Below are 230,686 nucleotides of genomic sequence, written 5' to 3'. Positions count from 1 at the left end.
AGTGCCGACGCGTGCTTCGCCCCGGTGGGCAGTTAATGATTTCGACCCTGCTGGACGGCACCCTGGACGAGCTCAGGGAGGCCTGGCGACGGGCCGATCCGGACCACCAGCACGTGAACCGTTTTGATACCGCAGAGGATTATCAGCAGTGGGCTACTGCCGAGTTGCCCGGTGCAACGCTGACCCGTGAGACCGTGCGACTTGATTATCCGTCGCCCATGGCGCTGCTGGCGGAACTGAAAGCCATTGGCGCCGGTTTCAAGGGGGCTTCCCGCCGGTCCAGTGCGACCGCGCCTGGCCGGCTGCGGGCCATGTGCCGGTATTATCCGGTTTCCGGAGATGGCCAGATTCATGCGACCTATGAGGCGGCCTGGTTAAGCTGTCGTCTCCCTGATTCCATTACTTCCTGACTCCCAGGCTGATCAATAAAGGCAAATAAATGGCGAAGAAGAGTTTTTTTGTCACCGGCACCGATACCGGCGTCGGCAAGACTCTAGTGTCTGCAGCGATTCTGGAGGCCGCATCGGCAAGGGGGCTGAAAACCCTGGGCATGAAGCCCATCGCTTCCGGCTGCGATTCGACGCCTGACGGCCTACGGAATGAAGATGCCCTTGCGCTGATGAAGGCCATGACCGAGGCACTCGCCTACGACCAGGTCAATCCCATCGCCCTGGAACCGGCTATCGCCCCCCATGTTGCTGCAGCCCAGGCTGGACGACAGGTAACAGCGCAAAGGCTGGTGGGCTTCTGCCGCGGATTGCAGATGCGCCCGGCGGACCTGTTGCTGGTGGAGGGTGCCGGCGGCTGGCGGGTGCCCCTGAATGACCGCGAGACCTACTCCGCGGTGCCGGTTTCGCTGCAGATGCCGGTGATTCTGGTGGTTCCCCTCAGGCTGGGGTGTATCAACCATGCGCTGCTGACGGCCGAGGCGATCCGCCGGGATGGATTGACCCTGGCAGGCTGGGTTGCAAATCGGCCTGATGCCAGGCCGATGGAATGCGAGGAAGAAACCCTGAGTTACCTTCAGAATCATCTCGGGGCGCACTGCCTCGGGGTATTGCCCTGGCAATCTCAACCTGACCCGGCGGCGCTTTCAGAACGGCTTCGCATTGACATTCTGTTTGAAAATTGAACAATTTTGTGGCTTACTTGATCCTGACGTTAGTCTTGGAATGAGTCGTTATGATCAGTAACACGCTCGGAATTGGTATCCAGGGAGTGCAGGAAGGTCTTCAGGGCATGGAGATGTCTGCCCGCAAGATCGCCCGTGGTGGTGTTGATGGCCCGCAGGGCAGTGCAGCCAGCACTGGCGGACTTATCGAGCCAATCATTGATCTCAAACTATATGAGCGCAGTGTTCAGGCCTCTGCCCAGATTATTAAAACCGCGGACGAAACACTTGGAACCCTGCTGGACATTACCGCCTGATTCGCTGACTGGCTCGACCGGTTTGCCTGTCAAAGACAAACCCCTCCTTCTGGCATGAACATCACCAGCGCTTTCCCGCCTATGGCCCCTTCGGTGACACCCACCAGGGCAACGGCATCTGAAAATCCCCGCGCCGGTCAGGCTGCCAACGCCAGCAATCAGAATGTCCAGGGCCTTGATGCCGCGCAACTCGAGCAACTGGCCGACCTGAAAGCCCGTGATCGTGAAGTACGCGCCCATGAAGCGGCGCACCAGGCCGTTGGCGGCCAGTACGCCGGGGCCATTTCCTATGTTTACGAACGCGGACCGGACGGCGCCCAGTACGCCGTTGGTGGTGAGGTATCCATTGATACCGCGCCCGTTGACGGCGACCCCCAGGCCACGATTGAAAAAATGCGTACGGTACGCGCCGCTGCCCTTGCACCTGCCGAACCTTCACCCCAGGATCGCGCTGTTGCCGCCCAGGCAATGCAGCTGATGCTGCAGGCACAGGCGGAACTGGCCTCTGAGTTGTCTGAGAGAGATGAATCAGCGGGCGTCAGCGCGGATTCGGCTGAACCCCGCCGGGTCAGCCAGGATGCCTCGTCTGCCTATCAATCTGTTTCCGGGCTTGGTTTGGATACCGAGGCTCGGCCCACGTCAGAACCCTTCCGGGCAACTGCCTGATCGTAAAATTTCTGCACAAAACCTCACACAAATTTCAAAGCTTTCTATTGACAATTCTGTGCCACTAAACGTATGTTTCAAACAAGTGTTTAATTTGCGGCGCAAGCACTGTTGTTGAGCCGCAAATCCGACCCCGAGGCAAAACGTCACGTTCCGACTGTGGCAGTGAATGAACAATTGAGGTGAAGCCCAATGCCTGATTACAAAGCGCCCCTGCGCGACATCAAGTTTGTTATGTCTGAGTTGCTCGACAGCGAGCAGCATTACGCCAATCTGAACGGTGGCGAGGATGCTACCCCGGATATGGTAGACGCCATTATTGCGGAGGGAGCCAAGTTTTGTGAGCAGGTACTGTCACCCCTGAATCAGGTTGGTGATCGCGAGGGTTGCACCCTGACTGAAGACGGCGTCAAAACGCCCACCGGCTTCAAGGAAGCCTATCAGCAGTACGTCGAAGGCGGCTGGCCTTCCATGACGGCGGATCCCAATTACGGTGGCCAGGGCCTGCCTCACTCGCTTGGACTGGTGATGAGCGAGATGGTGGGCACCTGTAACTGGTCCTTTGGCATGTACCCGGGCCTGAGCCACGGCTGTACCAACACCATCGAGACCCACGGCACTGAAGAGCACAAGCAGACCTATCTGACCAAGCTGATCAGCGGCGAGTGGACCGGCACCATGTGTCTGACCGAGCCCCACTGTGGTTCTGACCTGGGCACCCTGCGTACCAAGGCGGAGCCGAACGCTGATGGCTCCTACAGCATTACCGGCACCAAGATTTTCATTTCTGCCGGCGAGCACGACATGGCGGAGAACATTGTTCACGTGGTTCTGGCTCGTCTGCCGGGCGCACCTGAAGGCACCAAGGGTATCTCCCTGTTCATTGTACCCAAGCGCCTGCCCAACGACGACGGCTCTGCCGGTGATCGCAATACCGTCTCCTGTGGTTCCCTGGAACACAAGATGGGTATCCACGGCAACGCTACCTGCGTGATGAACTTCGACGGTGCCAAGGGCTGGCTGATCGGGCCTGAGAACAAGGGCCTGAACTGCATGTTCACCTTCATGAACACCGCCCGTATCGGTACCGCGATTCAGGGTCTGGGTGCTGCGGAACTCGGCTTCCAGGGTTCCCTGGCCTACGCCAAGGACCGTCTGGCCATGCGTTCACTGAGCGGACCGAAAAACCCGGACGGCCCGGCTGATCCGATCATCGTTCACCCGGACGTTCGTCGTATGTTGCTGACCCAGAAGGTCGTGGCAGAAGGCGCTCGCGCACTGATTTACCTGACCGCACAGCAGGCGGACCTGGTTCACAGCGGCAAGACGGAAGAAGAACGTAAAGCAGCGGATGAAGCCCTCGGCTTCCTGACGCCCATTGCCAAGGCTTTCCTGACCGAAATCGGTTACGAAGCCGCCAACCTGGGCATGCAGGTCTTCGGTGGTCACGGTTTTATCACCGAGTGGGGCATGGAGCAGAACGTGCGAGATGCCCGTATCGGCATGATCTATGAAGGTACCACCGGCATCCAGGCGCTTGACCTGCTGGGCCGCAAGGTACTGATGACCCAGGGCGAGTCTCTGAAAGGCTTTACCAAGCAGGTTCACCTGTTCTGCAAGGAAAACGCCGATAACGAGCAACTGAAGGAATTCATCGAGCCGCTGGCCGCGATTAACAAGGAGTGGGGTGACCTCACCATGAAGGTTGGCATGACGGCGATGAAGAATCGCGAAGAAGTCGGTGCCGCTTCAGTGGATTACCTGATGTACTCCGGTTACGCCGTGTTTGCCTACCTTTGGGCCCGCATGGCCAAGGTTGCTCTGGACAAGATGGTCGAGGGCACCACCGAAGAGATGTTCTACAACGCCAAGGTGCAGTCGGCGCGCTTCTACTTCAAGCGTATGCTGCCACGGTCCAAGACACACGCAGAAACCATGCTGGCGGGCGCTGACAGCCTTATGGACATGCCAGAAGAAGCCTTCGCCTTTTAAGGCGGGTTTCTGAAAAAGGTCAAAGCCCGCTCTCCCCTTCGGAAGCGGGTTTTTTCGTGATAAAGGACCGGGGTTTTTTGTGAGACGCAGGGCTGATTGAGTTAGAATAACCGACCTTGCCCGATCGAATATTTGATTGAAAACTGGAGAACTGAGATGGCTGATTACCAGGCACCCCTGAGGGACATGCGCTTCATTCTGAATGAAGTATTCGACGCACCGGCACTCTGGGCATCTCTGCCAAAAGTGGCGGAAAACGTAGACCCGGAGACTGCCGACGCCATTCTCGAGGAAGCCGGTAAAATCACCAGTGGCGTATTGGCGCCCCTGAACCGCGAAGGCGACGAGCAGGGCTGCAAATGGAACGACGGTGAAGTGACCACCCCGGAAGGCTTCCGCGAAGCCTACCAGACCATTGTGGAAGGCGGCTGGAACGGCCTGGGTGGCAACCCGGAGTTTGGCGGCATGGGCATGCCCAAGACGCTTGTCGCCCAGTTTGAAGAGATGATGCAGGCCGCCAACATGGCCTTTGGCCTGGCGCCCATGCTGACCGCCGGCGCCTGCCTGGCACTGGACGCTCACGGCAGTCAGGAACTGAAAGAAAAGTATCTGCCGAATATGTATTCTGGCGTCTGGTCCGGCGCCATGGACCTGACCGAGCCCCACGCCGGTACTGACCTGGGTATCATCCGCACCAAGGCCGTGCCCAATGATGACGGCTCTTTCAATGTCACAGGTACCAAGATCTTTATCACCTGGGGCGAGCACGACATGGCCGAGAATATTGTCCACCTGGTGCTGGCCAAGCTCCCGGACGCGCCCAAGGGCCCCAAGGGGATTTCCATGTTCCTGGTACCCAAGTTCCTGGTGAATGACGACGGTTCCCTGGGCGAGCGCAACCAGTTCAGCTGTGGCTCCCTGGAAAAGAAAATGGGCATCAAGGGCTCGGCCACCTGCGTAATGAACTTTGACGGCGCCAGGGGCTGGCTCGTAGGCGAAGAGAATAAGGGCCTGGCCGCCATGTTCACCATGATGAACTATGAGCGTCTGGGCGTGGGCATCCAGGGCATTGGTGCTGCAGAGGCTTCTTTGCAGAGTGCCCGTGAATACGCCATGGAGCGCATCCAGAGCCGCGCCCCGACTGGTGCCCAGCAGCCCGAGAAGGCCGCAGACCCGATTCTGGTACACCCGGACGTCCGCCGTATGCTGTTGACCATGAAAGGTTACGTAGAGGGCGGCCGCGCCTTTTCAACCTACGTGGCACAGTGGCTGGATATCTCCAAATATTCTGACGACGATGATCGCCGCAAGCACGCCGAAGGCATGGTGGCGCTGCTGACACCTGTCGCAAAGGCGTTCCTGACGGATCGCGGGCTGGATACCTGCATCATCGGTCAGCAGGTGTTCGGTGGCCACGGTTTCATCCGCGAGTGGGGTCAGGAGCAACTGGTTCGTGACTGCCGCATCACCCAGATCTATGAAGGCACCAATGGCATCCAGGCGCTGGACCTGATGGGGCGTAAGGTTGTCGGCAGTCAGGGCAAGCTTTACGAGCTGTTTGCCGAGGATGTTGCAGCATTCATCGAGGAGAACAGCGATAATCCGTTCCTGCGATCATACCTGGAGCCCCTGGCGGCATCCCTTGAACGTCTGTCAGATGTGACCGAGCATGTCATCAGGCAGGCATCGGATAACCCGGATTCCATCGGCGCCGCGTCAGTGGATTATCTGGACCTGTTCGGGCTGACAGCGCTGGGCTTCATGTGGGCGAAGATTGTGAAGGCGGCGGCCGAGAAAACAGAAGGCGACACCTCCGGGTTTTACACCGGCAAGGTGAAAACCGCGCGCTTCTACTTCGATCGCATGCTGCCAAAGACCGTTGCGCTGGCGGAGGGTATCCGCAGCGGCAGCGATTCCATGATGGCGCTGACCGCCGAAGAGTTCTGACAGGATCAGAGCTGTTCCACCAATGATGGATCCAGCACGAAGGGGTTCTCATTACCCTGAATGTCGGACACCAGCTGATGTCGCGTCAGTTCCCGGTCGTCCGGCGGATCCATCTGGTTCCAGCCCAGGAACACTCGATGCGCGCCGGCCCAGGGCAGGTTGTAGGTACTGACCATATAGGCAACCGTGCGCGCAATGTCTCCCTTTACGCCTGCTGGTGGTTCAAAGAACTGTGCGCTTTCGCGGATACCACATTCATCAGGGGCGCCGCCGGTTGATCCCAGTTCTTCATAACGGGAATGGCGGCGTGACATTTCAATGCGGCTGCTGACCGGCACGATATTGTGAAGGTCTGAGGCAATCTGCCGGTAACGGTCGTCCTTGATGCACTGGCTACTGGTGCCACAATCCAGCGCGCTACGCACCTGAGACAGCGGATAGATATAGCCATCGGTCAGAAGGAAGCCTTTGTTGCTAAAGGGTTCGTTGCAGAAAAAGGTTGAGCCTCCGTCAGCGTACAGGTTGCCCCAGAACTGGTTCTTGACGACGCTTTCCGGGTCGCTGAAGCGGGTGTTTTCGCCGGTTACCAGTGATGAAAAGGCAAGGACGGGAAGAGCAATGAGGAAATAGAGAAGCGCTTTCATAACGGTCATACCTCTTAGTGTTTCAAGCGTCATCCCTGACCTGGTGAAGTCAGAAAAATGACGCTTTATTCACCATTAATGCGAAGTATGACACAAGAATTGACGCATTCCGCGCTTTTTGGCGCGGGCTTTGTATGAAAGTGTTAACGCCGTCACGATTATTTCAGGCGATTTCGCAAGTTCTCATAGGCTGATTTCAGGCTTTCACCCAGCTCATGTGTTTTTTCCCGCACGTCTTTGGAGGCGTCTTCAGCATCGTGCCAGAGTTCGTCTACGCGCCCGCGAAATTTTTCCCAGTCTTTTTCAAGATCATCCCATTCGTCCTTGACCTCTTCTCCGGCAAGGTGAAGTTGAACCCGGGCTTCGTCGCGATAGGTTTTCACTTTCTCGGAAAGCTGTTTCAGTTCGTCTCGAACACTCATGATAAAACCTCCTTCTCAGATGTCTTCAGTACGGACAGTGTGGCCAGTGAAGGTGTTTTTCAAGGTGTATCGGAAATGCGTCTATCCGGTTGGGCCAGAAGGGTGATCAGGTCCTGAATGTGGTGCCAGGGAGGCAGGGAATCGAAGCCCTTGGCGGCACGGTCGGCGGCACTGCAAAGTTCAAAAGCGGAATTCAATTGTGCCCGGCTCAGGCGTCTGGCGGCCTGCTCAATGGCTCGCGCTCTCTGGGGCTGGAAGACGCCGCGTTTTTTGAGAAACCCGGAGGCGTTCTCGCCGCCTGACTGTCTGGCCGTTGCAATGCGAAGTTCCAGTGCCAGATTCAGGTCACGGGTCAGCACGGTCAGAAATCCCAGTGGATTCTCACCTTCCTGCTGAAGGGCGCCAGCGATTTTGCGGGCATGAGTTGCGCGGCCGGCCAGGGTTTCGCTGATCAGCTCGAAACCGTTAAAGCGGGAGCTGTCCTGAACCGCTGCTTCGATGGACGCCTCATCAACGGTGCTGTCCCCGGCGAATAAAGCCAGCCGGTCCAGCTCCTGGCTGGCCGCAAGCAGATTACCTTCAAGGCGCTCAGCAAGCAGGTTGAGTGCGCCTCGGGTCAGGCTGATGCCCTGCTGCCGGGCACGCTGCTGAAGCCAGCCGGGAAATTTGTCGGCGTCGATGGGCCAGAGGGGAAGATGGGTCCCGGTCTGTTGCAGTGCCTTGTACCATTTGCGTTTGGTCTCTGCAGCATCCAGGCGGGCGCTGATCAGAATCAGAATGATGTCTTCCGGCGGGTCCTGCAGAAAATGCTCGATAACCGCCCGGCCATCCCCCAGCTTGCCGCTGGGTAAGTGAATCTCGATGCGTCTTTTCTCGGCAAACAGCGACAGCGCGCTGAATTCCTCACCAACCCGATTCCAGTCAAACTGCGGATCGGCGTGAAAGGTCAGCCGGTCCTGGTAGCCCGCATTCCGGGCGGCTTTTCGGATGCGATCACAGGATTCCTGCACCAGCAGGGCTTCGTCGCCAGACACCAGATAGACAGGAGAGAGGCCTTTCTCCAGTTGTTGCTCGAGCTGGTTGGCCTGTATTTTCACTCTGCGGCCTCAAGGGAATCCAGACGTGTCTGGTTCAACGGCGCCAGGCGGAACAGTATCTGCTGTGCGAGGCGCTCCGCCAACTGGTCCTGGAGGGTGTCCTCTTCCCGCTGCTTGGCCAGCACGTTGGTTTCGTCGTAACGGTAGGTTTCTGCACTGGTTACCCTTTCAGTGGCCAGCAGGGGCGTCTGATCCGCAGAAATCACCTCTACCCCGACGCTTTGCCTGAGAGTGTATTCCGCCGCTGCGGCTCTCGCGGTAACCGCATTGGCCCGCCTTTCCTGGCGGAACTCGCTCAGCCGGAGCACTGCTTTGGCGCTGTCGGCATCGGCGATACGGACACTGCCCAGCTCCAGCTGGTTTTTTATGGCCCGGCAGAGCCGATCCGGGATCGGCGTTTCGCATTGCAGGGCCAGCGGCTGGACAGCCTCAGGTACGTTGGAGGCGCCTCTCAGCTGAAAGCCGCAACCCGCCAGGGCCAGGCTCACAATCAGGCACAGAAAAACCGGCGCCCGTGGCATATCAGTTGGCGACCACGTTGACCAGTTTGCCGGGCACCACAATCACCTTGCGTACGGTCTTACCTTCGGTGAAACGCACCACATTCTCGTTTTCCAGGGCCAGGGTTTCCAGGCTGCTTTTGTCGATATCTGCCGGCACGTCTGCTTTAGCGCGCACCTTGCCGTTGACCTGCAGCACCACCTGGATTTCGCTGCGAACCATCGCGGTCTTGTCGGCAACCGGCCAGGGTGCATCAACCACAGGCTCGGCGTGCCCCAGGGCCTGCCAGAGCTGGTGACAGATGTGCGGCACAATCGGAGCCAGCAGCACCACGGCTGTTTCCAGAGCTTCCTGGCGTACCGCTTTGCTTTGAGCTGCGTCGTCCGTCAGCTTTGCCGACTCGTTCAACAGTTCCATCACCGCGGCAATGGAGGTGTTGAAAGTCAGTCTGCGGCTGATGTCGTCGCTGACTTTCGAGATGGTCTCATGGGTCTTGCGTCGAAGGTTCTTCTGGCCGTCGGTCAGTCCATCGGCGTTCAGTGCCGGTGCGGGGCCACTGGCTACGTGCTCGTTGACCATTCGCCACAAGCGCTTGAGGAACCGATGGGCGCCTTCCACGCCGCTGTCGGACCACTCCAGAGACTGTTCTGGCGGGGCCGCAAACATCATGAACAGGCGAACCGTATCGGCGCCGTGTTCGTCGATAATGGCCTGGGGGTCGATGCCGTTGTTCTTGGATTTGGACATCTTGGTGACGCCGCCGGCAACCACCGGTTGGCCATCGTCTTTGTGGACGGTTTCGACCACCTGTCCCTTGTCGTCGCGTTTGTTGATGACGTCTGCGGGGGAAATCCAGGTTTTCTTGCCGGCTTCGTCTTCCCGGTAATAGGTTTCTGCCAGCACCATGCCCTGGCACAACAGGCGGTTGAAAGGCTCGGAGCTGTTCACCAGCCCCACGTCCCGCAGCAGCTTGTGGAAAAAGCGGGCGTACAGCAGGTGCAGAATGGCGTGTTCGATACCGCCGATGTACTGGTCTACAGGCAGCCAGTAGTTGGCCGCCGCCGGGTCCAGCATGCCCTTGTCATAGTTGGGGCTGCAGAAACGGGCGTAATACCAGGAGGACTCCATGAAGGTGTCGAAGGTGTCGGTTTCCAGCGTGGCCGGCTGGCCTTCAAAGCTGGTTTTTGCCCACTCCGGGTCGGCCTTGATGGGCGACTGCACGCCGTCCATCTCCACATCTTCCGGCAGAGTGATTGGCAACTGGTCGTCCGGAACCGGTCGTTCGGTGCCGTCTTCCATGGTCATCATCGGAATCGGCGCACCCCAGTAACGCTGGCGCGATACGCCCCAGTCGCGAAGGCGGTAATTGACCGTGCGCTTGCCGATGCCTTTCTCTTCCAGGTAGTCGGCAATGGCATTGAACGCATCTTCGCTGGTCAGCCCGTTGTACTTGCCGGAAGACACCAGAAAGCCTTTCTCGGTGAAAGCCTGTTCCTGAACGTCAATCTCGCGGTCATCGCCGGGTGCAATCACCTGCTTGATCGGCAGCCGATACTTCACGGCAAATTCGTGGTCGCGCTCGTCATGGGCAGGAACCGCCATCAGGGCGCCGGTGCCGTAATCTGTCAGTACGAAATTGGCGACGTAAACCGGGATTTCTTCGTGGGTCAGGGGATGAATCGCCTTGAAGCCGGTATCAATTCCTTTCTTTTCCATCACCGCCATATCCGCTTCCGCGGTCTTGCTGTTGCGGCATTGCTCCGCAAAGTCGGCCACTTCCGGATAACGCTTAGCGGATTTCCGGGCAATGGGATGCTCGGTGGACACCGCCATGTAGGTCACGCCCATCAGGGTGTCCGGGCGGGTGGTGTAAACCTCCAGCGGGTCGTGGCCGTCTTTCATCTGGAACGTCAGTTCGGTACCGATGGATTTGCCGATCCAGTTCCGCTGCATGGTCTTGACCTGTTCTGGCCAGTCTTCCAGCTGATCCAGATCGTTCAGCAGTTCCTCGGCGTAATCGGTGATGCGGATGAACCACTGGGGAATCTTTTTCTGTTCAACCAATGCTCCGGAACGCCAGCCGCGGCCGTCGACCACCTGTTCGTTGGCCAGAACCGTTTGATCCACCGGATCCCAGTTGACCGTGGACATTTTCTTGTAGACCAGACCTTTCTCGAAGAGCCGCGCGAAGAACCACTGCTCCCAGCGGTAGTAGTCCGGCTTGCAGGTGGCCAGTTCGCGATTCCAGTCATAGCCAAAGCCCAGCTGTTTGAGCTGGTTTTTCATGTAGGCAATATTCGCGTGGGTCCACTTGGCAGGAGCCGTCTTGTTGGCAATGGCGGCGTTTTCGGCGGGCAGGCCGAAGGCGTCCCAGCCCATGGGCTGCATCACGTTCTTGCCCTGCATGCGCTGGTAGCGGGAAATCACGTCGCCGATGGTGTAGTTGCGCACGTGGCCCATGTGCAGTTTGCCACTGGGATAGGGGAACATGGACAGGCAGTAGTACTTCGGTTTGCCGGGGTCTTCCTTCACCATAAACGTGTTGTTATCGTCCCAGAATTTCTGGGCTGTGCGCTCAACATCGCCGGGATTGTATTGCTGGTCCATTCCTGCCATTACCAAAGTTACCCTGTCTTAAAATAGATGTCCGAAGAGGCCGAACATTCTAACGCACAGAAGGCCTTACAGGTAGCCTGCCAAATTCTTCATCCTGTGCCATGCTTATAGTGCCGGTGTAGGTCAGAGCGGGTATGGCTGTTCAGGGCACGCTGTGAATACGTCCCTGTACGCTTGACAAAAACATCCCTGTTTTTGACATCCCTGAACAGCCATACCCGCTCTGCCCCGGGCATTGGGAGTCAGCCTCCTACGGTAACCTCCGATGTCTGGTGTCGGGGTGGGGATAGCCTTTGCGGGACTGTCTTCAGCATGGATGCTGAAGTCAAGCTTACATGGACGTATTCACAGCGTGTCCCGCAAAGGCTATCCCCACCCCGGCGCTGCAACCGTAGTCTGACCAAAAAAGGAGCGGCCATGAAAGAACAGGAACGAACACATTTCTCAGGCAAGGCCCTTGAAGCCTATGACCGCATGCTGGAACGGGTTCAGGCCCGGCTCAGCGACATGGAGGAAACTACCCGGGATACGCTGAAAGAGGAAATCGAGCGGGCGGCGGAGTTTGAGTACGAACTGGCAGAAATGACCCGCGAAGAGGTCGCTTTGCTCGGTGAGTATCTTCAGCGGGATCTGGAGCATCTGCTTCACTTCGTCGAGGAAACCGGCGAGGGCCTCAGCGAGTGGTTGCAACTGGACATTTCGATGCTGGAGCATCAGCTGGCGAACATGCTGTTCTCAGTAGCGGATAAAACGAAGCTGGATACCCTGGAACTGAGCCAGAAACTCGAAACCCACGCGCCCAGTCAGTACATCAGCGGCGAGGTGGCCACTGCCGGCATGTTCAAATGCCTGAACTGCGGCCATATGCGCTGCCTGACCGCAACCAGCCACCTGGAGCCCTGTGATGCCTGTGATTCGCACTACTATGAGCGGGTAACCAGCCGCTGGCCCCGTAAAACCGAATAAAAGTAGGTCGGATTAGCGTGGCTTGGGAATCACCCGCTCACGCACAAAGACAATCAGGATCGCCGCCAGCGTCAGCACCGGCCATGAACCCGATAGCATGAAGGGCGTACTGCCCTCGGCGACGTGGACTTCGCCGGTCATCACCGCCCGCTCGAATTGGGGAATCGACTCGGTGATCCGGCCCTTGTCATCGATAATGGCCGTCACGCCGTTGTTGGTGCCTCGCAGCATGTACCGGCCGGTTTCCAGGGCCCGCATGCGGGCAATCTGCAGGTGTTGCAGAGGGCCGATGGAATCGCCGAACCAGCCGTCGTTGCTGATGGTCAACAGCAGGCCGCTGTTGTAGGCGTTGAACGCGACGAAATCCGGGTAGGCCACTTCGTAGCATATAAACGGCATGATATTGATGCCGTTGGCGTCCAGAGGCTGCTGGTCAGACGGGCCCCGGCTGAAGCTGGACATGGGCAGGTCGAAAAAGCCGATCAGGCCTCGCAGCCACTGTTGCAATGGTACATACTCGCCAAAGGGCACCAGTTTCTGTTTGTGGTAAATTCCGCCGCCGTTGCCAATGGCCATCACGCTGTTATGGAAGGTGAAATCCTCGACGCGGTCGCTGAAACCGTACCAGGGAATGCCGGTGATCAGGGTGCTGTTTTCGCCCAGATCATCGCTGATGCGCTCGATAATGGCGCCGGCCTGGTCCTGGGGAATCGGGATTGCGGTCTCCGGCCATAGAATCAGGTCGGTGTCCCAGTGGCCGTTGGTCATTTCCAGATAGGCAACAATCTGGTCCCGCAGAAAATCCGGGTCCCATTTGATCTGCTGGGGGATGTTGCCCTGCATCGAGGCGAAGCTTGTGGGTTCTTCAGCCAGTTCCGTCCAGTTGGCGCTGGAGAGCGCAGGGCCGGTGACCCAGGGCAGAAGCACCGTCACAGCGACAATGGCCGCACTGGCGTATCGGGTATTTCGCACCAGCCACCAGCAGGCGATGGCGCCGCAGCCGGTGACCGTCACCCAGAAGGTCAGGCCGTGAACGCCCAGCAGCGGTGCAAATCCGCCGAGAGGTCCGTCCACATGGGCGGTTCCCAGATAGAGCCAGGGAAACCCCGTCAGCAGCCAGCCCCGGACCCAGTCGCCGAGAATCCAGACTGCGGGAAACAGAATCAGCCGCCGGATATTGCTGTCTTTGGCCAGCTTGCCCCAGGCCCAGAACGCCAGGCCGTGAAATAGTGCCAGCCCGGCTACAAAGATTGCCGTCAGCAGGATCGCCAGGGGAACGGAGGTATTGCCGTGCTCGCTGATGCTGACGTAGACCCAGCTTGCACCGGAGCCGAACAGCCCAAGACCGGTAAGCCAGCCGGCACGAAACAGCCTGTTTGAGGCCAGTGGTAGGCAGCACAGTAGAATCAGGAAAACCGAAACCGGCCCCAGCCACCACCAGTTGAATGGTGAAAAGGTCAGTGTCTGGACTGCGCCCGCTGCGACAAGCAGCAGAGCGCGAGGCCAGTTTTGTTGCAGTAGAACGGATGGCATTGCCGTCGCCCGGGGGCTATTGCTCATTGTTGCGAGAGACCTGAAGCAGACGGATTACCCGGTTATCGGCGTTGGCAATGGTAAATTCCAGCCCCTGGCATTCCACGGTTTCACCGCGACGGGGCAGGTGGCCGAATTCCTTCAGTACCACACCACCGATGGTATCGAATTCCTCTTCATCCAGCTGGGTTTCAAAGAACTCGTTGAAGTCGTCGACCGGGGTGACAGCCTTGACGGCAAAGGTGCCATCGCTGCGGGCCTTGATGTGGGTTTCTTCGTCGAAATCGTGCTCGTCTTCGATCTCGCCAACGATCTGCTCAAGCACGTCTTCAATGGTAATCAGCCCGGCAGTCCCGCCGTATTCGTCCACCACAATCGCCATGTGGTTGCGGGTTTCCTTGAATTCCTTGAGTAGCTGATTCAACCGTTTACTCTCGGGAACAAAGGTGGGCGGGCGCAGGATTTCACGGATGCGGTTCCAGTTCAGGTCGTCATTCAGGGCGAGTGGCAGCAGATCCTTCGCCAGCAGAATCCCGATAACATCGTCCTGGCTGTCGCCAATGACCGGATAGCGGCTGTGGGCGGCACTGATGACCTCGGGCAGGAACTCTTTCGGATCCTGGGAGGCTTTCACAGTCACCATCTGGGAGCGGGGGATCATGATTTCATCCACCCGCATATCGATAACCTGCATGGCGCCTTCGATGATGCTCATGGCATCGGCGTCTATGATGCTTTCTGACTCGGCATCACGAAGGATTTCCAGCACGTCCTCGACGGACTCAGGCCCGCTGGAAAAGGCCTGTGATATACGTTCCAGCCAGGACTTGCTGTTGCCCTGACTGCGACTCGACTGATCGTCGCTCATGAGTCTTTTTCCGTATCCTCTGTTTCGTAAGGGTTGCAGAATCCGAGTTGCGCGAGCAACCGGATTTCGAGGGCTTCCATGGCCTCGGCCTCATCGTCTTCAATATGGTCGTAGCCCTGAAGGTGCAACATGCCATGCACCACCATATGAGCCCAGTGCTCCGAGGGGGTCTTCCGCTGTTCGCGGGCCTCCTTTTCGACCACTGGTGCGCAGATGATCAAATCACCGGCTAACGGCACCGTTATACCGGCTGGCGCCTCAAATGGGAAGGACAGCACGTTGGTTGGCCCGGTTTTATTGCGATACTGCGCGTTGAGTTCCGCGCTTTCCGCCGAATCAACAATGCGAATGGTCACCTCGGACTCCTCGTCGCCCAGCCATGCCGTTTCCGCCCATGTCTGAAAAGAGTCGTCCGCGGGTATGCCGCCATCGTCAGTGGCAAGCTGAATATCGACCGTCAGACTGGCCACAGTGCTCAGGCGCCCCCATCGTCAAATACATCATAGGCTTCAACAATACGCTGAACCAGAGGATGCCGGACCACGTCCCGGGATTCGAACCGGGTAAAGCCGATTCCGGATACATCGCTCAGCACAGAAGCCGCGTGTATCAAGCCGCTATTCTGGCCCCGTGGCAGATCCACCTGGGTGGTATCGCCGGTGATGACCGCCGTTGAGCCAAAACCGATCCGGGTCAGGAACATCTTCATCTGTTCGCGGGTGGTGTTCTGGCTTTCGTCCAGGATGATAAACGAATTGTTAAGCGTGCGGCCCCGCATGAACGCCAGCGGCGCAATCTCGATCACACTTTTTTCGATCAGCCGGGTGACGTGGTCAAATCCGAGCATCTCATAGAGGGCGTCATAGAGTGGGCGCAGGTAGGGATCGACTTTCTGGGCCAGATCGCCAGGAAGAAACCCTAGCTTTTCCCCAGCTTCCACCGCCGGTCGGACCAGGAGGATGCGTTTTACCTGCTCGTCTTTCAGCGCCTCCACTGCACAGGCCACTGCCAGCCAGGTTTTACCGGTACCAGCCGGCCCAATGCCAAAATTCACATCGTGGGTGCGGATGTTGTGCAGGTACTTCTGCTGGTTCTCGCCACGCGGTTTCGCCTGCAGCTTCGGCGTTTTGATGACGGTAACGGCGCCTTTGTAAGGCACATCCTCGGCAAGACGTTCGAAACCGGTTTCCCGGATAAACAGGTGAACCATGTCCGGGGAGATGTCGTTCGTGGCCTCGGTTTCCCGATAAAGATGCCGAATCACCTCAGTGGCCGCGGCCACGTGTTCGGTTTCCCCTTCCACCCGGAAATGATGCCCCCGACGCCCGACTTTCACGTTCATGCGCCGTTCTATGTGTTTCAGGTGCTCATCAAACTGCCCACAAAGCGCAGCCAGTCGGCCCTGGTCCACCGGGTGTAAATCGAATTGTCTGGAATCGTTGGCGTTCAAAAGTGCTCCGTTTTGATGACTCCCGTGGATTCGGGGAGAAGGCATTTCATGTTTGGTGCTGTCGGTCGCTGGCCGGGCATAGCTTCCAAAAAACGCCCGTGAATACTTCCATGTAGGGCTCGATCGCGCCATCCATGGCGCTCAACGTTTTTGGAAGCTATGCCCGGCTAGCGCCCTTTTCTAACTATGTGCAGGCCCGCATACAGAAAAACAAGCGACAGGTGTCCTGTTATTTGCACCAAGCCGCCGTTGTTGGATTGCGCTTCGCTTTATCCAACCCAAGTCTACTCCGTTGGACCGCAGACACGTGGAGGTTTCTCTGAGAGTGGCGGGTATCCCTTTCCAAAAATGTGCGGAGCCATGGATGGCGGAGCCCAAGCGCTCATGGATGAGCTTGTAGCGTTTTTTGGAAAGGGATCCCCACCACTCGTCACGCACCAGAATCAGGACCCATGGGGCCGAAACCTCAATACATCTCCGAGTTAGCAGGAACACCACGCAAAGAATTGGGAAGTGCTTCCCGAATCTCGACGTCAATAAAGTTGCCAACAACCTCCGGATTCTCATGCCGGAAGTTTACGATGCGGTTGTTCTCGGTGCGTCCCGCGTATTCGCCAGGGTCCTTCTTGGACAGGCCAGTCACCAGAATGCGCTGGGTCGTTCCGACCATCTTGCGGCTGATGTCCATGGCCTGCTGGTTGATGCGCTCCTGGAGGATGCTCAGCCGCTTTTTCTTGACGTCCATGGGCGTGTCATCCGGCAGATCTGCCGCCGGAGTCCCAGGGCGGGCGCTGTAGATGAAGCTGAAGGACACATCGAAGCCGATGTCATTGATCAGCTTCATCGTGGCCTCGAAGTCTTTCTCGGTTTCTCCCGGGAAGCCAATAATAAAGTCCGAAGAGAAACTGATATCCGGGCGGATCTTGCGCAGGCGGCGGAGTTTGGACTTGTACTCCAGCGCCGTATGGCCCCGCTTCATGGCTGCCAGGATCCGGTCGGAACCGCTCTGGACCGGCAGGTGCAGATGGCTGACCAGTTCCGGCACCTGCTCGTAGGCTTCAATCAGCGAATCCGAGAATTCCACCGGATGGGAAGTCGTGTAGCGGATGCGGTCGATGCCGTCGATGGTTGCAATCAGGGTGACCAGTTCCGCCATGTCCATGACGTCGCCATCGTGGGTTTCGCCACGGTAAGCGTTTACGTTCTGGCCCAGCAGGTTGACTTCCCGAACGCCCTGGCCGGCAAGATGGGCGACTTCGGCAATCACGTCATCCACCGGACGGCTGACTTCTTCGCCGCGGGTGTAGGGCACTACGCAGAAAGTGCAGTATTTGCTGCAGCCTTCCATGATGGAGACAAACGCGGAAGGGCCATCGGCGCCAGGGTCCGGCAGATTGTCGAACTTCTCGATTTCCGGGAAGCTGACGTCCACCACGCCAACGCCGTTACCTTTGGCGCGGACTTCGGTGATCATGTCGGGCAGGCGGTGCAGGGTCTGGGGGCCAAAGACCATGTCGACATAGGGTGCCCGGTCGATGATGGCCTGGCCTTCCTGGCTGGCGACGCAGCCGCCCACGCCGATGATCAGATCCGGTTTTTTGGCCTTGAGGCCTTTCCAGCGGCCGAGCTGGTGGAACACTTTCTCCTGGGCTTTTTCCCGGATGGAGCAGGTGTTCAGAAGCAGGATGTCTGCGTCGTCCGGTGTGTCGGTCATTTCAACCGTTTCGCCGGTACGCAGCAGGTCTGCCATTCTGGATGAATCATATTCGTTCATCTGGCAGCCGTGGGTCTTGATGTAAAACTTCTTGGCCATGTTTCTCAACGTGTCTGGGATCAAATGGGAACTGCGCATTATAACGGGGTGATCAATTGGCAACCACCTTTGTCTCGGTATTCCTTATTTTGTCTGTGGTATTCTTTTGGCCTGCAACTTCGGTGCAGGAAGGCTTTCGCGAATAGCTTGCCAAAACACGCTCCTTGCGGCACATCCATGTGACGCTTGGGCTCCGCCATCCGTGGCTTCGCACAGTTTTGGCAAGCTATTCCCGAAAGCCTCCCGTTACTGCGCAGTTGCCTGTCAATCTGAAACCCTAATTTTCTGTCCCGATTATTTATGACTCCCGAACGCCTCGCCCGAATCAAACAAACCCTCAACACCCGACAACCAGACCTAAGCGTCCTGACAGACCAGGTCCACAAACCCAGAAACCTCTCGGCCATCATCCGTTCCTGTGATGCGTTCGGCGTCGCCAACATGCACGTGGTCTGGCCCCGGGAGGGCTTCCGGGCCTTCCGGAAAACCGCCGGCGGCAGCTATCACTGGGTGACAACCCATACACACCCCACCATGGATGACGCAGTGGGCGCGTTAAAAGGGCAGGGCCACAAGCTGTACGCGGCCCAGCTCTCAGATCGCGCCATTGATTTCCGGGAAGCGGATTTCACCGTGCCTTGTACGGTCATCCTGGGTAACGAGGTAGATGGCGTCAGCGACAATGCGGCCGACCAGGCCGATGAGCACATCGTGATCCCGATGATGGGTATGGTGGAGTCCCTGAACGTATCGGCAGCCTGCGCCATTATCCTGTCCGAGGCCCAACGCCAGCGGAAGCTGGCCGGAATGTTTGATCACCAGCGTCTGCCCGATGCGGAGTACAACCGCCTGTTGTTCCGCTGGTGCCAGCCGGTCGTAAAACGCTACTGCGATGACCGGAATCTGCCTTATCCGGCGATAGATCCGGAAACCGGCGAACTGATCGACGGCGTAGCCTGGATGAGAGAAACAAGAGAACTACGAGCCGAGCAAAAACGAGCAAGGGCTGAAGCCCGCGAAAGGGCTTCCAATCAGTAGAACCAGAGTTATCTCAAAAGCCCGATCGCCCGTGACGCGGTTAGGTCTTTTCTGCAGGAATAAAGGTGTCTGAGCGAAGCGAGTTCTTTTTCCGAAAGCAAAGACCTAACGGCGGCGCGGACAGCCCCCTCAGATAGCAGGCCCAGAGGATCAGGACTCCTCCCGCCCCTCCAGATATCGCTGCAACTGTTCCCGCAAAGCCTTGGGTAGCTTAGTGATCGTCAAAGCATCATTGTCGCGGTCATAATAGATAGCCTGGTTTACCAGGTCAGAAGAGAAAGACACGCTCATGCCGCCGCCAGAACCGGCAATGCGCACCAGCTTTTTCACTTTGCGATGGTCCGGGTGCAGCACGCCGCTTTCCGGGATTTCGGCGGTTTCGCTGGCGAACTGTTTGAAGCGCTGGGGCTGGTCTTCGTCCAGATAGCCGGACAGGGCTTCGATTTCCACAGGCTCACCAAGGGCGTGCTGTTCCTTGCAGAATTCGTAGGCGCGGTTGCGCACTTCGCCGGCCTTTTCCGGTTCCGAGGATTTGGCGAAGGCTTCCACCGCGTCCAGAAAGGTCAGGGTTTCTTTCTCTACGTCCACCAGATTGGTGAATCCGCAGAGTCGGATGAAGTGGTCGCCGATCTCGCCGGTGCCCCGGGCATGTACCAGCGTCAGGTAGTTTTCGCTGCCCTGTTCGCTCAGCCAGTCGTCCAGCTCGATTCGTACCGCCAGGTTCAGCCGCGAAAGGCTCAGTACGTCGGTGGTATCCAGCGCCTGCTGTCCGTCGAAGCGCAGGGCGCTGTCCGTTTCCAGGACCAGAAGATAGACCACATCGGAATCCGCCAGTGCTTCGTGGACCACCATCAGGTGCCCCTGGTGTTCTTCCTGGCTGCCGGTGAGCAGGTCCTGCCATTGTTTGAACAGGCGGTCGGTCAGTGAGGCAAAGCTCTGGCGGTCCTCCAGATAATCCTTGAGCCAGGCGCTGAACGGGGATTCGCCGGTGTCCTCGGAGAAACGGCCATATTTCTTGCCCGGTTTGCTGTTGAACAGCCGCTTCATCTGTTTCTGCAGGCCTTCATAATCCCCGCCGGGCTCGCCAAGTGGTTCGCCCAGCCGCAGTCGGGCCGGGTTTCCGGGCTGGAGTTGGGCGGCGTAGGCGGCACGCAGGTGTTTTATGGCCATAACGATGATTCCTGAACATAGAACGAACAAAGCCCCGGAGCCATTCGGCTCTCGGGGCCAGGTGTCATTGCCGGTGTGAGATCAGATTCGCTTGTTGCGAACCAGATCCTGAACCAGCTTGTTGACGGCTTCGGGGATTTCTTCAGTGCTGTCAGCGGTGATCGAGGCTGAGGCAACGTCGGCACCCAGGTTCACCACAATCGCGATCAGGCTGTGGGCGCTGACCACCTGAGCGGCGCGGCGGCGATCGTCGGTGTTCCCGGCGTTGTCTTCGCTGAGCACAACGGTGGTTTTGCCCTGATCAAACAGTGCGCGTTCCAGAGCCAGAGCCAGGGCCTGCGCCTGCTTGCCGTTACAGGCAATGATGGCAGGCTTTTGGGCCAGGCGACGCTGGCGTTCTTCGGTGGTCACCGGGTCCAGCGACTCCACCGACTCCGCGCTGCCGGCGATCATGCCTGCACCGATGGTGACGTTGCTCAACCGGTCGATGACAATAAAGCTGCCAGTGACGTGGTTGCTTGGGTAGGGGTCAAAGGCAATGGGCTGGCTCAGGGTCAGCTCGCACAGGCCGATTTCGTTGAGCTGAAGCGCTCCGGGGTTTTCCCGCTTTTCCAGCGTGTTGACGTCGGTCTGGTGTTTGATCGCTTTCACTGTGGCTGATGAAAAGGTCGGGCCCAGCTTGATGTCGTAAAGGCGACCGGTTTCCAGCGGCGCGTCGGTCATCCAGACGATGTTGGCGAGGAATCGGTTGCCCACTTCCGGCTCGTCTTCGGCTTTCACCAGCATGTCGCCACGGCTGACGTCGATTTCGTCGTTCAGGGTCAAGGTGACCGCCTGATCGATGTAGGCTTCTTCCAGGTTGCCGTCAAAGGTCACGATGTCCTTGATGGTGCTGGTGCGGCGTGAAGGCAGTGCCATGACTTTTTCGCCGGGACGGATGACGCCGGATGCCACGGTCCCGCAGAAACCACGGAAGTTCAGGTTGGGACGGTTGACGTACTGGACCGGGAAGCGGAAGTGCTCCAGGTTCTTGTCGTGGGACACCTGAACCGTTTCCAGAATTTCCATCAGCGGCTGGCCGTCAAACCAGGGCGTGTTCTCGCTCCGGTTGACCACGTTATCGCCTTCCAGCGCGGACATGGGCACAAAGCGGATGTCTTTCAGGCCGAGCTGACCGGCGAAGGCCAGGTAGTCGTCCTTGATTTCGTTGAAGCGCTCTTCGCTGTAATCCACCAGGTCCATCTTGTTCACTGCAACAACTACATGGCGAATGCCCAGCAGGGATGCGATGTAGGAATGGCGGCGGGTCTGGGTCAGTACACCGAGGCGGGCGTCGATCATCAGGATCGCGACCTGCGCCGTGGAGGCACCGGTGGCCATATTGCGGGTGTACTGCTCATGGCCAGGGGTGTCGGCGATGATGAACTTTCGCTTGTCGGTGGAGAAGAAGCGATAGGCCACATCAATGGTGATGCCCTGTTCGCGCTCCGCCTGCAGGCCGTCCACCAGCAGGGCCAGGTCCAGCTTCTCACCGGTGGTGCCCATTTTGGCGCTGTCGGTTTTCAGGCTGGCCATGTGATCTTCGTAGATCATCTTGGTGTCGTGCAGCAGGCGGCCAATCAGGGTGCTCTTGCCATCATCCACGCTGCCACAGGTCAGCAGCCGCAGCAGTTCCTTGTTCTCGTGTTGCTTCAGGTAGGCCTGAATGTCTTCTGCAATAAGGTCGGACTGGTGTGCCATCTTAGAAGTACCCTTCCCGCTTTTTCTGTTCCATGGATCCGGCAGAGTCGTGGTCAATCACACGGCCCTGACGTTCGGAGCTGGTTGCCAGCAGCATTTCCTGGATGATCTCCGGCAGGGTGTCTGCCTCGGATTCAATGGCGCCGGTCAGCGGGTAGCAGCCCAGGGTGCGGAAGCGGATGGATTTCATTTCCGGCTTCTCGCCTTCCTTCAATGGCATGCGTTCGTCGTCCACCATGATCAGGGTGCCGTCGCGCTCGACGACGGGGCGCTTGGCGGAGTAGTACAGCGGAACGATTTCGATGTTTTCCAGATAGATGTACTGCCAGATATCCAGCTCGGTCCAGTTGGACAGAGGGAAGACGCGGATGCTCTCACCCTTGTTGATCTTGCCGTTGTAGATATTCCACAGCTCGGGGCGCTGGTTTTTCGGGTCCCAGCGATGATATTCATCACGGAAAGAATAAACCCGTTCCTTGGCGCGGGACTTTTCTTCGTCCCGACGGGCGCCACCGAAAGCGGCATCAAACTTGTATTTGTCCAGAGCCTGTTTCAGGGCCTGGGTTTTCATGATGTCGGTATGCTTGGCACTGCCGTGAGTAAAGGGACCAATACCCTGCCGGATGCCGTCTTCGTTCTTGTGAACGATCAGATCCAGGCCGTACTCCTTCGCCTTGCGGTCCCGGAATTCAATCATCTCCCTGAATTTCCAGGTTGTGTCCACGTGCAGCAGTGGGAAAGGCAGTTTTCCGGGATGGAAAGCCTTGCGGGCCAGGTGCAGCATTACCGCAGAATCCTTCCCGATGGAATAAAGCATGACCGGATTGTCGAATTCGGCAGCGACTTCCCGGATGATGTGGATGCTCTCAGCTTCCAGCTGTTTAAGGTGCGTCAGGTTGTAAGTGGTCATCGTGTCCTGTTACCGCGTTGCTTGCGCCGCGCTAAAGTCAGCCCGGGGCATGGCGTGTGAAAGCGCAGATGATAACAGAAGCGGCCATGGCATAAGAAGGCGGGCTGCTAGAGTTTGATGCTATAACAATATAGCGGTCAGGGCTTTTCGGCTTCCGAATGCAGCGCAGCCTCAGAGGGCCGAAGCGGCGAGCAATTTGCTGACGTAATTGTCCACGTACTCGAAGCCGTTGCCGTCGAACTCCGCGAACTGCACGCCAATCTGGAATTCGTTGCGGGAAATGCGCCGCATGTAAACGATATGGCCGTTTGCCACCACCGATACTGGCTGGCCGGCCACAACCGGAACCGGGAAGGTCGCTTTCACATCAATCCAGGTGCCGGGAGCAGGGGTTTGCTGGCCTGGAATCAGTTCCCGTACCTGTTCCTGACCACAACTAATCATCAGCCCGGTGCGGGAAATATTGGACACCGAGCAGACCAGAGAACTACCATCCGGCTTCTCAATCCTGGCTTCGGTGGCAACGTCTACGCGCTGCTGGTTGCGAAGGTTTGATTTTACAACAAGGTTCTTGGTCATCGCTTATTTTGACTGATTGGCTTAACTTCCTGAAAGTCTAGTTGTTTAGTTAGTGACCAGCAAGGTGTGACCGGTATTGGTATGCTCATCGTCAGTATGATTCTGGGCGATGCGTCATAGAAATGAAACAAAGGCAGGGTATATGGCAGACAAAATAGCATCCGTTGAAACCGGAAATGGCAAGGTAGGCTTTATAAGTCTTGGCTGCCCGAAAGCTCTGGTTGACTCGGAGAGGATCCTCACGCAACTCCGTCTTGACGGCTACGATGTGGTGCCAACCTACAATGACGCTGACATCGTTGTGGTCAATACCTGCGGTTTCATTGATGCTGCCAAACAGGAATCCCTGGACGCCATCGGCGAGGCGATCAGCGAGAACGGCAAGGTAATCGTCACCGGCTGCATGGGAGTGGAAGCCGACAGAATCCGCGAGACCCATCCCGGTGTTCTGGCGGTATCTGGTCCCCACGCCTATGAAGAAGTGGTTGGTGCTGTTCACCAGTTCGTGCCCCAGAAAAAGCAGCACGATCCCTTCACCGACCTGGTTCCGCCCCAGGGCATCAAACTGACGCCGCGGCACTATGCCTATCTGAAAATTTCTGAAGGCTGCAACCACCGCTGCACCTTCTGCATCATCCCATCCATGCGCGGCGACCTGGTCAGCCGGCCCATTGGCGATGTGATGGATGAGGCCCAGCGCCTGGTTGATGCCGGGGTTAAAGAGCTTCTGGTCATATCCCAGGACACCTCGGCTTACGGCGTGGACCTGAAATACCGCACCGGCTTCTGGCAGGGCCGCCCGTTGAAAACCAGGATGCAGGCTTTGTGCGAAGCCCTGGGCGAACTGGGTGTATGGGTTCGCCTGCACTATGTGTATCCGTACCCCCATGTGGACGACGTCATCCCGTTGATGGCGGAAGGCAAGATCCTGCCGTACCTGGACATTCCCTTTCAGCACGCCAGCCCGAAAGTTCTGAAAGCCATGAAGCGCCCGGCCCACGACAGCAAGACGCTGGAGCGCATCCGCAGGTGGCGGGAAATCTGCCCGGAGCTGACGATTCGGTCGACCTTTATCGTTGGTTTTCCCGGTGAAACTGAGGAAGATTTCCAGTACCTGCTGGACTGGCTGGACGAAGCGCAACTGGATCGGGTTGGCGCTTTCAAATACAGCCCGGTAGAGGGTGCGAAAGCCAATGAGATTGAAGGCGCGGTTTCCGAGGACGTTAAAGAAGAGCGGCTTGCCCGTTTCATGGCAAAACAGGCCGAGATCTCGGCCGCCCGCCTGCAGGCCAAAATCGGTCAGACCATTGATGTTCTGATTGACGAGGTCGACGAGGAAGGCGCCATCGGCCGCTCCAAGGCGGATGCTCCGGAAATAGACGGCATGGTGTACCTCAACGAGGAGACTGGCCTGGTTCCCGGGCAGATCGTTCAGGCGGTGGTTGAGCATGCGGACGAGCATGATTTATGGGCTAGGCTGGTTTGAATGGGTTCTTAGTCCAGCCCTAGCCTGGTTGTTTCGGGGGAGGGCGTCGGCGGATGCCCCCTCCCAAAAAACGCTACAAGCCCATCCATGGGCGCTTGGGCTCCGCCATCCATGGCGGAGCCCAAGCGTCACATGGATGTGCCGCAAGGAGCGTGTTTTGGAACCCCCTTTCTGCCACGTGCCGTTAACTCCAGAACCCCGCAGGCTAGGACCATAGCAAGCAGCCACCACCCGTAGCCGAAGAATTATTCCCCAAGCTTCCGAACAAGAATCTCATTGAACAGCTTCGGATTGCCCTGACCTTTGGAAGCCTTCATCAATGGCCCCATAAACCCGCCAAGCATCTTCTTCTGCTTTTTGGGGTCGGACTCCTGCTGATACTGGGCCACCTGATCCGGCATGCTCGCCAGAACCTCATCGACCATGGCTTCCAGGGCGCCGGTGTCGGACACCTGCTTCAGGCCTTTGGCGTCGATGATGGCGTCCACGCTCTCGCCTTCGCCGGTCCACAGGGCTTCGAAGACCTTCTTCGCGCCGGCAGACGAAATCGTGTTGTCTGCGATTCGCACCACCAGGTCGCCCAACTGTTCGCCGGTAATCGGCGAGTCGGCCACGGACTTTTCTTCCGCATTCAGACGCGCAGAGAACTCGCCCTGAACCCAGTTGGACGCCAGCTTGGCGTCTTTCCCGCGCTCAGCGGCGGCCTCGAAGAAGGCGGCCAGTTTTGAGTCACCGGCCAGCAGGCCTGCGTCGTAGTCGTTCAGGCCGTACTGCTCCATAAAGCGGGCTTTCTTTGCATCAGGCAGCTCGGGCAGGCTGTTGCGGGCCTCGTCGATGAAAGAATCATCGATTTCTACCGGCAGCAGGTCCGGGCAGGGGAAGTAGCGGTAGTCGTTGGCTTCTTCCTTGGTGCGCATGGAGCGGGATTCATCTTTATCGCCGTTGTACAGGCGGGTTTCCTGCACGATGGTGCCGCCGTCTTCCAGGATATCCATCTGCCGTTCGACTTCGTGCGCAATGGCCTGCTCCATGAAACGGAAAGAGTTCAGGTTCTTGGTTTCGGTGCGGGTGCCCAGCGTCTCCGAGCCTTTGGGCTTGAGGGAGATGTTGACGTCAAACCGCATCGAGCCCTGGGACATGTCGCCATCGCAGATGCCGAGCGATGTCACAATGCCGTGAAGCTTTTTGGCAAAGGCCACCGCTTCCTCGGCGTTGTTCATATCCGGTTCGGTGACCACCTCGATCAGCGGCGTACCGGCGCGGTTCAGGTCTACGCCGGTCATTCCGTGAAAGTCTTCATGGAGTGACTTACCGGCATCCTCTTCCAGATGTGCGTGGTGAATGCGCACCCGCTTGGTTTCGCCGTTTGCCAGATCAATGTCTACAAAGCCGGGACCGACAATCGGGCGTTCCAGCTGGGTGGTCTGATAGCCTTTGGGCAGGTCCGGGTAGAAATAGTTCTTGCGCTCGAACATGGAGCGCCGTTCGATCTCGGCGTTCACCGCCAGGCCGAACATCACCGCATAGCGGAAGGCCTGTTCGTTGGGCACCGGCAGGGTGCCCGGCATGGCCAGGTCAACGGCGTTGGCCTGAGTGTTGGGCTCGGCGCCATAGGCGGTGCTGGAGCCTGAAAAAATCTTGGTTCTGGTGGCGAGCTGAACGTGAATTTCCAGCCCGATCACAATGTCCCACTGCATATCTGTTCTCCTGTTTCGGGCTTATTGCGGCTCGCGCTGGTGCCAGTCGGTCACCTGCTGGAATTTATGGGCGGCGTTCAGCAGACGGGCCTCGGAGAAATAATCTCCGATGATCTGCACGCCCACCGGCAGCCCATCCACAAAACCCGCCGGTATTGACATGGCCGGAATGCCCGCCAGGTTGATGGCGATGGTGAACACGTCTTCCAGGTACATGGTGACCGGGTCGTTGGTCTTTTCACCCTGATTGAACGCCGGTGAGGGCGTGGTCGGGCTCATCAGAACATCCACGTCTTTAAATGCGTTGATGAAGTCCTGCTGAATCAGACGGCGCACCTTCTGGGCCTTGAGATAGTAAGCGTCGAAATACCCGGCCGACAGGGCGTAGGTACCCACCAGGATCCGGCGCTTGACCTCGTTACCAAATCCTTCCGCTCGGGTGCGGGTGTAAAGGTCCATGAGATCTTTCGGGTCTTCACAGCGATAGCCATAGCGCACCCCGTCAAAACGGGACAGGTTGGCGGAAGCTTCCGCCGGCGCAATCACGTAATAGGCCGCGATAGCCAGCTTTGCATTAGGCAGCGAGACTTCTTTCACCGTCGCGCCCAGCTTTTCGTATTCCTTCACTGCATCCCGAACCTGCTGCTCCATCGCCGGGCTGAGCTGGTCGCTGAAGTACTCCTTCGGTAGCCCAATCTTCAGGCCCTTTAACGGCTCGTTCAGTGCGGCGGTGTAATCCGGCACCTCGCGGTCTATGGACGTGGAATCCTTGGGGTCAAAGCCCGCCATCACGTTCAGCATCAGCGCATTATCTTCCGCCGTGCGGGCCATGGTGCCGCCCTGATCCAGGCTGGAGGCAAAGGCAATCATCCCGTACCGGGAAACGCGGCCATAGGTGGGCTTGAGCCCGGTAATGCCGCAAAGTGCTGCAGGCTGTCGAATGGAGCCGCCGGTATCGGTCGCTGTTGCCGCCGGCACCAGTCGCGCAGCTACCGCTGCGGCCGATCCGCCGGATGAACCGCCGGGCACGCGTTTGCTACCCTGGCCAAGTCCCCATGGATTGGTAGTGGCGCCAAAAAAGCTGGACTCAGTGGACGACCCCATGGCGAACTCGTCCATATTGGTCTTGCCCAGACACACCGCTCCCGCCTTGCGGAAATTGGCCGTAACTGTGGCATCGTAGGGCGGAACGAAATTCTCCAGCATCCTCGAACCACAGGTGGTAAGAACGCCGTTGGTGCAGAAGATGTCCTTGTGGGCAAATGGCACTCCCGTCCAGGGCGTTGCATGGCCCGCCGCACGCTGCTCATCGGCGGCTTTGGCATCTGCCAGCGCCTGATTCTCAGTCACGGTAATAAAGCTGTTGTACTTGCTGTCTTCCTGTCGGATGCGTTCCAGGAACTGCTGGGTCAGCTCCACGCTGGAAACCTGGCCGCTTTCCAGATCCCGGGAAAGCTCTGCTACGGATTTGTTATGCATGATACGTCCTTCACTCTATAACGCGGGGCACGAGGTAAAGCCCGTTTTCAGTGGCCGGCGCGATTGCCTGGAAGCGCTCCCGCTGATCGCTTTCGGTCACTTCATCGGCACGCAGGCGCTGAACTGCATCCAGCGGGTGGGCCATGGGCTCAACCGAATCGGTATCCGCAGCGCCCAGCTGATCCACCAGATCCAGGATGTTGCCCAGATCCTTCTCCAGAGCCGACACCTGCTCGTCGTCCACGCGAATGCGGGCGAGCACAGCGACTTTCTCAATGTCCTTGCGGGAAATGGTCACGAATTGTCTCCCAGAAATGTATATGAAATGTCTTTAACAATACGATTTGTTAACTGAATGCTTGCCAAATGTTTTTAGGCAACCCAAAAGTACCGGGGGCGTTCGAAGGAGTCTTTCCAAAACTGTGCGGAGCCATGGATGGCGGAGCCCAAGCGTACACGGATGTACTCGAAGCGTGTTTTGGAAAGGCTCCTTCGAACGGCCCTCCACTGAAGCCATAAAAATAAAGACGCATGGTAACAGATTCGAACAATCGCGGGAGGGGCCAAAACACTGAAGAAAAGCAATAAAGGCCGCCCCGGAGCCCCGATGGTGCCTTGCCTGAGGGGGTGCTCACTGCTAAAGTTGCGGCATCTTTTCCGGACCGCAACTCTCAGGTTGAAACTACACGAATGTTGATCAAAAGACTCAGAGGCTTATTCTCAAGCGACCTGTCCATCGACCTGGGCACCGCCAACACCCTTATTTACGTGCGTGAGCGCGGAATCGTGCTGAACGAGCCGTCCGTTGTGGCCATTCGCACCAACGGCTCCCAGAAAATGGTCGCTGCCGTCGGCGCCGAGGCCAAGCGCATGCTGGGCCGCACCCCTGGCAATATAACCGCCATTCGCCCCATGAAAGACGGCGTGATCGCGGATTTTGTGGTTACTGAGAAGATGCTCCAGCACTTTATTCATAAGGTGCACGAGAATAGCTTCATTACCCCGAGCCCCCGGGTACTGGTTTGCGTCCCCAGCAAATCCACCCAGGTAGAGCGTAAGGCCATCCGCGAATCTGCGATGGGTGCCGGCGCCCGGGAAGTTTTCCTGATTGAAGAGCCCATGGCCGCCGCCATCGGTGCGGGCCTGCCGGTAGAAGAAGCCAGCGGCTCCATGATTGTGGACATCGGTGGTGGTACCACCGAGATTGCCATTATCTCCCTGAACGGCATTGTTTACGCAGAATCCGTGCGCACCGGCGGCGACAAATTCGACGAAGCCATTGTGACCTACGTGCGCCGCAACTACGGAAGCCTGATTGGTGATTCCACCGCCGAGCGTATCAAGCACGAAATCGGCTGTGCCTATGAAGGCCTGGAAATCCGCGAGATTGACGTACGTGGCCGCAACCTGGCTGAAGGCGTACCGCGGGCCTTTACCCTGAACAGCGAAGAGATCCTGGATGCGCTGCAGGAATCCCTGGCGCAGATTGTTCAGACGGTAAAAAGCGCGCTTGAGCAGTCACCGCCCGAACTCGCTTCTGATATCGCCGAACGCGGTATTGTGCTGACCGGTGGCGGCGCCCTGTTGCGCGGCCTGGATAAACTGATCAGCGAAGAAACCGGCCTGCCGGTGATCATTGCGGAAGATCCGTTGACCTGCGTGGCCCGTGGCGGCGGCAAGGCCCTGGAAGTTATTGACCGCGGCGGAATCGGAATGTTCTCCCAGGAGGGTTAAGCCTGTGGGGAGCGCTCGCTATTAAGACTATCTTTGTCCAGGGCCCCGTCCCTGGTTTCCGTCTGACCATAGTATTCGTGCTGTCGATCGCCATGATCGTGGCCGACGCACGATTCAATCAGCTTACCCCCGTAAGAAGCGCCATCGGCACTGGGCTTGCCCCTGTCCACTGGCTGGGCAACGCGCCTGGCCAGTTCAGCGACTGGGTATCCAGCCTGTTCACCACCCGCGATGACCTGCTTGAACAGAACGAAGCGCTGCAGGCCCGCCTGTTGATACTCGAGCGCCGTGCCCTGAAATACGCGGCACTTGCCTCTGAAAATAATGAACTGCGCCAGTTGATGAATTCCTCCGAAGTACTCGATGACCGCGTCATTGTGGGCGAGGTAGTTGCGGTATCGCCGGATCCGTTTACCCATGAAATTGTTATCAACAAGGGTAGCCGCGATGGTGTCCGGGTCGGGCAGGCCATCCTGGATGCCCACGGGCTGATGGGGCAGGTCCAGCAGACCAGTAGTTTCACCTCCCGCGTCCTGCTGGTGTCTGACAGCAGCCACGCGGTGCCCGTGGAAGTCGTCCGTAACGGCTTGCGGGCAGTGCTTCTGGGTAACGGCGATACCGATGCACTGGAGCTGGTTCACGTGCCGGACACCGCCGATATCCGGGAAGGCGACTTGCTGGTGAGCTCTGGCCTGGGCGGGCGTTTCCCGAAAGGCTATCCGGTGGCGGAAGTCGACAGCATCACCAAAGAGCCGGGTGAGCCTTTCGTGGAAATTCAGGCCAACCCCAGGGCAGAGCTGAACCGCAGCCGGCTGGTGCTGGTTGTATTCACGCCTGAAGCCGAAACCGGAAACGGGCAGAATGCCGATGAAGGACTGGAGCCCGGTGCAAATGTGCCGGCGCCACAGGGGGAGGCGCCCTGATGTTATCGGTTATCAGCTATCCAGTTTTCATTATCAGCGTAATCGTTGCGTTGGTGCTCAGCAGCTCCCTGTTCCCCCTGGGCTGGTTCGAGTACCGTCCCGAGTGGCTTGGCCTGATGGTGTTTTACTGGACCTTCCGGGCGCCCGCCCAGTTCGGCATTCTGCTGGCCTGGTGTCTGGGGTTGCTGTTGGATGTGCTCGAGGCAACGCCGTTGGGCGTGAACGCCCTGGCCATGGGGTTGATCGCCTTTCTGGTACTGACCGTGCACCAGCGCCTTCGCATGTATCCTTTACCTCAGCAGTGTCTGATGGTGTTCCTGCTTCTTGGTATCAACCAGATGCTGGTGCACTTTATCAAGCAGACTCTCGGCGCCGAGGATTCCGGTTTCAGTTACCTCTGGCCGGCTCTGACCAGCGCGCTGGTATGGCCGGTGCTATGCATACTGCTGGACAACCTGAACCGCAAACTGGGCTAGTGCATCCATGCGTTCCATTATCCTGGCTTCAGCATCACCAAGACGCGCGGAGCTGCTCCGGCAGATGGGAGTGGAGTTCGAGGTCCGGCCTGCTGATATTGATGAAACTCCCGGCCCTGATGAGCAGCCCGGTGATTACGTACTGCGGCTGGCCAGCGAAAAAGCGCTGGCGGTCAGCCGGTTAGCGCCTGAGGCAATCGTTCTGGGTTCTGACACGTCGGTGGTGATTGACCAGCGTATCCTGGGTAAGCCCGCCACGGCTGATGAGGCAGCAACAATGCTTGAGTTGCTCTCGGCGCGTAGCCACCAGGTGATGACCGCCGTTGCCACCGCGGTGGAAGGCTTTGCCGAGGCCTGCCTGGTGACCACCCACGTCCACTTCCGCGCACTGCGACCCGATGAAATTGCGGCCTACGTGCGTTCCGGCGACCCCATGGATAAGGCCGGAAGTTATGGTATTCAGGGTCGCGGTGGTATTTTTGTAGAGAGTTTGCAGGGCAGCTACAGCGCTGTCGTGGGTTTGCCGCTTCGCGAGACAGCGGATCTGCTTGCGCGGGCGGGCTACCCGGTGTGGACAACCTGGCAACCAGGGCAGGAGAGCCTTAATGAGTGAAGAGATTCTGATCAACGTAACCCCCGTTGAAACCCGGGTCGCGCTGGTTGAAAACGGTATGCTTCAGGAAGCCTATATCGAGCGTACCAGCCGCAAAGGTAACGTTGGTAACATCTATAAAGGCAAGGTTGTGCGGGTACTTCCTGGCATGGAAGCAGCGTTTGTGGACATCGGGCTTGAGCGTGCCGCCTTCATTCACGCCTCGGATGTGGTTACCGACCAGCCAGCGGTGACCGATACAGCGGACAGCGCCCGAACCGTGCCGGATATCCGCACCCTGTTGCGGGAAGGCCAGTCGCTGGTGGTTCAGGTGACCAAAGACCCGATTGGTACCAAGGGTGCGCGCCTGACCACGCAGCTGTCCATTCCTTCCCGTTACCTGGTATTCATGCCCGGGGTTTCCCATATTGGCATTTCCCAGCGCATTGAGGACGAAACAGAGCGAGCGCGGCTCAAGGCGCTTATCGAAGAGGGCTCAGCCAAGGAAACCGAGGTCAATGGTGGCTATATCATCCGTACTGCTGCGGAAGCGGCATCGGCGGATGACCTGCTCGGCGATATGGTGTATCTGCACCGGCTCAGCCAGGCCATTGAGGACCGGATTAGCCGGTCTCAGGCGCCTGCGGTGGTTTACCAGGATCTCCCGCTGTTTATTCGCACCATCCGCGACCTGATTCGCCCGCAGACCGAGAAAGTCAGAATCGACAGCAAGGAAAGCCATCAGCGGGTCATGGAATTTGTCGAAGAGTTTGTCACCGAGTTTTCCGAGAAGGTCGAGTATTACCCGGGCGAGCGGCCGCTGTTCGATCTTTATTCCGTCGAGGATGAAATCCAGAAGGCCCTGAGCCGCAAGGTCCAACTGAAGTCCGGTGGTTACGTCATCATCGACCAGACCGAAGCCATGACCACCATTGATATCAATACCGGTGCTTTTGTGGGGCATCGCAATCTTGAAGAAACCATTTTCAAGACCAACCTTGAGGCTGCCCGTGCAATCAGCCGGCAGCTGCGCCTGCGAAATCTCGGTGGAATCATCATCATCGATTTTATCGACATGGAGGACCCGGAGCATCAGCGGCAGGTTCACCGCATGCTGGAAAAGATGTTGGAGCGGGATCACGCCAAAACCAAGATTACCGGGGTATCGGAACTCGGGCTGGTGGAAATGACCCGCAAGCGCACCACGGAAAGCCTTGGCCAGGTTTTGTGCGAGCCCTGCCCAATCTGTGATGGTCGTGGATTCCTGAAAACCAGCGAAACCGTCTGCTACGAAATTTTCCGCGAGATCCTGCGGGTCAATCGTGCCTATGATGCCGAAAGCTACCTCGTGATGGCCTCGCAGAGCGTGGTTGATCGCCTGCTGGATGAAGAGTCGGATAACGTGGCCGACCTTGAAACCTTCATTAAAAAGGCCATCCGGTTCCAGGTTGAACCCTTCTACAGTCAGGAGCAGTACGATGTTGTTCTGCTCTAGCCACCTGACTGGCTTCATCCCCTAACCGCCACGGCGACCCTGATGAATGCTGCTGCCGCTGAGGAAAAGCCAAAAGGGTTCGCAATCAGAACCCTGGCAAAGCTCGCCACCCTGTTCTGGTGGCTGCTTCTGGCTGTTCTTGTGCTGGCTGCGCTCTATGCCGGGTTAGGGCGGCAGATTACCCAGAACATCGATGACTATCGCCCGCAGATTGAGCAGCAGCTGTCCGATCTGGTCGGGCAGGAAATCGTGATTGGCTCCCTGTCGTCCCGCTGGAACTGGCTCAACCCGACCATCATTGCCCGTGATCTTTCGATGAAACCGACAGCCGGCGAGGCGGATGTGGGCTCTCTCCAGAGCCTGCGGGTCGGCCTGGATTTTCTGGCGTCACTGCGACGGTTCCGGATTGTGTTCTCGGATTTCGAGGCCAACGGTCTGGAACTGGTGATCAATCAGTCTGCCCAGGGCGAAATTGAGGTCGAAGGCGCGGATCTGCCAGAGCCGGTGGCCGATGACCTGAGCGAGTGGATCGACCTGGCGGGCCAGTGGCTGTCCGACCCCTCTGTCAAAGTGACACGGGTTATCCTGGGGCTGAGGGATGGCGCTGGAAAACTCAGGCAAGTTGAAATTCCCCAACTGGACCTGGTTTATCGTCAGGGGCTGTTTCATGCATCCGGCCGGGCCATGCGCCCCGGCACCACCCAGCAGCTTGCGAGTTTCAGGTTGGTGGGTCAGCACTTTTTCCGCGGCGATTTTACTGGCCAGTTCTACGGGGATATCAACTCCGGGCGCCTGTTTGACGGCCTGATCCAGGAATATGGCTGGCGGGGCATTCGCGCAGAGGGTTTTGATGTGGGCGGTCAGCTCTGGCTGACTTTCCGGGATGGTCTGATGGAACAGGTCAGTGGCATTCTGAAGACCCCCTATCTGCAATTGGGCGTGGGCAGTGAGTCCCTCGCACCGCTGGAAGATATCAGCGCCCGATTCGGTTGGCGCCGCAGCGAGACCGACCGGCAGATCAGTGATCAGGGCGAGGAATCAGAAACTCCTCCATGGCACCGTACTGGCCAGTTTCACCTGAATGACCTGAGCTGGCGCTGGAACGGCGAAACCGTCCCCGGTTTTGATCTCAGATTTCAGACCGGTTCAGCGCTGAATGTGCTGGTGGCGGACCGCTTACCCATAGCTCCGGTTCGGGGCCTGCTCAGCCGCCTTCAGATTCTTCCTGACGCGGTTTCAGGCGCTCTTGGCAGATATCGCCCGGCGGGCAATCTGGATCAACTGCTTCTGCAAGTGCCCACCGATGAATCCGGTCAGTTCCGGCTGACGGCTGAGCTCAGGGACATTCAGGTGCGGGCGGTGGATGGTGCGCCCGCAGCTCAGGGGCTGTATGGCTCGCTGGTGGTGACCCCCAGCGGTGGCCTTGTCAGCGCTGACTCAGATGACCTGACGTTCGGGTTTCCCTCGCTGTTCCGGGGGTTGTGGCAGGTTCGCAATTTCTCGGCAGACGTTGCCTGGCGATTCGATGACGGCGCAACCAGAGTGTATTCCCAGGATATTGCCATGGACTATGGGCCGGAAGCCCGGTTGAGTGGCGCTTTCGACCTGAAGCTTGTTCCCGGGGGCGAAGATGTTCTGGGTCTTCAGGTGGGCGTCCAGAACGGCAAGGCCGATATGCTGGCCGACTTTGTCCCGGCAAAGATTGTCGACCAGGGCTTGTATGACTGGCTGACCACCGCGATTCGTGAGGTGGATATTCGTCAAGGCAGCTATTTTGGCCATGGCCAGATTGGTAGCGGATCTCCCCCGGGATCCTTTGTGTCTTCCATGGTCTACGATTTCGAAAATGGCACCGTAGCCTACGATGAGCGCTGGCCGGAAGTGACCGGGGCGTCAGGGCGGGTGTTCGTGCATCAGGGTCAGACCCGCATCGATCTGGCGACTGGCCGGACCGGCGGAATTGATCTGCAACCCGGACAGGTCAGGGTGGAGCCAGGCATCGGCGATGACAGCACCATGGTTTATATCGATGCCGCGGCGCCTGTGACAGGCGATGCCCTGGCCTGGTGGATGGAGGGCAGTCCACTGGGTGAACTGGCGGGAGCAGCCTCGGACAGTCTCGTTGTTGAAGGTGATTTTTTCCTGGACTTGGGCCTGGCCCTGGCGCTGGATTCGGAGCAGGCCCCGGAAGTTAACGCTCGGGTGCGCACCGAAGCCGGTTCCGTGCGATTTCCCGGGGCCGATCTGGAGTGGACGAATGTCTCAGGGGAGGTCAGTTACAGCACCGAAAACGGATTTTCCAGCGCACCGGTCAGCGCACGCTTCCTCGGCAACCCGGTGTCAGTCTGGTTCCGCAAAAGTCAGTTTGGCAACGGTCTCACCCTGCGCCAGCAGGGTCAGGTAGATGTCGCCGCCCTGCAGAACCGGCTTGACCTGCCCGAAGGCAGCTCCCCCGGGGTAAGTGGCAGGCTGGCCTATGAGGCGGTACTTGAACTGCCTCCGGATAGCGACCCCGTTATCCGTTTGATGTCTGACCTGGTGGGTGTCACGATCGACTGGCCAGCCCCCCTGGGCAAGCCCGCCGCAACCCAGGCCCCTCTGGACATTACCCTGGAACCTGGGCTGAGCGAGGGGCTGGGGGTCAATGTGGACTGGCAGGAGCGAATGAACCTCGATCTGGTGCTTCAGGCCGGAAGGGTTGACCTGGCAGTGAATGATCTGCGCCTCGGTGAACGGCGGTTCCAGGACATGCGTCTGGACGCGGTATCCGGCGCTGAAAACTGGCTGATCAACATTTCCTCGGACTGGCTCCGCGGTATGATCACCTGGCCAGTGGCAGCGTCCGGTTCCGGGAGCCTCGATCGCGATCGTGTGGTGAACGTTGACCTGGAAAAGCTGGCCCTTGCCCGCAATGAGGAACAGTTGGCCGAAGACGAGGCGCCATTGCAGGCCGAGGATCCGGTAAAGGCGTTCCAGGACATGGATTTTGCAAGCTGGCCTGAGGTCAATGTGCGAATTGCGGACCTCCAGATCAATAACGAAAACGCGGGCAGATGGTCGTTTCGGTTACGGCCGGAAGCCAGCGAGGTTACCGTTGAAAACATCGAAGGCCAGCTCAAGTCACTGATGCTGGCCGGTGTGCTGCGCTGGCGGATTGAAAACAATCAGGAGCGCACGGGCTTTCAGGGCACGCTCAATGGTGAATCTCTTGCTGATATAGGCGCATTGTTTTCCAGCGAAATCCCTTTCCGCAGCGACAGAACCGCCATTAATCTGGATCTGGACTGGCCGGGCCGGCCGGATCAGTTTTCGGTAGACAGGCTCAGCGGGAGCGCGAGCATGCGCTTTGATGATGGCGTGATTCTGGAAGGCAACAGTACCGCTCAGCTTTTCCGGGTGTTCAATCTGCTCAATTCAGACACCCTTTGGAGAAGACTGAAACTGGACTTCTCGGATCTTTATGAAGCCGGCGTTGCGTTCGATGCGATTTCGGGGAAGGCCACGCTGGATAATGGCTTACTGACCCTCGACCCTGAGCTGCAGATTGTCGGCCCGTCTGGCGCCTTCAAGTTCAGTGGCACCACCAGCATGGCCCAGGAAACCCTGGATATGAACATGGTGGTGGTGTTGCCCCTGACCCAGAACCTGCCATTGGCCGCAGTGCTGCTGGGTGCAGGTGCGCCCATCGGGGGTGCCCTCTTCGTGCTGGATAAAGTACTTGGCGACCCATTGAGTAAACTGACCAGTGCAACCTATAGTGTGGAAGGGTCATGGGATGAGCCAGACGTTCGTCTCAGGCGGGTATTTGATAATGGCGACTAGAGCGCAGGCAACAGCAATCAAAGGGAGCAGGCCGTGTCAGCAGTGACAGTGAAAGGCGTTTCAGCGCAGGAAAACCGGGTGGCTGCCATTCAGATGGTCAGCGGCGCGGATATTGACAGGAATCTGGAAGAAGCCCGGCAGTTGCTGGTTCAGGCCGCTGGCATGGGTGCCAGGGTCGCGGTACTGCCAGAAAACTTTGCCGTGCTTTCAACCCGCAGGATGCTTGAGTGTGGCCGCCTGGAAATCGGCACGGAAGGGCCGGTTCTGTCATTCCTTGCAGAACAGGCGGCGGCCCTCGGTATCTGGATTGTGGGTGGTTCCGTTCCTGTCGCAACCCGCCCGGACGGGTCCAGGATTGAAGACCGTGTCCGTGCAAGCTGTGTCGTATTCGATGACACCGGGCGGCAGGTTGCGCGTTACGACAAGATTCACCTGTTCGATGCGGTCGTCGAAGATGCCCAGGGGCAGTACCGGGAATCCGATACCTTTGAGCCGGGTGAAGAGGTTGTCGTTGTCGATACACCGGCCGGCCGGCTGGGGCTGGCAATCTGCTACGACCTGCGCTTTCCGGAGCTTTTCCGCAAGCTCCGGGAGCAGGGTGCGCAGTGGGTCACTCTGCCCAGTGCCTTTACCTGGACCACCGGCGATGCCCACTGGCATGCCCTGATCAGGGCCCGGGCCATTGAAAATCAGGTCTGGCTTGTGGCACCGGGGCAGGGTGGCTACAACAGTGAGCGGCGCAGAACCTATGGCCATAGCCTGGTAGCAGACCCCTGGGGCAGAATACTGTCGGAGCTGGATGAAGGCCCTGGCATTGTTACCGCAGAGCTGGATATGGACCGGTTAGAGGAGGTCAGAACCCGCATGCCGGTGTGGGATCACCGAAAACTCTGACGTCATCGTCAGGCGGATTCAGCGTCGTCGATGCATTCCCGCAGATAGCGGAACAGTTTGCGCGGCTGGCCCGTGTTCTTCTCTTTCTCGGCATCCCGCCTGGCGTTGCGCGCCAGGTTCCGCAGGTGCTGAATGTCTGCGGTGGTGCAGTAGTCCAGAAATTCCCCCACGGCACTGTCGCCTTCTTCAATCATCCGGTCGCGCCAACGCTCGGCCAGGTGGTGCCGGCGGGTGTGTTCTTCGCTGCCTGAATAGAAGGCGTCAATCTGGCGGGAAAGCCCTTCCGGGTCGTCCTCCTGACGGATAACCTTACCGATGTATTGCAGGTGTCTGCGTTTGGCTTCGTTCTGGCGAATACGGCGTGATTCTTCGATTGCGGCCCGCAGTGTGCCGCTGATGGGCAGGGTGTCGAGCTGGTCGTTGCTCAGATCCAGCATGCGTTTGCCCAGATCCTGCAGGGCCTGCATCTCCCGTTTGAGCTGGGATTTGCTGGGGCCATCGTATTGTGGTGCTTCGTCGTCGTATTGATTCATTAGTCCAGCTCGGTTGTCGGATTACGCATAAACCAGCGTCGCAAGTCCCAGAAACGCCATGAACCCGACACAGTCCGTCACGGTCGTCAGGATGACGCTGCCCGCCAGGGCCGGGTCAATATTCCGCGATTTCAGGAACAGCGGCAGTACCGTGCCCACCAGCGCCGCGGCAATCAGATTGATCACCAGCGCGGCGGCAATAATGACGCCAATCATGATGTCGGCGAACCAGAAAGAGGCGGCCGATGCCACAACCGTCGCCCAGAGCACGCCGTTCAGCGCACCCGCGACGAATTCCCGGTTAAGCAGCCAGCCTACATTGGCGCCACTGATCTGCCCCACGGCCATGCCGCGAATCACCAGCGTCAGGGTCTGGCTGCCGGCGATGCCGCCCATGCTGGCGACGATGGGCATCAGCACTGCCAGTGCGACTACCTTCTCGATGGTGGCTTCAAAGATGCCGATAACCGCCGAAGCGGTAAACGCAGTCAGCAGGTTAATGCCCAGCCAGACCGCGCGGCGGCGGGTGGTCTTGAGGATGGGCGCGAACGTGTCTTCGTCTTCGTCCAGACCCGCCATGCTCATCAGTGAGTGGTCGGATTCCTCCCGGATAACGTCAACCACGTCATCGATGGTGATCCGCCCCAGCAGGCGGCCCTCTTCGCTGACCACCGGCGCCGAGATGAGGTCGTAGCGTTCGAACAGGGTAGCCACCTTGTTGTCTGACAGGGTCACAGGAATCGGATCTATGTCGGTGTCCATCACCTCACGCACCGTGGCGGCGGGGTTGGATACCAGCATCTTGGTGATTGGCAGCATGCCGATAAATTCATCCCGTCGGCTGACCACAATCAGGCTGTCGGTCATCGGCGGCAGGTTGCGATGCCGGCGCAGGTAGCGCAGCACCACGTCGATGCTGATGTCGGGCCGCACTGTAATGGTGTCGGTGTTCATCAGGCCGCCGGCGGTGTCCTCCGGGTAGGAGAGCACTTCCTCGACCCGCTGCCGGTCCTGTTCGTCCATGGTGTCCAGGACTTCCTGAATCACCGTATCCGGCAGTTGTTGCAGAAGGTCGGCCAGGTCGTCCGACTCAAAATCTTCAATGATGTCCGCCAGCTCCTGAGCGTTCAGCTGGCTCAGGAAGTAACTGCGGATATCATCGTTCAGATACTGAAGAACTTCGCCTTCAAGCTGTTTGTCGACCAGATTCCACAGCAGGGCGCGCTGGCGCGGTGGCGAGGATTCCAGCAGATGGGCAATATCGCTGGGACTGAGGCCACCGTTGAGAATGCGGGAGACCTGCTTGAGCGCGCCACTGTCCAGCGCTTCGCTCAGTGAGCGAAGACGTTGGCGAGCCTGGCTTTTTTCAAGGATATCGGTCATAGAGCACCCGCAGTCTGAAAACGCCCGTATTATAGCGGAGTTAGGCTTGCCTGGTGAGAAAGAGTTTCGGTTGAATGCCGTGGCCGGTTGGCCAGGGTTTTACTCGCCTTCGCCAAAATAATCGTCGATCAGCCCGGCCAGAGCTTCGATGGCTTCGACCTCGTCGTCTCCCTCGGCAATCAGCTCCACTTCCATGCCCTGACTGGCGGCCAACATCATCACCGGCATGATACTTTTTGCGTCCACCTTCCGGCCCTTGCGGCTGATGTGAACGGCACTGTCATACTGGGAGGCAGTCGCCACGAGTTTGGCGGCTGCCCGGGCGTGAAGCCCCAGTTTGTTGATAATCGTGATGTTGCGTCGGACCATAAAGTCAGGATTCCCGGCTTTGCAGGTGCGGTAGTTCAGTGTGGCGAACCTGTACGTTGCTGTAGCGGCTCTGGAAATGACGGCTCAGTTGCTCACAGGTATAAACCGACCGGTGCTGGCCACCGGTGCACCCGATGGAGATGGTCATGTAACTGCGGTTGCTGTCGGCAAACGACGGCAACCAGTTTTCCAGAAAGCCGATCAGGTCGTTCACCATCCTGCCGCTGAGTGGGTCGTTTTCCAGAAACTCGATAACCGGCTGGTCGATGCCCGTAAAACGTCTTAGCGACGTATCCCAGTAAGGGTTCGGCAGGCAACGCACGTCGAACACGAAGTCTGAATCCAGGGGTACACCGTGCTTGAAGCCGAAAGACTGGAACAGCAGCGCCAGCTCCTGTTCCCGGCGCCCGGCCACTCGCTGTTTCACCATGTCCCGCAGTTCATACATCGACATGCCGGTGGTTTCGATGTAAAGGTCGGCAAGCCTGGACAGCGGTTCCAGCAGGAGTTTTTCATTACCGATGGCCTCCCGGAGTGAGGTTTTATCGTCACTCAGGGGATGCTTGCGGCGGGTGGCGTGGAACCGTTGCAGTAGCGACTGCTCATCGGCGTCAAGATAGATGATTTCAACGGTAACACCGGTCTGCTGCAGGCTGTGGTACAGGTTTTCAAAATTGCTGAGTTCGCCGGAGAGGTTGCGGGCGTCAATACTGACCGCCATTTTCGCCAGCCTGCTGGGGGACGACTGGCCAGTAGCCTCCTGGGTCAGGGGCACCAGCAGGCCGATGGGCAGGTTGTCGATGCAGTAGAAGCCCAGGTCTTCAAGTACATGCAGAACCGTACTCTTGCCAGAACCTGAACGGCCACTGACGATGATCAGTTTCATGCCCGGTTACCTCAAACAGGTGTTTTCAGTGGCTTTCCGCCAGCATTTGCCGGTAGAGCGTTTCGCCATCCGTGCACTGGCGCAGATGGTCACAGAAGGCGCGATCGTTGAACTTTTCGGCGATCTGGCTGAGCAGTTCCAGGTGTTCGCTGGTGGCTTCCTTGGGAACGACCAGCGCAAACACCAGGTCGACCGGCTGGTTGTCGATGGCATCGAAGCCAACGCCGTCTTCCAGGGTCATCAGCACACCCACAACGTGATCCAGCCCTTCGAGGCGGCAATGGGGAATGGCAATGCCCTGGCCGATGCCCGTGCTTCCCAGACGTTCCCGGGATACGAGGTTATTGAAAATCTGGGCATCACTGAGCGTTTCATCCCGATGCTGAATCTGTTCTGCGATCGTTTCCATCACCCGCTTTTTGCTGGAAGCTGGCACCCGGCAGAGCGTCAGTTCAGGCGCGAGAATGTTCTCAATAGTCAGGGTTGTATCGGTCATGAATCGACATTGGTTCCGTAAAAAAAGGCTGCGGCGCTGAAATGGCTGTACGCCAGCGCCGCAGCTCGATTAGTGACATGCAGGGTGGGCCGACCTAACGGGCACCATTGCCGTGCATACGGTCTACGTTCTTTTCCTTGTGCTTGAGAACCTGCCTGTCCAGCTTGTCGACCAGGGCATCAATGGCTGCGTACATGTCCTCGCTTTCCGCCTTTGCGTGTATTTCGCCGCCAATCACATGAAGAGTGGCCTCGGCCATCTGTCTGACTTTTTCAACCTCAAGGGTGACCTGACAGTTGCTGATGTGGTCAAAGTGACGCTCAAGCTTGTCAAACTTACCAGTAACGTAATCTTTCAGCGCGGGAGTCAGTTCTACGTGATGGCCGGAAATATTGAGTTGCATAGGCGTCTCCTTTATCAGCGGGCTGATGTGTCCTACACCAGTCGCTTGCGTTCGTTGGATGGAGGTATGTGCATTGCTTCACGGTACTTGGCCACGGTCCGTCGGGCCACTTTAATACCCTGATCCCCTAGCATGGCTGCAATTTTGCTGTCGCTCAATGGCTTTTTCGGCGTTTCGGTTGAAATCAGTTTCTTGATCATCGCCCGGATTGCCGTCGACGAGCATTCGCCGCCTTCGTCAGTGCTTACATGACTGGAAAAGAAATATTTCAGCTCAAATATGCCACGGGGGGTGTGCATGTATTTCTGCGTGGTCACCCTGGAAATTGTCGATTCGTGCATTTCCACCGCCTGGGCAATGTCAGACAGAATCAGCGGCTTCATGGCCTCTTCACCATGGTCCAGAAAACCCTGCTGGTGTTCGACAATACGTGTCGCCACTTTAAGCAGGGTTTCGTTGCGACTCTGCAGGCTCTTGATAAACCATTTTGCTTCCTGCAGCTGGTCTCGCAGGTAGGTATTGTCGGCGCTGCTGTCTGCACGCTTGATAAGTGAAGCATAGCTGGCATTCACTCGAATGCGCGGTGCGATGTCCGGATTCAGCTCAACCCGCCACCGGTCCTTGTGCTTGCGAACGATTACGTCGGGGATAACGTAGTCCGGTTCGGCCTGATCGATGGTGTCACCCGGGCGCGGGTTCAGGGCGGTAATCAGTGCCAGGACTTCCCGCAGCTGATCTTCTTTCAGACGGCTGCGGCGCAGCAACTGGGCGTAGTCGCGGTTGCCAAGCAGGTTGATGTAGTGGGTAATGACCAGCCTTGCCTGCGCCAGCCAGGGTGTTTCAGGGGGCAGCTGGTTCAGCTGGATCAGCAGGCACTCCTGCAGATCACGGGCGAAAACGCCCGGCGGGTCAAAATGCTGCAGCCGGTGCAGCACCGCCTCGACTTCGTCGAACTCCAACTGGTCTTCATCGGTTTCCTCGACCATACCGGAGTGGATTTCCTCCAGCGGTGAGGTCAGGTAGCCGTTGTTGTTGACCGCATCCAGCAGGGCATGGGCGATGGCCTGGTCACGCTCACTCATTGGCGTCAGGTTAAGCTGCCACTCCAGGTGATCCCGCAGGGTTTCGGTGGGGGAGTTGCGGGTTTCAAAGTCGTGGTCGTTTTCATCATCGTTGCGGGCGGCCGTGCTGGGGGCTGACTGGTAGATATCTTCCCAGGCGGTATCCACCGGAAGGTCGTCGGGAATGTTGTCCGGGCTGTCGGTTTCGGAAGACCAGTCTGGGCCGTTTTCGTTTTCATCCCAGTCGGCCGGGGTGTCGGTTTCGGCGCTGCTGGCTGTGTTGGCGTCACTGTCGTCAGCGCTGGCTTTGTCCAGGGTGTTATCAGGGGACTCTGAAGCATCAGCGGCCTGGTCTTCGTCCTCGGAGGTTTCCAGCATGGGGTTGGATTCCAGCGCCTGCTGGATTTCCTGCTGAAGGTCGAGGGTTGAAAGCTGCAGAAGCCTGATTGCCTGTTGCAGCTGGGGTGTCATGGTCAGGCTCTGACCCAGCTTTAACTGTAAAGAGGCTTTCATAACCATGATTCAGGGTCCGTCACTGAGTCCCTCATGTACAGGGCGTTGACAAAAACTCTATGTATGTTGGCAACTTGCCAAACCAAGCAAGTTCTTTGCCGAGTGTACTTGCTTGCGCCTGGCAAAACAATCAGGCGGTGTGACGTAGCGGTTCGCAGAGCTGGTTCAGAGTCTGAATTCATTGCCAAGATAGACTTCTTTGACCTGCTGGTTAGCGAGGATCTGATCGGAGTTGCCAGACGCAATGATGTGACCACCACTGACGATGTACGCATTCTCGCAGATATCCAGGGTTTCCCGCACGTTATGATCGGTGATCAGCACGCCAATGCCCTTGTCCCGCAGGTGCCGGACAATCTGCTTGATGTCACTTACGGAAATGGGGTCAACGCCGGCAAACGGTTCGTCCAACAGGATGAATGCAGGCTCCATCGCCAGGGCCCGGGCGATCTCGACCCGTCGGCGTTCACCGCCTGACAGCGCCATGCCCACGCTGTCGCGGATGTGGGTGATGTGGAACTCTTCCAGCAATTCTTCCGCTTTCGCTTCGCGTTCGTCGCGCTTGAGATCGCGGCGGGTTTCTAGAATGGCCAGAATATTGTCTTTCACGGTGAGTTTGCGGAATACCGAGGCTTCCTGGGGCAGGTAGCCAATGCCCTGGCGGGCCCGGCCGTGCATCGGCAGTGGCGTGATGTCCTTGCTGTCGATGGTGATCCGGCCATTGTCGGCGGGCACCAGCCCCACAATCATGTAGAAGCAGGTGGTCTTCCCGGCGCCATTAGGGCCCAGCAGGCCAACAATTTCGCCGCTGCGGATTTCCAGTGACACATCGATGACGACTTTTTTCTGTTTGTAACTCTTTGCCAGCTTACTGGCTCTCAGAACTGCCATCCGCTTCCTGCCCGTTTTCGCTACTGCGTGAATTGCGTGGCTGGATAACCATTTCTACCCGTCCGCCGCCGTCACCCTGGTCGGCGGAGCCCTCAGCGGTGACCACACGTTCGACGCTATCATAATGAATCAGGTCGCCGCGAAACAGGTTGCCGTCCTGCTCGATGACGGCTTCACGTTCAAAGGTGACCCGATTATCGTCCGCGGACCAGGTGATATTGAGGGCCTGGGCAGTGGTTTCACCCTGGCCTTCTACGGCGGGCTGGTTGTAGCGGGCGGGCTGGCCATTGGCTTCAATTCTGCTAACGCCGTTTTCGCTGCGATGAAGCACTACCCGGTCGGCGGTAAGCAGAATATTGCCCTGGCTCATTTCCACGTCACCGGTATAGGTGGCGATGCCCTGGCTGTCGTCCAGGCGCGCGTTGTCAGCACTGACCCGGATGGGCGTGTCTGAATCCAGCTCAAAGGCGCCGGTAACGGGGGCGAACAGAACCAGTAGCAGTGGCAGAATTGCAGAAGCCTTTCTGCTTTTGCCGATGATCTGGCGAGAACAGTTAATTACCGGTTTCATAGCGTCCTTCTACCTGCGCGTTGAGTTCGAGTATGCGTTGGTCTATCCACACTTTCATGCCGGTGGCCCGGGTGATGCCCAGGGCGTCGTTGATTTCGACAGGTTCATCGGTATAAATGGTGTGTTCCCCATTATTCAGAGTCAGTGCCTGGGTGGTCAGGGTCATCGGGCCACGCTGGTCGGCCAGGCGCACGATCCGCACATCACCGGTCAACTGCATCAGGTCCCGGGCTTCCAGAAACTCGCCGTCAGCAGCCTCGACTTCCCAGGAGGCATTGCCGGCTTCGCCGAAGAGCATGGCCCTCGGTTGCTCCATCCGGGTCAACTGGTCGGATTCGAACTGCTCGATACGCTGGCTTCTGATTCGGCTGGCCAGCTGCCCGGTGTCACTGAACGACAGATACTGGCCGCCGATGACAAACGAGTCTGGCTCTGCCTCGCCGCGAAGTGCGGCGGCATCGACCGGCGTTGAGGGTTCATCGCTTTGCCAGAGCACCGCCATCAGGGCGGCGATGGTTACCAGTAGTGCCACTGTTCGCAGCCGGGGGTTGCGTATCAGCTCGCCTGCAGTCATTGGCCGGGTTCCCGGTATGGCAAGAGCGCATGGTCAAGTTTTCCCTGGGCGGCCAGTAACAGATCACAGATTTCCCGCACTGCCCCAGAGCCACCGGCCGCGGCCGTGCACAGGTCCGCTGACTCGCGCACGGCCCAGTGCCCGTTCGGAACCGTGATGCCCAGCCCCGCGTAGAGAATGGCGGGTAGATCAGGCAGGTCGTCGCCCATGTACGCAATGGCCTCTGGGGCCATATTCAGTGAGCCTGAAATTTCCAGCAGGGCCACTTTCTTGTCTTCGCGGCCCTGCATCAGGTGGCGGATGCCCAGGCTTGTCATGCGTTTTTCGGTCAGCGGCGAGCGCCGGCCGGTAATCACTGCCACTTCAATACCCGCCGCCATGACCTGCTTGATGCCCAGGCCATCGAGAATATTGAAACCTTTCATTTCGTCGCCGCTGGCGGTGAAGTACAGCTTGCCATCGGTCATGATGCCGTCGACATCCAGTGCCAGCAGTTTTATGCTCCCGGCCTTTTCAAGGTCAGCCTCTGGCCAGTTCGGGCTGAGGTTGCCAGGCATCAGATCACTCCTGCCCGCAGCAGATCATGCATGTTGATGGCGCCTGTCAGCAGGCCCTCGCGGTTGATGACCGGCAAAGCGCTGATTTTCATCTCTTCCATAATGTTCAGTGCTTCGGCAGCCAGTTGGTCTTCATGAATGGTGCGACCGTTCCGGGTCATGACATCGGATATGACCGTGGCATGAATGTCTATGGAGCGGTCCAGGGTCCGGCGCAGGTCGCCGTCGGTGAAAACGCCGCAGAGCTCGTCGGCGGCGTTGATCACGGTGGTCATGCCCAGCCCTTTGCGGGAGATTTCCAGCAGGGCGCCGCTTAATGGCGTGTCTTCCCGAACCCGCGGGATCTGGTCACCGGAATGCATGATGTCTGACACCCGAAGCAGCAGGCGTCGGCCCAGGCTGCCACCGGGGTGAGACATGGCAAAATCCTCGGCGCTGAAACCGCGGGCTTCCAGCAACGCCACCGCCAGTGCGTCACCCATTACCAGGGTAGCGGTGGTGCTGGACGTGGGTGCCAGGCCCAGCGGGCAGGCTTCCACGGCGACGCTGACGTCCAGGTTGGCAACCGCTTCCCGGGCCAGGGTTGAGTTGGCGTTACCGGTCATGCTGATCAGCGGCGCGCCCATGCGCTTGAACAGTGGCAGAATGGTGAGGACTTCACTGGTGTTGCCGCTGTTGGAAATGGCAAGTACTACGTCCTGGCCGGTAATCATGCCCAGGTCACCATGGCTGGCTTCGCCGGGGTGGACGAAAAATGCCGGGGTGCCGGTGCTTGCCAGCGTTGCTGCAATCTTGTTTCCAATGTGTCCTGACTTACCCATCCCGGTCACGACGACACGGCCCTTACAGGCCATGATGGCTTCACAGGCTTTGACGAAGCTGTCGTCGATTCGCGACAGCAGCGCATTGATGGCGTCACGCTCGATTTCGATCGCCCTGAGGGCTGATTCCCGGAAAGTCAGGCTTGTGTCGCTGTTCATTCGTTGTCCAGATTCTGCTGATGAGTGGGTTGTGATCTGAGTCATCAGATGTACCGTGTTTTCGCGTGTGGCCAGAGTATATCACTTCCGGCTGAGGCTGAAGGCTGCATTGACATCCGTTCATTTTGACGCTGTTCGATTGAGGTTCCCGCCAGCTTGGCATAATGTAGCGCACTTGGACGAACGCCGGGCGTGGTATGAGCGACACAACTGATTCTTTTAGTGAACCCTACATCGAGCTGACGGACGTGGTTTTCTCCCGGGATGACCGTCGTATCTTCGATGGTGTCAGCCTGAAGATCCCCCGGGGCAGGATTACTGCCATTATGGGGCCCAGCGGCACCGGGAAAACCACTCTGCTTCGGTTAATCGGCGGCCAGCTGAAACCGGATTCCGGCAGCATAATCCTTGCCGGCGAATCTGTGCCTGACCTGAAGCGCAAATCGCTTTATCAGCTGCGTGAAAAAATGGGCATGCTGTTCCAGAGCGGCGCCCTGTTCACCGACCTGAGTGTGTTCGAGAACGTCGCCTTCCCAATTCGCGTGCATACCCGCCTGCCCGAGGACATGATTCGCGACATCGTGCTGATGAAGCTGGAGGCTGTTGGTCTCCGCGGTGCGCGGGACCTGATGCCAGCGCAGCTTTCCGGTGGCATGACCCGTCGGGTGGCGCTGGCCCGCAGTATCGCGCTGGACCCCGAACTGATCATGTACGACGAGCCGTTCGCCGGGCAGGACCCCATTGCCATGGGCGTGTTGGTGAAGCTGATTCGCGACCTCAATCATTCCATGGGCATGACCAGTGTGCTGGTGTCTCACGATGTTCCAGAATCCCTCAGCATCTGCCATCACGCCTGTATTGTGTCCGATGGCCGGATTATCGGTGAAGGCACTCCGGACGAGCTTCGCAACCACCCGTCAGCCAAGGTTCAGCAGTTTCTCAAAGGTCATCCTGACGGCCCTGTGCCTTTTCACTATCCGGCCGCAAACGCTGGTAACGACTGGGGTATTGATGGGGGTGGAGGGTGATGCAGTGGCTGGCGGATCTGGGCAGGCAAGGGCGTGAGTTGATCGAATCCCTGGGGCGCTCCGGGCAGTTTCTTGCGGGGTTTCTTCTGGGTGTTCCGAATGCCCGGGTCGGTTTTCCGTTGCTGGTCAAGCAGCTGTATTTCGTGGGTGTTCTGTCACTGGCCATTATTGTTGTGTCCGGCCTGTTTATTGGCATGGTTCTGGGACTTCAGGGCTACACCATTCTGAGCGATTATGGCTCTGAGTCCGCCATCGGGCAGATGATTGCCCTGACGCTGGTCCGTGAACTGGGGCCGGTGGTGACCGCGCTGCTGTTTGCCGGCCGCGCGGGCTCTGCATTGACGGCGGAAATTGGCTTGATGAAAGCCACCGAACAGCTGTCCAGCCTGGAAATGATGGGTGTGGACCCATTGCGGCGAGTAGTTGCCCCGCGTTTCTGGGCGGGTTTCCTCGCCATGCCCGTGCTGGCGGCCATTTTTTCAGTGGTGGGCATCTGGGGCGGCATGCTGGTCGGTGTGGAATGGCTGGGCGTATTCGAGGGTTCCTTCTGGGGCAACATGCAGTCATCGGTCAGCTTTACCAGTGACGTGCTGAACGGTGTGATCAAGAGTGTGGTGTTCGGCTTCGTCTGTGCCTGGATTGCGGTTTATCAGGGGTACGATTGCGTGCCCACCTCAGCGGGCATCAGTTCAGCCACCACCAAAACCGTGGTGTTCTCGTCGCTGGCGGTTCTGGGGCTGGATTTCGTGCTGACAGCGGTGATGTTCGGTGATTTCTGAGCGGGTTATAATAACGCAAAAGGTTGAGGGTTAACTCATGGCACAACGGAAGTCGGACCTGGTAGTGGGGCTTTTCATGCTGGCTGGCATAGCCGCGCTGCTTTTTCTGGCGCTGCAGGTCAGCGGGCTGACGCCCAAATCGTCCGAGGATTCTTACACGCTCTACGCCAATTTTAATGACGCCGGTGGCCTTGCCCCGCGCGCGCGGGTTTCCATGGCAGGGGTAACCATCGGCAGTATCCGCGAAATTTCGCTGAACCGGGAAACCTTTCAGGCCCGGGTCGTCATCGATGTGAGCACCAGCGTTGATAACATTCCGGCAGACAGTGCAGCAGTTATACGTACATCTGGATTGTTGGGTGAACAGTATATTGACGTATCGGTTGGTGGCGACATGGAATCGCTGTCCGACGGCGACACTTTTTATTCGACTCAGTCAGCCATGAATCTTGAGCGGCTGATTTCCAATTTTGCATCTGGTCAGTAGACGGCTCTGGTGATTTCCGGGGCAATCAGAGTTTTATAGGAGATATTGATGATCGCATTCAGAACTGGCCTTGTGGCCCTGACAATTCTGCTGTTTGGAGCTTCAGTGCAGGCCAGTGCAGAGACAGAGGAAGAGCTGCGGCAGTACGTTGATCGCAACACTCAGGAACTGGTGGACAAGCTGAATGCAGAGAAAGGGCTTTACGATGAAGACCCAGAGGCCTTTTACGCCAGCATGGACGAAGAGCTCAGCGACTTTGTTGATTTCCGCCGCATCGCCGCCCGGGTAATGGGACGGTATGCCCGCCAGAGCACACCGGAGCAGCGGGATGAGTTCGTTGTGAAGTTCAAGCGCAGCCTGTTCGATAGTTATGCCCAGGCGTTGGTGAGCGCAGAGGATTTTGAGATTGAAGTGAAAGAAGCGTTTATCAATCCCGAGAACCAGGGCCGGGCGTCGGTCCAGATGGAAGTTATCAGTGCGTCGGGCAACCGTTACCCGGTCACCTATTCCATGTACAGAACGAATGAAGGCCAGTGGATGATGGAAAACGTGATTGTCGAGGGCGTAAACATTGGCCTGGCATTCCGTGACCGCTTCACTCAGGAGATGGAACAGAACCGCGGTGAAGTCCAGAAGGTGATTGATGGCTGGGGTGACGCCATTGAATCCCTCAATCTTGAGCAGGAAGTTAACAAGTCGTGAGTCAGCCGCCCCGGCTGGAGCTTGAAGGTGACTGCCTCAAGCTCAGTGGCGATATTGGCCCGGCGAATGTCGGTGGCATCCGCAGCGAGGGCGAGCGGCTGATCGCCGGGCTCGACCAGGACATCACTGTCGATCTGTCCCGCCTGGGTGCCGCGCACAGCGTGGTGCTCTCACTGTTGCTTTGCTGGGCGCGCCTGGCGCGCTCGCGCAATCAGGTGCTCAGGGTGGAGGGCGCCGGAGAGCGCCTGCGGTCCCTGGCGGCACTGAGCGGTCTTGACGAGCACCTGCCCGGTCTATCCCATAGCTGACCCAGCGTCCTTAATTGGTTACAATCCCGCTCTTGGTTCACAAACGCCCGAGGAATATTTATGGAATCCGCCGAAGTCGTCGAGCTGGTTAAAGAAGCATTGCCGGACTGCGAAGTACAGGTTCAGGTTGATGGTAACCACTATCTCGTCGTTGTGGTGGGCGAGGTGTTTGAAGGCCTGCCAACCATCAAACGGCAGCAGATGATCAATAAGGCGCTGTTCAAACACGTCATGGATGGCACCATTCATGCCCTGCACCCGAAAGCATTCACCCCAGCTGAATGGGCTGCCCGTCAGGGCTGAACGTCCTGACAACCGTCCCAACAACAACAGGATTCTACCGTGGATAAACTTCTGATCAGAGGCCGAAAGCCATTGTCTGGCGAAATCCGGATTTCCGGAGCCAAGAACGCTGCGCTTCCGATTCTGGCCGCAACGTTGCTGGCGGATGAGCCTGTGACCGTTGGCAACCTGCCGCACCTGAATGACGTCACCACCATGATCGAGCTGCTGGGCCGCATGGGCGTTGAACTGATGATAGATGAGAAAATGAGCGTTGAAGTTCACGCCAATACCATCAAGCACTTCCACGCGCCCTATGAACTGGTCAAAACCATGCGCGCGTCGATTCTTGTGCTGGGCCCGCTGGTGGCGCATTTTGGCGAGGCCGAAGTGTCTTTGCCCGGCGGCTGTGCCATTGGTAGCCGCCCGGTGAACCTGCACATTCACGGCCTGGAAGCCATGGGCGCCGAGATTACCGTTGAGAATGGCTACATCAAGGCTAAAACCAACGGCCGCCTGAAGGGCGCTCACATATTCCTGGATACGGTCACCGTGACCGGTACTGAAAACCTGATGATGGCGGCGGCCCTGGCGGATGGTAAAACCATCCTCGAAAACGCCGCTCGCGAACCGGAAGTGGTGGACCTGGCGGAATGCCTGATCGCCATGGGGGCAGATATCAAGGGCCATGGCACCGCGACCATCGAGATCAACGGCGTGCCACGCCTGCACGGTTGCCACTACAACGTGCTGCCGGACCGGGTCGAAACCGGCACCTATCTGGTTGCCGCTGCGGCCACCCGCGGCAAAGTAAAGCTGAAAGACACCCGTGAGGATCTGCTGGAAGCGGTTTTGCTCAAACTCCAGGAAGCAGGTGCCGAGATCGAAACCGGCAAGGACTGGATTTCCCTGGACATGAAGGGCAAGCAGCCGAAAGCCGTCAGCATCCGCACGGCGCCTTACCCCGCATTCCCCACGGATATGCAGGCGCAGTTCGCGGCGATGAACGCCGTCGCAGAGGGCTCCGGCACCATTGTTGAAACGGTCTTCGAAAACCGCTTCATGCACCTACAGGAACTGATTCGCATGGGCGCTGACATCACCCTCGAAGGCAATGCCGCGATCATCAAAGGTGTGGACCATCTCACTGGCGCGCCGGTCATGGCTACCGACCTGCGGGCTTCAGCCAGCCTGGTTATCGCGGGCCTTGTGGCCGACGGCGATACCGTTGTGGATCGTATTTACCACATCGACCGTGGCTACGAATGTATTGAAGAGAAGCTGCAATTGCTGGGCGCGAGTATCCGCCGGCTGCCAGCTTAAAGACACTGACCGGAACAGAGCATGACCGATTCCATCACCATTGCCTTGTCGAAGGGCCGAATTCTTGATGAAACCCTGCCGCTGCTGAAAGAGGCGGGGATTGAGCTGGTCGACGATGTAAAGAAATCCCGTAAGCTGGTGTTTCCAACCACGGACCCGAGCGTCCGTATTCTGGTTTTACGGGCGACGGACGTGCCGACCTATGTTCAGTATGGCGGCGCAGACCTGGGTGTGACCGGCAAAGACGTACTGATGGAGCATGGTGGTGAAGGGCTCTACGAGCCGCTGGATCTGAATATTTCCCGGTGTCGGTTAATGACGGCAGGATTGAAAGGCCAGCCAACACCGCCGGGTCGAATCCGGGTTGCTACTAAATTCGTAAACCTTGCGCGCCGTTATTATGCGGCCCAAGGTCGTCAGGCGGACATTATCAAGCTCTATGGTGCAATGGAATTAGCTCCGATTCTGAATCTGGCCGATGAAATCGTTGATATTGTAGATACCGGCAACACGCTCAAAGCCAATGGGCTGGAGGCCAGAGAGCTGATTGAGCATATAAGTAGCCGATTGGTGGTAAACCGAACCTCCATGAAGATGAAACACCAAGGCCTTAACCCCATAATTGAAAAAATGGCAGCCGCTGTAGAAAAGCGTAAACAGAGCTAGGCAGGCGGTTGGAGAACTACTGGTTGAAAATGTGCGGAGCCATGGATGGCGGAGCCCAAGCGTCACAGGGATGTGCCGTAAGGAGCGTTTTTCAACCAGTAGTTCTCCAACCGCCATTACTCATCATCGCCGGGCTTACCCAAGTGAGACTCAGGACCAAGAAATGACCGATATCAGCATTACCAGACTCAATGCTTCCCAGAACGACTTCGATTCTGAGCTAGCGCGCTTGCTGGCATGGGACGATAGTGTGGATCAGTCAGTGAACGAGTCGGTTCGTCATATCCTGCATCAGGTGAAAACCCGGGGTGATGCGGCGGTTCTGGAATTTACCGAGAAGTTTGATCGGCTGAAAGTTGGTTCTGTAGCCGAGTTGGAGATCAGCCAGGAACGTTTGCAACAGGCGCTGAACGCGATTCCTGAGGATCAGCGCATCGCCCTTGAAAAGGCCGCTGACCGTGTGCGTGACTATCATGAACGCCAGAATCAGAAGTCCTGGCAGTATGAGGATCAGGACGGAACTGTACTGGGCCAGAAGGTGACGCCGCTGGATAGGGCAGGGCTTTATGTGCCCGGTGGTAAAGCAGCCTACCCGTCTTCTGTTCTGATGAATGCGATTCCGGCCAAGGTCGCCGGAGTTAGCGAAGTGATTATGGTTGTACCTACTCCGGATGGTGTCGTGAACGACATGGTTCTGGCTGCGGCCGCCATCGCTGGTGTCGATCGGGTGTTCTGTCTGGGCGGAGCCCAGGCGGTTGGTGCGCTCGCTTATGGCACTGAAACGGTTCCTGCTGTCGATAAAATTGTCGGGCCAGGCAATATTTTTGTGGCAACCGCCAAACGGGAAGTGTTTGGCACCGTCGGTATCGATATGATCGCCGGCCCGTCGGAGATTCTGGTGATCTGCGATGGCCAGACAGATCCGGACTGGATTGCCATGGATCTGTTTTCCCAGGCGGAGCACGATGAGCAGGCCCAGTCGATTCTGATCAGCCCGGACGGAGATTTCCTGAATGCGGTGGAGAAGAGCATTAACGCGTTGCTACCTACCATGGAGCGTGCAGACATTATCCGCACGTCCATGACGGACCGGGCGGCGTTGATTCAGGTGGCGGATCTGAAAGAGGCGGCTGCGGTTTCCAACCGGATAGCGCCGGAGCACCTGGAGCTGTCTGTGGAGAATCCGAACGAGATGCTTGAAGACATCCGCCACGCCGGTGCGATTTTCATGGGGCGTTATACCGCCGAGGCACTGGGTGATTACTGCGCGGGGCCGAATCACGTCTTGCCTACCAGTGGAACGGCGCGTTTTTCCTCGCCGCTAGGGGTTTACGATTTTCAGAAGCGTTCTTCCATTATCGGCTTCACCGCGCCGGGTGCCGACAGAATGGGCCGTGTTGCGTCTGTTCTGGCCCGGGGCGAGGGGCTGACCGCACACGCACGTTCTGCGGAATACCGCGTTAAAGACTGAAAGGGCTGCAACTATGAGTAAGTTCTGGAGCCCATTGGTGAATGACCTGGTGCCCTATGTTCCGGGTGAGCAGCCAAAGATGGCGAATCTGGTCAAGCTGAATACCAACGAAAACCCCTTTGGGCCGTCCCCGAAAGTGGTCGATGCCATTCGTGCCGAGCTGAACGATAACCTCCGTTTGTATCCAGACCCGGAAGGGGAGGCGCTGAAAGACGCGATCGCCCGCTACCACGGGCTGAATCAGGATCAGGTTTTCCTGGGCAACGGCTCCGATGAGGTGCTGGCCCATATTTTCTACGGTCTGTTCCAGCACGGTCAGCCGGTGCTGTTCCCGGACATTACCTACAGTTTCTATCCGGTTTACTGCGGGCTCTATGGTATTGAGGGCAAGACAATCCCTTTAACCGAGTCCTTCGAGATCAATCCGGATGACTACGCCCAACCCAATGGCGGTGTGATTTTCCCCAATCCGAATGCGCCGACCGGTCGCTTTCTTGAGCTTTCGAAGGTTGAAGCGATTGTAGCCGCCAACCCGGACCGTGTGGTGGTGATTGACGAAGCTTATGTGGATTTCGGTGGTGAATCGGCGATTACCCTGGTGGATAAATACCCGAACCTGCTGGTCAGCCAGACCCTGTCCAAAGCCCGGTCACTGGCAGGGCTTCGAGTCGGCTTTGCGGTGGGTCATCCGGACCTGATCGAGGCCCTGAACCGGGTCAAGAACAGCTTCAATTCTTATCCGCTGGACCGCCTGGCGCTGGCCGGTGCGGTCGCGGCGTTTGAAGACGACAGCTGGTTCAAGGCGACCTGCGAAGGCGTGATCGGTGAGCGGGACTGGGTGACCAGCAAACTGGAAGCCCTGGGATTTGAAGTGCTTCCATCCAAAGCCAATTTTGTCTTTACACGTCATCCCGACCATTCCGGCGAGTCCCTCGCCAGAGGTCTGCGGGATCAGGGCGTAATCGTGCGTCACTTCAACAAGGCGCGGATCGACGATTTCCTTCGCATTACCACCGGCACAGCAGACCAGAACAAGCGCCTGATTGAAGTGCTGACCGGTCTGGTCTGAACGCAAATCGACATTCAGTCCGAATGGGAGATTACCCGTGGCCTCCAGAACCGAGATTCTCAACACGCTGACCCAATGGCTGTCGCCTGATGACTTCAAGGACTACTGCCCGAACGGACTGCAGGTGGAAGGTTCGGATGAGGTTAGCCGTATCATCAGTGGAGTTACCGCTTCCCGGTCGCTGATTGACGCTGCGATTGAGGCGGACGCGGATATGATTCTGGTCCACCACGGCTATTTCTGGAAAGGCGAAGACCAGGCAATTCGTGGCATGAAGCGCGAGCGCATCCGGCTGCTGCTGGAGCACGACATCAATCTGGTGGCTTATCACCTGCCGCTGGATGATCACCCGGAATATGGCAATAACCGCCAGCTTGCTGACGTGTTGGGTATCCAGAACCCGCGCCCGCTCGATGGCCTGGTGTGGCAGGGTGAGCTAGAATCACCACTGACGCCGGCGGAACTGGAACAGCGGATTGCCAAGGCTCTGAGCCGACCGCCGCTGCATGTCGGCACTGGTTCAGACACTATTTCCAGGGTCGGCTGGTGTACCGGCGCCGCCCAGGGATTTATTGATAAAGCGCTGGAGGCCGGTCTGGACGCCTATATCAGCGGCGAGATCTCAGAGCCCACCACGCACACGGCGCGGGAATGCGGCATTCATTATTTTGCGGCGGGACATCACGCTACCGAGCGTTACGGGGTACAGGCGCTCGGTAGTGCGCTTGAAAGGGTATTCGGGGTAGAGCACCGGTTTATCGACTGCGATAACCCGGTGTAGTGGTCGAGGACGTTTTAATCAGGACTGCTTCTGTTTTTCCGGCATACCGAAATCTTCCGCCAGGGTGCCTTTCTCTTCTGGGTCACTTTTGGGGGCGTAGTCTCTCGGGGGTTCGGCGTTGTCGCCGTCGGATGAGCTGCCTTCAAGGCGGTCGCGGGCGTTTTCCTGCTCCAGTTCGTGCAGCCATTCCTCATCGTTGCACAGCCTGTTCGCGCCCCGGGCCATGTGCTGGTTCACGTCCCGGTAGGTGTCGTTGAAACGGCGCAGCAGATGGGCCGATTCCATAAAGTGTTCATTGACCTGCGCCTGATAGCGGGTGTATTCGTTCCTGATTTCTTCAATCTGCTGTTCTGCCCGACGCTGCCTGAGCGTAGACCCCTGGCCGGAGCGGCCAATCAGTACGCCAATGATCAGGCCGACAATCAGTGCGGCTATGGCTGCCAGAATCAGGTTATTCATAGTTCACTTCATCCTTTTATCGAATCCGCCGCAACGTGGCGACAATTTGCAAAATCGGCCACAATACGCCGCCGATATTAACGACCCCAAACCGGGATCTGCATCCATGAACGTTCAGAAAAGCACTAGCATGACACCGATTGAACGCTACCAGAAAGATCTGGAACGCCCGGAATTTCATCGCGACTCCGCTCAGGAAGATGCCGTGCGTCGTTTGCAGTCACTGTACGACAAACTGGTCGTGGCGGAAAGTGAGCGGGATAAGCCATTGGTCAAACTTCGTCTGAAGATGAAGAAGGGCCGGGAGACTCCGGTCAAGGGCCTGTACTTCTGGGGCGGTGTGGGCCGCGGCAAGACCTACCTGATGGACACTTTTTACGAAGCCCTGCCGTTTGACCGCAAAATGCGGGTTCACTTCCACCGCTTTATGCAACGGGTCCACAAGGAACTCAAGGCTCTGAAAGGTGAAAAGAATCCGCTGGATATTGTTGCGAAAAAGTTTGGTGATGAGGCGCGGGTTATCTGCTTCGACGAGTTTTTTGTCTCCGACATCGGCGATGCGATGATACTGGCCACGCTGATGGACGGCCTTTTCAGTCGCGGTGTCACCCTGGTCTGTACATCCAACATTGTGCCAGACGGCCTTTACAAGGATGGTCTGCAGCGCGCCCGCTTCCTGCCGGCCATTGAGCTGGTAAAGAAACACACCGATGTGGTGAATGTGGACGGCGGCGTCGATTACCGGCTGCGAACGCTGGAGCAGGCGGAGCTTTTTCACTATCCGCTGGATGACGATTCGGACGTCAGTCTTCAGAAAAGCTTTGATAGCCTCGCTCTGGAAGGGGGAAGTCATAGCCTCGAGTTGGAGATTAACGGCCGCAAGCTGACGGCTCTCAGCCACGCTGACGACGTGGTCTGGTTTGATTTCAGGACGCTCTGTGACGGCCCTCGGAGCCAGAACGATTACATCGAGCTGGCGCGGGAATTTCATGCGGTCATCATCAGCAATGTCCCGGTGATGGGAAAGAACAACGAGGATCAGGCGCGACGCTTCATCAATCTGATCGACGAATTCTACGACCGCAACGTCAAGGTCATCCTGTCGGCGGAGGCGGCGATCACCGACCTCTACACCGGCGGCCGCCTGGCCTTCGAGTTTGAACGCACTGAATCGCGACTGCTGGAAATGCAGTCCCGGGAATACCTGGAAGCGCCGCACAAGGCCTGATTTAAACGAGAAAAGAGGTTTCAGAATGAGCAGTGATAACGTTGTAATTGTCAGTGGTGTACGTACCCCCATGGGCGGCTTCCAGGGTAGCCTGGCGGCGGTTTCCGCCCCTGAGCTGGGCGCCATCAGCATTGCTGAAGCGATTCGCCGTGCCGGCCTGCAGCCTGCAGACGTTCAGGAAGTGATCATGGGTAACGTGCTGCCCGCTGGTCTCAAGCAGGGCCCCGCCCGTCAGGCCATGCGCCAGGCAGGGCTGCCTGACAGCACCGGTGCTACCACCATCAACAAGCTTTGTGGCTCCGGCATGAAAGCCGCCATGTTTGCCCACGACCTGATCAAGGCGGGTACCAATGATGTGATGGTCGCTGGCGGTATGGAGAGCATGTCCAACGCCCCCTATCTGCTGCTGAACGCCCGGAAAGGGTATCGAATGGGCCCGGGTGATGCGGCACAGGACCATATGTTTCTGGACGGCCTGGAAGACGCTGAAACCGGCCGACTGATGGGCTCCTTCGCCCAGGATATGGCTGACCAGAAAGGCTACAGCCGTGAAGATATGGATGCTTACGCCATCCAGTCCCTCAAGCGCGCAAAGTCCGCCATTGAGCAGGGGCTGCTGAAAGATGAGATCATCCCGGTCACCGTCAAATCCCGAAAGGGCGATGTGGTGGTGGAACACGACGAGCAGCCGTTCAATGCCAATATCGAGAAAATCCCGAGCCTGCGGCCGGCCTTCAAGAAGGATGGTACGGTAACCGCCGCCAACGCTTCCTCTATTTCAGATGGAGCCTCGGCCCTGGTTCTGATGCGGGAATCGGAAGCGGAAAAGCGTGGGCTCAAGCCTCTGGCGCGCATTGTTGCACACAGCACCCAATCCCAGCATCCATCAGAATTTACCTGTGCGCCTGTGGGTGCCATTGAAACCCTGTTTGCTAAAACTGGCTGGACTAAAGACGACGTAGACCTGTTCGAGATTAATGAAGCTTTCGCAATGGTTGCGATGATGCCAATCCGCGAACTGGGTCTGGATCCTGAAAAAGTGAACGTTCATGGCGGGGCCTGTGCACAGGGTCATCCGGTGGGCTCAACCGGCTCGCGCCTGCTGGTAACACTGATGCATTCCCTTAAACATTACGGCAAGAAGAAGGGCGTTGCGGCACTGTGCATCGGCGGCGGCGAAGCCACTGCCATGGCCATTGAAATGCTGTAAGCCCAGCAGGTTGATTTGCATAACCCCTCTCCAACGGCTGGTTGCAACGGGATTTGTTGACTATATTGAACCGGTGCGACCGGGAACCTGCCGTTGAGAGGGGTGTAATCGTAAAATCATACTTTTGACTGATCAAAGCGCCCGATGGCGTTAGCTATAGTGCCATCATCACGAGCACTGTGCATGAAGCCTCCAAACATCGTGAATACCAATAAACAAGAGCAGCGACTCAGAACAACAATGGAGTAGCCTTCCAATGACAAGAAAAACAAACCAATGGCAGCAGTGGGTCAAATTGCCGCTGGCCGTCGCAGTAGCCGCCGGTATGTCCGGCCAGGCGTCTGCCTATTCATTCTATATCGGGGATGTGGAAGCGTCTCTGGATACGACCCTTTCTGCAGGCGCCACCTGGCGGACCAAGGAACGTCAGGATCGTCTGATTGCTCAGGGCAACCTCGGGCCGCAGTTCGTGGGAACAAACCAGGGCGCATCATCCAATAACTTTGACGACGGCAACCTCAACTTTGATCAGGGCGACACCGTCTCCAAAGTGGTTCAGGGCCGATCAGATCTGTTTCTGAACTACAACGTCGATAGCGATGTACTGACTCGAGTCGGTGCCTTTGTCCGTGGTCGTTATTACTACGACTTCGAGCTGAAAGACGAGTCACGTGAACGCCGGGAGTTAAACGACGACGCAAAAGACAATGCTTCTGGTGCCGATCTGCTTGACGCCTACGTTTTTTCGGACTGGTATTTCGGCAATGTCCCCGTCAGCATTCGTTACGGCAAACAGGTTGTTAGCTGGGGTGAGAGTACGTTTATCCAGGGCGGTATCAATACCATCAACCCGATTGATGTTCCCGCGTTCCGTGCACCTGGCGCCGAACTGAAGGACGCCCTTTTACCTGTTGAAATGTTCTACATTTCCGCAGGTGTTACCCAGAACATTACCCTTGAAGCCTTCGTCCAGACTGACTGGGAACCGGTAAAGCCAGACGACTGCGGCACATTCTTCTCCACTAACGACTTCGCGGCAGACGGGTGTGGTCCTGTCATCCTGGCTAGCGCCCAGCCGCAGGAGTTTTACCTCGATAATGGTGCCGGCCTTGCAATGAGGGCGCCAGATAAAGACGCTGACAGCAAGGATCAGTTTGGTGTCGCCATGCGCTGGTATGTCCCGGCACTGAATGACTCCGAGCTTGGCTTTTACTACATAAAGTACAATAGCCGTCTGCCTCTGGTCAGTGGCACGCTGGGCTCTGGCACCGGCGACATTGCCAATTATTACATTGAGTATCCGGAAAACATCGATCTCTACGGCATCAGTATCAACACCACCACCCCAGGCGGATGGTCTCTGGGTGCTGAGTACAGCTTCCGCGAAAATGTACCGGTCCAGTGGAGCTCGTTTGAGCTGATTCTGGGTGGTTTGCAGATTATCGATTCTGAAGGCCCTCTCAGCTTGCTGCAGATCAAGCGTGAGCAGGAAGCCGGTGTTCCGCTCGGCGCGGGTGCCTTGAGTAATCAGGAAGTGGATGGCTACGACAGGTACAACGTATCTCAGGCGCAGATGACACTGATCAAGTTCTTTGACCAGGTCATGGGTGCCAGCCGTATGTCATTCGTGTCGGAAATTGGCGGTACCTATGTTCACGACCTGCCGGGTTACGATGAAGCTCGCTATGGTCGGTCGGGCACCTTCGGGGTCGGTACTATTCCCCGCGCATCGGGAGCTGACGCCTGTTTCACGGGCTCGGATATCCTTGGCGGTGCTGGCGCCAACGCGAACACAAGTTACTGTAACAACGAAGGTTACACGACTTCTTTCTCGTGGGGTTATCGAGCTCGACTCGTCTGGGATTACCCGAACGCCATTGCTGGTATAAACCTGCAGCCGCAGCTGGCCTTCAGTCACGACGTCGAGGGTTACGCGCCGCAGCCGGCAGGAAACTTTATCGAAGACAGGAAGTCTGTTGGTATCTCCCTTCAGGGTGTTTACCAGAACAAGATTACAGGTAACATCGGCTACACCAACTTCATGGACGGCGAACCGTTCAACGAGTTGACCGACAGAGACTTCGTCAGTGCGAGCGTGTCCTACTCGTTCTAAACCCGAATGTGCCTGAAATAGTTTAACGAGGTAACTTAAATGAAACTGAACAAGACACTATTGGCTACCGGCATTCTGTCGGCAGTCATGTTCGCCGGCAACGCCTACAGCGCGGTGTCGGAGAGCGAAGCTGCGAAACTGGGCGATACGCTCACCCCGATGGGTGCGGAGAAAGCCGGCAATGGCGGCGAGATTCCGGCATGGGACGGCGGCCTGACAACTCCTCCGGCCGGTTACAAGAACGACGGTATCTATGTGAATCCTTTCCCGGACGAGCAGCCGAAGTTCACCATCGACCAGAGCAACGTTGATGAATACGCCGACAATTTGTCACCCGGCCAGATCGCAATGATCAAGCGCTACCCGGATTACAAAATGCCTGTGTACCCGACACACCGTACCGCGGCCTATCCGGAAGATGTCATGCAGGACACCATGGCAAACGCGACAACGGTCGACCTGATCAAGGATGGTAACGGTCTTGGTGATTACCAGACCGCGACTCCTTTCCCGATTCCGCAGAACGGCCTTGAGGTAATCTGGAACCACATCACCCGTTATCGCGGCGGTTCCGTTATGCGGAACGTCGGTCAGGTTACACCGACCGAAAGCGGCGATTTCAGTGTTGTGAAGTTTCAGGACGAGCTGACCTGGCGCACCTACCTGGCGGATTACGAGCCAGGCGAGGACCCCAACGTACTGTTCTACTTCAAGCAGGCCATTACTGCGCCAGCCCGCCTTGCGGGTAACGTGCTGCTGGTTCACGAAACCATTGACCAGGTTGCAGAGCCACGCCGTGCGTGGGTATACAACGCCGGTCAGCGCCGTGTTCGTCGCGCTCCTCAGGTAGCCTATGACGGACCGGGTACCGCAGCAGATGGTATGCGTACCTCAGACAACTTCGACATGTTCAACGGTGCGCCGGATCGCTACAACTGGGAACTGTTGGGTAAGAAGGAGATGTATATTCCTTACAACTCCTACAAGTTGCTGGACCGGGATCTGAGCTATGACCAGATCATCAAGGCCGGCCACATCGAGCAGAATTACACGCGCTACGAGCTGCACCGCGTATGGCATGTGCGCGCAACCCTGAAAGATGGCGAGCGTCATATTTACGCGCAGCGTGATTTCTATCTTGACGAAGACACCTGGCAGGCATCAGTGATTGATCACTATGACGGCCGTGGTGAACTCTGGCGTGTTGCTGAAGCCCATGCCCTGCAGTTCTACGACCAGATTGTGCCCTGGTATGCGATCGAGACCCTGTACGATCTGTTGTCTGGCCGTTACCTGGTGCTTGGTCTGACCAACGAAGAGCCCGAGCCGTACACCTTCGGTGTAGAGCGTCGGTCACGCGAGTACACGCCTTCGGCACTGCGCCGTGCGGGTACCCGCTAGTCAGACGTACATCGCGCGGTCCTGAGCTGCGCGATGGTTTGAAATTAAAGGCGAGCCTACGGCTCGCCTTTTTTCGTTGTGGTTCCGAGTCTTTTTTGCAGCCCGACCCATTCTTGGTTTAACCTTCCTCTACTCATACTAAAGGCGTACCCGTAGTCGGTCGCCAACAATGACTGTTCAGTCAGAGCTACTTTTTACCGGATGGAAGGGAAAATGCCCGGGTGTCCGGAATTCAACGGGGCAAAGCGTGAAACCATTTGATGATGGCAGTGCCGCCAACGATGAGTTCCAGTCTGTTCTTGGGGGTTCTTATCGGGGTGAGCTCGTTAAAGATTTATTACGCCAGCGCGTTCGAATGCCAGACCCGGTTGCGGATTATCTGGCCCGGCCCGGATTAACCGGGAAAATACGACAGGCTTGTGAGCCTGGCAAAATACTTTTTCTGGAGTCACCGCCCGGTTTTGGCAAATCCCACGGGCTTTGTGCCGCATTCCATGAATCGGAGACCGGCGCCGATCGGATCAGATGGATATCACTGACAGGCCAGGAAAACGATGCGGGCCGCTTGCTTGCGCTGATCGAAATAGCCTTAACCTCAAGGGCGACTACTCGTCTCCGGGGGCAGCAGAATGCCTCGAGTTATACCGATGCGCTGTCAGTGCTGCTGTCAGGTGTTGCGGCTTCCGGTGCGGAAGATTCCCGCTTTCTGGTTATCGATAATGTCGGCAGTATTGCCCATCCGGCCTCTACCGCGCTATTGCATCAATTGGTTGTGGAAACGCCAGCCAACCTGTCGCTGATACTGGTGTCGCGCAAGCCACTGCCGTTTGAGACCCATTCCCTGGAGCTGGCGGGCCGGTTCAGGCGCCTGGGCGCCGAAGATCTGGAACTCACACGGTCTGAAACCTTTGAATTTTTCGGCGACAGCCTCACCAGCCAGAAGCTGACCACCGTTACCATCGAGCATCTGCACGCTTTGACCGAGGGCTGGCTGACACCTCTTGGCCTCTATCAGAGGGAATTGCAGGAATCGACGGAATCCAGACTTCCGATTCAGGATTCGGCCAGTGTTGAACGTTTTCTCAGGGATGCCGTTCTGATTCCACTGACTCCGGGCCAGCAGCGTTCACTCAGGATTATGGCAGAGCTGGACGTGGTGTCTGACGAACTGTTTCTGGCGCTGGCGGATTCTGCCTGTGATCATGCTTTCAGGCCCTCCGCTGCATCAGAGGCAGGTATTCCATTGCGCGCGATCCCGGGCAGAGGGCGGTGGTACCGGTTCAATCCACTGGTTCATGAATGGCTTCAGACGCCGGTAATGGCAGGACTGGAGGAGAGGGCGCTGAGGGCCAGCCGCTGGTTCAATCACCGGGGCCGGTTCCCTGAAGCGCTTAGATACGCACTGATGGCCAATGCCCATGATGAGGCCATGCAGATCGCGTCAGATGCCTCAGAAGCGCTGTTGATCGGCCAGGATACCGCATCATTGCTGGCGCTGAGGCAGAGCCTGCCCATGGACCTGTTTGAGCAGAGCCCTCGCCTGAAGATTGTGTATGGCTGGGTCCACGCCATTGGTGGGCAGTTTGCCCGGGCCCGTGCTCTGATTGACGACCTTGCGACGACGGCGGATCAGGCCCTCCAGGGCCGAGTCGATGCCCTGCGGGCGTTCATACTGCGAGGTGAGGGGGCGGTTCTGGAGGCGCTGGAAGTGGCGGATCGGGCTCTGGCTTCGGCGGATCTATCCGCTCAGGGACGATTGGTGACAGAGCTCGTCCGTTCCAGTGCCATGTGTGCCCAGGGCAATTTCACTCAGGCCCGGGAAGCGAACCGCAACGCTGCCCGTCTGGCCAGAGAAGCCGGGGATAACGGTTCTGAAACCCTGGCGGTTTATGCCCATGCCCGAATAGAACTGGGTAAGGGTGCGTTGCGCCATGCCGAACAGCTGCTCAGAACAGGCCTGGATACAGCCATCAACGAGGCCGCACGCTCTGCCCGGGTTGGCGAGGTGCGCCTGCAGTTGCACCTGGTGATTGTGCTCTGGCACCAGGGCCGGGAACGGGAAGCCGACCGACTGCTGGTAAACTGTGTCCGCCATGCAGAGCAGACTCGTGATCTGGCCCTGCTGTTAGCCATGTCTCTTAGGGTGCTGATCTGTCGGACACATGAGAGACTCGACGAAGCCTTTACCTGGATCGGCCGGGCGGAACGAACCATGCAGGCCTGGAAGGTAGATGCGTCGGTCTATGTCCCGGTGCTGGAGGCATTGAAAGGCAGCACCTGGCTGGTTTCTGGCCAGATTGAGGCCGCTACCCAGGCGCTTGAGCGGCTGGGCCCCTGGCGGTCTGCCAACTGCGTTCCTGACATGTTTCCGATGATGCCGGGGCTGCTGGATTGCCTGCAGGCCCGGCTGGAGATGGCAAACCAGAAGGACGAATGCGCAGCGCGGACTCTGAAAGCCATCCGTGACAGGCATCATGAAATGGTGCCGTTCGGCCTGGAGCTTCATGTTCGCCTTCTGGAGAGCGTCATCGCGTCGCGCCAAAAGGGCATGCCGGCTGGGCAGAAAGCTCTGGCAGCTGCCATTGATTTGGCAGCCGGCGAGCATTACCTGAGCCCCTTCACCGAGTTGAGGCGGGAGCTGCAACCTTTGATGGAAAAGGCGTGGCCCCACCTGCCGCGGCTGCCGTTCGTCGATGAAATCGGGCGTGTTTACGGAATCAGGACCGCCCCGGTGGTCGAAACCGCGCAACTGGCGGAGCCCATCAGTGATCGAGAGCAGGGCGTGCTGGAACTAATCGCACAGGGCCTGTCGAACCAGGACATCGCAGACAAGCTGCATATATCGCTGCACACGGTGAAAACCCACGCTCGAAGAATCAACGCCAAACTGGAAGTAAAATCCAGAACCCAGGCGATTGTCAGGGCCAGAGAGCTTGGGTTGCTATAAACCCCGGGTTTCCCGAAGCAGCTCGTCTATTCGCGCGTCTTTTTCTAGCCAGATCTGTCCGACCCAGCGCTGGAAATCCGCTCTCACTTTCGGGCTGCTCTGATAGTCCATTCCCAGGAATCGTCCCGGAATTTCGCGGGTCCTGATATCGATCACGATGTGATGAATGCGCCCGCACAGGTAATCCCAGATGCCTTTACGGCTGTCGGGATACACAATGGTCACGTCCAGCATGGTGGTCAGGGAATCACCCATGGCTTCCAGAACAAAAGCGGTTCCGCCAGCCCTGGGTTTCAGCAGGTGGCGATAAGGGGATTTCTGGGCGGATTGCTTGGCCGGGGTGAAGCGTGTCCCTTCCATAAAATTGAAGATGGTCACCGGGGTAAAGCGGAATTTTTCGCACGCGGCCCGGGTGGCTTCAATATCACGGCCTTTCAGGCTCGGGTTTCTGGCAATCTGATCCTTGGTGTGGCGTTGCATGAACGGAAAATCCAGCGCCCACCAGGCAATGCCCAGAAACGGCACCCAGATCAGCTGCTGTTTCAGGAAAAACTTTAACAGGGGTATCCGGCTGTTCAGCACGTGCTGGATTGCCGGGATGTCGGTCCAGCTCTGGTGGTTGCAGGTCACAAAATACCACTGGTCCTTCCGGAGATCGGCGACCCCTCGCACATCCCAGGTGACCTGGTGAAGCGTGTCGGCGAGAAGATTATTGAAGCCGATCCACAGCCAGGCGATCCGGTTCAGAACAACGGTACAAGCTTTACGAACGCCTGGAACCGGAATGACCAGCTTCAGAACCGCAAAAACAATCAGTATCGGAAACAGCCACAGCGTATTCAGCAGAATCAACGTTATGGCCAGGGCTCCCTTTACCGGCCCTGGTAGAAGCGTCTTGATCAAATCATCCCTCGTTCGTAGCGGGCTCCAGTTCACCCTGGCCGGGTAGCAGGGCTTTTTCCTGGCTGCTGGAGGCCAGCTGCACCAGATCACTGGCGCTGATCTTCAGCGCGGTGTTGCGGAAGTCGCGGTCGTATTCCAGAAGTTTGTTAAAGGTAATCATGCTGCGAATTTCGCTGATGTATTCCTCGCCCCTTTCGGAGTAACTGCTGAGGCCGGCGGCCAGTGCTGTGCCACTGCTAAACTGCCCTTTCTCCCGGGCTGCCCGGCGCAGATCGCGAACCTCCTGGTAAGCCGGGTGGCGGTTGAGATTCTGGATATAGCTGGTGATTGAGCGGTAAGGTGAGGAAAAGGCAGCTACCTCATGGTTCTTACCTTCCTCCCGGCCCTGGGGAACAACGCCACAACCCTTGGAGAAGCACCACTGGCCGAACAGATTATTGCCCTTCAGGGCAAATCTCGATGTGCCCCAGGCAGATTCATTGGCAGCCTGGGCCATGATCAGTGAGGGCGGAATAACATCAAGCCGGGCACGCAGGCGCCGGAACATTTCGTCGCTGCCTGGATCTTCGTCCACCCGCAGACGTTCGGCCTGGCGTTCCAGCCAGCTGGTTTCCGATTTCGACAGTGTTTCTTTACGGCTCAAGGTTTCCAGGTACTGGCGTTCAATCAGAATTCGGGAATTGGCCAGAACAATGCGAGGGTAGAGATAGGAGAAGAAAGCATTTTTCTTTTCGCTGACGTCCTGGAAGCGGGAAAAGTCCGGAAGACCTGCTTCGGCCCAGCGCGGCAGGGAGGGTAACGCATCCAGCGTAATGTCCTCACCGGCTCCGCCAATACCCCTGTCGGGACTCGGTACGTGAATGGCGCCCCAGATTGCAAATGCAACCAGCGGAAAAACAAGCAATAGCGCCCTGATGCCAGCGGACATAAACCCTCTCATTGTTCTGAATTCAGTCGGAATTATAGCAGGGTCTACGTCGCTTTTGCGCCTGTGGCCCATTCCCGGACTGGCAGATTCAGTCGGGAACCCGTGTCGCCAGTACCAGTCCGAGCAATTCATCGTTCGCTGTACTCTGGCGAACCTGCAGATAGAACTGGTCCCGATCCCTGGTGTAGAAACCGGTCAGTGTCAGGCCGGTTGTAGTGAAGCTGGCTGCTCCAGAGCTGTCGCCGGAATAGGATAGCGACACCGGCCCTGAAGTTTCGCCTGAGGGCTCTGACACGGTTTCTGCGCTTACATCATGCACCACGTTGAGCTGGTTCGGGGACAGGCTGGCGGTACTCAGAGAGTTGATCGTGAGCAGGGCGTTGTCGAAATGGGATAGGCGGTTTGAGTCGGCCGCCATGGCCATGCCAACACCCTGCAGGCGGAAGCGACCTGAGTCTGGTCTGGCGGAATCCGCCTGTTCACTGGCAATCAGAATGCCCTTGCCAAGACTGGCCGTGTCGATATTGAAGGCCATGAAGGTGCCTTCAGGCGTGGTGGCGCCCATGCCGATCTGAGGCTCTGCATCCGGGCCGCTGACGCTGTCCCGGTCCAGGTTCAACCGGCCAAGGCTTTTCAGCGCCTGGCCTTCGCCAGCGCTGAACACCCGGGAACGGCGTTCGCTGATAAGCCAGCTGGCATCTCGTAATCCCGGATTGTCCGCCGGTGCGCGCGTGGTTACGGCGCCGGTGTTGTTGCGGCTGACGGCGCTGGAGGCCATTGTCTGGGTGACCGTGCCGGCAGACACCGCCCAGTCGCCCACGCCGGACTCTACAACCATGACTTCCGATGGACAGCCCTGGGCCGAGCAGCCGTTCATCTGTGCGGTCAGGTACACCACGTTGTAATCGCGGCTGTCCAGAATGCCGGCGTCAAAGTTGTCCGACCGCAGAAGATTCAGTTCCAGCACAGAAAGGTAATGATTCTCCAGTGTCGCTTCCCGCTTCAGTTGCCGGTTCTCTGAGACCAGTTCAATGGCCTTGCCGGCGGTGAAATAGCCACTGACTACGCGGTCTGGCAGTGTGTCATTCTCTTGCGTTGTTGGGAGGAAGGCGTCCAGATAATAGGGGTTACGGGTCCAGCCGATGATTTCGGACGAACCCTCTCCGGTGATGCTCTGAAAAAGCGCCCGGCCTGCCAGCAGACGATTATCGTTTTCGATAGTGGCGGCGCCTGGCGCGGATGAATGGGTGTTGAGTTCCCAGAAGTTGCGCTCGAAGAACTCGTTGCTGGCGCTGTGGATCAGGGTTTCCCGGTTGTAGGGGATGTCACTGGCCAGCGAGGTCACCAGAATATTGAACACGTCGAAGCTGGTCAGGGTCAGGCCCGGGTAGAAATAACCGGTTCCGTTGGTGTCGCTGACGGTTTCTTCAGCCGCTGACCGGACGCCCCATTGCCCGGCATTCACCAGAGAAGACTCGCGGAAAGTCTGGCCAAGCTCGGCAATCCACAGCACCGTGTTGTAATCAGCGGAACTGGCGCTGATGCGCCCGGAAGACTCCTGCCCGAGCAGGGCGTAATCCGCCATGGAAGCGACATAGCTTGCAAAGTCTGCGCGCTCATCCAGAAAAGCAACGGCCTGCTGAACGTCCAGGGTGGCGGGGATGTCGATCTCGAAATCGTGGACCTGGTCGGCCAAAGTGCCCCAGACATACTTGTTCAGGCACAGGGAGCCGCCGGCGTCATCGACGCAATCCAGAATCTGCTGGAACTGCTGCGGCGAATAAGCTCCCAGGGTTTCTGCGGCAAGGTATTCCGAGAAGGGGTTGATCTTCACGTCCCGATCCGAATCAGCCGCCAGGGATCGCAGTCTCTCGCCCCCGTAGCTGGCCTCGACAATGACGTCCGGCCCCAGTGGCAGTCCGTCGTTGAAGGTGATGATCGAGCGCTTATTGCCTTCAGACTGTATGCGAACCGATGGAAAATCCAGCGGCCGCAGACTTTCATCGGTCTGGTAAACGGCCAGGCTTTCGGGTTCGACAATGCGAAGGTTTCGACGGGTTTTCTCACCATCCGGACCAACCGCTTCCGGCACTTCGAGGGTTACGCGGATCTGGTTGGCTTCCAGTTGTGCAGACTGGCTGCTATCGCCGGTGCTGCTTTCGGAGAAATCGTTCAGTGAGTTTTCACCGGGTGGAAAGCTGTTGCCTCGGCTGGCGGCATCGTCCAGTGCGTCGTTGTCGAGACTGCATCCGGTTAGCAGGATGGAGAGGGTGAAAAGCGAAGCCGATGAAAATCGGAAAAATGCTGGTTGAGACTTGTCCCTGGTCATACCAAACCCTTGGTTTCTGAAATCCGGGACAAGTCTATCAGTGGGATGTTTTTCAAAGAGTGAGACACGTCAAAGACTGGGACGCGGTCACTCCTTGACTAGAGGCCGTTTTCCGATCAGCGGATCAGAAGAACAGCTTCATACCGGCGAGCAGACCTTCGTCCAGATCCAGATCACCGCGACCGTCAAAATCCGTATTGAGGTAACGATAGCCCACGAAAACCTCGGCATTTCGGATAACCCGATAGTTGGCGCGTAGCTCAAGGCTGGTCATGTCGTCAGAATCACCAAACGAAAGGATGCTTGGCGCGTAGTGCAAGCCGCCGGTGAAAGAAAGCCCGGGCGCATCCGGAATGTTGACGGTGGCGAAGCCGCCAAGACCCACGGCGCCGCCGTCCAGGTTGTCATCTTCCCATCCCAGTGCCCGGACACCCAGGCCCGCTGTTGTGGGCAGATTCCCCAGCGCGGTTCGGCCCTGGGCGTGGAAATCGATGTTGCCGATATGGCGGCTGCCTTCGTGATAGGTGTAGCCGGCGCCCAGCTGCATATCCGACGTGGTTTCGAAAAAGTTGACCTGGCCCTTGGCAGAGTTGTTGGTCAGGCTGATGTCCGCATCGGCTGCAAAAACGGCGGGGCTGGCAAGCGACAGCAGAACCAGAGGAATACGGGATGCTTTCATGCGACTACCTTTCAATTTGAGTTTGGCAAATGGTAACGACACCCCGCAGGCCGCTCAACTTAAAACGGGTTAAGGGAGCCGAAAGGGTTTGAGCATTAGTGGCTTGTGGTCTCGCCACCCTGATCCAGGTCATCCGGTGAGGCGTTTTCCGCCGGAACACGATATTCCTCGTTGGCCCAGGCGCCCAGATCGATCATTTTGCACCTTTCCGAACAGAACGGTCGGTACGGGTTATTTTCATTCCATTCCACGGACTTTCGGCAGGTGGGGCAATCTACGTTCATAAAACCCTTGTCAGATACAGCGTTGATCGGCTCAGGATGAGGTGGCTTGACAGTATTGTTCCAGAACTGCTCTGAGCATTTCAATGTTTACCGGTTTGGCAACGAACGAGTCCATTCCTGCCTCACGACAGAGTTCTTCATCTTTTTCCATGGCGCTGGCAGTCAGTGCGACCACGGGCACCCGGGGCCGGCCCTGGCTGATCTCCCACTGACGCAGTCGCCTGGTGGCCTCAAAGCCATCCACACGGGGCATCACGCAGTCCATGAAAATCAGGTCGAACGGGTGCCACTGCCACAGGCTGGAAGCCGCTTCACCATCGTTGGCGGTCATCACATCACAGCCCAGTTTTTCCAGCAGCCGCTGAGTCAGGGTGCGGTTAACCGGGTTATCTTCGACCAACAGCACTTTCATGCGCCCGCAGGGCAATTCCTGGCGCCGGGTATTATCGCTGACTTTCTGCAGCGAAAAGCGGGTAAGAAAGACCCGTTTATTCTTGACGGCGTCGGCAAACAGCTGGTGAAGGATTGGAGTCAGGCAGGATTCCCGCAGTGATTTGCTCAGAAAGGCATCGGCGCCGGCCTGGCGAAAGTGTTCGGCGTCCCCACGCTGGGGATTTGAAGACAGGATCAGCAGGCGGGTGTGCTCCCACTGTCGGTTGCCTCTAATCTGGCGGCAAAGCAGGTCGCTGTCCATATCCGGCACAAAGCCGTCCAGAACAATGGCGTCATAGGCGGCGTTGGCGTCTGCGGCCTGTCTCATGGAGGTCAGGGCATCGCCAGCGGACTTCACGGCTTCAATGCTGAGATCATGCCGTGACAGCATTTCCAGGGTTATTTTCCGTGACAGCTCATAGGAATCCACCACCAGAATGCGTTTGCCGCGGATCATGCTGGTATCAGGACGGCTCTGAGCGGTGCTCTCGGGCGCAACGGCAAGGGACAGTTCCACCCAGAAAGTGGAGCCTTCCCCTGGGCGGCTCTCCAGATCGAGGGTGCCGTCCATCAGGCGGACAAGCTGACGTGAAATCGTCAGGCCCAGTCCGGCCCCTGGCAGTTGGCGCTGAAACCGCTGGCCAAGCTGAACGTAGGGTTCATACACCAGCTCAACGTCTTCCGGATTAATACCGACGCCGGTGTCCTCGACGGACATTCGCAGCCTGACCGTGTTCTCCCGTCGTCCCAGCACCTCAATGCTGATCAGCACGTGGCCAGAGTCAGTGAACTTGATGGCGTTGGACGTCAGGTTCAGCAGAACCTGGCGTAGCCGGACCGGGTCCCCTTCCATGGCCCAGGGCAGGTTTTCATCGATCCTCAGTTCCAGGGCCAGGCCCTTTTCCCGGGCCCGGGCACCGAGCATGTGAACCAGATCGTTGAGGGTATCCCGCAGATCGAAGGGAATATTTTCCAGCACAAGCTTGCCGGCTTCCATGCTGGAGATGTCCAGCAGGTCATTGATGATCGAGGACAGTCCCTCCGAAGCGTTCAGCAGGGTGTGAACGTATTCTTTCTGGTCGGCATCCAGCGGGGTGTCTGACAGCAGGTTTGCGTACCCCAGTACGGATTGCAGTGGAATACGTAGTTCGTGGCTGACATTGGCCAGAAACTGGCTTTTGGCATGGTTGGCACGAACGGCTTCGTCTCTTTCATCCTGGGACTGGGCCGAGTTCTGGCGGAGCGACAGGGTGTCTTCCAGCAGCTGCAGGCGCATGGTGTTAAGGGCCTGCTCCAGTTCACTGAGCTCATCGCTTTTGGCCGGCGGCCGGCGCTTCAGTCGCAGCGGTTCGATCAGTGCATCAAGATTCAGGCGGGCGGCGTAATCGGCGATGGCTTCAAGGTGCCGCGACAGGGTAAACCGAACAATCAGCAATAGCCCCAGAGTGCCAAGCATCACGAACAGGGACTGGAATAGCAGGGTGATCAGCGCGCGGTCCAGAATCTCGGCGTAGACCGTTTCGATTGACGAGGTAACGGTCAGGTTACCCATGGGCTCCTGGTTTGTGGCGGAATCACGGTTGAACACCAGTGGAAAGGTCTGGGTGATTACCCGGCCGTCAGGATAAGTGCCGGTGCTGAACTCGTCGCCGCTGGCGGTAATGACGCGGGCGTGCTGGATGGCCGGAATCGCGCGCATGTCATCCAGGCTGTTGGCCACTTCTGAGTAGTTCATCAGCCAGAGGTTGTTGCTCATGCTGCCAGCCACCAGTTCTGCGGCCTTTTCCTGGGTGTCCCGCAGCTCGCTGGTGCGCCGGTCGACCTCGCCAATCATCTGCACGCCGGTGGCCGCGAGCGACAGTAAAACGCTGAACAGCAGAACGTACACCAGCAGCCGGGCCGCCAGTGGCCGAATACCTATGCGTCTGTCAAACCGGATCGGGGGCAAGGCACGATTCCCTGTGTCATCAGAAGCGTCGCAAAAGTCGGGAAAGCAACCGTCAAAGCAACTATTCCGCAGTCTAACAGACCGTCAGCACTTGGACACGTTCGACAGAATTTTCCCGCACAAACCGGAAACGAACGTTCAGATCGTACAGGTGGGCGCCGTAAACCCGGTCCTCCTCACGGCCGCGGCGAAAGGATGGGCGGGGGTCGTAACTGACGACGTCTTCAATCAGGCCTCTGAAGCACGGATATTGATTGGCAGGTAGTGCTGCAAGCTGCTGCTCGGCCTCTGGCAAGAACTGCACCGGCAACCTGTCTGTGGGCGCCGATTCCGCCCAGCCCAGGCCCGCTTCAGGGACTGAGTCGGCGAAGGGCAGGTAGGGTTTGATATCCAGTATGGGCGTACCCTCGATCAGGTCATGATCGCTGATTTTGAGGACCAGGTTGTCCTGATCATCGCGGCCCAGTCCCTGGTTGCGCACCACGGACAGCCCCAGGCTGTTCGGGCGAAACGGCGACCGGCTTGCAAACACACCCATCTTGCGATTTCCGCCCAGCCGCGGCGGCCGAACTACCGGGCGCCACTCCGCCCGCACGGCTTCATGAAACTGGAAAATCAGCCATAGATGGCTGGCGGTTTCCAGGCCCCTGAACGCATCTTCGCGGTTGTAGGGTGGCTCAATCACCAGTTGCGCGTGGGCGTGTCGGGTCAGGCCCGGCTGACGGGGCACAGCAAACTTGTCCCGGAAACAGGACCGGGTAATGGCAATGGGGGTTAATGTGAGAGCCTCGCCAGCGGGCCGGGCAGGGTGTCTGCTCATAATCTGGGTACGGTTTGGTGGTTGGGGCAGTCGCCGGGAAAATGTTCAAAGCAGCCTACCAGACGCGATCAATACTGCCAGAAAAATAGAGTTCGATCCTGAGTATCAGTGAGCCACGGTCTTTGAAACTCTCAGATCTGGGGAACTCCACCGCCGGAATAATCTCACCGAACAGCCAGTCATTGTGAATTCGATAACGCCAGGTCAGGTCGGCAAACAGGCTGGTGTGGCGCCAGTTTGGCTGGCTTTCTCCGATCAGGCCCAGCCGGGGGTTGATGGTGGCGCGGTTGTTCAGCCGTTTATAGCTGCTGAGCACCTGGGAAAACACGAATTTCCGATCGTCGTGAAGCCATTCCAGTTCAGACGCCAGCAGACCCTGCCACCCGTTGCCCAGGTCCCGTCCGGCGCCGAAGGAGCTTCGGGCGCCCCAGCCATCCTGATGGAAGTAATAAAGGCGCTGCTTGACCGCAAAGTTCCACGGGGACCCGGTTTCATCCCAGCGCTTCTCGGCCGTCGCCCGCCAGAAGGCGTCAGCGGGAATCCGCAGCCGTACGCCGACATCGTTACTCAGGTTGATGGCGTCACCAACACTGGACAGCACCCGCAAGGCGCCGGTGGCCTGGGTTTCGCTTCGTTCTTCGTTGGTAATCTGGCGGATTCGCCGGCGCTCTTCCAGAGGAATCAGTTCGTCACTTTCGCTCTCCACGACCAGCCGGAGTTTATGTTCGACTGTGGGAAGTTCCAGGCGGAATTTCACCTCGGGGTCGAACTGTGCCGGGTCGCCGTATTCTGATTCGGTGGCGAAGCCAAGGCGAACATAACTCTCATTGCCGGGTAGCGCCTGCTGGCTTCCGGATAGCGTGCGGTCGGCCCATTCGCCGAGGGACTGGATGCGCTGGCCCTGGGTCCTCTCCTGCTGGATGACCCAGTTTGAGAAACTGAGCCAATAGGAATCCCTGGGTTCACGCCAGTACTCATCCGGTGCAAAGTTGTAAAAAGAAGCGGGCAGGTCTTCGGGCAGAAGCTCGGGGTTTTCCCTGTCGATAGTGACCGGCGGGGTCTGGGCGCCGTGGGTGACGGTCGCGATTGCCATCGCAAGTGCGGCGATGAGCTTCGGCCAGTCACAGACACATCGCAGAAGGTCAGATAGGGTCAATCAGGCTGTCCGTTGAAATTCCGTTGTTAATTGAGCGTGAATGGCAGCGACCTGCGCCTTTGCCTGCTCAATGCCCGAGGCGTTGTCGATCAGATGGTCTGCCTTGCTTCGCCGGTCAGCCCGTGACAGCTGAGCATCAATAATACGCTGAATTTGCTCCCGGGAATTGCCGTCTCTGGCCCGGGTTCGTTCGATCTGTACCTCAACGGGAACATCGATAACCAGCACCCGCTCAACCAGTTCGTGCTGATCAGTCTCCAGAAGCAGTGGCGATACCAGAAGGGTATAGGGCAATGGGTAGTTTTTCGGGTGAAGCTGCCGGATCATTGATTCGCGAATCAGCGGGTGCAGCAATTGCTCCAGCCACTTTCGTTGGTTCTCATCCTGAAAAATCAGGGCGCGTAACGCGCCCCGGTCCAGGGCTCCGTCTGGCTGAAGAATATGGTCGCCAAAATGTGCGGCAATGGCGTCCAGCGCTGGTGTGCCTGGCTCCACAACTTCACGGGCTACGTCATCGGCATCCACCCAGTGTACGCCGTGTTCCGCAAACAAGCGCGCAATTGTGGATTTACCAGAACCTATGCCGCCGGTTAGACCAACAACGTGAATAGGGCCTTCCATCAGAGCCCCAGGTAGGCATACCAGGCGGCCTGAATCTCCGCGCCAAACCAGAGGCTCAGCAGGCCCGCAGCCGCCAGGTAGGGGCCAAAGGGAATCGGTACTTCACGGCCCTGACCCCGGAAGACAATCAGGCTGATGCCGACAATGGCACCCACCACGGAGGAGAGCAGAATCACCGCAGGCAGAAGCTGCCAGCCCAGCCAGGCACCAAGAGCAGCCAGCAGTTTGAAATCCCCATGGCCCATGCCCTCCTTGCCCGTGACCAGTTTGAACAGCCAGTAAACGGACCAGAGCGACAGGTAGCCGGCAACCGCCCCCCAGAAAGCACTACTGAAATCGGTGAACGTATTGAAGTAATTGAGCACCAGACCCAGCCACATCAGTGGCAGGGTCATGCTGTCTGGCAGCAACTGGGTGTCGAAATCAATCACCGTCAGCGCCACCAGTGCCCATACCAGCAGCAGTGCCCAGAGGGCGGCGTAGCTCGGTCCGATGATCATCACTGTGATCAGCGAGAACAGGGCTGTGACTGCCTCAATAATAGGATAACGGGGCGAAATGCCGGTTTTGCAGGACGAGCACTTACCCTTCAGCAGCAGATAGCTGATGACCGGAATGTTTTCCCAGGGCTTTATTCGATGGCCGCAGGAAGGGCAGGTTGACGCAGGGGAGGACAGGGTGACTGGCTCCTCCGGCTTCTTCTGGCCCTCCGGCAGTTCCAGGAATTCCTCACACTGGCAGCGCCAGTCCTGCTCCATCATCCTGGGCAGGCGCAGGATGACGACATTCAGGAAGCTGCCTATGCAGAGAGAGACAAAAGCAACCACCGTGAACAGTAGCCACGGCGTTGCGAACAGCGTGTCGAACATTGGCATCCCGTCAGACGACCTGACCCATCTGGAAGATTGGCAGGTACATGCCGATGATGAGGCCACCTACGAGTACACCCAGAACGGCCATAATCATGGGTTCCATCAGGGCGGTGAGGTTGTCGACCATGTCGTCCACCACGGATTCGTAGTGATCAGCGACCTTCTCCAGCATTTCGTCCAGGTTACCGGATTCTTCGCCGATGGACGTGAGCTGGACTGCCATTACCGGAAACACGCCTGTTGTTTTCATGGACGCCTGGAGCTGGGTACCGCTGGATACATCGTCACGGATTTTAAGAACCGCATCCCGGTAAACAGCGTTACCCGTGGCACCAGCCACCGATTCCAGGGCATCAACCAGGGGAACACCGGAAGCAAAGGTTGTGGACAGTACCCGGCCGAACTTGGCGACAGCCGACTTGTCCAGTATCTCGCCGACAATCGGAAGTTTTAGAACATACCGGTCGACCACATCAGAAAATTTCTGGGACCGGCGTTTGGCTTCCTTGAACAGGAAAATGGACCCGACGATCCCGAGCAATACCACGAACCACCACTTCTGCATCCATTCCGATATCCCGATAATGAACTGGGTAAAAACCGGAAGGTCAGCGCCGAACCCCTGGAAAAGGCTTTCGAACTGGGGCACAACTTTAACCAGCAGAATAGCGGTTACCACAATGGCCACCACGATAACTGCGATAGGGTAGGTCATTGCCTTTTTTACTTTTTTCTTGAGAATCTCGGTTTTCTCGAGATAAGTCGCAATCCTGGCCAGCATGGTTTCCAGCGCACCGGCTTTCTCGCCTGAATCGACCAGGTTGCAGTAGAGGTCGTCAAAATGCTTCGGATGGCGCCTTAGCGAATTGGCAAAGCTGGTACCTGATGCAACATCGTTCCTGACGGCAGAAATGAGCTCACGAAGGCCCTGGTTCTCAAGGCCGTCCGTCACAATGTCGAAACTCTGAACCAGCGGCACACCGGCCCTCATCATCGTCGCCATTTGCCGGGTGAACATGGCAATGTCAAAAGGGGTGACCTTCTTGCTGCCGCCAAACAGCGGCTTAGGCTTTTTCTTGACCTTGTCCGGGATAATGCCCTGCTTACGAAGCTGAGCCTTGACCAGTGCCAGGTTAGTGCCAGACACCTCACCCTTGGACTTGTTGCCTTTGCGGTCTTTACCTTCCCAGACAAACGCCTGAAGTTTTTCTACTTTCTGCACCATGCTGCTTAATCCTTCGTCACGCGGTTGGCTTCCTCAAGACTGGTCACACCCTCGATGACTTTGCGAAGGGCGGATTTTCTCAGGTTTCGGAAGCCTTCGGCCTCAGCCTGCTTTGCAATTTTGATGGAACTGGCCTCTTCCATAATCATGCTGGCCAGATTCTCCGTAATCTTGACCACCTCATAAATACCGACGCGGCCTTTATATCCTCCATTGCATTTATCACAGCCTTTTGGACGGTACAACGTGAAGCCTGTATCAATTTGTTCCTGTGTGAACCCTTCCTTCAAAAGTACGTCCTGGGGGACATCTGCCGCCTCTTTACAGGCACTGCAGAGCCGGCGGCCAAGACGTTGGGCAATGATCAGACTGACAGACGTTGCGATGTTAAAGGCGGGAACGCCCATGTTCATCATCCGCGTCAGGGTTTCTGCCGCGCTGTTGGTGTGCAGGGTAGACAAAACCAGGTGACCGGTCTGTGCCGCCTTGATCGCAATATTGGCGGTCTCCAGATCCCGGATCTCACCGACCATGATGACGTCCGGGTCCTGCCGCAGAAACGCACGGAGTGCTTCCGCAAAGCCCAGGCCCACCTTGTTATTTACGTTGACCTGGTTTACGCCCTCAAGGTTGATTTCCGCTGGGTCTTCTGCCGTGGAAATGTTTACCTCAGGGGTGTTCAGAATGTTCAGGCCGGTGTAAAGAGATACGGTTTTACCCGAACCCGTTGGGCCGGTCACCAGAATCATGCCCTGAGGCTGAACCAGTGCATCCATATACAGCTGTTTTTGATCGTCTTCATAACCCAGGGCATCAATGCCCATCTTCGCCTGGCTCGGGTCCAGAATCCGCAGAACGATCTTCTCGCCCCAGAGCGTTGGAAGCGTGTTCACCCGAAAATCGATAGCCTTGGTTTTGGACAGCTTCATCTTGATCCGGCCATCCTGGGGCACCCGCCGCTCGGAAATATCGAGCTGGGACATGATCTTTATCCGGGCGGAAATCTTCGGCGCCAGTTTGATCGAAGGCCGGGACATTTCTTTCAGAATGCCATCCGTGCGATAGCGCACCCGATAAGTTTTCTCATAGGGCTCGAAGTGAACGTCCGAGGCGCCGCCGCGAATGGCATCCAGCAGCATTTTATTCACAAACTTTACGATTGGCGCATCGTCGACATCGCTGGCAGCGACAACCGCACCGTCGTCTTCCTGGTCGCCGCCTTCGGTTTCAATGCCTTCGAGGTCCGAATCGTCCAGGTCACCCATCGTCGTATCCTGAGACTCAAGATACTTGTCGATGGCTTCACGCAATTTGGCATCGTCGACCAGCACGGCATCGGTGCTAAGACCGGTGTTGAACTTGATCTCGTCCAGGGCCTGAATATTGGTCGGGTCAGAAACCGCAATGAACAGCCGGTTGCCCCGCTTATACAGGGGTAGGGCGTTGTGCTTGCGAATCAGTTTCTCGTCAACGACCTTCTCCGGCATCATCTCCGGCATGAAGGCGCCGAGGTCCAGAACCGAAACGCCGAATTCCATCGCTGCCGAAAACGCCAGTCCGCTGCTGCTGGCAAGCTTGTTCTGTACCAGATAGGTGATCAGCGGAATCCTGTTCTGGGAGGCCTGTATAAAGGCATCCTTTGCGGTGGACTCGTCCAGCAGCCCGTCATCCACAAATCGACGGGCAAGTCCGGTCAGCGTTACGTTGCTTTTGTCAGTAGCCATAGGTGATTAACAATGCCGCCTAAGTTGCTGAAATCGTGATTTGAAAACTTACCAGAGTTTAGATGGAAGGCCTGCTTTTGGAAAGCGAGCGAGCTAAAAGTTGCCCGCTGACCTGATCTGTCGCAAAAAAGCAGGTGACGAAAAATGTCACCCAATGACATTCAATGACACCTTCACGGGATAGTGACGAGTAGCCTATTATGACGTATCAATGGCTATCTGGTTGATTATATGATGCATGCAGGATTGCAGGTGTAGTTGGCACAAGACATGCTTCAGTCTGTGCAGGCTACTCCCTTTCCGGAGTATGACTTACAAGAATGTGGAGATTCACGATGAAAAGAGTTCAACAGGGTTTTACGCTTATCGAACTGATGATCGTTGTTGCGATCATTGGCATCCTAGCGGCGGTTGCTATTCCTGCTTACCAGGACTACACCATCCGTGCGCAGGTTTCTGAAGGTTTGAGCCTGGCTTCTGGTGCCAAGACGGCTATGGCTGAATTCTACAACCAGACCGGTCGGTTCCCGTCAGGCACTGGCGCTGGCGCTGCCAACGAGTCTCTGGGTCTGCAGGATCCGGCTAATATCGTTGGTTCTTATGTGTCCCAAGTTGAGACCGGCAGTGGCAGCGGCGGCATCATTCAAGTCACTTATGGCGAGAGCGTTAACGCCCAGATTGACGGTGCCATCCTGGAAGTGTCAGCAGTGACGTCTGCAGGTAGTATTCAGTGGGCCTGTCGTGCAGGAACAGATCTTGAAGCCAAGTATCTGCCAACAAATTGCCGTTAAGGTAGTTTGAGTAAGAAAGTATCTGTCAATTGGAGGTTGTGAGATCAGCCTCCAACATCGGTACTGTAACCGCGACATAGCTCGCGGTTTTTTTATGATAAGGCTGGAGGGCATCTTAATCGGTCAGACGCTGCTGTTCGTGTCGATAGTTGAAAATTCCTCACTTTAAAGTCAACCGGGTAGCATCGCTGATACCTTTAAAGCTTCGTTAAATCTGTCCGAAATTGGCTTCAGTAAGGCGACTGCCCACACGGTTAGCCGTTCCTGTCAGTTAGGCGACTTGCTCAAGCTATACATTTTTGCACGCCTCAATCAGACCCGGAAGCGCCAGAAGACTTCAAAAGGAATGTCATCTTATTTGGGGAGTGCTTTGATAAATGAGGTGGGTAGTCCAAGCCTTCGAGACCATTGCTGACTCCCTTAATCAGGAAAATGGTAATGCGATCAATAAGGTGTGTCGTCAGTTCATTGTCCTCTGCATTAAGGCGATACTAAGTCGTGGCCAGTTGGCAGCCATTGATGGCACCAATTTCGAATCGGTCGGGATCCTTCTATGCTTGCCGCTTCGAAGGATGAGCTCAAGACTTTGGTGCAAGAGGAGAAAGGCCAGTTTAGCCTCACTCAACCGTACGCTAGAATGATGAAGTCTGGCCGGTACGCAATAGTAGTGAACGAAAACGCGCAGAATGCAGTGGATGCAGCACGTCAATCGATCGTTCATCACCAACTAAACTAGAAGAGCGGCGATGACCCGCAGCTAGAGCCGATTAAATAAGAGACGCGTGAGGCGATGGCGGGTGCGTTGGAAAGCGTCGTTGCCGAAGCAGGTCACTCCAATGGTGAACAGGTCCGAAATTTTCCATCGCCCGAGTAAGATTTAGCAGTGCCTTGAATCGGGCCATGAGCAACCAGCGTACTGGCAAGAATTTCCAGAAAAGTTATTGATTACACGCAAAAACGCCCCAGGCAACATCCAGGGCATAGTGATTGGCATTTCAAGAGGCTTTGTAAATTGAGTTTTTACAAAACTTCCAGTGGCGAGCTTTGTTATATTCTGTTTGACTGCCATGACCAATACTGACGCTTGTCGACAAAATGTGACCCTTTCGCTGACCGGATTTGCAAATTTCTGTTCGTTGTAGATCCAGACGACTGAATTTAATGACTATAATTGTGGCATAACTTATGCGTCAAAATTATTGGGTTGTCCGTGATTGGAGAGGTGTCTTGGGAAAATTTGAAGGATTTACGCTAATCGAATTGATGATTGTTGTTGCGATAATCGGCGTAATGACAGTAATTGCGGTGCCAGTTTATGAGGAGTTTACCATCCGAGCTCAGGTTTCTGAAGGTTTAAGCCTTGCTTCAGGTTCTAAAACGGCCATCGCTGAGTTTTACGACCAGCGAGGTAACTTTCCCTCTACAAATGCTTCTGTTGGACTCCCTTTAGCCAATGCGCTGGTTGGGCGATATGTTTCTTCTGTAGACGGAGGGGCGGCCGGTGGTTTTGGTGTTATTCAGGTTACCTATGGAAAAGACGTTAATCAGAAAATCTCTGGCGATATTCTTGAAGTGTCTGCCGTAACCTCTGCCGGAAGTATCCAATGGGTTTGCCGGTCTTCCTCATTGGATCTCGAGTATTTGCCGTCAAATTGCCGCTGAAAACCTGTGGAAATCCATACTTCATGTAACTTTAAGCCAAGAGAACTCTTTGTGTTCGATGAAAAGCTGCAATCAATTGGCTCTCAATTATTGTTAATCGCTTTCTGCTGGGTTGTCATTCTTGTGCTCGGGTATTTTGTTTACTCACCAGCGCTGAGTGGACCGTTCCTTTTTGACGATTACGGAAATCTTAAGTCCCTTGGGCTCTACGGTGGAGTTACTGACTGGGAGACATTCAAGTCCTTCGTTTTTGGTGGTTTTTCCGGACCTACTGGCAGACCGATTTCCCTGCTGACCTTTCTTTTAGATGCTACAAATTGGCCCGCACCATCGGCCGGATTCAAGCACACGAACCTTTTGTTTCACTTGTTCAATGGAACACTGGTTTTTGTGCTGGCGTTTCAGATCCTTCAAGTTTTTGGGAGGTTTGCGCTAAAGAGGTCTCTCTGGCTCGCTTTTATCGTAGCCAGCCTTTGGTTGCTTCATCCGTATCTGATCTCAACAACAATGTACGTTGTCCAGCGCATGGCCATGTTGTCCGCCATGTTTTGTCTACTAGGGATGATTAGTTATCTTTACTTCAGGAAGATGCTTCCTGGGAAGCCAATGGCAGCATACGCCGGTATGACACTTTCCATTGGTATTTTTACAATTCTGGCGACTTTCTCTAAAGAAAACGGGGCTGTTCTACCGGTTCTCATACTCTGTCTGGAAGCGACCGTTATAAAATCAAACGCTAGCTTCCCGCCGTTGAATAGAGCATGGAAGTGGCTAGCATTTGTCGTACCATCATTAGTCCTTGCCTACATGCTCCTAAAAGGGCCGTTCTCAGCGGGCTGGTTTCAGGATTATGCTACCCGTGATTTTTCACCTTATCAGCGACTCCTCACCCAATTTCGCGTTACGCTGTCCTATCTGCTCAGTTGGCTCTCACCTTCGGTATCAGGCGGTCAGATCTTCTACGATGACATTACCGTCAGCAAAAGTATTCTATCTCCTGTAATCACGTTGCCCGCTCTAGTAATGGTTGTCGGATTGATTCTAATGGCGCTGTGGAAGCGTAGCGAATGGCCGGTTCTGTCATTCGTGATCTTGTTCTATTTCGCGTCTCTTGCCATCGAGTCCACTACAATTGGACTTGAGATGAAATTTGACCACCGTGTGTACTTGGGAAGCGTATTTATCTTACTGCCTGTCATAGCCTGGACAGCAAATAACTTGCGGCCAGCCCTGAAGGTCTCCGCCAGTATTGTGACGGTGCTGGTTCTGGCCAGCCTGACATATTTTGCCGCAAGTCTGTGGGGTAACTATCAGCATCTGACTATGGTCTGGGCGACGAAACATCCGACTTCGGTCAGATCTCAGACTGAAGCAGCGCAAATGCTTTTTTCTTATGGCCGACCCGCTGACTCAAGAGAACTTCTGAATCAGGCCTCTGAACGCATCCCAGACAATTTCAGGCTTAGGCTCACTCAGGTTCTGGTGCAATGTGTGACAGGTGGTGTAAAAAATAACGACCTAGACAGCGTGAAAGCACTTGCTCGCACAGGGCCCTACAGGCATACCGATTTTAACCTTCTAAGCAGTCTTTTGACCCGATCTGGCGATCCGAACTGTAAAGGAGTGAATCAGGCTGATGCTCGGGACATTACCGGGGCCTTACTCGAGAGTTCCGACTATACATCTAGAAGAAATTTGGCGTACGCGCATTTACATTACTATCATGGTCTCGTGCTCTTAAGGGCTGGGGAGCAACAGCGAGCCCTCGAGCTATTGAATGAAGCCCTTGAGTCCCGCTCATCTCTTCATATGCGGATGAATATTGCTTCGTATAAGGCCAGTGCAGGCCTTTACCAGCAGGCACTGGAAGACGCCAAGTTCGTAGAGAAGCGATTGGAATCTGGAGAGGTGACAGGCAGGGCAGCGGTTGAGTCCCCTCAGTTGAAGGATGTGAAGCACTTCATCGATGTTGTTGAGCAGGATATTGCAAGCGCTGGACCAGCAGGTGAAGACTGAGCTAGTCAGCAAGCTCAAATGCATTAGAACTTACAGAGGCTAAATGACCTGATGGGCGTATCTGTTGTCATACCCGCTAAAAACGAGTCGGGCTCAATCCCTGCGTTAATAAAAGGCTTACAGGCACTGGATGCCCTGGATGAGATCATTATAGTCGACGACGGCTCAACCGATGGCACTGGTGATATTGCATCAGAACTCGGAGCAAAAGTCGTGCGCCATCCTTATTCAAAAGGAAACGGTGCAGCCATTAAAAGTGGCGCGAGATCAGCCGCGGGAGATACCATTGTTTTTATGGATGCGGACGGACAGCATTCTCCAGAGGATGTCGCCAGGCTCCTGGAGCGACTCGGCCAAGGCTACGATATGGTTGTGGGAGCACGCCAGGCAGGATCGCAGGCGAGCGTTGGGAGAGGCCTAGCGAACTCGTTATACAATCGGCTGGCCAGTTATATGACTGGCCAGAAAGTTGAAGACCTCACGTCTGGTTTCAGAGTTGTGAAAAGGGAAATGTTTCTTCAGTTCCTGAGTCTTTTGCCTAATGGATTTTCTTATCCTACCACATCAACTATGGCTTTTTTCAGAGCAGGATATTCTGTCGCTTATGAACCCATTCATACGGCCCAGCGGGAGGGCAAAAGCCATATAAAACCGATACGAGATGGCGTTCGGTTTCTGCTCATCATCTTCAAAATAGGTACGCTTTACTCGCCTCTAAAGCTATTCGTACCTCTCGCTTTCGCTTTTTTCTTTCTTGGCGCTGGATATTATGGATACACCTTTATCACAGAGAACCGTTTTACAAATATGAGTGCACTTCTTCTTACAACTTCTTTGATGATTTTTCTTGTCGGGTTGGTATCAGAGCAGATCACATCACTTCTTTACATTAGCTCTGATAAAGATTCCGATAAAGGCGAAAAATAAAACAGGCGCCAATATGATTCATATTTTTCTAGGCACCAAAGCGCAATTAATAAAAATGGCGCCTATAATGAAGATCCTCGCGGATCGTGGCATATCGTATAATTTCGTACATTCCGGGCAACATCAGGAGACCATATCTGACATTATTTCTGATTTCCAAATTAAGCCCCCGGATCATTACGTTACGAATGGGCCGGACATAAAATCGAAGTCTCAGGTTCCAAAGTGGTTATATCTTTGCTTAACACAAACAGGAAAAAACTCACCCTGCTGGGCTGGTCGTCCAAAAGGGGCGAGCGATGTCGTGCTTGTCCATGGAGATACACTATCGACACTGGCAGGCGCGTTGGCGGCCAGACGGATGGGTTTTCAGTGTGCTCATATCGAGAGTGGGTTGCGATCATTTAATATATGGCATCCATTTCCGGAAGAACTGATCAGGCTCGCAACCTTTAGGCTAGCCAGTATTCTTTACTGCCCCGACGAATCGGCTGTCGCGAATGTATCAAATTTGAAGAAAATAACGACCAATACTCAGGGCAACACAATGCTGGATGCAACGAGACTTGCGGTTAAGGCCTCAGTGCGTTTCAGTTTACCTGAGTTTGGAATTGTTTCATTGCACCGCTACGAGAACATATTCAATACTGAGCGACTTGGCTGGATCGTAGAAAAAATAATCGATATTTCTAAAGAATATCGGGTTATGTTCATGATGCACCCTCCTACGGAGAAGCGGCTTCGGGACTTGTCGCTATACAGCGAATTGGAAGCTCAGCCTAATATTGAGTTGAGAAAAAGGATGGGATATTTTGACTTTTCAGGTTTGTTGGCCAACGCGAAATTTTTGTTAACCGACGGGGGAAGCAATCAAGAAGAGAGCAGCTATCTTGGGCTTCCGTGCCTCGTAATGAGAAGGGCAACTGAACGAGCTGAAGGGGTTGGACGAAACGTCGTGATTTCAAATTATGATAGCCAAGTTATTTCAGAGTTTTTTCAAAACCTTTCAAAATATAGAAAAGAAAGCATATTCGGAGCTCAATCGCCGTCAGATATAATTGTTGACCATTTAGAATCTTTTTATTAGTCCTAATTTTTCAATTTTTAACTAGCATCTCCTCGCACACTTGGATAGCTCTCGCTTCCCAAGTGTGTTTTCGTCGTATTGTCTTTAGATGTTTCCGCTTCTCTTCGAGCATTGCAGGATTTTTAGAAAGTTTCTCGAGAAAATGAGCGATTTTTTCCTCGCTCTCAACCCACCCTAAGTTTTCCTCGCCAACAATCCGTGCAGTTTCTCCACCAGGCGAACATAATATTGGTAGTGCGAACCCAATTGATTCGTAAACTTTGATGGGCACTGATCTCTCGAGATAACTTCCGTCACTTCGAACAATAGAAAAAAGGTCGCTCTGGTTGTAAAGTGACGGAATTTCACTCCCTGAACGATGCAAAATTTTAATAGAGTCTGTAACGTAAGGTAGATAGTGGGATTTCACTTCTTCCCATTCTTTTTCTCGGCAACAAACAGTGAGAGTAATATTGCTTTTTGCTTGCCCAATCGCTTTAAATAAAGGTCTAAGGTTATACGTTGGTGGTTTAATCCCGCCTACGTAGAAAACGCGAAATGTTTTTGCATTTTTTGTTTCGGGCGAATCATCGAAAATTTCAGTACCTGGTGGTAAGTACCTTAATTTCTTGAATTTTTCAATATAAGGTAACACCCTAGCCATCGCCTCAGAAGGGAGATAGAGCGTGCTAAGGTACCTGGTATGATATAACCAGTCAAACCAGTACAACGGAACAGTGATGGCTCTCCCCCACCAAGGGAGCATTTCTCGATAGGAAGAATCTCGCCAATAAACATCCCGATTGAAAAGCGCCACTGGTATGCCCTTGGAGCTGCAGAAGTCGAGAAACTTATGATCTATGAAAGGGTTCAACGGCAGGCGATGCGATTCCGACATGGCATAGGGGATTGTAAGATTCTCCGCATAAACAAAGTCAAAAATTTCACCTTCATCTAGCCTTTTTCTAACTTGTTTCATTTTCGATTTTCGTTCATTAATCGTACCGGTAACCTCTACAACGGAGGCGCCAAGGTTTTTAAAAGCTTTCAGCATTTTATAAGGACGAACTTCACTGCCCGAAGTTCCATTTTCCTTAATCGGTCGAGGGTGATGGAAAATTAATTTAATATCTTTATAATTTCGATTCATTTTCAAAGATCCAAAGTCGAAGCGTAAAATAATATCGGAGGAATTTATCTCCAGATTTATTTAAAATATTTAGCGAATTTCTGGATTCTTAATTTTTAAAATAAAAAATAAAAAAATCGTTGACCGAAAAATTCTGAAAAAATATTCTAAAGATAAAGCGATTAATTTTTCTTTGAGTGTAAGATTTCGATTCGATGAAATCTTTAAATACCTATGTAGGGGAGGCAAAAAACCGGAAATTACTATCATTGGGATTTGTAATTTATTTGGAATCGACGCATATAGCCCGCCTGCAGTTCGCGCCTTTTTTCTCAATATTTCTCGTAGTGTATTTCTTGCCGGGTGACTGACAACTGTGTGTTCCGAATAACAAATTGTTAGACCAGATTCAACGGCTCGCTCTCCCCATCTGACATCCTCTCCAGAATAAGCCTCTCCCTTGAAAGGACCAACTTTGTCAAAAGCAGTTTTTCGCGCGAACATGTTTGCGGTAACTGAGTATGGTCGACCTTCAAGAATTTCATGCTGGGGAAAAGCAAATGCTTTTTCGTAAATTTCACAGCAGTTCGGCTGGTCGGCTATGGAATAAAGATCAATTTTCCCGCCTACAAAGTCAACGTCTGGGCGGCCAATCAGAACTTCCACGGCTGATTCGATCCATTCGCTTTTGGGATTGCAGTCGGAGTCAGTGAAAGCAAATATTTGTCCTTTGGCTAGCGCAAGCCCCTTATTTCTTGCAGCATAGGAACCAGGGCGGGTTTCGTGAAGGATTCGGACGTTTTGCCATATAGGAAAAGTAGGGATTCGTTCATCAGGAGCATTGTTGACTACAAGTACCTCAAAGCATGATTGAGGGTAGGTTTGTAAAGATAATGCCCCCAAGCATACTTCGAGCCGGTCCCAATCTTCAAACGTTGGAATAATTACCGATACGAAAGGCAGGCTGCTTTTTGTTCGATGGTGCATGGATGTCCTGCGTAAAAATCACAAGTACGTGTTGTGATCAAACTAGATAGGCTCGGAGCCAGATATCATCGTTCAGACTTTATCGTACTAAAGAAAAGTCGAATCGGATACGTCTTAGTTTCTCGGTTCGTTCGTTGTTCACGGTCCGCTGATCCATTTTTAGTGGGGCCAGACTGTTTTCGTGTTAGGGTTTCGTCTGATTGGTGAGGCAGGATACTTCGTTTGGAAGTGGGGCGGTAGCAGGTAACTTGCGCAATAGTGCGTTGAGAGCGAACCTTACGCTGAATGAGGCTGCAAATCAGAGCAGTTCGGGGTAACAATATCCAATATGGCAAATACGGTAACACTCTCAGACAGAATCAGTTTTGCGGCGGAATCAGATCAATCAATTCTTGAAGCTGCCCGAAGCCAAGATGTTGCGCTGGAGCATAGTTGTTGCAGTGGTCGCTGTGGAGTCTGTAAAGCCAAGGTTGCTCGAGGGTTGACTAAGGCCATTAAGCCGGAAGCCTCTCTGTCAGAGGATGAGATGTTAAATGGCTTTATTCTCACTTGCTGTCGAAGCGCCACAACAGATGTACAACTCGATATTGAGAGTCTGGAGAGTCTAGGCGGACTAAAGGCAAAAATTTTACCGTGTCGCATTAATCAGATTCACTTGCTCGCGGATGATGTAATTGCGGTGACTCTGCGCACGCCACCTAGTAGTTTTCTGGAATACTTACCTGGCCAGTACGTCAACGTAATCGGAGAAGATGGGATACGGCGAAGCTACTCCATTGCCAACGCCCCCCGAGATGATGGAACAGTTACGTTACAAATCCGAAAAGTTGAAGCCGGACAGATGAGTGACTACTGGTTTAACAGGGCCAGGGCGAACGATTTATTACGCATCGAGGGCCCACTCGGAACTTTCTGTCTACGAAAAACAAAGGCTTCAACACTAATCCTTTTGGCGACTGGCACGGGCATTGCGCCGCTGAAGGCGATTCTCGAACAGCTATCAGCATCACCTAGGCTCAATACCTATAACAGTATTCATCTTTATTGGGGAGGACGGACGGAGCAGGACCTCTATTGGAGACCAGAGTTCTCCGACCTCCAAGTCCATTATATTCCGGTACTGTCTCGCTCGCCCGAATGGAAGGGGCTAACAGGGTACGTGCAGCAGGCGGCATTAAGTAACGATTTAGATCTAGGGGACGCGGTAGTCTATGCTTGCGGTTCAGAAGCCATGATTCATGATGCCCGGACGCAATTCATATCGGCGGGCCTCGCCGCAAATCAATTTTATTATGAGTCGTTCGTAAGCTCAGACTAATTCAATGCTGGAGGACCGATGAAGGCAGTAATCTTGGCAGGCGGCATGGGTACGCGTCTGAGTGAAGAAACCAGTATACGTCCGAAGCCAATGGTCGAGATCGGCGGTAAGCCCATTCTTTGGCATATTATGAAGATGTATTCAATGCACGGTGTCAATGACTTTGTGATCTGTTGTGGCTACAAGGGTTACGTTATAAAAGAGTACTTCGCCAATTATTTTCTGCACATGTCTGATGTCACCTTTAATATGCGTGACAATAAAATGGAAGTACACAATAAAAGGGCTGAGCCCTGGAACGTTACATTGGTTGATACTGGTGAGGATTCTATGACGGGCGGGCGTTTGCGCCGCGTCGCCAAATATGTCAAGGACGAAAAAGCTTTTTGTTTTACCTATGGTGATGGTGTGGGTGACATTAATATCGGTGACACACTTCGTTTTCACAACGAACATGGCAAGGCCGCGACTCTTACTGCAACCTATCCGCCGGGTCGTTTCGGAGCAATGGATATCGAAAAACACCAGGTAATGAGCTTTAAAGAAAAGCCTAAAGGCGATGGTGCCATGATAAATTGCGGATTTTTCGTGTTATCGCCAAAGGTACTTGATTACTTGAGAGACGATTCCAGCGTATGGGAACAGGCCCCACTGATGAATCTGGCGGAAGATGGTGAACTCATGGCATATGAGCACCATGGTTTCTGGCAACCCATGGATACTTTGCGAGACAAACACCTGCTTGAAGAGCTTTGGGAAAGCGGCAGGGCTCCCTGGCAAAACTGGGAATAAGCAAATGGTTTCATCGGTTAATGCCGCTTTTTGGCGCGGTAAAAAGGTGTTTGTAACCGGACACACAGGCTTTAAAGGCAGTTGGTTATCGCTGTGGCTTCAAAGCATGGGAGCCCAAGTTAAGGGGTTTGCACTCGAGCCCCCCACCGCACCCGCACTGTTTAACGAGGCTAAGGTGGCTGAGGGTATGGAATCAGAAATTGGCGACATCCGCGATCTCGCAGCAGTTTCAAATGCTATGAAAGCTTTTAATCCTGACATCCTGTTTCACATGGCTGCGCAACCTCTGGTGCGTTTTTCTTATCGGGAGCCAGTTGAAACATACAGTACCAACGTGATGGGAACCGTGCATGTGCTTGAAGCGGCGCGTCACTGCCCAAGTCTTGAAGCGATCGTTAACGTTACCACTGACAAGTGCTATGAAAACCGCGAATGGATTTGGGGATATAGGGAACATGAAGCGATGGGCGGGCATGACCCATACAGCAACAGCAAAGGTTGCTCTGAACTGGTGACGGCTGCTTATAGAAACTCATTTTTTAACAAACCAGACTCAGCCTCAGTAGCTTCGGCACGTGCCGGCAACGTCATTGGCGGTGGAGACTGGGCAGATGATCGTCTGATTCCCGATATCCTTAGAGCTTTCGAGCGAGGCCAGCCAGTTGTCATTCGGAACCCTTCTGCAGTTCGGCCTTGGCAGCATGTTTTGGAACCACTCAGTGGATATCTAGTGCTAGCCGAAAAACTGTACACAGAAGGACAAGCTTTTGCTGAAGGCTGGAATTTTGGCCCAAAGGATGAAGATGTTCAGCCTGTAGAATGGATACTAGGCCACATGGTTAAGCATTGGGGAGAGGGAGCCAGTTGGCAGTTGGACGAGGGCCCGCAACCCCATGAAGCTCAGTTGTTGAAGTTGGACGTATCTAAAGCCAACTGCATTCTGGAGTGGCAGCCGCGCTGGCCGCTGGCTAAAGCATTAGAGATGATCGTCGAATGGCATCAGTGGTGGCTCGGCCAAGGCGATGCGCGCCAAATAACACTGGATCAGATAGAACAGTACCAAGCTCATTGAGCCAAACACTCACGTCAAAGAATGTAATGCAGGCGACCCATGACACTCGAAAGCATTCGGGAAGAAATAAACACACTCGTTGAGAAGTACGCTGCCAAAGCCTTGGCGCCCAAGACTTTCGTACCAGGCGAGTCGGCAATCCCACCTTCTGGTAAAGTGATTGGTGCGCGAGAGTTGCAGCTGATGGTTAACGCTTCGCTTGATGGTTGGCTGACCACAGGCCGATTCAATAAGGAGTTCGAGCAAAAACTTGCTGAATTTATTGGTGTGGATCACTTGATAACCGTTAACTCGGGTTCCTCAGCTAACTTAGTTGCTTTTAGTACTTTAACGTCTTCAAAGCTCGGCGAGCGGGCTATTAAAAAGGGTGATGAGGTCATCGGTGTTGCAGCGGGGTTCCCCACGACGGTTAACCCGATAGTTCAGTTTGGAGCAGTACCGGTCTTCGTAGACGTTGAGGGTAAAACTCATAATATTGATGCTGACCTTATTGAAAATGCGATCACGCCAAAAACCAAAGCGATTATGCTTGCCCACACTTTGGGTAACCCGTTCAACCTCACCAAAGTGAAGGCGCTGTGTAAAAAGTACAACCTTTGGTTGGTCGAAGACTGTTGCGATGCCCTGGGTGCAACCTTTGCTGGGCAAATGGTAGGCACCTGGGGCGATATTGCTACGCTGAGCTTTTATCCAGCGCACCATATTACAATGGGAGAAGGTGGAGCTGTATTCACCAATAACCCCCAGTTAAAAATGATTGCTGAGTCATTTCGCGATTGGGGCCGTGACTGCTATTGTGCGCCTGGCTGCGATAACACCTGTGGCAATCGTTTCGGCCAGCAATTCGGCACCTTACCGCACGGGTATGATCACAAGTATGTTTACGCGCACCTCGGATACAATCTGAAAATTACCGACATGCAGGCAGCTTGCGGTTTGGCACAGCTGGATCGAGCGCCTGAGTTCATTGCTACCCGAAGGCGGAATTTCAAGCTACTCAAAGAAAGACTTGCGAGCCTGGGCGACTTCCTCGAAGTCGCTGAAGCAACCCCCAATAGCGAACCCTCATGGTTTGGATTCCCTGTCACAGTGAAAGAAAGCGCCGGCGTAAAGCGTGTGGACCTTCTCAAGTTTCTTGACCAACACAAGATCGGCACGCGTTTGCTGTTTGCAGGTAACCTAACTCGCCAGCCTTATTTCCAGAATCTGGAATACCGTGTGGTCGGGAACCTGATCAATACCGACCGCACCATGAACCAAACATTCTGGCTGGGCTTGCAGCCGTCGTTAGGTCAGGAGCACTTTGATTTTGTGGGCGAGAAGCTGGAAGAGTTTTTCGGGGTCAATTTTTAGGTGCCCCATGAACAAAATAATTGATGAGGATTTGCAAAACATTATCGGTGCAGATCTGCCCTGGGGTAAGTTGTCCGGTTCAAAGATAGTGGTAACAGGAGCGGGAGGGTTCCTCGGTGGGTATCTAGTTCGTAGTCTTTTGCGACTGAATCAGTCTGGTAAGTTGGGCAGGCCGATTCGGGTTATTGCTGTCGTGAGAAATATCGATCTGGCAAAGCAGAGTCTGTTCGATTGTCTTGATGTGCCGGATCTTGAGTTCTTTGAGTGGGATCTTAACCAGATCGCAGTACCTAACATCTCCGGTTGTAACTATGTCATTCATGCGGCGAGTTTGGCCAGTCCTCGGTTCTATTCAACTAACCCGGTGGACACGTTGCTCCCAAACAGCGTTGGTACAGCTGCACTACTTCAGCTCCTCACAAACAGTTCGGATCCCCGGGGTTTTCTTTTCGTTAGTAGTAGTGAAGTGTACGGGAAGGTGCCCGACAACAGCGTCCTTCAAGAAGGAGATTACGGCGTACTTGACCCTGCGACCGTAAGAAGCTGTTACGCAGAAAGCAAGAGGCTCGGCGAGACGCTCTGCGTTTCTTGGAGTCAACAATACAAAATACCGACTTTTATTGTTCGTCCTTTTCATACTTATGGCCCTGGATTGCAGCCAAACGATGGGAGGGTCTTTGCCGACTTCGCTTTCAATATTATTCGGGGAGAAAATATAGTCATGAATAGCGACGGTACGGCCAGACGAGCATTTTGTTACGTCACTGATGCTGTGATTGGCTTTTTTACTGTTCTTTTAAAGGGAGTTTGCGGTAATCCATATAACGTTGCTAATCCGGAAGGTGAGTTATCAGTCAGGGAGTTGGCTGATCTCCTAGTCACTCTTTATCCTGATAAAAAGCTTGAAGTCGAAATGCGTTCGCAGCAGTCTAACTATCTAAAAAGTACCTTCAATCGTCTGATCCCTGATATCGCTAATTTATCCAGGATAGGGTGGAAGCCCTTAGTGGCTCCTGAGATGGGATTTCGTAGAATGATAGAGAGCTATTCTAGCAATGAGTAACCTTAAAATATTAAAAAAATTATATAAAAGCGGAGGCATAAAAAAGCCGGACTATATCCAGCAGGCATCCAGCATGCATCAGATACTTTTCGATTATTCGGATTTCATCAAGGAAACCGACATTCGCGAGATCAATATCTCGAACGAAGGTGTGATTTTTGATATTGGGGACGATCGAATCAAAATGATCGCTCCGCGGGATGAAAACCGTGTAGCTCCCATAGAAATACTAAATTTTGATAGCTATGAGCCAACTGAATCCAAAATAATGGATGCTCTATCAGCCAAGGCAAGTTCTATTCTCGATGTTGGCGCAAATATTGGCTGGTTCTCATTGCGCTTCGCCAAACAAGCTCCTGAGGCTCACATTTACGCGTTTGAGCCTATTCCCAAAAGCTTTACTTTTCTTCTATCTAATGTTTCGTTAAATCAACTCGGCTCACGAATTAGTTGTTTTAATTACGGGTTGTCTGATACTAGTGGTAGCGTTGATTTTTATGTTGCGCCTACGAGCAACACAAATGCGTCCCTGAAAAATGTGGCGGCGGATGCGAATGCGAAGCCAGTTAAGTCCTTGATACTGACGCTAGATGATTGGTGCGCGAATTATTCGGTTGCTCCTGACGTTATAAAGTGTGATGTTGAAGGAGCAGAGCTTTTGGTCTTTCGTGGAGGAGAGAAAACGATAGAGCGCTACACACCGATAATTTTTACAGAGTTATTACGAAAATGGTCTAAATCATTTTCCTATCACCCAAATGACCTTTTGGATTATTTTGATAATCTTGGGTATAGCTGCTTCGCCATATCTGGATCCGGATGTAGAATTCTAGGAAAAATTTCTGATAAAACGTCAGAAACAAATTATATATTCCTTCATAAAGAAAAGCATTCCAAACAAATTCAGTTTGTAGAAAACTTTCATGAAAATTGACACTATTGAGCTTGCCCGAAGAATTCGTATCCAATCACTTAAGATGGTGAATAAAGCACGGGCATCCCACATCGGTAGTGCTTTATCAATCAGTGATATTATTGCAGTTTTATATGGTGAAGTGATGCGGGTTGACCCATCGACGCCACAGTGGGATGAAAGAGACCGGTTTTTGCTGAGTAAAGGTCATGCTTGTGTTGCGGTTTATTCCGTCCTGGCAGAGTTAGGTTACATTTGCAAAGAAGAGCTTCTAACCTACGGAGACGATTGGTCGCCGATGATGAATCACATCAGCCACAAAGTACCAGGTGTGGAGTTTTCAACAGGGTCTCTCGGCCATGGGCTTCCATTTGGCGTGGGCAAGGCATTAGCCGCGAAAAGGAAGGGTATGGCTTGGAAAACTTATGTTTTGCTGAGTGACGGTGAACTGGACGAGGGCTCGAATTGGGAAGCTTTGATGTTTGCCGCTCATCATAAGCTGGATAATCTTGTCGCAATCATCGACTACAATAAGATTCAGAGCCTTAGTAGCGTTCACGACACCTTAGCCCTCGAGCCTCTGACTGACAAATTTTCTGCTTTTGGTTGGCAAGTGTCAGAGGTTGATGGCCATGATCATTTCCAGCTCGTTACGGCGTTTGACGCCGAGAGCCCAAAAGGGGTGCCAAAGATTATTATCGCTCACACCATTAAAGGCAAAGGTGTCAGTTTTATGGAGAACAGCGTGCTTTGGCACTACCGACCGCCTAGCGATGAGCAGTTAGGACAAGCTTTAAAGGAATTAGCTAATGCGTGATGCCTTTATTGATGAGCTTATACAGCTAGCCCGAATTAATCCGCAAATCGCACTCGTTGTAGGCGACCTCGGTTACGGCGTTGTTGAACCATTTGCAGAGGAGTTTCCCGATCGATTTATTAATGCGGGAGTCGCCGAACAGAACATGACCGGACTGGCCGCCGGAATGGCCTCGGAGGGGTATCATGTTTTCACCTACTCCATTGCGAACTTCCCCAGCTTTCGCTGTGCAGAACAAATCCGAAATGATGTGGATTATCACAATTTATCGGTAACTGTTGTCGCGGTCGGTGGCGGGTTGGCCTACGGGGCTCTGGGATACTCACACCACGCGATTCAGGATTACGGGCTGTTTAGGTGTTTGCCCAATATGTTGATTGCAGCTCCGGGCGATCCTCTTGAAGTGCGGGCATGCCTGCGCTATTTAATTGAAAACCCACAGCCTTCGTATCTTCGCCTGGGCAAAGCAGGTGAAAGGTCGTTTCACGAAAAGGTGCCCGACGTCGTGCCAGGGAAATGGCTTCATGTTGCTGGAGCATTGGAATCTGGTCGTAATGTGCTTCTAAGCACCGGGGCGACTCTAGCCATTGCGATGGATCGTTGGCAGGCTTCAACGGACCCGGATTTTTCAGTGAACTCATTGCCGCTATGGGGGATGGCCGCCAAACCCATGCAGAATGAGCAGATAGCTGATTGTTCTGCGGTGAATACCATAGAAGACCACTTGTATGACTGTGGGTTTGGTTCGTGGTTGTTGGAAGCAGCTTCATGCCACTCAGGCCTCACGGGGCGGATTATTGTTGAAGCTTTGAATCGCGAAGTTTGCGGAAGTGTAGGTAGCCAAAACGCACTCAATATCCTAGGCGGAATCGGGCCCAAATAGCTGCAATTAAAAGTGAAATATTTGATAAAAGATTAAACCTATGATCGATATTTTGTTGCCCACCTACAATAGATCAAGCTTCCTAATAAAGAATTTGAGGCATTTGAATAATCTCATACAAGATGAGGGATTGGAAAAATATATAAAAGTTATAGTATCTGATAATGCATCTTGTGACGACACCGTGGAGCGCATGAGAGAGTTCGAAAAATCCATTGACTACCAATTGGAATTCTATGTTCAAGAAGAAAATATAGGTGGTGAAAAAAATTGCATATATTTGCTCAGTAAATCAAAAGCCGACTACGTAATGTATCTTGGAGATGACGATTTTATCCCGGCTGGATACTTGAGCTTTGTGTTGAATGTGATAAAAACTGAAAAAGCACTCTGTGTAATACCTGGATTTTCCAATATTTTAATGGATGGAAAAATAGTACCAAAAAGGGCTGCAACCTTCGCTGTCAAAAAATATGAGCCTGGATTCAAGACTGTTTGTGAGCTTTCAAGATTTGGTCATCAGTTGAGTGGTTTGGTTGTCGCGAGAAGTTCTTTGTATGATAAGTACATAAAAAATCCAAAGCATCACAACATATATCCGTTTATTTTCTTTTTGACAGACTGTATGTTGCGAGGTTTTACATTTTACGCACCAAAGTATCAGGTATTAGTGAGTCAGGGGAATATTAAAGATTGGAGTTATAATTCGTCAGGTCTTATAAGTGATGTTTTCAAAAATTATGAGATTGCTTTCCCAAATGATAAGCCTAAAAGGCTTGCGGCAAGCTTAGCTTTTGCTCAAGCACAACCTTGGCGACTTGGAATCGGTAAGAATCCAATTAATACAGCAAAGGCATTTATAGGTATAGTCAGTTCTAGCGAAATCGATTTCGAGCTAAAGTTCCGTTTAATTTTTCTATATCCTCGAATCTACAGTTCAGTGATCAGGAAGGTTTTTAATCAATCGCGCGACCGTTACAGTCTCTAGTGAAAACTAGGCCACTATATAAAGCAATTTTCAAGAGCATGCTCGGACGCTATGCATCGTATCTTGTTAGCTTGTTTTCTATGATGATTTTGGCAAGAATTTTCACGCCAGACATTTTTGGTACTGTTGCAGCCATAATGGTTTTTTTCACCTTCTTCCAACTAATGGCTGAAGCAGGCCTTGGGCCTGCGATAATAAATATTAATCGATTGGAGTCTGCTGATCGGGACGGCCTCTTTGGATTAACATTATTTATTGGATTTGTATTAGCATTATTATTTTTACTTCTTGGTCCAATTTTTGTGGCATTTTACGAAATGCCCCGTGTTGATAAAGTTGTGCCTTATATTGCAGTTAGCCTGCTTTTCTTTGCTGGCAGCATTATTCCCACAGCGTTTTTACTGCGTGAACAAGCCTTCTTTCGTATTGCAAATGTCGGCATAGCGGCGGAAATAATCAGTACGAGCTTTACAATTGGGTTGGTACAGTTGGTTGATCCGCTGCACGCTCTGGCAGCCAAGGCTACCGTAAACGCTGTAGCCCGTTTTTTTATAAGCTGGTATTTTTCGATTAATACAGAATTCGGCAGCCCAATGCCGGGAAGGAAGTTCTCGGCCATCAAGCCATTGTTGGGGTTTTGTGGATACCAGTTTGGCTTCAATTTCATAAATTATTTTTCACGTAATCTCGACAATATTTTGATTGGAAAATATCTGGGAGCGGAGCTGCTTGGAGCATATGATAAATCATACCAATTAATGAGATACCCGTTAATGCTTTTAACCTCTGCCATGACACCAGCGGTACAGCCGGTTATCCGAAAATACTCTGGCGATCCGGTCCAAGTAGAGTCAATACATCGTGACTTTACATTCAAGTTGTCGCTTGTAGGTGCTGTTGCGGGGTTGGCCATGTTTGCGCTCGCGGATTGGCTTGTATTGATTATTCTCGGGAATCAATGGTTAGGAGTTATTCCAATAATTCAGATACTTGCAATAGCGATTCCGGCTCAAGTGGTACTGTCAACTTGTGGAAGTTTTTTTCAAGCGATGAACAGCGCACGCACACTGTTTTTGAGCGGTGCATTCTCTGCGGTGTTTACGGTTGGCGCTATTGTAATAGGTATCCTTTATCGAAACATTGAAATACTATGCTGGTGTTTAGTGGGAGCGTTTCATATCAATTTTGTTCAAGCATACTATTATATGTATAAAAAAGTATTTAAGGCGCCTTTATATTTACATCTAATAAATATGATACCCGCGTCTATTGTGGTCGTGGGTATGATTGGTTGGTCGCTGTGGATAATTAATTAGTGATATTATATCCTTATACCGTCGTGCGGCTGTCGCACTTTGAGCCAGAGATTGCTTTGAGATATGGCCTCTTGAACTCGGCAGTGGATTTTTTTCGCATTGGTCATAGAACGATCAGGTCTAGGAGCGTTGATCTGTGAAGTATTCTTTACGAACTTCGTTTTAGCGTTAAAGATCTCGTTCGCTCAACTAACTATTGGATTTGCTCATGGAATTGCCTTCGCTAGTTCCCAAAATCTTAAAACTTGCCGACTCCGCCAGTAAGAAAGTCCTAAAAATCTACACCACCGACTTCAAAGTCAACTACAAATCAGACGAATCCCCCATTACCGCCGCAGACCTCGCCAGCCATCAAATTATCGTCGACGGCCTCAAAGAGCTCACGCCGGATATCCCTGTTTTATCAGAAGAAGGCTCCGATATTCCGTGGGAAGAACGCAGTAAATGGCAGCGCTTCTGGTTAATCGACCCGATCGACGGCACCAAGGACTTCACCCAACGCACAGGTGAATTCACCGTTAACATTGCTTTGATCGAAGCTGGCGAGCCGGTGCTCGGCGTCGTCACTGCACCCGCATTGAAAGAGGCCTACTGGGGTTCAAAGGGCGAGGGCGCATTCAAGCGTGACTCGGACGGTAATATCCAGAGGATCACAGTCGCTGAGCCGGGCGACACGGTACGTGTGGTCGCCAGCAAGAATCACCTCAATGATGACACCAAGGCTTTCATCGCCAAATTCGAATCCCGGGAACTCGTTCAGGCAGGCAGTTCGCTCAAGTTCTGTCGAATCGCAGAAGGCCATGCGGATATCTACCCCAGGTTGGGGCCGACCTGTGAGTGGGATACGGGCGCCGCACATGCGGTTCTGTCGGCCGCGGGTGGCAAGGTTGAAACCCTTGACGGAGCGCCACTTAAATATGGAAAACAGGATGTTCTGAATCCCTTTTTCGTGGCCTCGGGCGCCTGGTATCGTCGAAGGGTTCAGGGATAAACGCAGCAAGGCGTGATCCATGTCTCTGTGCCTTGGGGTTACATATCCCCTTAAGGTCGTTATACTTTGCATTGCTCAGGAAGGGCGCGCACATAAAAGCCATCTGGATCTTCAAGGACCGAAGACATGCCCCAGGCAAGTGGACTGCAGTTCACCGCCACCATTGGCGGACTCCCCCGGGATTTTTTCAGCGTCGTCGGCTTCGAGCTGACCGAAAGCCTGTCGAGACTGTTTCATGGCCGGCTGGACCTGGCCAGTACCTTTTCCGACATTTCTGCGTCTGACGTACTGGAACAACCGGTTGACCTGGTGGTCTGGCAGCACGGCGAACCTTTGCGCCGCTTCACCGGCGTGGTCAACGAATTCGCCCGGGGCGACACCGGCCACCGCCGTACCCGCTATGAAGTCATTATCCAGCCGCCGCTGTGGCGTTTAGGACTGATGCACAACAGCCGCATTTTCCAGACCCAGACCACCGACGCCATTGTCAAAACCCTGCTGGAAGAGCGGGGCATCATCGACACCACCTTCGATCTGAAACGGGTTCCCGAAGAGCGGGAATACTGCGTCCAGCATCGGGAAAGCGATCTCTCGTTTCTGGAAAGATTGGCTTGTGAAGAAGGCTGGCACTACCGATACAGCCACGGCGACGTCAACGGCGAAGAACAACCCCAGCTGATCATCGCCGACCACCACGGCGATGCCCCAAGGCTTCCGGCCTCTGAATACAACGCCAAAGCCGGCGGCAGCACCCAGCAACCCGCCATCTTCCGTTTCAGCTATCAGGAACGGGTCAGAGCCGCCTCCGTGGCCATGAAGGACTACACCTTCAAGAACCCCGCCTACGCCCTGATGCACGAACACCAGGCCGATAAGTTGGACGCCCAGCGGGAAGACTATCAGCACTACGACTACCCCGGCCGATTCAAAGCCGACGCCAGCGGTCAGCCCTTTACCGAATCCCGGCTGGAAGGATTACGAAACGACGCCAGCACCGCCAAAGGCAAAAGCAACCGCCCGGATTTCACCCCCGGCGCCAAGACCGAACTCACCGAACACGACAACGACACCCTGAACCGGGAATGGCTGTTCACCAGCATTACCCACAAAGGCGAACAGCCCCAGGCTCTGGAAGAAGAGGGGGGCAGTGGCCCCACCACCTATCACAACGACTTCCAGGCCATCCCCGCTGACCGAACTTGGCGGCCAAACCCTAACACCATCAATCGCCCACTCATGGACGGCCCCCAGATCGCCATCGTCACCGGCCCGGACGGGGAAGAGATTCACTGCGATGAACATGGAAGAGTCAAAGTAAGATTCCCTTGGGACAGATACTCCAAAAATGATGAACACTCCAGCGCCTGGCTAAGAGTTAGTCAGGGCTGGGCCGGCGGCCAGTATGGATTCATGGCTCTACCCAGAATCGGCCACGAAGTCATCGTGTCCTTCCTGGACGGCGACCCGGATCAGCCGATCATCACGGGCAGAACCTATCACGCCACCAACACACCACCCTACGCGCTGCCGGAACACAAAACCCGTACCACCTTAAAAACCCAGACCCACAAGGGCGAGGGCAGTAACGAACTGAGATTCGAAGACGAAGCCGACAAACAACAGATCTACGTCCACGCCCAGAAAGACCTGGACCTGCTGACCGAGAACAACCGCACCGAAGTCATCAAAAACGACAGCCACCGCACGGTGGAGAACAACGACTTCAGCCACATCAAAGGCAACCAGCACAGCACGGTGGATGGCGAAAAGCGGGAACAGACAGGCAAAGACCAGAGCTTCAACGTCACCGGCACCCTTCACCTGAAAGCAGGTACCGCCTGGCTCAGTGACTCTGGTACCGAACTGCACATCAAGGCAGGCCAGAAAGCCGTCATCGAAGCCGGTGCGGAAATCACCCTGAAAGCCGGCGGTAGTTTCGTGAAGATTGATCCCAGTGGTGTCGCTATGGGTGGGGCGGCTATCAAGTTGAATGCGGGTGGTTCGCCGGGTAAGGGGAGCGGGCAGAAGGTGCAGATGGCGGAGATGCCTGGGTTGGTCAAGAAAGACGTTGGTGCATCTGAGTCCGAACCGTTTGAGGGCGTTGATCAGCGATCGGATTCAGGCCCGGCGCCGATCACTGCCGAGGCGCTTCTGATCGCTGCGTCTGAAAGGACACCCGCTCAGCAGCTTTGTCATAAAAAACGCGATGGATCCTGTGATGTTATCGACTGCCCCTGCACTCAATAAGTCAGAGTCGTGGATCGACTTTGAGGAAGCGCTCAATCAGTCTGGCGTCTCTTTGCAGGACAGCTGTTTAATGATCGTTGACGCCTCAAGATACGACAACACGGAAGTTTTGAGAACTATTTATAGTCTTGATCAACAGCCGGATTGGTTCTGGTTATTCAGCGAAACGCCTTTTGAAGAGCACAAGGAGGCGGGTCCGCTAGTTGTCAGGACAGATTTTAATAGCGTACTGGCCCAACAAGCCGTATCTACCTGGGGATCAGATGAAGCGCTGGTCTTGCTGGCACTGCGGCAGGAGAAAGAACACGCGTTAACGGGCATAAGAAACAGTTTGATGGTTCGTTTCGAAACATACGGACCATGTTTTTTGCGGCCGTACGACAGCAGATTTTTGGAAGTTCTGAATGCCTGTTTGCCCGAAGAGATTGGTGGGCTGGTAAGTAATGGAGGGGTCCTGATCTGGTCGATAAATAACAAGAATCGGGTTCATTGGTCGAGCGCAAGAGGTTTGGTTCATGAAGCAAAGGGTTTGCGGGCGAACCAGTCCCAGTCTTTTGAGCGACTACTCACATGGGTGAGCGGTTGGCCCCGATGCTTGGTAGTTGCCGCTGAACTTAAAGCCTCACAACGACTCCCATTGATGATTCGCGAATTATGGTCCGCTGGCCATTCATGCCCTTCGTCGGATCACGAGCTGGAAACCTTGTTGAAAAGCGTGGAGCCGGATTTTCACGAACAAATTGAAAAGGATTTTGTTAATGTCAGGCGTTAAGCAACCCTCCTGCAAACCCTCTCGCAGGTTTTGGCTTGAGTTGGCGGGTGAGCAATCGCTCGATGGACATAACTATTGTTTACAGAACCACGAAGCGGAACAACCCTCCTTTGAGCCATTGGAACCTTGTCCAGTAAACCGTGGACGAATGGGCCCCATTTTGGCCGGCCCTGCTGATGCACCTGAAGAGCGGTCTCTGGTTCTAGAGCTGCATGGCGATGAAACAGTCGTTGTACCTTTGCTAGAGCGGAAGGTGATCGCACCTGAAGCGCTTTTGCCACCACAAAGGAATTATCAGAATAGCCTCATGGTGGCAGTGCATCCCACACTGTTTTGTGATGTGGGTGAATTAAGCTATCCACGGCCACTAACCGGTTATCGGGAGAGTATTGCAGCACCATTGCGGACTGGATGGATCTACGTCTTCTTTCGTGGCCAGTTATGGCGAGAACTCTCCGTCACAACCGCCGAAGATTCGGCGCCATTGATGCGGGATACAAACCTCGGCAAATGCCGGCAGGGGCCTGAAAAAAACAGAAGCCAAAGACTTCCTGTTGGGCCGGACGCCGATACGTTGCACATACCCGCCAAATTGCTGGGCCAAGACGTATACAATGATGTGGAACTCGCATTCAGCGATACTCAATGGTCCTGGCAGCACATCGAAGCGCTGCAATCCAACAGTGTCCTTCGCGCCAGTCGGTGCAGGAACGCAGGTGCAGTGAAAGGATTCCTGAACCGAATACCGGGTACCATGTTTCCCGACTGGCATCTGGTTGACGAACTTGAGCCCATGCGTGCCCGCGATAACCCGCTTGAGCGCGACATATTTATGCTTAATCAATGGCTGCGTGATGTTGATGGCGGCGAAACCCGAAAAATCCAGAACGAAGTTGTTGCACAGCGAGATGCCATTGAATCGGGTGACTCGGTGGTTGATGCGGATATGGGGATCTATCCGCAGACAATACTGCCACGTTGGCGTCATCAGCATTTGGTCGGCAAAGCATTACCGGAGGTAAGGCCTGGCACGGACGTATTCAGAGGCCTACGGGACAGGTGCCTGTTAACACTGACCCTCCGTGACCCCCTATTTGCCGCCAGACAACTCGCGAACCATATCAACCAGGCTCTTATATTAATGTTTGAGCTGGTAAATAACATCAGCGCGCGCGCCCATGGCAATACTGCCGAACTGTTCCATAACAACTTCCGCCGAGAAACTCTGCCAGATGGCAGTCCGAATCCTCTGTATATCGAAGGAAGTTGGTTTGATACCCGATTGGATGACAGTGAAGACGGCCTGTTGCTGCGAACCTTGTATGAGGTTGAACGAAAAGCCTTAAGGCACTTTCTGGTGGAGGCGCAAGGGGCGCTGGTTCGACTGCTCGATGATACCCGAAGACCCGAAAACCTGACCGAGGTGCTACGCGACCTCTTCAACCTGGAAGCAGGTGATGATATCGCCGGCTATGTCCAGACCGGGCCTCTGCTCGCTGCATTGAGCGTGACGGTGGGGCGGATGGATCCGTTGGTCCTGCCGCAACAGGCGGGCAGAATGAGTGCTTTTGGCGCTGAAGAGCTGAATGAAGCCCTGCTACTGGGGGCTCACCCATTGACCGCGCAGCTGCTTCCTCTTAATGCGCTGGATGACACTTTGCCCGGCGATGCAACGGGCGCAAAGCTTCAGAAAATGGTTGCGGCGCTTAAGGACCGTAAGCATGAATTGAGGACGTTAGAAGGCAATTTCCTGCGCAGTGTCAGTGGCCACATGGCCGAAACAGGCGAGCTTGTCGCCGAAGAGCATGCTCACGATACCCGCTTCGGGGCACATGCTTTTTCTACACCGTTCAGTGAAATAAGCCAGTGGTGGCTTGGTGGTTTTCAAGAACAGCTGGAAAAGCAGGGTGCTGTCCTCGAATTTAAAGCCAGTCAGGTAATCGGGGCCTTTGAGGGCTTCGTTGAGGCTGCCATCCCTGGGAAGACCACATTAGAACTGCAGGGCGAGGATGGAAAGAAATTCGTATTTCTCAGCGTTGTAGACGATGCCGGGAACACTCTGACCTCAGGCGCAGCCATGGCAACAGCGCTGAAGTTGGCTGAAGTGGAGGGCTTTGAGGCGGCGGCCAAACAAAGACCCGTCCAGAGCTGGCTGTATGGACGAGTTGTTAGCCCAATGGGAGTGCCCGGCCTGCTGGTTATGTTGGATTTGTGGAATTTATGGAGTGCTTTCAGGTATTCCGGTGAGACCTACCGATACGGGGTAGGTTTGGCCAGCGCAGGTTTGGATTTGGCTGTGAGCACTGGCTTCTTTGTTTCGTCTCTTCCGAATCGATCTGAAGGACTGGACAACTTGGTCGGTAGATTGAGCAAGAACGCACAATGGTTCTCGGAACTTTCGAACGGTATTAATTCCTCAGCCGAAGAAGCTGAAGACGTTGTCCGTAGCAAATTGGGGGCTGCCGGCTGGATAGCCGGTAATATGACAGCCGCCATATTTACATGGGATGCAATAGCTCATGGATTAGACGGTCGCATGAAATTGGCCGGCACGGATTTAACTAAAGCCGCAGGCTTGGGCGTTATGGCCAACTCGGACATCATCGCGGGTCGTTATTTGACCCCTACAGGCAAGAAGTTCCTGCAGCGTTCGGGCGTCCAGGCTTTAGTCCAGGCAATTGATAGTCGGTTAGCAGGTTCGGGCTTCGCTTCAAAATGGGTCCGAGGAACTCTCGCCTGGGGCGGCAGAGTCACTGCGGGCTGGGTAACGTTACTGGGGTTCTGTCTATACGGTACAGGCGAATGGCTGTATTCCAAGGTCAAAGACGATGAAGTGAGTAAGTGGCTGCGGGCAGGGCCTTTTTCGGGGGATCTGGACGAACAGAATGAGGAACTGAAAAAAGACGATGCGGCATACCTGGGCCTGATCCGAGCAATGATGCCCATTTCACTGATCCGCATAACAGGCAATGAACTATCTGCGGCGCTTCAGAAAACGGGTATGCAAATGTGGGAAGGAAATGCGGAGTCTTTATTTGTATTCAGCACTCCGGCATTCACGGTGACGGGTGAACCACTCAACATGGAATGGACATTGGCGTACGAGCGAAGCCTTGACCGCCCCAGCCGTGATCCTGGGGGCAGGGTTCGGGTGGCTCACGAGACTGGAAACATCACGCTGACGCATGACCGGAAGCAGAGCGAGTCCGCCATCCAAAAAGGGCTCATTCAGCCCATTGATCACAGTTTTGACGGCGAGCAAACCGCCTGTTTCGTGATCAGTGAGTCGCAGTTCAGAACGCCAATGCTGCCAGCGGAAGGAAGTCTCGAGTCTGTTTACACCCGCTACTGGATTAAAAGCCTTAAGTTGACCTACGAGGTATCTGTTTGGAATCGCACCAAAAAAGAAGCAAAACCTCGCGAAATTACTCAAGAATTCACCAATCTGGAAATTGAGATCGATAATGTCCTCAACCGATCCGCATACAGGCCGTCTTAAGGCATCGACATACGCCCCCGGAGCGTATTGCCGTGACGCGATCCCGCAGCAGCAGGCGCTGGAAACCCGGGATGGTTTTACCCGAGCTGTCGGTGGTACCGACTATCTGGAACGGCTGCCCTGGGGGGACTATGCCTACCTGGATATTCACGTCCGTCCGAATTACCTCAGCAACTATCAGGAAAGGCTAGCGTCCGGAAAGCGATACATGGCGGGGGGTGCCTGGACCCATCATCAAAAGCCAAAGGACCTCATGAAGATGCGCTGGAGATTGTTGTTGGCCATTCCAGGCGCTTTTGCGGATTATGGAATGCTGAAGTTGTTTTTAGCATGTGCGCTTTTGGCGGATATTGCATCCCATATAAAATTTGGAACGTTCAATGGAACTTACTTGGTGGCGATTGTCTTTGGTCTCCACTTATTTTGCCGCTACCCTCTTACCTGGTTAGTAGGGCGTTATGGACATCTCCTCACCAAAGACCGAGGCTGCGGCTTCTTCCGCACTACCGGCATCGTAAAATTTCGAACCTGGAAAGAAGAAACCTTTGAAGCGCCGTTCGTTGAGTTTGACCCCTACATCTCGTTTCATGTCAGCCCCAAGGGGCCGGTGACCCATAAGCTGGAGCTCTACCACCGGTACACGGGGTGGAGTACGGTTGTGGCCTCAACCGGCCACCTCACCACCACCGAACTCTACGCCCACTGGGATGAGCTTCAACGCTACATGGATGTCAGCCAGCCCTTACCCGATGTGCCTACCTTGGAACCTTATCGCCACCTGGATCCGACCACGGCCGAATACGACGCTGCCGGTAAGCGCGGCCGCCCAGCGGATTACTGGGCAACGATGGATATCGAGTGGTGGGAAAAGGAGGGCTACCCGGCGCATATGGAAAAGATCCGAAACTTCCCTTGGAAGACCCTTAAAGACCGCATGGCCCAGAGCGTGCCCAACCTTAATGACGGCTCATACATCCCAGCGGTCGGGTACCAGACATTTTTATGACGACAATGAGTCCGCCGGAAGGCGATCACGAATCTGGTGAAGTCCCTGCTTATCGCTCCGATGCCATTCCGGTATTACCGCCCGGCGCTCGTCGCACCACTCAGGACGGCCAGATATTGGCATTAAGCCCGGCACCCGTGGCAACCGGAGAGCGGGCAGTGGATGCTAACTCCTGGATCCGGCGGAAAACCGAGGGGTGGTTGGATCTACAGGGTGGTAACCTTTTATTCAGTGCCGAATTTGCGTTGATGTTTCTGAGCTTGAGCATCCTGTCTACAGGATTTTTAGGGTTTGGACTAATGTTAGCGCTAGGCCCTGACTCAAACGGAAACTGGGATTGGGGTTCCCCTCTCTACATATTTGTAGGAAACCTCATGGTTTCATTACCTTGGGGACTCTATCTGTATTTCGTCAGCAATAATGCGCTTAAGGAAAGTCCACCGATTCGGTTAAACCGACAACGCCGGGAGGTCGCAGTTCCTCGCTGGACGGACGGTGAGAAGCTCAAGTTACCATTTTGGAACACAAATGCAGGCTTGATTGCGTATATTTTGCTGATACTCACAATTGTTTATCTTTCCTCCGCCGTGACCCAAGGCAATTCATCTGATCAATATCGCGACATGTTGGTGTTTTGGGGATTGGTTGTTCTCGGTGTTGAAATTACGGTGATTGCTCTTTATCTCTTCATCGCACTGCGCCTAAAGAAAAAACACGCCCCCCGCCTCATCTACGAAATTCACCCCTGGGAAAAACTCGTCGCGTACATCGAAACCCAGCAGAACATCGGCCCCAGTTTGATGACTACCAATACCTTCCTCACTCTGGCTATACCCAAGCCTGATGACCCGGAATCAGCACTTGCAGCGGCGAAAATCAACGTGGGTCATGAGACCGCAGGCCTGGCCCAGTGGGAGTGCATTCGCCGGTTCATGGAAGACGGGCCCGAGGCTTGTCCAGACCCAAGGAACGATGACACGCTGGCTCACATCATCACCGAGCGCCGTATCAAGACCCTGGCACTGCGCGGGCTGCCTGAGGAATTGAAGGCCTCGTCGGAACCATTGCCAGAAGCACAGTGGGCCAAACCGTCTGAAGAACTCCGGGCCATCAACGAACAGCTCATCCGAGCTTACGAGGGCGGCCTGCGATTCACCCGCGTGGGGCCGCTTTCCAAGTGGCAAGAGGCGCCCAAGGAAAAGAGGCAAAAGAAGCAGGCCAAGGGCCGTTTCCGCGCCTGAGTTTCATCTCAACAAAAGGAAATAGTGATGTCAGAAAACCGCGATTACCTCGAACTGTCCTTCCGGTCCATTCAGTGCTTTACCGACGACGGAAAGCTCGATGAAAAGGAGTTGGGGGAGCTTGTCCGTATTGCTGAGCGGGATGGTGTGATCGATGAAAACGAGATCCGCGTTCTTCGAAACATCATTTCACGTATCAAACCAGAAGAGATTGATGACGCGATGAAGCACCGGCTGTCGGAGGTAGAGCGAAAGCTGGCCAATGCCTGATCGGGTCTGCCCCCAGGATAAAGGATTATCTGTTATGCGTTGTTTTGTTTTATCGCTAGCGGTTTTTGCTGGCTGGGTTTTCTCCGCAGTTGCTCATTCGGAACCCCCGGCGCTTGCCCTCGCGGGCGTATACGAAAAAGGCGTCAACCTCGAAAACTACTACGTCAGCGAAAAGCTGGACGGCGTTCGCGCTTATTGGGATGGGGAGCAGTTCTGGTCCCGGGGTGGCAATATCTATCGTGCGCCGGAATGGTTCACGGAAGATTTCCCGGATACCAGGATGGACGGTGAACTCTGGATGGGGCGTGGCCGGTTTGCGGAGCTTTCCGGTGCGGTTCGGCGTCAGGATCCGGTTGATGAGAGTTGGCGGCAGATTCGGTTCATGGTGTTCGATTTGCCGGGTGTTGATCAGCCTTTTGCAGATCGCGTTGCAGCCATGAAGCAGCTGCTGGTGCCGTCGCCGTCTCCCTATCTGGCAATGGTGGCGCAAAAGCCAGCCGAACAGCACGAAACGCTGATGGCGGCGCTTGATCAGATTGTGGAGCAGGGCGGTGAGGGTTTAATGCTCAGGCGTGGAGACAGCCTGCCGCACGCTGGCCGTTCCGACGATCTGCTAAAAGTGAAAAAGTACCAGGACGACGAAGCCGTCGTCGTCGCGCACCTGCCGGGCGAGGGCAAGTTTGCGGGCATGCTCGGATCCATTCGCGTGGAGCGGCCAGACGGGCGACAATTCAATATTGGAACCGGCTTCAGTGACGCTGAGCGCAAAGCTCCACCGCCGGTTGGTGCGGTGGTTACCTATAAACACTACGGTTTCACTTCAACAGGCTTGCCAAGGTTCGCCAGCTTTCTTCGAGTGAGGGCGGATGAGCCCGAAGCGGCCAGTCTTATGAAGGATTAAAGCCGCAGTCGCACAAGTTGACACCAACCTCCGTATCGCTAAACTATGCCGTCTTCATGGACAGAAGACATCACTGGATTATCAGGAGCAATGGAATGGAATCCCCTGCAAAACGTCAACTGACGATTGTTGACCTGCCTTACCGTATTGAAAATTTCCCCCTAATAGAAAAACTGAAATCCCGCCAGAAAACCGGTGAGTTTTTTAATGTGGCCGGCATTGTCATCGCCATCATCGGTGGCCTGATTTTTATCGCTGGGCCCAGTTCTATCCGGGTTGGCTGGGATGGCCCGTCACTCTGGGAAATTCTGCTGCTGAATCCCGGCATCATTCTATCGCTTGGTGTGATGTGCATGTTTATCGCTGGCCACATCGTGCCGCCGGTTCTTCAGGAAATCGATACCTTTATCGCCGATAACTTCACCCTGATTGACGATGAGGGTAACTCGTCGCTGGAAGGCGTAATTCAAGGTGAGATCGAAGCCGATGGCGACCTGAATCTGATCTTTGTGCCCACGATTGACAGGGCCATGGCCGAGCAGGGCGTGTGATGACAAAGCCGGACCCTGCAAGGCTTCGCAAGGCACTGGAGCAGAACGATAAAAAAGAGCTGCTGAACGTCTGGGCTGACCAGCCGTTTCTGGCCCTTTTTGGCCAGGATCAGGACGGCGTCGAGCGCCCGATTTCCGTATTCCTTGGAAGTTACCTGGCCATCGTTATGGTTCTGGATGAGGACAAAGAGCAGCATCTCATTGATTCTGTGAAAGCCGACCCTGACGTGAAAACCTTCGTCAGAAAAGTGCCGCTTTCAGAGCTGGCGCGCCTGGCTTACTCCGACGGCGCTACCCTGGCACTGACGGGCGAAAGCATACTCTTCCACCACTCGTCTCTGGTGCTGCTCGGTTATACAGCGCTGCTGGAGAACGAAAAGGGCCAAACGACCTACTGCAAGATTAAAACCTTCCCTCTGGAAGGGAGTGCCAATATGGATCTTGCCCCGGGCTGCGTTCAGCGGTGGACCTTCACGTCCGACAGTTCAGAAGAAAGAACCCCCAGGGTGATCTTCGATGATTCGCTGGATTGGCAATCCAACCCTTATCTTCCAGCACTACCGGACGACGCCGTGCCGGCTTCGGGGCTGACGGCCCAGGAACGTGCGGTGTTTGATCGCAGGGCGAAGCCGAGTCTTGATGATGTTCCCGCACCGCTGGATGTTATCGATGATGGAACCTGGCCCGCGCCCAGCCCCTTATTGCCTGAAGACTACCTGACAGGGCCCAGGCAGATACATGCGATGCTGGAGGCATTTCTGTTTCCGATTGCCAAGCGGCTCAAACTCAGTGTTCAGGCAGATGATGAGAAGTCAGTCCGGTTTGAGATCCAGTATCTGGACGAGGTTGAAACTGCATCTGGCGCCAGCATCACCCCATTGACGCTCTATAGTGAAAGCCTGGCGCCTGAAGAGCTGGCCGCCTTGCCGTTTTCGCTGCCTGCTGACCCTGGTCTTCATCCGTTTCCGTCAGCCCTGAAAGCCCTGTTCAAGCGGCATCTGGCCTGGTGCCTGTTCGCCGAATCCCGTCAGATTGATGGCAGCTTCAGTTTCATTGCAGGCCCCCTCAGAAACCTGCTGTCGGCCCTGCCGGATAACAGTGATACCCGCTTCGTGTGTAACCCCGAAGACCAACGTTTTCCCTATCTGGCGCGGTTCAGGAGCGAGGGGCAGGAGGTCCCGGTTCTGGTGCTTGGCATGCAGGGTGATCAATGTGTCTGCAACCCGCTTGAAGACCAGGTGTTAAATGATGAAATGACCCTGTGGAAGCTATCCGGTGCGTTTGTCTTGCCAGTCAGCGGCCTGGATTGCCCGGCGCATTGGTACACCGGTGTCAGGTTGTCGGCCCGCTATATGCTGTCAGATGCCCGCAAGGCGGTCTCAATGTTGGGCCTTGTGATGAGGAACCAGAAGGCGGCCTGAATCAGCACTCAAGCTGGCGATCGCGACGTTCCAGAAACCAGATAAAGGACTGGCTTACCAGCCACGCCACAAGCAGGTAGATTTCGCTCAGCAGGAATACCCTCATTGTGCCCATGATCAGGTTGGTCATGCCGAAGAACAGGGTGGCGAAGATGAATAGGCCCAGCAGAGAGCCATCCATTGCTTTGCGCTGGATGTGGTCTGCCAATGAGCCGCACTGCCAATGCGGAATGCGCGAGATGTCGTCTTCTTCCAGTTCGGCCACGGCACGGGTGTAGGTCTGCAAATGCCAGCCGGAATCCAGGGGCGTTTTCAGATCCAGTCGGTCTCCCTCGGCGTTACTGTATAGCTCCAGCGCCAGCGATGTGGATTCGCCGGAATTCAGGTGCGTAATCCGCCTCTGGCTCAGGTCGAGCGCATACATATGGCGGCCTGTGCCAGTCACCGCCGTAAAACCTGCCAGAGCCAGCCAGATCGCCAGCCATATTCCCAGAACCAGTACCAGGTTGTTCTGATCCCATGGGCTGCTCAGCCAGGGCGCCACAAGGCCGTAACAGAATACGGCCACCACCGGAAACCAGTGAACCAGCAGACTGGTCAGCGCGCTGCTGTTTCCCGCCAGAATATAGTGATTGTCTTTTTGCGGTCGGGGCAGCCGCTTCAGATTACTGATGGGGTCGACGGGCGTTTCTGCAGCCTCAGCGTTGGTGGTCGTCATGATTTAAAGATTCCTTTCAATGGGCATGAACACCAGATGAAAGGGCATGCCCTCGCTCATCCGTTGGGTGTTGTTCTGTCGGCTTTCCGGTGCCTTGTCTGAAATGGCGAGTGCATAGTCGGTGCGGTTGGCGTACATCATCTCCAGCATAAACATGGGCTCGCCGGGTGGCCGGGCACTCTGCCATGAGCGCGTTGAGGGCACGGGGCGAATCAGCCCCTTCGCAAATTCTGGCAGCCTGCCATGTTCCTCAAGGCTTTTTACCAGTGCGCCGGCCCCTGTTAATGAGCCTTTCTGCAGCAGCAACTGGCCATCCTTGCGTAAACCCACCAGCCCATCCGGCCAGTTCTGGTCCCGCCAGTGTTGAAGCTGGGCCAGGGGCAGTTTTTCGGTTGTGAGAATGGCTTCCCAAACCGCGTTCAGCTGCTCAATGCGTTGTTCTGAGAGCACAATAAACGCTTCCTCAAAGGGCCCTGACGGCGACCCCTCATGCCTGTCCAGTGGCAAAAGGACACGCCCCTGATGTTTCAGTGCATTCCGGCGGGCTTCCTGTAAAGACAGGCCGCCATACCGCGTCCCCAGCCTGTTTACAGACACCATTTGCCCGGTTTCCCAGCCATCATCGGCATGCGTCCAGGAAGTGACAATGAGTAAATCCACCATGCGCAGTTTTTCCATCTGCGTGGTTTCACAGCGCACCAGAAATCGATGAGTGGACCTGCTGACCATGGCAGGCACTGGTTTGCTGCAGTTTTCAGGCTCCAGCCCGATGTTTTCGTGGGTCAACTCCATGTCGTGATTGGGCGCCAGCCAGCGCAGGCTTTCCGGAGATTCGGTCAGCGTCTGTTGCAGTTCAGCGGCCAGAGCCAGGGTTCTGGTTTCAGCCAGAACCGGGGTGGCGAAAAGACTGCCGATGATCAGCACCAACCAGAGTCCGGCACGGCAGGGATTTGGGTTACGCATCTTCCTCAGCTCCTTGCCGACTGCATGGTCTTCCGGGCCGTGGCACCAAAGCCACCGCGTTGAGTGGTGCCGGTATAAGTCTTGTTGCCGGATGACGCCAGTTGGGATCGGGCCATGGTCACTGAACCGCGCATAGTCTGATTGCCCAGGTACTGACCATTCGCAGCCACGTAGTGCCAGAAAAACGGGATGTGGCTGTGGTGGGAATAGCTACTACTGCCGCTTTCTCCGCCGTCATGAAGGGTGCTGTCTGCAATGCCGTATACCGGTTGCAGCTGTTTTTCACCCAGGGATTCAGGTGCCGGGAAGTCCCCCTGATAGGCGCTACGAAGTACGGATTCGTCTACCAGAAAACTCTTAAAGGGCGGTCGGAAGTGGCCGTTGTCCGTGGTTTCACAGGTGGACAGGTTGTCTGCGCTGCACCAGCCGTCAGCGCAGGCCAGGTCACCGGTTACATGGTCGAAGTCAGCGGAACACTGGGCAAGTGAGGTGTACTCCGGTGCCATATCCGCATGGCGGCTTTCGGCCTCGGTGCTAAGGGCTTCGCAATAGGCAAGGGAGGAGCTCAGTGCCGAATGGCAGGCCCGTACGTCCTGGAAAACACGAACGCTGGTGTGGAGTGGGTCAAGGCCCAGCACTGCAAAGGGGGTTGCGCCCATCAGTACCAGAGTTGCCGCCTGAGTGCGCTTCTGCCGCCGGGTTCGCCTGGGCAGGTTGTGATGGGGCAGATCATGCTGAATCCCGTCCTGGGTGGCCATGGAGTATCCTTCTCCGTCGTCCGTTTGATGCGCGAATTTATAGCAAGCCGGGGTAAAGGTCAATCGGGGATATAGGCGCTTTCCCGACCCGTGAAATGCCGGTAAACTCCGGGCTTTTTCGGGGCAGTATTACCCCAGCGGAGAAGGAACCTCCATGAAACGAATTCAGATGACCCCCCGCCCTGACTGGTGTTCCCAGGCTGAATCCTTCGGGTTCAGATTCCACACCCTGGAAGGCGAGCCTTACTGGGATGAAAGCGCCTGCTATCAGTTTTCTCTTCGTGAGATCGAAGAAGACATAGAAGCGCCGACCGAAGCGCTCCATGGCATGTGTCTTGACCTGGTTGCAGAGGTTGTCAGAAGCGAGCAACTGCTGACCCAGCTGGCCATCCCCGAAAAAGCCTGGGGTTTGATCGCCGACAGCTGGAAGTTCGCAGAGCCCTCTCTCTATGGCCGTATGGATTTCTCCTACGATGGCCATGGCCCGGCAAAATTCTATGAATACAACGCAGACACCCCGACATCGCTTTATGAAACCGGTTTTTTCCAGTGGCTTTGGCTGGAGCAGCAGATCGAGCGGCGCCAACTGCCGGCGGGCGCCGACCAGTACAACCGCCTGCAGGAAGCGTTGATTGAACGCCTGGAAATGATTGGCCGGGCAGGGCAGCCGCTTCATCTGGCCTGCTGCCGCGACCACCCTGAAGATGCAGGAACCATTGAATACCTTGCAGACTGCGCCGAACAGGCGGGCCTGAGGCCCTCAACCCTGTTCATGGATGACATCGGCCTTGGGCCTGACGGGCGTTTCATAGGGCTGGGCCATGCGCCGATTGACCAACTGTTCAAGCTCTACCCCTGGGAATGGATGTGGCAGGAGGCGTTTTCCGGCCAGATCGCGACCGGCGGCACCCAGTTTATCGAGCCACCCTGGAAACTGATTCTTTCCAACAAAGGCATACTGCCTCTGCTTTGGGAGCGCCACAAAGGGCACCCCAATCTGCTGCCTGCCTGGTTTGAAGGTGATAAAGGCCGCGCGCCGGATCTGGACCGCTGGGTTCGCAAACCCCTGTTTTCCCGCGAAGGCGCCAATATCTCCGTGGAAACACCCGTCGGCGTAGAGCAGCAGGTGGAAGGCCCCTACGGGAACATCCCCACCATCATCCAGAGCTGGTGCCCACCGCCCCAGTTTGCCGGCCACTACTGCCTGATCGGCAGCTGGGTGGTGGGGAAGGAGCCCGTAGGCATCGGCATCCGCGAAGACAACACCGCCATCACCCGCGACACCTCCCGCTTCATCCCCCACTGCATCACCGATTAACTCTTTTTTGGGGTCAGACCCCGGTGCATTTGGCCTGCCAAAATGCATCGGGGTCTGACCCCAACTGGCTGTTGCAAGACGCAACGAATGTGGTAAGTTGCAATATACAGTTTCAACCAGACAGGTGATTACCATGACCACTGCCGTTCGTCTCGATGATTTACTGGTTCGTCAGGCTGCTGCCGAGGGCGCCGTTCACCGGCGTTCGACCCCGAAGCAGATCGAGTACTGGGCCGAGATTGGTCGGGTGGTTGCCGGTGAGGTAAGCGCCGAGGACCTGATTGCGATTGTGCAGGGAATTCGCCAGATCGCGGTTTCGCCCGTGGTGGCAGAGCCTTTGACCAGTGAGGATTTATGGGCCGAGGTGGACCAGGCCCGGGAAAGCGGCGATCTGAGTCGCTCCATTGCCCGGGGGCGGGTTGTGTATCAGGCGGCTGATGATAAGCCCGGCTATCTGCAGGCTATTCATCCGGACGGTACCCGGGAAATCGGGCAATTCCGCAACGGGCGCTTCGAGGCACTGAACCCCCGTGACCATGCAGCCTGAATTGTGGCTGCTGGTTGGCGGTAATGGTGCCGGTAAAACCACCTTTTATGAGCAGTTTCTGGCCCGGCGCAAAATCCCCCTGGTCAATGCCGACAAAATCGCCCGAAGCCTTTGGCCGGACGCGCCTGAAAAGCACAGCTATGAGGCCGCGTTGATTGCACAAAAGGAGCGTCATCGCCTGCTCGAAGACCGCCAAAGCTTTTGTTTCGAAACCGTGTTCTCGCATCCGTCCAAAGTGGACTTTGTGGGCGCAGCCAAGGCAGCAGGGTTCCGAATCCGGCTGTTCTACTTCCACCTGGAGCTGACTTCGCTGAACAAGGCCAGGGTCGCCTCCCGCGTGAAGTCCGGCGGCCATAATGTACCGGCCGCCAAAATCGAGGCTCGCATTCCCAGAACCCTGGAGAACCTGCGCCAATGCATAGGGCTGGCAGATGAGCTGCACCTCGTGGATAACAGCAGCCTTGACCGGCCTTACCTGCGGGTAGCGGTCTGGGAAGCAGGGCAGTGGCGCAACTGCCAATCGGCCCTTCCAGACTGGGCGAAAAACCTCATCGATACCGAATAATTGGGGTCAGACCCCAAGACATTTCGCCCCGCCAAATGCACTGGGGTCAGACCCCATATCGGGTGTTCATTTCTTCGCGGAAGGTTTCGGTGCCCAGGGCTTTGCCGCTGATGGCGGTGTAAAAGATCAGATCGTCGGTGCCGGGCGGTGGCGAGCTTGCCACGAAGCTGCGATAGCTTGCCTGGCGAAGGTCCGGATCGGGTTGGTAGTTCAGGTAGCAGTCATGGGGTGTGTGCCACTTGGCCCGTAATCCGTAGGCGTGATAAAGGTAGCTGGACCACCGGTAATCCTCCGGATTGTCCACCATGCCGGCCTTGACGGGGTTCAGCTCGATGTATCGCTGGCACTGCAGAAAATAGCTTTCGGTATCTACCAGGCAGGACTTGAAGCGCCCCTCCCAGAGCGTGCCCGTTCGTTCGTACTTGAAGTTGAAGTACTGGGCGTAACGCTGGCCCAGGGCCTTCATAAAGCGGGACAGGGAATCATCTTTCCGCGGCGTGACCAGCAAATGGGTATGATTGTCCATCAGCACCCAGGCATGAATATCTACCTCGTGCTCTTTGCGGTACTTTGAAAGAAACGCCAAGTAGGCGCCCCGGTCAGCAGGGTCCTGGAAACACATCTGCCGGTTATTACCCCTCTGAATCACATGCTGAGGGATTCCGGCCGGACAAATCCTTTGTCGGCGTGGCATCTCACACTCCTTGTGAAAATTCGAGCGGTCAATCTGCCGCACCATAACCGTGATTTCAAGCCGGGGTCAGACCCCAGTGCATTTTGATGGAAGAAATGTGACGGGGTCTGACCCCAAATCATGTACCATTTGGGGTTGGCAAATGCATTGGGGTCTGACCCCAGAACGAAAGGTGATAGATGACCTGGTACGCGCTTCAGCACAAACCGGCACAGGGTGATCGCGCTGTGGAGCACTTGCAGAATCAGGGTATTACCTGCTTTTATCCAAAAGTCAGCGTGGAAAAAATCAAGGCGGGTAAGCGCACTAAACAGCTTGAAGCCCTGTTCCCCGGCTACCTGTTTGTCAACCTGGAGCAGACCGATCCCATGTGGGCCAAGTTGCGGTCGACCCGGGGGATTCTGCGTGTTGTCAGCTTCGCCAATAAACCCGCAAGCATTCAGGATGAGGTCATCGAGCACATCCGGGATGGCCTGCACACAGTGGCGGAGCAGGGCGGTATCAAGCCTGGCCAGGCTGTCGAGCTTGACGATGGGCCTTTCCGGGGCATCAGTGCCATTTTCCAGGCTTATGACGGCGAAGAGCGGGCAATCGTGCTGATCAGCTTCATGCAGAAACAACAACGGGTGACCGTGCCGGTCTCAGGCATCCACGCCCGAAACTGAATGCAACCTAAACACTTTCACAAAACTTAACTTCAAAAATAACCGAAACGCCCAATCTCAGGCCGTTTGTCACTTGCGTGACATCCATGATGCCGTAGAATCTTCACAAATCTGACACACACCATACTCAACCTGACAGGGAATAAGTCCAGGCACGTCTTCGCTGTTTTATTCGTCCCTGCCTTGCTCCTTTGAAACATGTAACTCTATGACCTCAAAACACTGGACCCTGGTCGGTGGGGCGGTAGCGTGCCTTTTCGTCCTTTCAATTGCCCCGGTTGCCACCGCTGCGCCCTGGCTGGAGCCTGGTGACAGCAGAGCGCGTTTCGCCATCCAGAAACTGGCCGATCGGGGGCACCTGGACAGAGTAGCCACCACCTGGCCGGTGTCATGGGCAGACATTCATAGTGGCGTCGACCAGTCATCACTGGCAGGCGACGAATCCGTCGCTGGCGCCTACGCCTACCTGGGTTTCGAAAAGGAACAAAACGCGGTACCGGGTTTCCGGGCAGAAGCGGCCATTTCTGGAATCAGCGAGTCCTTATTTTTTCAGGGATTCTCGGCATCCAACGCGGATCATCAGGGTGAACTCAAAGCCGACCTTCAGTGGCAGGGCGAATATTGGGCGTTTGGCGTCAGCCCCTCGGTTGCCCTCAATCCCGAAGACGATGAAACGCTCCGGTTTGACGGCAGCTACCTGGCAGCAACCGTCAGTAACTGGGTTGTCGGTGCTGGCGCGATTGACCGCTGGTGGGGCCCGGGCTGGAAACACAGCCTGATATTGTCGAATAACGCCCGGCCACTGCCTTCGGTCTGGCTGAATCGCAGCGAAACCGCCGCCCCTGAAACGCAGTGGTTACAATGGGTCGGACCCTGGCAGTTCAGCCTGTTCGCGGGGCAGTTGGAGAGCAACCGGGTGGTGCCAGATACAAAACTGATCGGTATGCGTTTTGGCTTTCGCCCGCTGGGAGGCCTGGATATCGGGCTGTCCCGAATCATGATGTTTGGCGGCGAAGGCCGGCCGGAAAATTTCTCAACCATCGTGGATATTCTGGCTGGAAGGGATAATTCGCAGGATGGCTCCGAGAATGACCCCGGCAATCAACTTGGCAGCATCGATATACGTTACGGCTTTGCGGTGGGCGACCAGAGCATGGGCCTGTATAGCCAGATGATGGGCGAGGATGAAGCCGGAGCCTTTCCCGCCCGCAAGTCCTGGCTCTTCGGTGCAGACTGGACAAGCTCGCTTTTCGCCCAGGACCAGCAGTGGTACCTGGAGTACGCCAACACTCTGGCCGACGATCTGCTGGGCGACCCGCTGCCTAATATCACCTATGAACACTTTCGGTACCAGACCGGCTACCACCATTACGGCCGCAGCATGGGCGCCAGCATTGATGGCGACGCGGAGGCCGTAACGTTCGGGGTGTTCAACTTCTTTCCCGATGGCAGTAACCTTGGCATGAACCTGACCGCAGCCAGCCTGAACCAGGACGGCTCCGTTGGTGCGACCGTTACAGATAGCGACGTCTTTGCCTTTCTGCCGACCAAAGATCAGGACGTTGCCATACTGGAAGCCAGCTACGGCACCCAATTCCTGAACGGCTGGCTGGACCTGACCGCCCAGGCCACCGATAAAAAAATTGAACTCCTAAGCGGCGAGAGAGACCAGTGGTCTGTCGGCGCCGCCTGGCGTTACCGCTTCTAAAAACTTTATTCTTTGAAACAGGGTCTGACCCCAAAAGGGGTCTGACCCTCTTATACTGACCCGTTCATAATTAACTGAGTCTTCATAGATTCTATGCCCCAGGACTAACAGTGAATCTAAAAAAACTTCTCTTCGCAGCCGCTCTTGCGTTGCCAGCTACCATCGCCGCCCAATCGATCAGCCAGTCCCAGATCGAACAGTTCAAGAACATGCCCCGATCCCAGCAGGAAGCCCTGGCTGGCCAGTATGGCATAGACCTGGAATCCATCACCGGCTCTGGCGGCATGCAGAACCAGCGCCCCCGGGATGTCGACGTGGTTGAACCCGTGGACGCCGTATCGGATCAGGAACGGCAACAGGCCCAGCGGCAAGGGCAGCAAGAACAACAGGAAAAAGACGATGAGCAAGACCGGAAAAACGGCGGCCTGAAACCCTTCGGCTATGACCTGTTCGCGGGCAGCCCCACCACCTTCGCCCCCGTAACCGAAATCCCCATCCCCAACGATTACACCCTGGGCCCCGGCGACGTGTTGCGGGTTCAGCTCTGGGGCAAGGAAAACCAGCAACTGGAGCTGCCCATCAGCCGGGACGGAACCATAAGCTTCCCCCAGTCCGGCCCGCAAACGGTCGCAGGCCTGACCTTTGACCAGGCCCGGCAGCAGATCAAGAAACGGGTGTCCGAACAGTACATCGGCGTACAGGCCAGCGTGAGCCTGGGCGAACTTCGCAGCATGCGCGTATTCGTGCTGGGTGAGGCCAGAAACGCCGGTTCCTACACAGTCAGTTCCCTGTCTACCATCACCAACGCCCTCTACGTGTCCGGCGGCATCCAGCGCACCGGCTCCCTGCGTAAGATCCAGCACAAACGCAACGGCGAACTGATTGGCGAACTGGACCTGTACGACCTGCTATTAAAAGGGGACACCTCCAACGACAACCGACTGCAGCCCGGCGACGTCATCTTCATCCCGCCCGTTGGTGACCGTGTAGGTATTGAGGGCGAAGTCTACCGCCCGGCCCTGTACGAGCTTAAAAACAACACCAGCCTGCAGGAACTGGTCAAACTGGCTGGCGGGTTGACCCCACAGGCCTACCCACAGCTGGTGCGTATTGAACGCAACAACGATGACTTCCTGCGCATCATTGCCGAAGCCAACCTGACCACTCAGAAAGGCAAGCAGGCAGCGGTGAAACCCGGTGACCGAATTGAAGTAGCCTCCATTTCAGAGATCACCGGGCAATACGTTGAAGTAACAGGCGCCGCCACACGGCCGGGCCGGTTTGCCTGGGTACCGGGAATGCGCATTAGCTCCGTCATTCCCTCCCTGAACAGTGATCTGCTGCCCGAAGCAGACCACCGCTACGCCGCCATCGTTCGGACCGATCCGGAAACCGACACCGTATCCGTCATCAACCTGCGTCTGCGGGATGCCGTCTCGAATCCCGGTGGTGCACAGGACATACGCCTGCAGGAAAAAGACCGGCTACTGATCTTCGCTGATGAAGGCAAAGTGAACGCGAAAAGCGAAGACCGTAACGAAAGCCAGGAAGAAGAGCTGCGCCGTCGAGGCACTGAGATTCAGAACGTGGAGGGCCAAGAACCCGACTACAGCCGCTTCAGCCGCGAAAGCCTGTTCGCCCCCGTGCTGGAACGCCTGAAATCCCAAGCCAGGCCCGGCGCCCCGCAGCAAACCATCCAGGTAACCGGCCCCGTGCGCTACCCCGGTGAATACCCGCTGCCCGCATCCAAACAGGTGGCAGATGCCATCTACGTCGCTGGCGGCCTGAAAGACTCTGCATCACTCTATACCGCAGAACTGGCAAGCTTCGAAGTGGACGAAGAAGGCACCGGAATAACCCGCATTCAGAACCTGGACCTTCAAGCCGTGATGGCCGGCGACGCATCGGTATCCCTGAAAAGCCGTGACCGCCTGCTGATCAAATCCATCCCCGAGTTCGCCCGTACCAGAACCATCGAACTGGACGGCGAAGTGCGCTACCCCGGGGAATACACCATCCGTGATGGTGAGACCCTTCGTGACGTCATCGAGCGCGCCGGCGGTTTGACCAGCAACGCTTTCCCGCAAGGCGCCGTATTCACCCGCGAAAAACTCCGCCAACTGGAAGCGCAACGACTTCAGGAAGCGGAAGAACGGCTACAGGGTGACTTGCTGGGAGTTCAACTAGAGGGCAACGACATAGGCGGCCAGAGCGCAGAACGCACCGAACAGGTACAGAAATTGTTGGATGATGTTCAGGAAGCCCGCCCCGTTGGAAGAATGGTGATCAACCTTCAAGCGGTGGTCAGCGACAGCGACTACCAGCCCATCCGCCTCCAGAATGGCGATACCCTGACCATTCCCGAAATACCCCAGGCTGTCAGTGTATTCGGCGAAGTCCAGTTCCCAACCAGCCACCTTCACACCGAAGGGCTGACGGTTGACGACTACCTGGAACGCAGCGGCGGCCCCACCCGCCAGGCAGACGAAGACAGGGTATACGTCGTGAAAGCAGACGGTTCCGTAATGCTGCCAGAGAAAAGCCGCTGGTTCGGCGGCCGCAGCCAGCAACTGGCGCCGGGCGACACCATCATCGTCCCAATCGACGTAGACCGCCTGAACCAGCTGGAACTGTGGACCAACGTAAGCCAGATCGTCTACCAAATGGCCCTAGGCGCCGCCGCCGTAGGCAATCTGTAAACGGCCAAAGGGCCAGAGGGTCTGACCCCAAACGGGGTCTGACCCAGCCACCACCCAAGCCAAACCAGGGCACAACCAACGTGGCCGAACAAACCAGCCCAGGGGTCTGACCCGACGAGGTCAGACCCCACAAGGCACCCAAGCACAACCAAGGAAAAATAAGTGGCCGAACCAACCACACCCCACTACCCAGACGACGAAATCGACCTCCGCGAACTCTTCGCCACCCTCTGGCGCGGCAAGTGGATCATCATCGCCACCACAATCATCTTCGCCGCAGGCGGTGTGTTCTACGCCCTCAGTAAGCCAAACATCTACCAGGCGAACGTACTCCTGGCTCCTTCGCAAGATGAAGGCGGAAGCCGAGGACTTGGCGGCCAACTTGGTGGCCTGGCTAGCCTAGCGGGCATCAACATAGGCGGGGGTGGGACCAACCAGACAGTCATGGCAAAAGAAGTCCTCCAGTCGCGTGCCTTTCTGACGGATTTCATCCATCGGCACAACCTTACTGTTCCCCTCATGACGACCAAAGCCTGGGACATGAGAAACGAAAAGTGGGTCATCGACCGGGAAGTTTATAACCCAGAAACTCAGGAATGGCTGATCGATCACGATGGCGAAAGCCTGAAGCCCACGGACTGGGATATGGTGAAAAAATTCAAAGAGAACCACCTGAGCCTGTCGGAAAACAAAGACACCGGCATGGTCAGCCTGAGGATTAAAAGCCAGGCACCCCCAGTGGCAAAGCAATGGGCCGAATGGCTGGTACAGGACATTAACGAACACATGCGAGAGCAGGATGTACAAAAAGCCGAAGCCCGCATTGATTACCTTGAAGCAAAGCTCAGTGAAACCAACATTGCCGGCATGCAGCAAGTGTTTTACCAGCTCATAGAAAGTGAAACCCGGACAGTCATGCTTGCTAGCGCTCAACAGGAGTACGTGTTCGAGACAGTCGATCCAGCCGTGGTTCCTCAGGAAAAAAGTGAGCCGAAAAGAGCGCTGATTGCGGTGATAGCCACAATGCTGGGCGGTATGCTTGGGGTATTCACAGTATTTATCCTGGCCTTTATCCGCTCAGGTAGAGGGCAGGCTGAAAGTGAAGATTAAAGCTGGACTCGATAAGAGGCCCTTATCGGTTTTATAAAGCCCTCAGTAACGAATTGGTTAGATGTTCGGATTTTCACCCTTGTAAAGCCCGTTTCCAGAAAATAGCAGAAATTATCCGGTGAAATTCGTATCCAGCCCTGGAAATTCAATCAGGTCAATTACTAACTTTGGATAGCATGTTTCCAAACAGTCGAAGTCATTGTTGGGTGAGACTCGTTTCCAGCTCTGGAAATTCAATCCGCTTCATTTCCAGCTTCGGAAAAGTGCTTTCCGAGTAATCTTACTGTTTGCGACCAAAAGTAAGTTTCCAGCTTTAAAAGTCGTTTTTCCAAATTTGGACGCATATAAATGGCTGTAGTTAATCGATACGATCAAGATCAAGCATGACTTCAGACCGAAACGAACGAATAGCCAAAAACACGCTGATGCTCTATGTCCGTCAGCTCCTGATCTTGTTCGTTAGCCTCTACACTGTCAGGATCGTTCTGGATGAACTGGGAGTAGAAGATTACGGCATCTATGGCGCTGTTGGTGCGCTCGTTGCCCTCAGTGCGTTCTTGCCAGGCTCACTGGCTCAAGCAACACAACGTTTTTTTTCCTTTGCATTGGGTGATCAAAACGATGAGCGACTCAAAAAGACATTTTCAGTAAATCTAGCTCTCTACGCCTCAGTAGCCCTGATAGCCTTTGTTGTCCTCCAGACAATTGGTCTCTGGTTTGTAAATACACGACTGGACGTTCCAGATGGCCGGTTTGAAGCTGCAAGCGCTCTTTATCATTATACAACGTTGACATTTTTGGTGAGCGTAGTTACCACCCCCTTCATGGCCATCATCATGGCTCATGAAGACATGAAACTATACGCCTATATATCGATTGTCGAAGCATTCATGAAACTGGGTGTGGTGTTCTTACTTCAGCACATCTCATGGGACAAGTTAGAACTGTACGGCCTGCTGGTGCTGTGTGTGAGTTTTGTCAATGCATTGCTCTATATCGGAATCTGCATTTACCGATATGAAGAATGCCAGCTCCGAAGAATCTACTGGGACTCCACTCTACTGCAGGAAATTATCAGTTTTACGGCTTGGACAGTGTTTGGGCAGATTTCAACCATCACCCGCACCCACGCTGTAACCATTTTATTGAATCAAAGCTTCAGCCCGACAGTGGTCGCGGCAAGAGCACTCTCAGTGCAGATCGCCAGTCAGGTAAACATATTCTCAGGAAACTTTAATGCAAGCTTGTACCCGCCCATTATAAAAAGCTATGCCGCAAACGAACGCGAGAACATGTTCGGGCTGATCACGGGTGGTTCGAAAATAACCTTTTTTCTGCTGTGGGTGTTTGCGCTGCCCATGATGGTCGAGATGGAAGCAATCCTCGGCATCTGGCTTACCACTGTTCCGTCTGACGCCGTCCTTTTTTCTCGACTGGGACTAATTGAAGCACTCATTCTGTCAGTGAGCATGCCGTTAACCGCAGCAGCCAGAGCCCCTGGAAAAATGAAAGCGTATGAACTCACGCTGGGCACTATTCAGATAGCGATATTTCTCACCGCTTGGGTGGTAATAGCTGGAGGCGCACCAGCCTACAGCGTGTTCATTGTGGCAATTATAGCCAACATTTTGATGTTCGGTGTCCGGCTTTACCTGGTTAACCGGCTCATTGGATTTCCGATGGGTGCCTTCGTGAAGCACACTGCAATACCGTTAATGGCTATGGTGTTCGTTACAGCGCTCCCGATTTCTGTCCTGAACCAGTTGTCGCCAGAAGGCTTTTGCTGGTCAGCGCTGGTAATATTTACTAGCTTCGTTGCATCTACTATTGCGATGTATTTCATCGGGCTCGACAAAGCATGGCGATTGAAAGTAATAAGTATGATTCGTTCACGGTTACCCAAGTTGCAAAGTGCATGAAAAATATTCTGGTTTTTGGTGGGACCGGTGCGATGGGCAAACACTTGGTGCAATTGCTTGCAGAGCTGGGCCACAGTGTCAGTGTCACAACACGCACCGCCCGAAAAGCAACCGCAAATATTGAGTACATCCAGGGAAACGCCAAGGATGACAGCTTCGTTGACCTGATACTGGCCCGCAAATGGGACGCGATTGTTGATTTCATGATGTACCCCACACTGGTCTTTGAGCAGCGGGCGCCAAAGCTATTGGCCGCCACTGACCAATATATCTACTTAAGTTCCGCCCGCGTCTATGCCGATTCTGCAGAGCCGATTCAGGAAGATTCGCCCCGGTTGCTCGACAGTTCAAACGATTCCGAGTTTCTTGTCACAGATGAATATTCGCTGGCGAAAGCAAGACAGGAAAACATGCTGAGGCAGTCTGGTCGCGACAACTGGACTATCGTACGCCCCTACATTACCTACAGTGAGCAGCGCCTGCAGTTGGGTGTGCTGGAAAAAGAAGGTTGGCTTTACCGTGCGTTAAAAGGCCGCACCATTGTTTTTTCGGAAGATATTGTGGCTAAGCTAACCACCTTGACCTACGGGTTCGATGTGGCCGATGCCATTACCAAACTGATTGGTGAGCCCCGGGCATTGGGAGAGACCTACCACATCACGCAGAGAGAAGCCGTCACTTGGCACGAAGTGCTGAATGTGTACCTTAACGTATTAGAGAAACTCCTCGGCAAGCGTCCCAAAGTACTGCTTCTTGGGTTAGACGACTTCTCTCGGTGTACGCGGGCAGAGTACCAGGTCAAATACGACCGCCTGTTCAAACGAACATTTAACAGTTCAAAAATTGCCGAGTATGTAGATGTGAAAGATTTTTTTCCGCTTGAGCAGGGGCTTACTCGCTGCCTAGAGGAGTTTTTAGAAAATCCACAGTTTTTGGCTATCGACTGGCGTTCGGAAGCTATCAAAGACCGTTACAGCGGCGAAGTAGCAAGCCTTACAGAGCCCGGTCACTTGAAGCAGAAGCTCAAGTACTTTATTTACCGATTTATCAAATCTTGAAAGCCAAGCTTGGTGCATTCATGAGCAAGTTTTACACTGACGAAAAAAACGTTCTTATTCTGGTCGGGCTGTTGAAAGCGAATGGGATTAGAAAGGTTATTGCCTCGCCGGGAGCCACAAATATTACGTTCGTCGCGAGCGTGCAATATGATCCATTCTTTGAGGTTTACTCAGCAGTAGATGAGCGTTCGGCTGCCTATATGGCATGTGGATTGGCGCATGAGTCCGGCGAGCCCGTTGTCATAAGCTGTACTGGTGCCACTGCTTCTCAGAACTATACTCCAGGCTTGATCGAGGCGTACTACCGCAAGCTTCCAGTGCTCGCAATTACCTCTACACAGCTTGTTAGCAAGGTTGGGCACCTTGTTGCACAGATTACGGACCGCAGCAATATGCCGAACGACACTCAGCGGGTCAGCTTTGACCTCCCCATTGTCAAAGACGATGACGACTGGTGGGAATGCGAGGTAAAAGCCAACCAAGCGATTCTTGAGCTGAAACGCTGCGGCGGTGGCCCGGTTCATATCAATTTACCAACACGATACAGTCGCGTTTATGAAACCAAAACGTTGCCAACTTGCCGCGTGATGAACCGATTTACCACAGCTGACAAACTGCCAAAATTGCAAGGCCGAGTGGCGGTGTTTGTTGGCGCTCACCGCGACTTCAGCCCACAGGAAACAGAAGCGTTGGACCTTTTCTGCGGCAGTAATAATGCCGTAGTACTTTGCGACCACACCAGTGGCTACAAAGGCAAGTATCGTGTCGTTTACTCTCTGGCGGCCAGTCAGGACCAGATGGACTTGAGTGACAACAAGCCGGACGTGACTATCCACATCGGAGAAGTTACAGGCGATTATGCGGGCATGGCAATGGTCGGAAATGAAGTGTGGCGTGTTAGTGAAGATGGCGAAATTCGCGACACCTTTCGCAAATTGCGCTACGTATTTGAGATGGACGAAAAAACCTTTTTCGAACGCTATACAGACTCATCTAAAGCACCGGCTGATCAATACCTGAAGCTATGCCAAGCTCGCCTCCAAGAAGTGCAGGAAGATATCCCCGAGATCCCTTTTTCGAATATTTGGGTCGCACAGCGCACAGCACAGAAAATTCCGGAAGGTTCCGTTATACACTTCGGCATTTTGAACAGCCTCCGGTCCTGGAATTTCTTTGAGCTGCCGGATTCCGTAACTTCAATGTCGAACGTGGGAGGCTTCGGAATCGACGGAGGGCTATCAAGCCTGCTGGGCGCATCACTGGCCAATCCCAACAAACTCTACTTCGGCATTATCGGCGACCTAGCATTTTTCTACGACATGAACGCACTGGGCAACCGCCACGCCGGCAAGAACCTACGTATCATGGTGATTAACAATGGTAAAGGTACCGAGTTCCGGCAATACAACGCTGTAGCTGCGCACTTTGGTGAGCAGGCTGATGAATTCATTTCGGCGTCAGGGCACTACGGTAATAAATCGCCCACTCTGATAAAACACTACGCGCAGGGTCTGGGTTTCAAATATATCAGTGCTTCTTCTAAGGAAGAGTACGAAACCGTATACGGCGAATTTCTGGAGAAGCATACGGGTGGGCAATCGGTAGTGTTTGAGGTCTTTACAGATAGTGTCGAAGAGAGTCGGGCTTTGGAGATAGTTAGGAACATTAGGAAAGAGCATAAAATGGCAGCAAAAGCTGCAGCTCGGAGATTGCTTGGGGATCGATCAGTTAAAGCGATAAAGAAGGCTCTGGGTAAATGAAAAAAATCGGAATTCTGAATTTTCAATACTCAGCCCATAACTACGGCGCAGTACTCCAAGCTGCCGCTCTTGAGTATATCTGTCGCCAGCTTGGCCATGATCCTCGACATCTAGATTTTATTCCACGGCCAAAGGTTACCGTCAAGGGGGGAGCAGGGAAGTTACTTAGAAAAATGGGGTTAAGAAAAGTGCCGAAGGCTATTCACTTCGCGAATGAGAAAGCGTTCGAGAGGTTCAGGCAAACCTTTCTCACCAGAACGCGACCGATCAAATCAAGAAGAGAGTTTTCTGGCGTCGCAAAGTGCTTTGATTCCGTCGTCGTCGGCAGCGACCAAGTTTGGCGTCCCACATTTGCCAATGACATCATGGCTTTTTTCCTAGGATATGTTCCAAAAGGTGTGAATAGAATTGCATACGCCGCCAGCTTCGGAACGGCCACTTGGGAAAAGACCGATGACAAATTTTTAACAGCACGAGTCCAAGAAGAGTTGTTGCAGTTCAAGGCCGTTTCTTGTCGCGAGGAATCCGGTGTAGAGATTTGTAAAAACGTTTTTGGCGTTAGGGCTGTGCATGTTCTCGATCCGTTGTTGCTGGTTGATGAACCGTTTTTTGAGAACGTTGTGTCGAATTCTTCAGTAAGGTCAAGAACTAAACTTGTTTATTATAAGCTAGACTCTACCCCTGATTTTCAAGAAGACTTGAAAGTAGTTGGCGCGGAACTGGGATGTGATGCGGTAAACATTTACTTCAAGGATTCTGATGTTCCTGAATATCGGGAGGTGTCGGATTGGTTGGCGCTGATTCGGAATTCCGAAGTTGTGATCACGGATTCTTTCCATTGCATTTGTCTTGCCCTACGATTTGGTAAAGAAGTTATTTACTGCCCTAATGTGAGTAGGGGGCAAACGCGGCTGGATAGTTTGTTCAGAAAGCTGAATATCGAAGTGGAACCATTGTCTTTTGATTTGAAGACGTCGATGTGGAAGCTTTACGGAAATAGTGGTGTTGAGGCGGTTCTTGAAGTTGAGCGCAAAGAGTCAATCAGATTTTTATCAGACGCTATACGTGAATAATTGCAGCCTCGATTTCTCATTTTTTCAGTCTTTAGTCGCGCAACTTTCGGCACTCCACTCAGATTTTCTTAAGCCGATAAAAATCTTGTGTTCAGTGACAATAGCTTCCGGATTAACTTCGTTAGGACCAAGTTTTGAAATTGCTATCTTATTTCAGGGCTTAAAGTCACGGGGCTAAATCCGATTTTAACTATTTTAATTGGTTAAACTTATGGTCGATCCTAAAGTAAGCATTATAATATCATCCTACAATAGTGAGAAGTATATTGGTGATGCACTACTTAGTGTCGCAGATCAGACATTAAAAGAAATAGAGGTTATTGTAGTTGATGATGGATCATGTTCCAACGAGACATCTATAATTTGTGAAAAATATCGGGATATAATCAATGCGCCTCTTTTATACATTTATCAAAAGAATGGTGGTCCCTCGAAGGCACGCAATGTTGGTTTGTCTCGGGCTCGGGGTGAGTATATCGCTTTTCTCGACTCGGACGACACATTTCTTCCTACCAAGCTTCAAATGCAATTGAAAATACTATCTGACCTTCCGAAGAATTACGCTTGCGTCATAGGTTGTGCGGAAATAATTAATTCCGAAACTCGAAATAAAATAATTTCTTGCCCTGATGAGATAGATGGCTATTTAGATGTCGAAAAATTTGTTTCAGGTTATATAAAGATAGAAGGAACTCCTGGCTATTTTTTTCGTAGATCTTCTCTGGAATCAGTTTGTGGATTCGATGAGTTGCTTAGGAATAACGAAGATTTTGATTTATTACTTCGCATTGGTTTAAAGTATAAGATAAAAACACATAAGGATATAGTATTTAAACAGCGGTGCCGGCCAGATTCCTTATCAAAATCAGATCCGATTCAGGCTCTTGTAGGCGTTTTGGCGTTTTGTGATAAATTAGAAAATGAATTTTCTGATGTGTCTGATGCTTCAATTGCAAGGAAAAAGCAGCGAGCATATTTTTCAGCTGCAATGGGATGTATTAGAGAAGCGCGTTTGAGGCACTATCTGTGGTTGGTTAATATGGGACTGAACATGACTGGAGTTAAAGGATGGAAGGGATTTTTGGTGCTTATTTCTTCCCGTCCTTTCCGATGGCTTGCGATTAAACCACCCGGAGTTTCACAGAATGGCGCCTGAGATCCCGAGGCGAATTCTCTTTCTCGTTAGCTCCATGCAGGGCGGCGGCGCTGAACGTGTGGCGGCTTTGTTGAGCAATCATTGGGCGGCGCAGGGGCATCAGGTGACACTTATGCCTACCTTTTCTGGGAGAGGTGAGTGCCTTTATTCGTTGGATGAACGGGTACGGTTGGAATATCTTGCAGACCGAGTCGGTGGCTCGAAACGCTCACCGCTGAACAAACTTCGACGATTTATTGAATTGCGATGTGTTATTCGTGAAACAGCACCGCACGTAATTCTTTCTTTCCTCTCTCATGTGAATATAGCAGCGATCGTGGCGGCCCAAGGCCTGGGTGTGCCAGTGGTGGTTTCGGAACGGACATATCCTCCCTCCGGACAGTTGAGTATACTTTTAAACAATTTTCGAAAGTGGACATACCCCCTAGCGAATGCCGTGGTGATGCAGACCGAGCAAGGGCGAGATTGGCTAGCTACTTCTTGCCCGCGGGCTAAAGCTTATGCAATTCCTAATCCGGTTGTCTATCCACTTCCTGTCGGCAATCCTTTATTAGATCCTGGGACCATTGTACGGCCTGAACGAAAAATTATCCTTGGGGTTGGTCGTCTGAGTGAAGAGAAAGGTTTCCCTTGTCTAGTTGATGCTTATTGCAGACTCGCAAATAAGTTCACTGATTGGGATCTTATTCTCCTCGGCGAAGGACCGGAGCGTGAAAAGCTGGAGCAACAAGTAAAGAGACTTGGTTTGGAGAGCCGTGTTTATATGCCAGGCAGGGTTGGTAATTTAGCCGACTGGTATGAGCGCTCTAGCTTTTACGTGATGAGTTCTCACTTTGAAGGCTTCCCAAATACGTTGGTAGAAGCCATGGCTCATGGGTTACCGGCTGTTAGTTTCGATTGTAGTACAGGTCCAGGCGATATTATCCGACATGGCATTGATGGTTTACTTATTCCACCTGTTGACGGTGTGCCGGCGTTGTGTTTTGCAATGGAGCATTTGATACAGAATGGTACCTGGCGGAAGGAGCTGGCAGAGGCGGCGAAGTTGGTTCGTAGACGGTTCTCCATGTCACGTGTTGCCGAAGAATGGGATTCTGTTCTGGGTTTAAAGTAAGAATAAAGTGTCTGAAATAAATATTTCACAGTCTCATGTTGATTATTGATGCCTCAGTTATCTTCATTTTCATTGGCTGAACTGGCAGTGCCGGTGTTGTTCATTTTTTTCGCAGGCCTCTTTGCCACGTGGTTCGTGACTCGTTCGGTCCTGTTGAGTCTGCTTCTGCCCTTCATTAAAGCAGGTGTGTTTTTGTTCTACTACGGAAGCTTGTTCGATGGCACTTGGACGTTTCTGGATGATTGGAACTATATACATAAGGGTGAAAGCCTATTAGGCCAAGGCATTAGCATTACTAACTTTTGGTCGGATGTTCCGGCTCTTTTTTCAGCCGCTGGTGGTCAGCATTTCGTCTATTATCTTTTCAATGCGGATGCCTTCAGGCTTTTCGGGCCCGAATACTACGCTCCTGTGGCAATAAACATCGCACTAACGTTCGTCGCCGCTGCCTTCATGTCAAAGGCAGCAATATGCGGATTATATGTGCCCCAACGATTAACAACGGGAGCTTATACGTTTTTCGTGTTGTCGCCGAACTTGATCGCTTGGTCCACGGTCATGAATGGCAAGGACACGATAGTCATGACAGGCACAGCTATGGCTGCCTACGCAGTCAGCCAATCGGAAATGGGAAACCATCGAAGAGCATTGCTGTCAGGCTTGATGGTTGGTTTAGTATTATTTTTTACACGCTTTTACACACCCCTACTAATGTTGACTGCCCTCGGGGGCGCCATTTTGCTTAACGGAAACGGCCGACGGTACCCTTGGATATGGCTTTTGGCTATTTCAGGACTCGTGGTGGTGTCAAGTACACTTGGTATTAGTAGGCTTGCTAGTGCATTTAGTCAACTACAAGAAGGATTTGTGAACCCTGTCTATGGGTCTATTCGCTATCTTTTGACTCCCATCCCTTTTAACACAACAGAGCAATACAGCTTTATTAACCTTCCTCAGCTGTTTTATTGGATGCTCATTCCATTTATGGGATATGGCGTTTACCGTACTTGGCGACGAGCGACTCTAACATCACGCTTCATTGTTATTTATTTTCTCTTGATAGTCATGCTTTATGCCATTTTCGGTGAATTGCAGGGCCCTAGGCATAGATATCAATTGGAAGTCTTGATCGTGACGTTCCAATTCCTTGGAATATTAAGTGTGATTAAACAGATGGGATTTCGCCGCTCGGGGCAAAAAATTTCCCGATCCAGCGTAGTCATTGACAATAGCGGGGCGCGAACATGAACATACTGCACATCATCACCGGGCTGACAACAGGTGGGGCTGAGCGTGCGCTATATAACCTGCTAAGTGGTAGTTTGGCAGAGTCCCGAAGTGCGGCTGTGCTTTCCCTTCAGGACGAAGGAGTTTATGGACCCAAAATCAGGTCATTGGGGGTTCCGGTTTATACCCTCGATATGAAGCGCGGAATATCTACACCAACTGTTATCTTGCGATTACGCAAGTTGGTCACAAGGCTTCGTCCTCATCTCGTTCAAGGCTGGATGTACCACGGCAATATAGCTGCCAGTATTTCTGCACGACTAGGCGCCGGGTTTCGCCCCGTTGTCGCTTGGAATATTCGCCATAGTCTTTACTCCTTGGCCGCGGAAAAGCCCCTGACTCGCCAGATAATCAGAGTGAATCGCTGGGCTTCCGTAGGCGCCGATGTTGTAATATATAACAGCAGCCTTTCCCGTAAACAGCATGAAGCGTTTGGCTTTGCAATGAATCCCGGCCAGGTCATCCCCAACGGGTTTGATACTGTCTCGTTGTTTCCGGACTATGAGCGTGGCCAAGCGGCTCGGTTGGCATTGAACATGCCGCTAGAGGCGGTGGTAATTGGCCATGTGGCGCGTTTTCACCCGATGAAGGATCATGCTTCATTTCTTCGCGCAGTAGTGGACATCATGCCCAAGCGTCCTGATGTGATGTGTCTGCTGGTCGGGCGTGATGTCGACCTCCAAAACCCGATGTTAGACCGCATTGTGCCGCCCGAGCTTGAAAGCAGATTTCGTATTGTCGGTGAGCGGGATGACGTGCAGGATTTAATGCTTGCAATGGATGTATTCTGCCAAAGTTCCTGGTCTGAGGCCTTCCCAAATGTGCTGGGCGAAGCGATGGCCTTGGGCGTGCCTTGCGTAGCCACGGATGTGGGTGACAGTCGTTGTATAGTGGGCGACACAGGCGAAGTAGTTCCTCCCTCGGATAGTGACGCGCTGGCAAGGCAACTACTTTCGATGCTGGGTCGGTCCGCAGAGGAGAGGGCATCGCTGGGTCAGGCAGGGCGGCAGCGAATCGAGGAGCGGTATGCTTTACCAAAAATGGTGAAGCAATACTCGGACCTTTATACGAAGCTTGTCTCAGAATGATCGGGGCAGGACCTTTATTGTCAACTTCTTTTGCAGACAGTCTACCGCTTTGCAAATGACCGATTTCAGGGAATAAAGTCTAGTGTGTGGTATCGCAGGTTTCTGGGCAAGTAGAGCCGATCTAGCTGTCGGGGAACGAATGGCGTCGCTGATAGAAAGTCGTGGCCCCGACGATTCAGGTATCTGGGGTGATGAGCAAGCAGGGGTGGTTCTGGCCCATCGCAGGCTTTCGATCCAAGACTTGTCGCCTGCTGGGCATCAACCCATGGGGTCTCCTTGTGGACGATATTCATTGGTGTATAACGGGGAGATCTATAACCACCTAGATTTGCGTAAAGAGCTTGAAGCTGATGATGGTGGCTTTGATTGGCGGGGCCACTCAGATACGGAAACGTTGTTGGCGGCATTAGCGCACTGGGGTGTAAGGGGTGCATTGGAACGCGTGAATGGAATGTTTGCGTTTGCTCTTTGGGACAAGGCTGAACGCATACTTTTTCTGGCTCGTGACAGAATGGGTGAGAAGCCACTCTATTATGGTCGCAGTGGTGATGCTTTCCTTTTTGGCTCGGAACTCAAGGCGCTAGCAGCACATCCGGACTGGCGAAACAAGATTGATCGAGATGCCTTGGCTTTGTATTTGCGCCACAACTATGTGCCCGCACCTTGGAGCATCTATCAGGGCATTGCGAAGTTGAAACCGGCGCACTTCGTCGTTATCCACAACGGCGGTCTAGAGTTTGGTGAGCCCCAGTGCTACTGGGATCTCGGTACAGTAGCAGAACAGGGAGTGGCCAATGCTACTGGCAGAGCCGACGAGCTGGTGAATGAATTGGATGGGCTACTGCGCGATTCAATTGGGCGACGCATGGCTGCGGATGTACCGCTTGGCGCTTTCTTGTCCGGTGGGTACGACTCCACAACGGTCGCCGCGTTGATGCAGGCGCAAAGCGAGCAACCTATCCAGACCTTCACCATTGGGTTTCATGAAGAAGGCTACAACGAGGCCGTGCACGCACGCGCCGTGGCCGAGCACCTAGGTACAGACCATACTGAACTTTACATCACGTATGAACAGGCGATGGCGGTTATTCCAAAATTGCCTGCTATTTATGACGAGCCTTTTTCAGATTCATCACAGATTCCAACCTACTTAGTGAGTGAGCTAGCCAGTAAGCAGGTAACTGTTAGCCTTTCTGGGGATGGGGGTGACGAACTGTTTTACGGCTATGATCGCTACTTCAAGGCTGAACAGATATGGGGCAAACTGACCTGTCTGCCACTCCCACTGCGCAAATTAGCCGCCGTTGTGCTTGCTCGCGCCCCAGGCAATGGGCTAGAAAGCGTAATGCAGCTACTGCCCAGAAAGTTTCAGGTTAACCATCTTGCCGATCGTTTGCCAAAACTGGCCGAGATCTTAGGTCACCAATCCGGCGAAGCGTTATATCGAGAGATGGTTTCTCATGCCAAGAACCCAGCGCGGCTCGTTCTGGGTGCCACTGAGCCGGAGACGATCCTCAGCTGCCCAGACCGCCTGCCTAGCCTCCCAGGTCTGCGAGAACGGATGATGTATCTGGACATGATGACCTATCTGCCCGACGACATCCTCACCAAGGTTGATCGGGCTAGCATGGCGGTGAGTCTAGAGGCGCGAGTGCCGCTGCTGGACCACCGGTTAGTGGAGTTCGCCTGGAGGGTACCTTTCGAGTATAAATACCGAGATGGTCAAGGCAAATGGCTATTGCGCCAGGTACTATACCGCTATGTTCCGCGCGAGCTGATGGACCGGCCAAAAATGGGATTTGGTGTACCCATTGAACAATGGCTGCGAGGTCCACTGCGGGAATGGGCAGATGAACTTTTAGATGAGAGCAGACTACGGAATGAAGGCTTTTTTGACCCTGAGCCCATTTGCAAGATGTGGAGGGAGCATGTTACCGGTGAAAGACGTTGGCATTACTACTTATGGGATATATTGATGTTCCAGGCTTGGCTGGAAGCTAACCCTAAAGCGCACTGATAGACCTTTGCACGTCTCCCTCTCTTTGGCCTCAATCTCTTAATCCGATAAAACTGACAGGTATGTCGTGCATTCTTTCAATAAGCATGAAGATAAATTAGCTATTATTAGCATCGGCTACGTGGGCCCCATTTTCACCGAGGAAAACGGCAGATTATTCAGTCCTACCTCGGATTTCTCACGATCGGATAAAAGAAAACGGCTGAAAGTGCTATGATTTCAAGTTCCTACAAACGAAAAACAACACTACCGGCCTCCATTCAAAACGATACCTAAAAAACTGATCTTCTTGCCACTCTCTCGCGGCCAAATTCAAGCCGATTTCTCCGGTGGCCACATCAGCTCCGATGCCAGACTGCTCTTGCTTCGCGAAGTCGACAAACAACATCGTCTGACCTCGGTTCTCAATGCCCCTAGCAACCCGGTGTAAACATCCCTGTTTTAGTTGCACCGCTGATTAGAGCTTTCCGCCTGTTGGTATTTCGCCAGATATTCTCATGGCGTCAGGTCTTCCAGTGAATCGTGGGGACGTTCATCGTTGTATTCCGTCATCCAGGATTCCGTTCGTTGCCGGACTTCGGTGAGATTTCGGAAGACATACATATTCAGAATCTCGTCTCGGTAAGTTCGATTGAAACGCTCTACATATGAGTTCTGGGTAGGCGTTCCGGGTTTGATGAATTCCAGTGCAATGCCGTTCTGTTCAGCCCAATCCGCCAGAGCAATAGAGATGAACTCCGGGCCGTTATCCATACGCAATTTGGCGAGATAGCCTCGCCAGGCGATGATGCGTTCCAGTACCCGAATGACCCTAGGGGCCGGTAGATTCAGATCAACCTCTATGGCCAGGATCTCCCGGTTAAAGTCGTCCACCACGTTGAAAGTCCGGAAGCGGCGACCACAGAACAGGCTGTCGCTCATAAAATCCATCGACCAGCAGAGATTAGCGGTTGCTGGCACGGTCAAGGGCTCCGGGTTTCTTGTGGGAACCGGTGCACCCGTTTGTGGTTCCAGCCATGCCCCCATCGCCTCAATACCTTGAATAGCTTGCTGAATCCGTAAGCTGGGTAACGTTCAGCAGCGCTCTGAAGCGCTGCAATCACGGGTGTATCTCTCGACGTATCTGGCCGATAGCGATACACAGAGTCACTGATGCCAGCGATTCGGCAGGCTCGGCGAGTACTAGTGCCATGAGCCTGCTTGAGGTAATCCACCAGTTCTCGTCGAACGGCTGGCTTTACAGCTTTTTTTCGATGACGTCCTTCAGCAGCTTATGGTCCAGGCTCAGCTCGGCGTACATCTGCTTCAAACGACGGTTTTCCTCTTCCAGCTCCTTGAGCCGCTTCACATCAGAGGCTTCCATACCGCCGTATTTGGACTTCCAGTTGTAGTAGGTCGCATCGGAGATGCCGTACTCCCGGCATACCTCCTTGACCAGTCTGCCGCCTTCAACCTCTTTCAGGATCTTGACGATCTGGGACTCGCTGTACCGTGACTTTTTCATGTCGCTCTCCGTTTGCCTCATTGTAGGCCGGAGAACTCTAATTACGCATGCACCGATTTTAGGGGATGGTTACATCAGGCTGCCATGTTCGTTCATCATTTAAGTTAAAGTTGACACAGACGTTACAGCGAAATCGAATAGGAGCGAAGTTGTGGCTAAAATACTGGTTTATGAGTTGAACGAAGTGCCTTGGCGTGTGGTGGATTTGTATCTTCAGCATCGCCCTGAGGCTTTTTTGCACAGTTTTATGAAGAACGCATCCTGCCTGACTACTCGCACGGTCGACTCCGGGGAACTCCACCCATGGAGCACTTGGCCAACAATGCATCGTGGAGTCAGCAATGATAAACATGAAATAAGGTATATCAATCAGGACCGAAGTTGCGGGGAGGCTTCCCCACCTGTCTGGGAGCTGGTAGCTGCTAGTGGTAAAACCGTTGGAGTCTGTGGAAGCTTGCAAAGCTATCCGCCAATGGAGAATCCGGAGGCGCTTTTTCACGTTCCTGATACTTTTGCTCCCGGCAGCGAAACGCGGCCTGATCGTTACGCAGCTTTCCAGCGAGTTAACCTGAAACTGACAGGTGAAAACAAGGCCGTCGCGAAGGGGTATGGGCTGAAGGATCTGCTTGATGGGGTGCAGCTGTTCCGCTCTGGCGTTTCCGTAAAAACCGGATTTCGGCTTTCACAACACTTGGTAAGGGAGAGAGTAGATCCCAAGAACAAAGCCTTGCGCGCAACCATGCAGGCCCATGTGGCATTCGATGTGTTTCTGGATGCGCTTAAACAGTCCAAGCCCAACTACGCAGCAGTTTTTTCAAACCATGTTGCCGGAATGATGCATCGCTATTGGAAGTATTCTTTTCCGGAAGATTTCAATTATTCACTGAAAGACTCCGAGTTTGACCGGTTCCACAGCCAGTCGATCCTTAAAGCTATGGATATTTTTGATGAGCAGCTCGGTGTGTTGGAGCAGTTTGCAGATCGCGAAGGCTATGAGATTGTTGTCAGTTCCAGCATGGGGCAGGAAGCCGTTGAGCGGGGTGAGTATGTTCCGGAACTCAAGCTTGATGATGAGTCCTTGTTAGCCTCGGCTTTCGGTTTCCAGGGAGCATTCCGTATGAACCTGGCGATGCAACCAGACGTCGCGCTGGAATTCTTGAGCCAACAGAAACTGCTGGAGTTTGTTCAAAGCCTGCCGCGCCTCACAGACGCGGAAGGTCAGCAGGTGCTGATCAAGCGCTATAATGAACAGGGCCTAACTCTTAATCTGTCGGTTCGACGTTCAAAGGCGGCTGTGGAGTCTGGTACTTTGTACTTGGATGAAAAGCCCGTTCGCCTGGATGAACTGGGCTTCAGCGTCATCGAGCGCGATCCCGGCACGGGATATCATCAGCCTGAAGGTATCTGGCTATGGAAAGGCGCAGCCCAACCCAAGCTTTCTGGCAGGGAGGTGGTAGACAGCCGGCAGTATGCGCCCACGATCCTGCGCGCGCTCGGTGTGTCTTGCCCGGATTATATGATGGCGCCGGTAAACTGAGTGGATTAGTCGTTGAGTTCCCCGTTGATTGTATTAACCTCAAACACCTCTTGGTATTTATTCAATTTCCGAAAAAGCACTATTCTGGCGTTGGTTCAGAAGGGTTTTAGGGTGGTGTGCTTGTCTCCCCAAGATAATTACTCGGAGCGTCTGGCTGAGATGGGGGCGGAACATATTGCATTGCCTCTGGACGGCAAAAGCACTGGTATTTTGCAGGAACTGCGTAGTTTCAGGTTTATCTGGCAGTTCATGCGCCGCCATAACCCGGACTTTGCGTTTAATTTCACAGTCAAGATGAACATCTACAGTGGTTTGGTTTGTGCTTTGTTACAGATCCATTTTGCCAATAACATCTCCGGCTTGGGTACAGCCTTTATTCACGATTCCTGGCTGTTTCGTCGCGTACGACAGGTTTATGGGCTGGTTAACCGCAGGGCTGAACGCTTGTTTTTCCAGAATGAGGAAGACCTGGAGGTATTCCGGGATTCCGGTTTGCTGGGTAACACGTCGGTTATCCTTTTGCCGGGATCAGGTGTTGATCTGCAGCGTTTCAAACAGTCCAAGTTGCCTTTAGAAAAGCCCATAACTTTTATAATGATTGCCCGTCTGCTTGGAGATAAAGGTGTGCGTGAATACGCCGCAGCGGCGTCTATGTTGGGAAAGTGGGGCATCGAAGCCCGGTGTCTTTTATTGGGGCAACTGGGTGCGAGTAACCGAACCGCTATTTCCTCTGAGGAAGTTCTGGCCTGGCAGGCTGAGGGCCTGATTGATTATCTGGGCGAAACTGATGATGTGCGTGGTCATATTGCGCGGGCCCACGTACTGGTGTTGCCTTCTTACAGGGAAGGAATGCCTCGCACGGTTTTGGAAGCCGCTGCTATGGGTCGTCCTGCGATTGTCACGGATGTTCCAGGTTGTCGCCATGCGATTGAGCCCGGGGTTACGGGTTGGTTATGCAAGGCGCGTGACTCCGAGTCTCTGGCCGAACAGATGTGTAACGTGGCAAAAATGGAGCGCGCAGAGCTTCAAATGGCAGGTGATGCGGCGCGAAGGCGAATGGAGGGGAACTTCAGTGAGCAAGTTGTCGTAGATGCCTACCTGAAATGCCTCGATTCATATGGTTGACTTACACAGCTGTTATTTAATGTAAAAGGCTTATTTGTTAATAGCCTTAAACTGCGTCTGTAAGGTAATCTCCCCACAAATTGTAATGCCTTTTCACTCAGCACGGCGAAACACATGGAATCTATAGGCTATCTCGGCCTCTACTCAGGGATTATCGCGTTCTTTTCGATGTTCATTCTGAAACCCGTCGCATTGAGGGTGCGCCTGCTTGATCAGCCGGATCACCGAAAAGTGCACGTCGGCGTTGTACCCTTGACGGGCGGTTTGAGTGTTTTTATTGGTGTACTCGCGGCCTGGATGGTACTGATGCCGTTGGCGGGCGGTTACGGCATTTATTTGCTGGCGTCTTTGCTGCTGGTTGCGCTTGGTGGGGTGGATGATGCCCGCGATGTGCCTGCCAGGTTCCGGTTGTGGGCACAGGTAGCGCTGGGAGCGTTGTTAACTTATGGTTCCGGTGTTTCCCTGGTGCATCTCGGAAATCTTTTCGGCCTCGGTGTTATCGAGCTGAGCTGGTTTGGTCCATTGGTGACGATTGCCGCGATTATTGGTGCTACGAATGCTTTCAATATGGTGGACGGCATTGACGGCCTGGCTGGCAGCATGAGCCTGGTGACGCTCTCCTCACTGTCTGTTCTGTTTTTCTTTGCGCCGGGTAACCACCTGGAGTTGGCATTGGCGTTTTCCATTGCCATCGCGCTTCTGCCTTACCTCGCTGCGAATTTGCGGATACCACCGTTTAGAACACGTATCTTTATGGGCGATGCGGGGTCCATGTTTATTGGTTTTTCGGTTGTCTGGTTGTTGGTGAAGGGTACCCAGCCAGAGGCACAGGCGTTGCGGCCGGTGACGGCGCTGTGGATCATTGCTGTGCCTTTGATGGATATGGTTGCAATCATGGTCCGCCGGGCCCGGAAAGGTCAGTCTGTGATGAAGCCAGACAGGGAACACCTGCACCATATCTTTCAGCGGGCCGGTTTGTCTGATCGCCAGGCTTTGCTGGTAATAACCGCGTTTTCCGTTCTGTTTGCGGTGATCGGTATCGGTGGTGAGTTGCTGTTGGTTCCTGAGTGGATCATGTTTGTTCTGTTCCTGGCACTGTTCGTTGGTTATAACTGGGCTATTAAGCACGCCTGGCGGCTGGTGGTGCTGTTCCGTCAGCAATATGAAACTCTGGATCGGAAATAGGTCCGGGATTGAGCGACAGTTTCGGAAGTTCACCCCTCAATCGGTAGCAAATTTTCCGCCTATCACATCCGCGCCTTAGCTGAGATAATAGAACTTCAAGATCAAGTTCTGAATAAAAAGGGCGGCTATGACCACTGAATCGGTACTGGTAACGGGGGCCGATGGCTTTATCGGGTCTCACCTCACTGAACTGCTTGTACGTGAGGGCTACAAGGTAAAAGCATTATCCCAGTATAACTCGTTCAACTATTGGGGTTGGCTTGAAAACATTGATTGCCTGGACCAGGTAGAGGTCCTGAATGGCGATGTTCGGGACCCCCACTACTGCAAGCACATTACCAAGGGCGTAGACGTTGTTTACCACCTGGCTGCGCTGATTGCGATTCCCTATTCCTACGTAGCGCCAGATAGCTACGTGGATACCAACATCAAAGGCACCTTGAACATCTGCCAGGCTGCGCTGGATAACGGCGTGAAACGGGTGATTCACACCTCAACCAGTGAGGTCTACGGCACGGCTCAGTATGTGCCCATTGATGAGCAGCACCCGGTTCAGCCGCAATCGCCTTACAGCGCATCCAAGATTGCCGCTGATGCCATGGCGATGAGTTTCTATAACGCCTTTGACCTGCCTGTTACCGTGGCCCGTCCGTTCAACACTTATGGGCCGCGCCAGTCCGCCAGAGCGGTTATTCCAACCATCATTACCCAGATTGCCGCCGGCCAGAAATCCATAAAGCTGGGTGATGTGTCGCCCACCCGGGACTTCAACTACGTTGAAGACACATGCCAGGGGTTTCTTGCGCTTGCCAATTCAGAGAAAACGGTTGGTGAAACCGTGAACATCGCGTCTAACTTCGAGATTTCGGTGGGCGACACGTTGAATCTTATCCGGAGCATTATGAACAGTGATGTCGAGTTCATAACGGATGAACAACGTTTTCGGCCGGGTAAATCCGAGGTGTTCCGGCTGTGGGGCGAGAATGCAAAAATCAGGGAACTGACAGGTTTCGTGCCGCAGCACACCATTGAGGATGGCTTGCGAAAAACTGTGGAATGGTTCACCGAGCCAGACAATCTTAAGCACTACAAGGCCGGGATCTACAATGTCTGATTTCAGTGGCCGGCTGATTGAGTTTGTTCGGGACCATTATCGCACCAATGAGTTCATTCCACTGCACGCACCTGTGTTCACGGGGCGAGAGCGGGACTATGTGCTGGACACAGTTGATTCTACGTTTGTGTCCAGTGTTGGCGCGTATGTTGATCGCTTCGAGCGGGATATGGCGGATTATACCGGGGCGCCCCGAGGCGTTGCGACGGTGAACGGAACGGCCGCGCTGCACATTGCGCTTAAGCTTGCGGGGGTCGAGTCGGATGATCTGGTCATAACTCAGCCGTTGTCTTTCGTTGCCACCTGCAACGCTATCTCGTATTGCAACGCTCAGCCGGTGTTTGTGGATGTCGACAGGAAAACCCTTGGCTTATCTCCGGTATCCCTTGAAGCCTGGCTTGAGGAGAACTGTCGGGTTGGGGGTGATGGTGTTGTTCGCCATAACAGTAGTGACCGGGCCGTAAAAGCGTGTGTACCCATGCACACCTTTGGCCACCCGGCTAATCTAGATGGGCTGATGGAGGTCTGCCAACGCTGGAATCTGGTGTTGGTAGAAGACGCGGCGGAATCGCTTGGCAGTTTTTACAAGGGGCGCCATACCGGATCTTTTGGTGCCTTGGGGACCTTGTCGTTTAATGGCAATAAAATTATCACCACCGGCGGTGGCGGCATGGTGCTTACCAGTGAGCCATTGGGGGTTCGGGCCAAGCACCTGACCACCACTGCGAAAAAGCCACATCCTTATGAGTACATTCACGACGAGGTAGGCTACAACTATCGGCTGCCTAACTTGAATGCAGCCCTGGGATGTGCCCAGCTTGAGCAGCTTGAGGGCTTCATTGAGCAGAAAAGAGAGTTAGCCCAACGTTATGGTGAGCTGTTCAAGGGCAGTGAATTGAGTTTTATTGAAGAACCGGATCACTGCCGCTCGAATTATTGGCTGAACGCCCTTGTGTGTGAAGACAATGAGGCGCGCAACCGACTACTTGAAACAACGAACAGCAAGGGCGTAATGACGCGGCCAATATGGGCGTTGATGAACCAGCTTGATATGTACAGAGATTGCCTGCGCGGGCCGCTGGACAATGCTGAGTGGTTGGCTGAGCGTGTGGTAAATCTGCCAAGTGGTGTTCTGGGGGCGGCTCAATGAAACGCATCGCTGTGTTCACCGGTACGCGGGCAGAGTATGGACTGCTGTACTGGTTGTTGCGTGGCATTCAGGAAGATGATGCCCTTGAGCTTCAGTTAATCGTCAGCGGCACCCACCTTCTCGCGGAGTTTGGTGACACGGTAAAAGCGATTGAGGAAGATGGCTTTGCTATTGATGCCAGAGTAGACATGTTGCTTTCTTCGAGCTCGGGTGTAGGTATTGCCAAATCCATTGGCGTTGGGACGATTGGCTTTGCCGATGCCCTGGACCGCCTGGCCCCAGATTGCATCGTGGTGCTCGGTGACCGTTTTGAGGCGTTATCAGTTGCACAGACGGCTATGGTGATGCAGATACCGATCGTGCATCTTCACGGTGGCGAGTTGACCGAGGGCGCTATTGATGAGGCGATCCGTCATTCCATTACCAAAATGGCACACCTTCATTTTACAAGCACGGAAACCTATCGAAATAGGGTCATTCAATTAGGTGAGCAGCCTGACAGTGTATTTAACGTCGGTGCGCCGGCGATGGAGAATATTCGGCGGCTTGATTTTCTTGATCAACCTGCATTGGAGAAATCTTTAGCTTTTGATCTGGGGAAAGAACCACTGCTGGTGACCTACCATCCAGTGACTTTGAAGCCAGGCGGTGGTATTGAATCACTTCGAAACCTCCTGACCGCTCTTGAGGATGTGGTACTACAGAAAAAAATAGTGATTACCTTTCCCAACGCGGATACCCATGGGAGAGACCTGATCCCGCTGTTGAAGTCATTTTCAGAGAAACATGCTGGCCAGGTTTTGTTAGCGCAGTCGCTGGGACAGATTCGGTACCTGAGTCTTATGAAGCTGGCGGGTGCTGTTGTTGGTAATTCTTCCAGTGGCTTGTTGGAAGCGCCGGCACTGGGTGTGCCCACGGTTGATATTGGTATGCGTCAGAAGGGTAGAATCAAGCCTGAATCAGTGGTGAGCAGCGCGGACGACCTAAAGGCGATTCGAGACGCCCTGGAGTATGCGCTATCGCCCGAACACAGGAGCGTTTGTGCAGCCGCAGCTAATCCATATGGCGATGGTTACGTTAGTGAGAAGATTATCCCGATTCTCAAGACCCGAGACAAAGCAGAGCTTCTATTCAAAACGTTTCACGATCTGAAGTTTTGATAACGGCAGAAGGGTTCATGATCCTCAAGGAAATCCGATAACTATGACGGTCAACATCATTGCTGAAGCCGGTGTTAACCATAACGGTGATAAAGATCTGGCGTTTGAACTTGTCAAAGTAGCGGCGGCTTCTGGCGCTGATGCGGTCAAGTTTCAGACCTTCAACGCACAGCGTCTGGCCGCGTTGACGGCGCCCAAAGCCAGATATCAGCAGTCCACAACGGACGCGATGGAAAGCCAGTTGGCGATGCTTAAAAAGCTGGAACTTCCGGAGGCCTGGCACTCGGAACTCAAGGCCTATGCGACAGAGCTGGGCATTACCTTTATCTCTACGGCGTTTGATATTAAAAGTCTGGCGTTTCTTCAGACACTTGACCTTCCGTATTACAAGGTGCCTTCAGGCGAGATAACGAATGCACCGCTGTTACTTGCGTTTGCCGGGACGGGCAAGAATCTGATCATTTCAACTGGGATGGCAACCCTGGGTGAGGTCGAGCAGGCGCTGGCAGTCGTTGCCTATGGTTACAGTCACAACAGTGAACCATCAGGCATGGATGATGTCTGGCGCTTCTGGAGTTCAGCCAGCGCCCGAAGTGCAATCGCCGGGCGAGTGTCTTTATTGCATTGCACGTCACAGTACCCGACCCCTATGTCTGAAGTGAACCTGAGGGCCATGGATACTCTTCGCCAGGCGTTTGCTTTGCCGGTCGGTTATTCGGATCATTCCGAGGGGTTGTTGATCCCCGTCGCTGCTGTTGCCCGTGGCGCGACGATCATTGAGAAACACTTCACCCTGGACCGACAAATGCCAGGGCCCGATCATCGGGCTTCATTGGAACCTGATGAGTTGGCTGAGATGGTGTCGCAGATTCGTGAGATTGAGTCGGCGCTGGGTGATGGCCAGAAACGGCCCCAGGAGAGCGAATGGGATACACGCCAGGCTGCAAGGCAGCAGATCATCTTTGCCGAGCCCGTCGTCCGTGGTGACATCATAACCCGGTCAGCTCTGACCACCGCACGCTGTGGCCGGGGTTTGTCCCCGGCACTGAGCTGGGACCTGGTAGGGACTGCAGCCAGCCAGGATTTTAAACCCGGAGATGTTCCGGAGTGACCGGCGGAATTTGTGATCTTTCTGGCAGGCCATCAATCCTTCTGGGGGCGGGTGGGCATGCCCGGGTGGTTCTGGAGCTGGCCATAGCCTGCGGTGCAAGCGTGAAAGGGGTATGTGACCCGGAGCTTTCTGGCCGCGGTGTGAGCCTGTGGCACACGGTTCCGGTGCTAGGTGGTGATGACTATCTCAATGGGGTTACCCCTGAGGATGTCTGGATTCTAAATGGTATAGGAATGATGCCTGGCAGTGGCGTTAGGCATTCCATTTTTCAAAGACTAAGCCAGGCCGGTTTTGAGTTTCCGGCACTGACGCATCCTGCAGCCTGGGTTGCCGGATCGGCGACGCTGGAAGCTGGGGCACAGATTATGGCCGGTGCTATTGTGCAGGCGGGCGTTTTCGTTGGCCTGAATACGATTATCAACACGCGAAGCTCAGTGGATCATGATTCACTCATAGGCAGCCATTGCCATATTGCCCCTGGAGTGACACTTTGCGGGGATGTGCAGGTTGGGGACCACACTTTTATCGGAGCAGGCGCAACAGTGATTCAAAGTGTGGCGGTTGGCGCCAATGCCTTTGTTAAGGCCGGCCAGGTCGTTACCGGAAATGTGTTGTGAGATGCTGAGAAATCCATTCTATTGTGCAGACAGAACTGCAAGCCGGGAGCCGAACTTTAGATGAAAAAATGGGAGAACGTTCTAGTCCGCCCGGACATGCCTCTTGAAGAAGCCATTGCTGTTCTGGACAAAGGCGGATTAAGAATTGCGCTGGTTGTTGACGCCGCCGGCGAGTTAAAAGGTACATTGACTGACGGCGATATCCGCAGAGCATTGCTTCGACATCTTCCCCTGACGTCGCCGGTTGAAGAGGTGATGTGCAGTACGCCCCATGTGGCGGGGAGTGGCTGGAGCAAAGACAAGATTCTGTCAGTGATGGAAGATCTGCAACTGCTTCAGATACCCGTAGTGGATTCGCGCAAACACGTTGTTGGGCTGGAAACGCTGCATGGTTTGATGGAGCGCAGAACGATCAGGAATCCGGTGTTCCTGATGGCCGGTGGGTTCGGGACACGGTTGCGCCCGCTCACGAATGAGTGCCCGAAACCGCTGCTTAAGGTTGGGGATAAGCCGATCCTTGAGTTGATCCTCGAGAGCCTGGTGAGCGCAGGATTCCATCGCTTCTTCATATCTACCCATTATTTGCCCGAGATGATTCAGGAGCACTTTGGTGATGGCTCTCAGTGGGGGGTCAGCATTGAGTATGTTCACGAGGAAAACCCACTGGGTACTGGCGGTGCCCTTGGCTTGTTGCCCAAAGACAGAATTGATCTGCCATTGCTGATGATGAACGGCGACTTGCTGACTACCGTGAATTATCGGGGCCTGCTGGACTTTCATGCAGATCACGGCAGTGTGGCAACCATGTGTGTGCGTGAATACGAGCATCAGATTCCATACGGTGTTGTTCAAACGGACGGAACCTACATTCGGAGTATGGAAGAGAAACCGGTTCAGAAATGTTTTATAAACGCTGGCATCTATGTGGTATCGCCGGAGCTAGTGAGCGCGGTTATGCCGGGCCAGCGTGTGGATATGCCGACTTTGCTTGAGCAAAAGATGGGTGATGGCGAGAAAGTTTCGATGTTTCCGGTTCATGAATACTGGCTCGATATCGGCAAGATGGACGATTTTCATCGGGCACAGAAGGAAGTGGGCTATTTATGAAACTGGCCGTCATTCCTGCCAGAGGTGGCAGTAAGCGACTTCCTGGCAAGAATATCATGCCGTTGGCCGGTAAGCCTCTCATCCAGTGGACCATTGACGCAGCCCTCGAAAGCGGAGTATTTGATCGGGTCTGCGTCAGTACTGACTGCGAAACAATTGCCAGTGTGGCCCGTGCTGGCGGCGCCGATGTGCCTTTCCTGCGCCCGGACGCGCTGGCTTCAGACACGGCGACTACGGCAAGTGCGCTGGCGCATTTTATCCAGATGCTGGAACAGGCTGAGGCCTGTTCGTTCAGCCATGTCTGCCTGTTACAGCCGACCTCGCCATTGCGCACGGCTGAGGATATCCGCGAAGCGGAAAACCTGCTGATGGCGGATAATCTGGATGCGGTGGTGTCGGTGTGTGAGCTGGAGCACCCAATCCAGTGGTGTAATCGCCTTGGGCCAGACGGCAGCATGAAAGGCTTTGTAACACCAGCGGCGAACCGCCGATCCCAGGATCAGGAACCGTTTTACCGGTTGAATGGTGCCATCTATTTTTGCAGGACGTCTGTTGCCCTGAAGCTGGAGACCCTATACAGCGAGGATGTCCGCAGTCGCGCCTGGGTGATGGACCAGGCTCATTCTGTGGATATAGATACTGCGCTTGATTTCGCAATCGCGGAAGCGGTGATTGGCTATGAGTCGGGTCAGTGGTCAGGTACTGATACTGGCCGTGTTTAAGCGAATCCTCTCTGCATCAATCATCATTAACATTGGCCTCTTGCTGGGGCGATTGCTGGGTTTTGTCCGGGAAATCCTCATTGCTGACGGCTATGGTGCCAGTTGGCAGGCCGATGTAACCGTGACGGTTCTGACCCTGCCAGACATTCTGATCAATATTCTGGTGGGCGGTGCGTTGACCGCAGCACTGGTTCCCAGTTTTACGGCCGATAAAGCCGCTGCGCGGGCTCTGGCCTACCAGGCGTCGATTGTCATTTTTCTGTTTTTCCTGGTCGTCGCCGGTGTTCTGGCTTGGCAGGCTCCGGTTCTTGTGGATTTGCTGGCACCGGGATATTCCGGGCAGACGCGGCAGGTCGCTGAAATCGGCGTAGCCGCTGTGGTTCTTCTGTTGCCAATCTTTGTTCTGACCGGGGTTACAACGGCGCTGCTTCAGGCCAGAGAGCGGTTTGCCATACCCAGTCTCGGCACTTTCTTTTTTAATGGGGTTCTGATTGTTGGCCTGTGGATGGCCATTCAACAGGAAACGTTCAACGTTATGGTTATTGTGTTGAGCGTGTTTGCAGCCGGTACGTTGAGATACGTTAGCCAATTGGTGGCCGTTCGCCCGGGCATTGCCCCGGTCAGATCGATGCAGCCTTGGTTGATTTCAGGGGATCTTGTGCGCCGCTACTGGCAGGCGATGCTGTCGGGCGGGATTCTGTTTGTTTATCCGGTTGCGGCAAGGGCTTACGCTTCTTTGGTGGGTGAGGGCGGGGTCGCCATGTTCAGCTATGCCATGAGGCTGATTGAGCTACCGCTGTTGCTTTGTGTATCTTTTCTGGGTGTGGTTCTACTGCCACGAATGTCAGAGGCCTACGGTCAGAACCGGAAAAGTTTTATAAGATTGATTGCCTACGGCCTGCAGGCGGTATTTTTACTGGGAACGGTGGCTATTGCGACGCTCTTTGTTGGTAGGCAGGGCTACGCTCAGGCTGTGTATGGCCGAGGACTGCAGCCGGAAGCAATGCAGGAGGTTGTTCAACTGGTTGGCATTGGCCTGCTTTGTGTGTTGTTCCAGGGCGCCGTTACGTTTATGACCGCTGCTTTTAACGCCGCCCGGCAGACGCAGTTACCTCTGGCGATGAATCTTTTGGGAGGTGTTGGTCTGTTTCTGGCATTGCAGGCCGGCGGTGGGCGTTCGCTCCTTGAAATCATGATGGCCCTCACCTTCACTTATGGTCTTCTTGCGCTGGTTTATTCTGTGGTTCTGGGGCGCCGGTTTCCGGGTTCCGGTCCTTGGCGCGATGGGCAGTCATTAAAGTTTATGGCGGGTGTTTTGCTGATCAATGTACTGGTGGCGGCCGCGCATTGGTGGCTTTTGACCTCTATTGCGGGGGGCTGGCTGTCGGTGATGCTCACGATAGTGGCTGGGGTTCTGGCTTTGGTACTGTCGGCCCTGTGTCATCGAGACGTTCGTGCCCGTATTTTCAAGGTGAGTTTCTGAATGTTTCATTATCTGTACATAACCCGTTCCCCGGAAGTGGCCGCCTTTGTGGAACAGGCCGGTGTCACGCGGTTATTCGTTGACCTGGAAATCCATGGAAAAGTGGACCGGCAGGGGCATCTTAATACGGTGATCAGTCGCCACACCATGGAGGATGTGACGAGAGTCAAATCGGTGCTTGGCGTCGCTGATTTGTTGGTTCGCCTTAATCCACTTCATCCGGGGTCGCGGCAGGAGGTTGACGATGCAATTGAAGCTGGTGCTGATATTATCATGCAGCCCATGTTTCACACGGTTGAGGAGGTGGCGGAGTTCGGCCGGTACATTGATGGCAGAGTTCGCTTCATGCCTCTGGTTGAAACCGCAAGTGCGTTGAACCAGATTGGTTCGATATCTGCATTAAACTGTGTTGATGAGATTCACATCGGGCTGAACGATCTCCATCTGGATCTGGGCCTTGAATTCATGTTCGAACCTGTGGCTTCTGGCCTGATAGAGCAGAGCATTGAAACTGTTTCCAAACCGTTCGGTTTTGGCGGCGTTGCCCGAGTTGGCCAGGGCGATGTGCCTGGTGAGCTGGTTATGGCGGAACACGTGCGTCTTGGTTCGACCGGCGTGATTCTCTCCCGTGCTTTTCATGCCGGCGCTGACACCGTTGAGGCATTGAATGATGGATTTTCTTTTCGTGAAGAACTGAAAAAACTGATGAGCGAGCGTGAAACACTTTTGAGCATGGACACTGATTCGCTGAATGCGAAACATCTGGAGTTTCAGGCTGGCGTTAAAAAAATCCTGAGTAAAAAGCTGTGAAACGGGTATTTGATATTCTGGTGTCGGTCTCAGCGTTGCTGGTTTTGTCACCGGTCTTTATCGCTATTCCTCTAATGATCCGCAGGGATGGCGGCCCGGCACTTTTCCGGCAGCCAAGGGTAGGACTTCACGGCAAGGTTTTCAGCATCTACAAGTTCCGGAGTATGGTGATGAACTCTGAACAGCTGGGAGGCCATAGCACTCAGGCGGATGACCCTCGAATCACGCGAGTTGGCAAATTTATCCGCAAGACCAGTATCGATGAGTTGCCGCAATTGCTTAACGTAATCAGGGGCGAGATGAGTATTGTGGGGCCAAGGCCCAACGTGCCTGCGCAGCGGACTGAGTATACCCAGCAGCAGTGGGACCTTCGAAATAGCGTTTTGCCGGGCATCACCGGGCTTGCCCAGGCAACTCTGCGGTCAAACGCGACCTGGCAACAGCGGTATGATCTGGATGCCGAGTATGTGCGTGCATGCTCTATGGGCCTTGACCTCAAGATTATCCTGCTGACTGTGAAGCAAATTTTCACCAAAGGCGGCAACTGACAATGTGTGGCATTTTTGGATATTACAGTTCGGGTGGAACCCGGTACTCGGACACTGAGCTGGCCGCGATGGGGGAGACCATACGCCATCGAGGGCCGGACTCCCAGGGCATCTGGCATGATGTTGATCACGGCGTAGCGTTGGGGAACCAGCGGCTGTCAATTCTTGATCTTGAGCATGGCGACCAGCCTTTTATTTCTGATGATGGCCGTGTCGTGGTTGTTCAGAATGGTGAAATTTTCAACCATGAAGAAATCGCTGAGGACCTGAAAGGGTCGCCCTGGGCCTGCCGCACCCATTGCGACACAGAAGTGATTCTGCGCCTTTATGAGAAAGCGGGCATTGCCGGTCTTGATCAGCTCAATGGGATGTTTGCCATTGCGATTTATGATGCCAAGGAAGAGGCGCTCTTTCTGTTCCGGGACCGCGTGGGGGAAAAGCCCCTTTATTATCATCTGGATGCGGATGGCCTGGTATTTGGCTCTGAAATCAAGGCGATTCTTAGCCTGTTGCCTGAAAGGCCGGCTCTGGACTACACCGCACTGAATCTGTTTTTTGGCCTGAACTATGTGCCCCAGCCATACACCCTTTTTGAAGGGGTGCGGCATGTAAAACCCGGGCATTATCTGCGAGTCGACCGCAGCGGAATCCGCGAAAACTGCTGGTGGGATCTTTCCCGTATTCAGCTTGAAGAGAAATCCGAGGCCCAATGGATCGATGAGTTTAATTCGTTGCTCGATGATTCCGTGCGCATCAGGCTCCGTGCAGATGTGCCTTTCGGGGCCTTTCTTTCGGGCGGCGTAGACTCGTCAACGGTAGTTGGCCTTATGAGTCGGCATATGCAACAGCCGGTGAGAACCTACAGCATTGGCTTTGATGACCCGAAATACGATGAATCTCCCTACGCACAGGAAGCAGCGACGCGTTTCCAGACTCAACATACTCTGGAAATCGTTCAGCCTAATTTGCTCTCGCTCTGGCCGATGGCCACCTATCACTGTGACCAGCCCCACGGGGATGTGTCTTTCCTGCCCACGTTCAAGGTCGCTGAGCTTGCAGCTCAGGATGTGAAGATGGTCCTGACCGGCGATGGCGCTGATGAGCTTTATGCAGGTTACGACAAGTACAAGAGCTTTTTCGGCAGCGGCGAAGATGAGTATGTCTGCGATGATGACTTCGCCCAGCGCTACATAGCCAATATCAGACTGTTCGATGATCCGAGTCTTACACGTCTATTTGCAGAGGGTGTGCGGCAGCAAATGAGTCCTGAACACTCGGTTTCAGCTGTTGTCAGAAAAGAGCTTGAGCGGTCCAGGCACATGGGTCGAATCAATCAGGCGCTGTTTGTGGACACCGAGCTTTTACTGTCTGGAAATAATCTGGTCAAACCAGACCGGATGGGCATGGCGGTTTCGATTGAAAACCGGGCACCGTTTCTTGATTACAGGTTGATTGAGCACGCCTTTTCAATGCCCGGTGAGCTTAAGCTTCGTCAAGGCGAGACTAAATACATCTACAAGAAAGCCGTTGCCGGCCTGATAGGCGATGGCCTGGCCTACCGGAAGAAGCAGATGTTTACCGTTCCCGTGGGTGACTGGTTCAAAAAGGACCTACGCCCACTCTGTGAGGACCTGCTTCTGAGCGAGAGAACCCGGGCCAGGGGGTTGTTTGATTATGATTATGTCGAGAAGCTGCTGACTGATCATTGCGATGAGCGAAACAACAATACCCGCGAGATTCGCGCCCTGATGGCTTTTGAGTACTGGTGCCGAGAGTTTATGGATTGATGAAACATCTTTTGATGGTGTGTTACGGCGGTGGCCACATGAAAGTGCTGGCGCCCCTTTATGGCCCGCTTTCCAGCCGATATCGCATCAGTATGCTGGCATTGACCTCTGCCGGGGCTTTTATGCGGGAGCAGGGCATACCGAGCCTTGGCTTCAGTGATTTTGCGTTCTGCCACGCGCCGGAGATTCAGGCGCACGGTCGCAGGCTGGCTGAGAATATGACGAGTAATGGCACGGTTTCCCGGGAGGAGACAGTGGCTTACATGGGCGCGTCTTTTTTTGACCTTGTGAACCAGTCGGGTGATGAAGAGGCAGCCGCTGAGCAATATCAGCGCAAAGGCCGCGCGGCTTTCCTGCCGGTGGCATCCTTGCGAAAGGTGATTGCTGAGCTGGGCATTGATGCGGTGGTGACGACGAATGCGCCCAGGGCCGAAAGGGCAGCGCTGGTCGCTGCAAAAGAGGCTGGATTGCCGGCAGTGTGTATTAATGACAATCTCTGGATACGCGGCGGGGTTGCTGATGTTGCCGCAGATGGCCTGGCGGACCGGATCTGTGTTCTGAGCGAACAGGTGAGGCAGGCGCTGATCGCTGAGTGTGCTGTTAACCCCGGCAAAGTGGTTGTAACAGGAACGCCAGTATTTGATGCTTTAAAGAATGTTTCCTGGGTGCCCGGCAAAGACGTTGTACCAAGAGTTCTGCTGGCGGATTGTGATCTACCAGATGTTCACCCGTATCTGGACCTTCATAATGCGAATCCGGGTATTGCGGAGGCTGTCAGGTCGGAGCTCAACCGGCTCGCTGAAGACGGAGTGATTGACGTCTATTTTCGACCCCACCCCAGTCAGCGGTTTGATTACTCTGCGTATCCTGCGATTAAGTTATCGATGCCGGAAGAGAGCCTTCATGAGCGTCTGGCCCGCACTGATGTAGTTGTTACCGCAATCAGTACGGTTGGAGTGGAGGGCAAGGTGATGGGGCTGGGGCTGGTATCATTGGAGAATACTGTATTTTCGACGATCCAGTCCTATGGACGGCTTGGGCTCTCTAGCGGTATAGAAGAGGCCTGTGAGCTGGAATCAGCTATTCTGCGCGAACATCAGAAGGTACAGAAGCGTGAGCCAGAACAGATGTACGAAGGTGTGGCTGTGGAGAACATCGTTGCTGTTATTGACGCTCTTTTCACTGGGCAGACCTTCGAATGAGCGGGAGCCGGCTTCAGAATGATTAAGCATTTGTTGCGGATGTCCAGGCATCAAAAGCGCCGCATTTTCGTGGTTCTGGATATGCTGGCGCTTGCCTTCTCATTGTGGGCAGCCTATGCCTTGCGCCTGGAGGATCCGTTCTGGTTGCCGGATGCTCCGCAGGCACTGACTCTTCTGGTAACTATCGTCTTCACGGTTGCCGTTTTCATCCGGTTTGGCCTATATCGGGCGGTGGTCCGGTTCTTCGGGGACAAGGGCTTTCTCACGATCGTTTATGGTGTATTTGCATCGGCGCTTTGCCTGATTGTGTGCGGCTATCTGTTCAAGGCGATGGTTCCCAGGTCGGTGCCGATCATCTACGGGGCGCTGGCGTTTATTTTTCTGAGTGGTATGCGCCTGAGTATTCGTGAACTGATCAATCAGCCATTGCAGCGTAGTAAAGAATCGGTTGCGATTGTTGGCACCGGAGAAACCGGGCTGGCTCTGGCCTCTGCGTTACGCCAGGGTGCGGAGTATCGTCCGGTCATGTTTGTCAGTTTCGATAAGGCCAGTCATAAATCGATGATCGGAGGTGTTCCGGTTGTCAGTATTGATCGCGTACACAAGCACATAGGCCGCTATGGTGCGCGAAGAATTTTGCTTGCGCTGGACGCAGACTCTGTCGTGGATCGTACAGAGTTGCTCAGGGAGCTGGAGGGTCTGGCGGTTCCTGTTCAGACCGTACCTTCGGTGTCGGAAATCGTGGCCGGCCGGGCCCGTATCAACGATATCCGTGACCTTGAACTTGAAGATCTTTTGGGCCGCGCCCCCGTGCTGCCGGATGCCGCAGTGGTTGCAGGGAGTATCTACCAGAAATCCGTAATGGTGACGGGGGCTGGTGGCTCGATTGGTTCCGAACTTTGCCGCCAGGTTATTGTTCATCAGCCAAAAGTGTTGGTGCTTTTTGAACAGTCAGAGTTTTCGCTCTACGCCATTGAACGCGAATTGTTGGCGATCAAGGCCTCGGAAGGGCTGGATATCGAGATCTATCCGATGCTTGGTAGTGTTGTCCACCAGAGAAGGTGCGAGACCGTGATGCGGACCTTCGGGGTGAACACGGTCTATCATGCAGCTGCGTTTAAACATGTGCCTTTGGTTGAGCTTAATGTTATCGAAGGTATTCAGAACAATGTATTCGGAACGCTGCATGCTGCAGAGGCTGCAATCACTGCCGGTGTCGAGCGTTTTGTGCTTATTTCCACAGATAAGGCGGTACGCCCAACCAATGTTATGGGCGCCAGCAAGCGACTTGCAGAACTGGTGTTGCAGGCACTGGCACAGAGGCAGGACAAGACCATTTTTTCCATGGTGCGCTTTGGTAATGTTCTGGGATCGTCTGGTTCCGTGGTGCCGCTGTTCCGTGATCAGATTCGCAAGGGTGGCCCGGTGACGGTTACCCATCCAGACATCATCCGCTATTTCATGACTATCCCTGAGGCGAGTCAGCTGGTTCTGCAGGCTGGCAGTATCGGTGTGGGTGGCGAGGTATTTGTTCTTGATATGGGTGAGCCGGTTAAGATTGCCGATCTGGCTCACAAGATGATTCATCTGATGGGATTGGACGAGAAAACAGAAAGTAATCCCTATGGCGATATTGAAGTCGTTTTTACGGGGCTGCGCCCGGGGGAGAAGCTTTATGAAGAGCTGCTTATTGGCGACGACCCCCAGGGCACTTCTCATCCCAGAATCATGATGGCCCGGGAAGTCTCTTTGTCATGGCAACAGGTTGAATTACTGCTGCGGGAATTGCAGCGCGCCAGCCAGGCTTTCGACTGTGCCGCCATTATCAAAGTATTGAAGGACGCAAAAACTGGGTATGCCCCCAATGGCACATTGGGAGACCTTGTCTGGTGTAAGGGTGACGCAGACCCAACTGCAGAAAACGGGGATGAAAAATTACACCGGTTTCCAGTCTGATTGAAATGTCGGTAATCATCTGGTTGCCGGAGAGTGTAAATAAGAGATGTTTAGGGACTATGATCAACATAAAACACCACGGAGCGGTGACAGGCGTAACTGGCTCATGCCATGAGCTGGTTGTCGGGCAATCAGGCATTTTCATTGATTGCGGCCTGTTCCAGGGCGAGGAAGCCGGCAACGGCGCCACTGCGAATGACCTTTCCATTGATTTCCCCATCGACCACATTCGTGCGTTGGTCGTCACCCACGTTCACATTGATCACGTGGGCCGGATTCCCTATCTGCTGGCGGCGGGTTTCCAGGGGCCGATTATCTGCTCTGAGCCTTCGGCCATTATGCTGCCGGAGATTCTTGAGGATGCCCTGAAGATCGGTTTTACCCGGGACAGGGCACTGATCGAGCGGGTTCTTGGGCTGATTCGTTCCCGACTTGTGCCTGTGCCTTATGGGCAGTGGCATTCTGTGTTTGATGGCCAGGATGGTTCGCTTGCTGTGCGGCTGCAAAGGGCGGGGCATATTCTGGGGTCGGCCTACATTGAGTGCGAAGCGGAGAGTGATGGGGCTTTCGAGCGCATTGTGTTCAGCGGCGATCTGGGCGCGCCCCACTCGCCGTTGCTGCCAGAGCCCATGCCGCCGGAGCGGGCTGACCGCGTGGTGATCGAGAGCACCTATGGCGACAAGGATCACGAGAGCCGGGTAGACCGGCGTTATCGCCTTAAGGCTGTGCTTGAGAATGCGTTGGCGGATGGGGGTACGGTGTTGATACCGGCGTTCAGTATTGGGCGGACGCAGGAGTTGCTTTATGAGATTGAGAGTTTGATTTATGAGTTTGGGGGTGAGGCTGGTATGGGGTCTGACCCCTCGGGGTCAGACCCCTTGTGGGACGATCTGGAAATCGTTGTGGATTCGCCGTTGGCGGCCACCTTCACCCGAATCTACCGCGATCTCAAACCCTTCTGGGATGCTGAGGCCACAGAGCTGGTCAAGCAGGGCCGGCATCCGTTGTCATTCGAGCAGCTGACGGTGATCAATAGCCACGAAGACCATTTGAACGCGGTGGACTATCTGACGCGCTCTCACCGCCCCTGTGTGGTGTTGGCCGGTTCGGGCATGTGTGCCGGCGGCCGGGTGGTGAACTATCTGAAAGCGATGCTGGGCGACAAGCGCAACGACGTGCTGTTCGTGGGCTACCAGGCCAAGGGCACACCGGGCCGGGATATTCTGACGTACGGGCCGCATGGTGGCTGGGTAGAGCTGGACGGCGAGCGCTACGATATTCAGGCTCGCATTCATCAGGTGGGTGGTTACTCGGCCCACGCGGGCCAGTCGGATCTTGTGAGATTTGTTCGTGGCATAGAGCCGCCACCGTCAGAAATACGGATTGTGCACGGCGATGCGGATGCCAAAGAATCCCTCAAGAGCCAATTTCATTCAGCCGGGTTAACGGGGATAATGATTCCCGGTTTAGCGTGAACCCGTTTATTTTCCAGTAAAGGATTAGAGATACCATGAAAAAAATCGCCGTAGTCGGCCTTGGATATGTGGGCCTGCCCCTGGCAGCCGCGTTTGGGGAAAAGCGGGAGATAGTCGGCTTTGATATCAATAAAAAGCGGATTGCTGAGCTGAAAGACGGCGTTGATTTTACCCGTGAAGTATCCCGGGAGGAGCTTGCGGTTTCAAAAGGTCTTTCGTTTACCGATTCACTGGAAGGCATCCGCGATTGTCAGATTTTTATTGTGACGGTTCCCACGCCCATTGATGAATTCAAATCTCCGGACCTGACTCCGCTGGTTAAGGCCAGCGAAAGTGTTGGCAAGGTTCTGAAATCCGGCGATATCGTGATTTATGAATCCACGGTTTACCCCGGTGCTACCGAGGAAGTCTGCATTCCGATACTTGAGAAGATATCCGGCCTTACTTTCAATAAGGATTTCTTTGCCGGATACAGCCCGGAGCGGATTAACCCGGGTGATAAAGAACACCGGGTAACGTCCATTAAAAAAGTCACCTCCGGTTCGACCCCGGCGATTGCGGATGAAGTAGATGCGCTTTACGCCGGCGTGATTACTGCAGGGACTTATAAGGCCAGTTCAATCAAGGTCGCTGAAGCCGCAAAAGTGATTGAGAATACCCAGCGTGATCTGAATATTGCATTGATGAACGAATTATCAATGATTTTTTCAAAACTCAAAATTGACACCCATGAAGTGATTGCGGCGGCTTCGACCAAGTGGAACTTTCTGCCATTCAAGCCGGGACTTGTGGGTGGCCATTGTATTGGCGTTGACCCTTATTACCTGACCCACAAGGCGCAGGCCATTGGTTATCACCCCGAAATCATCCTGGCGGGCCGGCGGGTAAACGACAATATGGGCCCATATGCGGCGTCTGAGCTGGTCAAGGCGATGATCAAGGCAGGTCATACCGTTGCCAATGCCAAAGTGCTGATTATGGGTTTCACATTTAAAGAGAATTGCCCGGATTTACGGAATACCCGGGTAATTGATGTGGTTAAAGAGCTGAAAGAGTTTGGCTGCCATGTGGATATTACCGATTGCTGGGCAAGCAGTGAGGAAGCCCACGAGGAATACGGTGTCAAACTTGATCAGAATCCACAGAATGGATTCTATGATGCCGTGTTACTTGCCGTTCCCCATCGCGAATATGCAAGCCTGACATCGGATGAACTTCGACAGTTTATGAAGCCCGGCGGTGTGTTGTTTGATCTCAAGGGTGTGCTGCCTTTGGGTGAGGCAGATTTACGGTTGTAAATACTTCTTTATGACAATGCCAGAAGCCGGCTAGATGTGCCGGCTTTTTTATGGATTAAAATCCGGTAAATCAAAAATTTTGCTATAAATAAATTATTAAATTATTATTGGGTCCGACTTCCAGTCATTTTCATCAAAAAAGTAAACCATAAATAAAGGTTTTGTTATCCATGGCAAAGATCAACGATTATTACCAGAAAAAGCAGCTTATGGAAAAGCTTTCTGAAGAACTGGCACAACTGGAGCAGGATCAGGCTTTGAAAGGCGAGCTGGAATTTGAAAACAAGGTTCGCGATTTGATGAAAGAATACAAGAAAGCACCGAAAGATGTGCTGCAGATTCTTTCCGCGATTGATCCCAGCATTTCTGGTGGTAAAGTCGCAGCTACTGGCGGCACCCGTGCCAAGCGCCCGATGAAAACCTACAAGAACCCGCATACCGGGGAAGTGGTTCAGACCCGCGGCGGCAACCATAAAACGCTGAATGAGTGGCGTAAGAAGCACGGCAAGGAAGCGGTACAGAGCTGGCAGCAGGATTGATCGTATCCTGTTGAGTGTGGTGTCGGATTACGCCCCGTTGGGCCTAATCCGACCTACGCCATTACCCCGCAATCTCTCTCCTTATCCCCGGCCATTCCTGTTTATCTCTTCCAATTGCGCATTGGCTTTTTCAAGGGCCTGTTTGCTGGTAGCGATGTCGGTCACGTCGTAAACCATCAGGCAGACTTTCTCGACCTTGCCGTCGATGCCAGCCAGGGGGCTGATGGTCAGGTTCTGGTACATGAATTCTTCGGTGCCGGTAATTGGACGGGTGTTGCGAAATCGGAACAGGTAAGGGCGTTGTTCCCAGGATGTGAACGCGCGGGTGTTGAGCATTGCGACGGAATCTACCTTGCGGGTCAGCCAGGCTCTGGGGATGTCCGGAAACGCATCAAACAGGCTGCGGCCCTGGATTTTGCCGGCGGACAGGCCGCTGTGGTGTTCCATGAAGCCATTCCAGATCTGAACCCGGAAATCCAGGCCTATGACCACAAGGCCGACTTCCACGGACTCCAGCATGTCGACCAACCAGTGAAAGGAATTTGCGTCGTCTGCGTCAATGGTCATGGTCAGTCCACCAGGTATTTCAGGCGTTGTTTCAGAAAGGGCACTGAATCTTCGGTCAGCAGAATCAGCATGTCGCAACTGATGTTGGTGTTTTCCAGCTCATAGCCGATTTCAATACACAGCAGTTTTTCCTGTTTCGAACGGTGATAGTCCAGCAGGTCGCCAACCTTGCGGTGCTGCCCCAGAACGGTCGGGTGGCCCAGGCGCAGCTTGATATCCAGCTGGTCACTTATGCCGTTGATAAAGGCCCCGAACAGGATGCTGGACATGTCCATCAGCACCTCCACCTGCAGGTTTTCGGTGGTGCCTTCTTCATACATCAGCAGTTTTGCCATTTCGTCGAAATTGGCATCGGCGAACAGCAGCATGGCCTCACCGGCGATACCGGCCCCGAGAAACCCCTGGCAAACGGCGGAATACCGGGTGTGGGTGTCGGCCGCGGAAATTGCCATGCTCAGTTCGCTGGTGGTGATCATTTCGACACGGGGAATCGGCTGTTTCACGAATACCTTCAGCAGCCTTGCCAGCAGGTCTGAAGAGCGCCCCATGGCAACGTTGGAGATTTCCTGAAGGTAGTCCGGCAGGCTGACCGGGGTGGGTTCTGGTGGCGTGGGCCCGGGCCGCGCTTTCCCGGTTTCGAATTCGTCGGGTTGCAGAAAGCCATAGTCCCGGAGGATACGGGCAACCTGGTCGGTGTCCGTGGGTTTTTTGATGAAGTCGATGGCGCCGAGTTTGCGCACCCGCTCCCGCGCTTCCGGCTGAATGTCCCCAGACACCACAATGGTCAGCACCGGCAGATCCTGCTCGCGAATCGCCTTCAATACCTGATAGCCGTCCATTTCCGGCATGTTCAGGTCCAGGAACAACAGCTCTGACCCGGTTTCTTTCAGCCGCTCAAGGCCGTGGCGTCCGTCAAAGGCGAAGGTGACATCTGCTTTCCAGTTTTTGGGTAGGGCGCGGGCCATCTGTTTGCGCGCCATGGAGGAGTCATCGCAGATCAGGACTCGGATGGTCATGGTGGCTCCGGTTGTTATTTTCTTCAGTATAGCAGTGGGATAGGTGAATTCTATGGCCTGTGAACTGCCTCACTCTATTGGCGGGTCTGCCTGGGATAGTATGGCCTTGCTGCGATAACAAGATGTTACATAGGCAGCCGGCTGATTGCTTGCCGGCTGACGACTCAGAGACACGGATCTATGAAAAAGGATGCAGTTCGCTTCGCTGTTCCCATCACCCTATGCCTTGGGTTGTCTCCCCTGGCAGTGGCAGAGCTTGAGCCCATTTCCGACGCCGAAATGAGTGAGGTTCAGGGGCAGGCGTTGATGACTGTGGATAACGCCGGGGATGGCACCCATAACTTCACCCGCGTGACCATGGGCATGGATGTTAAAACCCGCCTGAACGTGGATGACGCGGTAATGGGCGGCGATGACGCCGGCGCTGACCTGGCTGTGTCTGACCTTGCCCTGGGCCACTACGCCGAGGATCCAAACCGCGTCCAGATCGACGGCCAGACCTACGCGGCGGGTGAGGTGGTTCGGTTCCAGGGCGCGCAGCCATATTTTGAATTGGCTAAACGCGACGGTGAGCTGTCTGGTTTTCGCATGGGCTTTGGCGAGGCCCGGGGCACACTGTCCGGCGATTTCGCCAGCTTCAGCGGCAATCTGGGCATCAAGCTGACGCAGGAAGATGGCACCCAGGTAGATGCCACCCTGTTCGATGAGAGCGGTATTGCCACCAAACGCCGCGCAACCCAGATCGGCATTCCCGGTGCTGATGGCACCTGCTCATCACCTGATCAGTGCGTGGCGCTGACCAACATCAAATCCATGAATGTGGGTGTGGATAACGGTGACGGTACCGTCGGGTTCACTAATGATCTGTTTATGGCGTTCCAGCAGGAATCGGTGAACTGGCAGCAGGTGAATGGTGCCGGTGTTATTCAGGGCCCAGAAGGGGTGTTCATGAACCTGCCCACCAGTATGAACCTGGACATGCAGACACTGCAGAACGGCGTTCAGCGTGAACGCACCCATCGCGGCACCGGGATGTTCTGATAGACTGCGCAGCAATCCCATTTGATTCTGCGCAGGAGCTCTGAACGGTGATCCGCTCTTTCTACTGGCACGATTACGAGACCTTCGGGGTCGACCCCATCCATGACCGGCCCTGCCAGTTCGCCGGCGTTCGCACCGATGCCGACCTGAACATCATCGAAGATCCCCTGGTTATCTACTGCCGCCCGGCTGATGATTATCTTCCGTCCCCCCAGGCTTGCCTGATCACTGGCATTACCCCGCAGAAAGCCCTGCAGGAAGGCTATCCCGAAGCCGAATTTATCGCCCAGATCAACGAGGCTTTCAGCCAGCCCGGTACCTGTGTGGTGGGTTACAACAGCCTGCGGTTTGACGACGAGGTCACCCGCCACACTCTTTACCGCAACTTGCGTGATCCTTATGCCCGGGAATGGCAGAACGGTAATTCCCGCTGGGACATTATTGATATGGTGCGGCTGACCTATGCCCTGCGCCCGGAAGGCATCAACTGGCCCACCAAGGAGGACGGCAGCCCGAGTTTCCGGCTGGAAGAACTGACGGCGGCCAACGGCATCAGCCACGAGAGCGCCCACGATGCCATGTCGGATGTGGAAGCGACCATTGCCATGGCAAAGTTGATCAAGGAAAAGCAGCCAAAGCTGTTTGATTTTGTGCTCAACAATAAGGACAAGCACTCCGCACGGGCCATGCTGGACACTGCTACCATGAAGCCGGTGTTTCACATCTCGGCAAAATATCCGGCTTCCCGGGGCTGCTGCGCGATGGTCGCTCCGGTCGCGGAGCACCCCACCAACAAGAACCTGGTGATTGTGTATGACCTGCGGGAAGACCCGACCGAGCTGATTCAGGCCACGCCGGAACAGATTCGGGCGAGGGTGTTTACCTCTCAGGCAGAGCTAGGGGAGGGCGTTAGCCGGTTTGCATTGAAAGGGGTGCAGCTCAACAAATGCCCGGTGCTTGCGCCCTCAGCCATGCTGAAGTCCATACCGGAAGACCGACTGGCGTCACTGGAGCTTGATGGTGAACGCCTGCGACGCAATCTTTCACTATTGAGGGAAGCGCCAGATCTTCCCGCCCGTATCGCCGAGGCTTTCGACCAACCCCACGAAGGTGATCTGACGGACCCGGACGAGCAACTCTATGCCGGCGGGTTTATTAGCAAGTCTGATCGGGAAACCCTGAACTGGCTGCTTAAGCAACCGATCGAAACCCTGGGTGAACAGGAAGTTCATTTCGAGGACGAGCGCCTGGCCGAACTGGTCTTCCGGTTCCGGGCCAGAAACTATCCGAGCACACTCATTGGCGAAGAAATGGAACGCTGGGAAGAATTTCGTGGTCAACGCCTGATGCACCCCAAAAAAGGCTGGCTGTCGCTCGAAGCCTTCGCCCAGGAACTGCAACGCCTGGCCGCAGACCCCGAACTGACACCCCAGAAGCGCCAGATCCTCGAGGAGCTGCACCTCTACGGCGAATCCCTGATCCCCTACCTCTGATTGGGGTCAGACCCCAATGCATTTTAGCTGGCCAAATGCACTGGGGTCTGACCCCAAATTGTTATCGGCGTTTCTGGAAGTAGACGCTCAGGTCCTGGCCCATCAGGCTTTGGACTTCGCTGCCCAGGGTTTCTGCCTGAATCTGTTTTTGCACGGGGCCGGTGGCCAGGCTGTGGCCGTCGGTGTCGCGAGCTTTGACCAGTTTCCAGTCGACTTCGTTACTGACCAGCGCCATCAGTTCGTTCAATTGCTCCGGGTTCTGTTCGGCGAACCAGCGGTCGCGACAGCCGCCCAGGGCGTAGAAATCAGGGTCTGCGAGCAGTGCCTGCCACACCGGGTCCTGGCGGTTGTTCAGGACCATTTTCCGTAACTGCCGGAGGGCAGGGCGGGTGGGCTTCAGGGCGTGCCGGGCAACCAGCTGGCGGATATGGCGGTCGCCGCTGGTCTGTTCGCTGACGCCGGTGTGCATGTGCACGATGGCGCCCGCGGTGGTTCCGGTATTGGCAAGCGCAGCCAGCGACACATCGGTCATGTTCGCTGAAGGCAGACGGCCGATTTCTATCCAGTGAACTTTATGATCATCGGCCAGGAATCGCTGGGCGACGGACCATGGCCAGAACACAATGTTGTTGATGCCCAGCTCATCCGCCATTCGCGTCGCTTTGGCGATGTTGGCCAGGGATTCGTCCACCGCAATGACTTCAACATCACTAAGGTAATGTGCCAGCTCCATGGCCCGCTGTCCGGAGCGGGCGCCGCACACCATCATTCTTAGGGTGTCCGGGCATGCGTCTGTGGCAACCCCCAGTTCATTGGCGAGGGCGCCTTTCAGGCTGCTTTTGGTGCGGTAAGAAAGCGTGGACCAGCTCGGCCAGGCCTGGGGAAGGTCGGTTTTTTCCAGAACCAGCTCGCCGGATTTTTCGTCGAAGCCCTGTTTGATGGCTTCTTCCATGGCACGGTCGTAGTAACTGGCGGCCATGGCAGCCTGCATGCCCGCTGGCCAGTCCACCAGGTTCCAGGCTCCAAGTTGCACCGCAAACGGTTGATGGAACAGAGCACCGTACATGGCGCTGAGAATCAGGGAGCCAACCAGGCTGTCCTGGGTGTCGCCAAGGGCAAGCTGGGCGCTGATGCTGTCGTTGATGGCATCAATCAGTCGCTCTTCATCTTCATCCGCGGTCAGCGCGTAACCGGTGCGGTCGACATAAACCGCAAGAGCCAGAGCCAGGGGCTGAAGTTCGTCACGAAGCTCTGCGGTTTGCGCGACTTCGGCCAGAACGGAGCGGCGAAGCATTGTTATAAGCTCTTCGACGGCCGGATCTGGCATCAGGGTTTTGTTCAGCGCCAGTAACAACAATGAATCCTGGCTGGCGGCGTCCAGGAAAATCTGTGCGTTCGGATCCGTCAGGTCGTATTGCTGGCGGATGATGGCCGCTACGAAACGCCCCAGTTCCTGATGAGGCAGACCGTCGTGGCTGAGCAGGGCGATGGCGTCCTGCGCGATGTCGGTATCCGCGCTGGTAACATCAAGGTGTTCTGCACACTGCAGCATACCGCTGTAAACAGACGGCCATTCCAGGCCAGTCTGCAGCAGCTTTCGATAGTGCAAATAGGCAACATCAAAGGCGCCCTGAATACGTTTGGCATGGGCAATACCGCAGAAAGCGGCTGCCGATTGCCGGTCCATTTCCAGTGCCTGCAGAAAGTACTGTTCAGCCAGGGCCGGGCGTTCCGAGCGGATCGCCCAGTATCCCAGATTGGTGAACTGCTGCGGCTGGGCCGGATCATGGCTCAGGCTGTCGGTGAACAGGGTGTGGGCCTTTTCCAGTTGGCCGTCGTCCATTTCCACCCGCCCCAGAAGCCCCAGCGCCGCAGCGTTGCCAGGTTCCTGCGCCAGAACTTCGCCAAGATAACCCCGGCATTCCAGGCGCGCCTTGGCGCTCTGAATCAGCGAGACCGGGCTGTTGGATTCGCCGTAGGCCAGATTTGCCTGCAGCAGAAGCCGCGCAATACAGGCCCGTTGGTCATCTGTGGCGTGGATACTGTGCTGTGCTTGCATGGGACACCTCGTTTCTAAAAAATCGCCCTTAGCCCGTTAACCCTGCAGCAGCTGCAGAACCTGCTGGGGCCGCGCATTGGCCTGGGCCAGAACCGACAGGCCCGCCTGCTGCAGTACCTGGGTACGGGCCAGTTCGGCGGTTTCGGCCGCGAAGTCTGCATCCCGAATCCGGCTGTTGGCCGCCGAGAGGTTCTCGGACGTTGTGCTCAGGTTGGCGATGGTGGACTCGAAGCGATTCTGCAGCGCGCCCAGCTCGGCCCGGAAGCCGTTGATTTTGTCGAAGGCGTAGTCGATGGCCACCAGAGCCTGTTCTGCGCCGTCCCGGGTCGAAATGTCCAGCTCGTTGACCGTAACCGTGTTGTCGGCAACCGTGGCGTCATAATCTTGCTGAATGACGGGTAAGCCGCCACCGTCCAGCAGGTTCGGCGTGGTGATCGATACGGTGTATGGTGAACCGAACTGAGAGGAAAAGATGATTTCATCGTTGACGGAGTTCAGGTTGGCGCGAATGCCGGTATCGACCGTTTGGGCGTTAACCTGGGCCACAATGTCATTCAGCGAGGTCGCACCCTCAACCAGGATGTCGGTGCCGTTTAGCTGGACGTTGATGTCGACCGGCGTCGCTGCGCTGAATGCTCCGGCCAGGGTTAGATCCTCTGCAGCGGCAAGGGTGACGGTGTCAGTCAGTGAGGCCGTCGGGGCAGAAGCAATGGTGACTGAGGGAGGATCGAAAGTGTTGCCAGCCGATACAGTAATATCGAAGTTGTCATTGGCAGCGTCGTACGCAACCGTTGTATTGGCGTCGGCAAAAGCCGTCTCAATTTGGGTTGCAATAGCCGCACCCGCGGTATCCAGGTCGGCTTCGGGAGCTATAGTGATATCTGTTCCGCCGACTGTAAGAGTGCCGCCGTTGGTGAAATCAAAGCCAGCGATTGAGTAGTTATCAGCGTCAGTCGCAGCGTTAATGCTGGCGACATCCTCCGTAACTGTATCTCCATCAGCCGTTGTCAGGTTAAAGATAGCTGGCACGTCAGCGTTATTAGCGTTGGTGAACGCCAAATCTGAACCATCGGCGACAACGGAGATGCCCGCGAGATCACCGCTCACATCAAGGTCAATCTGATCCTGAATTTCGGTAGCCAGCGCCCCTGCATCTGCGAAGGCTGTATCGGCGATCGTGAGGGTTACGCCGTTGATCTGGACGGTACCACCTACAGTCTGAGCGCCATCGAAGGCGAAGGCAGCCACCGATGCAGCGGTTTCAGTCGCTTCGCCCGGGCCTATAATACTGTTCGAAAGGTCGGCTGTTTCTTGTAATATCGAACCAATCTGGCTGCCCCGTGAGTCCAGCCCGCTGACGCCAATGGTTTCGCCGGCATTGGCGCCCACCTGGAAAGTCTGCTCGCCAAACGTACCGTCCAGCACTTTCAGACCATTGAAACTGGTCTGGCTTGCTACCCGGTTGATTTCTTCGATCCGCTGCTGAACTTCCTGGTTCAGTGCTTCCCGGTCTGAGGTGCTGTTGGTGGCGTTAGCCGACTGAACAGAAAGCTCGCGGATGCGTTGAAGGTTATTGGTGACCTCATCCAGAGCGCCTTCTGCGGTCTGGGCCAGGGAAATGCCGTCATTGGCATTCCGAGTCGCCATGTTCAAGCCGGTAATCTGAGCCTGAAAGCGCGTGGAAATGGCGAGGCCAGCCGCATCGTCCTTAGCTGAGTTAATGCGCAGACCAGAGGACAGCCGCTCTAGCGCGATGTTGGCGTCGCCCTGCGATGCGTTCAGATTACGTTGGGCATTCAGCGAAGCAATGTTGGTGTTAATGACCTGAGGCATATCAATTCTCCTGCTCAGCGGTGCCGGATGCCCAGTGCCCGAATGGAGAAGGGAACCTTTGCCGGCTGAAATTATTGGAACTTGCCGTTTTGCAGGGACCAAGCGAACTGTGTGCCAGTTTTTAAAGTTCGCGGTAAGTTACGGTTTTTAATAAGCGTTTGGCGCCTTGGTTGCTGGATCAGGTTTGAAACTGCCAAAAGATTGCCATCTCAAAAGGAACTGAATTGCCGCTTTTACATTCGTTTACAAAAACGACAGGTTTTTTTCTAAAGCAACCGAGAGGGGGGCCGTTAAGTGATGTAACAGGGGGGCGCTGCCAACAGAGAAAAAGGCGCTTCACCTTTTCCATGAAATAACGACCTATGTCGAAGGAGAAGCACTATGGCTCTCGGTATCAACACCAACGTAGCCTCACTGAACGCGCAAAATCAGCTTGGCAAGTCCCAGGCCCAAAACGACCAGGCCCTCCAGCGTCTGTCGTCTGGCCTGCGCATTAACTCAGCTAAAGATGATGCAGCCGGTCTCGCAATCTCGACACGGTTCAGCTCACAGATTTCGGGCCTGAACGTGGCTGTCCGTAACGCTAACGACGCCATTTCGCTGTCGCAGACAGCTGAAGGCGCGCTGAACGAAGTTACCAACAACCTGCAGCGTATTCGTGAGCTGGCAGTTCAGTCTGCTAACTCCACCAACAGCAGCTCTGACCGTGAAGCACTGAACCAGGAAGTTCAGCAGCGGATTGAAGAAGTAAACCGTATTGCCGGGCAAACCGCTTTTAACGGCTTGAAAGTTCTCGACGGCAGTTTCGGTGACGCGGTTTTCCAGGTTGGCGCCAACGTGGGTGAAACAATTGGTCTGGACTTGAATACCAGTGTACGTACTGACTCTGTCGGTGCTGTTGCACAGGCGGTATCCGCGGACCTGACCACGCAGATTGCCGAGGAGGTCACGGCGGTTACAGGCGCTGCGGCGACCTATGGCATTGATTCGACAGCGTTGATCGCGGATTACAGCACGACGGGCGCCTCATCAGGTACATCGACCGTTCAAGTTGATACCGCGGCGGTAGGTGGTGACACGATCGAGATAAACGGGGTGACATTTACCTTCGTTGATGACACCACCCCTGGTGAAACTGTTGTCGACGCGAACAACGTCACGATTACCAGGGATATTACAAACACTGCATTGACCGCAGAGACGACGGCGCAAGCACTTGATGCTGCTATTGATGCCTACAAGGCTGACGTTGATCCCACCTTCACAGCGTTTGACGATGTAACAGCATCAAATGCAACCGGCACTTTGACGCTGACCTATGGCACTGACGGCCTGCCTAGCACAAACGGCAACACCATCGGCACGGCAACCGGCACGCTTGCGACAACTAACACGTTGGATGCTTCGGGCGCCGACGGTGACACTAGCGCCAACCGCACCTTCACCATAACTGACCCTGAAGGTAACAACCTTTCGGTAACGCTTAACAGCAACATCACGTCGGCGGCAGATCTCAACACTGCAATTCAGAATGCCGCTGGGTATGGTGCAGCTACGTTCACATCCGCAGTTGATGGCGACAATGTTGTCCTGACTGACGGATCTGACATTGACGGTAGCTTCTCAATCGGTGGAACCGATGCCGCGTTGATCACTGATGCGAACGTGGCGGCCAGCACTTCAGCCGGTGCGACAGCAGTGACCGGGGTAGCCGCTCAAGAAATCGTCGTGGGCGAAAATGACCTCACCTTCCAATTTGGTGACGGCGAGGCGCTCGCGGTTGAAGCTGGAACCTACAGCACCGTTCAATCCTTCGTAGATGCGGTCAATTCAACGTTGGGTAGTAACGCCACTGCGGTTCTTGGTGATGATAATGTGCTCACCATCACTTCCGGTGAGGCCATTACTGTCGCAGCCGCAAACGACACCAGCACAGCCTTCACTACTGGCGAGAATGCGGTGTCAGGCAGCCTTCAGGACTCTGACGTCCTGACGGTAGCAGGCGCCAACTCAACGATCCAGCGCGTCGATGCGGCTTTGACCTCGATCAGCGATCTGCGCAGCACCTTTGGTGCGATTCAGAACCGCTTTGAGTCGACCATCGCCAACCTGAGCACTTCGGTGGAGAACCTCAGCGCCTCGAACAGCCGTATCCTGGACGCAGACTTTGCGGCAGAAACGGCGGAACTGGCCAAGTCGCAGGTTCTGCAGCAGGCGGGTATCTCAGTACTGGCGCAGGCTAACGCCCGCCCACAGCAGGTTCTGTCCCTCCTGCAGTAATTGGGGCATAGCGGTACAGGCCGGGGCTGATCTGATAAGGAGAAGCCCCGGTCTAACGCCGTTTGAGAAGAGTGAGGTGAGCTATGAATGACGTTAACCTGAACAGCCCGGATCTGAAGTTGGTTCGCAACAGTGAGCAGGCTCCGGCTCGGGCAATTTCGTCATCTCAGGCCGATGGCAGCAGTGCCTCAGCCCAGATTCCAGCCACCCTGCAGGCCCAGGAACCTTCGAAAGCCGAGCGGCTTGAGAATCGTAACGAAGGCCAGCGGGAGCAATTGGATGAAGCGGTCTCGCAACTGAACGATTTTGTCCAGAACGTTCAGAGGGATTTGCAGTTTGAAGTGGATAACGACCTGGGGCAGACCGTGGTAAAGGTTGTCGATCAGTCTACCAAAGAAGTTATCCGGCAGATTCCGAACGAGGTTGCTTTGAGGTTGGCAGAAAATTTGCAGCAGGATGAACCGCTGACGTTGTTTAATATCACGGTCTAGGGCTCGCCAGCCCTGGCCTGGTGTGAATAACGGACCATCAGCACCGCCGCACCCAAGAGGGGCCGGCGGTGTTCTGCGTTTTGGCAGGGCTAAATAAGGGCCTAATAAATGGACGCCCGTTACCGCCTGTTACAAATTGGCGGAAGAAAAAGGCAAAGTTTTGCCGCCTTTTGCCGATAAACTGAACAGTATTCGAATTCGCCCCCTTGAGGAGGCATGTTATGGCAAATATTTCATCGTTAGGTGTAGGTTCAGGCGTACTGACGTCCGATCTGGTTGACCAACTGGTCAAGGCCGAGCGAGCGCCTACTGAGAATCGGCTGACCCAGAGAACCGAACGGACTGACGCACTGATTTCCGCCTATGGAAAGCTTCGCAGTGCAGTTACGGAGCTGCGCCTGCCCATGCGTCAACTGGGTTCGGCCGAGGCGATGAAATCCTTTTCGGCGACTTCTTCTGGCGAAAATGTGGATGTAGCAGTAGATGCGGCAAGCGCGTCGCGGGGATCCTACAGCCTTGATGTGTTAAGTCTGGCCGAATCACAGGCGCTGGCGAGCACCGAAACCTTTGCTGATCGGGATGCCACCAGGGTGGGTCGTGGCACACTGACTCTGCAGGTGGGCGACAAAACGACAGAAATTAACATCGGGTCTGGCAATAACACATTGCAGGGCCTGGCGAACGCGATTAACGAGGCGAACGCCGGGGTTTCTGCAGGCGTGATTGATACCGGCAACGGTTTCCGGCTGACGCTGTCAGCGGATCAGACGGGCACAGCCAACGCCGTAAAGATTACAGCAACCGAGGAAGCCGGTGCTGAGGGGCTTGCCCGTTTTGCCTTTGACCCGGCTGACCCGCTTGCTAACCCGGGCATGGAGCAGACAATCACAGCCGCCGATGCGGTTATGACGATAAACGGTGTTGAGATAACCCGCTCGACCAACACCGTCGAGAATGTAGTGGAAGGCCTGACCTTTAACCTGACTGAAACGGGCAAGTCCACGGTCAAGGTTGAGCAGGACACTGCCGCTGTGGCTGAAAGGGTTAAAGCCTTTGTCGACAAGTTCAACGAATTGCAGAGCACCATTACCGAGCTTTCTTCCTATAACAGCGAAACCGGGCAGGGCAGTATTCTTACAGGCGATGCAACGGTGCGTAATATCCAGAACCAGCTGAAGCGGGTGCTGGGGGATGTCATCCCGGGCCTGGAAAGCGCCAGTGTGCGTAGCCTAGCAGATGTGGGTATCAGCACGGATTTTCGTACTGGCCAGTTGCAATTTGACAGCGAGAAATTCCAGCGAGAGCTGCGGGAAAACCCGAATGACGTAACCGCGCTGTTCGCTGAACAGGGCCGGGCAAGCGATTCCCAGGTTGAATTTGTCAGGAGTGGTTCTAACACGGCAGCGGGCAGCTACGATATCAACGTCACCCAGATGGCAAGCCGGGGCAGTTTGAATTATGCGGTTGCTGGCACGGATACTATTGATGTGCAGGCGGGCAACAGTTTCACCTTCAAGGTAGATGGCGAGACCACGGCAACGGTATCGATTGCGGCCGGTTCCTACGCGGGGGCCGATTTTGCAACGGCAATTCAACAGGCGCTGTCCGATAATTCAGCCCTTAACGCCGCCGGGCGTTCGGTGCAGGTTGCCTACAGCGAGGCGGAAGGCCTCTCATTCACGTCGAATCGTTTTGGCGATGACTCGAATGTGAGTTTGACCGGTCTGAATAACGCTACCGGGATTTCAGCGGCCGATGGGGTCGCTGGCAAAAACGTTCAGGGCACCATCAACGGGCAGGTCGCTGAGGGCGATGGTCAGGTGCTTTTCCTGTCGAACAATGCATCCGGGGCTGCCGCAGGCCTGCAGTTGAAGATTACCGGTGGCGATGTCGGAAGCCGGGGTAATATCACCTTTATTGAAGGCGTGAGCGAGAAAGCCGTTGACGCCATCACCAGCATTCTGGGAGCCCAGGGGGCTTTAAGTGCGCGCACCGAAGCCCTGAACGGGGATCTGGAGCGTATTCAGCAGGACCGGATTGATCTGGAGACCCGCATTGAGTCATACCGGTCACGGCTGGTTAGCCAGTTCAGTGCGGCGGATTCATTGATCGCCCAGCTGAACAGCACCCGGGATTATGTGAGCCAGCAGTTCGCAGCCCTGACGCCGCGTAACGGCAGAGACAACTAAACCGGCTATACTTTTATAGTGGGCCCGAATAAAGCAGAACCGGCTAGCGCCGGTGAAGGAAGAGGTAAGTTATGAATGGTTTACAGGCATACCAACGGGTAAACACTCAGACCAGCATCACTGATGCGGATCCGCACAAGCTCATTCACCTTCTTTACAGTGGTGCTTTGGAGCGGATCAATATGGCAAAGGCCCGCATGCAGGCCAAAGATTACGAGGGCAAGGGCAAGCTGATCTCGAAAGCCATCGAAATCATCGGCGGCCTTCGCAGCTTCCTGGATTTCGAAAAAGGCGGGGACCTGGCGGTTCGGCTAGAAGCGCTTTACGACTACATGGAACGCACGCTTTTTGAAGCTAACCGGCATAATGATGTTAAGAAGCTGGAAGAAGTTGCCAACCTGCTTCGCTCGGTCAAGGATGGCTGGGATGGCATCCGTGAAGAGGCAATGTCACAGCAACAGGCCGTTTGATCGAATCTTGGAACCACTCAATACCATTCATGTTGTAATCAGGCGCCAGACTGCTGTTCTGGCGCTCTTTTTATGTCTGGTCTGGATGCCCGCATACAGTGCCTGGGCCAGCGATGTTTCCGACCTGGCAGGCGCTAGCACTGATACCGTTGTATTTGCCATTCCTGACGTCTGGCCCTGGGCCTATGAGGACTCTGACGGACGCCCCCAGGGCAGCCTGGTGGCGGTTGCCAGGCGCCTGGCCGAGTTGACCGGCGTACCCGTTGAGCCCCGGCTTCGCCCTCTCAGGCGGGCCATCATTGAGCTTGACAGCGGTGAAGTGAATTTCAGCCTGCTTTTTCAGAGCCCGGCCCTGGATAACCGCGCTATCAATGTCGCAGAGGTGGTTCAGATCGACATCATGCTGGCCGCGCTGGCGGGCAGCGATCACCCCCTGTCACTTGAAGAACTTGCGGGAAAGCGCATCGGCTACATCCGCGGGACCTATCTTGGCGAGGCCTTCGAGAACAATACAGAGGTTCAGAAGGTACCCGTGGCGGTCATCAGCCAGGGGATTGAAATGCTGTCACTGGGTCGCCTGTCTGCCGTTCTTGCCAGCGACCATGCCATTGTCCGAACCCTACAGACCATGGGGTTGGGCACGGATGCCCTTCGTTTCAGCAAGCACATCAAGGCGCAGCCCGGTGCCCTGTATATGTCCCGCAGAGCACAGCGCCCGCAGGTTGCGGAAAAATTCCGTAAAGCGGTTTCTCAAATGGTTGAAAGCGACGAACTGAACCAGATTTTCTTCGGTGATGCCGGTCGCCCGACACAGGATGATGCGGGCCGACCCGCCTCCTACTCCGCCCAATAGCCATTCCCTGAGCTCTCCCGTACAATATCGCTCTTCTTTTCGATACATCCATTCTGTTCAGTCTGGAGCACAGGCATGTCTGATATTAAAAAAGTGGTGCTGGCCTATTCCGGTGGCCTGGATACCTCGGTCATCGTTCGTTGGCTGCAGGATACCTATGATTGCGAAGTGGTCACCTTTACCGCCGACATTGGCCAGGGCGAGGAAGTGGAGCCGGCCCGGGCAAAGGCCAAGCAGCTTGGTGTAAAAGAGATCTACATCGAGGATCTGCGTGAGGAATTTGTCCGGGACTATGTGTTCCCCATGTTCCGCGCCAACACCATTTATGAAGGCGAGTATCTGTTGGGCACCTCTATTGCGCGCCCGCTGATTTCCCGTCGTTTGATTGAGATTGCCAATGAAACCGGCGCCGATGCCATCTCCCACGGGGCAACCGGCAAAGGTAACGACCAGGTACGGTTTGAGCTGGGCGCTTACGCACTCAAGCCAGGGGTCAAGGTGATTGCCCCCTGGCGCGAATGGGACCTGAATTCCCGTGAAAAGCTGCTGGCCTACTGTGACGAGCGCAATATTCCGGTTGAGAAGAAGAAGGGCAAGAGCCCCTATTCCATGGATGCGAACCTGCTGCATATCTCCTATGAAGGCATCAACCTGGAAGATCCCTGGGCCGAGGCCGAAGAAGACATGTGGCGCTGGAGCGTGTCACCGGAAGCGGCTCCGGAAACCCCGACCTACGTTGAGGTAACCTACAAAAAAGGCGATATCGTGGCTATCGACGGCCAGGAAATGAAGCCCCACGTGGTGCTGGAAACCCTGAACAAGCTGGGTGGCGACAACGGTATTGGCCGTCTGGATATCGTCGAGAACCGGTATGTGGGCATGAAGTCCCGCGGCTGCTACGAAACACCGGGCGGCACCATCATGCTGCGGGCTCACCGTGCCATTGAGTCCATCACCCTGGACCGCGAAGTCGCCCACCTGAAAGACAGCATCATGCCGCGCTATGCCGAGGTGATCTACAACGGTTACTGGTGGTCACCGGAGCGTGAAGCCCTGCAGGCGCTGATTGACCAGACCCAGAACTACGTTAACGGTACGGTTCGTCTGAAGCTCTACAAAGGCAATGTGGACGTGGTTGGCCGGAAGTCTGACGATTCCCTGTTCGACGAGAAAATCGCGACCTTTGAGGAAGATCAGGGCGCTTACGACCAGAAGGATGCGGAAGGCTTTATCAAGCTGAATGCCCTTCGTTTGCGGATTGCCGCCGGTAAAGGTCGCAAGCTCTGACAGACGGGCGACTGAATTTCGGGCATAAAAAAAGCCAGCTCATTGAGCTGGCCCATCAAAGAAAAACAAAAGTAACAAGGAAAGAACGAAAGTGCCTGAAAAATTCGTTTATCCGGTGGATTCGGTGGCCCATATGGCGGCGGAGGTACTACTCGGCTCCTCCACCATGGGGGATACTGCTTGAATCCACAATTGCAGAATAGGGCGTTGGTACAAGGAAGTCTGTTTGTGATCTGTGTAACCGTGTTACCAAGTGTGTAATGGCGCGATCAAGCGCCCTGGGCAATTTCCGGAACCGTTTCTGTAAACCGGCGAGTCTCGTAAGCATCTACCAGCCCCTGAACCGCCGCCCGCTCCATTTCCTGCACTGAAGGCGTTCCGTTCTGTGCATCAGCGCGGCAAAGCACCAGGCCTGCCTCAACCGAAAGATAGCCCGCAGTGGTCTTGAAGGCTTTGTGATTAATGCCATCAAATACCCGGCGAAAGGCGGTGGTGGTGCAGTAATCGCTGTTGGGGAAATGGGCAACAATGGCAAACTGGTTGTCGCCGACCCGGCATAAAGAATCCATGGGCCGGATCAGGTGGCTCAGGCGGCGGGCGATGCCGATAGCAAGCTCGCTGATCACTGCCGGGGAATGCTTGCGCTTCAGCGCCTGCCAGTTGCGGATGCCGCACAGTACATAGGCGGTTGAGCCGCCCCGGGACTCTGTCTGGCGAAGGCATTTGCCCAGTTTTTCACGGGCATACCGGTTGTTACAGAGGCCGGTTTCCAGATCAATGATGTTGGTGGATTCCAGCTCGCGGTTGTTTTCAATTAGCAGTGAGTTGGCTTTCAGCAGGGTGTTCTGGCGGTCGGCCATGCGGTCAGCGGCGAAAATACGCGGAATCAGCTGCTTGGTCATATCCGACTTGTAGATGAAATCGTCCACGCCCCGGTCGAAGGCTTCGGAGAGGGCTTCAACGCTTTCCCTTGCGGTCAGCAGAATCACATAGGTGTAGTGGTTGTTCTGCTCGTCCTGCTGGCGCACCTGGTCGGTCAGCTCCAGCCCATCCATTTCCGGCATCAGCCAGTCCGCGATCAGTACGCTGACCGGGCGCTGTTCGATAAATTCCAGCGCGGCCGGTGCGTTGTTGGCAATGCGCACGTCCCGGTAGCCGGCGTTGCGCAGGGTTCGGCCAACCACCATGCTGCTGAATTTGGCGTCGTCTACCACGAGGATGGGAAGGTCTAGATTCGGCATTTGTTCTACTACTCACCATTCCATTGTCAGATGCGGTGCCGCCTCGGTCTTGTTATGCTTTGGCACCTTGAATAAACAGTGGGGCCAGTATAGCTTTTTGTGGCTGCCCTGACGTGGATAAATGTAAAAAGTGAGAATACGTCATGCCTTCTTTTGACATAGTGTCTGAAATTGATATGCACGAAGTCACCAATGCGGTCGACCAGGCCAATCGTGAACTGGGCAACCGCTGGGATTTCAAGAACGTGGAAGCAAACATCGAGCAGGACGACAAGGGCATTACCATCAGTGCCGAGCAGGAGTTCCAGCTGGAACAGCTGATGGACATGCTGCGGATGGCCTTTGCCAAGCGCAACATTGATTCCCGCGCCCTGTCTGAAGACGGCGAAAGCAAATCGGGCAAGCTGGTGAAGCAGCACTTGCTACTGAAGCAGGGTATTGAAACCGATATGGCCAAAAAGATCGTTAAAATGATCAAGGACGGCAAACTGAAAGTTCAGGCCAGCATTGAAGGCGACAAGGTGCGGGTGAAAGGCAAGAAGCGCGACGACCTGCAGACGGCTATTGCCCTTCTGAAAGAAGCCGAGCTGGACATCCCCCTGCAGTTCAACAATTTCCGCGACTGAATTTGGGGTCAGACCCCTGTGCATAACTTGCTGTTTATCCACAGGGGTCTGACCCCAACGTATTGAGGGAGCTGTACCATTTTACACGGCCTGAACCGGACACTGCTCAAGGAAGCGATTTATACCTACACCCGTTGGCAGGTTGTGGCGATGCTGTTTCTGGGTTTTTCTGCCGGCCTGCCGTTTCTGCTGGTGTTCTCTACGTTGAACGCCAGGCTTGCGGATATTGGCGTGGAAACCGCCACCATCGGGTTTTTCAGCTGGCTGGGTATTACCTATTCCATCAAGGTGTTCTGGGCGCCGATCGTAGACCGGCTGAAGATCCCGGTGCTGGACCGGCTGTTCGGCAAGCGCCGAAGCTGGATTCTGCTGGCCCAGGCGGGCATTGCCACCGGCCTTTACCTGATGGCCCAGGTGGATGCTATTTCCGCGCCTGAGATGATGGCCTACTGTGGTTTGCTAGTGGCTTTTTCATCTGCGACCCAGGACGTGGCGATTGACGCCTATCGGATAGAAATCGCCGAAGAGCGCCTGCAGGCGGCCCTGGCCGCGACCTATATCTTTGGCTACCGGCTGGCGCTGCTGGTGGCCGGGGCAGGGGCGCTGTATCTGGCTGAATTCTGGTCCTGGCAGGTGTCCTACGAGGTCATGGCGCTGCTGGTTGGTGTTGGCATGATCACGGTGCTCGTCGTGCGTGAGCCTGCGGTCAACCACTTCGCGGCCGCCCAGGATATTGCTGACAGGATTGAACAGGAAGCAGGCAAACGCACCCACCTGAATCCTCGCCTGGCCCGCTTCATTGGCTGGTTCTACGCCGCCGTTGCCGGGCCCTTTCTGGACTTCTTCCGGCGCTATCAGGAACTGGCCATATTGATCCTGATTACGGTGGCGGTGTATCGGGTATCCGACATCGCCATGGGCGTTATGGCCAATCCGTTCTACCTGGATTTCATGGGCTTTTCCAAAACCGAAGTGGCCGACGTCACCAAGGTTTTCGGTTTTTTCATGACCATCGCCGGTTCCCTGCTCGGCGGTGTGCTGGTGATGCGTTACGGCGTTCGCCGGATGCTGCTGGTGGGCGCGGCCATGACGGCAGCGACCAACCTGCTTTTTGTTCTGTTGGCACAGTACCCACCCGACCTGGGCCTGCTGGCACTGGTGGTCAGTGCTGACAATCTCAGCGGTGGTATCGCCAACGTGGCACTGATTGCCTGGCTGTCCAGCATGACCAGCGCGTCCTTCACCGCCACCCAGTACGCCCTGTTCAGCTCGCTGATGACGCTGCCCGGCAAGTTCCTCGGTGGCTTCTCCGGCATCGTTGTCGCGGATTTCGGTTACGCCGAGTTTTTCCTGATCGCAGGCCTGATGGGTGTTCCCGCGATACTGCTAGCCTGGTACATGATCCGCAAAGGCGAACGGCTGGATGCGCTGGCCCCCCGGGCATCCGAGGCAGAGGCGTAATCCGACACCCAGACCTAAAGACGTTCACATGACCGAACCTGGAAAGGACCAAAAAATTTGGCAAGTCGTCGCCTCCATCCCATCCGGCTGCGTAGCCAGCTACGGCCAGGTAGCTGATATGGCAGGCCTCGGCCGCCAGGCCCGCTATATTGGGAAAGCTCTGGGCAAGCTTCCCGAGGGTCATTCGATCCCCTGGTACCGGGTAATTCGCAGCAACGGCCAGATCGCGTTCCCGCTTGGCAGTGAGCGGTTTGAAACCCAGGCGCAGAGTTTGCGGGAGGAGGGCGTGGAAGTGATTGATGGCCGCGTTTCCATGCGACGCTTTGGCTGGCGGCCGTAGGTCAGTCCTCATGAATGAGGGCTGACCCTGGCTAGGGCGCCAGATTAGAGTCGAAGCGCGCCGTCCACCTCGATCATCCGGCCGGACATGTAATCGTTCTCGAAGATGAACGCGGCAGCGGAGGCGATTTCTTCCGGCTTGCCCATGCGCTTCAGGGGAATGCCGGCGGTCATTTTTTCAAGGGCTTCCGGCTTCATGGAGGCGGTCATTTCGGTTTCGATAAACCCGGGTGCGATGCCCATGCAGCGGATGCCGTAGCGGGCAAGTTCTTTGGCCCAGACCGGCACCAGGGCGGAAACACCGGCCTTGGCGGCGGAATAGTTGCTCTGGCCCATGTTGCCGGCGCGGGAGATTGAGGCGATGTTGATGATCACGCCCTGATCGCCATTCTTGATCATCTGCGTTGAAGCTTCACGGCCGCACAGGAACACGCCGGTCAGGTTGACGTCGATCACCGATTGCCACTGTGCCAGTTCCATGCGCTTTTCTACCTGGCCATGCTTCACTTTCACCATCAGGCCGTCCCGCAGGATACCGGCGTTATTGATCAGGCCGTTGAGCTGGCCGAAGTCTTTCACGATGGTGTCAAAGGTGGCTTCAACATCGGCTTCTTTCGCCACGTTGCACACGTAGGTTTTCGCGTCGCCACCGGCTTTTTTGCAGGCTTCCGCCGCTTCCTCCAGTTTCTCCGGCATCAGGTCAATCAGCGCCAGGCGCGCGCCTTTTGCGGCCAGAAATTCGGCCATTGCGCGGCCAAGCCCCTGGCCGCCGCCGGTAATTGCAATCACGGAATCTTGAAGTTTCATGTTTCGCCCTAAGGTTATTGGAAAGGTCAGGCAGCGAGTATATCAGAGCTACACGGCGGTTTTGCTGGCTGCCCAAAGTCTGTTGCACCCAGTATCCGGAGGCTCAGTTGGGCGTTTTCCTGTTTTTATTCATCGTCATGCCGATTGTGGAAATGACGATTCTGATCAAGGTGGGCGGCATGATCGGCGCCCTGAACACCATCGGTCTGGTTCTGCTGACGGCGATCATTGGCGCGGCTCTGTTGCGCCAGCAAGGGCTCTCGACGCTACTTCGGGCCAATCAGCGACTGAACAGTGGTGAGCTTCCCGCCAGGGAAGTGGCGGAAGGGCTGATTCTCGCCGTTGGCGGTGCACTGCTGCTCACCCCGGGCTTTGTTACCGATGGCATAGGTTTTCTGTGTCTGATGCCTGGCTCCCGTCAGTGGCTGGCCGGGCAGGCGCTCAAGCGGATGGTGGTGGCCGGGCAGTCTGGCAGCTTTACTTTCCGGGCGGGTTCTGGCCCGTTCGGCGCGGGCCAGGGGCCTTTTGGTCCCGGTGCTGACCCTTTCGGATCCAGGCGCGGCGAGCCCGGCGGCGACGACATCATCGAGGGTGAGTATCGCGATGAGACCCAGCGCGATCACGATCAACTGGAACATGGCCGGAATACCGAGGATGGTCGGGATGATAAAAACGACCCCCGGCGGTAAAAATTTTTTGCCCGGGGTGTTGAAAACCTGTCGGTGAACCCCACATAGATTTCACAAGATCGCTGCGGGCCAATAACCGCCGTAAAACAGATGGTTAAAGGCCCCGGCTTTTACGCAACCATCATTGCCAAACCTAACCTGATAATGGAGATACCGAGCAATGAAAATTCGTCCGCTACACGATCGTGTTGTCGTGCGCCGTAAGGAAGAAGAAGAGAAAACTGCTGGTGGCATCGTGCTGCCGGGTAATGCCAAGGAAAAGCCGTCACAGGGTGAAGTCATCGCTGTTGGTAACGGCCGTATCCTCGACAATGGCGAAACCCGTGCGCTGGCAGTCAAGGCTGGTGACACCGTGGTTTTTGGTCAGTACGCCGGTAACACCGTGAAAATTGACGGTGAAGACCTGCTTATCATGAGCGAGAGCGATATTTTCGGCGTCCTCGAGTAAACCTCGCAGGCGCAACAATCCGATTTGGTTTTGACATTGGGTTAAACGAACAGGAATAAGAGACATGGCAGCAAAAGACGTTAGATTCGGTGATGACGCCCGTAAACGTATGGTTCGGGGCGTTAACGTTCTGGCAGACGCAGTAAAAGTAACGCTTGGCCCGAAAGGCCGTAACGTGGTTCTGGACAAGTCCTTCGGTGCACCCACCGTCACCAAAGACGGTGTTTCCGTGGCCAAGGAAATCGAGCTGAAAGACAAGTTCGAGAACATGGGCGCGCAAATGGTCAAGGAAGTAGCTTCCCAGACCAACGATACCGCCGGTGACGGCACCACCACTGCGACCGTTCTGGCGCAGTCCATCGTTCGTGAAGGCATCAAGGCGGTTTCCGCCGGCATGAATCCGATGGACCTGAAGCGTGGTATCGACAAGGCGACCATCGCAGCCGTTCAGGCTATCCGTGACCTGTCCAAGCCCTGCGACGACAACCGTAACATCGCCCAGGTTGGCACCATCTCCGCCAACGGCGACGAAACCATCGGCAAGCTGATTGCTGACGCGATGGGTAAAGTCGGCAAAGAAGGCGTCATCACGGTTGAAGAAGGCCGTGGCCTGGAAGACGAGCTGGACGTGGTTGAAGGCATGCAGTTCGACCGTGGCTTCCTCTCGCCTTACTTCATCAACAACCAGGACAGCATGTCTGTCGAACTGGATGACCCGTACATCCTGCTGGTAGACAAGAAAATCTCCAATATCCGCGAACTTCTGCCGGTACTGGAAAGCGTTGCCAAAGCGGGCAAGCCTCTGCAGATCATTGCTGAAGACATCGAAGGCGAAGCGCTGGCCACTCTGGTTGTCAACAACATGCGCGGCATTGTGAAAGTGAGCGCGGTAAAAGCGCCTGGCTTCGGTGATCGTCGCAAGGAAATGCTGCAGGACATCGCGATTCTGTCTGGCGGTACCGTGATTTCCGAAGAAGTGGGTCTTTCCCTGGAAAACACCACGATTGACGATCTTGGCACCGCCAAGCGCGTGAACGTGACCAAGGAAAACACCACCATCATCGGCGGCGCTGGTGCCAATAAGGACATCGAAGCGCGCGTTGAGCAGATCCGCAAGCAGATCGAAGACAGCACGTCCGATTATGACAAAGAGAAGCTTCAGGAACGCGTAGCCAAACTGGCTGGCGGCGTAGCCGTCATCAAGGTCGGCGCCGGCTCTGAAGTGGAAATGAAAGAGAAGAAAGCACGCGTTGAAGACGCACTGCACTCGACTCGTGCCGCCGTTGAAGAGGGTGTTGTCCCCGGTGGCGGTGTGACCCTGATCCGTGCCATTGCTGCACTGGACAAGGTTGACGCGATCAACGAAGAGCAGCGCGCCGGTGTGGCCATTCTGCGCCGTGCCATGGAAGCGCCTCTGCGCCAGATCGTAACCAACGCCGGTGGTGAAGCCTCCGTTGTGGTTAACAAGATCCTGGAAGGCAATGGTTCCTTCGGCTACAACGCGGCCACTGAAGAGTTTGGCGACATGCTGGAAATGGGTATTCTTGACCCGGCCAAAGTCACCCGCTCGGCACTGCAGGCAGCCGCTTCTGTGGCTTCCCTGATCATCACCACTGAAGCGATGGTTGCGGACGAGCCTGAGGAAGAAGGCGCCGGCGGCGGTATGCCGGATATGGGTGGAATGGGCGGAATGGGAGGCATGGGCGGCATGATGTAATGCCTCCCGGGCCTACAAGCCTATTGTAGCCTGTAAAAAACCCCGCGTTGGTTCACACTGACGCGGGGTTTTTGTGTTTTTTGTCATGAACTCGGGAAATGGCTTTGCTAGACTCGGCTACCGCCCCATCATCTTAGTGGCATTACGTAGTGATATGGCATGAGTGAATCCCCTACAAAAGCGTTTCTGCGCCCAGGCAAGGTATTAATGCTGGTCCTGGCTGGTGTGATGGTCTATGTGGGCGCGGTGATCGCACTGGTTCCCGCGGGGTGGCTCTGGCAGCAGGCCAGAGGCCAGGTTGCTCTGCCGTCGGAGTTTCAGATTCAACAGGTCACCGGCAGGCTCTGGAACGGTGTTGCGGGGCTGTCTGTTGCAGGGTTTCCAGTCAGGGCAGAATGGGCGCTGGGCGCGCCGTCTCTGTCTTCTCTGGCTTTGCCAATCGATTTCTCGCTGACGACTGCCGGTTCTGAGGTCGTCGGGGATGCCCTGGTGTCCTGGCAGGGGGACGGTCAGGTTCGGGCGAGTGGTCGAGTGGGGGTTGCTGAATTCGAGCCTTTGATCCGCCGCAGTGGTGGCGCGGTGATTGAAGGAGATGTGATTATCGATCGCCTGAACCTGTCCTGGGCCGGACAGGCCTTGACCAAAGCTGACGGACTTGGCCGCTGGGGCGGCGGTGCGGTGACCTGGCCCATGGGTGATGGCCAGGGCCGTGCGGATTTTCCGCCGATGCAGGCAAGCCTGGACAGTTCCGCTGAGGGCATCGCCCTGGTGATTTCAGAGCAGGGCGCCGAAGGTCCTGCCGCGAGGGCTGACATCGGCTTGACCGGCATGATGGATCTGCGGGTCTATAAGCGCATGGTTGATCTGGCCCAGCAGCCCTGGTCGGATTCTGCCCAACCTGATGACGTGGTGTTCCGGGTGCGGCAGCCGGTGATTCCCGGCGGGGCATTACGATGAGCGGCCTGTCCCTGAATAGCCAGCGCCGTCTGGCAAGAATACTCGCCAACGTTTTTCTGGCGATTCTTGTGATTTACTCAGCTTTGACCCTGGCCCGGGTGACCTGGATGATCGCCTGGACAGACCGCCCGGTGATGGCGGCGCCGGGCTTGATGGGCGCCGGTGCCCAGGGCTCGGCTGACCGGTTGCAGCCCATGGCCGCCCATGCCATGTTTGGCCGATCTGCCAATCAGGCGCCCGTAGCCGATGTGGTCAAGCGGTCTGCGCCCGAGACTCGCCTGAATCTGGCCCTTGAAGGCGTGATGATCGCGCAGCGCCCGGAGGACTCCGGTGCTATAGTGGCTGGCAGCAATGGCGTGACCGAACACTACCGGGTTGGGGACACTCTGCCAGGTAACGCCCAGCTGGCAGAAGTGGAGCCAAACCGGATTCTGATCCGCCGCAATGGCCAGTATGAGAGCCTGAGCTTTGAAGAGAAGCTGTCCACCGATCTGATTGAGGACGTGGTTTCGTCTGACCAGGACTCGGCCGATGAATTCATCTCGGCGGCGCGTGACCAGCTGGAAAATCAGGGTGTCGCGGCGCTGGCCGCCTACGGTCTCAGCCCTTCGGGTGACGACGGCAGTTCCGGTTATGTTTATGATGGCTCGAACGCCATGCTCAATGCCGTCAGCCTTAGGGCCGGGGATGTGATTACTGCCATAAACGGCCAGCGGCTGGGTGATTTTGAACAGGATAAATCGTTGCTGGAAAACTGGCGCTCGGAGTCACAGATTGACATCGAAATAGAGCGTGACGGGGCCCTCCTTAGCGTAAGCTATGCCATACCCGAACAGTGGCGCTGAACGAATAATCAATACAGGATAAGACCGCCAGATGCTTAACCACAGAACCAGACTAGTCCAGGCCCTGATGTTTGCACTGTTGCTGCCGCTGATGTCGCTGGCGCAGGCCCAGGAAGAAACCTGGCGGCTCAACCTGAAAGACGCCGACATTCGGGCGTTCGTGACCCAGGTGGCGGACATTACCGGTTACAGCTTCGTGGTGGATCCCCGGGTCAAGGGCAAGGTTACAGTGCTGTCCAGCGCGCCCATGAACAAGGACGAGATTTACGATCTGTTCCTGGCGGTACTCCAGGTACATGGTTTTACGGCGATTCCGGGCGAGGAAGTGATCAAGGTGGTCCAGCAGGTGGACGCCAAGCAGTCGGCAGAATCCCTGGACCGGTTTTCGGAAACGCCTTCCGAGCAGTTGATTACCCGGGTCATCCAGATCGATAACGCCAATGCGCTGGAAATGGTGCCGATTCTGCGGCCGCTGGTTGCCAAATACGGCCACCTGGCCGGGGTTGCGGCGGCTAACGCGCTGATCATCAGCGATCATTCGTCCAATATCCAGCGCATCGAGCAGATTGTTCGCGAGCTGGACAGCCCGTCCAAATATGAAGTTGAAGTGATTCAGCTCAATGAAGCCTGGGTAGGCGACATGGTCGAGTTGCTGCAGGAACTGGCGCCCGGCGAACTGGGCCAGGGCGGTGGTGACAATGCCGCCCGCAAATACAGCGTGACGGCCGATGAGCGCAGCAACCGGCTGATTCTTCGCGGTGATGAGAGCTTCCGCGACAAGATGCGGGGTCTGATTACCCAGCTTGACCAGCCTTCTGCGACAGGCGGCACCACCAAGGTTATCCGGTTAAAGCACGCTGATGCGGAAAACCTGACCGAAATCCTGAAAGGCGTGATGGGTGAAGTGGTTGCTGAATCGGCCGGTGGCAGCGGTGGATCCGGTGGTGGCTCTGGCGGCGGGCGCAGTGGTTTTGCCGTGTTTGCGGACGAAGGCCTGAACGCCCTGGTGGTTCGTGGCGAGCCTTCGATCATGCAGGAAGCAGAAATGATCGTCAGTGCTCTGGATATTCGCCGGGCCCAGGTTCTGATTGAGGCGGCGATTGTTGAAATCAGTGATGAGCTGGGCCAGGACCTGGGTGTGCAGCTTGGGGTCGGGGATGAGTCCGGGGAATCCACGCCTGTGGCCGGCACCAATTTCAGTAATGTTGGCCGGAGCCTGGGCGATGTGTTGGGCGCCATTCTGTCGGAATCGGTGATCGCGCCTGCCACCGGTGGCATCACCATTGGTGCCGGCCAACGGAATGAAGATGGCGTGTCCTGGGGCGTTCTGCTGCAGGCGCTGTCAACGTCGGCCGCCGCCAACCTGCTGTCTACCCCCAGCATCATCACGCTGGACAACCAGGAATCGGAAATCATCGTGGGTCAGAATGTGCCCTTCCGGACCGGGCAGTCCACCGTGACCGGTGATGGCACCACTAATCCGTTTACCACCATCGAGCGTCGCGATATCGGTCTTACCCTGAAAGTGACGCCCACCATCAGCGCCGACGGTCTGGTTCGCCTGGTAGTGGAGCAGAGCACCGAGAATATCGGTGATAGTATCGAATCCGCCTCTGACATCATTACCAACAAGCGCGAGATCAAAACCACGGTGTTGGCCGATGACGGTGAAACCATTGTTCTGGGTGGCCTGACCACCGACGACCTTCAGGTTAACAGGAGCAAGGTGCCCCTGTTGGGTGATATTCCGTTTCTTGGTCGCCTGTTTTCGTCAGAGTCTGAGCGTCGGGTGAAGCGAAACCTGCTGGTGTTCCTGCGTCCGCAGATTCTGCTGGGCAAAGAGAGCTCCATTGCCGCAACGGATGAAAAGTTCAATGATCTCTGGGAAGTGAATCTGGGCGTTCGCAAAAAGCTTGGCCTTCCTGACCCGGAGAACCCGCCCAGCAAGGATGACCTGTTCCAGCCCAATGCCAACGACTGAGCCAGAGCGAGCCCGCCAGATATGGGCTTTGACTCAGCTCTGAAGCGGTGGCATCGGGCAGTCCAGCTGATCGGCGATCAGCCGGATCATTTCGTATTCCCGGGCCTCGATCTCCCCGTCTGACAGCACACAGTGGCAGCAGGCATCGATGATGCCGGGCTTGAGCAGTGCGGACACCCGGTTCAGATGCCATAGCGCATCCCGAAGCTGTTTCAGGGTTACTTTTTCGAGCAGCGCCACGGGTTGTTTTCCACTTTTGAAAGCATTCATCGCGTCTTCAAACAATGCCTGCTGATCTTCCCCGGAGCGCGCACCAAGCCTTGCCAGCAGACTGAACAGTACCGTCAATGGCTGTTGGACAGGGCGGTAGCTGCGATATTTAACGGGAACCACCCGGGCCGTATCTGCCGCCAGATGTTTGCGAAGGAAACCGATCATCGTCAGTTCAAACAGGTCCAGCCGCTGGTCAGCCCGGATCAGCGCTTCGCAGGCTGCAATCAGTTTTTCCCGTTCCTCTGGATCCAGCTTCCGCAGGGCCGGCATGGCCAGCTCAAGGGATGGCAGGCGGACCCCTGGCCCCAGCATGGAAAGCGATGGCAACAGTTGTCCGATCAGATCCGGATCAGGGGTGAATCCGGATTCCGGGTCGATCTTATCGAGGTGTTGTTGCTGTTCCTGAGCAGGGCGATCGCAGATCAGTAGCGCGTAACAGAGCTGGACCGCGCCTGCACGGGTGTAAAGCGAGTTGCGGAAAGAAGAGGGCAACTGGCTCAGCAGAGCCTGTGCGTAACCCTCGCTGGCCGTGCTGGCGGTGCCGACACTGGCGGAGAGCGACCCGTTCAGGGACTGCCGGGTCCCCGGTGAGGCCGTCGCTGTCGGCTGGGGCGTCGCGGCTGTGAAACCGGCGGTTCCTTCGGGTTGCACATGGCTTGTAGACGCTGCTGACGACGGTGGCGGTGCTTCGCCCTGGGTCTTGCGGTAGCGACTTCGAAGCCTTGCCATCATATCCGGCGCTATGGCGTCTATGCGCTTGGGTATGGGAGGGTGCGAAGCCAGCAGGGAGGAAAACTTCATCCTTGCGCTCTCACTGAAGCACATATGGTTCATATCGCTGGCATGGCTGGTGGTGTCCAGATAGCCGCTTTTTTCTCCAATCTTGAACAGGGCACCGGCGATTCCATCCGGGTTGCGGGTGAACTGGACCGATGAAGCATCGGCGAGCATCTCCCGCTGGCGGGAAACGGCAGACTGGATCAGCCTTCCGAAAAACACGCCGATGTACCCGATGACCATCAGTGCCAGACCAACGATACCAAAGGCCGTGCCGCCGCGACTGTTTCGCGATGTATAGCGGGAAGAGCTGGCAAACGCGGTTTGCAGCAGAAAACTGCCGATCTGGCCGATCATCAGAATGCCGGCCAGTATGGCAATCAGGCGCACGTTCAGGCGCATGTCGCCATTCAGAATATGACTGAATTCGTGGGCCACCACGCCTTGAAGTTCGTCCCGGGAAAGCTGGGTGAGTGTGCCGTGAGTGACCACCATGACCGCCTCGCCCGGCGAGTAACCCGCCACAAAGGCATTGATACCGGTTTCCTGATCCATTATGTAAAGATCGGGTACGGAAATGCCGCTGGCGATGGCCATTTCCTCGACCACATTGCGCAACCGGCGCTCGTCAGCGTCCTGGGTGGCGGGGTCGATGGCCCTGGCGTTCACCATTCTGGCAACCCGTTGCCCGCCGCCGGCAAGGTCAATCCAGCGCACTAGCGAGCCCGCCCCGATCACGCCGATAACCGCGAGCGCGGTATAGAGCCCATGGGAGGTCTGGAGCCAGTCGATAAAACTGAGATTACTGGTTTCGCTGCGTGTCACGTAATAACCGACAATGCACACCGAAACAGTGATCAGCGTCACCGCCAGCAGGAAAAGGAGAACCAGAACGCTGGTGCTGCGGCGGGCGTTGGCCTGCCGCTGGAAAAATCCCTGGTGGGCCATGGCCGACTACCCTAGAAAGAGACTTTCGGTGCCTGGCGGGCTTCCGGTGACTCCAGCTCAAGCTGAGATGTCGGCTTGAACGCGAACATGCCGGATATGATGTTATTGGGGAACTGCTCGCGGAAGGTGTTGTAGGTCATGACGGTATCGTTGAAAGCCTGCCTTGCAAATGAAACCCGATTTTCGGTGCTGGACAGCTCTTCCATCAACTGCTGAATGGTCTCGTTGGCTTTCAGGTCCGGGTAGTTTTCAGCGACGGCGTAGAAGTTCGCCAGAGCTTTGGTCAGCATGTTTTCCATACCCCCCAGCTTCTGGATTTTGCCGCCGTCTGCCGGATCCCGGGCTGCCTCTTTCTGCGCGTCGACCGCGTTGTTACGGGCCTGCATGACTTCCGTCAGAGTGTTACGTTCGTGGGTGAGATAGGCCTTTGCCGACTCAACCAGGTTGGGAATCAGGTCATGCCTGCGCTGTAGTTGCACATCAATCTGGGCAAAGCCGTTCTTGAACTGGTTCCGCAGCGCGACCAGCTTGTTGTAGATGTACACCAGGTAGAATACGACGACGCCGATGACGATCAGGCCGATAATTGTGGTTCCCATGATGGCTCCCTCCGGGTTTTGGTGTGTCTGTTATTCGGTCAGTGACCGAGGGTTTTCTCGGCGATTGAGCGATGGAAACTCTCAACAAAACGCTCGAACTCGCTGGGTTTCAGTGGCTTGCTGAAAAAATAGCCCTGTGCAAGCTGACAGCCGCGTTGCGCCAGGTAGTATTCCTGCTCGGCTGTTTCAACGCCTTCAGCGACCACCGTCAGGTTAAGACTTTTGCCCAGATCGATGATGGTGTTGGCAATGCGCGTGTCTTCCTCATTCACCAGCAGGTCACGGATGAACTGCTTGTCGATTTTCAGGTGCTGAACCGGCATTCGCTTGAGATAGGTCAGCGATGAGTAACCGGTGCCGAAATCGTCAACCGCAATGCTGATGCCGGCCGAATGCAACCGTTTCAGTTTGTCCACGGCCTCTTCCAGGTTGGTCATGAAACTGGTTTCGGTGACCTCCAGCTCCAGGCGGCCGGCGGGAATATTGTGGCGGCGCAGGGTATCCAGAATGTCGTCAACGATGCTTTCCTGCCTGAGCTGAACCGCTGAAAGGTTGATCGCAATCCGCAGGGGCATGCCATTGCTGGCCCAGAGGGATGCCTGGGCGCAGGCCTGATCCAGTACCCATTGCCCGATCTCGACAATCCGGCCGTTCATCTCGGCCACCGGGATAAAGTGGTCCGGGGGTATCAGCCCCCGCTCCGGGTGCTCCCAGCGAATCAGTGCTTCGGCGCCAATGATTCGGTGGGTAGCAAGGTTCACCTGGGGCTGATAGACCAGATGGAACTGGTTCTGGGCCAGTGCAACCGACAGATCTTTTTCCAGCTGTTTGCGCTCGCGGATTTCCTGATCAACGCTGGCAACGAAGAACTGGAAGTAGTTGTGGCCGTTCTCCTTGGCCAGCGCCATGGTCTGTTCCGCACTCTGGAGAAGGCGGTCCGCTTTCTTGGCGTCGCCCGGAAACAGGGCGATGCCGAGGGTGACGGTCATTGAGATGGTCTGGTCGTCGAAGACCATGGGGTTGCTGATGCATCCCAGAATCCGGTCGCCGGTGTCTGCGGCCTGAAAACCGTCCCGAAGGCCTTTTTCAACCACCACAAACTGGTCGCTGCCCAGACGGGCAAAGGTAAATCGGCCGCCTGTCAGAGTTTTGGTCAACCGGTCTGCCACGGTCTGCAATATCAGGTCGCCGGTGCGGAATCCACACTGTTCGTTGATGGATTTGAAATCATCAATGCCGCAGCAGGTCAGAGACAGCACCGTATTGTCACGCTGGGCTTCTTCAATGTCTGCCTGCAGCAGCTCCATGAAGGTGTCGCGGCTGGGCAGGCCGGTCAGCTGGTCGTAACGGGACAGCCGGTTGACCCGGTCTTCTGCCTCACGATGGCGTGTCTGGCTGTCACCGATGGCCACCAGCAGGTTATTGGTGGCGTTAACCCAGAGCCCCAGTTCATCATCTTTGTGGCCCTCGGGTAGTTCGATCAGGTTATCGTCCGGGCGGTCCGGGTCGACCTGTTTCACCGAATGCACAATCCGCAGCAGGGGGCGGGTCAGTAACAGGTGGAAAACCACAAACAGCGCCATGCCCAGAATAACGGCGGTGGCGATGCCGGAGGCAAAGGTTACTATCGCCCGTTCAAGCCAGGTGTCGGCCATCGGGCCGGTGTCGTACTGTATTTCCAGGAAGCCGTAGACACTGTCCGGGTCGGATTCACGGGTCAGTTCAGTGCGGTAGTGGCGAACATCACCGAACATTGCATCGGTAATCGGGCGCAGTGACATGGTCCGAAGCGGACGATCCCGGGCGCCCAGTGGCTCGCCATCCGGATGGGTTATGCGGGCTCTGTGAATGGATTCCTGGGCAAAGAGGCCGTCAACCACCTGCTGGGCAAGGTCGCTGTCGATACTGAACACAGCCTGGGTGGACGCATCCCGTACCAGACTCATGGTCTGCCGGGCCTGTGCATCCAGGGCTTCGGAAACCCGGCCTGCGTCCAGAATCACCTGCACTGAACTCACCAGAATGCCGCTGGCCAGAGCAACCGCAAGCACCCATCGGAGGACGCGGTACCCCAGCCGATGTTCTAGCTCAAAAGAGTTCTGCATGAAGGCCCGTCTTGATCCTTTCCGGCGTCGTTTGGACCACCTTTCGTGTTACAGAAAGGTTGCGGGTCCGTAAGGTGAATTTCTTGTTGTTCAGTATGGATGAGATTTCCATATCTGCATGGAGTATCGGCAATTTTTTCAGATAATGCAGGCTTCGGATGTATCATTTTGTAAGGTCATTTATACCGCAGATACAAAAACGCCCGCAACGTGGCGGGCGTTTTCTGTGACAGTCTGCTTAGAGTCTGTCTTGCCTGGTCAATCAGGCGAGATTCTGATTCACAAAATCCCAGTTTACCAGGTTCCAGAAGGCTTCCAGATAGTTCGGGCGGCTGTTCCGGTAGTCGATGTAGTAGGCGTGTTCCCAGACATCGACCGTCAGCACGGGCTTGTCAGCGCCGGTCAGCGGTGTTTCTGCGTTGCTGGTGTTGGCGATGGCAACGCTGCCGTCGGCTTTCTTCACCAGCCAGGTCCAGCCTGAACCGAAGTTGTTGGCGGCCTTGTCGTTAAACTCTTTCTTGAAGTCTTCAAACGAACCAAAGGCTTTTTCGATGGCGTCTTTCGCAGCGCCAGTCGGCTCGCCGCCGCCGTTCGGGCTCAGGCAGTGCCAGTAAAAGGTGTGGTTCCAGACCTGCGCCGCGTTGTTGAACAGCGGGCCGCTGGCGCTCTTGATAATGTCCTCAAGAGATTTGTTGGCGTTGTCTGTACCTTCAACCAGGCCGTTCAGCTTGGTGACATAGGTGTTGTGATGCTTGCCGTAGTGATATTCGAGCGTTTCCTGGGAGATATGCGGTTCCAGGGCGTTCTTTTCATACGGCAGTGCGGGAAGTTCAAATGCCATGAGATTATTCTCCCTCTCTCTCGGTTTGTTAAAAGCTGTTGTTTAACTATAGGGATGACATTGTTTATATCAACCCTTTGAGGCCAAAGAGCTTTGAAATTCGGGGCAGCCGGGCAGAAACTGGGCGCAGTTCTTTACCCGCCAGACCAGCTCTTCGTAACTGTCCGCCAGAATATTGATGTGCCCCAGCTTTCGACCCGGGCGCTCACCCTTGTTGTAGAGATGAACGTGGGCGTAGGGCAGTTCAAGAATGCGATCGATCTCCCCATGCTCGCCAATGATGTTGATCATGCAGCTGACGCCACGGGGCGCGACATTGCCCAGGGGGTGGCCGCTGACCGCGCGGATATGGTTCTCGAACTGGCTGGTCATGGCACCTTCAATGGTCCAGTGCCCGGAATTGTGAACCCGCGGGGCCATTTCATTGGCCACAAGGCCCTCGGCCGTTTCGAAAAGCTCGAGAGTCAATACGCCAACATAGCCCAGTTCGTTCAAAAGCGCTTTGATGTAGCGCTCCGCATCTTCCTGAACGTGTTTTTCAAGACGGGGTGCCGGCGCTATGGAGTAACGAAGGATGCCCTGATGATGGGTATTCTCGGCCATCGGGTAGAACGCCAGGTCGCCGGTTTCAGAACGGACGGCAATAATCGACACTTCCCGACGGAAATCAACGAATTTCTCCACAATCAGCCGTGGGTGATTGATGGACGCCCAGGCGTCAACGGCGTCTTCCGGTGAACGGAGTACGGCCTGGCCCTTGCCGTCATAGCCTTCGGTATTGGTTTTTGCCACCACCGGGCAGCCCAGTTCCTCGGCGGCGGCCTGCAGGGCCTCGGCGCTATCGACGATTTTCCATTCGGGCGTTGGTATGCCCAGTTCACCGAAGAGCGTTTTTTCGGCTTCTCTGTTCTGGCACACCTGAAGCGCGCGAGGGGAGGGGTGCACCGGTCTTTCCCTGGCGATCCGCTCTGCAACTTCGACGGGAAGGTGTTCAAACTCGTAGGTAACCCGGTCGACCCGGGAAATGAAGTCATCCAGGTACTGACCTTCCCGGTCAATCATCACTTCACCCAGGCCGGCGCTTGGGCTGCCGGACATATCGTAAAACACGAAGGTCTTGGCCAGCGGATAACCCGACAGAGCCAGCATACGACCTAATTGGCCAGCACCCAGTACACCAATTCTCATCGTCTATCTCCTGCTAATCCTCGGGCGTCTACAAGTTTTGGTGTTGTGACCAGGTAGGGGCAGGCTTTCCAAAACACGCTCCTTACGGCACGTCCATGTGACGCTTGGGCTCCGCCATCCATGGCTCCGCACAGTTTTGGAAAGCCTTCCCCTACCTGGTCAGCAGACTTTTGAGCTGCATTCACTGATCACGTGGATCAGGGTTTTCCAGAACCGTCTGCGTCTGGTTTGCTCGGAATTCATCAACGGCCTTGCGGACGTCGTCATCGAAAGTGCCGATGATCTGGGCCGCAAGCAGGCCCGCGTTTGTGGCCCCGGCTTTTCCGATCGCCAGTGTGCCGACGGCAATACCTCCGGGCATTTGAGCGATGGATAAAAGCGAATCAAGGCCGTTCAGTGCTTTCGACTGAACGGGAACCCCCAGAACAGGCAACGAAGTCTGGGACGCAACCATGCCAGGCAGGTGTGCTGCACCGCCGGCGCCCGCGATAATCACCTTTAGCCCGCGATCAGAGGCCGTTTTGGCGTAATCGAAAAGCAGATCTGGTGTGCGATGGGCAGAAACGACTTTGGTTTCATAGGGCACGCCCAGCTTCTCCAGCATGTTGGCGGCGTTTTCCATGGTGGGCCAGTCTGACTTTGAGCCCATGATAAGTCCTACAAGCGGCTGCATATGCAACAGTCCTGATTCGTTGAAAAGCCGACCATTGTATGTGTCGCCCTCATGCCTTGCAAACCCGCCTGTGGTGCGGTTTGGCCGGGCCAGTGGTCCTTATTGATTTGAAGCGCTGGAACATACGGGTATTATCAGGCCTTACCTTCACAAACGTCCACAGACCGGAGTTGTAATGGAGCCTATTCGACCTGACGACGATGAGTTACGCGCCACCCGTGACAGCAGGCCAGAACCGCCAAAGGCAAGGAAGCCCGAAAAGACCAGGAGCTCTCCCAGGGGCAGATCCGGCGGCGGTGGCGATGGTGGCGACGGTGGAGGGCACAATGGTCGCCAGGGCGGCGGTAAGAAATCGGCCAGCCCGCTTTTCATGCTGCTACTGCTGATTGTCGCAGGGGTCGGGGCTGCAGGATGGTATCAGCAGGGCCAGCGGATTGCGTACATGGAGAGCCAGCTTGAAGAAGCGGACTATGGGGCAAGGCAGAGCAAACTGGCGATCGCCCGCTTCGAAGGTGAGTTGTCGGAGACCGGCGAGGATCTCGAGGAAACGGGTCAGTCCATTGAACAGAGACTCAGCGCCCAGGCCGAGCGATTGGACACCGCCGACAGTGAGATCCGCAAGCTGTGGGGTGTGGCGAATGACCGCAATAAGGCCCGTCTTGATGAGCACCAGGCACGGCTTGACGGGGTTGATGAGGCGGTCGAAGAGGCGGCTTCCGAGCGCCAGTCACTCGCTTCGGCCATCAGCGAACTTGAGAAGGCGTTGGCTGCGAGAACTGAAGCTCTTGAATCCTCACTAACCCGGGCAATTGCCGCCCAGGCCGAAAGAATTGACAGCCAGCAGTCGGCACTGGATGTGATGCAGGCTTCCGTTGCCGCTGTTGATGACCAGATCGAGAGCCGGCTCAAGCGCTTTGAGCGGGAACAATCCCTGACCATCGACGGTCTTGAAGGGCGTATTTCTTCGCTGGAGAAAACAACCCAGTCGCTGTCCGGCGGCGAGATCGAGTCCCTGCGCTCCGAACTTTCGAGCCTGAAACGCACCGTGGAATCCATTGATGCCTCCCGTGCCCAGCTGACATCACGGCTGGTCAGGTTGTCTGAGGAGGTCAGCCAGCTGAGGGCCGGTAGTCAGTAAGGGCGGCTGTGTAACAGTTTGTAGCCATCTCTTGCGTTAGCTCTCAGTTCTGGCAAATCGTTGTTGTTAAGATCGGGTCACTCACCAAAGGACGAAGAGTGAACAACAATGATGACCCGATTTTCTTTGTGCGGTAATGCGCCTCGGCACAGGCTGGCCAGGTTGCTGCTGGTGGTCTCGCTGGTTGCATTGATGCCCGCCTGTTCTATCTACATGTCCATAGGCAAGAGCGTGGGCGGTTATGTGCATCCGGTGTCCGGCCATGATTTCGTTCATATCGAAAACGATGAATGGAGCCGTGACAATGCTCTGATGTATTTCTACCGGCCCCACTCGGAGTGGGCGTCGCAGGAAATTGAATCGCCCAGCGTTTATATCGACGACACCCACTACTTCAATTTCCGGAACGACAGCTTTACCTGGCTGGAAGTCAGCCCTGGTCAGCGGCACATCCAGATGCGTCGTCCGCTATTGGGGCTGGAGGGCCTGAATTCGTTCAGTCTCAGCATGATTGCCGACGCCAAGCTGGAGACCGAACCTGGGCGCATCTACTACCTGCGTTACAGCGAGGTAGAACCGCCGGAATCGAACCATCCTGAATTGCCAGAGGATCATCCCCTCCGGTCCGGTGATTTGCAGCTGGTCACCCGTGAGTACGCGATGCAGTCCGATGAGATTGTGTCGACGCGTTTTCTCAACAGCGATCTGCTGGCACCCAACCACGCGGCAGCGTCCATTGTTGAGAAAAATGAAGACGATGATTACGAGCGCCACCTTGAGTTGCTTGAAGAAGAGCGGGAGCAGGAAATCGAACGCCTGAGGGCGGAGGGTCAGTACAACGAGCCGTCCTGGTTCTGGCCATTTGGCGGTGGCCCGACCGTGCCGCTGGAAACCGATCGGAAGCTGAAAGAGCTGGAGCGGGAATACGCGGCCATTGAACGGGAAAGAGAACGTAAAGCAGAGGCGGAAGCCGGTGACGGCTGGTGGATTTTCTGATTCGCGCTAGACTCTTGGTGAGTGATTAATTGCAGGAATCCGGAAATGTCATTTAAAGAGGAAGCCGAGCGTCGGTTGGCCGCGATTATTGAGCGACTGGATGAATTCAATCGCTCGCTTGCCGAACAGGCTCTGCCGGATGGCCGGAGGCGCAGGGTCAGCGAATTATCCTTGCGGAACAAGGCGCTGAAAGCGGGCCAGAAAACAGTCGAAGAAAGGCCAAAGAATTCCTGAAAAGCATTTGACACTGTCGGCCAAATGCTTAAAATGCCCCCCTCACTTGATTGAGACAGCGACCCGTTCGGTGGCTCGGAAAGTGGGTTCTAGGCTCCGTAGTCGGGAGTTTTAGAAGCAGTTAGTGTGCTACAGAAGTGGGCGGTTAGCTCAGCTGGGAGAGCATCGCCCTTACAAGGCGAGGGTCACTGGTTCGATCCCAGTACCGCCCACCACTTTCAAGCACAGCCGGATGACCCCATCCGGTTATGATTCAGGCAGACCCCATGCCCGGATCGATGCGGAGCGGTAGTTCAGCTGGTTAGAATACCGGCCTGTCACGCCGGGGGTCGCGGGTTCGAGTCCCGTCCGCTCCGCCATTTTTCTTCCGGTTTTTCTCCATTTTTCGTCATTCCCCTGACACATTTTGCGTCAATACTGTTCCAAACCATCAGGAGCAGGAGTTTGTCATGTCTGATTATCAGGAAGACCTGATTGCCAGCCAGTTTGAAGATTACGACGATGATATCGAGCAGGACGATGCGACCGAGCTTTGAGGGCCCCTAGCGGATCCTCGAAAGCAGACCTTTCGCTTTCTGCTCGTTCAGATATCGTTTCCGGTGTTCGGCCGGGCTGGTATTGAACCAGCGCTTCCATGCCTTGTGAAATGCCGCCGGATTGGCAAAGCCAAGCAGCCAGGCAATTTCCGAGATAGACGTTCTGGTTTCACGAATGTATTCGCTGGCCAGTTCTTGGCGGGTCTCGTCCAGTAACTCCCGGAACCCCGTCCCTTCTTCCTTCAGTTGCCGTTGCAACGTCCAGGGCGCTATGCCCAGTTGATCGGCAACGGTTGCCATCTCCGGCGTATCCCCCTGCAGCAGGGGCGCCAGCCTATCTTTTACCCGGTCGCCCATGGTCCAGCTTGAACGGATTTTCAGTAGCTGACGCTCGCATTGCCGGCCCAACAGATCAAACATTCCCGGCTGGTCCTGAAGCGATGGAGCGTCTCTGATCGTTGGTAACAGGTGAATGGAATTGCCAGCGGCGCCAAACTGAACCGGGCACCCAAACCAGGCTTCAAATTCCGCATCCATCCCCTGGGACGGATACTCGATTTTTACCCGCTCCAGTACATGCAGTTGGCCTGAGACAACCCTGAGGAACCGGGTCCAGGCGGACAGCACCGAGTCCACCACAAAAAAGTTGAACGGATTGTAGGGCCTGATGGAATAGAAATTCGCCGTCAGGCCCCGGTCTGACACCCAGGGCGTGCCGCGGCTGTTGTGGCTGGTGAGCACGGAAAACCGGATCAGTGTGTTGAGCGCTTCACCGGTAGTCGGTGCACACTGTGCCGCCAGCCCGGCGATCCCGGCATCCACTGGCCGGGAATGTTGGCCCATGGTCAGGCCCAGAGCAGGATTTCCGGTAAGGCGAATGGCAGCTTCCCCCAGGCGCATGAAGCGGGGAATACTGATTCTGGTTTCCGGCGAGCCCAATGACTGATTGCTGAGGCCGAATCGGTCAAGCAATGGCGTCGGGTTATGACCCTGCGCTGCGACGGCTCTTGACAGAACAGAAGCATAAAGCACGCTCAGTTCGCCCAGGGAATTGGTACGTCTGGGGTTTGGTTTCATGGCCTGATATTGTCAGACATGCAATTTAAAGACAATAAAATGTAATTTCAGGATATTGGCGGTGATACTGTCGCGGGATAACTTAGCGGCTGACCATAGGCATTGATCAACCAACAACAAGCTTTGGAGAGACCATGACCGCAACTTCCGCTGGCGTAGACCGCTACCCACACCTGCTTGAGCCGCTGGACCTGGGCTTTGTGACCCTGCGAAATCGTGCCCTGATGGGTTCGATGCACACCGGGCTTGAAGAGGCGAAGAACGGTTTTGACCGCCTGGCCAGATTCTATGCCGACCGTGCCCGGGGCGGAGTGGGCCTCATCGTGACCGGCGGCATTGGTCCCAACGAAGAAGGCGCGGTCTTCCAGCATGCCGCCAAAATGAGCACTCCGGAAGAAGCGGAAAAGCACAAGGTAATCACCAGAGCGGTTCATGAGGCCGATGGCCGGATCTGTATGCAGATCCTTCACGCTGGCCGTTACGCCTATCATCCCCAGCTGGTGGCACCGTCCGACATTCAGGCACCGATCAACCCGCTCAAGCCCAAAGCGCTGGACGAAGAAGGCATTGAAAAGCAGATCACTGACTACGTGAACTGCGCGGCGCTGGCCCAGGAGGCGGGCTATGACGGTGTCGAAATCATGGGCTCGGAAGGCTACTTCATCAACCAGTTCATCGTGAAGCACACCAACGACCGCACCGACCGTTGGGGCGGCAGCTACGAGAACCGGATTCGCCTGCCCATCGAAATCGTTCGCCGGGTTCGAGAGCGGGTCGGGGAAAAGTTCATTCTGATTTACCGCCTGTCCATGCTGGACCTGATTGAAGACGGCAGCACCTGGGAGGAAGTGGTGCAATTGGCGAAAGAAATTGAGAAGGCCGGGGCGACCATTATCAACACTGGGATCGGCTGGCACGAAGCCCGTGTGCCTACCATCGCCACGTCTGTGCCACGAGGCGCTTTCACCAAGGTCACCGGCCGCCTGAAAGATGAAGTGAGTATTCCGCTGGTGACGACCAACCGCATCAACATGCCGGAGGTGGCGGAAAAAATCCTGGCCGAAGGCGACGCCGACATGGTGTCCATGGCACGGCCTTTCCTGGCGGATGCCGACCTGATGCAGAAAGCCATTGAAGACCGGGCCCAGGAAATCAATACCTGTATTGGCTGCAATCAGGCCTGTCTGGACCATACCTTCAGTGGCAAGCTGACCTCCTGCCTGGTGAATCCACGGGCCTGCCATGAAACCGAGCTTAACTATGTGAAAACCGCCGAGCCCCGGAAGATCGCAGTGGTTGGCGGCGGGCCGGCCGGGCTGGCTTTTGCCTCTGTCGCCGCCGAACGCGGCCATTCGGTGACCCTTTTTGACGACGGCAAGGAAATCGGCGGCCAGTTCAATGTGGCCAAACTGATTCCCGGCAAGGAGGAATTCTACGAGACCCTGCGCTATTTCAAGGTCATGCTGGACAAGCATGGCGTGGACGTACGCCTGAACAACCGCGTCAGCGCCGAAGATCTGAAAGCGGGTGGTTTTGACCATGTGGTACTGGCCACGGGCGTGAAACCGAGAACGCCAGAAATCGAAGGCATTGACCACCCCAAAGTGATTGGCTACCTGGACGCGCTGCTTGAGCGCAAACCGGTTGGCCAGAAAGTCGCGGTGATTGGCGCAGGCGGTATTGGCTTCGACGTGTCCGAGTTTATCGTTCACAAGGGAACATCGGCGGCGCTGGACCCGGCGCACTTCATGCGGGAATGGGGCGTGGATCTGACGGTGGAGCACCGTGGCGGCATCAAGGGCATGACCCCGGAAATGCCGGAGCCGGCCCGTGAGGTCTACCTGCTTCAGCGCAAAACCTCGAAAGTGGGCAAGAATCTGGGCAAAACCACCGGCTGGATTCACCGGACGTCTCTCAAACACCGCCAGGTGCAGATGGTACCCGGCGTGACCTACCGCAAGATCGACGACGAAGGCCTGCACGTGACCATTACCCCCAAAGGCGCCGAGCAGGGTGAGGACCGGGTTCTGCCGGTAGACACCATCATTATATGCGCCGGTCAGGACCCGCTTCGAGAGCTGCAGCAGAGCCTTCAGGATGCAGGTGTCAATGTGCATCTGATCGGTGGTGCTGACGTGGCGGCGGAGCTGGACGCCAAGCGCGCGATTGATCAGGGCAGCCGCCTGGCCGCCGAACTTTAAACCTTACGGTCACAAAATGTTGCACATTCACAGTGTTAGCCGGTCCTGGACCGGCTAGACTGTTATCCGCAGATTTGATTTCAGGAATTCGGATAGCGGGAGTGTGCAATGGCGTCTGCCGAACAGGTGGGTGAAGATTACTCGGCAGTGTTTTTTATGGACGGCAGTACTGTGTCCAGGCAAATGCGTGCCTCGGAATTTGGCGCCTTCCTGGACGGCTATGTGGGTCTGTCCGACCTTGCTGACTCTGATGTAAGAGCCGTTTTTGTGCTTATCAGCCCGGCCCTGACCATTCGTGCTCTGGTGTTTTTTCGCATCTATTTCGATGAAGAAGGCCGCGCCGACGCCAGCTGGAACCTGCCGGTAGAGCAATTGGCCAGGCAGGGTGCCAAAGGCCCTGATCTGGGTGGCGGGCCGATCCGCCTTGTGTGCCGGAGCCAGTGTCCGGAATCGGTGAATGCGGACGAACTCTGGGACCCGGACATGACTCCCGGCAGTAACCATTTCCAGTCGATTCGTCGGGTGGTCGATGCCAATTCCCTGAAACTCCGGAAAATAGAACCGCCGTCCGAGGAAAACATACCGGTGCTTTCAGCAGAACCGGGAAGTGTGTCTGGCTCAGGTGAAGAGGCCGGTGCAGCGGCCGATCGCGCTCGTCTGGCCCAGCTGATCCGGGAGCAGCGGCTTCGCATCAAAACCCTTCAGAGTGTTCATCGGGACGCGCTTTCCGATCTGCAGCGGGAAAACCGCCATGAACTGCAGACTCTGCGTAATGAGCTGGCTGATGTTCAGCAGCGGTTCGAACGCCAGAAACTGAGCAACGAGCAGCTCAAGAAGCGCCTGGCAGAGCGAAACGAACAGTATCTGAGTATGCAGGAGCAGATCACCAATGAGGCAGCCAGCAAGGACCGCGAAGGCGCAGCTGCCAGCGCCGAAGTGGTCTTGTTGAAAGAGCAACTGGATCGGCGCCAGCGCGAGCTGGAACTGCGTGATGAAAAAATTGTGGCCCTCGAGCAGGAAAATTACGATCTGAAGCATCAGACGCCCACCGAGAATTCGGTAATGGAGCATCTGCAGAATCACTCGGTTTTTCTTGTGGCCTACCATCCGGGCGTGGGCCATGTGACCCTGCCGTTTGACGACATTGAATCCTACTTCAGAAACCCGGTGTCATACGCAGCGGAGCGTTGCGGCCTGAACGAGCCTGCTTACCGGCAATGGCTGGAGCATTATGAAAACCCGGTCTGCTGCCATAAGGATGAAAAGGGCAAATCCTGCGAGGAGCCGGTCATGCGGGTCAGCCAGCCTTCGGAATTTCGCCCCGGCGTAGACGACCTCTGTGAACACCATCAACCGGTGGCAGAGCAGAGCTGAGCCCGGCTCCCGGATATCAAACCAATTAACGCGAACTTTTTCAGAATCCCGCCGTATTTCGTTAGTATGGTGAGCTCAGGCATTACACGAGCCTGACTTCATACAGACACCCACAGGACGTTTCATGGATCAATTCAGGAACATCGGCGTTATCGGCCGCATGGGCAGCTCTAAGGTTGTCGAATCACTCAGGCAGCTCAAGCAGTATCTGATCAACAACAACTACCATGTGATTATCGAGGAAGACACCTCGACCATGCTGCCTGGGCACGGGCTTCAGGTGGCCAGCAAAAAGCTTCTGGGTGAAATCTGCGATCTGGTCATTGTGGTTGGTGGCGATGGCAGTCTGCTGGGTGCGGCCCGGGAACTGGCCAAATCCAAGATTCCCCTGCTCGGGGTCAACCGGGGAAGGCTGGGCTTCTTGACCGATATATCCCCCTCCGACCTGGAAGAACGCCTTGAGAAGGTACTTCAGGGTGAATACATTGAAGAAACCAGGTTCCTGCTGGATGGTCATGTTGAACGCAACGGCCAGCCTCTGGGTTTCGGCACAGCACTGAACGATGTGGTGCTGCACCCGGGTAAATCCACCCGGATGATCGGCTTCGACCTTTATATTGATGGGCACTTTGTTTACAGCCAGCGTTCGGACGGGTTGATTGTGTCTACACCCACCGGTTCGACGGCTTACTCTCTGTCTGCCGGCGGGCCAATCATGCACCCCAAGCTGGATGCGGTGGTGCTGGTGCCTATGTTCCCTCACACCCTCAGCAGCCGGCCGATCGTGGTAGACGGTAAAAGTGAAATCAAGCTGGTGATTGGCGAAACCAACGAAACCTACCCGCAGATCAGTTTTGACGGCCAGATGAACATTGCCTGCGCCCCCGGGGATATCATCCGTATCACTAAAAAGCCGTTCAAGATCCGCCTGATACATCCGGTAGACCATAATTTCTACGCCACCTGCCGGGACAAGCTTGGTTGGGCCAGCGAAATCGCAGCGAGTTAACCATGGCATTTCAGAAAAGAAGCGCGAGCCGCGGCTACGACATTATTGGCGACATTCACGGCTGTGCCCATACCCTGACCCGCCTGCTGGACCAGATGGGCTACCGCAAGCGCAACGGGGTTTATCAGCACGACAGCCGCCAGGCCATTTTTATTGGCGATATTATTGACCGCGGTCCGCGCATCCGTGAATCCCTGCACCTTGTGCGGGACATGGTCGAACACGGTTCGGCCCGCATTGTGATGGGCAATCACGAATACAACGCCCTTGGCTACTGCACCCGGGCGCGTCCGGGCACCGGCAAGAAATGGCTGCGGGAACATAACCCCCGCCATGATCGGCTGATTCGTGAAACCATGGAACAGTTCGAGCACTATCCCCACGAGTGGAACGAATTCCTGGAATGGTTCTACACAATCCCGCTGTTTATCGACGAGCCAGATTTCCGTGCGGTACATGCCTGCTGGGACAGCGGGCTGATTGAAAAATTCAAGGCCCACCAGGGCGGCGCCTGCATTGACGATGATTTCCTTCATGCCTCAGCCGCCATTGAATCGTTTGCCGGGCAGGTGATGGACACACTGTTGCGCGGCACCGATCTGCGCCTGCCGCCTGGGGTGAAAATTACCGGGCGGGATGGCTATGTGCGCGAGTTTTTCCGCACCAAGTTCTGGGCGGATAACCCCAAAACCTACGCCGATGTGGTGTTTCAGCCTGACCCCCTGCCGGCGGATGTAGCCTGCCGGGAATTGACCGACAATGAGCGGGCCCAACTTTGCAGTTACCCGGAGACCGCGCCGCCGGTGTTTGTCGGGCATTACTGGATGGAAGGCAAGCCGGCGCCGCTGAAGCATAATGTGGCCTGTATCGACTTTAGCGCGGTCAAATACGGCAAACTGGTTGCTTATCGCCTGGATGGTGAACAGCAACTTTCCCGGGACAAATTTGTCTGGGTGGATGTAGAGCGGCCCGAACAGGCGGACTACCCCACCAGTGAAGACAGCATAGCGAGGTGATTTCTGTACCGGGTTAAACAGATTGAAAGCGGTGATGACCTGGCCGGTTTCAGCCATTGGCTGACCGCGCAGGGCGTGGTGCACCGGATCACCGAGGAGGGCGGTGTCCAGGTTCTGTGGCTGGAAAATGCCGAGCATACCCAGCCGGTTCTTCAGGCGCTTGACCGGTATCTGAGCGAGCCGCATCTGCGTGAGCGAGTGAATGAGGCGGCGGCGTCCCCGGTGTTTGTCCGGGGTCGCTGGCAGCCCTCGCCCAGACACGCGCCTTTGGTCCTGGCGCTGATTGTGATTGCTGGCGTGGCTGCCTGGTTAACGGGTCTGGGACAGAATGCCATGTCGGCCTATCTGATGGTTACCGACCCCAGAGTTTATGAGTGGGGAAGTCTGGCGGAGCGAATTCAGGCACTGGTGGCTACCATGTCCAGCGGTGAGGTCTGGCGCTTGCTGAGCCCGGATTTTCTGCATTTCAGCATGACCCATATCGTGTTCAATGCCGTCATGCTCTGGTTTCTGGGGAGTCAGATTGAATGGTTTGATGGTCGCCAGCGGCTGATCGTGCTGTTTCTGGTGACCAGCCTGTTATCAAATGGACTGCAGTACCTGATGTCGGGCCCGTTTTTCGGCGGGCTGTCAGGGTTTGTCTACGGTATCCTTGGCTATTGCTGGCTCAGCCAGCGCCGCCAGGCGCGGTTCCAGTTTCCGCCGGCGCTGGTTACCTTTGCGGTGGGCTGGATGGTTCTGGGCTTTACCCCGTTACCGGAAATGATGGGCCTGGGGCGAATGGCCAATGAAGCGCACCTGGGCGGATTCCTGGCCGGGTTGGTGCTTGCGCTGATTCTGCCGGTGCCAAAAAAAGCCCCACAATGTGGTGGGGCATGAAAGAGAGCATGTAAGCTCTGATGAGAGAGACCAAATGAACGTTTTCGGACACTTGGTAATGCAATGATAATCATTATCATTTGCGTGTGTCAACGTTTTCCAGAAACTTTTTCCCAGCGAGCAAACGGGAGAGCAGAATGACCTACGACGAGCTGATCAAACGGCTGGATCCTTCGGTTTACCAGAACCTGAAGCGGTCTCTGGAGCTTGGCAAGTGGCCGGATGGCCGCAAGCTGACCCCGGAACAGCGCACGATCTGCATGGAGGCCATCATTTACTACGAAGAACACCACCAGGTCCCCACGGAGCAGCGGGTCGGTTACCTCGATCGTGGTAAAAAAGCCGGAACGGCCTGTGATCCCAGTGTTTCCCGGACGACGAAAGGAAGCCCGGATGAGGCCGGCAATTTCTTTGAGGTGAAATCTTGACCGCCACTGTGGACATCACCGGACGCCTCCGTAAGATGCCTGCCGAGGCCGGCAGCCCGGTGAGTTATAGCCTGCTGTTGGGAGATACCCGTTTGCCCATGAATGAGCTTCTGGGCCAGTCGGTGCGGCTGGACTTTGACGGGGTTATCCGCTGCATCAACTGTGATCGCAAAACCAGTAAGAGTTTCAGTCAGGGCTTCTGCTTCCCCTGCTTCAGGAAACTGGCGGCCTGCGATACCTGTATCATGAGCCCGGAAAAATGCCACTATCATGAGGGCACCTGTCGCGAGCCGGAGTGGGGCGAAACCCACTGTATGGTTGAGCACGTGGTCTATCTGGCCAACTCGTCGGGTCTGAAGGTGGGCATAACCCGGGGCACCCAGGTGCCCACGCGGTGGATTGACCAGGGCGCTGTCGATGCTATTCCGATGCTCCGCGTGGCAACCCGGCAGCTGGCAGGCTTCGTGGAAGTGGCGTGCAAACAGCACGTAGCGGACCGGACCAACTGGCGCACCATGCTCAAAGGCGAAGCGCCGGAGATGGATCTTGCCCAGGAGCGGGACCGCCTGTTGGCGCTGATTGCCGATGACCTTGCGGCACTTCAGGCGGAACATGGCGAGGACGCGATACGCCCGGTCAGTGAAGACGCGTTGGGGCTGAGTTACCCGGTTAGCGTCTGGCCGGAGAAGGTGAAAACTCACAATCTGGACAAGGCACAGACCGCCGAGGGCGTCCTTCAGGGCATAAAAGGGCAGTACCTTATTCTCGATACCGGCGTGATCAACATCCGGAAATACACCGGCTACGAAGTTCGCTTCCGGGTATTTCCCAACTCATAAATACCAGGCCGGGCGCAGCAATCTGGCTTCGCCCGCCTTCCCGCCCCGGATTTCAGAGGGCTATCGGGACATCAATTCTGGAGAATAACCATGCGTACCAGCCAGCCACAAACCATTTACCTGAAAGATTACAAAGTGCCGGCGTTCGTTGTCGATCACGTGGACCTGCGATTTGAACTGTTTGAGGACGGGGCGCGGGTGCACAGCCTGCTGAATGTGCGTCGCAATCCTGAAAGCGATAGCACGGAAAAGAATCTGGAGCTGGATGGCGACAGCCTGACTCTGGAATCGATTCAGTTGGATGGCCGAACCCTGGATGAAGGCGATTATGACAATCGTGGTGAAAAGCTGATTGTTCCGGCGGTTCCGGATCAGTTCGAACTGGCGGTGGTGACCTGGCTGGAGCCCCAGAACAACACCCGTCTGGAGGGGCTTTACAAATCCTCGGGCATGTTCTGTACCCAGTGCGAAGCCCAGGGCTTTCGCTGCATTACCTATTTCCCGGACCGCCCGGATGTGATGGCGCGTTTTCGTACCCGCGTGGAAGCGGACAAAGCCGCCTATCCTGTGCTGCTGTCCAACGGTAACGATGTGGAAAAAGGCGACCTGGAAAATGGTCGCCACTACGTGACCTGGGAAGACCCCTTCCCCAAGCCCAGCTACCTGTTTGCCCTGGTGGCTGGCGATCTGGTGGAAAAGCGCGATTCGTTCCGCACCATGTCCGGCCGTGACATTGACCTGAGAATGTACATCGAGCCCCGCAACGCGGAGAAGTGCGACCATGCCCTGGACTCCCTGAAGCGTGCCATGCGCTGGGACGAGGAAGTCTACGGCCGCGAATACGATCTGGATATTTTCATGATTGTAGCGGTGGACGATTTCAACATGGGGGCCATGGAAAACAAGGGCCTGAATATCTTTAACTCGTCCTGCGTACTGGCCAGCCAGGAAACCGCCACCGACATGGCATTCCAGCGCATCGAGTCTATCGTGGCCCACGAGTACTTTCACAACTGGTCCGGCAATCGGGTTACCTGCCGCGACTGGTTCCAGCTCAGCCTGAAAGAAGGCTTCACAGTGTTCCGGGATTCCCAGTTCTCTTCGGATATGGGGTCGCCAACCGTCAAACGTATTGAAGACGCAGCCATGCTGCGCACCGCGCAGTTTGCCGAGGATGCGGGCCCGATGGCCCACCCGGTTCGGCCCGAGTCCTACATGGAAATCACCAACTTCTACACCCTGACCATTTATGAAAAGGGCTGCGAAGTGGTGGGCATGATCCGCACCCTTCTGGGCGATGAAATGTTCCGCAAAGGCAGCGACCTGTATTTTGAACGTCATGACGGTCAGGCGGTGACCACCGACGACTTTGTGCGAGCCATGGAAGATGCCAGCGGTCGTGATCTGACCCAGTTCCGCCTGTGGTATGAGCAGGCCGGAACCCCGGAACTTACCATCCGGGACGACTTCGACCAGAGCAGCGGTGTTTATCGTCTGTCAATCAGTCAGACCATTCCGGATACACCGGGCCAGACCAACAAGAAGCCCCAGCACATTCCGTTTGCGCTGGGCCTGTTGGGAGCCGGCGGTGAGCCTCTGCCACTGACATTGACCGCTGATGAACAAGATGCCCCAAAAGAGCGGGTGCTTGAGCTGACCGAGGCCGAGCAGTCCTTTGAGTTTCATGGTCTGGATGAGCGACCGGTGCCTTCGCTGCTGCGACATTTCTCGGCGCCGGTTCGGGTGGACTACCCCTGGACCCGGGAGCAGTTGACCTTCCTGATGAGCAACGATGTTGACGGCTTCAATCGCTGGGACGCCGGTCAGCGGCTGGCCATCGATGTGATTCGTTCGTTGATCGGCCAGGGTGATTCTGCGCCGGTCGATCCCGGGCTGATTGCTGCCTATCGTGGCCTGCTGGCGGACGACAGTCTGGATCAGGCGCTGGTGGCCAAGATGCTGCAACTGCCAACCGAGGCCTACCTGATAGAGCTGGCTGAGAAACCGGAAGTGCAGGCGATTCATCAGGCGCGGGAGCGGGTGCTCAGTACCCTGGCTAACGAACTTCGGGACGACCTGATGGCGTGTTATCACCGCAATACACTCAGTGGTGTTTATGAGGTGACGCCGGAATCCGTCGCCCGCCGCAGCCTGCGTAATACCGCCCTGGCGTGGTTGCTGCACGTGAACGACGATGAGGCGCGCTCACTTGCTCTGGCGCAGTATGCGGATGCCGACAATATGACGGACCGCATGGGGGCACTCAGAGCCCTGGTGGGTTCAGACTTCGAGGAAGATCGCGAGGCGACGTTGGACGACTTCTATCAGCGCTTCCAGAAAGACCCGCAGGTGGTTGAGCAGTGGTTCTCTGTTCAGGCTGCCAGCGGCCGCACCGGGAGCCTGCCGCAGATTCAGCAACTGATGCAGCACCCGGCGTTTGACTGGAAGAATCCCAACAAGATCCGCTCGGTTATTGGCGCTTTTGCGGGGCAGAACCTGCCCGCCTTCCATGCGGAAGATGGTTCGGGTTACCGGTTCCTGTCAGAACAGGTCTGCCGTCTCGATGACAGCAACCCACAGATTGCGGCGCGGCTGGTGTCGCCACTGACCCGCTGGCGCAAGTTTGCTCCGGTTCACGGTGACCAGATGAAAGCTGCCCTGGAAAAAGTCAGTCAGAAGAGTGGGTTGTCGCGGGATGTCTACGAAGTGGTGCACAAAAGCCTGGCCGGAAAGTAGCCGTGAATCTGTGACACAACAATACAAAATCGCACTTTTGAACGATGGACAATAGTGGCCAATGGTCTAATCTGTCACCATCCATGAGTGCAGGATTTGCAAAGAAGATTTCACAATAAGAAAAGCCTTCCTGAAGGCTTTCAGACATCGTTAAGGTTTTCCGATGACCGACAATAAAAAAGTGTTTCTTGGCAGCTTGCTTGCCGCTTCAATGTTTGTTTCGCCCGCCATGGCCGCTGTATCGGCCAGTGAAGCCGCCCGGCTGGGGCAGGAGCTTACGCCCTTCGGTTCGGTAAAGGCCGGCAATGAGGCGGGTACAATTCCGCCCTGGACCGGCGGCCTGACCACTGAAGACGCGCCATCCGGCTACAAGGGCAGTGGTCAGCATCACATCAACCCGTTTCCGGATGACCAGGTATTGTTCACCATCAATGCCACTAACGCTGAACAGTACGACGAGTATCTGACCGATGGTCTTCGGGCCATGCTGGACGCCTACCCGACAACCTTCAATATGCCGGTTTACCAGAGCCGGCGCACCCATGCGGTGCCTGACTGGGTTGCTGAAAATACCAAAGACAACGCCACCAGCGCTGAAATTGTTGGCCAGGGTGAGGGCATCGATGGAGCCTTCGGTGGCTATCCTTTCCCGATTCTTCACGGCAATAACGAAGAAAAAGCCTGGCAGGTTATCTGGAACCACCTGACCCGCTGGCGTGGTGTGTCCATTACCCGTCGTTCCAGTGAAGTGGCGGTGCAGACCGACGGCGACTATGGCCTTGTGACCTCCCAGCAGGAGGCCTTTTTCAACTTCTATAACCCGGAAGGCAGCGAAGAGACGCTGGACAACGTGATCTTCTATTATCTGTCGTTCACCCAGTCGCCTCCGCGTCTGGCCGGTGGCGCAATCCTGATTCACGAAACCCTGAACCAGATTATTAACCCACGTAACGGCTGGGGCTACAACGCCGGCCAGCGCCGGGTTCGCCGGGCGCCAAACCTGGGCTATGATTCCCCGATTGCAGCGGCGGACAACCTGCGTACCGCCGACGATACCGATATCTTCAACGGCGCCCTGGACCGTTATAACTGGAATTACGAGGGCATGCGTGAAATCTACGTGCCCTACAACAATTACCGGTTGAGCGAGAAGGGCACGCCCTATTCGGAGATCCTGGGTATTGCCCACCTGAACCCGGAACTTACCCGCTGGGAGCTGCACCGTGTGCATGTGGTTGAGGCGACCCTGAAAGAGGGTGAGCGCCACATATACGGCAAGCGCCGCTTCTATGTGGACGCAGACAGCTGGAACACTCTGTTGCTGGATCAGTACGACGGCCGCGGTGCGCTTTGGCGCGTTACCATGGGCATGGCAAAGAATTATTACGAGCTTCCCGGCGTGTGGACTACACTGGATGTGTACCACGATCTTCAGGCGCGTCGTTACCATGTCCTCGGGCTTGACACGGAAGAATCGTCCACCCGTGAATTCACCAACGATGTTCCGAATCTTCGTTACTTCTCGCCGGCTTCGCTGCGCCGCAGGAGCGTTCGCTAGGCCCGGTTTTGAGACGAATTGGCAAATAAACGCCACAGGCTGATGGCGGCAAATACACCGATGGTCGAAAGGCCATCGGTTTATTCATGCCCGGCGTCGGTACTTTGGGATGAAGACTGACACTGTTCAACACAACACAATAGGCAATCTGAATGGCTAAAAGGTTGATGCGCAACACCCTTGGAGCGGCCTGCTTTGGTCTGTCCATGACAATGGCTGCCCCCCAGGTGCTGGCGCTCGCAGACATCATAGAAAAACCCTCCATGCCCACGGATCTCGCGCCAGAAAATCTGCTGACCGATGCAGATCGTGCCGGTGACAGAATCGTGGCGGCCGGCGAACGGGGCCATATTATCTTCTCGGATAATGGCGGCGATTCCTGGACTCAGGCCGAAGTACCGGTGTCGGTGACCCTGACTGGGATTGATTTTGGCACAGATAATCACGGCTGGGCCGTCGGCCACAGTGGCGTGGTGCTTCACTCCAGCGATGCCGGCGAAACCTGGGACCTCCAACTGACGGGCATTGATGCAGCCGAATTGGCGATTGCAAGCCGCCAGGAGCAGATTGAAGCCATGGAGGCGCGTATTGAGGAAGCTCCTGAAGAGGAAGTGGATGATCTTGAATGGGCTCTGGATGATCTGATTTTTTCTCTCGAAAATATGGAAGCGGATCTGGAGATTGGCCCAGTAAACCCATTTCTGGATGTCTGGTTTGAGAACGAGAGCCATGGCTTTGTTGTCGGCGCTTACGGCATGTTCCTGCGCACGACGGACGGAGGACAAACCTGGCAGGATATGGGGCCCCAGCTCGACAACCCCAGAAGTTTTCACCTGAACAGCATTGTGCAGATTACCGGCGGCGCCCTGGTTATTGCCGGTGAAGCCGGCCAGATCTTCGTATCAGTCGATAACGGCGACACCTGGGAGCAGCGCGAAAGTCCTTACGAGGGTTCACTGTTTGGTGCACTCGGCACAGGCAATGTGAATGAAGTCCTGGTCTTCGGGTTACGTGGAACCACTTTCAAGTCTACGGATATGGGAAAAAGCTGGAAGGTGGTCCCAAATGAAGGTGGGGCGACGCTGAACGACGGCGTGGTAGCAGAAGATGGCCGTATTACGCTGGTTGGCAACAGCGGCGCCGTATTGATGAGCAGCGACGGCGGTGAGAGCTTCCGGCCCTATTTCCGTGATGACAGGGAAGGGGTGATGGACGTTGTGCCTCTGCCCGGCACTGATCTCCTGATTTTTGGCGAGGGCGGTGTGAAACTCACCGATGCCCGCGGCCGGAACCCACAATAACGCCCTGATGCGGCACCAACAGAACGAATTTAGAGGGGCTTTTTAATGTCGAACCCGAAGCATGACAAGGGCGAACATTACATCACCACGCCGAACGCGGAGCCGTTCCTGGAGCGGCTGATTTTCAACAATCGGGCGATCATCCTGATTGCTTTCTTTTTTCTGACCCTGTTTCTGGGCTACAACGCCGTCAAGATTCAGCCGGATGCCAGCTTTGAGCGAATGATTCCGCTTGAGCATCCCTACATCGTGAATATGCTTGAGCACCGGGATGACCTTGAGAACCTCGGTAACTTTGTGCGGATAGCGGTAGAGGTTGAAGAGGGCGATATTTTCACCCAGGAGTACATGGAGACCCTCAAGCAGATCACCGACGAGGTCTTTTACCTTGACGGTGTTGACCGCTCGGGCCTCAAATCCCTCTGGACCTCGAACGTTCGCTGGGTTGAGGTGACAGAGCAGGGCTTCCAGGGTGGCACAGTCATTCCGGACAACTACGACGGTTCCCGTGCAAGCCTGGAGGCGCTGCGCCAGAATGTGCTGCGTTCCAACGAGGTGGGTCGTCTGATCTCAGACAATTTCCGGTCAACCATCGTTTACGCACCGCTTTACGAGAAAAACCCGGAAACCGGCGAGCCGCTGGACTACGGTGAATTCTCGCGCCAGTTGGAAGAGCAAATCCGCAACAAGTACGAAAGCCAGAACCCGAACATCGATATCCACATTGTTGGCTTTGCCAAGAAAGTGGGCGACCTGATTGAAGGGATTGGCTCTATCGCCTGGTTTGCGGGCGTCACGATTATTCTGACAACCCTGCTGCTGTTCGGTTACTCGCGGTCCGTTACCGGCACGCTGGTTCCGGTTTTTACTTCGATTGTGGCGGTTTTCCTACAGCTTGGTACCTTGCGCCTGCTGGGCTATGGCCTGGACCCATACTCTGTTCTGGTACCGTTCCTGGTGTTTGCCATCGGTATCAGTCACGGGGTTCAGATTGTCAATGCCATGGCGGTAGAGGCCGCGAAAGGGTTTGACTCGCTGATGGCTGCGAGGCTTGCCTTCCGGGCCCTCTACATTCCCGGCATGCTGGCACTGGTTTCCGATGCCTTTGGCTTCCTGACTCTGATTTTCATTGAAATCGATGTTATTCGTGATCTGGCCGTTGCTGCCGGTATCGGGGTGGCTTTCGTTATTCTGACCAACCTGGTGCTGCACGTTCTTATCATGTCCTACGTGGGTATCTCCAAGGGCGGTATCAAACATGTCCAGAACCACGACGAAAAGCATGACCGCAAGTGGAAGGTCATGTCCTATTTCGCTCATCCGGGTGTGGCGCCAATTTCACTACTGATTGCGGTGATTGGCCTGGGTCTTGGCCTTTACTACAAGCAGGACCTGAAAGTGGGCGACCTGGACCAAGGCGCGCCTGAGCTGAGGGCGGATTCCCGTTACAACCTCGATAACAAGTTCATTATCGACAATTACTCGACCAGTGCCGATGTTCTGGTGGTAATGGTAAAAACCGAGGACGAGCAGTGTACCCAGTACAATGTGCTCCGTGCCATGGACAACCTGCAGTGGGAGTTGCAGAACACGCCGGGCGTTCAGTCATCCGCTTCGCTGGCTGACGTCTCCAAGATCGTTACCAAGGCCCTGAACGAGGGTAACTGGAAGTGGTATGAGATTTCCCGTAATCAGACCATCATCAATGCCTCTATTCGTGAAGCGCCGGCTGGTCTGATCAACACCAACTGTGATCTGACGCCTGTGCTGGTGTTCCTTGAGGACCACAAAGCCGAGACACTGGAAACAGTGACCGAGCGTGTTGAGGAGTTTGCGGGTAACAATAACTCTGACGAGTTCACCTTCATGCTGGCTGCCGGTAACGCCGGTGTTGAAGCCGCCACCAACGACGTGATTTCCAGCGCCAAGAACATGATGCTGGCTTTCGTTTATGGCGTGGTTTCCCTGTTGTGTCTGCTGACCTTCCGTTCGGTTCGTGCGGTACTGTGTATCCTGATTCCCCTGGGACTGACCTCGATCCTTGCAGAGGCCATCATGGCGGTGTCCGGCATTGGCATCAAAGTGGCAACCCTGCCGGTGATTGCACTGGGTGTGGGTATCGGTGTTGACTATGGCATCTATATCTACAGCAAGCTCGAGAAGTTCCTGATCGAGGGCAGAACCCTTCAGGACGCTTACTTCGAAACGCTCAGGTCCACCGGTAAGGCCGTTATCTTTACGGGTATTACCCTGGGTATCGGCGTGGTGACCTGGATATTCTCGCCCATCAAGTTCCAGGCTGACATGGGGCTGCTGTTGTTCTTCATGTTCATCTGGAACATGGTTGGATCAATCTGGCTGTTGCCAGCGCTTGCGCGGTTCCTGCTGCGGCCTGATCACATGGTCGCCAAGGCCCGCGGCAAGAAATAGCCGACTAAAGTCTTAACCAGAAAAGCCCGCCAAGCGGGCTTTTCTGTTTCCAGTCAGGCAGTTAGCGATACTGTCAACCTTTATTTCTTGGCGAAAGTGGTCTATGTTTAAAAGGACGTCATGCCCCCTGCGGTGTAGCGGGGTGAAGAGTAAAACAAACAGTAAAAGGGAATAGTCATGGCACTGAAACAGAAGTTTTCCGCGCTTGCGGTCGCAGCCGCCGTCAGTTTCGGGGGCGCCGCCACGTCGGTAACCGCTCAGGAACAGACCTTTGTCACCATCGGAACCGGCGGTGTGACCGGCGTTTACTATCCGGCCGGTGGTGCTATCTGCCGACTGGTCAACATGGATCGTAAAGAGCATGGCATTCGCTGCTCCGTCGAGAGCACCGGCGGTTCGGTGTATAACCTGAACGCGATTCGCCAGGGCGAACTCGATCTGGCCGTTGCCCAGTCCGACTGGCAGTACCACGCCTACAATGGCACCAGCCAGTTCGAAGAAGACGGCCCTAACAAAAAGCTGCGCGCTGTGTTCTCCCTGCATCCGGAACCGTTCACGGTTGTGGCCAGCAAGGGCTCTGGCATCAAGACCTTCGAGGACCTCGAAGGCAAGCGGGTCTCCGTGGGCAACCCCGGCTCCGGCCAGCGGGCGACAGCGGAAGTGCTGATGGAGGAAATGGGCTGGACCATGGACAAATTCGCGCTGCCGGCCGAGTTGAAAGCGGCGGAGCAGTCCCAGGCGCTTTGCGACGGCAACATTGATGCGTTTTTCTATACGGTCGGGCATCCGTCCGGCGCGATCAAGGAAGCCACAACGTCCTGCGACAGTGTTCTGGTGAGTGTTGATAACGAAGCAACCCGCACGCTGATTGGCGACAACCCTTATTATCGTGAGGCCGTCATTCCGGGAGGAATGTATCGGGGCAGCGATGAAGATGTCACCACCTTCGGCGTAGCCGCGACCTTTGTTTCGTCTACCGATGTTTCAGACGAGATAGTATATGAAGTGGTCAAGGCGGTGTTCGAGAACTTTGACAGCTTCAAGCGCCTGCATCCGGCCTTTGCCAACCTGGAAAAGGAAGAGATGGTCAGTGACGCCCTGAGTGCGCCTCTGCACCCGGGTGCTGCCAAGTACTATAAAGAAGCCGGTCTGATCGACTGATCCAGTCGCAGACCTGAAGGCAGGGCGGGCTTTTTGCCTGTCCTGCCGCATTCCCTCCGACATTTCTCCAGGACGTAGCTATGAGCAATAGCGAGCCCAATGAAGGGACTGCCATGGATCAGGCCAAAGTTACGGAAGTTCTGCAGACAGAGACCGGTGGCAGGGCAGCCACGGGCTATGCTGCGGTCATATTGTTTGTGGTGCCGCTGCTATGGTCCCTGTTTCAGCTCTGGATTGCTTCACCACTGCCTTATATTCTTGAAATCGGCGTGTTCAACTCGTCAGAGACCCGCTCTATTCACCTGGCGTTTGCGGCTTTTCTGGCATTTTCCGCCTACCCGATGTTTCGGGGTAAACATGTTGACCATGTGCCAATCTATGACTGGGTTCTGGCATTGGCTGCGGCATTCGCCGCCTCTTACCTATATGTGTTCTACGAAGAGCTTTCGACGCGCCCGGGCGCGCCGATTACCCAGGATCTGATTGTTGCGTTAGGTGGCCTGGTACTGCTGCTTGAGGCCACCCGTCGCGCACTGGGCCTGCCACTGGCCATTGTTGCTGGCGTGTTCATAATCTATGCGTTGGCCGGCCCCTATATGCCCGACGTCATTTCCCATAAAGGGGCAAGCCTCAACAAGCTGGCCTCTCATATGTGGCTTGGCACCGAGGGTGTTTTCGGCGTTGCGCTTGGCGTTTCCACCAGTTTCGTTTTCCTGTTTGTGCTGTTCGGCGCGCTTCTTGAGCGTGCCGGAGCTGGCAACTACTTCATCAAGGTTGCCTATGCCATGCTTGGCCACATGCGTGGCGGGCCCGCCAAAGCAGCGGTTGTGTCCAGCGGGCTCAGTGGTGTTATCTCCGGTTCATCCATTGCCAACGTGGTAACCACCGGTACCTTTACCATCCCGCTGATGAAACGGGTGGGTTTTCCGGCCACCAAAGCTGGCGCGGTCGAGGTGGCGGCATCCACTAATGGTCAGTTAACGCCGCCGATTATGGGCGCAGCCGCTTTCCTGATGGTGGAGTATGTGGGCATTTCCTATCTGGAGGTGATCAAACACGCCATTCTGCCTGCGATGATTTCCTATGTTGCGCTGATTTACATCGTTCATCTGGAAGCCTGCAAGCTTGGCATGAAGGGCATCGAACGTTTGAACCGCCCCACACTGGCCATGAGAATGCTCAACTGGGTAGTGATTCTACTTGGGCTTTGCGTGCTGACCCTTGCGGTCTACTACGGCATTGGCTGGACCAAGGAGCTCTTCGGCGATGCGGCTGTCTGGGTTCTTGGCCCACTGGTTCTGCTGATCTACATAGCGCTGGTGGGCTATGCCACCCGTTTTCCGGATCTTGAGGAGGATGACCCGGAATCGTCCATGGACGAGCTTCCCGAGACCGGGCCGACGGTTAAAACCGGCCTTTACTTCCTGCTGCCGGTGGTGGTGCTGATCTGGTGCCTGACCGTCGAGCGGTTTTCACCGCAGCTATCGGCCTTCTGGGCCACCATGTTCATGGTTTTCATCGTGATCACCCAACGGCCGCTGAAGGCCTGCTTTCGTCGGCAGGCGGGTCTGCTTCCGAAAATGACCCAGGGGTTCAGTGATCTGCTGCATTCCCTGGTGACCGGCGCCCGGAACATGGTGGGCATCGGCGTAGCCACGGCCACCGCGGGCATTGTGGTCGGTACCGTTACGCTGACCGGTATCGGGCTGGTGATGACCCAGTTCGTTGAGTTCATATCCGGCGGCAACCTGCTGTTGATGCTGATCTTCACGGCGCTGATCAGTCTGATATTGGGCATGGGGCTGCCCACAACCGCCAATTACATTGTGGTGTCCACGCTGATGGCGCCGGTCATCGTGACTCTGGGGGCACAGAACGGGCTGCTGGTGCCACTGATTGCGGTGCATCTGTTTGTGTTCTATTTCGGCATACTGGCGGACGACACGCCGCCCGTGGGGCTGGCGGCTTATGCCGCCGCCGCCATATCAGGAGCAGACCCCATAAGAACCGGTATCCAGGGTTTCACCTACGATATCCGGACTGCCATTCTTCCGTTCATGTTTATCTTCAACACCCAGTTGTTGCTGATCGGCCTGACTGGCTGGTTCGACCTGGTGATTACCATCTTCAGTGCCGTTACGGCCATGCTGGTTTTTTCAGCGGCGACTCAGGGTTACTGGTTTACCAAGAGCTACAAATGGGAGTCGGCACTGCTTCTGCTGATCACCTTCACTCTGTTCCGCCCAGGTTACTGGTGGGACATGGTGTATCCGGAAACGGAGGAGCGGCCGGGTACGGTGATAGAAGAACATGTGGCGAAGGTTCCGGCCGACGGCGACATTGTCGTCAAGGCATCGGGTATGTCGCTGTCCGGGGATGAGGTCTCCACCTATCTCAAGCTTCCGATTCCTGCTGGCGATTCACCGTCAGAGCGCCTGGCGGCTGCAGGTCTTGAGCTATCGGAAAGCGATGGTGAAATGGTCGTGGATTTCGTCGGTTTTGGTAGCCCCGCTGAGGATGCAGGCATCAGCTTTGGCTGGACCATTGATGCGGTGCAGGTAGAGCTGGAGCGCCCGCCGAAGGAGCTGATGTTCATTCCGGCACTGGCGTTATTGGGCTTGATTGCCTTCGGCCAGTTGCGTCGGCGAACGCCGGAAGAGGCTAGCGTCACCTGAATTGCTCAGGCCGATGCATCAAACAGAACCCGGCATTAACCTGCCGGGTTTTTTTCTGATAAACTCCCCCGCAAATCGGCCCGTGGTCTGTATCACGGAGAGCCGACCCCATGTGGTCTTTGGTACGGATCACCTCTGAGCTAACAGGAGCAAATCATGCCAGTTGTAACTCTGCCTGACGGCAGCCATCGCAGTTTTTCCGAAGCCGTGACCGTTCACGATGTTGCCGCTGATATTGGCGCAGGCCTGGCCAAGGCAGCGCTGGCCGGTCGTGTGAATGGCACCCTCGTAGACACCAGCTACCCCATCGATGAAGACGTTGAACTGGCTATCGTTACCGAGCGTGACGAGGAAGGCGTGGATATCATCCGCCACTCTACTGCGCACCTGATGGCCATGGCGGTCCAGGAGCTGTTTCCCGGGGCCCAGGTAACGATCGGCCCGGTAATCGACAACGGTTTCTACTACGATTTCAAATACGACCGGCCCTTTACCAACGAAGACCTGGCGCGGATCGAAAAGCGCATGGAAGAACTGGCCAAACAGGACCTCCCGGTGTCCCGCTCGGTGATGTCTCGTGAGGAAGCCATCAAGCTGTTTGACGAGATGGGCGAAGAATACAAAGTCCGTATCATCGAAGACATTCCCGGTGACGAGGACCTGTCTTTCTACCGTCAGGGTGACTTCATTGACCTGTGCCGTGGCCCCCACGTGCCCAGCACCGGCAAGCTCAAAGCCTTCAAGCTGACCAAGGTGGCCGGAGCCTACTGGCGCGGCGATACCAGCAATGAGCAGCTGCAGCGGGTTTACGGTACCGCCTGGGGCAACAAGAAAGACCTGAAGGCCTACCTGAATCGGCTGGAAGAAGCGGAAAAACGTGATCACCGCAAGATCGGCAAGAAGCTGAACCTGTTCCACATGCAGGAAGAAGCGCCGGGCATGGTGTTCTGGCACCCGGATGGCTGGTCCCTGTACCAGGAAATCGAGCAGTACATGCGCCAGAAGCAGCATGATTACGGCTACAAAGAGATCAAGACACCTCAGGTGGTGTCCCGCTCGCTTTGGGAAAAATCCGGGCACTGGGACAAATTCAAGGACGATATGTTCACCACCGAGTCCGAGAAGCATGATTACGCCATCAAGCCGATGAACTGTCCCTGCCATGTTCAGGTGTTCAATCAGGGTCTGAAAAGCTACAAGGATCTGCCCCTGCGCCTGGCGGAGTTCGGCTCCTGCCACCGTAACGAAGCGTCTGGCGCATTGCATGGCCTGATGCGGGTTCGCGGGTTTACCCAGGACGATGCCCATATCTTCTGTGAAGAGGACGCGATCCAGAAGGAAGTGTCTGCGTTTATCGGTATGCTTCACGAAATCTACACGGATTTCGGGTTCGACCAGATTCTGTACAAGCTGTCGACACGCCCGGAAAAGCGGGTGGGGTCCGATGAAGTCTGGGACAAGTCCGAAGCCGCGTTGGAAGAAGCATTGAACCGGGAAGGCGTGGATTGGGAGCTGCTGCCGGGTGAGGGCGCCTTCTATGGTCCGAAAATTGAGTTCTCCCTGAAGGACTGCATCGGTCGGGTGTGGCAGTGTGGTACCATACAGGTCGATTTCTCCATGCCCGGCCGTCTCGGCGCTCAGTATGTTGCGGACAATTCCGAACGTAAAACGCCGGTTATGCTTCACCGCGCCGTTCTTGGGTCGTTCGAGCGGTTTATTGGTATTCTGATCGAAGAATACGAAGGCGCTTTTCCCACCTGGCTGGCGCCCACCCAGATTGCGGTGATGAATATTACCGATACTCAGCGGGAATATTGCCAGAAACTGGCAAAAAAGTGGGATTCTCTCGGCTATAGGGTAAATGCCGACTTGAGAAACGAGAAGATCGGCTTTAAAATCCGCGAGCACACTATTAACAAAGTACCCTTCCTTGTAGTTGTCGGCGACAAAGAAGTCGAAAACAACGCCGTTGCGGTGAGAACCCGCAAGGGTGAAGATATGGGTACTTTATCGCTGGACGCGTTCGAACAGCTGATGGCTGACGAAATTGAACGCAAAGGCAGAACCAAAACGGAGATCTGATTATTAAACAGCGAGCGAATCGGGGGCGTACACCAAAAGCGCCGATTAACGAGAATATTGACGCAACTGAAGTCCGTCTTATTGACGCAGAGGGCAACCAAGTCGGCGTAGTGTCGATTGAAGATGCAATCAAGCAGGCAGAAGAAGCGTCTCTTGACCTGGTTCAGGTTACGGATTCCGATCCGATCGTCTGTAAGATAATGGACTACGGTAAGAAAATCTTCGATGAGAAGAAGGCCAAAGCGGCTGCCAAGAAGAAACAGAAGCAGACGCAGGTCAAAGAGCTTAAGTTCCGTCCAGGAACTGAAGAAGGGGATTATCAGGTCAAACTACGCAACCTGGTACGTTTCCTTGAAAACGGGGACCGCGGCAAGCTGACCATTCGTTTTCGTGGGCGTGAGATGGCACACCAGGAAATTGGTATGAAGCTCATGAACAGGATCGAAACGGATATTGAAGAAATTGCCCAGGTAGAACAGCGGCCGAAAATGGAAGGCCGCCAGATGACCATGGTAGTGGCTCCCCGCAAGAAGAAGTAATACTGATTTCACCAAAAACAGAATGCGGAGTTTTAAAAAATGCCGAAAATGAAAACCAAAAGCGGTGCTACCAAGCGGTTCAAGAAGACCGCCACCGGCTTCAAGCACAAGCAGTCCTTCACCAGTCATATCTTGACCAAGAAGAGCCCAAAGCGTAAGCGTCAGCTCCGTGGTACCAAGCTGATTGCCAAGTCCGACGTGGCTTCCATCAAGCGTATGACGGCGTGCTGATTTAAATCAGCCGCTGAACATTCCTGCAAAGGTTTAAGGTAGAAGGATTAGAGTATGGCTCGTGTAAAGCGTGGCGTGGTCGCACGTCGTCGTCACAAAAAGATTATGAATCAGGCCAAAGGTTATTACGGAGCGCGTAGCCGCGTTTATCGTGTAGCCAAACAGGCGGTCATCAAAGCCGGTCAGTACGCGTATCGTGACCGTCGCAACCGTAAGCGTGCATTCCGCGCCTTGTGGATTGCCCGTATCAACGCAGGCGCTCGCGCCAACGGTCTGTCATACAGCCGTCTGATTGCTGGTCTGAAAAAGGCTAACGTCGAAATCGATCGCAAGGTTCTGGCCGATCTGGCCATGAACGAGCAGCAGGCTTTCTCTGCTGTTGTTGAAACGGCCAAAGCATCCCTGTGATCGCTTAGCTCTTTCATCGATCAATGATCGATTCAGGCGCCCCCAGTACTCAGGGGCGCTTTGTGATAGGGGAAGGGCATGCTCTTCCCCTATTTTTGTTTGTAGACTTCCATTTCTGGATTGGAGCAGGGGCAATGGAAAACCTGGATCAACTCGTTCAGGACGGCCTGGCAGCGGTTGAACAAGCGGACGACCTGAAAGCGCTGGATCAGATCCGTGTTGAATACCTTGGCAAGAAAGGTGTGGTTACCCTGCAGGCCAAGACCCTGGGCAAACTGTCGGCCGAGGAACGCCCGGCAGCCGGCCAGAAGATCAACGAAGCCAAGGGGCAGGTCGAGCAGGCCATCAACGCCCGCCGTGATAACCTTGAAAGGGTTGCCATTGAGCAGAAACTGGCTGCCGAATCCATCGACGTGACGCTTCCGGGGCGGGGCCAGGACCTGGGTGGCTTGCACCCGGTTACCCGCACGCTTCAGCGGATTGAGCAGTTTTTCAGCAAGGCCGGCTACACGGTGGAGCAGGGGCCAGAAATCGAAGACGATTATCATAACTTCGAAGCCCTCAATATTCCCGGCCACCACCCGGCCCGTGCCATGCACGATACCTTCTACTTCAATCCGGGTACCCTGTTGCGTACCCACACCTCACCGGTTCAGATCCGTACCATGGAAGCAGGCAAGCCGCCTTTTCGGATGATCTGCCCCGGCCGCGTATACCGTTGTGATTCTGACATGACCCACACACCCATGTTTCATCAGGTGGAAGGGCTCCTTGTCGAGAGAAATGTCAGCTTCGCAGATCTTAAAAGCACCGTGGAGGAATTCCTGCGAGTGTTTTTCGAGCGTGACCTGGAAGTACGCTTCCGCCCGTCCTACTTCCCGTTTACCGAGCCTTCGGCGGAAGTCGACATAGAGTGGGGCCGCGAAGACGACGGCAGCATCAAGTGGTTGGAAGTGATGGGCTGCGGCATGGTTCATCCAAAAGTGTTCGAGCATTGTGGCATTGATTCCGAGGAATACCGGGGGTTTGCCTTCGGCCTGGGCGTCGAGCGGTTGGCCATGCTCCGTTACGGGGTGAACGATCTGCGCATGTTTTTCGAGAACGATCTTCGTTTTCTGCGCCAGTTCCGTTGACCCGAGAGCCAGAAGAACGCCAGCTCCCGCAAATTTTTGAAGCCAGAAGAATCTTACAGTTAGAAGCTCCAGTACAAGGCAGATACCATGAAATTCAGTGAGCAGTGGCTCCGAGAGTGGGTCAACCCGGCAAACGACACCCACGCATTGATGCACCAGATCACCATGGCGGGTCTGGAAGTGGACGGCTTTGAGCCGGTTGCCGGCAAGTTCAGCGGCGTGGTTGTGGGCGAAGTGCTTGCGGTTGCGCCGCACCCGGACGCCGACAAGCTCAGGGTCTGCCAGGTTAGCGATGGCGCCACCGAAGTTCAGGTGGTCTGCGGCGCGCCTAACGTTCGTGAAGGTTTGAAAGTGCCTTTTGCGGTCGTCGGCGCCGTGCTGCCCGGCGAGTTCAAAATCAAGAAAGCGAAACTGCGCGGTCAGCCCTCCGAGGGCATGCTTTGTTCCGAGTCGGAGCTGGGGCTGTCGGATAACCACGAAGGCCTGATGGAGTTGCCCACTGATGCCCCCGTGGGCGAAAAGCTGGACCAGTTTCTGGGTCTGAACGACGTCACCATCGACGTCGACCTGACGCCGAACCGTGCCGACTGCCTGTCCATCAAGGGCATTGCCCGGGAAGTGGGCGTGCTGAACAGCCTGGTGGTTGAAGGCCCTGGGATTGAGGCAGTAAAAGCCACACATTCCGAAGTGCCAAATATCGCCGTGAGGGCGCCGGAAGGTTGCCCGACCTACATCGGCCGTATTCTGCGAAACGTTGATCTCAGTGCGCCAACGCCACTGTGGATGCAGGAAAAACTGCGCCGCTGCGGTGTTCGGTCCATCGACGCAGCCGTAGACGTTACCAATTACGTCATGCTGGAGCTGGGTCAGCCCATGCATGCTTTTGACCGGGACGAGATTGAAGGCGGTATCGTGGTCAGAATGGCGGACGCCGGTGAAAAGCTGGTTCTGCTGGACGGTCAGGAGGTGGAGCTTACCGCTGATACCCTGATTATTGCCGACCACGCCAAACCTATCGCCATTGCCGGCGTGATGGGCGGTGAGCACTCCGGCGTCAGCCCGAAGACCCGTGATCTGGTGCTGGAAGCCGCCTATTTCGACCCGATTACCCTGGCAGGTAAGGCCCGCCACTACGGCCTGCACACCGATGCCTCTCACCGTTTTGAACGTGGTGTTGATTACAAGCTCGCCCGTGAGGCCATGGAGCGCGCGACATCGCTGCTAATGGACATCGTGGGCGGCGAACCGGGGGAAGTGGTTGAAGTCGCCAGCAAGAACGATTTGCCCGATGACCGCACCATCGACCTGCGTGAACAGCGCGTTGCGGACGTTCTTGGTGTCGAAATTGATAGAACCACGGTAGAGGAAATTCTGACCCGCCTTGGGCTGCACATCGGCAAGCTGCTGAAGAACGGCTGGCGTGTGCATGTGCCCAGCTTCCGCCCGGATATCAGCATTGAAGAGGACCTGATCGAAGAGATCGGCCGAATCTACGGCTACAACAACCTGCCGGTTACCGAGCCTACCGGTTCGTTGGGTCTTCGCCCGCAGGCAGAAGGTGTTCGGCCGGTATCGGCGATCCAGAATTATTTTGTGGATTGCGGTTACCAGGAAGCGATCACCTACAGTTTTGTGGACCCCAGGGTACAGGCACTGGTGAACCCGGATGACGAGGGCATTGCCCTGGCGAATCCGATCTCATCGGACCTTGCGGTTATGCGGACCAGCCTGTGGAGCGGGCTGCTGAAAACCGTTGAATATAATCAGAACCGGCAGCAACCGCGCATCCGGCTGTTTGAAACCGGTCTGAAATTCCGTCAGGAAGGCGACCGGATTGATCAGCAGCCTATGCTCGCCGGAGTCGTGGTCGGTAATCAACTGCCGGAGAACTGGGCAAATGGTCGTAGAGCATCGGATTTCTACGATGCAAAAGGCGAGCTTGAAGGGCTTTTCCGGATGCTGGGGGTGGAAATACAGTTTGCCCCGGGGCAGCACCCGGCCCTGCATCCGGGCCAGACCGCAGAGCTGTTGAAAGACGGCACACACGTTGGCTGGCTGGGCACCCTGCATCCGCAAGTTCAGAAAAAGCTTGAACTTAATGGCACGATTCTGATGTTTGAGCTATTCTTGAATTCGATCGTTTCCGGATATGTGCCTAATTTCAAAGATATTTCAAAATTTCCGGAAGTTCGCCGGGATTTGGCTATTATTATCGGTAGCGAGACAGGGTTTGCAGAGGTTGAGCGTGTCGCTAAAAAGCACGCCGGCAACTACCTGACAGCATTGCGTGCGTTCGATGTCTATGAGGGCGAAAGCCTGGGTGAAGGCAACCGTAGCCTTGCTCTCAGCCTGTTCTGGCAGCATCCTGAACGCACATTAAACGAAGAAGAGGTGCACTCGCTCTTCAGTGGTGTAATAGACGCACTGAAAGAGGAGCTTGGGGCAACACTGAGGAGTTGATCAATGGCGGCCTTGACGAAAGCGGAAATGGCAGAGCGTTTGTACGAGGAATTGGGCCTGAATAAACGTGAGGCCAAGGAAATGGTCGAAGCTTTTTTCGATGAGATCAGGGGCGCCCTGAGTCACAACGAACAGGTTAAACTGTCGGGTTTCGGCAATTTTGATCTGCGTGACAAAAAACAGCGGCCGGGTAGAAATCCGAAAACCGGCGAAGAAATACCGATCAGTGCACGGCGCGTTGTTACGTTTCGTCCAGGTCAGAAACTGAAACAAAAAGTAGAAGCGTATGCTGGAACCCAGTCATAACAACGAATTGCCCACCATACCGGGCAAACGTTATTTCACCATTGGCGAAGTGGCGGACCTCTGTGCCGTAAAAGCGCATGTGCTGCGCTACTGGGAGCAGGAGTTTCCCCAGCTTTCGCCGGTAAAGCGTCGTGGTAACCGTCGTTATTACCAACGCGCGGATGTCATTACCATCCGCCAGATTCGTAGCCTGTTGTATGATCAGGGCTACACCATTGGCGGAGCCAAGCAGAAGCTCAGCAGCCACGAGGTGAAAGACGATACCTCCCAGTACAAGCAGATCATCCGGCAGATGATTACCGAGCTTGAGGAAGTGCTGGATGTGCTGAATGCGCCGGTGAAATAACCGGATCAGCCAACAAAGATGAAAAAAACCGAAGGTTCGCCTTCGGTTTTTTTATTTGGATCGTATAACCGGACTCACCAGACAAGCAGGAGAACAGAAGAATGATCGGATATGTGACGATTGGCGTTAAAGACATGGCCAAGGCCAAGACATTTTACCTGGACCTGCTCGGGGATCTGGGTGCGAAAGAGCTGCTGGATCTGGGCCGCATTGCCTTTATCGGCAAGGATATGAAATCACCCATGCTGGCCGTTTGTGAGCCGGCGAACGGAGAAGACGCCGCCTGCGGCAATGGTAATATGTTTGCGATTCCACCAGGATCGAAAGAAGCAGTGGATGCACATTACCAGCGAGCCATTGATCTGGGTGCCACCTGCGACGGCGAGCCCGGGCAGCGCATACCGAATCAGTTCTACGGCGCCTACGTGCGTGACCCTGATGGAAACAAGCTGGCGTTTTTCCACTTCGGTTGATCATTTTTTGAATTGCCTATAAATGGTATTTATGGGTGGTTGTTATGGACCGGAAATAGCGGTAGAACAGGGTTTGTGACTAACCGCGCCAAGACAGCCCCCCATGACTGCCATTTTTTTCGTTCGAGCAAATCGCAGTCTGCCCTCAGCCTGGTTCCGGCGCTGGCGATACAGGCTCATTCGAGCCGTTATCCTCGTCCTGTTTTCACTGGAAGTTCCTGCTCAGGTGAATCTGCCTGATTCAGTCCCTCCGGTTCTGCTTGTTGTCCCTGATAAAAATGCACCCTATTCCGGGTTTCTGGATGGTTTTTCAGAGTGCTTCGGGTCGTCGGTCGATGGGCGACCACCCTATGACGTGAAGACCGTTGATCAGGTGGCGGCAGAGCCAACAAGTTTCGAATCCTACAGGGTGGTGGCGGTAGGAACCGGCGCAACCAGACTCCTGTTCGATCATCCGGACTCTCCCAGCTTTTCCGCGTCACTTTTACCGGCAGTGGTGATTCGAGAACTACTTTCAGGTGAGGCTGACCCTGGCCCTCGTTCCCTTGAAACGGCGTTTGTTATTGATCAGCCGATCTCCAGACGGCTGTTCCTGATCCGGTCTTTATTGCCAGAAGCATCAACACTCAGCGTTGTTTTCGGGCCGGAGAGCGCCTCTATTGAAGATGAACTGACGCGGGAAGCAAAAGCTCTGGGCTTTGCCTTGAACACGGCTTCAATAAAGTCTGGAGACGATTTGTTGCAAGTGGTAAAGCCACTGCTCGATAACAGTGACGCCATGTTGCTTTTGTACGACCCTGCTCTCACATCCCCACGTGCAATCCGATTTCTGTTGTATTCGGCGTATCGGCGACAGGTTCCGGTTTTTGGATATTCTGAGGGCTATGTAAAAGCCGGCGCTATAGCGGCTGTTCATTCATCGCCTGAGGCGCTTGGGTGCCAGGTTGCAGAACACTTTTCCAGACAGTCGGTACTGACATCTGGAACTCCAGTACAGGAACGGCCACTTTTTATCTTTCCGTTCTATTATCAGTACAGTCTTAACGAGACCGTAGCCCAGTCCCTGGGGCTCAGCCTGAGCCTGGTTCCGCCAGGCAATCCGGCACCAGAGGAAAAACCTTGAAGATCCTGAAACCGAACGTGTCGAGTATCCAGTCGCAGATCATTATCGGTGGTCTGCTTCCGCTGTTACTGGTGGCTTCCATCCTTGGTTTTCTGGTCGCCAGCTTCGGGGTTCAGGATCAGGAAGAATCGATTGAGAGTCAGGCGGTTCTGATCGCCGATAATATTTCCCAGGTTGCCGGTTACTACCTGTTCTCTGGTGATGAAGAGATATTGGGCGAATTAATGGATGGTGCCGTTAACTCGAAATGGGTCAGTTCTGCCGTCATTGTCGATCAGAACCAGCGAGTAAAGGCCAATGTTGGGGGAGGTTTCAGAGCGAGGGATATTGCCGGTTACATTCGTCGCTGGCAATCGGGTGGTAGAGCATTACAAGGCGTCATCGAAATAGGGCCGGGCGCCAACGGCAAGGACGATGATATCGGCGAAAGGTTATTTGTGCGTGAGATTGCCGGTCCGGCGTTGGAGGTTACCGACGACCTGTATCGGGAAAGCGCAATTAGCAGTCCCCCCGAGCAGGCACCCATTGGCTGGGTCATGCTGGAAGTTGATATGGCTCAAGTCCGAGCTGCCAATCAGCAGGTCATTGCCCGAAGCCTCTGGGTGCTGGCCATCGGCATCGTTTTCAGCCTGCTGGTTTCGATTTACCTGTCGAGACGATTCGTGAAACCGATCAGTGCCGTGACTGAAACCATTCAACAGATCGCAGACGGTGACCTCTCTGCGCGGGTAGATAGATTGGGGCGGGGGGAGATTGTCCGGCTGGTGGCCAACGTCAACAGTATGGCGGAAACCATTGAATCGTCCCAACATGAATTGCAGCAACGCGTAGCCGAAGCAACCTCGTCTCTGGAGAGAAAAGTTACGGAACTTGAGCAGCGCAATAATGAACTGGACGCTGCGCGCGCAAGGGCCAGTCAGGCTGAAAAAGTGAAAGCGAACTTCCTTGCCAACATGAGCCATGAAATTCGCACGCCCGTGAACGCCATCTACGGATTCAGTCAGCGCATTCTGAAGCCCGGCTCAGCTGCCGAGACCAGGGAATACGTGGAGATGATGTCCCGTGCTGCCAAGCTGCTGATTCACCTCATTGATGGCATCCTGGGCTTTTCAAAAGCCGAATCCAATACCATCAGGCTCAACGAGTCCATTTTTGACATTCGCCGATGCCTGGAAAACATGGCGACGATATTCAGTACCGAAGCCCAGCAGAAAGGGCTTGAACTGGTCGCTCTGATCGACAGTGATGTTCCGGAATTCATCAAAGGTGATGAGCTTCGTATCGAGCAGGTGTTGGCAAACTTACTGGCCAATGCCATCAAATTCACTGAAGACGGGCACATTATCCTGCGGGCATCCGTGGATCTTCCACGCAAGCAGCTGAAAATCAGTGTTACCGATACCGGCATTGGCATTCCGCCTGACGAAATTGCCAGCCGTTTCAGAGCGTTTGAGCAGGGCGACTCCACGGCGACACGGAACTTCGGAGGTGTCGGGCTGGGGCTGGCGATCTGCAAGAACATCATGGACCTGATGGGAGGCAGTATTTCCGTAGAGAGTGAGCCCGGCCAGGGATCCGAGTTTGCATTCCACTTGCCGATCAATACCGACATAAAGCCTGAGCTACCCGTACAGACGCCGCTGGCCCGCTTCAATGTTCTGGTTTTTGAGCCTCATACCCTGGCCCGGCATAGCGTTAAAAACAGCCTGGTGATGCAGGGCGTGACCGTATTTACCGCCCGGAACAATGAAGTGGCAAGCCGTATTCTCAGCAACAGGCTGCCTGACAACAAAACGATTGATGTGGCCATCATTGGTCTCTCGCCTCGCAGTGATTCGGATGAGTCGAACCGCGCACGCATCAGAACGGTTCGGGAGCAGTTTTCGGGCCCGGTTCTGCTGATGGCCACCAGCCGTCACTCCGATCTGGATCTGTCCAGAGAGGTTGAGGGCAAAGTTCGTGTTCTGGTCAAGCCAGCCCGTTCGGATATATTGATAGCCCGGCTTGCGGAACTCTTCTCGATCGACAGTCAGGCGCCAGTTCAAGTGAAAACCGCGACTCAGGTTCGCGGCTTTCTCTCGGACCAGACAGTGCTGGTCGCCGAGGACAACGAATTCAATCGTCGCCTGATCGAATCCTGGCTGATTGATTGGGGAGCCAGGGTTGTCCTCGCCCGGGATGGCAATGAGGCAGTCGAACGGGCCCTTGCCCACCAGGTAGATCTGGTGTTGATGGATCTGCATATGCCCAACCTGGATGGTGCATCTGCCCTCAGGCAATTGCGTGCTTTGGACGACAATAGGATCAATCTTGTACCGGTGGTTATCGTCACGGCCGACGTATTCGGTGCCAATGACTGCCTGGAGAAACAGATCCCCAGGGTGCAGTTGGTGTATAAACCGATCAACGCCGATCTGCTGGCCCGGACGATTGCTGGAATGCTGGGCCTCAAGCATCCGGAATCGGCCAGTGACCCAAATGGCCGCCAGCACGTATTACCAGATCGTTTGCGGTCGAAGCTTCAACAGGAGTTTGAGCGCCTGGGCAGCGTCCTTCAGTCGGCCGTGACGGAAGGAGATCAAGAAGCGATACGCGACCTGCTCCATCAGATTCAGGGTATCGCGGGCTATTTTCAGTTTGAAATGCTCCGGCAGAAAGTGGATAGCTGTCGACAGGCCTTTGAAACCGGAGCCGAGGCACAGTTCAGCCAGCAAGCCCAGCAGCTTCTGGCTTTGCTTGACGAGCCCGACGCCGGGGACCCTGAGGATAACAATGAATAAGGCCTCATCGATTATCAGCGGTGCGTTATCCGGTCCATTCCGGATGGCCTGCATTGTCGCAGCTGTCTTTCTACTAAAGCCCACATCTGTGCAGGCAGAATCCTTAACCGAGCAGGGTTCGGAGGCGCACTTTTTCACAGAGGTTCCGGTGGGCATCACGGTGTCCAGAATGATGCAGCCTGTGAATCGGGCGGCCGCATCAGTGACGGTGATTGATCGGGATATGATTCGCGCATCGGGCGCAACGCAGATCGTCGACCTGCTCAGGCTGGTGCCCGGATTTCAGGTGTCGGGCGCCACCATCGGCAGTCCTCACCTTGTTGCTTATCACGGCCAGTCGGACCTGCTGCAGCGGGGGCTTGAGGTCATGGTAGATGGCGCGTCCGTTTACAGCTCTTTCCTGACCGTCGATTGGCAAACTCTCGGTGTTGCGCTCGAAGACATCGAGCGCATCGAAGTGCTCAGAGGCGGCGGGGCGCCCACCTACGGCTACAATGCATTTACCTCGACCATCAACATTATTACCCGGAAGCCCATTGCAAGCACAGGTGTCTATGCTGGCGGTCTTGCGGGGTCCCGAAATACCCGTTCAGCGACAGCGCGATACGGCGCCGCTGATGGAGCGCTTGAATACCGTTTGACGGGAAAGTTCGAGGAAACCGACGGCAACCGGGACCGCTCTGACGGCTGGCAGTTCGGCACGTTAAATTTCCGTGGTCAGGTCGGCCTGGGTTATAGCGATGAGCTGGATATTGATCTGTCGGGTACCTACGGTGAGTTTGATGTGAATGCCGATTTACCGATAGCACAGCCCGATGCCGTCCGTGATTCCCGGACCGACCGGCAGCGGCTTCGCTGGACCCGCACACTTGATACCGATCGGGATGTTTATGTCCAGTTTTACCGGCAGTATTCAAACCAGGATGACCGGGAAAATCTGGGCCTTCTTTCCGAGATAACCGGTTTGCCGCCTGGTGCAATACCAACGCTATTCGATGGGCGCTCAGACCAGGCTATTGAGGCCGGCTGGTATACCTATGAAGAGGAGCGCCATGACCTGGAGGTGCAGTACCGGGATTATGAATCTGGCTCGGTGAGCTGGGTGCTGGGCGCAGGAGGGCGGCAGGAAAGCATCAAAAGCGCGGAAACGTTCGAGTCTGACCGCTGGAAGCGGGACAATAGCTACCGGGCGTTTGCCCAGGCAAGCATACCCCTGTCGGAGCAGTGGCTGGCGAATATCGGTGGTGTGCTTGAGCGTGGCGACCTCTACGATACTGGTGCTTCCTACCGGGTGGGCGTCAACTACTTTCCCTCGCCAGATCACACCCTCCGGTTGACCTACAGCCACGCCGAACGCAAGCCTACGCTTTTCGAGGAGTACTTCAACAAGGCCTTCTATTTCGATGATGGGGGCGTGCTGGTGCAGCTGACTTCCTCGCAGGGTGGTCTGGAGCCGGAAGAACTTGATGTGATCGATGTCGGGTACATCGGTCAGCTGTTCAATAACGCTCTGCTCGTTGATCTGCGTCTGTTCTATGAGCGCCTGGATAACCAGATTCGAAGCACCACGGACACCACATCGACGTTCCCCGGCTATCTGAATAACGGGGTTGAAGTCTGGTACGAAGGTCGCGTGGGTGTCGACACCTGGGGCCTGGAGGGCCAGTTGAAAACCGAGCCATGGCAGAGCGCTCAGCTCAGCTTCCAGTTTGCTTTCCTCAGAAGCGAAGATCGTTATGACCCTATCGAAACGGGCCTTGCCAGCCGGGAAAATCACGTTCCGGATACGACGCTGAGCCTGCTTTTATCCCAGAGCCTGGGGCACCAGTTGGATGCCAGTCTCGTCTACTATTATCTTGATGACATGTCATGGAATGGCGACGCCACCCTTGGGGGCCCTTCCACTATAAAGTCGACTCACCGTCTGGATGTCCGGATTGCAAAACAGCTTGGCCAGCACTGGCTGGTTGAAGGCATTGCCCAGAATCTGGCCAGTCGTTACGAGGAGGGTATTCGTGGCGAGAGTGCTCAGGATCCCCGTTATCTTCTGAGGGTGTCAGCACAGTATTAGCAGTATTGTGTATGTGTAGACATTCTCGGAGTTACTGGCCAGA

198 protein-coding genes, 2 tRNA genes and 3 pseudogenes (2 of these 203 only partly in view) are annotated in these 230,686 nt (G+C 55.2%); 140 read left to right on the top strand and 63 right to left on the bottom strand.

Annotated elements, in window-relative coordinates:
- From bioC to E5Q11_RS07030, 6 genes are all read left to right on the top strand, one after another.
- Window positions 1–410: the 3' portion of a malonyl-ACP O-methyltransferase BioC gene (gene bioC, locus E5Q11_RS07055; protein ID WP_135802708.1), read on the top strand. 424 nt of this gene lie to the left of the window's left edge; the window shows 410 of its 834 coding nt (coding positions 425–834); its start codon lies beyond the left edge, outside the window; its stop codon occupies window positions 408–410.
- A 29-nt stretch (window positions 411–439) separates the two neighbouring features.
- Window positions 440–1,132: a dethiobiotin synthase gene (bioD, locus tag E5Q11_RS07050; protein ID WP_135802707.1), complete on the top strand. Its 693-nt coding sequence runs from the start codon at window positions 440–442 to the stop codon at window positions 1,130–1,132.
- 50 nt (window positions 1,133–1,182) lie between these two features.
- Complete coding sequence (locus E5Q11_RS07045) at window positions 1,183–1,428, top strand: flagellar biosynthesis protein FlgE (RefSeq protein ID WP_135802706.1); 246 nt, start codon at window positions 1,183–1,185, stop codon at window positions 1,426–1,428.
- A gap of 93 nt (window positions 1,429–1,521) precedes the next feature.
- Window positions 1,522–2,094 (top strand): putative metalloprotease CJM1_0395 family protein, encoded by a 573-nt coding sequence (locus E5Q11_RS07040; protein WP_404802743.1) that lies wholly within the window; start codon window positions 1,522–1,524, stop codon window positions 2,092–2,094.
- A gap of 192 nt (window positions 2,095–2,286) precedes the next feature.
- Window positions 2,287–4,086 carry an acyl-CoA dehydrogenase C-terminal domain-containing protein gene (locus E5Q11_RS07035; RefSeq protein WP_135802704.1) on the top strand — a complete coding sequence of 600 codons (1,800 nt, stop codon included), beginning with the start codon at window positions 2,287–2,289 and terminating at the stop codon, window positions 4,084–4,086.
- A 156-nt stretch (window positions 4,087–4,242) separates the two neighbouring features.
- Complete coding sequence (locus E5Q11_RS07030; protein ID WP_135802703.1) at window positions 4,243–6,033, top strand: acyl-CoA dehydrogenase C-terminal domain-containing protein; 1,791 nt, start codon at window positions 4,243–4,245, stop codon at window positions 6,031–6,033.
- 5 nt (window positions 6,034–6,038) lie between these two features.
- Here E5Q11_RS07030 and E5Q11_RS07025 read toward each other — a convergent pair whose 3' ends face one another.
- The 5 genes from E5Q11_RS07025 to leuS all read right to left on the bottom strand — a co-directional run bounded on the left by E5Q11_RS07025 (window position 6,039) and on the right by leuS (window position 11,304).
- A complete protein-coding gene (locus E5Q11_RS07025) occupies window positions 6,039–6,677 on the bottom strand; it encodes an endonuclease (RefSeq protein ID WP_135802702.1) in 639 nt (212 codons plus the stop codon).
- 158 nt (window positions 6,678–6,835) lie between these two features.
- The gene (locus E5Q11_RS07020; protein ID WP_135802701.1) at window positions 6,836–7,099 is read right to left on the bottom strand and encodes a coiled-coil domain-containing protein; all 264 of its coding nucleotides are present in this window, start codon (window positions 7,097–7,099) and stop codon (window positions 6,836–6,838) included.
- 59 nt (window positions 7,100–7,158) lie between these two features.
- Complete coding sequence (holA, locus tag E5Q11_RS07015) at window positions 7,159–8,196, bottom strand: DNA polymerase III subunit delta (protein ID WP_135802700.1); 1,038 nt, start codon at window positions 8,194–8,196, stop codon at window positions 7,159–7,161.
- Window positions 8,193–8,717 carry an LPS-assembly lipoprotein LptE gene (locus tag E5Q11_RS07010; protein WP_135802699.1) on the bottom strand — a complete coding sequence of 175 codons (525 nt, stop codon included), beginning with the start codon at window positions 8,715–8,717 and terminating at the stop codon, window positions 8,193–8,195. The genes holA and E5Q11_RS07010 overlap by 4 nt, the downstream gene beginning before the upstream one ends.
- Before the next feature lies 1 nt (window position 8,718).
- Window positions 8,719–11,304, bottom strand: a complete 2,586-nt coding sequence (gene leuS, locus E5Q11_RS07005) for a leucine--tRNA ligase (RefSeq protein ID WP_135803362.1) — start codon at window positions 11,302–11,304, stop codon at window positions 8,719–8,721.
- 426 nt (window positions 11,305–11,730) lie between these two features.
- On the opposite strand from leuS, the gene E5Q11_RS07000 reads away from it, so the two are divergent.
- Complete coding sequence (locus E5Q11_RS07000; protein ID WP_135802698.1) at window positions 11,731–12,279, top strand: zinc ribbon-containing protein; 549 nt, start codon at window positions 11,731–11,733, stop codon at window positions 12,277–12,279.
- Window positions 12,280–12,291: 12 nt separating this feature from the next.
- Here E5Q11_RS07000 and lnt read toward each other — a convergent pair whose 3' ends face one another.
- The 5 genes from lnt to miaB form a co-directional block, all read right to left on the bottom strand.
- Window positions 12,292–13,812 carry an apolipoprotein N-acyltransferase gene (lnt, locus tag E5Q11_RS06995; RefSeq protein ID WP_225314864.1) on the bottom strand — a complete coding sequence of 507 codons (1,521 nt, stop codon included), beginning with the start codon at window positions 13,810–13,812 and terminating at the stop codon, window positions 12,292–12,294.
- Between the two features lie 16 nt (window positions 13,813–13,828).
- Complete coding sequence (locus E5Q11_RS06990) at window positions 13,829–14,680, bottom strand: HlyC/CorC family transporter (RefSeq protein WP_135802696.1); 852 nt, start codon at window positions 14,678–14,680, stop codon at window positions 13,829–13,831.
- Window positions 14,677–15,150 carry an rRNA maturation RNase YbeY gene (ybeY, locus tag E5Q11_RS06985; protein WP_135802695.1) on the bottom strand — a complete coding sequence of 158 codons (474 nt, stop codon included), beginning with the start codon at window positions 15,148–15,150 and terminating at the stop codon, window positions 14,677–14,679. Before ybeY ends, E5Q11_RS06990 begins: the two co-directional genes overlap by 4 nt.
- Before the next feature lie 5 nt (window positions 15,151–15,155).
- Window positions 15,156–16,130 (bottom strand): PhoH family protein, encoded by a 975-nt coding sequence (locus E5Q11_RS06980; RefSeq protein ID WP_135802694.1) that lies wholly within the window; start codon window positions 16,128–16,130, stop codon window positions 15,156–15,158.
- A 466-nt stretch (window positions 16,131–16,596) separates the two neighbouring features.
- Entirely contained in the window at window positions 16,597–17,943 is a 1,347-nt protein-coding gene (gene miaB, locus E5Q11_RS06975; protein ID WP_135802693.1) for a tRNA (N6-isopentenyl adenosine(37)-C2)-methylthiotransferase MiaB, read from the bottom strand.
- Window positions 17,944–18,243: 300 nt separating this feature from the next.
- Here miaB and trmH point away from each other — a divergent pair, with 300 nt between their 5' ends.
- A complete protein-coding gene (trmH, locus tag E5Q11_RS06970) occupies window positions 18,244–18,981 on the top strand; it encodes a tRNA (guanosine(18)-2'-O)-methyltransferase TrmH (RefSeq protein WP_135802692.1) in 738 nt (245 codons plus the stop codon).
- 150 nt (window positions 18,982–19,131) lie between these two features.
- Here trmH and E5Q11_RS06965 read toward each other — a convergent pair whose 3' ends face one another.
- From E5Q11_RS06965 to E5Q11_RS06950, 4 genes are all read right to left on the bottom strand, one after another.
- Window positions 19,132–20,151 carry a nucleoid-associated protein gene (locus E5Q11_RS06965; protein ID WP_135802691.1) on the bottom strand — a complete coding sequence of 340 codons (1,020 nt, stop codon included), beginning with the start codon at window positions 20,149–20,151 and terminating at the stop codon, window positions 19,132–19,134.
- An 81-nt stretch (window positions 20,152–20,232) separates the two neighbouring features.
- A complete protein-coding gene (gene cysN / locus E5Q11_RS06960) occupies window positions 20,233–21,891 on the bottom strand; it encodes a sulfate adenylyltransferase subunit CysN (protein WP_135802690.1) in 1,659 nt (552 codons plus the stop codon).
- A gap of 1 nt (window position 21,892) precedes the next feature.
- The gene (gene cysD / locus E5Q11_RS06955; protein WP_135802689.1) at window positions 21,893–22,801 is read right to left on the bottom strand and encodes a sulfate adenylyltransferase subunit CysD; all 909 of its coding nucleotides are present in this window, start codon (window positions 22,799–22,801) and stop codon (window positions 21,893–21,895) included.
- A gap of 171 nt (window positions 22,802–22,972) precedes the next feature.
- Window positions 22,973–23,380 carry a PilZ domain-containing protein gene (locus tag E5Q11_RS06950; protein ID WP_135802688.1) on the bottom strand — a complete coding sequence of 136 codons (408 nt, stop codon included), beginning with the start codon at window positions 23,378–23,380 and terminating at the stop codon, window positions 22,973–22,975.
- A gap of 142 nt (window positions 23,381–23,522) precedes the next feature.
- Here E5Q11_RS06950 and rimO point away from each other — a divergent pair, with 142 nt between their 5' ends.
- Window positions 23,523–24,866: a 30S ribosomal protein S12 methylthiotransferase RimO gene (gene rimO / locus E5Q11_RS06945; RefSeq protein ID WP_135802687.1), complete on the top strand. Its 1,344-nt coding sequence runs from the start codon at window positions 23,523–23,525 to the stop codon at window positions 24,864–24,866.
- Between the two features lie 245 nt (window positions 24,867–25,111).
- Here the strand turns inward: rimO and gatB are convergent, their stop codons facing one another.
- The 3 genes from gatB to gatC are packed head-to-tail and all read right to left on the bottom strand — an operon-like array spanning window position 25,112 to window position 28,340.
- Window positions 25,112–26,563, bottom strand: coding sequence for an Asp-tRNA(Asn)/Glu-tRNA(Gln) amidotransferase subunit GatB (gatB, locus tag E5Q11_RS06940; protein WP_135802686.1), 1,452 nt, complete (start codon window positions 26,561–26,563; stop codon window positions 25,112–25,114).
- 21 nt (window positions 26,564–26,584) lie between these two features.
- Complete coding sequence (gene gatA / locus E5Q11_RS06935) at window positions 26,585–28,042, bottom strand: Asp-tRNA(Asn)/Glu-tRNA(Gln) amidotransferase subunit GatA (RefSeq protein ID WP_135802685.1); 1,458 nt, start codon at window positions 28,040–28,042, stop codon at window positions 26,585–26,587.
- A 10-nt stretch (window positions 28,043–28,052) separates the two neighbouring features.
- Window positions 28,053–28,340 carry an Asp-tRNA(Asn)/Glu-tRNA(Gln) amidotransferase subunit GatC gene (gene gatC / locus E5Q11_RS06930; RefSeq protein ID WP_135802684.1) on the bottom strand — a complete coding sequence of 96 codons (288 nt, stop codon included), beginning with the start codon at window positions 28,338–28,340 and terminating at the stop codon, window positions 28,053–28,055.
- A gap of 395 nt (window positions 28,341–28,735) precedes the next feature.
- On the opposite strand from gatC, the gene E5Q11_RS06925 reads away from it, so the two are divergent.
- Genes E5Q11_RS06925 through E5Q11_RS06895 form a run of 7 tightly spaced genes read left to right on the top strand, consistent with a single transcriptional unit; the run spans window position 28,736 to window position 37,978 of the window.
- Window positions 28,736–29,776 carry a rod shape-determining protein gene (locus E5Q11_RS06925; protein ID WP_135803361.1) on the top strand — a complete coding sequence of 347 codons (1,041 nt, stop codon included), beginning with the start codon at window positions 28,736–28,738 and terminating at the stop codon, window positions 29,774–29,776.
- Between the two features lie 29 nt (window positions 29,777–29,805).
- Entirely contained in the window at window positions 29,806–30,699 is an 894-nt protein-coding gene (gene mreC, locus E5Q11_RS06920) for a rod shape-determining protein MreC (protein WP_135802683.1), read from the top strand.
- A complete protein-coding gene (mreD, locus tag E5Q11_RS06915; RefSeq protein ID WP_135802682.1) occupies window positions 30,699–31,175 on the top strand; it encodes a rod shape-determining protein MreD in 477 nt (158 codons plus the stop codon). The genes mreC and mreD overlap by 1 nt, the downstream gene beginning before the upstream one ends.
- 7 nt (window positions 31,176–31,182) lie before the next feature.
- Window positions 31,183–31,788 carry a Maf family protein gene (locus tag E5Q11_RS06910; protein ID WP_135802681.1) on the top strand — a complete coding sequence of 202 codons (606 nt, stop codon included), beginning with the start codon at window positions 31,183–31,185 and terminating at the stop codon, window positions 31,786–31,788.
- Window positions 31,781–33,262 carry a ribonuclease G gene (rng, locus tag E5Q11_RS06905; protein WP_135802680.1) on the top strand — a complete coding sequence of 494 codons (1,482 nt, stop codon included), beginning with the start codon at window positions 31,781–31,783 and terminating at the stop codon, window positions 33,260–33,262. Before E5Q11_RS06910 ends, rng begins: the two co-directional genes overlap by 8 nt.
- A gap of 42 nt (window positions 33,263–33,304) precedes the next feature.
- A complete protein-coding gene (locus tag E5Q11_RS06900; protein WP_135802679.1) occupies window positions 33,305–37,084 on the top strand; it encodes a YhdP family phospholipid transporter in 3,780 nt (1,259 codons plus the stop codon).
- A 33-nt stretch (window positions 37,085–37,117) separates the two neighbouring features.
- Entirely contained in the window at window positions 37,118–37,978 is an 861-nt protein-coding gene (locus E5Q11_RS06895; RefSeq protein WP_225314863.1) for a carbon-nitrogen hydrolase family protein, read from the top strand.
- An 8-nt stretch (window positions 37,979–37,986) separates the two neighbouring features.
- On the opposite strand, the gene yjgA is transcribed toward E5Q11_RS06895, so the two are convergent.
- From yjgA to E5Q11_RS06835, 12 genes are all read right to left on the bottom strand, one after another.
- On the bottom strand, window positions 37,987–38,511 hold the full coding sequence (gene yjgA, locus E5Q11_RS06890; protein ID WP_135802678.1) for a ribosome biogenesis factor YjgA: 525 nt from the start codon (window positions 38,509–38,511) through the stop codon (window positions 37,987–37,989).
- A gap of 21 nt (window positions 38,512–38,532) precedes the next feature.
- Window positions 38,533–39,894, bottom strand: coding sequence for a magnesium transporter (gene mgtE / locus E5Q11_RS06885; protein WP_135802677.1), 1,362 nt, complete (start codon window positions 39,892–39,894; stop codon window positions 38,533–38,535).
- A gap of 99 nt (window positions 39,895–39,993) precedes the next feature.
- Window positions 39,994–40,263, bottom strand: coding sequence for an HPr family phosphocarrier protein (locus E5Q11_RS06880; RefSeq protein ID WP_135802676.1), 270 nt, complete (start codon window positions 40,261–40,263; stop codon window positions 39,994–39,996).
- 4 nt (window positions 40,264–40,267) lie between these two features.
- Entirely contained in the window at window positions 40,268–41,149 is an 882-nt protein-coding gene (gene rapZ, locus E5Q11_RS06875; RefSeq protein ID WP_135802675.1) for an RNase adapter RapZ, read from the bottom strand.
- Window positions 41,150–41,174: 25 nt separating this feature from the next.
- The gene (gene ptsN / locus E5Q11_RS06870; RefSeq protein WP_135802674.1) at window positions 41,175–41,645 is read right to left on the bottom strand and encodes a PTS IIA-like nitrogen regulatory protein PtsN; all 471 of its coding nucleotides are present in this window, start codon (window positions 41,643–41,645) and stop codon (window positions 41,175–41,177) included.
- A 94-nt stretch (window positions 41,646–41,739) separates the two neighbouring features.
- Window positions 41,740–42,048, bottom strand: coding sequence for a ribosome hibernation promoting factor (gene hpf, locus E5Q11_RS06865; protein WP_135802673.1), 309 nt, complete (start codon window positions 42,046–42,048; stop codon window positions 41,740–41,742).
- A gap of 32 nt (window positions 42,049–42,080) precedes the next feature.
- Window positions 42,081–43,622 carry an RNA polymerase factor sigma-54 gene (locus E5Q11_RS06860; protein WP_135803359.1) on the bottom strand — a complete coding sequence of 514 codons (1,542 nt, stop codon included), beginning with the start codon at window positions 43,620–43,622 and terminating at the stop codon, window positions 42,081–42,083.
- Window positions 43,623–43,787: 165 nt separating this feature from the next.
- Window positions 43,788–44,513, bottom strand: a complete 726-nt coding sequence (gene lptB, locus E5Q11_RS06855) for an LPS export ABC transporter ATP-binding protein (protein WP_135802672.1) — start codon at window positions 44,511–44,513, stop codon at window positions 43,788–43,790.
- Window positions 44,491–45,084 carry a lipopolysaccharide transport periplasmic protein LptA gene (gene lptA, locus E5Q11_RS06850; RefSeq protein ID WP_135802671.1) on the bottom strand — a complete coding sequence of 198 codons (594 nt, stop codon included), beginning with the start codon at window positions 45,082–45,084 and terminating at the stop codon, window positions 44,491–44,493. Before lptA ends, lptB begins: the two co-directional genes overlap by 23 nt.
- Complete coding sequence (gene lptC / locus E5Q11_RS06845) at window positions 45,068–45,658, bottom strand: LPS export ABC transporter periplasmic protein LptC (RefSeq protein ID WP_135802670.1); 591 nt, start codon at window positions 45,656–45,658, stop codon at window positions 45,068–45,070. The genes lptA and lptC overlap by 17 nt, the downstream gene beginning before the upstream one ends.
- Window positions 45,655–46,215, bottom strand: coding sequence for a KdsC family phosphatase (locus E5Q11_RS06840; protein WP_135802669.1), 561 nt, complete (start codon window positions 46,213–46,215; stop codon window positions 45,655–45,657). The genes lptC and E5Q11_RS06840 overlap by 4 nt, the downstream gene beginning before the upstream one ends.
- Entirely contained in the window at window positions 46,215–47,195 is a 981-nt protein-coding gene (locus E5Q11_RS06835; RefSeq protein ID WP_135802668.1) for a KpsF/GutQ family sugar-phosphate isomerase, read from the bottom strand. The genes E5Q11_RS06840 and E5Q11_RS06835 overlap by 1 nt, the downstream gene beginning before the upstream one ends.
- Window positions 47,196–47,392: 197 nt before the next feature.
- Between E5Q11_RS06835 and E5Q11_RS06830 the strand changes: the two genes are divergently transcribed.
- The 11 genes from E5Q11_RS06830 (at window position 47,393) to E5Q11_RS06780 (ending at window position 56,091) form a co-directional block, all read left to right on the top strand.
- Entirely contained in the window at window positions 47,393–48,223 is an 831-nt protein-coding gene (locus E5Q11_RS06830) for an ATP-binding cassette domain-containing protein (protein WP_135802667.1), read from the top strand.
- The gene (mlaE, locus tag E5Q11_RS06825) at window positions 48,223–49,002 is read left to right on the top strand and encodes a lipid asymmetry maintenance ABC transporter permease subunit MlaE (protein WP_210426294.1); all 780 of its coding nucleotides are present in this window, start codon (window positions 48,223–48,225) and stop codon (window positions 49,000–49,002) included. Before E5Q11_RS06830 ends, mlaE begins: the two co-directional genes overlap by 1 nt.
- A 37-nt stretch (window positions 49,003–49,039) precedes the next feature.
- On the top strand, window positions 49,040–49,489 hold the full coding sequence (mlaD, locus tag E5Q11_RS06820; RefSeq protein WP_135802665.1) for an outer membrane lipid asymmetry maintenance protein MlaD: 450 nt from the start codon (window positions 49,040–49,042) through the stop codon (window positions 49,487–49,489).
- 48 nt (window positions 49,490–49,537) lie between these two features.
- Window positions 49,538–50,191, top strand: coding sequence for an MlaC/ttg2D family ABC transporter substrate-binding protein (locus E5Q11_RS06815; protein WP_135802664.1), 654 nt, complete (start codon window positions 49,538–49,540; stop codon window positions 50,189–50,191).
- The gene (locus E5Q11_RS06810) at window positions 50,188–50,499 is read left to right on the top strand and encodes an STAS domain-containing protein (protein WP_135802663.1); all 312 of its coding nucleotides are present in this window, start codon (window positions 50,188–50,190) and stop codon (window positions 50,497–50,499) included. Before E5Q11_RS06815 ends, E5Q11_RS06810 begins: the two co-directional genes overlap by 4 nt.
- 60 nt (window positions 50,500–50,559) lie before the next feature.
- Window positions 50,560–50,802 (top strand): BolA/IbaG family iron-sulfur metabolism protein, encoded by a 243-nt coding sequence (locus E5Q11_RS06805; RefSeq protein WP_135802662.1) that lies wholly within the window; start codon window positions 50,560–50,562, stop codon window positions 50,800–50,802.
- Between the two features lie 39 nt (window positions 50,803–50,841).
- Window positions 50,842–52,104, top strand: coding sequence for a UDP-N-acetylglucosamine 1-carboxyvinyltransferase (gene murA / locus E5Q11_RS06800; RefSeq protein ID WP_135802661.1), 1,263 nt, complete (start codon window positions 50,842–50,844; stop codon window positions 52,102–52,104).
- A 21-nt stretch (window positions 52,105–52,125) separates the two neighbouring features.
- Window positions 52,126–52,770, top strand: coding sequence for an ATP phosphoribosyltransferase (hisG, locus tag E5Q11_RS06795; RefSeq protein WP_135802660.1), 645 nt, complete (start codon window positions 52,126–52,128; stop codon window positions 52,768–52,770).
- A 163-nt stretch (window positions 52,771–52,933) separates the two neighbouring features.
- The gene (gene hisD, locus E5Q11_RS06790; protein ID WP_135802659.1) at window positions 52,934–54,241 is read left to right on the top strand and encodes a histidinol dehydrogenase; all 1,308 of its coding nucleotides are present in this window, start codon (window positions 52,934–52,936) and stop codon (window positions 54,239–54,241) included.
- A gap of 13 nt (window positions 54,242–54,254) precedes the next feature.
- Window positions 54,255–55,310: a histidinol-phosphate transaminase gene (gene hisC / locus E5Q11_RS06785; RefSeq protein WP_135802658.1), complete on the top strand. Its 1,056-nt coding sequence runs from the start codon at window positions 54,255–54,257 to the stop codon at window positions 55,308–55,310.
- 37 nt (window positions 55,311–55,347) lie between these two features.
- Window positions 55,348–56,091, top strand: a complete 744-nt coding sequence (locus tag E5Q11_RS06780) for a Nif3-like dinuclear metal center hexameric protein (RefSeq protein ID WP_135802657.1) — start codon at window positions 55,348–55,350, stop codon at window positions 56,089–56,091.
- A gap of 18 nt (window positions 56,092–56,109) precedes the next feature.
- On the opposite strand, the gene E5Q11_RS06775 is transcribed toward E5Q11_RS06780, so the two are convergent.
- Window positions 56,110–56,550: a Z-ring associated ZapG family protein gene (locus E5Q11_RS06775; RefSeq protein ID WP_135802656.1), complete on the bottom strand. Its 441-nt coding sequence runs from the start codon at window positions 56,548–56,550 to the stop codon at window positions 56,110–56,112.
- 130 nt (window positions 56,551–56,680) lie between these two features.
- Between E5Q11_RS06775 and zapE the strand changes: the two genes are divergently transcribed.
- The 5 genes from zapE to E5Q11_RS06750 all read left to right on the top strand — a co-directional run bounded on the left by zapE (window position 56,681) and on the right by E5Q11_RS06750 (window position 65,449).
- Window positions 56,681–57,778, top strand: coding sequence for a cell division protein ZapE (zapE, locus tag E5Q11_RS06770; protein WP_135803358.1), 1,098 nt, complete (start codon window positions 56,681–56,683; stop codon window positions 57,776–57,778).
- Window positions 57,779–57,803: 25 nt separating this feature from the next.
- Window positions 57,804–58,988, top strand: a complete 1,185-nt coding sequence (locus E5Q11_RS06765; RefSeq protein ID WP_135802655.1) for a thiolase family protein — start codon at window positions 57,804–57,806, stop codon at window positions 58,986–58,988.
- A gap of 256 nt (window positions 58,989–59,244) precedes the next feature.
- Window positions 59,245–61,101, top strand: a complete 1,857-nt coding sequence (locus tag E5Q11_RS06760; protein WP_135802654.1) for a DUF1302 domain-containing protein — start codon at window positions 59,245–59,247, stop codon at window positions 61,099–61,101.
- A 39-nt stretch (window positions 61,102–61,140) separates the two neighbouring features.
- Window positions 61,141–62,502 carry a DUF1329 domain-containing protein gene (locus tag E5Q11_RS06755; RefSeq protein WP_135802653.1) on the top strand — a complete coding sequence of 454 codons (1,362 nt, stop codon included), beginning with the start codon at window positions 61,141–61,143 and terminating at the stop codon, window positions 62,500–62,502.
- Window positions 62,503–62,749: 247 nt separating this feature from the next.
- A complete protein-coding gene (locus E5Q11_RS06750) occupies window positions 62,750–65,449 on the top strand; it encodes a LuxR C-terminal-related transcriptional regulator (protein ID WP_191964422.1) in 2,700 nt (899 codons plus the stop codon).
- Here the strand turns inward: E5Q11_RS06750 and E5Q11_RS06745 are convergent.
- The 12 genes from E5Q11_RS06745 to pilB all read right to left on the bottom strand — a co-directional run bounded on the left by E5Q11_RS06745 (window position 65,444) and on the right by pilB (window position 79,370).
- Complete coding sequence (locus E5Q11_RS06745; protein WP_135803357.1) at window positions 65,444–66,349, bottom strand: acyltransferase; 906 nt, start codon at window positions 66,347–66,349, stop codon at window positions 65,444–65,446. The two genes, E5Q11_RS06750 and E5Q11_RS06745, sit on opposite strands and share 6 nt — an antisense overlap.
- Before the next feature lie 4 nt (window positions 66,350–66,353).
- Window positions 66,354–67,280 carry a glucosaminidase domain-containing protein gene (locus tag E5Q11_RS06740; RefSeq protein ID WP_135802651.1) on the bottom strand — a complete coding sequence of 309 codons (927 nt, stop codon included), beginning with the start codon at window positions 67,278–67,280 and terminating at the stop codon, window positions 66,354–66,356.
- An 88-nt stretch (window positions 67,281–67,368) separates the two neighbouring features.
- Complete coding sequence (locus E5Q11_RS06735) at window positions 67,369–69,609, bottom strand: hypothetical protein (RefSeq protein ID WP_135802650.1); 2,241 nt, start codon at window positions 69,607–69,609, stop codon at window positions 67,369–67,371.
- 124 nt (window positions 69,610–69,733) lie between these two features.
- Window positions 69,734–70,288, bottom strand: coding sequence for a YfaZ family outer membrane protein (locus E5Q11_RS06730; RefSeq protein ID WP_135802649.1), 555 nt, complete (start codon window positions 70,286–70,288; stop codon window positions 69,734–69,736).
- Window positions 70,289–70,383: 95 nt separating this feature from the next.
- Window positions 70,384–70,572, bottom strand: coding sequence for a DNA gyrase inhibitor YacG (yacG, locus tag E5Q11_RS06725; protein WP_135802648.1), 189 nt, complete (start codon window positions 70,570–70,572; stop codon window positions 70,384–70,386).
- Between the two features lie 31 nt (window positions 70,573–70,603).
- Window positions 70,604–72,952, bottom strand: coding sequence for a response regulator (locus tag E5Q11_RS06720; RefSeq protein WP_135802647.1), 2,349 nt, complete (start codon window positions 72,950–72,952; stop codon window positions 70,604–70,606).
- Between the two features lie 73 nt (window positions 72,953–73,025).
- Window positions 73,026–73,772: a tRNA (N6-threonylcarbamoyladenosine(37)-N6)-methyltransferase TrmO gene (gene tsaA / locus E5Q11_RS06715; protein WP_135802646.1), complete on the bottom strand. Its 747-nt coding sequence runs from the start codon at window positions 73,770–73,772 to the stop codon at window positions 73,026–73,028.
- Between the two features lie 55 nt (window positions 73,773–73,827).
- Window positions 73,828–74,928: a hypothetical protein gene (locus E5Q11_RS06710; protein WP_225314862.1), complete on the bottom strand. Its 1,101-nt coding sequence runs from the start codon at window positions 74,926–74,928 to the stop codon at window positions 73,828–73,830.
- Window positions 74,929–75,549 (bottom strand): dephospho-CoA kinase, encoded by a 621-nt coding sequence (gene coaE, locus E5Q11_RS06705; RefSeq protein WP_191964421.1) that lies wholly within the window; start codon window positions 75,547–75,549, stop codon window positions 74,929–74,931.
- Window positions 75,549–76,424 (bottom strand): prepilin peptidase, encoded by an 876-nt coding sequence (locus E5Q11_RS06700; RefSeq protein WP_135802645.1) that lies wholly within the window; start codon window positions 76,422–76,424, stop codon window positions 75,549–75,551. Before E5Q11_RS06700 ends, coaE begins: the two co-directional genes overlap by 1 nt.
- A gap of 4 nt (window positions 76,425–76,428) precedes the next feature.
- Window positions 76,429–77,646 carry a type II secretion system F family protein gene (locus tag E5Q11_RS06695; protein ID WP_135802644.1) on the bottom strand — a complete coding sequence of 406 codons (1,218 nt, stop codon included), beginning with the start codon at window positions 77,644–77,646 and terminating at the stop codon, window positions 76,429–76,431.
- 5 nt (window positions 77,647–77,651) lie between these two features.
- Window positions 77,652–79,370: a type IV-A pilus assembly ATPase PilB gene (gene pilB / locus E5Q11_RS06690; RefSeq protein WP_135802643.1), complete on the bottom strand. Its 1,719-nt coding sequence runs from the start codon at window positions 79,368–79,370 to the stop codon at window positions 77,652–77,654.
- Between the two features lie 335 nt (window positions 79,371–79,705).
- On the opposite strand from pilB, the gene E5Q11_RS06685 reads away from it, so the two are divergent.
- The 5 genes from E5Q11_RS06685 (at window position 79,706) to E5Q11_RS06665 (ending at window position 85,853) form a co-directional block, all read left to right on the top strand.
- Window positions 79,706–80,161 (top strand): pilin, encoded by a 456-nt coding sequence (locus tag E5Q11_RS06685; RefSeq protein WP_135802642.1) that lies wholly within the window; start codon window positions 79,706–79,708, stop codon window positions 80,159–80,161.
- Window positions 80,162–81,388: 1,227 nt separating this feature from the next.
- On the top strand, window positions 81,389–81,823 hold the full coding sequence (locus tag E5Q11_RS06680; RefSeq protein ID WP_210426293.1) for a pilin: 435 nt from the start codon (window positions 81,389–81,391) through the stop codon (window positions 81,821–81,823).
- 51 nt (window positions 81,824–81,874) lie between these two features.
- Window positions 81,875–83,839, top strand: a complete 1,965-nt coding sequence (locus tag E5Q11_RS06675) for a tetratricopeptide repeat protein (RefSeq protein ID WP_135802640.1) — start codon at window positions 81,875–81,877, stop codon at window positions 83,837–83,839.
- 51 nt (window positions 83,840–83,890) lie between these two features.
- Window positions 83,891–84,766 (top strand): glycosyltransferase family 2 protein, encoded by an 876-nt coding sequence (locus E5Q11_RS06670; protein ID WP_135802639.1) that lies wholly within the window; start codon window positions 83,891–83,893, stop codon window positions 84,764–84,766.
- A 13-nt stretch (window positions 84,767–84,779) separates the two neighbouring features.
- Complete coding sequence (locus E5Q11_RS06665; protein WP_135802638.1) at window positions 84,780–85,853, top strand: UDP-N-acetyl glucosamine 2-epimerase; 1,074 nt, start codon at window positions 84,780–84,782, stop codon at window positions 85,851–85,853.
- A 10-nt stretch (window positions 85,854–85,863) separates the two neighbouring features.
- Here the strand turns inward: E5Q11_RS06665 and E5Q11_RS06660 are convergent, their stop codons facing one another.
- Both E5Q11_RS06660 and E5Q11_RS06655 read right to left on the bottom strand, forming a co-directional pair.
- A complete protein-coding gene (locus E5Q11_RS06660) occupies window positions 85,864–86,982 on the bottom strand; it encodes a glycosyltransferase (RefSeq protein ID WP_135802637.1) in 1,119 nt (372 codons plus the stop codon).
- A 69-nt stretch (window positions 86,983–87,051) separates the two neighbouring features.
- On the bottom strand, window positions 87,052–87,948 hold the full coding sequence (locus tag E5Q11_RS06655) for a glycosyltransferase family 2 protein (protein WP_135802636.1): 897 nt from the start codon (window positions 87,946–87,948) through the stop codon (window positions 87,052–87,054).
- A 328-nt stretch (window positions 87,949–88,276) separates the two neighbouring features.
- Here E5Q11_RS06655 and E5Q11_RS06650 point away from each other — a divergent pair, with 328 nt between their 5' ends.
- The 20 genes from E5Q11_RS06650 to E5Q11_RS06555 all read left to right on the top strand — a co-directional run bounded on the left by E5Q11_RS06650 (window position 88,277) and on the right by E5Q11_RS06555 (window position 111,362).
- Window positions 88,277–89,266, top strand: a complete 990-nt coding sequence (locus E5Q11_RS06650; RefSeq protein ID WP_135802635.1) for an FAD-binding oxidoreductase — start codon at window positions 88,277–88,279, stop codon at window positions 89,264–89,266.
- An 18-nt stretch (window positions 89,267–89,284) separates the two neighbouring features.
- Window positions 89,285–90,058, top strand: a complete 774-nt coding sequence (gene rfbF / locus E5Q11_RS06645) for a glucose-1-phosphate cytidylyltransferase (RefSeq protein WP_135802634.1) — start codon at window positions 89,285–89,287, stop codon at window positions 90,056–90,058.
- 4 nt (window positions 90,059–90,062) lie between these two features.
- A complete protein-coding gene (rfbG, locus tag E5Q11_RS06640) occupies window positions 90,063–91,130 on the top strand; it encodes a CDP-glucose 4,6-dehydratase (protein ID WP_135802633.1) in 1,068 nt (355 codons plus the stop codon).
- Window positions 91,131–91,169: 39 nt separating this feature from the next.
- Window positions 91,170–92,483 carry a lipopolysaccharide biosynthesis protein RfbH gene (rfbH, locus tag E5Q11_RS06635; protein WP_135802632.1) on the top strand — a complete coding sequence of 438 codons (1,314 nt, stop codon included), beginning with the start codon at window positions 91,170–91,172 and terminating at the stop codon, window positions 92,481–92,483.
- Window positions 92,484–92,490: 7 nt separating this feature from the next.
- Window positions 92,491–93,546, top strand: a complete 1,056-nt coding sequence (locus E5Q11_RS06630) for an NAD-dependent epimerase/dehydratase family protein (RefSeq protein WP_135802631.1) — start codon at window positions 92,491–92,493, stop codon at window positions 93,544–93,546.
- The gene (locus tag E5Q11_RS06625; RefSeq protein ID WP_135802630.1) at window positions 93,539–94,480 is read left to right on the top strand and encodes an FkbM family methyltransferase; all 942 of its coding nucleotides are present in this window, start codon (window positions 93,539–93,541) and stop codon (window positions 94,478–94,480) included. Before E5Q11_RS06630 ends, E5Q11_RS06625 begins: the two co-directional genes overlap by 8 nt.
- The gene (locus tag E5Q11_RS06620; RefSeq protein WP_135802629.1) at window positions 94,470–95,276 is read left to right on the top strand and encodes a transketolase; all 807 of its coding nucleotides are present in this window, start codon (window positions 94,470–94,472) and stop codon (window positions 95,274–95,276) included. The genes E5Q11_RS06625 and E5Q11_RS06620 overlap by 11 nt, the downstream gene beginning before the upstream one ends.
- On the top strand, window positions 95,269–96,159 hold the full coding sequence (locus E5Q11_RS06615; RefSeq protein WP_135802628.1) for a transketolase family protein: 891 nt from the start codon (window positions 95,269–95,271) through the stop codon (window positions 96,157–96,159). The genes E5Q11_RS06620 and E5Q11_RS06615 overlap by 8 nt, the downstream gene beginning before the upstream one ends.
- Before the next feature lie 40 nt (window positions 96,160–96,199).
- Window positions 96,200–97,147: a glycosyltransferase family 2 protein gene (locus E5Q11_RS06610; protein ID WP_135802627.1), complete on the top strand. Its 948-nt coding sequence runs from the start codon at window positions 96,200–96,202 to the stop codon at window positions 97,145–97,147.
- A complete protein-coding gene (locus tag E5Q11_RS06605) occupies window positions 97,147–98,463 on the top strand; it encodes a lipopolysaccharide biosynthesis protein (protein ID WP_225314861.1) in 1,317 nt (438 codons plus the stop codon). Before E5Q11_RS06610 ends, E5Q11_RS06605 begins: the two co-directional genes overlap by 1 nt.
- Before the next feature lie 208 nt (window positions 98,464–98,671).
- Window positions 98,672–99,454: a 3'(2'),5'-bisphosphate nucleotidase CysQ gene (gene cysQ / locus E5Q11_RS06600; protein WP_135802625.1), complete on the top strand. Its 783-nt coding sequence runs from the start codon at window positions 98,672–98,674 to the stop codon at window positions 99,452–99,454.
- Between the two features lie 126 nt (window positions 99,455–99,580).
- The gene (locus E5Q11_RS06595; protein WP_135802624.1) at window positions 99,581–101,701 is read left to right on the top strand and encodes a type VI secretion system Vgr family protein; all 2,121 of its coding nucleotides are present in this window, start codon (window positions 99,581–99,583) and stop codon (window positions 101,699–101,701) included.
- A gap of 70 nt (window positions 101,702–101,771) precedes the next feature.
- Window positions 101,772–102,473, top strand: a complete 702-nt coding sequence (locus E5Q11_RS06590) for a DUF4123 domain-containing protein (protein ID WP_191964420.1) — start codon at window positions 101,772–101,774, stop codon at window positions 102,471–102,473.
- Entirely contained in the window at window positions 102,460–105,972 is a 3,513-nt protein-coding gene (locus E5Q11_RS06585) for a hypothetical protein (protein WP_135802622.1), read from the top strand. The genes E5Q11_RS06590 and E5Q11_RS06585 overlap by 14 nt, the downstream gene beginning before the upstream one ends.
- Window positions 105,938–106,978, top strand: a complete 1,041-nt coding sequence (locus tag E5Q11_RS06580; RefSeq protein WP_135802621.1) for a hypothetical protein — start codon at window positions 105,938–105,940, stop codon at window positions 106,976–106,978. The genes E5Q11_RS06585 and E5Q11_RS06580 overlap by 35 nt, the downstream gene beginning before the upstream one ends.
- Window positions 106,975–108,219 carry a hypothetical protein gene (locus E5Q11_RS06575; protein WP_135802620.1) on the top strand — a complete coding sequence of 415 codons (1,245 nt, stop codon included), beginning with the start codon at window positions 106,975–106,977 and terminating at the stop codon, window positions 108,217–108,219. Before E5Q11_RS06580 ends, E5Q11_RS06575 begins: the two co-directional genes overlap by 4 nt.
- Window positions 108,220–108,246: 27 nt before the next feature.
- Window positions 108,247–108,489, top strand: coding sequence for a hypothetical protein (locus tag E5Q11_RS06570; protein WP_135802619.1), 243 nt, complete (start codon window positions 108,247–108,249; stop codon window positions 108,487–108,489).
- Between the two features lie 34 nt (window positions 108,490–108,523).
- On the top strand, window positions 108,524–109,390 hold the full coding sequence (locus E5Q11_RS06565) for a DNA ligase (protein WP_135802618.1): 867 nt from the start codon (window positions 108,524–108,526) through the stop codon (window positions 109,388–109,390).
- A 95-nt stretch (window positions 109,391–109,485) separates the two neighbouring features.
- Complete coding sequence (locus E5Q11_RS06560; protein WP_135802617.1) at window positions 109,486–109,941, top strand: hypothetical protein; 456 nt, start codon at window positions 109,486–109,488, stop codon at window positions 109,939–109,941.
- Entirely contained in the window at window positions 109,941–111,362 is a 1,422-nt protein-coding gene (locus E5Q11_RS06555) for a hypothetical protein (protein WP_135802616.1), read from the top strand. The genes E5Q11_RS06560 and E5Q11_RS06555 overlap by 1 nt, the downstream gene beginning before the upstream one ends.
- Window position 111,363: 1 nt before the next feature.
- On the opposite strand, the gene E5Q11_RS06550 is transcribed toward E5Q11_RS06555, so the two are convergent.
- Genes E5Q11_RS06550 through E5Q11_RS06540 form a run of 3 tightly spaced genes read right to left on the bottom strand, consistent with a single transcriptional unit; the run spans window position 111,364 to window position 113,801 of the window.
- A complete protein-coding gene (locus tag E5Q11_RS06550) occupies window positions 111,364–112,080 on the bottom strand; it encodes a hypothetical protein (protein ID WP_135802615.1) in 717 nt (238 codons plus the stop codon).
- Between the two features lie 3 nt (window positions 112,081–112,083).
- Window positions 112,084–113,043, bottom strand: coding sequence for a hypothetical protein (locus tag E5Q11_RS06545; RefSeq protein ID WP_135802614.1), 960 nt, complete (start codon window positions 113,041–113,043; stop codon window positions 112,084–112,086).
- A 5-nt stretch (window positions 113,044–113,048) separates the two neighbouring features.
- The gene (locus E5Q11_RS06540; protein ID WP_135802613.1) at window positions 113,049–113,801 is read right to left on the bottom strand and encodes a DUF1190 domain-containing protein; all 753 of its coding nucleotides are present in this window, start codon (window positions 113,799–113,801) and stop codon (window positions 113,049–113,051) included.
- A gap of 154 nt (window positions 113,802–113,955) precedes the next feature.
- Between E5Q11_RS06540 and E5Q11_RS06535 the strand changes: the two genes are divergently transcribed.
- The 3 genes from E5Q11_RS06535 (at window position 113,956) to E5Q11_RS06525 (ending at window position 116,231) form a co-directional block, all read left to right on the top strand.
- Window positions 113,956–115,119 carry a glutathionylspermidine synthase family protein gene (locus tag E5Q11_RS06535; RefSeq protein WP_135802612.1) on the top strand — a complete coding sequence of 388 codons (1,164 nt, stop codon included), beginning with the start codon at window positions 113,956–113,958 and terminating at the stop codon, window positions 115,117–115,119.
- 133 nt (window positions 115,120–115,252) lie between these two features.
- Entirely contained in the window at window positions 115,253–115,666 is a 414-nt protein-coding gene (locus tag E5Q11_RS06530) for a TA system antitoxin ParD family protein (RefSeq protein ID WP_135802611.1), read from the top strand.
- Window positions 115,656–116,231 (top strand): AAA family ATPase, encoded by a 576-nt coding sequence (locus E5Q11_RS06525; RefSeq protein WP_225314860.1) that lies wholly within the window; start codon window positions 115,656–115,658, stop codon window positions 116,229–116,231. The genes E5Q11_RS06530 and E5Q11_RS06525 overlap by 11 nt, the downstream gene beginning before the upstream one ends.
- A 46-nt stretch (window positions 116,232–116,277) precedes the next feature.
- On the opposite strand, the gene E5Q11_RS06520 is transcribed toward E5Q11_RS06525, so the two are convergent.
- Window positions 116,278–116,880 (bottom strand): REP-associated tyrosine transposase, encoded by a 603-nt coding sequence (locus E5Q11_RS06520; protein ID WP_263641504.1) that lies wholly within the window; start codon window positions 116,878–116,880, stop codon window positions 116,278–116,280.
- A gap of 224 nt (window positions 116,881–117,104) precedes the next feature.
- Here E5Q11_RS06520 and rfaH point away from each other — a divergent pair, with 224 nt between their 5' ends.
- The 14 genes and pseudogenes from rfaH to E5Q11_RS18180 form a co-directional block, all read left to right on the top strand.
- A complete protein-coding gene (rfaH, locus tag E5Q11_RS06515; RefSeq protein ID WP_135802609.1) occupies window positions 117,105–117,590 on the top strand; it encodes a transcription/translation regulatory transformer protein RfaH in 486 nt (161 codons plus the stop codon).
- 208 nt (window positions 117,591–117,798) lie between these two features.
- The gene (locus E5Q11_RS06510) at window positions 117,799–119,298 is read left to right on the top strand and encodes a capsule assembly Wzi family protein (RefSeq protein ID WP_135802608.1); all 1,500 of its coding nucleotides are present in this window, start codon (window positions 117,799–117,801) and stop codon (window positions 119,296–119,298) included.
- A gap of 110 nt (window positions 119,299–119,408) precedes the next feature.
- A complete protein-coding gene (locus tag E5Q11_RS06505) occupies window positions 119,409–121,997 on the top strand; it encodes an SLBB domain-containing protein (RefSeq protein WP_135802607.1) in 2,589 nt (862 codons plus the stop codon).
- Between the two features lie 162 nt (window positions 121,998–122,159).
- Window positions 122,160–123,107 (top strand): Wzz/FepE/Etk N-terminal domain-containing protein, encoded by a 948-nt coding sequence (locus E5Q11_RS06500; RefSeq protein WP_135802606.1) that lies wholly within the window; start codon window positions 122,160–122,162, stop codon window positions 123,105–123,107.
- A 383-nt stretch (window positions 123,108–123,490) separates the two neighbouring features.
- The gene (locus E5Q11_RS06495; protein ID WP_225314858.1) at window positions 123,491–125,026 is read left to right on the top strand and encodes an MATE family efflux transporter; all 1,536 of its coding nucleotides are present in this window, start codon (window positions 123,491–123,493) and stop codon (window positions 125,024–125,026) included.
- On the top strand, window positions 125,023–126,084 hold the full coding sequence (locus E5Q11_RS06490) for an NAD-dependent epimerase/dehydratase family protein (RefSeq protein ID WP_135803352.1): 1,062 nt from the start codon (window positions 125,023–125,025) through the stop codon (window positions 126,082–126,084). Before E5Q11_RS06495 ends, E5Q11_RS06490 begins: the two co-directional genes overlap by 4 nt.
- 20 nt (window positions 126,085–126,104) lie before the next feature.
- Window positions 126,105–127,844 (top strand): thiamine pyrophosphate-binding protein, encoded by a 1,740-nt coding sequence (locus tag E5Q11_RS06485; RefSeq protein WP_135802605.1) that lies wholly within the window; start codon window positions 126,105–126,107, stop codon window positions 127,842–127,844.
- Entirely contained in the window at window positions 127,841–128,917 is a 1,077-nt protein-coding gene (locus E5Q11_RS06480) for a polysaccharide pyruvyl transferase family protein (protein WP_135802604.1), read from the top strand. The genes E5Q11_RS06485 and E5Q11_RS06480 overlap by 4 nt, the downstream gene beginning before the upstream one ends.
- Window positions 128,918–129,128: 211 nt before the next feature.
- A complete protein-coding gene (locus E5Q11_RS06475) occupies window positions 129,129–130,073 on the top strand; it encodes a glycosyltransferase family 2 protein (protein WP_135802603.1) in 945 nt (314 codons plus the stop codon).
- The gene (locus E5Q11_RS06470) at window positions 130,063–131,187 is read left to right on the top strand and encodes a glycosyltransferase family 4 protein (RefSeq protein WP_135802602.1); all 1,125 of its coding nucleotides are present in this window, start codon (window positions 130,063–130,065) and stop codon (window positions 131,185–131,187) included. The genes E5Q11_RS06475 and E5Q11_RS06470 overlap by 11 nt, the downstream gene beginning before the upstream one ends.
- A 48-nt stretch (window positions 131,188–131,235) precedes the next feature.
- Window positions 131,236–132,435, top strand: a complete 1,200-nt coding sequence (locus tag E5Q11_RS06465; protein ID WP_135802601.1) for a hypothetical protein — start codon at window positions 131,236–131,238, stop codon at window positions 132,433–132,435.
- On the top strand, window positions 132,432–133,562 hold the full coding sequence (locus tag E5Q11_RS06460; protein WP_135802600.1) for a glycosyltransferase: 1,131 nt from the start codon (window positions 132,432–132,434) through the stop codon (window positions 133,560–133,562). Before E5Q11_RS06465 ends, E5Q11_RS06460 begins: the two co-directional genes overlap by 4 nt.
- An 82-nt stretch (window positions 133,563–133,644) precedes the next feature.
- The gene (gene asnB, locus E5Q11_RS06455; RefSeq protein ID WP_135802599.1) at window positions 133,645–135,579 is read left to right on the top strand and encodes an asparagine synthase (glutamine-hydrolyzing); all 1,935 of its coding nucleotides are present in this window, start codon (window positions 133,645–133,647) and stop codon (window positions 135,577–135,579) included.
- 268 nt (window positions 135,580–135,847) lie between these two features.
- Window positions 135,848–135,985 (top strand): annotated as a pseudogene (locus E5Q11_RS18180) (IS1380 family transposase); the annotation flags it as partial.
- Window positions 135,986–136,074: 89 nt separating this feature from the next.
- Here E5Q11_RS18180 and E5Q11_RS06445 read toward each other — a convergent pair.
- A pseudogene (locus tag E5Q11_RS06445) lies at window positions 136,075–137,083 on the bottom strand (IS3 family transposase).
- 151 nt (window positions 137,084–137,234) lie between these two features.
- Here E5Q11_RS06445 and E5Q11_RS06440 point away from each other — a divergent pair.
- The 19 genes from E5Q11_RS06440 (at window position 137,235) to E5Q11_RS06350 (ending at window position 159,009) form a co-directional block, all read left to right on the top strand.
- Window positions 137,235–138,620, top strand: coding sequence for a hypothetical protein (locus E5Q11_RS06440; RefSeq protein ID WP_135802598.1), 1,386 nt, complete (start codon window positions 137,235–137,237; stop codon window positions 138,618–138,620).
- Between the two features lie 12 nt (window positions 138,621–138,632).
- Window positions 138,633–139,745, top strand: a complete 1,113-nt coding sequence (locus tag E5Q11_RS06435; protein WP_135802597.1) for a glycosyltransferase family 4 protein — start codon at window positions 138,633–138,635, stop codon at window positions 139,743–139,745.
- A gap of 114 nt (window positions 139,746–139,859) precedes the next feature.
- Window positions 139,860–140,930, top strand: coding sequence for a UDP-N-acetylglucosamine--undecaprenyl-phosphate N-acetylglucosaminephosphotransferase (gene wecA, locus E5Q11_RS06430; protein ID WP_135802596.1), 1,071 nt, complete (start codon window positions 139,860–139,862; stop codon window positions 140,928–140,930).
- A 127-nt stretch (window positions 140,931–141,057) separates the two neighbouring features.
- Complete coding sequence (locus E5Q11_RS06425; RefSeq protein WP_135802595.1) at window positions 141,058–142,044, top strand: NAD-dependent 4,6-dehydratase LegB; 987 nt, start codon at window positions 141,058–141,060, stop codon at window positions 142,042–142,044.
- The gene (locus E5Q11_RS06420) at window positions 142,037–143,194 is read left to right on the top strand and encodes a LegC family aminotransferase (RefSeq protein WP_135802594.1); all 1,158 of its coding nucleotides are present in this window, start codon (window positions 142,037–142,039) and stop codon (window positions 143,192–143,194) included. Before E5Q11_RS06425 ends, E5Q11_RS06420 begins: the two co-directional genes overlap by 8 nt.
- Window positions 143,191–144,354: a UDP-N-acetylglucosamine 2-epimerase gene (neuC, locus tag E5Q11_RS06415; RefSeq protein WP_135802593.1), complete on the top strand. Its 1,164-nt coding sequence runs from the start codon at window positions 143,191–143,193 to the stop codon at window positions 144,352–144,354. Before E5Q11_RS06420 ends, neuC begins: the two co-directional genes overlap by 4 nt.
- 43 nt (window positions 144,355–144,397) lie before the next feature.
- On the top strand, window positions 144,398–145,465 hold the full coding sequence (neuB, locus tag E5Q11_RS06410) for an N-acetylneuraminate synthase (RefSeq protein ID WP_135802592.1): 1,068 nt from the start codon (window positions 144,398–144,400) through the stop codon (window positions 145,463–145,465).
- Window positions 145,462–146,082: an acetyltransferase gene (locus tag E5Q11_RS06405; protein ID WP_135802591.1), complete on the top strand. Its 621-nt coding sequence runs from the start codon at window positions 145,462–145,464 to the stop codon at window positions 146,080–146,082. The genes neuB and E5Q11_RS06405 overlap by 4 nt, the downstream gene beginning before the upstream one ends.
- A 60-nt stretch (window positions 146,083–146,142) precedes the next feature.
- Window positions 146,143–147,189: a nucleotidyltransferase family protein gene (locus E5Q11_RS06400; RefSeq protein WP_135802590.1), complete on the top strand. Its 1,047-nt coding sequence runs from the start codon at window positions 146,143–146,145 to the stop codon at window positions 147,187–147,189.
- Window positions 147,186–147,911, top strand: coding sequence for an acylneuraminate cytidylyltransferase family protein (locus E5Q11_RS06395; protein WP_135802589.1), 726 nt, complete (start codon window positions 147,186–147,188; stop codon window positions 147,909–147,911). The genes E5Q11_RS06400 and E5Q11_RS06395 overlap by 4 nt, the downstream gene beginning before the upstream one ends.
- Window positions 147,868–149,394: a murein biosynthesis integral membrane protein MurJ gene (gene murJ, locus E5Q11_RS06390; protein ID WP_135802588.1), complete on the top strand. Its 1,527-nt coding sequence runs from the start codon at window positions 147,868–147,870 to the stop codon at window positions 149,392–149,394. The genes E5Q11_RS06395 and murJ overlap by 44 nt, the downstream gene beginning before the upstream one ends.
- A gap of 102 nt (window positions 149,395–149,496) precedes the next feature.
- A complete protein-coding gene (locus E5Q11_RS06385; RefSeq protein ID WP_168215624.1) occupies window positions 149,497–150,204 on the top strand; it encodes an aldolase/citrate lyase family protein in 708 nt (235 codons plus the stop codon).
- Window positions 150,201–150,752 carry a sugar transferase gene (locus E5Q11_RS06380; protein WP_135802586.1) on the top strand — a complete coding sequence of 184 codons (552 nt, stop codon included), beginning with the start codon at window positions 150,201–150,203 and terminating at the stop codon, window positions 150,750–150,752. The genes E5Q11_RS06385 and E5Q11_RS06380 overlap by 4 nt, the downstream gene beginning before the upstream one ends.
- Window positions 150,753–150,754: 2 nt before the next feature.
- On the top strand, window positions 150,755–152,539 hold the full coding sequence (gene asnB / locus E5Q11_RS06375; protein ID WP_135802585.1) for an asparagine synthase (glutamine-hydrolyzing): 1,785 nt from the start codon (window positions 150,755–150,757) through the stop codon (window positions 152,537–152,539).
- Window positions 152,539–153,741, top strand: coding sequence for a UDP-N-acetyl glucosamine 2-epimerase (locus tag E5Q11_RS06370; RefSeq protein ID WP_135802584.1), 1,203 nt, complete (start codon window positions 152,539–152,541; stop codon window positions 153,739–153,741). Before asnB (E5Q11_RS06375) ends, E5Q11_RS06370 begins: the two co-directional genes overlap by 1 nt.
- 18 nt (window positions 153,742–153,759) lie before the next feature.
- Window positions 153,760–155,697, top strand: a complete 1,938-nt coding sequence (locus tag E5Q11_RS06365) for a polysaccharide biosynthesis protein (RefSeq protein ID WP_135802583.1) — start codon at window positions 153,760–153,762, stop codon at window positions 155,695–155,697.
- Between the two features lie 59 nt (window positions 155,698–155,756).
- Window positions 155,757–157,172 carry an MBL fold metallo-hydrolase RNA specificity domain-containing protein gene (locus tag E5Q11_RS06360; protein ID WP_135802582.1) on the top strand — a complete coding sequence of 472 codons (1,416 nt, stop codon included), beginning with the start codon at window positions 155,757–155,759 and terminating at the stop codon, window positions 157,170–157,172.
- Window positions 157,173–157,207: 35 nt separating this feature from the next.
- The gene (gene tviB, locus E5Q11_RS06355; RefSeq protein WP_135802581.1) at window positions 157,208–158,470 is read left to right on the top strand and encodes a Vi polysaccharide biosynthesis UDP-N-acetylglucosamine C-6 dehydrogenase TviB; all 1,263 of its coding nucleotides are present in this window, start codon (window positions 157,208–157,210) and stop codon (window positions 158,468–158,470) included.
- Between the two features lie 170 nt (window positions 158,471–158,640).
- Complete coding sequence (locus E5Q11_RS06350) at window positions 158,641–159,009, top strand: histone-like nucleoid-structuring protein, MvaT/MvaU family (RefSeq protein ID WP_135802580.1); 369 nt, start codon at window positions 158,641–158,643, stop codon at window positions 159,007–159,009.
- An 87-nt stretch (window positions 159,010–159,096) separates the two neighbouring features.
- Here E5Q11_RS06350 and E5Q11_RS06345 read toward each other — a convergent pair.
- Both E5Q11_RS06345 and E5Q11_RS06340 read right to left on the bottom strand, forming a co-directional pair.
- Window positions 159,097–159,576: pseudogene (locus E5Q11_RS06345) on the bottom strand (PAS domain-containing protein); the annotation flags it as partial.
- 2 nt (window positions 159,577–159,578) lie between these two features.
- Entirely contained in the window at window positions 159,579–160,592 is a 1,014-nt protein-coding gene (locus E5Q11_RS06340) for a response regulator (RefSeq protein WP_135802579.1), read from the bottom strand.
- A 180-nt stretch (window positions 160,593–160,772) separates the two neighbouring features.
- On the opposite strand from E5Q11_RS06340, the gene E5Q11_RS06335 reads away from it, so the two are divergent.
- Together E5Q11_RS06335 and sbcB are read left to right on the top strand one after the other, a co-directional pair.
- On the top strand, window positions 160,773–161,633 hold the full coding sequence (locus E5Q11_RS06335; protein ID WP_225314857.1) for a hypothetical protein: 861 nt from the start codon (window positions 160,773–160,775) through the stop codon (window positions 161,631–161,633).
- A gap of 47 nt (window positions 161,634–161,680) precedes the next feature.
- A complete protein-coding gene (sbcB, locus tag E5Q11_RS06330) occupies window positions 161,681–163,126 on the top strand; it encodes an exodeoxyribonuclease I (protein WP_135802578.1) in 1,446 nt (481 codons plus the stop codon).
- A 61-nt stretch (window positions 163,127–163,187) separates the two neighbouring features.
- On the opposite strand, the gene E5Q11_RS06325 is transcribed toward sbcB, so the two are convergent.
- Window positions 163,188–165,185: a tetratricopeptide repeat protein gene (locus E5Q11_RS06325; protein WP_135802577.1), complete on the bottom strand. Its 1,998-nt coding sequence runs from the start codon at window positions 165,183–165,185 to the stop codon at window positions 163,188–163,190.
- 36 nt (window positions 165,186–165,221) lie between these two features.
- The gene (locus E5Q11_RS06320) at window positions 165,222–167,018 is read right to left on the bottom strand and encodes a flagellin N-terminal helical domain-containing protein (RefSeq protein WP_135802576.1); all 1,797 of its coding nucleotides are present in this window, start codon (window positions 167,016–167,018) and stop codon (window positions 165,222–165,224) included.
- 381 nt (window positions 167,019–167,399) lie between these two features.
- Here E5Q11_RS06320 and E5Q11_RS18075 point away from each other — a divergent pair, with 381 nt between their 5' ends.
- From E5Q11_RS18075 to E5Q11_RS06290, 6 genes are all read left to right on the top strand, one after another.
- Window positions 167,400–169,298 (top strand): flagellin N-terminal helical domain-containing protein, encoded by a 1,899-nt coding sequence (locus E5Q11_RS18075; RefSeq protein ID WP_135802575.1) that lies wholly within the window; start codon window positions 167,400–167,402, stop codon window positions 169,296–169,298.
- Between the two features lie 83 nt (window positions 169,299–169,381).
- Complete coding sequence (locus E5Q11_RS06310; RefSeq protein ID WP_135802574.1) at window positions 169,382–169,789, top strand: flagellar protein FlaG; 408 nt, start codon at window positions 169,382–169,384, stop codon at window positions 169,787–169,789.
- A 221-nt stretch (window positions 169,790–170,010) separates the two neighbouring features.
- A complete protein-coding gene (gene fliD / locus E5Q11_RS06305) occupies window positions 170,011–171,978 on the top strand; it encodes a flagellar filament capping protein FliD (protein WP_135802573.1) in 1,968 nt (655 codons plus the stop codon).
- 71 nt (window positions 171,979–172,049) lie between these two features.
- Window positions 172,050–172,448, top strand: coding sequence for a flagellar export chaperone FliS (fliS, locus tag E5Q11_RS06300; RefSeq protein ID WP_135802572.1), 399 nt, complete (start codon window positions 172,050–172,052; stop codon window positions 172,446–172,448).
- Window positions 172,449–172,533: 85 nt separating this feature from the next.
- A complete protein-coding gene (locus E5Q11_RS06295; RefSeq protein WP_168215623.1) occupies window positions 172,534–173,301 on the top strand; it encodes a substrate-binding periplasmic protein in 768 nt (255 codons plus the stop codon).
- Window positions 173,302–173,376: 75 nt separating this feature from the next.
- Window positions 173,377–174,588, top strand: a complete 1,212-nt coding sequence (locus E5Q11_RS06290; protein ID WP_135802570.1) for an argininosuccinate synthase — start codon at window positions 173,377–173,379, stop codon at window positions 174,586–174,588.
- Between the two features lie 269 nt (window positions 174,589–174,857).
- Here the strand turns inward: E5Q11_RS06290 and E5Q11_RS06285 are convergent, their stop codons facing one another.
- Entirely contained in the window at window positions 174,858–175,829 is a 972-nt protein-coding gene (locus E5Q11_RS06285) for a response regulator (RefSeq protein WP_135802569.1), read from the bottom strand.
- A 143-nt stretch (window positions 175,830–175,972) separates the two neighbouring features.
- Here E5Q11_RS06285 and E5Q11_RS06280 point away from each other — a divergent pair, with 143 nt between their 5' ends.
- The 3 genes from E5Q11_RS06280 to E5Q11_RS06270 all read left to right on the top strand — a co-directional run bounded on the left by E5Q11_RS06280 (window position 175,973) and on the right by E5Q11_RS06270 (window position 178,256).
- Window positions 175,973–176,455 carry a YajQ family cyclic di-GMP-binding protein gene (locus tag E5Q11_RS06280; protein ID WP_135802568.1) on the top strand — a complete coding sequence of 161 codons (483 nt, stop codon included), beginning with the start codon at window positions 175,973–175,975 and terminating at the stop codon, window positions 176,453–176,455.
- 78 nt (window positions 176,456–176,533) lie between these two features.
- The gene (locus E5Q11_RS06275; protein ID WP_404802758.1) at window positions 176,534–177,916 is read left to right on the top strand and encodes an AmpG family muropeptide MFS transporter; all 1,383 of its coding nucleotides are present in this window, start codon (window positions 176,534–176,536) and stop codon (window positions 177,914–177,916) included.
- A gap of 28 nt (window positions 177,917–177,944) precedes the next feature.
- A complete protein-coding gene (locus tag E5Q11_RS06270; protein ID WP_135802566.1) occupies window positions 177,945–178,256 on the top strand; it encodes an MGMT family protein in 312 nt (103 codons plus the stop codon).
- Between the two features lie 44 nt (window positions 178,257–178,300).
- Here the strand turns inward: E5Q11_RS06270 and E5Q11_RS06265 are convergent, their stop codons facing one another.
- Window positions 178,301–179,062 carry an SDR family oxidoreductase gene (locus tag E5Q11_RS06265; protein ID WP_135802565.1) on the bottom strand — a complete coding sequence of 254 codons (762 nt, stop codon included), beginning with the start codon at window positions 179,060–179,062 and terminating at the stop codon, window positions 178,301–178,303.
- 107 nt (window positions 179,063–179,169) lie between these two features.
- Here E5Q11_RS06265 and E5Q11_RS06260 point away from each other — a divergent pair, with 107 nt between their 5' ends.
- From E5Q11_RS06260 to gspD, 6 genes are all read left to right on the top strand, one after another.
- The gene (locus E5Q11_RS06260) at window positions 179,170–179,751 is read left to right on the top strand and encodes an FxsA family protein (protein WP_135802564.1); all 582 of its coding nucleotides are present in this window, start codon (window positions 179,170–179,172) and stop codon (window positions 179,749–179,751) included.
- Window positions 179,752–179,911: 160 nt separating this feature from the next.
- On the top strand, window positions 179,912–180,199 hold the full coding sequence (gene groES / locus E5Q11_RS06255; protein ID WP_135802563.1) for a co-chaperone GroES: 288 nt from the start codon (window positions 179,912–179,914) through the stop codon (window positions 180,197–180,199).
- Between the two features lie 64 nt (window positions 180,200–180,263).
- Complete coding sequence (groL, locus tag E5Q11_RS06250; protein WP_135802562.1) at window positions 180,264–181,916, top strand: chaperonin GroEL; 1,653 nt, start codon at window positions 180,264–180,266, stop codon at window positions 181,914–181,916.
- A 159-nt stretch (window positions 181,917–182,075) separates the two neighbouring features.
- Window positions 182,076–182,873 carry a type II secretion system protein N gene (locus E5Q11_RS06245; protein ID WP_135802561.1) on the top strand — a complete coding sequence of 266 codons (798 nt, stop codon included), beginning with the start codon at window positions 182,076–182,078 and terminating at the stop codon, window positions 182,871–182,873.
- Window positions 182,870–183,718, top strand: a complete 849-nt coding sequence (locus tag E5Q11_RS06240; protein ID WP_135802560.1) for a type II secretion system protein N — start codon at window positions 182,870–182,872, stop codon at window positions 183,716–183,718. Before E5Q11_RS06245 ends, E5Q11_RS06240 begins: the two co-directional genes overlap by 4 nt.
- A gap of 31 nt (window positions 183,719–183,749) precedes the next feature.
- Window positions 183,750–185,699, top strand: coding sequence for a type II secretion system secretin GspD (gene gspD / locus E5Q11_RS06235; protein ID WP_135802559.1), 1,950 nt, complete (start codon window positions 183,750–183,752; stop codon window positions 185,697–185,699).
- A 33-nt stretch (window positions 185,700–185,732) separates the two neighbouring features.
- Here gspD and E5Q11_RS06230 read toward each other — a convergent pair whose 3' ends face one another.
- From E5Q11_RS06230 to purE, 6 genes are all read right to left on the bottom strand, one after another.
- Window positions 185,733–187,697, bottom strand: coding sequence for a M48 family metallopeptidase (locus E5Q11_RS06230; RefSeq protein WP_135802558.1), 1,965 nt, complete (start codon window positions 187,695–187,697; stop codon window positions 185,733–185,735).
- Between the two features lie 11 nt (window positions 187,698–187,708).
- Window positions 187,709–188,296 carry a LemA family protein gene (locus tag E5Q11_RS06225; protein ID WP_135802557.1) on the bottom strand — a complete coding sequence of 196 codons (588 nt, stop codon included), beginning with the start codon at window positions 188,294–188,296 and terminating at the stop codon, window positions 187,709–187,711.
- A 38-nt stretch (window positions 188,297–188,334) separates the two neighbouring features.
- Window positions 188,335–190,401, bottom strand: coding sequence for a putative bifunctional diguanylate cyclase/phosphodiesterase (locus E5Q11_RS06220; RefSeq protein WP_135802556.1), 2,067 nt, complete (start codon window positions 190,399–190,401; stop codon window positions 188,335–188,337).
- A 262-nt stretch (window positions 190,402–190,663) separates the two neighbouring features.
- Window positions 190,664–191,242 carry a superoxide dismutase [Fe] gene (sodB, locus tag E5Q11_RS06215; RefSeq protein WP_135802555.1) on the bottom strand — a complete coding sequence of 193 codons (579 nt, stop codon included), beginning with the start codon at window positions 191,240–191,242 and terminating at the stop codon, window positions 190,664–190,666.
- A gap of 69 nt (window positions 191,243–191,311) precedes the next feature.
- Entirely contained in the window at window positions 191,312–192,430 is a 1,119-nt protein-coding gene (locus E5Q11_RS06210) for a 5-(carboxyamino)imidazole ribonucleotide synthase (protein ID WP_135802554.1), read from the bottom strand.
- A 181-nt stretch (window positions 192,431–192,611) separates the two neighbouring features.
- On the bottom strand, window positions 192,612–193,103 hold the full coding sequence (gene purE, locus E5Q11_RS06205) for a 5-(carboxyamino)imidazole ribonucleotide mutase (RefSeq protein ID WP_135802553.1): 492 nt from the start codon (window positions 193,101–193,103) through the stop codon (window positions 192,612–192,614).
- A 175-nt stretch (window positions 193,104–193,278) separates the two neighbouring features.
- Here purE and E5Q11_RS06200 point away from each other — a divergent pair, with 175 nt between their 5' ends.
- From E5Q11_RS06200 to E5Q11_RS06180, 5 genes are all read left to right on the top strand, one after another.
- Window positions 193,279–194,241 (top strand): coiled-coil domain-containing protein, encoded by a 963-nt coding sequence (locus E5Q11_RS06200; RefSeq protein WP_135802552.1) that lies wholly within the window; start codon window positions 193,279–193,281, stop codon window positions 194,239–194,241.
- Window positions 194,242–194,433: 192 nt separating this feature from the next.
- On the top strand, window positions 194,434–195,237 hold the full coding sequence (locus tag E5Q11_RS06195; RefSeq protein WP_404802757.1) for a DUF2846 domain-containing protein: 804 nt from the start codon (window positions 194,434–194,436) through the stop codon (window positions 195,235–195,237).
- Between the two features lie 45 nt (window positions 195,238–195,282).
- The gene (locus E5Q11_RS06190) at window positions 195,283–195,471 is read left to right on the top strand and encodes a hypothetical protein (protein WP_135802551.1); all 189 of its coding nucleotides are present in this window, start codon (window positions 195,283–195,285) and stop codon (window positions 195,469–195,471) included.
- A gap of 139 nt (window positions 195,472–195,610) precedes the next feature.
- A tRNA-Val gene (locus E5Q11_RS06185) sits at window positions 195,611–195,686 on the top strand.
- Between the two features lie 67 nt (window positions 195,687–195,753).
- Window positions 195,754–195,830: transfer RNA gene (locus E5Q11_RS06180), tRNA-Asp, on the top strand.
- 183 nt (window positions 195,831–196,013) lie between these two features.
- On the opposite strand, the gene E5Q11_RS06175 is transcribed toward E5Q11_RS06180, so the two are convergent.
- Window positions 196,014–197,084: an AraC family transcriptional regulator gene (locus E5Q11_RS06175; RefSeq protein WP_135802550.1), complete on the bottom strand. Its 1,071-nt coding sequence runs from the start codon at window positions 197,082–197,084 to the stop codon at window positions 196,014–196,016.
- 134 nt (window positions 197,085–197,218) lie between these two features.
- Between E5Q11_RS06175 and E5Q11_RS06170 the strand changes: the two genes are divergently transcribed.
- The 25 genes from E5Q11_RS06170 (at window position 197,219) to E5Q11_RS06050 (ending at window position 230,643) form a co-directional block, all read left to right on the top strand.
- On the top strand, window positions 197,219–199,285 hold the full coding sequence (locus E5Q11_RS06170) for an NADPH-dependent 2,4-dienoyl-CoA reductase (RefSeq protein WP_135802549.1): 2,067 nt from the start codon (window positions 197,219–197,221) through the stop codon (window positions 199,283–199,285).
- Window positions 199,286–199,393: 108 nt separating this feature from the next.
- Window positions 199,394–200,659, top strand: a complete 1,266-nt coding sequence (locus tag E5Q11_RS06165; RefSeq protein WP_135802548.1) for a DNA repair protein — start codon at window positions 199,394–199,396, stop codon at window positions 200,657–200,659.
- A gap of 124 nt (window positions 200,660–200,783) precedes the next feature.
- Window positions 200,784–201,668 carry an NAD(+) kinase gene (locus E5Q11_RS06160; protein ID WP_135802547.1) on the top strand — a complete coding sequence of 295 codons (885 nt, stop codon included), beginning with the start codon at window positions 200,784–200,786 and terminating at the stop codon, window positions 201,666–201,668.
- A 2-nt stretch (window positions 201,669–201,670) separates the two neighbouring features.
- Window positions 201,671–202,684 (top strand): metallophosphoesterase, encoded by a 1,014-nt coding sequence (locus E5Q11_RS06155; protein ID WP_135802546.1) that lies wholly within the window; start codon window positions 201,671–201,673, stop codon window positions 202,682–202,684.
- A gap of 3 nt (window positions 202,685–202,687) precedes the next feature.
- Window positions 202,688–203,563 (top strand): rhomboid family intramembrane serine protease, encoded by an 876-nt coding sequence (locus E5Q11_RS06150; protein WP_135802545.1) that lies wholly within the window; start codon window positions 202,688–202,690, stop codon window positions 203,561–203,563.
- A 137-nt stretch (window positions 203,564–203,700) separates the two neighbouring features.
- A complete protein-coding gene (locus tag E5Q11_RS06145) occupies window positions 203,701–203,991 on the top strand; it encodes a YeaC family protein (RefSeq protein WP_135802544.1) in 291 nt (96 codons plus the stop codon).
- Window positions 203,992–204,026: 35 nt separating this feature from the next.
- Entirely contained in the window at window positions 204,027–204,830 is an 804-nt protein-coding gene (locus tag E5Q11_RS06140; RefSeq protein ID WP_404802756.1) for a DUF2797 domain-containing protein, read from the top strand.
- Between the two features lie 90 nt (window positions 204,831–204,920).
- Window positions 204,921–207,566 carry an aminopeptidase N gene (gene pepN / locus E5Q11_RS06135; protein WP_135802542.1) on the top strand — a complete coding sequence of 882 codons (2,646 nt, stop codon included), beginning with the start codon at window positions 204,921–204,923 and terminating at the stop codon, window positions 207,564–207,566.
- A gap of 163 nt (window positions 207,567–207,729) precedes the next feature.
- Window positions 207,730–209,124, top strand: coding sequence for a DUF1329 domain-containing protein (locus E5Q11_RS06130; protein WP_135802541.1), 1,395 nt, complete (start codon window positions 207,730–207,732; stop codon window positions 209,122–209,124).
- Between the two features lie 152 nt (window positions 209,125–209,276).
- Window positions 209,277–210,425: a WD40/YVTN/BNR-like repeat-containing protein gene (locus tag E5Q11_RS06125; protein WP_225314855.1), complete on the top strand. Its 1,149-nt coding sequence runs from the start codon at window positions 209,277–209,279 to the stop codon at window positions 210,423–210,425.
- Between the two features lie 45 nt (window positions 210,426–210,470).
- Window positions 210,471–212,855: an efflux RND transporter permease subunit gene (locus tag E5Q11_RS06120; protein ID WP_135802540.1), complete on the top strand. Its 2,385-nt coding sequence runs from the start codon at window positions 210,471–210,473 to the stop codon at window positions 212,853–212,855.
- Window positions 212,856–213,032: 177 nt separating this feature from the next.
- Window positions 213,033–214,016 carry a TAXI family TRAP transporter solute-binding subunit gene (locus E5Q11_RS06115; RefSeq protein WP_135802539.1) on the top strand — a complete coding sequence of 328 codons (984 nt, stop codon included), beginning with the start codon at window positions 213,033–213,035 and terminating at the stop codon, window positions 214,014–214,016.
- A gap of 80 nt (window positions 214,017–214,096) precedes the next feature.
- Window positions 214,097–216,691: a TRAP transporter permease gene (locus tag E5Q11_RS06110; RefSeq protein WP_135802538.1), complete on the top strand. Its 2,595-nt coding sequence runs from the start codon at window positions 214,097–214,099 to the stop codon at window positions 216,689–216,691.
- Between the two features lie 156 nt (window positions 216,692–216,847).
- Window positions 216,848–218,773, top strand: coding sequence for a threonine--tRNA ligase (gene thrS, locus E5Q11_RS06105; RefSeq protein WP_135802537.1), 1,926 nt, complete (start codon window positions 216,848–216,850; stop codon window positions 218,771–218,773).
- A complete protein-coding gene (gene infC, locus E5Q11_RS06100; RefSeq protein ID WP_135802536.1) occupies window positions 218,770–219,312 on the top strand; it encodes a translation initiation factor IF-3 in 543 nt (180 codons plus the stop codon). The genes thrS and infC overlap by 4 nt, the downstream gene beginning before the upstream one ends.
- 39 nt (window positions 219,313–219,351) lie before the next feature.
- Window positions 219,352–219,543: a 50S ribosomal protein L35 gene (gene rpmI / locus E5Q11_RS06095; RefSeq protein WP_007151842.1), complete on the top strand. Its 192-nt coding sequence runs from the start codon at window positions 219,352–219,354 to the stop codon at window positions 219,541–219,543.
- Between the two features lie 54 nt (window positions 219,544–219,597).
- Complete coding sequence (gene rplT, locus E5Q11_RS06090) at window positions 219,598–219,951, top strand: 50S ribosomal protein L20 (protein ID WP_135802535.1); 354 nt, start codon at window positions 219,598–219,600, stop codon at window positions 219,949–219,951.
- Window positions 219,952–220,085: 134 nt separating this feature from the next.
- Window positions 220,086–221,084 (top strand): phenylalanine--tRNA ligase subunit alpha, encoded by a 999-nt coding sequence (gene pheS, locus E5Q11_RS06085; RefSeq protein WP_135802534.1) that lies wholly within the window; start codon window positions 220,086–220,088, stop codon window positions 221,082–221,084.
- 87 nt (window positions 221,085–221,171) lie between these two features.
- Window positions 221,172–223,544, top strand: coding sequence for a phenylalanine--tRNA ligase subunit beta (gene pheT, locus E5Q11_RS06080; RefSeq protein ID WP_135802533.1), 2,373 nt, complete (start codon window positions 221,172–221,174; stop codon window positions 223,542–223,544).
- Between the two features lie 3 nt (window positions 223,545–223,547).
- Window positions 223,548–223,850 carry an integration host factor subunit alpha gene (gene ihfA / locus E5Q11_RS06075; protein WP_007151838.1) on the top strand — a complete coding sequence of 101 codons (303 nt, stop codon included), beginning with the start codon at window positions 223,548–223,550 and terminating at the stop codon, window positions 223,848–223,850.
- Window positions 223,831–224,196, top strand: a complete 366-nt coding sequence (locus tag E5Q11_RS06070; protein WP_135802532.1) for a MerR family transcriptional regulator — start codon at window positions 223,831–223,833, stop codon at window positions 224,194–224,196. The genes ihfA and E5Q11_RS06070 overlap by 20 nt, the downstream gene beginning before the upstream one ends.
- A gap of 101 nt (window positions 224,197–224,297) precedes the next feature.
- On the top strand, window positions 224,298–224,669 hold the full coding sequence (locus E5Q11_RS06065; RefSeq protein ID WP_135802531.1) for a VOC family protein: 372 nt from the start codon (window positions 224,298–224,300) through the stop codon (window positions 224,667–224,669).
- Window positions 224,670–224,772: 103 nt separating this feature from the next.
- Window positions 224,773–225,792, top strand: coding sequence for an ABC transporter substrate-binding protein (locus E5Q11_RS06060; RefSeq protein WP_135802530.1), 1,020 nt, complete (start codon window positions 224,773–224,775; stop codon window positions 225,790–225,792).
- Window positions 225,789–228,572, top strand: a complete 2,784-nt coding sequence (locus E5Q11_RS06055; RefSeq protein ID WP_135802529.1) for an ATP-binding protein — start codon at window positions 225,789–225,791, stop codon at window positions 228,570–228,572. The genes E5Q11_RS06060 and E5Q11_RS06055 overlap by 4 nt, the downstream gene beginning before the upstream one ends.
- A gap of 169 nt (window positions 228,573–228,741) precedes the next feature.
- A complete protein-coding gene (locus E5Q11_RS06050) occupies window positions 228,742–230,643 on the top strand; it encodes a TonB-dependent receptor plug domain-containing protein (RefSeq protein WP_168215622.1) in 1,902 nt (633 codons plus the stop codon).
- A gap of 31 nt (window positions 230,644–230,674) precedes the next feature.
- Here the strand turns inward: E5Q11_RS06050 and E5Q11_RS06045 are convergent, their stop codons facing one another.
- Window positions 230,675–230,686 carry the 3' portion of a response regulator transcription factor gene (locus E5Q11_RS06045; RefSeq protein ID WP_168215621.1) on the bottom strand. Its footprint extends 591 nt past the window's final position, so the window shows 12 of its 603 coding nt (coding positions 592–603); its start codon lies beyond the right edge, outside the window; its stop codon occupies window positions 230,675–230,677.

The organism is Marinobacter confluentis (assembly GCF_004785685.1).
In the GTDB taxonomy this organism is placed as follows: Bacteria; Pseudomonadota; Gammaproteobacteria; order Pseudomonadales; family Oleiphilaceae; genus Marinobacter; species Marinobacter confluentis.
Note: the sequence above shows the minus strand (reverse complement) of the source record. Positions and strands in the feature narration are given on the sequence as shown.

Coding starts and splice junctions, on each gene's coding strand:
- bioD (WP_135802707.1), top strand. CDS start 440: ATGGCGAAGAAGAGTTTTTTTGTCACCGGCACCGATACCGGCGTCGGC.
- E5Q11_RS07045 (WP_135802706.1), top strand. CDS start 1,183: ATGATCAGTAACACGCTCGGAATTGGTATCCAGGGAGTGCAGGAAGGT.
- E5Q11_RS07035 (WP_135802704.1), top strand. CDS start 2,287: ATGCCTGATTACAAAGCGCCCCTGCGCGACATCAAGTTTGTTATGTCT.
- E5Q11_RS07030 (WP_135802703.1), top strand. CDS start 4,243: ATGGCTGATTACCAGGCACCCCTGAGGGACATGCGCTTCATTCTGAAT.
- E5Q11_RS07025 (WP_135802702.1), bottom strand. CDS start 6,677: ATGAAAGCGCTTCTCTATTTCCTCATTGCTCTTCCCGTCCTTGCCTTT.
- E5Q11_RS07020 (WP_135802701.1), bottom strand. CDS start 7,099: ATGAGTGTTCGAGACGAACTGAAACAGCTTTCCGAGAAAGTGAAAACC.
- E5Q11_RS07010 (WP_135802699.1), bottom strand. CDS start 8,717: ATGCCACGGGCGCCGGTTTTTCTGTGCCTGATTGTGAGCCTGGCCCTG.
- leuS (WP_135803362.1), bottom strand. CDS start 11,304: ATGGACCAGCAATACAATCCCGGCGATGTTGAGCGCACAGCCCAGAAA.
- E5Q11_RS07000 (WP_135802698.1), top strand. CDS start 11,731: ATGAAAGAACAGGAACGAACACATTTCTCAGGCAAGGCCCTTGAAGCC.
- lnt (WP_225314864.1), bottom strand. CDS start 13,812: ATGCCATCCGTTCTACTGCAACAAAACTGGCCTCGCGCTCTGCTGCTT.
- E5Q11_RS06990 (WP_135802696.1), bottom strand. CDS start 14,680: ATGAGCGACGATCAGTCGAGTCGCAGTCAGGGCAACAGCAAGTCCTGG.
- miaB (WP_135802693.1), bottom strand. CDS start 17,943: ATGGCCAAGAAGTTTTACATCAAGACCCACGGCTGCCAGATGAACGAA.
- trmH (WP_135802692.1), top strand. CDS start 18,244: ATGACTCCCGAACGCCTCGCCCGAATCAAACAAACCCTCAACACCCGA.
- E5Q11_RS06965 (WP_135802691.1), bottom strand. CDS start 20,151: ATGGCCATAAAACACCTGCGTGCCGCCTACGCCGCCCAACTCCAGCCC.
- cysN (WP_135802690.1), bottom strand. CDS start 21,891: ATGGCACACCAGTCCGACCTTATTGCAGAAGACATTCAGGCCTACCTG.
- cysD (WP_135802689.1), bottom strand. CDS start 22,801: ATGACCACTTACAACCTGACGCACCTTAAACAGCTGGAAGCTGAGAGC.
- E5Q11_RS06950 (WP_135802688.1), bottom strand. CDS start 23,380: ATGACCAAGAACCTTGTTGTAAAATCAAACCTTCGCAACCAGCAGCGC.
- rimO (WP_135802687.1), top strand. CDS start 23,523: ATGGCAGACAAAATAGCATCCGTTGAAACCGGAAATGGCAAGGTAGGC.
- gatB (WP_135802686.1), bottom strand. CDS start 26,563: ATGCAGTGGGACATTGTGATCGGGCTGGAAATTCACGTTCAGCTCGCC.
- gatA (WP_135802685.1), bottom strand. CDS start 28,042: ATGCATAACAAATCCGTAGCAGAGCTTTCCCGGGATCTGGAAAGCGGC.
- mreD (WP_135802682.1), top strand. CDS start 30,699: ATGTTATCGGTTATCAGCTATCCAGTTTTCATTATCAGCGTAATCGTT.
- E5Q11_RS06910 (WP_135802681.1), top strand. CDS start 31,183: ATGCGTTCCATTATCCTGGCTTCAGCATCACCAAGACGCGCGGAGCTG.
- rng (WP_135802680.1), top strand. CDS start 31,781: ATGAGTGAAGAGATTCTGATCAACGTAACCCCCGTTGAAACCCGGGTC.
- E5Q11_RS06900 (WP_135802679.1), top strand. CDS start 33,305: ATGAATGCTGCTGCCGCTGAGGAAAAGCCAAAAGGGTTCGCAATCAGA.
- yjgA (WP_135802678.1), bottom strand. CDS start 38,511: ATGAATCAATACGACGACGAAGCACCACAATACGATGGCCCCAGCAAA.
- mgtE (WP_135802677.1), bottom strand. CDS start 39,894: ATGACCGATATCCTTGAAAAAAGCCAGGCTCGCCAACGTCTTCGCTCA.
- E5Q11_RS06880 (WP_135802676.1), bottom strand. CDS start 40,263: ATGGTCCGACGCAACATCACGATTATCAACAAACTGGGGCTTCACGCC.
- rapZ (WP_135802675.1), bottom strand. CDS start 41,149: ATGAAACTGATCATCGTCAGTGGCCGTTCAGGTTCTGGCAAGAGTACG.
- ptsN (WP_135802674.1), bottom strand. CDS start 41,645: ATGACCGATACAACCCTGACTATTGAGAACATTCTCGCGCCTGAACTG.
- hpf (WP_135802673.1), bottom strand. CDS start 42,048: ATGCAACTCAATATTTCCGGCCATCACGTAGAACTGACTCCCGCGCTG.
- E5Q11_RS06860 (WP_135803359.1), bottom strand. CDS start 43,622: ATGAAAGCCTCTTTACAGTTAAAGCTGGGTCAGAGCCTGACCATGACA.
- lptB (WP_135802672.1), bottom strand. CDS start 44,513: ATGGCAGTTCTGAGAGCCAGTAAGCTGGCAAAGAGTTACAAACAGAAA.
- lptA (WP_135802671.1), bottom strand. CDS start 45,084: ATGAAACCGGTAATTAACTGTTCTCGCCAGATCATCGGCAAAAGCAGA.
- lptC (WP_135802670.1), bottom strand. CDS start 45,658: ATGACTGCAGGCGAGCTGATACGCAACCCCCGGCTGCGAACAGTGGCA.
- E5Q11_RS06840 (WP_135802669.1), bottom strand. CDS start 46,215: ATGCCTGGCAACCTCAGCCCGAACTGGCCAGAGGCTGACCTTGAAAAG.
- E5Q11_RS06835 (WP_135802668.1), bottom strand. CDS start 47,195: ATGAACAGCGACACAAGCCTGACTTTCCGGGAATCAGCCCTCAGGGCG.
- E5Q11_RS06830 (WP_135802667.1), top strand. CDS start 47,393: ATGAGCGACACAACTGATTCTTTTAGTGAACCCTACATCGAGCTGACG.
- mlaE (WP_210426294.1), top strand. CDS start 48,223: ATGCAGTGGCTGGCGGATCTGGGCAGGCAAGGGCGTGAGTTGATCGAA.
- mlaD (WP_135802665.1), top strand. CDS start 49,040: ATGGCACAACGGAAGTCGGACCTGGTAGTGGGGCTTTTCATGCTGGCT.
- E5Q11_RS06815 (WP_135802664.1), top strand. CDS start 49,538: ATGATCGCATTCAGAACTGGCCTTGTGGCCCTGACAATTCTGCTGTTT.
- E5Q11_RS06805 (WP_135802662.1), top strand. CDS start 50,560: ATGGAATCCGCCGAAGTCGTCGAGCTGGTTAAAGAAGCATTGCCGGAC.
- hisG (WP_135802660.1), top strand. CDS start 52,126: ATGACCGATTCCATCACCATTGCCTTGTCGAAGGGCCGAATTCTTGAT.
- hisD (WP_135802659.1), top strand. CDS start 52,934: ATGACCGATATCAGCATTACCAGACTCAATGCTTCCCAGAACGACTTC.
- hisC (WP_135802658.1), top strand. CDS start 54,255: ATGAGTAAGTTCTGGAGCCCATTGGTGAATGACCTGGTGCCCTATGTT.
- E5Q11_RS06775 (WP_135802656.1), bottom strand. CDS start 56,550: ATGAATAACCTGATTCTGGCAGCCATAGCCGCACTGATTGTCGGCCTG.
- zapE (WP_135803358.1), top strand. CDS start 56,681: ATGACACCGATTGAACGCTACCAGAAAGATCTGGAACGCCCGGAATTT.
- E5Q11_RS06765 (WP_135802655.1), top strand. CDS start 57,804: ATGAGCAGTGATAACGTTGTAATTGTCAGTGGTGTACGTACCCCCATG.
- E5Q11_RS06760 (WP_135802654.1), top strand. CDS start 59,245: ATGACAAGAAAAACAAACCAATGGCAGCAGTGGGTCAAATTGCCGCTG.
- E5Q11_RS06755 (WP_135802653.1), top strand. CDS start 61,141: ATGAAACTGAACAAGACACTATTGGCTACCGGCATTCTGTCGGCAGTC.
- E5Q11_RS06740 (WP_135802651.1), bottom strand. CDS start 67,280: ATGTCCGCTGGCATCAGGGCGCTATTGCTTGTTTTTCCGCTGGTTGCA.
- E5Q11_RS06735 (WP_135802650.1), bottom strand. CDS start 69,609: ATGACCAGGGACAAGTCTCAACCAGCATTTTTCCGATTTTCATCGGCT.
- E5Q11_RS06730 (WP_135802649.1), bottom strand. CDS start 70,288: ATGAAAGCATCCCGTATTCCTCTGGTTCTGCTGTCGCTTGCCAGCCCC.
- yacG (WP_135802648.1), bottom strand. CDS start 70,572: ATGAACGTAGATTGCCCCACCTGCCGAAAGTCCGTGGAATGGAATGAA.
- tsaA (WP_135802646.1), bottom strand. CDS start 73,772: ATGAGCAGACACCCTGCCCGGCCCGCTGGCGAGGCTCTCACATTAACC.
- coaE (WP_191964421.1), bottom strand. CDS start 75,549: ATGGAAGGCCCTATTCACGTTGTTGGTCTAACCGGCGGCATAGGTTCT.
- E5Q11_RS06700 (WP_135802645.1), bottom strand. CDS start 76,424: ATGCCAATGTTCGACACGCTGTTCGCAACGCCGTGGCTACTGTTCACG.
- E5Q11_RS06695 (WP_135802644.1), bottom strand. CDS start 77,646: ATGGTGCAGAAAGTAGAAAAACTTCAGGCGTTTGTCTGGGAAGGTAAA.
- pilB (WP_135802643.1), bottom strand. CDS start 79,370: ATGGCTACTGACAAAAGCAACGTAACGCTGACCGGACTTGCCCGTCGA.
- E5Q11_RS06685 (WP_135802642.1), top strand. CDS start 79,706: ATGAAAAGAGTTCAACAGGGTTTTACGCTTATCGAACTGATGATCGTT.
- E5Q11_RS06670 (WP_135802639.1), top strand. CDS start 83,891: ATGGGCGTATCTGTTGTCATACCCGCTAAAAACGAGTCGGGCTCAATC.
- E5Q11_RS06665 (WP_135802638.1), top strand. CDS start 84,780: ATGATTCATATTTTTCTAGGCACCAAAGCGCAATTAATAAAAATGGCG.
- E5Q11_RS06660 (WP_135802637.1), bottom strand. CDS start 86,982: ATGAATCGAAATTATAAAGATATTAAATTAATTTTCCATCACCCTCGA.
- E5Q11_RS06655 (WP_135802636.1), bottom strand. CDS start 87,948: ATGCACCATCGAACAAAAAGCAGCCTGCCTTTCGTATCGGTAATTATT.
- E5Q11_RS06650 (WP_135802635.1), top strand. CDS start 88,277: ATGGCAAATACGGTAACACTCTCAGACAGAATCAGTTTTGCGGCGGAA.
- rfbF (WP_135802634.1), top strand. CDS start 89,285: ATGAAGGCAGTAATCTTGGCAGGCGGCATGGGTACGCGTCTGAGTGAA.
- rfbG (WP_135802633.1), top strand. CDS start 90,063: ATGGTTTCATCGGTTAATGCCGCTTTTTGGCGCGGTAAAAAGGTGTTT.
- rfbH (WP_135802632.1), top strand. CDS start 91,170: ATGACACTCGAAAGCATTCGGGAAGAAATAAACACACTCGTTGAGAAG.
- E5Q11_RS06630 (WP_135802631.1), top strand. CDS start 92,491: ATGAACAAAATAATTGATGAGGATTTGCAAAACATTATCGGTGCAGAT.
- E5Q11_RS06625 (WP_135802630.1), top strand. CDS start 93,539: ATGAGTAACCTTAAAATATTAAAAAAATTATATAAAAGCGGAGGCATA.
- E5Q11_RS06620 (WP_135802629.1), top strand. CDS start 94,470: ATGAAAATTGACACTATTGAGCTTGCCCGAAGAATTCGTATCCAATCA.
- E5Q11_RS06615 (WP_135802628.1), top strand. CDS start 95,269: ATGCGTGATGCCTTTATTGATGAGCTTATACAGCTAGCCCGAATTAAT.
- E5Q11_RS06610 (WP_135802627.1), top strand. CDS start 96,200: ATGATCGATATTTTGTTGCCCACCTACAATAGATCAAGCTTCCTAATA.
- cysQ (WP_135802625.1), top strand. CDS start 98,672: ATGGAATTGCCTTCGCTAGTTCCCAAAATCTTAAAACTTGCCGACTCC.
- E5Q11_RS06595 (WP_135802624.1), top strand. CDS start 99,581: ATGCCCCAGGCAAGTGGACTGCAGTTCACCGCCACCATTGGCGGACTC.
- E5Q11_RS06590 (WP_191964420.1), top strand. CDS start 101,772: ATGATCGTTGACGCCTCAAGATACGACAACACGGAAGTTTTGAGAACT.
- E5Q11_RS06585 (WP_135802622.1), top strand. CDS start 102,460: ATGTCAGGCGTTAAGCAACCCTCCTGCAAACCCTCTCGCAGGTTTTGG.
- E5Q11_RS06580 (WP_135802621.1), top strand. CDS start 105,938: ATGTCCTCAACCGATCCGCATACAGGCCGTCTTAAGGCATCGACATAC.
- E5Q11_RS06575 (WP_135802620.1), top strand. CDS start 106,975: ATGACGACAATGAGTCCGCCGGAAGGCGATCACGAATCTGGTGAAGTC.
- E5Q11_RS06570 (WP_135802619.1), top strand. CDS start 108,247: ATGTCAGAAAACCGCGATTACCTCGAACTGTCCTTCCGGTCCATTCAG.
- E5Q11_RS06565 (WP_135802618.1), top strand. CDS start 108,524: ATGCGTTGTTTTGTTTTATCGCTAGCGGTTTTTGCTGGCTGGGTTTTC.
- E5Q11_RS06560 (WP_135802617.1), top strand. CDS start 109,486: ATGGAATCCCCTGCAAAACGTCAACTGACGATTGTTGACCTGCCTTAC.
- E5Q11_RS06555 (WP_135802616.1), top strand. CDS start 109,941: ATGACAAAGCCGGACCCTGCAAGGCTTCGCAAGGCACTGGAGCAGAAC.
- E5Q11_RS06550 (WP_135802615.1), bottom strand. CDS start 112,080: ATGACGACCACCAACGCTGAGGCTGCAGAAACGCCCGTCGACCCCATC.
- E5Q11_RS06545 (WP_135802614.1), bottom strand. CDS start 113,043: ATGCGTAACCCAAATCCCTGCCGTGCCGGACTCTGGTTGGTGCTGATC.
- E5Q11_RS06540 (WP_135802613.1), bottom strand. CDS start 113,801: ATGGCCACCCAGGACGGGATTCAGCATGATCTGCCCCATCACAACCTG.
- E5Q11_RS06535 (WP_135802612.1), top strand. CDS start 113,956: ATGAAACGAATTCAGATGACCCCCCGCCCTGACTGGTGTTCCCAGGCT.
- E5Q11_RS06530 (WP_135802611.1), top strand. CDS start 115,253: ATGACCACTGCCGTTCGTCTCGATGATTTACTGGTTCGTCAGGCTGCT.
- E5Q11_RS06525 (WP_225314860.1), top strand. CDS start 115,656: ATGCAGCCTGAATTGTGGCTGCTGGTTGGCGGTAATGGTGCCGGTAAA.
- rfaH (WP_135802609.1), top strand. CDS start 117,105: ATGACCTGGTACGCGCTTCAGCACAAACCGGCACAGGGTGATCGCGCT.
- E5Q11_RS06510 (WP_135802608.1), top strand. CDS start 117,799: ATGACCTCAAAACACTGGACCCTGGTCGGTGGGGCGGTAGCGTGCCTT.
- E5Q11_RS06495 (WP_225314858.1), top strand. CDS start 123,491: ATGACTTCAGACCGAAACGAACGAATAGCCAAAAACACGCTGATGCTC.
- E5Q11_RS06490 (WP_135803352.1), top strand. CDS start 125,023: ATGAAAAATATTCTGGTTTTTGGTGGGACCGGTGCGATGGGCAAACAC.
- E5Q11_RS06485 (WP_135802605.1), top strand. CDS start 126,105: ATGAGCAAGTTTTACACTGACGAAAAAAACGTTCTTATTCTGGTCGGG.
- E5Q11_RS06480 (WP_135802604.1), top strand. CDS start 127,841: ATGAAAAAAATCGGAATTCTGAATTTTCAATACTCAGCCCATAACTAC.
- E5Q11_RS06475 (WP_135802603.1), top strand. CDS start 129,129: ATGGTCGATCCTAAAGTAAGCATTATAATATCATCCTACAATAGTGAG.
- E5Q11_RS06470 (WP_135802602.1), top strand. CDS start 130,063: ATGGCGCCTGAGATCCCGAGGCGAATTCTCTTTCTCGTTAGCTCCATG.
- E5Q11_RS06465 (WP_135802601.1), top strand. CDS start 131,236: ATGCCTCAGTTATCTTCATTTTCATTGGCTGAACTGGCAGTGCCGGTG.
- E5Q11_RS06460 (WP_135802600.1), top strand. CDS start 132,432: ATGAACATACTGCACATCATCACCGGGCTGACAACAGGTGGGGCTGAG.
- wecA (WP_135802596.1), top strand. CDS start 139,860: ATGGAATCTATAGGCTATCTCGGCCTCTACTCAGGGATTATCGCGTTC.
- E5Q11_RS06425 (WP_135802595.1), top strand. CDS start 141,058: ATGACCACTGAATCGGTACTGGTAACGGGGGCCGATGGCTTTATCGGG.
- E5Q11_RS06420 (WP_135802594.1), top strand. CDS start 142,037: ATGTCTGATTTCAGTGGCCGGCTGATTGAGTTTGTTCGGGACCATTAT.
- neuC (WP_135802593.1), top strand. CDS start 143,191: ATGAAACGCATCGCTGTGTTCACCGGTACGCGGGCAGAGTATGGACTG.
- neuB (WP_135802592.1), top strand. CDS start 144,398: ATGACGGTCAACATCATTGCTGAAGCCGGTGTTAACCATAACGGTGAT.
- E5Q11_RS06400 (WP_135802590.1), top strand. CDS start 146,143: ATGAAAAAATGGGAGAACGTTCTAGTCCGCCCGGACATGCCTCTTGAA.
- E5Q11_RS06395 (WP_135802589.1), top strand. CDS start 147,186: ATGAAACTGGCCGTCATTCCTGCCAGAGGTGGCAGTAAGCGACTTCCT.
- murJ (WP_135802588.1), top strand. CDS start 147,868: ATGAGTCGGGTCAGTGGTCAGGTACTGATACTGGCCGTGTTTAAGCGA.
- asnB (WP_135802585.1), top strand. CDS start 150,755: ATGTGTGGCATTTTTGGATATTACAGTTCGGGTGGAACCCGGTACTCG.
- E5Q11_RS06370 (WP_135802584.1), top strand. CDS start 152,539: ATGAAACATCTTTTGATGGTGTGTTACGGCGGTGGCCACATGAAAGTG.
- E5Q11_RS06365 (WP_135802583.1), top strand. CDS start 153,760: ATGATTAAGCATTTGTTGCGGATGTCCAGGCATCAAAAGCGCCGCATT.
- E5Q11_RS06360 (WP_135802582.1), top strand. CDS start 155,757: ATGATCAACATAAAACACCACGGAGCGGTGACAGGCGTAACTGGCTCA.
- tviB (WP_135802581.1), top strand. CDS start 157,208: ATGAAAAAAATCGCCGTAGTCGGCCTTGGATATGTGGGCCTGCCCCTG.
- E5Q11_RS06350 (WP_135802580.1), top strand. CDS start 158,641: ATGGCAAAGATCAACGATTATTACCAGAAAAAGCAGCTTATGGAAAAG.
- E5Q11_RS06340 (WP_135802579.1), bottom strand. CDS start 160,592: ATGACCATCCGAGTCCTGATCTGCGATGACTCCTCCATGGCGCGCAAA.
- E5Q11_RS06335 (WP_225314857.1), top strand. CDS start 160,773: ATGAAAAAGGATGCAGTTCGCTTCGCTGTTCCCATCACCCTATGCCTT.
- E5Q11_RS06325 (WP_135802577.1), bottom strand. CDS start 165,185: ATGCAAGCACAGCACAGTATCCACGCCACAGATGACCAACGGGCCTGT.
- E5Q11_RS06320 (WP_135802576.1), bottom strand. CDS start 167,018: ATGCCTCAGGTCATTAACACCAACATTGCTTCGCTGAATGCCCAACGT.
- E5Q11_RS18075 (WP_135802575.1), top strand. CDS start 167,400: ATGGCTCTCGGTATCAACACCAACGTAGCCTCACTGAACGCGCAAAAT.
- E5Q11_RS06310 (WP_135802574.1), top strand. CDS start 169,382: ATGAATGACGTTAACCTGAACAGCCCGGATCTGAAGTTGGTTCGCAAC.
- fliD (WP_135802573.1), top strand. CDS start 170,011: ATGGCAAATATTTCATCGTTAGGTGTAGGTTCAGGCGTACTGACGTCC.
- fliS (WP_135802572.1), top strand. CDS start 172,050: ATGAATGGTTTACAGGCATACCAACGGGTAAACACTCAGACCAGCATC.
- E5Q11_RS06295 (WP_168215623.1), top strand. CDS start 172,534: ATGCCCGCATACAGTGCCTGGGCCAGCGATGTTTCCGACCTGGCAGGC.
- E5Q11_RS06290 (WP_135802570.1), top strand. CDS start 173,377: ATGTCTGATATTAAAAAAGTGGTGCTGGCCTATTCCGGTGGCCTGGAT.
- E5Q11_RS06285 (WP_135802569.1), bottom strand. CDS start 175,829: ATGCCGAATCTAGACCTTCCCATCCTCGTGGTAGACGACGCCAAATTC.
- E5Q11_RS06280 (WP_135802568.1), top strand. CDS start 175,973: ATGCCTTCTTTTGACATAGTGTCTGAAATTGATATGCACGAAGTCACC.
- E5Q11_RS06270 (WP_135802566.1), top strand. CDS start 177,945: ATGACCGAACCTGGAAAGGACCAAAAAATTTGGCAAGTCGTCGCCTCC.
- E5Q11_RS06265 (WP_135802565.1), bottom strand. CDS start 179,062: ATGAAACTTCAAGATTCCGTGATTGCAATTACCGGCGGCGGCCAGGGG.
- groES (WP_135802563.1), top strand. CDS start 179,912: ATGAAAATTCGTCCGCTACACGATCGTGTTGTCGTGCGCCGTAAGGAA.
- groL (WP_135802562.1), top strand. CDS start 180,264: ATGGCAGCAAAAGACGTTAGATTCGGTGATGACGCCCGTAAACGTATG.
- E5Q11_RS06245 (WP_135802561.1), top strand. CDS start 182,076: ATGAGTGAATCCCCTACAAAAGCGTTTCTGCGCCCAGGCAAGGTATTA.
- E5Q11_RS06240 (WP_135802560.1), top strand. CDS start 182,870: ATGAGCGGCCTGTCCCTGAATAGCCAGCGCCGTCTGGCAAGAATACTC.
- gspD (WP_135802559.1), top strand. CDS start 183,750: ATGCTTAACCACAGAACCAGACTAGTCCAGGCCCTGATGTTTGCACTG.
- E5Q11_RS06230 (WP_135802558.1), bottom strand. CDS start 187,697: ATGGCCCACCAGGGATTTTTCCAGCGGCAGGCCAACGCCCGCCGCAGC.
- E5Q11_RS06225 (WP_135802557.1), bottom strand. CDS start 188,296: ATGGGAACCACAATTATCGGCCTGATCGTCATCGGCGTCGTCGTATTC.
- E5Q11_RS06220 (WP_135802556.1), bottom strand. CDS start 190,401: ATGCAGAACTCTTTTGAGCTAGAACATCGGCTGGGGTACCGCGTCCTC.
- sodB (WP_135802555.1), bottom strand. CDS start 191,242: ATGGCATTTGAACTTCCCGCACTGCCGTATGAAAAGAACGCCCTGGAA.
- E5Q11_RS06210 (WP_135802554.1), bottom strand. CDS start 192,430: ATGAGAATTGGTGTACTGGGTGCTGGCCAATTAGGTCGTATGCTGGCT.
- purE (WP_135802553.1), bottom strand. CDS start 193,103: ATGCAGCCGCTTGTAGGACTTATCATGGGCTCAAAGTCAGACTGGCCC.
- E5Q11_RS06200 (WP_135802552.1), top strand. CDS start 193,279: ATGGAGCCTATTCGACCTGACGACGATGAGTTACGCGCCACCCGTGAC.
- E5Q11_RS06195 (WP_404802757.1), top strand. CDS start 194,434: ATGCCCGCCTGTTCTATCTACATGTCCATAGGCAAGAGCGTGGGCGGT.
- E5Q11_RS06190 (WP_135802551.1), top strand. CDS start 195,283: ATGTCATTTAAAGAGGAAGCCGAGCGTCGGTTGGCCGCGATTATTGAG.
- E5Q11_RS06175 (WP_135802550.1), bottom strand. CDS start 197,084: ATGAAACCAAACCCCAGACGTACCAATTCCCTGGGCGAACTGAGCGTG.
- E5Q11_RS06170 (WP_135802549.1), top strand. CDS start 197,219: ATGACCGCAACTTCCGCTGGCGTAGACCGCTACCCACACCTGCTTGAG.
- E5Q11_RS06165 (WP_135802548.1), top strand. CDS start 199,394: ATGGCGTCTGCCGAACAGGTGGGTGAAGATTACTCGGCAGTGTTTTTT.
- E5Q11_RS06160 (WP_135802547.1), top strand. CDS start 200,784: ATGGATCAATTCAGGAACATCGGCGTTATCGGCCGCATGGGCAGCTCT.
- E5Q11_RS06155 (WP_135802546.1), top strand. CDS start 201,671: ATGGCATTTCAGAAAAGAAGCGCGAGCCGCGGCTACGACATTATTGGC.
- E5Q11_RS06145 (WP_135802544.1), top strand. CDS start 203,701: ATGACCTACGACGAGCTGATCAAACGGCTGGATCCTTCGGTTTACCAG.
- E5Q11_RS06140 (WP_404802756.1), top strand. CDS start 204,027: ATGCCTGCCGAGGCCGGCAGCCCGGTGAGTTATAGCCTGCTGTTGGGA.
- pepN (WP_135802542.1), top strand. CDS start 204,921: ATGCGTACCAGCCAGCCACAAACCATTTACCTGAAAGATTACAAAGTG.
- E5Q11_RS06130 (WP_135802541.1), top strand. CDS start 207,730: ATGACCGACAATAAAAAAGTGTTTCTTGGCAGCTTGCTTGCCGCTTCA.
- E5Q11_RS06125 (WP_225314855.1), top strand. CDS start 209,277: ATGGCTAAAAGGTTGATGCGCAACACCCTTGGAGCGGCCTGCTTTGGT.
- E5Q11_RS06120 (WP_135802540.1), top strand. CDS start 210,471: ATGTCGAACCCGAAGCATGACAAGGGCGAACATTACATCACCACGCCG.
- E5Q11_RS06115 (WP_135802539.1), top strand. CDS start 213,033: ATGGCACTGAAACAGAAGTTTTCCGCGCTTGCGGTCGCAGCCGCCGTC.
- E5Q11_RS06110 (WP_135802538.1), top strand. CDS start 214,097: ATGAGCAATAGCGAGCCCAATGAAGGGACTGCCATGGATCAGGCCAAA.
- thrS (WP_135802537.1), top strand. CDS start 216,848: ATGCCAGTTGTAACTCTGCCTGACGGCAGCCATCGCAGTTTTTCCGAA.
- rpmI (WP_007151842.1), top strand. CDS start 219,352: ATGCCGAAAATGAAAACCAAAAGCGGTGCTACCAAGCGGTTCAAGAAG.
- rplT (WP_135802535.1), top strand. CDS start 219,598: ATGGCTCGTGTAAAGCGTGGCGTGGTCGCACGTCGTCGTCACAAAAAG.
- pheS (WP_135802534.1), top strand. CDS start 220,086: ATGGAAAACCTGGATCAACTCGTTCAGGACGGCCTGGCAGCGGTTGAA.
- pheT (WP_135802533.1), top strand. CDS start 221,172: ATGAAATTCAGTGAGCAGTGGCTCCGAGAGTGGGTCAACCCGGCAAAC.
- ihfA (WP_007151838.1), top strand. CDS start 223,548: ATGGCGGCCTTGACGAAAGCGGAAATGGCAGAGCGTTTGTACGAGGAA.
- E5Q11_RS06070 (WP_135802532.1), top strand. CDS start 223,831: ATGCTGGAACCCAGTCATAACAACGAATTGCCCACCATACCGGGCAAA.
- E5Q11_RS06065 (WP_135802531.1), top strand. CDS start 224,298: ATGATCGGATATGTGACGATTGGCGTTAAAGACATGGCCAAGGCCAAG.
- E5Q11_RS06060 (WP_135802530.1), top strand. CDS start 224,773: ATGACTGCCATTTTTTTCGTTCGAGCAAATCGCAGTCTGCCCTCAGCC.
- E5Q11_RS06050 (WP_168215622.1), top strand. CDS start 228,742: ATGATGCAGCCTGTGAATCGGGCGGCCGCATCAGTGACGGTGATTGAT.